199 protein-coding genes and 1 tRNA gene (1 of these 200 only partly in view) are annotated in these 227126 nt (G+C 43.6%); 147 read left to right on the top strand and 53 right to left on the bottom strand.

Features of this window, described 5'->3' with window-relative positions:
• From DQQ10_RS15760 to DQQ10_RS15820, 13 genes are all read left to right on the top strand, one after another.
• Positions 1-166, top strand: the final stretch of a protein-coding gene (locus DQQ10_RS15760; RefSeq protein ID WP_112748041.1) for a RagB/SusD family nutrient uptake outer membrane protein. 1520 nt of this gene lie to the left of the window's left edge; only the last 166 of its 1686 coding nucleotides appear in the window; its start codon lies off the left edge, out of view; its stop codon occupies positions 164-166.
• 65 nt (positions 167-231) lie between these two features.
• Positions 232-1179, top strand: coding sequence for a metallophosphoesterase (locus tag DQQ10_RS15765; RefSeq protein WP_112747852.1), 948 nt, complete (start codon positions 232-234; stop codon positions 1177-1179).
• A 39-nt stretch (positions 1180-1218) separates the two neighbouring features.
• The gene (locus DQQ10_RS15770; protein WP_112747853.1) at positions 1219-2244 is read left to right on the top strand and encodes a hypothetical protein; all 1026 of its coding nucleotides are present in this window, start codon (positions 1219-1221) and stop codon (positions 2242-2244) included.
• Positions 2245-2346: 102 nt separating this feature from the next.
• Positions 2347-3123 carry a PI-PLC domain-containing protein gene (locus DQQ10_RS15775; protein WP_112747854.1) on the top strand — a complete coding sequence of 259 codons (777 nt, stop codon included), beginning with the start codon at positions 2347-2349 and terminating at the stop codon, positions 3121-3123.
• Positions 3124-3266: 143 nt separating this feature from the next.
• Positions 3267-4865 (top strand): sensor histidine kinase, encoded by a 1599-nt coding sequence (locus tag DQQ10_RS15780; RefSeq protein WP_112747855.1) that lies wholly within the window; start codon positions 3267-3269, stop codon positions 4863-4865.
• Positions 4866-5023: 158 nt separating this feature from the next.
• Positions 5024-6259 carry a hybrid sensor histidine kinase/response regulator gene (locus DQQ10_RS15785; RefSeq protein WP_112747856.1) on the top strand — a complete coding sequence of 412 codons (1236 nt, stop codon included), beginning with the start codon at positions 5024-5026 and terminating at the stop codon, positions 6257-6259.
• 44 nt (positions 6260-6303) lie between these two features.
• Entirely contained in the window at positions 6304-9876 is a 3573-nt protein-coding gene (locus DQQ10_RS15790; protein ID WP_317047947.1) for a response regulator, read from the top strand.
• 6 nt (positions 9877-9882) lie between these two features.
• Positions 9883-10257 carry a response regulator gene (locus tag DQQ10_RS15795; RefSeq protein WP_112747858.1) on the top strand — a complete coding sequence of 125 codons (375 nt, stop codon included), beginning with the start codon at positions 9883-9885 and terminating at the stop codon, positions 10255-10257.
• The gene (locus tag DQQ10_RS15800) at positions 10258-11088 is read left to right on the top strand and encodes a CheR family methyltransferase (RefSeq protein ID WP_112747859.1); all 831 of its coding nucleotides are present in this window, start codon (positions 10258-10260) and stop codon (positions 11086-11088) included.
• Between the two features lie 6 nt (positions 11089-11094).
• Complete coding sequence (locus tag DQQ10_RS15805; RefSeq protein WP_112747860.1) at positions 11095-11664, top strand: chemotaxis protein CheB; 570 nt, start codon at positions 11095-11097, stop codon at positions 11662-11664.
• Positions 11665-11806: 142 nt separating this feature from the next.
• Entirely contained in the window at positions 11807-13939 is a 2133-nt protein-coding gene (locus DQQ10_RS15810) for a glycoside hydrolase family 97 protein (RefSeq protein ID WP_112747861.1), read from the top strand.
• Between the two features lie 88 nt (positions 13940-14027).
• The gene (locus DQQ10_RS15815; RefSeq protein WP_112747862.1) at positions 14028-15428 is read left to right on the top strand and encodes an MBL fold metallo-hydrolase RNA specificity domain-containing protein; all 1401 of its coding nucleotides are present in this window, start codon (positions 14028-14030) and stop codon (positions 15426-15428) included.
• Between the two features lie 103 nt (positions 15429-15531).
• On the top strand, positions 15532-15999 hold the full coding sequence (locus DQQ10_RS15820) for a hypothetical protein (protein ID WP_112747863.1): 468 nt from the start codon (positions 15532-15534) through the stop codon (positions 15997-15999).
• Between the two features lie 11 nt (positions 16000-16010).
• On the opposite strand, the gene DQQ10_RS15825 is transcribed toward DQQ10_RS15820, so the two are convergent.
• Positions 16011-18386, bottom strand: coding sequence for a TonB-dependent receptor (locus tag DQQ10_RS15825; RefSeq protein ID WP_112747864.1), 2376 nt, complete (start codon positions 18384-18386; stop codon positions 16011-16013).
• A gap of 339 nt (positions 18387-18725) precedes the next feature.
• Here DQQ10_RS15825 and DQQ10_RS15830 point away from each other — a divergent pair, with 339 nt between their 5' ends.
• The 11 genes from DQQ10_RS15830 to DQQ10_RS15880 all read left to right on the top strand — a co-directional run bounded on the left by DQQ10_RS15830 (position 18726) and on the right by DQQ10_RS15880 (position 32154).
• Positions 18726-19469, top strand: a complete 744-nt coding sequence (locus DQQ10_RS15830; protein WP_112747865.1) for a LytR/AlgR family response regulator transcription factor — start codon at positions 18726-18728, stop codon at positions 19467-19469.
• 123 nt (positions 19470-19592) lie between these two features.
• The gene (locus tag DQQ10_RS15835; RefSeq protein WP_112747866.1) at positions 19593-20660 is read left to right on the top strand and encodes an ATP-binding protein; all 1068 of its coding nucleotides are present in this window, start codon (positions 19593-19595) and stop codon (positions 20658-20660) included.
• Between the two features lie 88 nt (positions 20661-20748).
• Complete coding sequence (locus DQQ10_RS15840; RefSeq protein ID WP_112747867.1) at positions 20749-21612, top strand: hypothetical protein; 864 nt, start codon at positions 20749-20751, stop codon at positions 21610-21612.
• A 176-nt stretch (positions 21613-21788) separates the two neighbouring features.
• Positions 21789-22178 carry a response regulator gene (locus DQQ10_RS15845; protein WP_112747868.1) on the top strand — a complete coding sequence of 130 codons (390 nt, stop codon included), beginning with the start codon at positions 21789-21791 and terminating at the stop codon, positions 22176-22178.
• Positions 22179-22189: 11 nt separating this feature from the next.
• Positions 22190-24403, top strand: coding sequence for a methyl-accepting chemotaxis protein (locus DQQ10_RS15850; protein ID WP_112747869.1), 2214 nt, complete (start codon positions 22190-22192; stop codon positions 24401-24403).
• Positions 24404-24414: 11 nt separating this feature from the next.
• Entirely contained in the window at positions 24415-24870 is a 456-nt protein-coding gene (locus DQQ10_RS15855; RefSeq protein ID WP_112747870.1) for a chemotaxis protein CheW, read from the top strand.
• Positions 24871-24900: 30 nt separating this feature from the next.
• On the top strand, positions 24901-25266 hold the full coding sequence (locus tag DQQ10_RS15860; protein ID WP_112747871.1) for a response regulator: 366 nt from the start codon (positions 24901-24903) through the stop codon (positions 25264-25266).
• Between the two features lies 1 nt (position 25267).
• Positions 25268-27274 (top strand): chemotaxis protein CheA, encoded by a 2007-nt coding sequence (locus DQQ10_RS15865; protein ID WP_112747872.1) that lies wholly within the window; start codon positions 25268-25270, stop codon positions 27272-27274.
• Positions 27275-27284: 10 nt separating this feature from the next.
• Positions 27285-28145: a CheR family methyltransferase gene (locus DQQ10_RS15870; RefSeq protein WP_112747873.1), complete on the top strand. Its 861-nt coding sequence runs from the start codon at positions 27285-27287 to the stop codon at positions 28143-28145.
• 10 nt (positions 28146-28155) lie between these two features.
• A complete protein-coding gene (locus tag DQQ10_RS15875) occupies positions 28156-29238 on the top strand; it encodes a protein-glutamate methylesterase/protein-glutamine glutaminase (RefSeq protein WP_112747874.1) in 1083 nt (360 codons plus the stop codon).
• A 54-nt stretch (positions 29239-29292) separates the two neighbouring features.
• Positions 29293-32154 (top strand): PAS domain S-box protein, encoded by a 2862-nt coding sequence (locus DQQ10_RS15880; RefSeq protein ID WP_112747875.1) that lies wholly within the window; start codon positions 29293-29295, stop codon positions 32152-32154.
• Between the two features lie 170 nt (positions 32155-32324).
• Here the strand turns inward: DQQ10_RS15880 and DQQ10_RS15885 are convergent, their stop codons facing one another.
• From DQQ10_RS15885 to kduI, 5 genes are read right to left on the bottom strand one after another with little or no spacing between them, the layout of a single operon-like run.
• Entirely contained in the window at positions 32325-33746 is a 1422-nt protein-coding gene (locus tag DQQ10_RS15885) for a tagaturonate reductase (RefSeq protein ID WP_112747876.1), read from the bottom strand.
• A 2-nt stretch (positions 33747-33748) separates the two neighbouring features.
• On the bottom strand, positions 33749-35155 hold the full coding sequence (gene uxaC / locus DQQ10_RS15890; RefSeq protein ID WP_112747877.1) for a glucuronate isomerase: 1407 nt from the start codon (positions 35153-35155) through the stop codon (positions 33749-33751).
• Between the two features lie 12 nt (positions 35156-35167).
• Positions 35168-36187 carry a LacI family DNA-binding transcriptional regulator gene (locus DQQ10_RS15895; protein WP_112747878.1) on the bottom strand — a complete coding sequence of 340 codons (1020 nt, stop codon included), beginning with the start codon at positions 36185-36187 and terminating at the stop codon, positions 35168-35170.
• A 24-nt stretch (positions 36188-36211) separates the two neighbouring features.
• Positions 36212-37000, bottom strand: coding sequence for a gluconate 5-dehydrogenase (locus DQQ10_RS15900; RefSeq protein WP_112747879.1), 789 nt, complete (start codon positions 36998-37000; stop codon positions 36212-36214).
• Positions 37001-37007: 7 nt separating this feature from the next.
• The gene (kduI, locus tag DQQ10_RS15905) at positions 37008-37832 is read right to left on the bottom strand and encodes a 5-dehydro-4-deoxy-D-glucuronate isomerase (protein ID WP_112748042.1); all 825 of its coding nucleotides are present in this window, start codon (positions 37830-37832) and stop codon (positions 37008-37010) included.
• A gap of 309 nt (positions 37833-38141) precedes the next feature.
• Between kduI and DQQ10_RS15910 the strand changes: the two genes are divergently transcribed.
• From DQQ10_RS15910 to DQQ10_RS15935, 6 genes are all read left to right on the top strand, one after another.
• Complete coding sequence (locus DQQ10_RS15910; RefSeq protein ID WP_112747880.1) at positions 38142-41138, top strand: SusC/RagA family TonB-linked outer membrane protein; 2997 nt, start codon at positions 38142-38144, stop codon at positions 41136-41138.
• Between the two features lie 18 nt (positions 41139-41156).
• The gene (locus DQQ10_RS15915; RefSeq protein ID WP_112748043.1) at positions 41157-42872 is read left to right on the top strand and encodes a RagB/SusD family nutrient uptake outer membrane protein; all 1716 of its coding nucleotides are present in this window, start codon (positions 41157-41159) and stop codon (positions 42870-42872) included.
• Positions 42873-42958: 86 nt separating this feature from the next.
• Positions 42959-44191: a DUF4861 domain-containing protein gene (locus DQQ10_RS15920; protein ID WP_112748044.1), complete on the top strand. Its 1233-nt coding sequence runs from the start codon at positions 42959-42961 to the stop codon at positions 44189-44191.
• 5 nt (positions 44192-44196) lie between these two features.
• Positions 44197-45744: a glycoside hydrolase family 88/105 protein gene (locus DQQ10_RS15925; protein ID WP_112747881.1), complete on the top strand. Its 1548-nt coding sequence runs from the start codon at positions 44197-44199 to the stop codon at positions 45742-45744.
• 36 nt (positions 45745-45780) lie between these two features.
• Entirely contained in the window at positions 45781-46737 is a 957-nt protein-coding gene (locus DQQ10_RS15930) for a pectinesterase family protein (protein WP_112747882.1), read from the top strand.
• Positions 46734-48383, top strand: a complete 1650-nt coding sequence (locus tag DQQ10_RS15935; protein WP_112747883.1) for a glycoside hydrolase family 28 protein — start codon at positions 46734-46736, stop codon at positions 48381-48383. Before DQQ10_RS15930 ends, DQQ10_RS15935 begins: the two co-directional genes overlap by 4 nt.
• 68 nt (positions 48384-48451) lie before the next feature.
• Here the strand turns inward: DQQ10_RS15935 and DQQ10_RS15940 are convergent, their stop codons facing one another.
• On the bottom strand, positions 48452-50098 hold the full coding sequence (locus DQQ10_RS15940) for a UxaA family hydrolase (RefSeq protein WP_112748045.1): 1647 nt from the start codon (positions 50096-50098) through the stop codon (positions 48452-48454).
• Positions 50099-50204: 106 nt separating this feature from the next.
• Here DQQ10_RS15940 and DQQ10_RS15945 point away from each other — a divergent pair, with 106 nt between their 5' ends.
• The 18 genes from DQQ10_RS15945 (at position 50205) to DQQ10_RS16030 (ending at position 77286) form a co-directional block, all read left to right on the top strand.
• Positions 50205-50897 (top strand): beta/alpha barrel domain-containing protein, encoded by a 693-nt coding sequence (locus DQQ10_RS15945; protein WP_165823960.1) that lies wholly within the window; start codon positions 50205-50207, stop codon positions 50895-50897.
• Positions 50898-50901: 4 nt separating this feature from the next.
• Positions 50902-51945: a Gfo/Idh/MocA family oxidoreductase gene (locus DQQ10_RS15950; RefSeq protein ID WP_112747885.1), complete on the top strand. Its 1044-nt coding sequence runs from the start codon at positions 50902-50904 to the stop codon at positions 51943-51945.
• Between the two features lie 4 nt (positions 51946-51949).
• Positions 51950-52774, top strand: a complete 825-nt coding sequence (locus DQQ10_RS15955) for an SDR family oxidoreductase (protein ID WP_112747886.1) — start codon at positions 51950-51952, stop codon at positions 52772-52774.
• Positions 52775-52805: 31 nt separating this feature from the next.
• Positions 52806-53837: a sugar kinase gene (locus DQQ10_RS15960; protein ID WP_262511771.1), complete on the top strand. Its 1032-nt coding sequence runs from the start codon at positions 52806-52808 to the stop codon at positions 53835-53837.
• Between the two features lie 45 nt (positions 53838-53882).
• The gene (locus DQQ10_RS15965) at positions 53883-54509 is read left to right on the top strand and encodes a beta/alpha barrel domain-containing protein (protein ID WP_245970436.1); all 627 of its coding nucleotides are present in this window, start codon (positions 53883-53885) and stop codon (positions 54507-54509) included.
• Positions 54510-54537: 28 nt separating this feature from the next.
• Entirely contained in the window at positions 54538-55860 is a 1323-nt protein-coding gene (locus DQQ10_RS15970) for an MFS transporter (RefSeq protein ID WP_112747889.1), read from the top strand.
• A 91-nt stretch (positions 55861-55951) separates the two neighbouring features.
• Positions 55952-60100: a hybrid sensor histidine kinase/response regulator transcription factor gene (locus DQQ10_RS15975; protein WP_112747890.1), complete on the top strand. Its 4149-nt coding sequence runs from the start codon at positions 55952-55954 to the stop codon at positions 60098-60100.
• Positions 60101-60166: 66 nt separating this feature from the next.
• The gene (locus tag DQQ10_RS15980) at positions 60167-60457 is read left to right on the top strand and encodes a hypothetical protein (protein WP_133259671.1); all 291 of its coding nucleotides are present in this window, start codon (positions 60167-60169) and stop codon (positions 60455-60457) included.
• Between the two features lie 1047 nt (positions 60458-61504).
• On the top strand, positions 61505-61654 hold the full coding sequence (locus DQQ10_RS27970) for a hypothetical protein (RefSeq protein WP_165823961.1): 150 nt from the start codon (positions 61505-61507) through the stop codon (positions 61652-61654).
• Between the two features lie 130 nt (positions 61655-61784).
• The gene (locus tag DQQ10_RS15990; RefSeq protein ID WP_112747893.1) at positions 61785-64970 is read left to right on the top strand and encodes a SusC/RagA family TonB-linked outer membrane protein; all 3186 of its coding nucleotides are present in this window, start codon (positions 61785-61787) and stop codon (positions 64968-64970) included.
• Positions 64971-64982: 12 nt separating this feature from the next.
• On the top strand, positions 64983-66620 hold the full coding sequence (locus DQQ10_RS15995; RefSeq protein ID WP_165823962.1) for a RagB/SusD family nutrient uptake outer membrane protein: 1638 nt from the start codon (positions 64983-64985) through the stop codon (positions 66618-66620).
• A gap of 41 nt (positions 66621-66661) precedes the next feature.
• Positions 66662-68158 carry a glycan-binding surface protein gene (locus DQQ10_RS16000; protein ID WP_133259672.1) on the top strand — a complete coding sequence of 499 codons (1497 nt, stop codon included), beginning with the start codon at positions 66662-66664 and terminating at the stop codon, positions 68156-68158.
• 230 nt (positions 68159-68388) lie between these two features.
• The gene (galB, locus tag DQQ10_RS16005; protein ID WP_112747896.1) at positions 68389-70797 is read left to right on the top strand and encodes a beta-galactosidase GalB; all 2409 of its coding nucleotides are present in this window, start codon (positions 68389-68391) and stop codon (positions 70795-70797) included.
• Between the two features lie 104 nt (positions 70798-70901).
• Positions 70902-71702, top strand: a complete 801-nt coding sequence (locus DQQ10_RS16010; RefSeq protein ID WP_112747897.1) for an alpha/beta fold hydrolase — start codon at positions 70902-70904, stop codon at positions 71700-71702.
• Positions 71703-71809: 107 nt separating this feature from the next.
• The gene (locus DQQ10_RS16015) at positions 71810-73972 is read left to right on the top strand and encodes a glycoside hydrolase family 3 C-terminal domain-containing protein (RefSeq protein WP_112747898.1); all 2163 of its coding nucleotides are present in this window, start codon (positions 71810-71812) and stop codon (positions 73970-73972) included.
• A gap of 171 nt (positions 73973-74143) precedes the next feature.
• Positions 74144-74332 (top strand): hypothetical protein, encoded by a 189-nt coding sequence (locus DQQ10_RS16020; protein ID WP_112747899.1) that lies wholly within the window; start codon positions 74144-74146, stop codon positions 74330-74332.
• A 53-nt stretch (positions 74333-74385) separates the two neighbouring features.
• Complete coding sequence (locus tag DQQ10_RS16025; RefSeq protein WP_133259673.1) at positions 74386-74724, top strand: hypothetical protein; 339 nt, start codon at positions 74386-74388, stop codon at positions 74722-74724.
• 102 nt (positions 74725-74826) lie between these two features.
• Positions 74827-77286 (top strand): ABC transporter permease, encoded by a 2460-nt coding sequence (locus tag DQQ10_RS16030; RefSeq protein WP_112747901.1) that lies wholly within the window; start codon positions 74827-74829, stop codon positions 77284-77286.
• On the opposite strand, the gene DQQ10_RS16035 is transcribed toward DQQ10_RS16030, so the two are convergent.
• Together DQQ10_RS16035 and cobA are read right to left on the bottom strand one after the other, a co-directional pair.
• The gene (locus tag DQQ10_RS16035; protein ID WP_112747902.1) at positions 77287-77874 is read right to left on the bottom strand and encodes a DUF4202 domain-containing protein; all 588 of its coding nucleotides are present in this window, start codon (positions 77872-77874) and stop codon (positions 77287-77289) included.
• A gap of 9 nt (positions 77875-77883) precedes the next feature.
• Positions 77884-78654, bottom strand: a complete 771-nt coding sequence (cobA, locus tag DQQ10_RS16040) for a uroporphyrinogen-III C-methyltransferase (protein ID WP_112747903.1) — start codon at positions 78652-78654, stop codon at positions 77884-77886.
• 116 nt (positions 78655-78770) lie between these two features.
• Here cobA and nirB point away from each other — a divergent pair, with 116 nt between their 5' ends.
• The 5 genes from nirB (at position 78771) to DQQ10_RS16065 (ending at position 84968) form a co-directional block, all read left to right on the top strand.
• On the top strand, positions 78771-81269 hold the full coding sequence (nirB, locus tag DQQ10_RS16045; RefSeq protein ID WP_112747904.1) for a nitrite reductase large subunit NirB: 2499 nt from the start codon (positions 78771-78773) through the stop codon (positions 81267-81269).
• Between the two features lie 14 nt (positions 81270-81283).
• Positions 81284-81667, top strand: a complete 384-nt coding sequence (nirD, locus tag DQQ10_RS16050; RefSeq protein WP_112747905.1) for a nitrite reductase small subunit NirD — start codon at positions 81284-81286, stop codon at positions 81665-81667.
• A gap of 168 nt (positions 81668-81835) precedes the next feature.
• A complete protein-coding gene (locus DQQ10_RS16055; protein WP_112747906.1) occupies positions 81836-83686 on the top strand; it encodes a sensor histidine kinase in 1851 nt (616 codons plus the stop codon).
• Between the two features lie 2 nt (positions 83687-83688).
• Positions 83689-84351 carry a response regulator transcription factor gene (locus tag DQQ10_RS16060; RefSeq protein ID WP_112747907.1) on the top strand — a complete coding sequence of 221 codons (663 nt, stop codon included), beginning with the start codon at positions 83689-83691 and terminating at the stop codon, positions 84349-84351.
• Positions 84352-84518: 167 nt separating this feature from the next.
• A complete protein-coding gene (locus DQQ10_RS16065; RefSeq protein ID WP_112747908.1) occupies positions 84519-84968 on the top strand; it encodes a PRC-barrel domain-containing protein in 450 nt (149 codons plus the stop codon).
• 119 nt (positions 84969-85087) lie between these two features.
• On the opposite strand, the gene DQQ10_RS16070 is transcribed toward DQQ10_RS16065, so the two are convergent.
• Entirely contained in the window at positions 85088-85921 is an 834-nt protein-coding gene (locus DQQ10_RS16070; RefSeq protein WP_245970437.1) for an NIPSNAP family protein, read from the bottom strand.
• Positions 85922-85989: 68 nt separating this feature from the next.
• Between DQQ10_RS16070 and DQQ10_RS16075 the strand changes: the two genes are divergently transcribed.
• The 3 genes from DQQ10_RS16075 to DQQ10_RS16085 are packed head-to-tail and all read left to right on the top strand — an operon-like array spanning position 85990 to position 88176.
• Positions 85990-86580: a TetR/AcrR family transcriptional regulator gene (locus DQQ10_RS16075; protein WP_112747909.1), complete on the top strand. Its 591-nt coding sequence runs from the start codon at positions 85990-85992 to the stop codon at positions 86578-86580.
• Positions 86581-86621: 41 nt separating this feature from the next.
• Entirely contained in the window at positions 86622-86849 is a 228-nt protein-coding gene (locus DQQ10_RS16080) for a hypothetical protein (protein WP_221409746.1), read from the top strand.
• Between the two features lie 22 nt (positions 86850-86871).
• Positions 86872-88176, top strand: coding sequence for an MFS transporter (locus tag DQQ10_RS16085; protein WP_112747910.1), 1305 nt, complete (start codon positions 86872-86874; stop codon positions 88174-88176).
• Positions 88177-88314: 138 nt separating this feature from the next.
• Here DQQ10_RS16085 and DQQ10_RS16090 read toward each other — a convergent pair whose 3' ends face one another.
• Positions 88315-88851 (bottom strand): hypothetical protein, encoded by a 537-nt coding sequence (locus tag DQQ10_RS16090; RefSeq protein ID WP_133259674.1) that lies wholly within the window; start codon positions 88849-88851, stop codon positions 88315-88317.
• 105 nt (positions 88852-88956) lie between these two features.
• Positions 88957-89298 (bottom strand): MmcQ/YjbR family DNA-binding protein, encoded by a 342-nt coding sequence (locus DQQ10_RS16095; protein ID WP_112747912.1) that lies wholly within the window; start codon positions 89296-89298, stop codon positions 88957-88959.
• Between the two features lie 269 nt (positions 89299-89567).
• Here DQQ10_RS16095 and DQQ10_RS16100 point away from each other — a divergent pair, with 269 nt between their 5' ends.
• The 7 genes from DQQ10_RS16100 (at position 89568) to DQQ10_RS16130 (ending at position 100633) form a co-directional block, all read left to right on the top strand.
• Positions 89568-90899 carry an MFS transporter gene (locus DQQ10_RS16100; RefSeq protein WP_185147036.1) on the top strand — a complete coding sequence of 444 codons (1332 nt, stop codon included), beginning with the start codon at positions 89568-89570 and terminating at the stop codon, positions 90897-90899.
• A gap of 164 nt (positions 90900-91063) precedes the next feature.
• Positions 91064-92443 (top strand): alginate export family protein, encoded by a 1380-nt coding sequence (locus tag DQQ10_RS16105; protein WP_112747913.1) that lies wholly within the window; start codon positions 91064-91066, stop codon positions 92441-92443.
• Positions 92444-92456: 13 nt separating this feature from the next.
• Positions 92457-93722 carry a CmpA/NrtA family ABC transporter substrate-binding protein gene (locus tag DQQ10_RS16110; protein ID WP_245970438.1) on the top strand — a complete coding sequence of 422 codons (1266 nt, stop codon included), beginning with the start codon at positions 92457-92459 and terminating at the stop codon, positions 93720-93722.
• Positions 93723-93808: 86 nt separating this feature from the next.
• Positions 93809-94669 carry a nitrate ABC transporter permease gene (gene ntrB / locus DQQ10_RS16115; RefSeq protein ID WP_112747914.1) on the top strand — a complete coding sequence of 287 codons (861 nt, stop codon included), beginning with the start codon at positions 93809-93811 and terminating at the stop codon, positions 94667-94669.
• Between the two features lie 37 nt (positions 94670-94706).
• Entirely contained in the window at positions 94707-95522 is an 816-nt protein-coding gene (locus DQQ10_RS16120) for an ABC transporter ATP-binding protein (RefSeq protein ID WP_112747915.1), read from the top strand.
• A gap of 83 nt (positions 95523-95605) precedes the next feature.
• A complete protein-coding gene (locus DQQ10_RS16125) occupies positions 95606-99127 on the top strand; it encodes a nitrate reductase (protein ID WP_112747916.1) in 3522 nt (1173 codons plus the stop codon).
• A gap of 42 nt (positions 99128-99169) precedes the next feature.
• A complete protein-coding gene (locus DQQ10_RS16130; protein ID WP_245970440.1) occupies positions 99170-100633 on the top strand; it encodes a rubredoxin in 1464 nt (487 codons plus the stop codon).
• Between the two features lie 47 nt (positions 100634-100680).
• Here the strand turns inward: DQQ10_RS16130 and DQQ10_RS16135 are convergent, their stop codons facing one another.
• The 3 genes from DQQ10_RS16135 to DQQ10_RS16145 form a co-directional block, all read right to left on the bottom strand.
• Positions 100681-104109, bottom strand: a complete 3429-nt coding sequence (locus DQQ10_RS16135; RefSeq protein WP_112747918.1) for a methylmalonyl-CoA mutase family protein — start codon at positions 104107-104109, stop codon at positions 100681-100683.
• A gap of 113 nt (positions 104110-104222) precedes the next feature.
• Positions 104223-104954 (bottom strand): endonuclease, encoded by a 732-nt coding sequence (locus tag DQQ10_RS16140; protein WP_112747919.1) that lies wholly within the window; start codon positions 104952-104954, stop codon positions 104223-104225.
• Positions 104955-105230 carry a SemiSWEET family sugar transporter gene (locus tag DQQ10_RS16145; RefSeq protein ID WP_221409747.1) on the bottom strand — a complete coding sequence of 92 codons (276 nt, stop codon included), beginning with the start codon at positions 105228-105230 and terminating at the stop codon, positions 104955-104957.
• 49 nt (positions 105231-105279) lie between these two features.
• Here DQQ10_RS16145 and DQQ10_RS16150 point away from each other — a divergent pair, with 49 nt between their 5' ends.
• Complete coding sequence (locus tag DQQ10_RS16150) at positions 105280-105945, top strand: alpha/beta hydrolase family protein (RefSeq protein ID WP_221409748.1); 666 nt, start codon at positions 105280-105282, stop codon at positions 105943-105945.
• Here DQQ10_RS16150 and DQQ10_RS16155 read toward each other — a convergent pair.
• Positions 105942-106277 (bottom strand): hypothetical protein, encoded by a 336-nt coding sequence (locus DQQ10_RS16155; protein WP_112747921.1) that lies wholly within the window; start codon positions 106275-106277, stop codon positions 105942-105944. The genes DQQ10_RS16150 and DQQ10_RS16155 overlap by 4 nt on opposite strands.
• Positions 106278-106417: 140 nt before the next feature.
• Here DQQ10_RS16155 and DQQ10_RS16160 point away from each other — a divergent pair, with 140 nt between their 5' ends.
• Positions 106418-106843 (top strand): hypothetical protein, encoded by a 426-nt coding sequence (locus DQQ10_RS16160; protein ID WP_112747922.1) that lies wholly within the window; start codon positions 106418-106420, stop codon positions 106841-106843.
• 65 nt (positions 106844-106908) lie between these two features.
• Positions 106909-107118 (top strand): hypothetical protein, encoded by a 210-nt coding sequence (locus tag DQQ10_RS16165; protein WP_133259675.1) that lies wholly within the window; start codon positions 106909-106911, stop codon positions 107116-107118.
• 18 nt (positions 107119-107136) lie between these two features.
• Here DQQ10_RS16165 and DQQ10_RS16170 read toward each other — a convergent pair whose 3' ends face one another.
• Positions 107137-110313 carry a ligand-binding sensor domain-containing protein gene (locus DQQ10_RS16170; RefSeq protein ID WP_165823963.1) on the bottom strand — a complete coding sequence of 1059 codons (3177 nt, stop codon included), beginning with the start codon at positions 110311-110313 and terminating at the stop codon, positions 107137-107139.
• A gap of 361 nt (positions 110314-110674) precedes the next feature.
• Between DQQ10_RS16170 and DQQ10_RS16175 the strand changes: the two genes are divergently transcribed.
• The 4 genes from DQQ10_RS16175 to DQQ10_RS16190 all read left to right on the top strand — a co-directional run bounded on the left by DQQ10_RS16175 (position 110675) and on the right by DQQ10_RS16190 (position 114372).
• Positions 110675-111277 (top strand): START domain-containing protein, encoded by a 603-nt coding sequence (locus DQQ10_RS16175; protein ID WP_165823964.1) that lies wholly within the window; start codon positions 110675-110677, stop codon positions 111275-111277.
• Between the two features lie 66 nt (positions 111278-111343).
• Positions 111344-113119 carry a YARHG domain-containing protein gene (locus DQQ10_RS16180; RefSeq protein ID WP_112747926.1) on the top strand — a complete coding sequence of 592 codons (1776 nt, stop codon included), beginning with the start codon at positions 111344-111346 and terminating at the stop codon, positions 113117-113119.
• On the top strand, positions 113119-113757 hold the full coding sequence (locus tag DQQ10_RS16185; protein WP_112747927.1) for a DUF2306 domain-containing protein: 639 nt from the start codon (positions 113119-113121) through the stop codon (positions 113755-113757). Before DQQ10_RS16180 ends, DQQ10_RS16185 begins: the two co-directional genes overlap by 1 nt.
• Before the next feature lie 60 nt (positions 113758-113817).
• Positions 113818-114372 carry a BON domain-containing protein gene (locus DQQ10_RS16190; RefSeq protein WP_112747928.1) on the top strand — a complete coding sequence of 185 codons (555 nt, stop codon included), beginning with the start codon at positions 113818-113820 and terminating at the stop codon, positions 114370-114372.
• Here DQQ10_RS16190 and DQQ10_RS16195 read toward each other — a convergent pair.
• Positions 114369-114590 carry a hypothetical protein gene (locus DQQ10_RS16195; protein ID WP_112747929.1) on the bottom strand — a complete coding sequence of 74 codons (222 nt, stop codon included), beginning with the start codon at positions 114588-114590 and terminating at the stop codon, positions 114369-114371. The two genes, DQQ10_RS16190 and DQQ10_RS16195, sit on opposite strands and share 4 nt — an antisense overlap.
• A 97-nt stretch (positions 114591-114687) precedes the next feature.
• Here DQQ10_RS16195 and DQQ10_RS16200 point away from each other — a divergent pair, with 97 nt between their 5' ends.
• The 3 genes from DQQ10_RS16200 (at position 114688) to DQQ10_RS16210 (ending at position 116869) form a co-directional block, all read left to right on the top strand.
• Entirely contained in the window at positions 114688-115152 is a 465-nt protein-coding gene (locus tag DQQ10_RS16200) for a hypothetical protein (RefSeq protein WP_112747930.1), read from the top strand.
• 351 nt (positions 115153-115503) lie between these two features.
• Positions 115504-116229, top strand: coding sequence for a hypothetical protein (locus tag DQQ10_RS16205; RefSeq protein ID WP_133259676.1), 726 nt, complete (start codon positions 115504-115506; stop codon positions 116227-116229).
• A 34-nt stretch (positions 116230-116263) separates the two neighbouring features.
• Positions 116264-116869: a trimeric intracellular cation channel family protein gene (locus DQQ10_RS16210; RefSeq protein ID WP_112747932.1), complete on the top strand. Its 606-nt coding sequence runs from the start codon at positions 116264-116266 to the stop codon at positions 116867-116869.
• Here the strand turns inward: DQQ10_RS16210 and DQQ10_RS16215 are convergent.
• The gene (locus DQQ10_RS16215; protein ID WP_112747933.1) at positions 116859-117407 is read right to left on the bottom strand and encodes a redoxin domain-containing protein; all 549 of its coding nucleotides are present in this window, start codon (positions 117405-117407) and stop codon (positions 116859-116861) included. The genes DQQ10_RS16210 and DQQ10_RS16215 overlap by 11 nt on opposite strands.
• 70 nt (positions 117408-117477) lie before the next feature.
• Here DQQ10_RS16215 and DQQ10_RS16220 point away from each other — a divergent pair, with 70 nt between their 5' ends.
• From DQQ10_RS16220 to DQQ10_RS16240, 5 genes are all read left to right on the top strand, one after another.
• On the top strand, positions 117478-118176 hold the full coding sequence (locus DQQ10_RS16220) for a Type 1 glutamine amidotransferase-like domain-containing protein (protein WP_112747934.1): 699 nt from the start codon (positions 117478-117480) through the stop codon (positions 118174-118176).
• Positions 118177-118181: 5 nt separating this feature from the next.
• Positions 118182-118601: an alternative ribosome rescue aminoacyl-tRNA hydrolase ArfB gene (gene arfB, locus DQQ10_RS16225; protein ID WP_112747935.1), complete on the top strand. Its 420-nt coding sequence runs from the start codon at positions 118182-118184 to the stop codon at positions 118599-118601.
• 2 nt (positions 118602-118603) lie between these two features.
• On the top strand, positions 118604-119407 hold the full coding sequence (locus tag DQQ10_RS16230; RefSeq protein WP_165823965.1) for an SDR family oxidoreductase: 804 nt from the start codon (positions 118604-118606) through the stop codon (positions 119405-119407).
• A 215-nt stretch (positions 119408-119622) separates the two neighbouring features.
• Positions 119623-119868 carry a hypothetical protein gene (locus DQQ10_RS16235; RefSeq protein WP_112747937.1) on the top strand — a complete coding sequence of 82 codons (246 nt, stop codon included), beginning with the start codon at positions 119623-119625 and terminating at the stop codon, positions 119866-119868.
• Between the two features lie 268 nt (positions 119869-120136).
• On the top strand, positions 120137-120949 hold the full coding sequence (locus tag DQQ10_RS16240; RefSeq protein WP_112747938.1) for a hypothetical protein: 813 nt from the start codon (positions 120137-120139) through the stop codon (positions 120947-120949).
• A gap of 15 nt (positions 120950-120964) precedes the next feature.
• Here the strand turns inward: DQQ10_RS16240 and DQQ10_RS16245 are convergent, their stop codons facing one another.
• Positions 120965-121315 (bottom strand): hypothetical protein, encoded by a 351-nt coding sequence (locus DQQ10_RS16245; RefSeq protein WP_112747939.1) that lies wholly within the window; start codon positions 121313-121315, stop codon positions 120965-120967.
• A gap of 5 nt (positions 121316-121320) precedes the next feature.
• Entirely contained in the window at positions 121321-122145 is an 825-nt protein-coding gene (locus DQQ10_RS16250) for a DMT family transporter (protein WP_112747940.1), read from the bottom strand.
• On the opposite strand from DQQ10_RS16250, the gene DQQ10_RS28320 reads away from it, so the two are divergent.
• On the top strand, positions 122144-122272 hold the full coding sequence (locus DQQ10_RS28320) for a hypothetical protein (RefSeq protein WP_262511772.1): 129 nt from the start codon (positions 122144-122146) through the stop codon (positions 122270-122272). The genes DQQ10_RS16250 and DQQ10_RS28320 overlap by 2 nt on opposite strands.
• 52 nt (positions 122273-122324) lie before the next feature.
• On the opposite strand, the gene DQQ10_RS16255 is transcribed toward DQQ10_RS28320, so the two are convergent.
• The 3 genes from DQQ10_RS16255 to DQQ10_RS16265 all read right to left on the bottom strand — a co-directional run bounded on the left by DQQ10_RS16255 (position 122325) and on the right by DQQ10_RS16265 (position 125421).
• A complete protein-coding gene (locus DQQ10_RS16255) occupies positions 122325-122900 on the bottom strand; it encodes a hypothetical protein (protein WP_112747941.1) in 576 nt (191 codons plus the stop codon).
• A 392-nt stretch (positions 122901-123292) separates the two neighbouring features.
• Positions 123293-124453: a hypothetical protein gene (locus DQQ10_RS16260; RefSeq protein ID WP_112747942.1), complete on the bottom strand. Its 1161-nt coding sequence runs from the start codon at positions 124451-124453 to the stop codon at positions 123293-123295.
• A gap of 5 nt (positions 124454-124458) precedes the next feature.
• Positions 124459-125421 carry a DUF2157 domain-containing protein gene (locus DQQ10_RS16265; RefSeq protein ID WP_112747943.1) on the bottom strand — a complete coding sequence of 321 codons (963 nt, stop codon included), beginning with the start codon at positions 125419-125421 and terminating at the stop codon, positions 124459-124461.
• A gap of 179 nt (positions 125422-125600) precedes the next feature.
• Between DQQ10_RS16265 and DQQ10_RS16270 the strand changes: the two genes are divergently transcribed.
• The 3 genes from DQQ10_RS16270 to DQQ10_RS16280 are packed head-to-tail and all read left to right on the top strand — an operon-like array spanning position 125601 to position 127321.
• Positions 125601-126782, top strand: a complete 1182-nt coding sequence (locus DQQ10_RS16270) for a DUF1624 domain-containing protein (protein ID WP_112747944.1) — start codon at positions 125601-125603, stop codon at positions 126780-126782.
• Positions 126783-126793: 11 nt separating this feature from the next.
• Positions 126794-127018 carry a CDGSH iron-sulfur domain-containing protein gene (locus DQQ10_RS16275; protein ID WP_112747945.1) on the top strand — a complete coding sequence of 75 codons (225 nt, stop codon included), beginning with the start codon at positions 126794-126796 and terminating at the stop codon, positions 127016-127018.
• A 9-nt stretch (positions 127019-127027) separates the two neighbouring features.
• Positions 127028-127321: a DUF1330 domain-containing protein gene (locus DQQ10_RS16280; protein ID WP_112747946.1), complete on the top strand. Its 294-nt coding sequence runs from the start codon at positions 127028-127030 to the stop codon at positions 127319-127321.
• A 14-nt stretch (positions 127322-127335) separates the two neighbouring features.
• Here the strand turns inward: DQQ10_RS16280 and DQQ10_RS16285 are convergent, their stop codons facing one another.
• A complete protein-coding gene (locus DQQ10_RS16285) occupies positions 127336-128343 on the bottom strand; it encodes a cytochrome d ubiquinol oxidase subunit II (RefSeq protein ID WP_112747947.1) in 1008 nt (335 codons plus the stop codon).
• Positions 128344-128346: 3 nt separating this feature from the next.
• Entirely contained in the window at positions 128347-129672 is a 1326-nt protein-coding gene (locus DQQ10_RS16290; protein WP_112747948.1) for a cytochrome ubiquinol oxidase subunit I, read from the bottom strand.
• 161 nt (positions 129673-129833) lie between these two features.
• Here DQQ10_RS16290 and DQQ10_RS16295 point away from each other — a divergent pair, with 161 nt between their 5' ends.
• On the top strand, positions 129834-130280 hold the full coding sequence (locus DQQ10_RS16295; RefSeq protein ID WP_133259677.1) for an SRPBCC family protein: 447 nt from the start codon (positions 129834-129836) through the stop codon (positions 130278-130280).
• Positions 130281-130336: 56 nt separating this feature from the next.
• Here the strand turns inward: DQQ10_RS16295 and DQQ10_RS16300 are convergent, their stop codons facing one another.
• On the bottom strand, positions 130337-131068 hold the full coding sequence (locus tag DQQ10_RS16300) for an FKBP-type peptidyl-prolyl cis-trans isomerase (protein WP_112747950.1): 732 nt from the start codon (positions 131066-131068) through the stop codon (positions 130337-130339).
• A gap of 164 nt (positions 131069-131232) precedes the next feature.
• Between DQQ10_RS16300 and DQQ10_RS16305 the strand changes: the two genes are divergently transcribed.
• The 8 genes from DQQ10_RS16305 to DQQ10_RS16340 all read left to right on the top strand — a co-directional run bounded on the left by DQQ10_RS16305 (position 131233) and on the right by DQQ10_RS16340 (position 136816).
• Entirely contained in the window at positions 131233-131739 is a 507-nt protein-coding gene (locus tag DQQ10_RS16305) for an ExbD/TolR family protein (RefSeq protein WP_112747951.1), read from the top strand.
• Between the two features lie 71 nt (positions 131740-131810).
• A complete protein-coding gene (locus tag DQQ10_RS16310; RefSeq protein ID WP_112747952.1) occupies positions 131811-132068 on the top strand; it encodes a hypothetical protein in 258 nt (85 codons plus the stop codon).
• The gene (locus DQQ10_RS16315; protein WP_112747953.1) at positions 132065-132439 is read left to right on the top strand and encodes a hypothetical protein; all 375 of its coding nucleotides are present in this window, start codon (positions 132065-132067) and stop codon (positions 132437-132439) included. The genes DQQ10_RS16310 and DQQ10_RS16315 overlap by 4 nt, the downstream gene beginning before the upstream one ends.
• A gap of 170 nt (positions 132440-132609) precedes the next feature.
• Positions 132610-133044, top strand: a complete 435-nt coding sequence (locus DQQ10_RS16320; RefSeq protein ID WP_133259678.1) for a hypothetical protein — start codon at positions 132610-132612, stop codon at positions 133042-133044.
• A 118-nt stretch (positions 133045-133162) separates the two neighbouring features.
• Positions 133163-133738: a DUF4142 domain-containing protein gene (locus DQQ10_RS16325; RefSeq protein ID WP_112747955.1), complete on the top strand. Its 576-nt coding sequence runs from the start codon at positions 133163-133165 to the stop codon at positions 133736-133738.
• A 95-nt stretch (positions 133739-133833) separates the two neighbouring features.
• A complete protein-coding gene (locus tag DQQ10_RS16330) occupies positions 133834-135171 on the top strand; it encodes a PQQ-dependent sugar dehydrogenase (protein WP_112747956.1) in 1338 nt (445 codons plus the stop codon).
• 23 nt (positions 135172-135194) lie between these two features.
• Positions 135195-136226 (top strand): SDR family NAD(P)-dependent oxidoreductase, encoded by a 1032-nt coding sequence (locus tag DQQ10_RS16335; RefSeq protein WP_112747957.1) that lies wholly within the window; start codon positions 135195-135197, stop codon positions 136224-136226.
• A gap of 122 nt (positions 136227-136348) precedes the next feature.
• Positions 136349-136816 (top strand): PA2169 family four-helix-bundle protein, encoded by a 468-nt coding sequence (locus DQQ10_RS16340; RefSeq protein WP_112747958.1) that lies wholly within the window; start codon positions 136349-136351, stop codon positions 136814-136816.
• A 391-nt stretch (positions 136817-137207) separates the two neighbouring features.
• Here the strand turns inward: DQQ10_RS16340 and surE are convergent, their stop codons facing one another.
• On the bottom strand, positions 137208-137948 hold the full coding sequence (gene surE / locus DQQ10_RS16345; protein ID WP_112748051.1) for a 5'/3'-nucleotidase SurE: 741 nt from the start codon (positions 137946-137948) through the stop codon (positions 137208-137210).
• Between the two features lie 72 nt (positions 137949-138020).
• On the opposite strand from surE, the gene DQQ10_RS16350 reads away from it, so the two are divergent.
• Positions 138021-138926 (top strand): diacylglycerol/lipid kinase family protein, encoded by a 906-nt coding sequence (locus DQQ10_RS16350; RefSeq protein ID WP_112747959.1) that lies wholly within the window; start codon positions 138021-138023, stop codon positions 138924-138926.
• Here DQQ10_RS16350 and DQQ10_RS16355 read toward each other — a convergent pair whose 3' ends face one another.
• The gene (locus DQQ10_RS16355) at positions 138927-139643 is read right to left on the bottom strand and encodes a rhomboid family intramembrane serine protease (protein WP_317047949.1); all 717 of its coding nucleotides are present in this window, start codon (positions 139641-139643) and stop codon (positions 138927-138929) included.
• Here DQQ10_RS16355 and DQQ10_RS16360 point away from each other — a divergent pair.
• The 3 genes from DQQ10_RS16360 to DQQ10_RS16370 all read left to right on the top strand — a co-directional run bounded on the left by DQQ10_RS16360 (position 139630) and on the right by DQQ10_RS16370 (position 141349).
• Positions 139630-140016, top strand: a complete 387-nt coding sequence (locus DQQ10_RS16360) for an SRPBCC domain-containing protein (protein ID WP_112748052.1) — start codon at positions 139630-139632, stop codon at positions 140014-140016. The two genes, DQQ10_RS16355 and DQQ10_RS16360, sit on opposite strands and share 14 nt — an antisense overlap.
• 208 nt (positions 140017-140224) lie before the next feature.
• Positions 140225-140428 (top strand): hypothetical protein, encoded by a 204-nt coding sequence (locus DQQ10_RS16365; RefSeq protein WP_112747961.1) that lies wholly within the window; start codon positions 140225-140227, stop codon positions 140426-140428.
• 63 nt (positions 140429-140491) lie between these two features.
• Positions 140492-141349 (top strand): universal stress protein, encoded by an 858-nt coding sequence (locus tag DQQ10_RS16370; protein ID WP_165823966.1) that lies wholly within the window; start codon positions 140492-140494, stop codon positions 141347-141349.
• A gap of 13 nt (positions 141350-141362) precedes the next feature.
• Here the strand turns inward: DQQ10_RS16370 and DQQ10_RS16375 are convergent, their stop codons facing one another.
• The 3 genes from DQQ10_RS16375 to DQQ10_RS16385 form a co-directional block, all read right to left on the bottom strand.
• On the bottom strand, positions 141363-141569 hold the full coding sequence (locus DQQ10_RS16375) for a hypothetical protein (protein WP_112747963.1): 207 nt from the start codon (positions 141567-141569) through the stop codon (positions 141363-141365).
• A gap of 293 nt (positions 141570-141862) precedes the next feature.
• On the bottom strand, positions 141863-142111 hold the full coding sequence (locus DQQ10_RS16380) for a hypothetical protein (RefSeq protein WP_112747964.1): 249 nt from the start codon (positions 142109-142111) through the stop codon (positions 141863-141865).
• Between the two features lie 121 nt (positions 142112-142232).
• Entirely contained in the window at positions 142233-142694 is a 462-nt protein-coding gene (locus DQQ10_RS16385) for a MaoC family dehydratase (RefSeq protein WP_112747965.1), read from the bottom strand.
• Positions 142695-142789: 95 nt separating this feature from the next.
• Between DQQ10_RS16385 and DQQ10_RS16390 the strand changes: the two genes are divergently transcribed.
• On the top strand, positions 142790-143320 hold the full coding sequence (locus DQQ10_RS16390; protein WP_112747966.1) for a hypothetical protein: 531 nt from the start codon (positions 142790-142792) through the stop codon (positions 143318-143320).
• Between the two features lie 18 nt (positions 143321-143338).
• Here the strand turns inward: DQQ10_RS16390 and DQQ10_RS16395 are convergent, their stop codons facing one another.
• The 3 genes from DQQ10_RS16395 to DQQ10_RS16405 all read right to left on the bottom strand — a co-directional run bounded on the left by DQQ10_RS16395 (position 143339) and on the right by DQQ10_RS16405 (position 146595).
• Positions 143339-144550 carry a carboxypeptidase-like regulatory domain-containing protein gene (locus DQQ10_RS16395; protein ID WP_112747967.1) on the bottom strand — a complete coding sequence of 404 codons (1212 nt, stop codon included), beginning with the start codon at positions 144548-144550 and terminating at the stop codon, positions 143339-143341.
• Between the two features lie 100 nt (positions 144551-144650).
• Positions 144651-145775 carry a helix-turn-helix domain-containing protein gene (locus DQQ10_RS16400; RefSeq protein ID WP_112747968.1) on the bottom strand — a complete coding sequence of 375 codons (1125 nt, stop codon included), beginning with the start codon at positions 145773-145775 and terminating at the stop codon, positions 144651-144653.
• Positions 145776-145890: 115 nt separating this feature from the next.
• Entirely contained in the window at positions 145891-146595 is a 705-nt protein-coding gene (locus DQQ10_RS16405; protein ID WP_112747969.1) for a DUF4397 domain-containing protein, read from the bottom strand.
• A gap of 266 nt (positions 146596-146861) precedes the next feature.
• On the opposite strand from DQQ10_RS16405, the gene DQQ10_RS16410 reads away from it, so the two are divergent.
• Genes DQQ10_RS16410 through DQQ10_RS16420 form a run of 3 tightly spaced genes read left to right on the top strand, consistent with a single transcriptional unit; the run spans position 146862 to position 150307 of the window.
• Positions 146862-148301, top strand: coding sequence for a right-handed parallel beta-helix repeat-containing protein (locus DQQ10_RS16410; RefSeq protein WP_112747970.1), 1440 nt, complete (start codon positions 146862-146864; stop codon positions 148299-148301).
• Between the two features lie 4 nt (positions 148302-148305).
• Positions 148306-148908: a hypothetical protein gene (locus DQQ10_RS16415; protein ID WP_133259680.1), complete on the top strand. Its 603-nt coding sequence runs from the start codon at positions 148306-148308 to the stop codon at positions 148906-148908.
• 19 nt (positions 148909-148927) lie between these two features.
• Positions 148928-150307: a hypothetical protein gene (locus tag DQQ10_RS16420; RefSeq protein WP_133259681.1), complete on the top strand. Its 1380-nt coding sequence runs from the start codon at positions 148928-148930 to the stop codon at positions 150305-150307.
• A gap of 66 nt (positions 150308-150373) precedes the next feature.
• Here DQQ10_RS16420 and DQQ10_RS16425 read toward each other — a convergent pair whose 3' ends face one another.
• Positions 150374-150784: an OsmC family protein gene (locus DQQ10_RS16425; protein WP_112747973.1), complete on the bottom strand. Its 411-nt coding sequence runs from the start codon at positions 150782-150784 to the stop codon at positions 150374-150376.
• Positions 150785-150972: 188 nt separating this feature from the next.
• Between DQQ10_RS16425 and DQQ10_RS16430 the strand changes: the two genes are divergently transcribed.
• From DQQ10_RS16430 to DQQ10_RS16545, 24 genes are all read left to right on the top strand, one after another.
• Positions 150973-152514 (top strand): HAL/PAL/TAL family ammonia-lyase, encoded by a 1542-nt coding sequence (locus tag DQQ10_RS16430; protein WP_112747974.1) that lies wholly within the window; start codon positions 150973-150975, stop codon positions 152512-152514.
• A gap of 3 nt (positions 152515-152517) precedes the next feature.
• On the top strand, positions 152518-153243 hold the full coding sequence (gene fabG, locus DQQ10_RS16435) for a 3-oxoacyl-ACP reductase FabG (protein WP_112747975.1): 726 nt from the start codon (positions 152518-152520) through the stop codon (positions 153241-153243).
• Between the two features lie 121 nt (positions 153244-153364).
• Positions 153365-154588, top strand: a complete 1224-nt coding sequence (locus DQQ10_RS16440; protein WP_112747976.1) for a beta-ketoacyl-[acyl-carrier-protein] synthase family protein — start codon at positions 153365-153367, stop codon at positions 154586-154588.
• Positions 154576-154848, top strand: coding sequence for an acyl carrier protein (locus tag DQQ10_RS16445; RefSeq protein ID WP_245970442.1), 273 nt, complete (start codon positions 154576-154578; stop codon positions 154846-154848). Before DQQ10_RS16440 ends, DQQ10_RS16445 begins: the two co-directional genes overlap by 13 nt.
• A 2-nt stretch (positions 154849-154850) precedes the next feature.
• A complete protein-coding gene (locus tag DQQ10_RS16450) occupies positions 154851-155738 on the top strand; it encodes an LpxL/LpxP family acyltransferase (RefSeq protein WP_112747978.1) in 888 nt (295 codons plus the stop codon).
• Positions 155739-155751: 13 nt separating this feature from the next.
• A complete protein-coding gene (locus DQQ10_RS16455) occupies positions 155752-156174 on the top strand; it encodes a 3-hydroxyacyl-ACP dehydratase (RefSeq protein ID WP_112747979.1) in 423 nt (140 codons plus the stop codon).
• 7 nt (positions 156175-156181) lie between these two features.
• On the top strand, positions 156182-156826 hold the full coding sequence (locus DQQ10_RS16460; protein ID WP_133259682.1) for a hypothetical protein: 645 nt from the start codon (positions 156182-156184) through the stop codon (positions 156824-156826).
• Positions 156816-157241: an acyl-CoA thioesterase gene (locus DQQ10_RS16465; protein WP_112747981.1), complete on the top strand. Its 426-nt coding sequence runs from the start codon at positions 156816-156818 to the stop codon at positions 157239-157241. The genes DQQ10_RS16460 and DQQ10_RS16465 overlap by 11 nt, the downstream gene beginning before the upstream one ends.
• Positions 157217-158335, top strand: a complete 1119-nt coding sequence (locus tag DQQ10_RS16470) for a beta-ketoacyl-[acyl-carrier-protein] synthase family protein (protein WP_112747982.1) — start codon at positions 157217-157219, stop codon at positions 158333-158335. The genes DQQ10_RS16465 and DQQ10_RS16470 overlap by 25 nt, the downstream gene beginning before the upstream one ends.
• A 13-nt stretch (positions 158336-158348) precedes the next feature.
• A complete protein-coding gene (locus tag DQQ10_RS16475; protein ID WP_112747983.1) occupies positions 158349-159602 on the top strand; it encodes an NAD(P)/FAD-dependent oxidoreductase in 1254 nt (417 codons plus the stop codon).
• Between the two features lie 3 nt (positions 159603-159605).
• Positions 159606-160205, top strand: a complete 600-nt coding sequence (locus tag DQQ10_RS16480; RefSeq protein WP_112747984.1) for a hypothetical protein — start codon at positions 159606-159608, stop codon at positions 160203-160205.
• 4 nt (positions 160206-160209) lie between these two features.
• The gene (locus tag DQQ10_RS16485) at positions 160210-160467 is read left to right on the top strand and encodes a phosphopantetheine-binding protein (RefSeq protein WP_112747985.1); all 258 of its coding nucleotides are present in this window, start codon (positions 160210-160212) and stop codon (positions 160465-160467) included.
• 2 nt (positions 160468-160469) lie between these two features.
• On the top strand, positions 160470-161666 hold the full coding sequence (locus tag DQQ10_RS16490) for a beta-ketoacyl-[acyl-carrier-protein] synthase family protein (RefSeq protein ID WP_112747986.1): 1197 nt from the start codon (positions 160470-160472) through the stop codon (positions 161664-161666).
• A complete protein-coding gene (locus DQQ10_RS16495) occupies positions 161663-162736 on the top strand; it encodes a beta-ketoacyl synthase N-terminal-like domain-containing protein (protein ID WP_112747987.1) in 1074 nt (357 codons plus the stop codon). The genes DQQ10_RS16490 and DQQ10_RS16495 overlap by 4 nt, the downstream gene beginning before the upstream one ends.
• Complete coding sequence (locus DQQ10_RS16500; protein ID WP_112747988.1) at positions 162718-163488, top strand: polysaccharide deacetylase family protein; 771 nt, start codon at positions 162718-162720, stop codon at positions 163486-163488. Before DQQ10_RS16495 ends, DQQ10_RS16500 begins: the two co-directional genes overlap by 19 nt.
• A gap of 9 nt (positions 163489-163497) precedes the next feature.
• Entirely contained in the window at positions 163498-164163 is a 666-nt protein-coding gene (locus tag DQQ10_RS16505) for an outer membrane lipoprotein carrier protein LolA (protein ID WP_112747989.1), read from the top strand.
• Entirely contained in the window at positions 164144-164770 is a 627-nt protein-coding gene (locus DQQ10_RS16510) for a hypothetical protein (RefSeq protein WP_112747990.1), read from the top strand. Before DQQ10_RS16505 ends, DQQ10_RS16510 begins: the two co-directional genes overlap by 20 nt.
• On the top strand, positions 164757-165119 hold the full coding sequence (locus tag DQQ10_RS16515; protein ID WP_112747991.1) for a hotdog family protein: 363 nt from the start codon (positions 164757-164759) through the stop codon (positions 165117-165119). Before DQQ10_RS16510 ends, DQQ10_RS16515 begins: the two co-directional genes overlap by 14 nt.
• A gap of 1 nt (position 165120) precedes the next feature.
• On the top strand, positions 165121-166287 hold the full coding sequence (locus tag DQQ10_RS16520) for a DUF2062 domain-containing protein (protein WP_112747992.1): 1167 nt from the start codon (positions 165121-165123) through the stop codon (positions 166285-166287).
• Positions 166287-170123 carry a trifunctional MMPL family transporter/lysophospholipid acyltransferase/class I SAM-dependent methyltransferase gene (locus DQQ10_RS16525; protein ID WP_112747993.1) on the top strand — a complete coding sequence of 1279 codons (3837 nt, stop codon included), beginning with the start codon at positions 166287-166289 and terminating at the stop codon, positions 170121-170123. Before DQQ10_RS16520 ends, DQQ10_RS16525 begins: the two co-directional genes overlap by 1 nt.
• Complete coding sequence (locus tag DQQ10_RS16530; RefSeq protein ID WP_112747994.1) at positions 170110-171615, top strand: phytoene desaturase family protein; 1506 nt, start codon at positions 170110-170112, stop codon at positions 171613-171615. Before DQQ10_RS16525 ends, DQQ10_RS16530 begins: the two co-directional genes overlap by 14 nt.
• Positions 171608-173275 carry a C45 family autoproteolytic acyltransferase/hydolase gene (locus DQQ10_RS16535; protein ID WP_112747995.1) on the top strand — a complete coding sequence of 556 codons (1668 nt, stop codon included), beginning with the start codon at positions 171608-171610 and terminating at the stop codon, positions 173273-173275. The genes DQQ10_RS16530 and DQQ10_RS16535 overlap by 8 nt, the downstream gene beginning before the upstream one ends.
• Complete coding sequence (acpS, locus tag DQQ10_RS16540; RefSeq protein ID WP_112747996.1) at positions 173272-173646, top strand: holo-ACP synthase; 375 nt, start codon at positions 173272-173274, stop codon at positions 173644-173646. The genes DQQ10_RS16535 and acpS overlap by 4 nt, the downstream gene beginning before the upstream one ends.
• A complete protein-coding gene (locus DQQ10_RS16545; protein ID WP_112747997.1) occupies positions 173643-174947 on the top strand; it encodes a phenylacetate--CoA ligase family protein in 1305 nt (434 codons plus the stop codon). Before acpS ends, DQQ10_RS16545 begins: the two co-directional genes overlap by 4 nt.
• Positions 174948-174993: 46 nt before the next feature.
• On the opposite strand, the gene DQQ10_RS16550 is transcribed toward DQQ10_RS16545, so the two are convergent.
• Positions 174994-175740: a hypothetical protein gene (locus DQQ10_RS16550; RefSeq protein WP_112747998.1), complete on the bottom strand. Its 747-nt coding sequence runs from the start codon at positions 175738-175740 to the stop codon at positions 174994-174996.
• Positions 175741-175995: 255 nt separating this feature from the next.
• Between DQQ10_RS16550 and DQQ10_RS16555 the strand changes: the two genes are divergently transcribed.
• On the top strand, positions 175996-177246 hold the full coding sequence (locus DQQ10_RS16555) for a sialidase family protein (RefSeq protein WP_112747999.1): 1251 nt from the start codon (positions 175996-175998) through the stop codon (positions 177244-177246).
• A gap of 44 nt (positions 177247-177290) precedes the next feature.
• Here DQQ10_RS16555 and DQQ10_RS16560 read toward each other — a convergent pair whose 3' ends face one another.
• Complete coding sequence (locus DQQ10_RS16560; RefSeq protein ID WP_112748000.1) at positions 177291-177989, bottom strand: DsbA family oxidoreductase; 699 nt, start codon at positions 177987-177989, stop codon at positions 177291-177293.
• Positions 177990-178177: 188 nt separating this feature from the next.
• Here DQQ10_RS16560 and ahcY point away from each other — a divergent pair, with 188 nt between their 5' ends.
• Both ahcY and DQQ10_RS16570 read left to right on the top strand, forming a co-directional pair.
• Entirely contained in the window at positions 178178-179485 is a 1308-nt protein-coding gene (gene ahcY, locus DQQ10_RS16565; RefSeq protein ID WP_112748001.1) for an adenosylhomocysteinase, read from the top strand.
• A gap of 248 nt (positions 179486-179733) precedes the next feature.
• Positions 179734-180039 (top strand): hypothetical protein, encoded by a 306-nt coding sequence (locus tag DQQ10_RS16570; RefSeq protein WP_112748002.1) that lies wholly within the window; start codon positions 179734-179736, stop codon positions 180037-180039.
• Positions 180040-180068: 29 nt separating this feature from the next.
• On the opposite strand, the gene DQQ10_RS16575 is transcribed toward DQQ10_RS16570, so the two are convergent.
• Both DQQ10_RS16575 and DQQ10_RS16580 read right to left on the bottom strand, forming a co-directional pair.
• Entirely contained in the window at positions 180069-180578 is a 510-nt protein-coding gene (locus tag DQQ10_RS16575; protein WP_112748003.1) for a hypothetical protein, read from the bottom strand.
• Between the two features lie 2 nt (positions 180579-180580).
• Complete coding sequence (locus DQQ10_RS16580) at positions 180581-181138, bottom strand: RNA polymerase sigma factor (RefSeq protein ID WP_112748004.1); 558 nt, start codon at positions 181136-181138, stop codon at positions 180581-180583.
• 177 nt (positions 181139-181315) lie between these two features.
• On the opposite strand from DQQ10_RS16580, the gene DQQ10_RS16585 reads away from it, so the two are divergent.
• From DQQ10_RS16585 to DQQ10_RS16595, 3 genes are all read left to right on the top strand, one after another.
• Entirely contained in the window at positions 181316-181660 is a 345-nt protein-coding gene (locus DQQ10_RS16585) for a DUF6249 domain-containing protein (protein WP_112748005.1), read from the top strand.
• 200 nt (positions 181661-181860) lie between these two features.
• On the top strand, positions 181861-182259 hold the full coding sequence (locus tag DQQ10_RS16590; RefSeq protein WP_112748006.1) for a hypothetical protein: 399 nt from the start codon (positions 181861-181863) through the stop codon (positions 182257-182259).
• An 80-nt stretch (positions 182260-182339) separates the two neighbouring features.
• Positions 182340-183686: a sigma-54-dependent transcriptional regulator gene (locus DQQ10_RS16595; protein ID WP_112748007.1), complete on the top strand. Its 1347-nt coding sequence runs from the start codon at positions 182340-182342 to the stop codon at positions 183684-183686.
• Between the two features lie 22 nt (positions 183687-183708).
• Here the strand turns inward: DQQ10_RS16595 and DQQ10_RS16600 are convergent, their stop codons facing one another.
• Positions 183709-186192, bottom strand: coding sequence for an ATP-binding protein (locus DQQ10_RS16600; protein WP_112748008.1), 2484 nt, complete (start codon positions 186190-186192; stop codon positions 183709-183711).
• A gap of 173 nt (positions 186193-186365) precedes the next feature.
• On the opposite strand from DQQ10_RS16600, the gene DQQ10_RS16605 reads away from it, so the two are divergent.
• From DQQ10_RS16605 to DQQ10_RS16635, 6 genes are all read left to right on the top strand, one after another.
• Positions 186366-186863, top strand: a complete 498-nt coding sequence (locus DQQ10_RS16605; protein WP_112748009.1) for an OmpA family protein — start codon at positions 186366-186368, stop codon at positions 186861-186863.
• Positions 186864-187205: 342 nt separating this feature from the next.
• Positions 187206-187892 carry an ABC transporter ATP-binding protein gene (locus DQQ10_RS16610; RefSeq protein ID WP_112748010.1) on the top strand — a complete coding sequence of 229 codons (687 nt, stop codon included), beginning with the start codon at positions 187206-187208 and terminating at the stop codon, positions 187890-187892.
• Positions 187893-187895: 3 nt separating this feature from the next.
• Positions 187896-189281 carry a TolC family protein gene (locus DQQ10_RS16615; RefSeq protein ID WP_112748011.1) on the top strand — a complete coding sequence of 462 codons (1386 nt, stop codon included), beginning with the start codon at positions 187896-187898 and terminating at the stop codon, positions 189279-189281.
• Between the two features lie 398 nt (positions 189282-189679).
• Positions 189680-191692 (top strand): 30S ribosomal protein S1, encoded by a 2013-nt coding sequence (gene rpsA, locus DQQ10_RS16625; RefSeq protein WP_245970444.1) that lies wholly within the window; start codon positions 189680-189682, stop codon positions 191690-191692.
• A 161-nt stretch (positions 191693-191853) separates the two neighbouring features.
• A tRNA-Cys gene (locus DQQ10_RS16630) sits at positions 191854-191924 on the top strand.
• Between the two features lie 799 nt (positions 191925-192723).
• Entirely contained in the window at positions 192724-192891 is a 168-nt protein-coding gene (locus tag DQQ10_RS16635) for a DUF1328 domain-containing protein (protein WP_112748013.1), read from the top strand.
• Positions 192892-193346: 455 nt separating this feature from the next.
• Here DQQ10_RS16635 and DQQ10_RS16640 read toward each other — a convergent pair whose 3' ends face one another.
• The 5 genes from DQQ10_RS16640 to DQQ10_RS16660 all read right to left on the bottom strand — a co-directional run bounded on the left by DQQ10_RS16640 (position 193347) and on the right by DQQ10_RS16660 (position 198355).
• Entirely contained in the window at positions 193347-193880 is a 534-nt protein-coding gene (locus DQQ10_RS16640; protein ID WP_112748014.1) for a YciE/YciF ferroxidase family protein, read from the bottom strand.
• Positions 193881-194065: 185 nt separating this feature from the next.
• The gene (locus tag DQQ10_RS16645; RefSeq protein ID WP_165823967.1) at positions 194066-194785 is read right to left on the bottom strand and encodes a DsbA family protein; all 720 of its coding nucleotides are present in this window, start codon (positions 194783-194785) and stop codon (positions 194066-194068) included.
• Positions 194733-195749, bottom strand: a complete 1017-nt coding sequence (locus tag DQQ10_RS16650) for a manganese catalase family protein (protein WP_112748016.1) — start codon at positions 195747-195749, stop codon at positions 194733-194735. The genes DQQ10_RS16645 and DQQ10_RS16650 overlap by 53 nt, the downstream gene beginning before the upstream one ends.
• Before the next feature lie 29 nt (positions 195750-195778).
• Positions 195779-196444 carry a DUF6766 family protein gene (locus DQQ10_RS16655; protein ID WP_185147037.1) on the bottom strand — a complete coding sequence of 222 codons (666 nt, stop codon included), beginning with the start codon at positions 196442-196444 and terminating at the stop codon, positions 195779-195781.
• Between the two features lie 654 nt (positions 196445-197098).
• Positions 197099-198355: an NAD(P)/FAD-dependent oxidoreductase gene (locus DQQ10_RS16660; protein WP_112748017.1), complete on the bottom strand. Its 1257-nt coding sequence runs from the start codon at positions 198353-198355 to the stop codon at positions 197099-197101.
• 697 nt (positions 198356-199052) lie between these two features.
• Here DQQ10_RS16660 and DQQ10_RS16665 point away from each other — a divergent pair.
• Positions 199053-199304, top strand: a complete 252-nt coding sequence (locus DQQ10_RS16665) for a hypothetical protein (RefSeq protein WP_112748018.1) — start codon at positions 199053-199055, stop codon at positions 199302-199304.
• 394 nt (positions 199305-199698) lie between these two features.
• Here the strand turns inward: DQQ10_RS16665 and uvrA are convergent, their stop codons facing one another.
• The 7 genes from uvrA to DQQ10_RS16705 all read right to left on the bottom strand — a co-directional run bounded on the left by uvrA (position 199699) and on the right by DQQ10_RS16705 (position 210521).
• On the bottom strand, positions 199699-202206 hold the full coding sequence (gene uvrA, locus DQQ10_RS16670) for an excinuclease ABC subunit UvrA (protein ID WP_112748019.1): 2508 nt from the start codon (positions 202204-202206) through the stop codon (positions 199699-199701).
• Between the two features lie 143 nt (positions 202207-202349).
• Positions 202350-202916: an HD domain-containing protein gene (locus DQQ10_RS16675; RefSeq protein WP_112748020.1), complete on the bottom strand. Its 567-nt coding sequence runs from the start codon at positions 202914-202916 to the stop codon at positions 202350-202352.
• 230 nt (positions 202917-203146) lie between these two features.
• Complete coding sequence (locus DQQ10_RS16680) at positions 203147-203509, bottom strand: VOC family protein (RefSeq protein WP_112748021.1); 363 nt, start codon at positions 203507-203509, stop codon at positions 203147-203149.
• Positions 203510-203620: 111 nt separating this feature from the next.
• The gene (locus tag DQQ10_RS16685; protein ID WP_112748022.1) at positions 203621-205108 is read right to left on the bottom strand and encodes an FtsX-like permease family protein; all 1488 of its coding nucleotides are present in this window, start codon (positions 205106-205108) and stop codon (positions 203621-203623) included.
• A 23-nt stretch (positions 205109-205131) separates the two neighbouring features.
• Positions 205132-205998: an ABC transporter permease gene (locus DQQ10_RS16690; RefSeq protein ID WP_112748023.1), complete on the bottom strand. Its 867-nt coding sequence runs from the start codon at positions 205996-205998 to the stop codon at positions 205132-205134.
• Positions 205999-206276: 278 nt separating this feature from the next.
• Positions 206277-209315 (bottom strand): choice-of-anchor tandem repeat GloVer-containing protein, encoded by a 3039-nt coding sequence (locus DQQ10_RS16700; RefSeq protein WP_112748025.1) that lies wholly within the window; start codon positions 209313-209315, stop codon positions 206277-206279.
• 447 nt (positions 209316-209762) lie between these two features.
• The gene (locus DQQ10_RS16705; protein ID WP_221409749.1) at positions 209763-210521 is read right to left on the bottom strand and encodes a DUF3667 domain-containing protein; all 759 of its coding nucleotides are present in this window, start codon (positions 210519-210521) and stop codon (positions 209763-209765) included.
• A gap of 92 nt (positions 210522-210613) precedes the next feature.
• Between DQQ10_RS16705 and DQQ10_RS16710 the strand changes: the two genes are divergently transcribed.
• The 11 genes from DQQ10_RS16710 to DQQ10_RS16760 all read left to right on the top strand — a co-directional run bounded on the left by DQQ10_RS16710 (position 210614) and on the right by DQQ10_RS16760 (position 226943).
• Positions 210614-211378, top strand: a complete 765-nt coding sequence (locus DQQ10_RS16710) for a response regulator transcription factor (RefSeq protein ID WP_112748026.1) — start codon at positions 210614-210616, stop codon at positions 211376-211378.
• Positions 211379-211544: 166 nt separating this feature from the next.
• Positions 211545-212270 carry a GntR family transcriptional regulator gene (locus DQQ10_RS16715; protein ID WP_112748027.1) on the top strand — a complete coding sequence of 242 codons (726 nt, stop codon included), beginning with the start codon at positions 211545-211547 and terminating at the stop codon, positions 212268-212270.
• 4 nt (positions 212271-212274) lie between these two features.
• On the top strand, positions 212275-213183 hold the full coding sequence (locus DQQ10_RS16720) for an ROK family protein (RefSeq protein ID WP_112748028.1): 909 nt from the start codon (positions 212275-212277) through the stop codon (positions 213181-213183).
• Between the two features lie 6 nt (positions 213184-213189).
• The gene (locus tag DQQ10_RS16725) at positions 213190-214329 is read left to right on the top strand and encodes an MFS transporter (RefSeq protein ID WP_112748029.1); all 1140 of its coding nucleotides are present in this window, start codon (positions 213190-213192) and stop codon (positions 214327-214329) included.
• Between the two features lie 9 nt (positions 214330-214338).
• Complete coding sequence (locus DQQ10_RS16730; RefSeq protein WP_112748030.1) at positions 214339-216672, top strand: GH92 family glycosyl hydrolase; 2334 nt, start codon at positions 214339-214341, stop codon at positions 216670-216672.
• Positions 216673-216839: 167 nt separating this feature from the next.
• A complete protein-coding gene (locus DQQ10_RS16735; protein ID WP_112748056.1) occupies positions 216840-219869 on the top strand; it encodes a SusC/RagA family TonB-linked outer membrane protein in 3030 nt (1009 codons plus the stop codon).
• A 4-nt stretch (positions 219870-219873) separates the two neighbouring features.
• Positions 219874-221439: a RagB/SusD family nutrient uptake outer membrane protein gene (locus DQQ10_RS16740; protein WP_112748031.1), complete on the top strand. Its 1566-nt coding sequence runs from the start codon at positions 219874-219876 to the stop codon at positions 221437-221439.
• Entirely contained in the window at positions 221439-222665 is a 1227-nt protein-coding gene (locus DQQ10_RS16745; RefSeq protein WP_112748032.1) for a SusE domain-containing protein, read from the top strand. Before DQQ10_RS16740 ends, DQQ10_RS16745 begins: the two co-directional genes overlap by 1 nt.
• Before the next feature lie 11 nt (positions 222666-222676).
• The gene (locus tag DQQ10_RS16750; protein ID WP_112748033.1) at positions 222677-223849 is read left to right on the top strand and encodes a glycoside hydrolase family 76 protein; all 1173 of its coding nucleotides are present in this window, start codon (positions 222677-222679) and stop codon (positions 223847-223849) included.
• A gap of 20 nt (positions 223850-223869) precedes the next feature.
• Positions 223870-225642: a class I mannose-6-phosphate isomerase gene (locus tag DQQ10_RS16755; protein WP_112748034.1), complete on the top strand. Its 1773-nt coding sequence runs from the start codon at positions 223870-223872 to the stop codon at positions 225640-225642.
• Between the two features lie 104 nt (positions 225643-225746).
• Positions 225747-226943, top strand: a complete 1197-nt coding sequence (locus tag DQQ10_RS16760; RefSeq protein WP_221409750.1) for a glycoside hydrolase family 76 protein — start codon at positions 225747-225749, stop codon at positions 226941-226943.
• The last annotated feature ends 183 nt before the right edge of the window (positions 226944-227126 follow it).

Raw genomic sequence — 227126 nt, forward strand, 5'->3', positions numbered from 1 at the left:
GGAGATGCATCGCCGAACGGATATGATTCGTTTCGGAAAGTTCGAAGACTCGTGGACAGAAAAAAGCAATACAGATAAAAATAAACGGGTGTTTCCGATTCCTCAGGCGGCTATCGATGGCGCGTCTAATAATCCGGGATATCTCGTACAAAATCAAGGTTATTAGGTTTGTTTGGGTTAAGGCTATAGCGGACAGTTTTTGTTTGCTATAGCTTTTTTATTTAACAAGATATGAGAACAACGACTTTTCTTACAGGTGCTATTGTCTTCTGCGCATGTACACTCTTTGCGCAAACAAAAAAAACGAATTCACTTCAAGCTAATCCGCAAGCGGTAAATTTTATCGTCATGGGCGATTGGGGGCGAAATGGTGAAGATCATCAGAAGCCAGTAGCAGCCCAGATGGGAAAGGTTGCTGCTGAAGCGAGTGTTGACTTCATTGTTGCGACGGGTGATAATTTTTATCCACTGGGCGTGATTAGTGAATTCGATCCGCATTGGAAATATTCTTATGAAGATATTTATACGGCGTTCTCATTGCAATGGGACTGGCATCCGGTGCTGGGTAATCACGATTATGGTGCAAATCCAGAGGCACAAGTGAACTACTCTAAGATCAGCAGACGATGGCAAATGCCTGCACGCTATTACAGCAAGAAGTTTGCAATCCAAGGTGATACGACGCAACAAATTCTGATTGCTTTTATCGATACAACACCGCTTATCAAAAGTTATTATAGCGGCAACGGTCACCATGTTCACGATCAAGATAGTACGGCGCAAAAACAATGGATCGAAAAAACACTAGCAGATCCGTCGCCGAACATCAAATGGAAATTTGTTGTTGGGCATCATCCCATGTATACAGGCGGTGGGAGAACGGATAGTAAAGACACCAAGTCTATTCGACGTGTACTCCAACCGTTGTTAGTGAAGTATTCTGTCGATGCCTACCTCGCTGGTCATGAACATAGCCTTCAACATATGCAGGTAGGTGATGTTGATCATTTTGTTTCAGGAGCGGCCTCGGAAAGAACACCCGTGAAGATGTTACCCATCAGTAAATATTCTGCCTCCGAATATGGATTTATGTTATTCTCGATACTACCCGACAAAGCGCTCGTGCAAGTAATCGATCACGAAGGAAAAATTATCTATCGAACCGAATTGTTGAAATAGCGATGCGACACCGTTAACAAAAAATATAAAAGACCTCCTATGAAAGAATCAAGTAAAAAATGTGCTGGGATACTCGGCGCAGTGCTTCTTGCGGCAGTTGTATTGACCGGATGCCAGGACGAAGAATTTGTTCAGCCTACCAAAAGGGAAGCGCTTGTGCAAAATGAAGACGCGAATAAACGCGTGAATACCTTCGAAGAAGAACTCGTATTACGTTGGGCTCCCGTGCACCTGCAGGACACTGATGTAACAGGTTCTCATGGTATCAATGGTAAGGCGGATTATCTTTCGGCTGTCAACTACGACGGCGATTGGAATGCGACTAACAATTGGAATAACCTTTCATCTTTCGCGGCCACAGGACATTGCTATTATTCAGTAGTAGAAACGACTACACATTGGTTTATCGTGTATGCGTTCTTTCATCCGCGTGATTGGACCGACAATGTTTTTCTCTACAATATTGATGAACACGAAAATGATCTAGAAGGCTATCTTTCGATTGTTAAGAAAGATGGCTCGGCACACGGCGCGCTCCAGGGAATTGTCACCGTTGCGCATTCTGATTTCTTTTCGTTCGTGCCATCGGGAAGTCCACTGCAAGCTAATCAAGAAGATATTGATGGAACCTTGTCGTTTGAAACATATCATGGCCAACCACATCCAGTAACAGCACAAGAGGCGAAGGGACATGGATTGAAGGCTAATCCATATTATAAGATTAACGGTGACGGCTTGAAGTATTTGCCGTCGTTGGATTTTACAGCTGAAGCACCCGCGAATGCAGATGATCGTGATGTGAAGTATAAATTGGTGAACATCTTTGAAGCCAACGGATTATGGGACCAACGTTTTAATACGGAGTTGTTTAGTAGTGCGGCGGGTGGATTCAAAAGTAGCTATGGCAATGGCGGCGCAAATGCACCTTGGGCGTGGGATGATGGTAACGATGTTCCGGGTAAAGGCGAGCTTGCAACAGACCCAGCTAAATTAGTAAACAGCTATTTCAAGAATTTGGGTACCTTCAGCCTGATCTATACAAAAAATAAATACAAAGGAATCTAAGATATGATAGGCTGTTCTTTCACGCTGGGGAGTTTGAGTAATGCGGTGTTTCAAATTTCGTAAGCATGTCAGAACAGTCTTTACCATTCAGACGTTTTAAGAATGATGATCAAAATTACCATCAGCCTTGTTGCGTGTATACTATCCGTTGTGTGCTACGGACAAAAGGTTTACACCAGCTATTCTGTATTGTCGCACAACGACTATGAACAGGCAGTACCGTTTAGCAACGCATATGAGCATCGGGTGGGCTTTATTGAGGCTGATGTATTCCTAGAAGCGGGAACATTGGTTGTTGCACATAGCCATGATCAGATTGATATTCAAAAAACATTGACGGCCATGTATCTCGACCCTCTGGCCGAGAAGACTGCGGTGAATAATAAAAGTGCATATCCCGATCATGAGAAAGTGCTCACGTTAATGATCGATCTTAAATCCGAAGGTGTTTCAACGCTAACCACGCTGGTAAATATTCTTAAGAACTATCCTTCACTCACGAGCTGCAAAACACTCAAAATCGTTATTAGCGGAAATGTTCCTTCCATGGCGCTTTGGAACACTTTTCCGGATTACATTTATTTTGATGGTCGACCTTATCATTCCTACTCAAAGGACAATCTTCAACGAATAGCTTTTATCAGCGACGACTTCAAACGTTACACGTCGTGGCGAGGTATCGGTGAACCGAATAAGGAAGATGTTTTGAAAATAAAAGAAGTGCTTTCGAAATGCAATCAACAGATGAAGCCATTTCGTTTCTGGGGTGTACCGGATACGGTGAAAGCATGGTCATTTTTGACCGATATGCGCGTCGATATTATTGGTACTGACCATGTAACTCAGTTAGTTGATCACCTGAATAAAACGCAGGAATAGGCGTCTAGGCCATCCGTTATAAGTGCCGCAATGGTTACGCGCTGGCATTTTCAGACCTTTTTATCTATATTTTGGATAATCCTTTTTCCAACATCGACGTTGTGTTGATGGGAAATAGGCGTTAAGGTCATCTTTATGCACTTATGTCGGTCAATTATCAGTTGATATTTGAATCCCTTCCTGGGATGTATTACGTCCTTCTTCCTAATTTCACCATTGCCGCGGTGAGTGATGTTTTCCTGCGCTCAACCATGACCACACGCGAGATGCTCATTGGTAAAGCGCTCTTCGATATCTTTCCGGAGAACCCTGAGGAAACGGCGGCTAGGGGAGAGGCGAGTATGCGGATGTCGCTCCAATACGTACTCGATCATAAGATTACCCACACGATGGCGATCGTCAAGTATGATATTCGAACACCTGATGGCAAATACGATGAGCGCTATTGGAGCCCTGTGAATCATCCGGTGTTAGACGCGCACGGTAGCGTCGCGTATATTATTCACCAGGTAAAAGATGTTACCGAGCTCATGCGTAAGCAAACCAAAGAAGAGCGGGCTTACCAATTGAAAGAGATCGCTACCGAATACGAAGCTGAACTTTATCAGCGTGCTCAAGAAATTGAGAAGATCAACAGCAGCTTGATCAACGAAGTGGCAGAACGTAAACTTGCAGAAGAGAAAGCGAGAGCAACACAAACCTTGTTACAAGCAACAATAGAAAGTCATAAGGATCTGTTGATTTTTTCGGTCGACCGAAATTATCGTTACCTCATTTTTAATTCTGCATTTCGAATCAGCACCTTTAATGCCTACGGAACTATTGTTGATGCTGGTTCAAGTTTGTTGGAATGTATCACCATAGAAGAAGACCGTAAGCATGCAAAAGAAAATCTCGATCGAGCACTTGACGGCGAAAACCATGTTACCATTGAACAGTACGGAGATACGGCGAGATTCTTTTTTGAAACGCGATACACGCCAATTTTCGGCGAGCGTGATGAAGTAGTAGGCGTTACGGTTCAATCAGCAAACATTACAGATCGTAAGCGTGCCGAGGAGCAGATCCAAATGTTGAACCACGAGCTCGAATCATTTACGTACTCCGTTGCACACGATTTACGAGCTCCCTTGCGTGCCATCGATGGATATGCGGGTATGTTTAAGGAAGGATTTGGTGCGACTATTAATGCAGAGGGACATCGGTTGTTGGATGTCATTATGAAGAATGCCAAACGCATGGGAAAACTCATAGATGATCTTTTAGACTTTTCGCGTGTGGGCAAGCTAGTGGCGCGCCAGCAAGTTGTCGATATGAATAGCCTCGTCGCCATGGTTATTGCCGAGCAGTTTGATCACGTGAAGGACAAAGTGAAGTTTACGATTTCTACATTAGACGAAGCGAAATGCGACAGTAACCTAATGAAGCAAGTGCTGGCCAATCTTTTGTCGAATGCCGTGAAGTACTCCCAGCATGAAAAGCATCCTGAAGTTACAATGGGATCAACGAGGGGTATGTCGGAGGTGGTTTTCTTTGTAAAAGATAACGGCGTTGGCTTTGATATGAATTATGTCGATAAACTTTTTGGCGTCTTTCAGCGCCTTCACAAAGCAAACGAGTTTGAAGGTACCGGCGTGGGACTTGCTATTGTGCATCGAATCATAGTCAAACACGGAGGTCGCGTGTGGGCTGAAAGTGAAATTGGCAAGGGGGCTACATTCTTTTTTAGTCTGCCACTATGAGCCGCATGTAGTTTGTTTTAAATCTTTTTTAAGTTTTTTTGCCCTGTAAAATTTAATGCCAGTCGCTTGATCCAGTTTTTTCACTGATATTAGAACGTTTTGCGGGAACCTTACCGTGAGCCCATGTAACCAAACGTGGGTTTGAAAGCATCGGCCAAATGATACTTATCGTAGACGACAATCAAGAGAATATTTTTTCGCTTAAGACTTTGCTAAGCTTACATCAATTTGATGTCGACACGGCGAGTTCAGGGGAAGAAGCGCTTAAAAAGATTTTGTTGCGTTCTTATGAGTTGATCATCCTAGATGTGCAAATGCCGGAGATGGATGGCTTTGAAGTAGCTGAGGCAATTTCTGGTTATAGTAAGTCGAAGGATATTCCGATTATATTTTTATCCGCAGTTAACACCCACAAGAAATTTATCACAAAAGGATATGCTTCAGGCGCGATTGACTATGTCACAAAACCTTTCGATCCTGATATCCTGCTGATGAAGATCAAAACGTTCTACCGGTTATCAGAGCAGACGATTAAGCTGAATGCGCTCGAAAAAAGTTTGCGTGAGGAGATTGAACTTCGTAAAAAAGCAGAAGCAATCTTGGAAAAGAAAGTTGAAGAAAGAACACGAGAGCTAAAGCGAACAAATCAGCGCCTCGAGCAAAGTAACCTTGAGTTGCAGCAGTTTGCTTATGTGGCGTCGCACGACCTGCAGGAACCGCTTCGAAAGATTCAAACCTTCAGTAACATGGCCTTGGAACGTCATCTGGACGATCAAGGGAAAATCAAATTGTACCTCGATAAGATATACAACTCTGCGAAAAGGTTACGCGGTTTAGTAACGGACCTCTTAAATTATTCGCGCATCAATGCCGAAGAGATTTTTGTCAACACCAACCTCAATCAACTGTTGAACGACGTACTCTCCGATTTGGAATATCCGTATGGAAATGATAACCCTATTGTTCGGGCTAACGATATTCCGGCCATAGAAGTTATACCTTCTCAAATGCGACAGGTATTCCAAAACTTGTTGGCTAATTCGTTTAAGTTTTCCAAGCTGGGGCAGCAGTGTGAGGTAGACATAGAAGCAAAGATTGTAGAATCTAAATCGTTCGATGCGCCCGCTAGTGCCCTTGGAGAATATTGCAGAATTGTGATCCGCGATAATGGAATTGGATTTAGTGATGAATACAACCATAAGATATTTGAAATTTTTCAACGGTTGAATACGCGCGAATCGTACGCAGGTACAGGTATAGGATTGGCGATCGTGAAGAAAGTCGTCGATCGTCATGAAGGTATAATCGCCGCTGAAGGGAAAGAGGGGAGTGGGGCAACGTTCACGATTGTCCTGCCATTAAAGCATCATGTTAATGTTCCAGTTTCAAGTTAATTCACGCTGTTTAGATCATGGGGAGTAATGTAAAAAGGAATTTGATGATTGGTTTCGGTGCGTCGTTGATCATTTTGGTGATCTCGTCCGTTGCATCGTTTATCAGTATCAGCAATTTGCTGGAAAGTGCTGACTTGGTAAGTCACACCAATCTTGTTATCCGTGAACTCGATAATGTAAACGCCGCATTGATCGACGCCGAGACGGGACAACGCGGTTTTTTATTGACGTCGAATGATCAATTTCTCACGCCTTATAAGGATGCTCGCGCACGCGCGCAAACTGCCGTAGAGCGTTTAAGAGATTTAACACGCGACAATCAAGATCAACAAGCAAGTTTGATCACGCTTCAAAAGCATATTGAGGAACGGTTTAAATATTTACAAGCCGGTATCGATGCTGTCAATCAACATGTGCCATGGTCGGTGGATAATTTGCACAAAGGAATGGCCGCCATGGATGATGTGCGTCTGTTGATCAGAACAATGGAAGATCGCGAAAAGGAACTTTTATCGGCGCGCACTTCTGCCATGAATAAGTTTTCATCTTTCACACCACCGTTGATTGTAATCGCGGCAATCATTGCGTTGATCATCACCATCATGTTCTACATCCGGGTGCGCAATGACTTTGATGAACGTGCTTCTTTACAACGCGCACTCGAGCAGAAGGATGAAGAAGTAACGGTTCGCATAGGCATCATTCAAAATATAGCCTCACAGATTTCTCAAGGGAATTATCAAGTTCGTGTCGACGATCGCGAAAGTGACGCGTTGGGACATGTCGCCGTTTCGTTAAACAAAATGGCGTCCTCGCTTCAAAATTCGTTCAGCCTGCTATCGGATAAAGAATGGCATCAAACGGGTTTGGCCAAACTCAACGACGTAATGTTAGGTGAGAAAACTGTTAAAGTTCTTTCTAAAAGCGTAGTCGATTTTTTAGCCACGTATACGCAGAGTCATGCGGGCGCGGTGTATATCCTTGAACGGGCTGAGTTGATTGCCACAGCCGGATACGCTTATGCGCCAGAAGATCATCGTGCGAAATTTATGATTGGCGAGGGCTTACTTGGTCAGGCTGTTGCTGACGGAAAAATCTTAGCGATAAAAGATATTCCTGAGAATAGTATTCAGATAAACTTTGCATCGGGTGTCGTGAAGCCGGCACACGTTGTTGCTATTCCTGTCTTCGACGGTTATGCGATCAAAGGTGCAATAGAGTTGGCATCGCTTACAGAATTTTCAACACGTGACTTGGAGTTCTTAAAAAACGCATCGCATAATATAGGGATTGCGTTGACGATGGCGCAAAATAGAAAACGTCTTCAAGATTTGTTGGAAGAAACGCAAGCGCAGTCTGAGGAATTAAAGTCACAGCATAGTGAACTTGAAAATCTGAACAGTGAGTTGGAAGTTCAAGCAGAGAAGCTTCAGGCCTCGGAAGAGGAATTGAAAGTTCAGCAAGAAGAACTGAAACAAGCCAACCAAGAACTCGAAGAGCGGAGCCGTCTACTTGAGGAACGCAATCAAGTGATCACGGAACGGAATTTGGAGATCCAGCAGAAAGCCGATGAACTTACGCAGAGTACACGTTACAAATCAGAGTTCTTGGCGAATATGTCGCATGAGTTGCGTACGCCACTGAATTCTATTTTGTTGTTATCTCGCTTGATGTCTGAAAACCAAGACAACAATCTTACACAAGATCAGATTGAATATGCAAGGGTTATACAAAGTTCGGGCAACGGATTGCTTGCGCTCATTGACGAAATCCTTGATCTCTCCAAGATCGAGGCAGGGAAGATGCAGTTGGAGTACCAATCGGTAGCGATCAGGGATTTGATCGCTAACATGAAAGGACTATTTGAACCGGTGGCGAGAGAGAAGGGCATTGCCTTTAATACCGAAGTAGGTGAAGGAACCCCGCAGTTTATTGAAACCGACCAGCTTCGATTAGAGCAGATCCTCCGAAATCTGTTTTCAAATGCACTCAAGTTTACATCGCATGGTTTTGTAAGCTTCGAGATTAGCTTAAATAAAAAGAGTCGTGGATATGTCTGCTTCGTGGTGCGCGATACCGGTATCGGTATTCCAAAGGAAAAGCAAGCACTTGTATTCGAAGCGTTTCAACAGGCTGATGGTTCCACACGTCGCAAATATGGAGGCACGGGATTGGGGCTTTCAATTAGCCGCGAGTTGGTGAAATTGTTAGGCGGCGAATTATTATTGAAGAGTGAGGTTGATGCGGGAAGTGAATTCACCATTGTATTGCCGATTCAGAAAGACCAGGTAAAGGAGATTGTCGTCGAGAAAATGCAATCCGTGTCGGTGCCGCTAAAAGGTACAAAGGCCAACGGACATGCAGACGCGAAATACATCAGTACAACTATTCCGGAGAATATTCCAGATGATCGTAGCGCAATTGGTGACGACGATAAAGTTATCTTGATCATTGAAGACGATGTCAATTTTGCCAAGTCGTTGTTGGAGTACACCAGAAAGCGTGGGTATAAAGGTGTTGTCGCCGTTCGTGGGGATGAAGGCATCGACCTCGCTGGAGACCTTCGCCCAATAGGTATTTTGTTAGATATCCAGCTCCCAGTTAAAAGCGGATGGGAAGTAATGGACGCATTGAAGAATGATTCACGGACGCGCCACATTCCTGTACACATCATGTCGTCTCATGAGGTGAAGAATGAAAGTCTTACGCGTGGCGCTGTTGATTTTATAAACAAGCCATTCGCTTTTGAAAAAATTCAAAATGTATTCCAGAAGATAGAACACGTTCTTACGCATAAGGATCGGAAAGTCTTGATCGTCGAAGAAAATCCGAAGCATGCAAAAGCACTTGCTTATTTTCTAGAGACCTTTGACGTGAGTATTGAGATCAATAATGCGGTTGAGAATGCGATTGACTCACTCAAAAGGAAAGATGTGAATTGTGTCATTCTTGATATGGGCGTGCCGGATCAAAAGGCTTATGACACTTTGGAAGGCGTTCGGAAGACGCCGGGGCTTGAGAATACTCCGATTATCATTTTCACCGGAAAAAGTCTTTCTCAGGCAGAAGAGCTCCGGATCAAACAATATGCAGACTCTATTGTTGTAAAGACTGCGCATTCATACAAACGTATCTTAGATGAAGTGTCGATATTTCTGCACCTCATGGAACAACAAGGGAAAGATGAAGGCGCGTCAAAAAAATATCAGAAGTTGGGCGCCCTTGATGAAGTGCTCAAGAATCGAACAGTGCTCATTGCTGATGATGACATGCGAAATATTTTCTCGCTGACAAAGGCGCTGGAGAAATATGAAATGAATGTGATCGCTGCTGTGGACGGGAAAGACGCGCTTCAAAAGCTAAAAGATAATCCAGAGGTCGACGTGGTGTTGATGGATATGATGATGCCGGAAATGGACGGGTACGAGTCGACTACCGCCATTCGAAGAGATGCGCGTTTCAAAGACCTTCCGGTGATTGCCGTTACCGCGAAAGCGATGATGGGCGATCGTGCACGTTGTATTAACGCAGGAGCTTCCGATTATATCACGAAACCTGTGGATATAGACCAGTTGTTCTCCCTCTTACGTGTTTGGTTGTACGAAAAAAGACATTAGGAAGTGATGGACCACGCGACTAGAAAAGTGTTAATTATTGATGATGATAGCCGCAATATTTTTGCGCTTAAGGCTGTGTTAAAAGCCAAGGGCTATCAGTGCGTTACGGCGATCAGTGGCATGGAGGGACTTAAAATTATGGAGTCCGATATGAGCGTAGCCGTTGTGCTGTTGGATATGATGATGCCAGAAATGGATGGGTATGAAACGCTCTCTCATATTAGACAAGGCGCGCGAAAGGATCTGCCCGTAATTGCAGTAACGGCGCAAGCAATGGTTGGCGATCGCGATAAGTGTATAGAGGCTGGAGCGACGGACTATGTGTCGAAGCCGGTGGATGTAGACCGTTTGATGGCGTTGTTAAATAAATTCATCTATTAAATGTTTGTAGAAGGGGTATCGTTGTCTGACGAAAATGTCGAGCTAATCCTTAGAGATTTAATCGATTTGTATGGCTACGATTTTACCAATTATTCGCGTGCCTCAATTAAGCGACGTATTCTTCGCTTGATGTCGAACGATCGTTTTTTAAGTTTTGCGGAATTTAGATATCGATTAAAAAACGACCCTGAATACTTCAAGCGTTTCGTGGAGCAGATCACTGTGAATGTTACTGAAATGTTTCGCGATGTGCAGTTTTATAAAACATTGCGCGAAGTGGTTTTGCCGGTGTTAGCAACTAAACCGATTATTCGTATTTGGCATGCAGGATGTTCTACAGGAGAAGAGGTTTATTCGATGGCGATTCTCCTCGCGGAAACGAACCTCCTTGACAAATCTTTGCTATATGCTACTGATATAAACCCGGCTGTTCTTGAAAAAGTTAGGGCTGGCATTTTTCCGTTGGCACAGATGAAGCAATACTCTGAAAATTATATTGCCTCTGGGGGAAAGAAAGATTTTTCGTCATACTATACGGCGCAATACAACGCGGCGAAGTTCGATGAAACATTGGGAAAGAAAATTGTTTTAGCGACACACAATCTCGTATCAGATGGATCTTTCAACGAGTTCCAGTTGATTCTTTGCCGGAATGTAATGATCTATTTCGATAAGCCTTTGCAAGATCGCGCACTTCGGCTGTTTTATGAGAGTTTGGAGATGCTCGGATACTTAGCCTTGGGCTCTAAGGAAACGTTAAAGTTTACTGATATCAGCGCAATGTTTCGGCAGGTAGAAAATCGAGAAAAAATCTGGAAGAAAGTAATGTGATTCACAATGGCAGCGAGATTCGATTTATTGGTAATAGGGGGCTCTGCGGGTAGTCTATCCGTTGTGATGAAAATCATTCCGTTGTTAAAGCCGTCGTTGAACCTGGCTACGGTGATCGTCTTTCACCGTAAGCAATCAGATGATTCCGCCTTAATTGAAGTGCTCGCGGGGCGTACCGATTGCCGCGTGAAAGAAGCAGATGACAAGGATGACTTGCTGCCGGCGCATATTTATGTAGCTCCGGCCGACTATCATGTGTTGATCGAAAAGAACAAAACGATAACGCTAGATTTCTCTGAGAAGATAAATTACAGTCGGCCCAGTATTGATTTGTCGTTTGATAGTGCCGCTGAAGTTTACGGCCCACGCTTAGCTTGCCTTCTGTTGTCCGGAGCAAATGCCGATGGTGTCGACGGATTATTGTCGGCGAAAAGGCAAGGTGCTTTTATCATGGTGCAAAATCCGTCGACTGCAGAAGTTCCATATATGCCGCAACAGGCGGTAGAAAAAGTTTCGTGCGACCTGCTCATCGATCCAGATAATTTGAAAGAATTTTTAGCCGCGATACTCGAATAGTGGGCGAAATGATGAGCGCACACGTTTCCGGTAACGTTGCGACGAAGACTTAACATCAAAGTTAAAAGAAAGGCTCTAATTTCAAGGTCTTGTAATCGTTGGAAGTTCGCCTCATTTTTGAGTCGTTAACCAAACCATTAACATGCAAAAGTTTCTTGGGGCTTTGCTGATCTGCACTGCCATCATCCCGCTACAAGCGCAGCAAGTTTTATCGCCTGATAAAAATATCAGCCTCACCTTTGCGATCCTCGAGAATGGTGTGCCTAGCTATAAGGTTAGCTACAAACAAAAGGACGTAATCAAATCGAGCGCACTCGGCCTGGAGACGAAGGATGTACCTTCCTTCTTGGTGGGATTCTCTGTAAAAGACGTAAAGCAGTCCTCCGTCGACAACACATGGTCGCCGATATATGGCGAACAGAAATCAATACGCAATCAATATAACGAATTGGTCGTGACGCTGGAGCAGAAGGCGCTTAAAGGCCGCTTCATCAAAATTCATTTCCGTGTGTTTAACGATGGCGTCGGATTCCGTTACGAATTTCCAAAGCAGGATGAACTTAAGTACTTCATCATCAAAGAAGAAAAGACTGAGTTTAATCTTGCTGGAGATCATAAGATTTTTTGGATTCCAGGAGATTACGATACAAACGAGTATGCATACACGACATCGAAAATTTCTGAGATACCATCCTTGATGGCACAAGCAACGATACCGGTACACGCACAGTCTCCGATCGCAAGTCCTTCCGTGCAAACGCCGTCCATGATGAAGTCTGCCGATGGTTTGTACATCAACATACACGAAGCGGCGTTGATTAACTATCCGGCCATGGCGTTGAATGTCGATGCTGTCAACTACAAAATGAGCGCGCACCTTTGCCCTGATGGCGTTGGTAACAAAGGCTACATGCAAACAGATGCTGTTACACCGTGGAGAACGGTTATCGTGAGCGACAAAGCTGCCGATATCTTAACATCAAAAACAATCTTGAACTTAAATGAGCCCACAGCCTACGAAGATGTTTCTTGGATCAAGCCCGTGAAATATGTCGGCGTATGGTGGGAATATTTTGTTACTGGAAAAAGCACATGGGCATACAGCAACGAAAATAATGTGCGCATTGGTCAAGACTTTTCGTTGTTAAAACCGAGTGGTCATCATGGCGCGACAACCGAGAACGTGAAAAAGTATATCGACTTTGCCTCAAGTAATGGGTTCGACGCCGTACTCGTAGAAGGTTGGAATGTTGGATGGGAAGACTGGTTCGGCAACTGGAAGGAAGAAGTGTTTGACTTTGTAACCCCATATCCTGATTTTGATGCGAAGGGTTTGCAACAGTATGCAGCGGCAAAGGGTGTTAAAATTATTATGCACCATGAAACTTCGGGCTCGGCAACAAATTATGAACGTCGTTTAGATAAAGCTTTTCAATTCATGGCCGATCATGGTTACAACGCTGCAAAGACTGGCTATGTAGGAAAAATCATTCCGCGTGGCGAGCACCATGATAGCCAATGGATGGTGAACCACTACATTCATGTTGCCAAAACTGCAGCAGCGTATAAAATCATGATCAATAGTCATGAGGCCGTTAGACCAACAGGGTTGTGCAGAACATATCCAAACTGGTTTGCACAAGAGTCAGCACGTGGAACGGAATTCGAAGCAATGGGTGGGCTAGCGCCTGAACATACTACGATTCTACCATTCACGAGGATGATGGGAGGACCGATGGATTACACGCCTGGAATTTTTCAAACGGATCTTTCAGCGTATGGCAGGGGAGATCGGGTAAAAACAACATTGGTGAAACAGCTTGCCTATTACGTTACCATGTATAGCCCGCTGCAGATGGCAGCAGACTTGCCTGAGAACTACAATCGCTTTCCCGATGCATTTCAATTTATTAAAGATGTAGCGATTGATTGGGACGAAACCTATATTCTTGAGGCCGAACCTGGCGACTACATCACCACCGCAAGAAAAGCAAAAGGTAAAGAAGCATGGTTTGTCGGTGGCGTAACAGATGAAAATTCACGAACAGCAAATATTAACTTCTCGTTCTTACCGGCGACGAAGAAATATGTAGCGACCGTTTATGCCGATGCAAAAGATGCCAGTTGGAATCTAAAGCCACAAGCCTATACGGTGACCAAACTTATTGTTACCAATAAAAGTATCTTGAAACAATTTGTAGCGCCGGGTGGCGGCGTGGCGATCAGTGTTAAAGAAGCGACAACAGATGAAATCAAGAAATTGAAGAAGCTCTAGAGAAATCTAGGTTTTGTTTTACACACGAGAGGAGGGATGGATAGTTCCTCCTTTTTTTTATTTCAAATGGTAAACACTATCTTCCACCATGAATGTTTCTGTGAAATTTCTTGGTGGTGCAGGTTCTGTAACCGGCTCGCGCTACCTTCTGACAATTGATAATTTTAATGTCCTTCTTGATGCAGGACTTTTTCAAGGTTTAAAGGAGTTGCGTCTCCGCAACTGGCACGAGTTTCCTGTCGACCCTGCTACTATCGATGCGATTATCATCACGCATGCGCACATCGATCACGTCGGATACCTGCCAAGGTTGATTAAAGAAGGATTCACAGGCCCCATTTATTGTACGGAACCCACCGCAGACTTGATGGAATTGACGCTGATGGACTCGGCGAAACTACAGGAAGAAGAAGCTGAATTTGCAAAGAAAAAGCATTACTCGAAACATGAAAATCCTGAGCCACTCTATCGCGCCGAGGATGTCGAAGATATGTTGCCTTTAATTCGAAGAAAGGATACAGATCAGCGGATAAAAATTTCCGATCGCGTTGAAATTTGTTTCCGACAATCAGGGCATTTGTTGGGCGCTGCAATTGTCGAGTTGTTTGTGAAAGGCGATCGCGAGGAAAAGAAAATTGTCTTCTCCGGCGACTTAGGCCGCGACAGCGATGTGATGCTCTATCCGCCTACACCCATCGACGAAGCAGATGTATTGTTTATTGAATCTACTTATGGAAATAAGGACAATCCTGCCTTCGATCCGGAAGGTGATCTTGAGCGCGTTGTTAATGACACTGTAAAAAATAATGGTGTGCTGCTCATCCCGGCTTTTGCCATTGGTAGAACGCAAGTATTGTTACATTACTTTCACAAGTTAATGAAGCAAGATAAGGTGCCAGATATTCCGGTTTACATTGACAGCCCAATGGCAATTTCAGCAACGTATCTTTATTACAAACATCCGAAGTATCATAAGTTGAAGGACTTTAATGAAAGAGTGTTTGCGCAAGAAATGGAAACAAACATGTTGGTGTTTGTGAAAAATTCTCAGCATTCAAAATCGCTAAATGATTTGAAGGGTAGTGCTATCATTATTTCATCCAGTGGCATGATGACCGGTGGACGTATTTTACATCACATGTATCATCGCCTTAAAAATCCGCAAGATACAATCTTGGTTCCTGGATTTCAGGCGGAAGGAACACGTGGACGTCGACTCGTGGATGGAGAATCTACCCTTCGCATTTTCGGACAGGATGTTCCTGTGCTTTGTAAAGTCGCCAACATGAAGTCATTGTCGGGCCACGCGGATCGTGAAGAGCTCTTCAAATGGATGAAGAATTTTAAAAAGAAGCCGAAAGTTGTTTTTACTATTCACGGTGAAGGCAAAGATTTGGAAATGTATGGACAAGCAATTCGCGAACGCATGGGTTGGAATGTGATGCAGCCAAAATATTTGCAAACGGTGAGTTTGTTTGAAGGCATTTGATTTGTCTTCGCCGCTAACATTTGCAGAAGATGTTGATGTTCTGTTTTAATTGTTCACAACGAATTGTAAATTAAGAAGCAGTAGTTTGTAGAACTTTGTGATCATGGGAAAGATAATTCTACTTCAATCGAAAGCGTCGTTTTTAAGTTACTTGCATGAACATGTGGCGCCACGTAGACTTCGCATTTTGCGACGATGGGACTTTTGGACCGGTAAGGCCGACCCTGCGCGTACATTTGAAGGATCGGTTAAAAATGATTCATTCCGCATTCGCGAGAACCATAAAGTGATGAAGCGATCTTCTCCTGTGATGATCGCCAAAGTCAACGATCTTGGCAATAATAAAATAGAGGTTCGTTATCATTTCCTTATCGATAAAGAGACCCTCGCCTTTAGCCTTTTGTATGTGCTGATTTTTTCTGCAATTCTGATCGTCAAAGACGCGCGAGCCATCGCGTTTCTCATTATGATCCCTGCAATCATCGTGTTTCACTTGTTTGGATTTTTCTTCAGTGTGATCACCTGTCGGAAACGATACTTGGAATTTTTGCGCGGTGCGGAGAAACAATAGCATGTCGCAGATCAGTCTTCCATCATGTCTCCGCCATTATCTCCGTTTGCTTTTCGTTCTTTGTCCTTTACACGGTTCAGTCGGTATGTGAAAGTAATCGCAAACTGCCGTCCTCGGCGTTGTGAAGTAGACGATGAATAGTATTCTGGAATGTCGGTTATCGATCGGCGAAGTCTCGTATTTAATAAGTCACGAACGTTTGCTGTCAATGTCCCTTTGCCTTTCAATATGTCGCGTGAAGCTGCAAGATCTAAGGAGTATGAAGATCGTTGTTTTCCTTGCGTTGTGATACGCGGTGCATTGTAGTTGAACGACGCTTGAAATTCGAAAGCTTTTTGGAATGTGAGCTTTGACATCACACGACCATTCATGGTGTAGGTGTCGCTGTAAAGGGTCTCATCTTGATATTTTCCTTCCGTAATCGCGCGATACAGATTGGCATTCGTATTCACTTGCCACCACTTCGTTGGCGTTAGTGAAAGATTAAATTCAAAACCATAAGCATCTTGCGTGGCAAGGTTAACAGGAATTATAAATGTCGTACCATCACTGTTCAGTTCATTGATTCGCTGGATAACACCTTTCCTTGCGCGGTAATAAAGTGACGATAGGATCGATCCACCCTCCCAGTTTAACAGATAGCTTGTTTCATAAGCATGCGTATATTCTGGATTCAAATTTGGATTTCCGACGAAGAACACCCGAGAATCTGTGAAGTTTGAAAAAGGAAGTAGGTCACGAAACTCAGGTCGGTTTATGCGATAACTGTAACTCAATTGGAAAGTACGATCGGGTGTAAATTCGTATCCGAGATTTACGCTTGGGAATAAATTAAAATACTCGCGATGGTTGATGTCATTTGTTTCCGTGAGTTCCGTTTTAATATCAGAATATTCTCCACGAAGGCCGGCTTGCGCTGATACTTTGCCAAACTTATTACCCGCCATCACGTAGCCAGCATGTATTCGCTCGGTGTAAACCATGTTGTTGTTGAACGCAGGAAGCGAAGTCCATTCTCCGTCATTATCTTGATTTTCTAAAGCATAATCATTGTCCACTACACGTGTTGTCGTTTTTAAACCACTTTCAATCTTTCCACTGTTCCCAATCGGATGGATGTAATCGCTCTGAATAAGCCAGTTCTTTTCGCGAGAGTCATTGTCGCCACGTTGAATAATGGAAGTACCTTCGGTCGATTGTTGAAGATAGTTGGAATGTTCTGCATCAACGCTTTTGATATACTTATAATCTAATGTGAACTCGCGACCTTTTTGCTCAAACGTTTTTCGATAGTTGATTGAACCTTCTATGTTTTCTTCATCTTCTTCTTCTCGGTCTGTGCGGATTACAGTGTTGAAAAGTTGACCATTTTGGAAGTCGTTGTAAGTGAGTTTGGAATTGTTGACGCCGTCTGACCAATTGTATTGCAGTGATCCGGTGAGCGTATTAAAGTCGTTGATGTAGTAGTCAAGACCGCCGGTAATGTTGTGCGATAGTTCTTTGCTCCGTAAGTCGCCGTTTTGCGTATAGCTTGTATCGCTCGTCGGGAAATCTTGATATGACCGTGAGTATCCTTTTGTGCTGCGGTAACTCGCGCCGTAGCTTGAAAAGAAATTGATGTTTTTTTGTCGAACATTAATGGAATAAGAACCACCATATAATGCCGGTATCCCGCCCGTGAGGGTGAATGTACCGTTGATTCCGTTTGCTTTATTCTTTTTCAAAACGATGTTGATGATACCGACTTCGCCTGCTGCATCGTAACGCGATGATGGATTGGTAATGACTTCCACGCGCTCAATCATATTACCTTGTAAGTTCTTCAATGCATCCGGCGATCGAAGAATAAGTCCTGATGGTTTCCCATCGATGAGAATTCTTACATTTTCACTCCCACGTAAACTTACGGAGCCATCAACATCGACGCTCACAGACGGGATATTGGATAACACATCGGATGCACTTCCGCCGGCGTTACTAAGATCTTGCCCGACGTTGAACACGCGCTTGTCGAGTTGCAGCTCCATTGATGATTTCTGCGCGACGACTTCAACTTCATTAAGCAACTGGGGCGAAGATTGAAGTACGATGTTGCCCAGGTTGACATCTGCAGAAAGTGAAAGATTCCCTATCGTTTTTTCTTGATAGGCAAGAAAAGTGACCTTGAGGTAGTACGATCCTGGCGTGGTATTTATTGTGAAACTTCCGGTTTCGTCAGATACGGTGCCTGTCACCAGTGCAGAGTCAAGGTTATAAAGCGCTGTGCTGGCGAATGGTACGGGTGTGTTTTGCTCGTCAGTAACAGTACCCTTGATGCTTATCTGCTGAGCAAGGAGAGAAACAGTCGAAAGAAGAACGATGATGATGGTAGGCAGAAGACGATTCATGGTGTAAAATTCTGGAAAACTTTTGGCTTTTTACCGCGCTACCATCGCTTTTGATCAGGGGCAGCATGTTGTTGGTGCGGTGGAATCGCAAATGGCGGAAATATGGGCGCGTTCTCTACAATAAGAATATACAGTAGTCATGCAAGCAATGTGTGTTAAGTTTCTGTTAATAGTGGGCCGGTCTTAAAATTAGCTTTTGAGCAATTTTGCAATGTTTTATCAGTGCTATTTTAAAATTCATACCACATACATTGAAGTTTGATAAATTCATTTAACTTCCGGATAACGTGAACATTGACCTCGTTTCCGGACCCAACCCGCACGGCTAACAAACAATATATGGTAAGAAGTATCATCGTCGATGACGAGATGAAAAGCCGCGAAAGTCTTAAGATCCTTCTTGAAGAATTTTGCGACAATGTTGAAGTGTTAGCCGTATGCCAAAACGTTTCTGAAGGTGTTGAAGCAATTCGGACGCAAAAACCAGATGTTGTGTTTTTAGATATTCAAATGCAGCGTGAAACCGGGTTCGATCTCTTGCTGCAAATTAAGCCCATCGATTTCGAAGTAATTTTTACAACAGCTTACACGGAGTACGCCATCAAGGCCTTCAAATTTTCGGCCATCGATTATCTGTTGAAACCGATAAATATCGAAGAGCTGAAAAAATCCGTCGATAAGGTTGAAAAAAGATTGAATAGCAAGATCTCGGAACGTGTCGAGCAATTGATTCAAAATCTTCGCCCTGCAACAGCGCAAAATTTTAAATTGGCATTGCCGACTTCTGATGGGCTGATCTTCGTGAAAGTAGACGATATCATCTATTGTGAAGCTTCGAGTAATTACACCGAAATCTATACAGTCGATGGTAAAAAACATTTGGTGAGCCGAACGCTCAAGGAATACGAAGACTTGCTGGTAGATCATAATTTTTTCAGAATACACAACTCGCATTTGATCAACCTGGGGTCAATTAAAAAATACGTTCGTGGCGAAGGCGGCTATGTGATCATGAGCAATGATAAGACGCTCGACGTTTCAAAACGAAAGAAAGAGTCTTTTCTTAGCAAATTGGGTCACTGAATCAACAAAGCGATCGGTCGTAATCACGACCAAATTTCCGTCCACTCATTTTATCCTCCCACTTAATCAAGCGCACTAAAAGCTGAGTGGCGTTCGCTTTACTTTTGAAGCAAAATTCAATGCATGAGAAGGGATATCACACAAATGCTAATTCATAATGCAGATGTGCAGAAGCGTGTTGGTGGAATTTTTCCAGATTACGTTATCCTCGACAACCATTTTAACGTGTTGTCGATGAGTCAGAACGTTCTTCAGTCGATTGGGTTCTCACTCGATGAAATTATTGGACAGCCGATTGCTACACTATCGCGGACATCTGACCTCAAAACCCAATTGGAGGAACGTCTTTCTGCTGGGTATTTTGAAGATGTTCCGTTTGAAATTTTTACCCGCGCAAATGGAACGATGATCTATTCCATCTCGGGCTTTTATTTAGGATTGATTGCCGACATCAATGGCGTAATTGTACTGCGCTTTCGAAATCTCGATGAAATCAACTTAACTTATGAGAGACTCGAAGCGAGAACAGCGGAGATTGATCGCTTTGTATACCTGTCGGCACATGCACTGCGCGGACCTCTTGCCACCATTAAAGGGCTCACAAATCTTGTTGATAAATGCGATGACCGACAAGAGATGCTTTTCTTATTGAATCAAATTAAAAGTTTCTCTGAAAAGTTAGACGATAAACTTCATCGGCTCATATACTTTGCAGAAGCCGACAAAGAAGAAGAGTCGTCGGTGGCCGCACTCGAACTCGACTTTATCATCAATTCACTCAATTCTAGTCTACGTGATGCCGGCAGCGTCGATTTTCCTGTTCGATTGGAATGTATTAACGAAAATAGACTTGTTGCCCTCGATCATGGTGGCGCATTGCTTTCGCTACTTCGAAATGTTGCTTTATTTTTTGCACAGCTTCCCAAGAACGTCAATAATAAAATTGTCATCGACCTGCATGCTGAAAACTGTGCACTCGAAGTGATGATGCGTGGCTCCAACTTTAATCTAACAGATTCAATCAAAGAGAAACTTCGAAATGTAAATTTTGGCTATTCGGAGATTCTTAATTTTCCAGAACTGATCAATTGTTATGCGGCGAAGAAGATCATGTTTAAGTTAAAGGGAAGCATTCAATTTATTTTGGCATCGGAAAGCGAGATTATTGTTCATATGACAATTCCACGTTAACCGTGAGGTGATCCCATCGGCTCAAGGAATACAGCCACTTACTCAATGACGCTAATTTTTTAGGATAAGGTAAGTGAAATTTGACGGTATGAATCTCCGCGTAGCGGTAATGCTCTTGTTTATGCGTATGCCTTTGATGGCCTTTGCTCAGCAAGATACATCCATTCAAAAAGGGAGTTATCTCTATTACGGGCAGCCCTTGATCGAGGACAATGCAATGTTGATGGAGGAGGCTTTCAATCAGGAGACGGGAAAACATCAATTTATCTTCAATTATTTTCGGTCGGGTGACGCCACTGCTTACACGTTTACGCATGAAATTCCCCTCGGGAATCATCTGCATCAAATAAGTTACAGCATTCCCTTTGGTGTACTGCAGCATGAAGATTATTCGACGTCGGGATGGGATGACATACTGATCACTTACCGTCCGATGATTGCTGATAAATATGATTGGGCGCTTTTTATTCCAGGTGTTTCGATAGTTGTACCAACGGGAAACACTACACGCGGTATAGGCAATGGTGGCTGGGGAATTCTCGCTTCTATTGCGATGACGAAACGATTTAGTCAGACAATCACAACGCACTACAATATGAATGGCAGTTGGGTGCCGCGGGCGATGCTCTACATGTCGTCACAAAATGGCGACGCGGCAGGTGTTCGACATCAATATCGAAGTGGAATGTTAGGAGCAAGTGTGGTGTGGCATTGCAGGCCGCAATTGAATCTGATGATGGAAAACCAATGTTTTTTCTCTGCCCGGGTTAAAGCAGAAGGTACGTTTGAACGAAATGTACAATACATTCTAAATCCGGGTGTTCGTTTTGCGCTCCATCATAAAAAAACACAGTTTGTTCCGGCGATCGGCATTCCGATATCGTTTGTCGACGGAGCCTTAGAGCAGGTGGGCGTGTTTCTCTACCTCTCCGTGGAGACGTCTCGTTATTAAATCATCTCGTGAGCTGTGTTCATAATAAGTGAGAATACGGTAATTGTAGCAACGACTGAAGGTTACAAATCCAATCAATCCGAATACTCAACCGTTTCCGCCACCTAATCATTTGCCCTGTCATTGTCTGAGCACTCACTATAATTTCGAATGCATAACCACCATGGTACGCTTGCATGAAAAAAACTATTCTCGTTGTTGATGATTTCACAAGTATTCGCCACTTCGTTTGTGAGATGTTAGAGCGGAAAGGGTATCGGACACTTGGCGCTGCGAATGGCGATGAGGCATATAACGTACTTATCGCAAATGCAGACACGGTGAATCTTGTTCTCACAGATTACAATATGCCGGATTGTACAGGATATGATCTGTTGAAGAAGATAAAGAGTAATGTAAGTGTTGCACAGGTTCCTGTGATATTTCTGACGGCGGAGTTAAGCGTAGAAAAAATGAAAGCCGCACGCGAATCTGGTTTAACGGCGTGGATCAAGAAACCCTATCGTGCAGAGACTTTCTTCTCTGAAATAGAAAATGCATTGAGTCTTAAAACCATCAAACCATAAATTGTCACCCTATGAACTTCACCTTATTTAATTTAAAAAAGATCAAGGGCAAGCTTCTTCTCGCATTTGGAGTTGTGCTTTTTCTTTCCAGTGTTCTTGCCGGCTGGGGCTATTACTCCATCAATCGCATCATGCAGATTAGGGCAATAGAGAAAGATTTCAAAAGCATCAATGAGTTAGCACTCAAAATGCGTAAGTCTGAAAAAGATTTTCTTTCGCGCGATACGCGGAATAAAGAGTTTATGGCTACTGGCAAAAGCAAGTATGCAACAGACATCGATAACATGTTGCATGAAGAAGATTCTCTCATTGCGTTATTGCTGGAAAGTAAATGGTCGGACAAACTTGATATCAGAGAAGACCTCGTAGCATTGAATAAAGCGCTCTCTGATTACCATGTCGTGTTCGACAAGATTGTTGCGGCGTCATTAAAACGCGGTTTTGAAAACTATGGTGATGAAGGGAAACTTCGCGCTGCGATACGTGAAGTAGAAAACTCAGACTATAAGATTGATCTTGTGAGCTTACTGACGCTTCGCCGAAATGAGAAAGATTTCTTTTTACGTAAAGACCTTTCGTACGTCGATAAATTCAATGCGGAGCTTAAAGATTTACGCGCGAGCTTAGGTAAAGGTGCACACGTACAAAGTATTCTGGATAAACTGGCGGTGTATGAGAGCAGCTTTAATGACGTGGTGAAAGCAGAACAAACGATAGGGATGTCGGAGGAAGAAGGGTATATGGGAGAAATGCGCGCCGCTATTTATCGCATCGAACCAATTCTATCTAAACTAGAAAATACCGTTGAGACACGAACACAAGAGATCACTTTTCAAACGGCGTGGACTTTTGCACTCGTCTTTTTAATTGAACTGATTTTAGGTATCGTATTGGCAATTCAGTTCTCGAAGAAACTTACCGATAGTATCCTACATGTAAGATCTGCAGCGGTTAAACTTTCAGAAGGAATAATTCCAGAACCATTGGAAATTAAGAGTGATGATGAACTTGGCGAGACGCAACAATCGGTGAACGATTTGATCGCGAGCTTGAAGGACAGTGTTGAAGTAGCCGATTTGGTTTCCAAAGGAAAAATTTGGAGTGCACAACAAGCAGCTAAAACGAACCTGAAAGATGGCGAGTTGGACAACGCGCTCAAGAATATGATCAAGAAGCTTAATGAAATAGTGTTAGACATCACGAAAGGTGCAGAGGAGATTGCTTTTGGTTCGTATGAGATTAGTAAGAGTTCGCAGATTGTGGCGCAAGGTGCTACAGAACAAGCAAGTTCGTTGGAAGAAATTTCATCGTCAGTCGAGCAGATGGTGAGCAACATAAATCAGAATGCTGATAACGCTACGCAAGCCGAGCATATGACGAAGGAAGCAGCAGAGAAAATGAAGCTGGTAAGAAATGCAACTGGCGCCACTTTCCAATCAATTCGTGATATCACTGAAAAGATTGAGATCATTAACGAGATTGCTGATAAGACAAACCTTCTGGCTATTAATGCCGCAGTGGAAGCAGCTCGCGCTGGTGAACATGGAAAAGGTTTTGCGGTAGTAGCCAACGAAGTACGTAAGCTTGCAGAAAGAAGTCAGAAGTCTGCAGTGGAGATCATCGAGCTATCGAAAGCAACCATTCGCGAAGCCGAGAATTCTGGACACTTGTTGGATGAACTCGCTCCTGATGTTCAAAAATCATTCAATTTGGTGAGAGAAATCTCTTCGTCAAGCGCTGAGCAGCGTTCTGGTGCAGAACAGATTAACGCAGCATTGGCCCAACTCAACCAAGTAACGCAGCAAAACGCATCATCGTCTGAGGAACTTGCTTCGGCGTCGACAAACTTCAATGTGCAGTCGGGTAAGTTGAAGTCTACGGTATCGTTCTTCAAGCTTGATAAAAAAGGGGAAGTCACCTATCAGCGCGAGCGAATCATCAGTCAGATCGAACAACTCAAATCTATTCTTGACGAGACCGAGAAAGGATCGAATGGTAATGGTCATGGTAGCGAGAATGGCTACAGCGCACCGAAGAGTTCTGAGAAAGTTTCTTCTGCATCGAGTTCGAAACCGTCGTCACGTGTTAGATCGTTTGTTGTGCAGGACGAAGATTCGCAAGGTGGCCCGGCAATTCAGCTCGATGATTATGATGGTGACTTCGAACCGATTCCGGATAAGTCACAGAGCGACAAGAGCGACGAGTCCGATACTTCATCTAAATAATAGAACGCGCCATGAGGACCCAAATGCCTTGTCTGTTATTCTCACTGAACAAAGAGTTGTTCGGAATAGATGTTGAGAATGTTTTGCGTGTGATCAACCTTGAAAAGTTGATGAAGGTGCCAAAGTCGCCTGACTTTATTGCTGGCGCACTAAGCTTGGAGGGAAACGTGATTCCAGTTGTTGATTTAGGGAAGAAGATTGAGCTTGGGGCTACCACGATTGACAAACGCACGAAGGTGATCATTCTGCAAGTACACCACGAAGATGATTCGATTGATGTTGGTGTATTGATCGATGAAGTACTCGACGTCGTTACCATCAACGAATCAAAAGTATTACCACCCGTTTTGGACAAGATGGGATTCAATACACAAACGCTCGACGGAATGTATAAGATCGAAGAAGATTTTTATATGATTCTGAACGCAACGAAGGTGTTTGAAAAAGAGTTGGCCACCCTAGTGTAAAGTTATCAACCCATTCTTAATATAAAGAACATGAGCAAGAGTATAGTAGTAGCAGAAGACTTTAACGTTTCCAGAAAGATCATCGTAAGCACCCTGGCAAAGGAAGGATATGTGGTGATGGAGGCTTCGGATGGCGCGGAAGCAGTGAACCTATTCGATGGAAGAACAATCGACCTGCTAATTACAGATTTTAATATGCCTAATATGAACGGCGCCGAACTTATTCAAAAAGTTCGTGCGATCGATTCGTATTCTTACTTGCCGATTTTGCTGCTGACTACAGAGGTTCGTCAAGAGAAGATTCAACAAGCGATCGATGGGAATATTACCGCGATTGTAAAAAAACCTTTCGATACGACAGAGTTTGTCAAGATCGTCAAAAAAGCCCTCCGCTAATATGGATTTCCAACAGGAATATATCGAGGAAGCGAAACAGGTGCTGAAAAGCCTTGAGCATTCATTACTGGAGCTCGAAAAGTCACCTGACCCTGATCAAGTCAACAATGTGTACCGATACTTGCATACCATAAAAGGAAGTGCAGGCATGTTTGGCTATGATCATGTCGAAAGACTGTCTCATGAATTAGAAGATTTATTCTCTGATGTCCGTGACGGTATTCGTCAACAAGATGATTTCATGCTAGACCTTACACTGCATGCGGTCGATATATTGCGCGACCTGTTGGATGGCAAAGATGTAGTTCGGGAGTCGGAGAAAATTATTGAAAGCATTGCGACAATCAAAGGTACTGCGGCTTCCGGTAAAGGTGGGAGAGGTGCCGAGGTTGTAAATGGTTATGTAGTCATTCTTCGTCCTGATGAAAATATCTACAAACGGGGTATCAATTTTCAAGGTGTTCTTGATGATATTCAGGAACTCGGTGTGTGTGAATTTATGATTCACAATGAAACAGTGCCTTTTGAACGGCAGCTTTCTGAGAAGCGTATTACGTCATGGTTTGAAATTATTCTGGCGTCCACAAAAAGTTTAGACGAGGTCAAAGAAGTCTTTCTATTCATGAAGGAAGCTGAATACGTTGTTCTGGCTATTACCAGCATCGATTTGTTTTCATCGGCGGAGTATAAAGCTTTTATCGCATTGTCACCGGAGATGATTGATGCGCGTGAGCGTATGGCCAGACAGTTAATCCCGACGTTATCCGCGTTAGCGGAGCCATCGGTTGTGCGGGATGATGCGAAGACCGACGACGCAGTTTCTGTGGATGATGCCGACGAAGAAGAGCAGCAAACAACAACCATAAAGAAATCAAAACGTGGTGGGCATGTAAGTGTGTCTACGCAAAAGTTGGATCAACTCATTAATATCGTGAGTGAGTTAGTAATCTTTAGATCAGAGATACAACATCTGATGGGCAACAACCAACGTCCTGAGATTGCTGAAGCAATTGAGAAGTTAGAAAGTCTAACCTTAAAGCTGCGCGATTCTGCTTTTAATATTCGCCTTGTCCCGTTGAATATCCTCAATGTAAAGCTTCAGCGATTGATCCGTAGTGTTTCAAAGGACTTGGGTAAAGAAATTGAATTCATTACCGAAGGACTGGATACAGAGCTGGATCGAAGTATGATCAACGCGCTGGAAGCACCTTTGATGCACATCATTCGCAATGCTATTGATCACGGTATCGAGAAGCCCGAAGAGCGTGAACGCCGGAATAAACCCCGTAAAGGATTATTGAAATTCTATTCGTACAACAGTGGTGACCATGTGTTCATTCAATTGCAAGATGACGGCAATGGTATTGATTTCGACAAGATCAAAGCGAAGGGAATCGAAAAGGGGCTGTTAAATAAAGGCCAACAGTATTCCGAGAAGGAGTTGCTAAACGTAATGATGAGTCCTGGCTTTTCGACTGCTGACAAAGTCACAACGGTGAGCGGAAGAGGCGTAGGCATGGATGTGGTGAAGAAGGAAATTGCGGCCATTCGCGGCGATATTGAAGTGAGTACCGAGAAAGGTTTAGGATCTATTTTTACACTGCGACTACCATTGACGCTCACTGTGCTGGATACACTTGTTGTGAATGTAAATGAAAGCAAATATTTGATACCGATCAGTGAAGTCGAGTTTTGCTACCAGGAAACGTATACCAAATTGTTTGCGAAGAAAAGTCGTCAAGTGAATTATGAAGGGCAGCTGTTGCCATTCGTTTCATTGCGCGAGTATTTTGGAGACGACTCATATCCAGCGGAAGGAACTGTGATCATTATTAATAAAAATGATACACGAATGGCCGTGGTGGTAGATAACATTGTAGGGAAACTGCAGACCGTATACAAACCATTGAATAATATTTTGCAAGATGTAAATTGTTTCTCAGGTGCATCCATTTTGGGAGATGGTAGTATGGCGCTCATCTTGAACGCGCTGAAGTTAAATCAATAACATAAACGCGATGATGTCACAGATGAGTGAGGCCCTTCCATCACACCGCAAGATCAGCGATGAACAGTTTGCATTTCTAGCAAAGTATTTATCGTCAAAGTATGGACTACGTGTACCGCCCGAAAAACGCATTCTGTTGGAGTCTCGGTTGATCAGCCGATTGAACTCCTTGAAGTTTGATTCGATTACAGAGTATCTGGATTATGTATTTAAATCGAAGGAGGCGCACCACGAGTATCAGTTATTCGTCGAGCAAATCACGACGCATAAAACGTTTTTCTTTCGGGAGGCATATCAGTTTGATTATCTTACGAAATTACTTCCTGACTACACGCAAAAGGTCGGTGTAAATCACGTTGTCAATATCTGGAGTGCGGGCTGTTCGACGGGCGAAGAAGTTTACACGTTAGGGATGGTATTGAATGAGAAACGAGCAACAATGCCGCATTTGGATTTTCGCATTACGGGTACCGACGTGTCGGTTCCTTCTTTGAAAAAGGCGGCTAAGGGATTATATTCCATTATTGAATCAGAGAATATTCCTGATAACTTGAAGACGAAGTACTTTAATAACCAAATGACGGCACACGGACCGATGATAAATTTTAGTAATCGTGAAGTTGTAGCGAAGATTCGTTTGGGGGTCTTGAACTTAAACAAGAAGCACTACAATCTCCCGAATACGTTTGATTTTATCTTTTGTAGGAACGTGATTATTTACTTCGATGCGAAGACGCGAAGTGAAGTCCTTGAGCGAATGGTAGAACGTTTAAGACCTGGTGGCTATTTGTTTTTAGGTCATTCCGAAACAGCGCTTGGTACTAATCTGCCTTTGAAAAGTATTCAACCAACCATCTATCAGAAAATATAATATACGCTGCATGAGTACGATTAAAGTTTTGATAGTTGATGACTCCGCCATTGTCCGACAGACGTATCGGTCACTCCTAGAGACTGATCCAGGAATAGAAGTGATTGGAACAGCGGGTGATCCCTACATTGCTGTGCAAAAAATCCAAAAGGAAAAGCCAGACGTGATTACATTGGATATCGAGATGCCACGCATGGATGGGCTTACATTTCTTAAAAAAATTATGACGCAGGCGCCGATGCCTGTTGTGGTGATTTCGGATCAAACGCTGAAAGGTGCGGATGTTGCCCTTCGGGCATTGGAGATAGGTGCTGTTGACGTAATGACGAAACCGGGATTATCGAATGCCGTGGAGATTGAAGAATCGCGAATTCGTTTAGTCGATAAAGTGAGGTCTGCCTACTACGCCAAGAAGACAACGCGTAAACCGGAAGTTCCACTTCCTTTTGTAAGAGCAACACCGCGACCGGCGGAACAAAAGCCGGTGACACGTTTAGCACCCGTCCAGTTTTCGTCTCAGTCAATCATTGTTATAGGCGCATCAACGGGTGGGACAGAAGCCGTTCGTGAATTCCTAGAAGTATTGCCAGCAAATATGCCTCCGATTTTAATCGTGCAACATATGCCGGAGAAATTTACGGCGAGTTTTGCAAAACGTCTCGATGAACTTTGTGCTTTGCGTGTAAAGGAAGCCGAAGATGGTGAGGCTATTTTGGCGGGTACCGTATACGTTGCGCCAGGAAGCCATCATATGACAGTGCGCGGCCATCAAGGTAAATTTTACATCAAAACATTTCAGGGTGAATTGGTAAACCGACATCGCCCATCCGTGAATGTATTGTTTCATTCTGTTGCTGAAGCAAAGGGTAAACATGCTGTAGGTGTTATCATGACAGGCATGGGCGACGATGGTGCGACGGGAATGTTGGCGATGCATCAAAAAGGTGCTTATACCATTGCGCAAGACGAAAACTCGTGTGTGGTCTTTGGTATGCCGCAAAAAGCCCTTCTTGCTGGCGGTGTTTCGAAAGTGCTGCCACTTCAAGAAATCTCGAAAGAGGTCTGCGAACGGATTGGCGTCGCTGTTGTTTAAATTTTTAACGCAGCATTTTGTACGCGCAAGTCAAGTAATTTACGATCTTAGGGAATGTCATTGTTGTATTCGATTACATCAAGTGGAGCCCGCTTTGCAACTTCGAAACTCGATAGGCGCAACATCATTCTTGCAAATTATATTGCACTCATCACAGCATTTGCATCTGTGAGCATGATCATTGGCCGCTCTCTTTTTGCCACTTTCCATTGGGATCTTGCCGTAACTTTGTTCTTTGGTATTATTCTACTGCTCTCGCCCATACTTTTTAATTATCTCGGATTTACGGCACTCAGCCGCATCGCTATATCGTGGATCCCAACCCTGTATCAACTGTATGCTACCATTGAAGCACTACATTACGCACCAATGTACGAGACGTCGACTTACGTTGGGTTAAGATTCTTAATGTTATCGTTTTCATTGTTGCCTTTTCTAGTCTTCGATCTTCGTGATAGAAAGTTATTACTCGCCCTCGCGTTGCCAGTGTGTGTGCTTGTATTTTATGATCCGATATTAACGTTGTTTGATGTTGGGTATGGAAGTTCCGGTCTTGCAGAATCTACATACTACTTCAATAATGTGAGGACGATTATTGCATTTTCGATTTTAGCCGCGGGTGCTTTTTTTCTCAAGATGCTGGTGGAGCGAAATGAACGACTTAACGAATCACTGATCGCCGAGCTTGCCAATAAAAGCGAATTCATTCAAAAACAAGCTGCTGATGAAGTTCATCAATTAAATCAACAGTTGTCGTTAAATCTTGAACAACTTACGGAGCGCGAATTTATTTTAAATCAGTCGCAGCGCATTGCAAAGATCGGAAGCTGGGAATATAATCTGGTTACACGCTCGTTGTTCTGGTCCGATGAAATGTATAACATGTTCGGCCTCGATCGTAGTTTTAATGTTAACGCTGAGAATTTGTATCAGCGTTTGTGGGAGCGTGAGGGCGAATTATTAGACATGGCCAACAAGACCTTACTGACGAATGGCCAGACGTATGATTTGACTGTTCGTACGACCACGCCGTTGGGCTACACGAAATGGCTACGCGTCTATGGTTATCCGATAATTGAAAACAACACCATTACCGGTGCGCGGGGTATTTGTCACGATGTAACTTTTTACAAGGAAGCGGAAGAAAGAATTCGCGTAAGCGAAAAAAGATATTACTCGCTATTTGAACAAGCCTCAGATGCAATCCTGGTCACCGATTTTAAGGGGAACCTGACAGATGCAAATGCTAGCTTGTGTAAGATGTTCGGCTACAGTAAAGCAGAGATACTGCGACTTAATATTGTCGATCTGATTGCAGAAGACGAGACTTCAAAATCATCGTTCAACTTCAATAGGATTTCCGATGGTGAACATGTTTTTTCTAATCGCCAAATGCTTCATAAGAATGGATCGCGTCTTGAGGTGGAAGCAAATGTTAAGAAGTTTGATGAAGATGCGATTATGGCCATTGTGCGCGACGTCACCGAACTAAGGAAAGTTCAGCGCCAAGTTGAAATCAGTGAGGCGCGCTTTCGGAGTGCTTTTGAGTTCTCTGGTGTCGGAATGGCGCTGGTTTCGTTGGAAGGAAAGTGGATTAAGGTTAATCGTGAACTTTGCGATATTACAGGATATGAACTTGATGAGCTGTTGAATTTGTCCTTTCAGGAAATCACCTATCCTGAAGATCTCTATAATGATTTAAAATTCTTGCAACAGGCCAGGGCAGGAGAGATCGAAACTTACCGTGTTGAGAAACGATATCTACACAAAAATGGATCGCTCGTTTGGGTGAATCTAAACGTATCCCTGATCAAGGATTCTCAAGGCAATCCTTTATATTTTGTTTCGCAGATTGAGAATATCACAGAGAAGAAAATTGCGCAGGAAGAGCTGATGCTATCGCAAGCAAATTTGAATGCGACGATAAACAATACGGAAATATTAATTTGGTCTGTTGATCGTGAGTTTAAGTTGATTACATTCAATCGACCTTTCGCGGAATATATACTTGAAACGTATGGCTTGATCGTTGAAACCGGCGCACGCGTTTTCGGACGGCAAGATACTCCCGAGGCTCACGCGATGACGAAGAAATGGCAAGAAATATACCTTCGTGCACTCGCAGGTGAAATTGTTACCCTTGAAGAAAATCGCTTCGGTCGCGATTTGAAATACTCATTGAGTCCTATTATCGAGAATAAGAAAGTTGTTGGCGTTAGCGTGTTCGCAGATAATATTACAGAACGTAAAGCACGAGATCGGGAATTGTTGGAAGCGCAACAGAAAATTGGTGAGCTTAAGCTCATGGCATTACGTTCGGTAATGAATCCCCATTTTGTTTTTAATGTGTTGAATTCTATTCAATTCTTTATTACTAAAAATGATAAGCTTAATGCCATTAACTATTTGTCGACATTTTCTAAGTTGGTTCGTGGTGTGTTGAATCATTCTGTCAGTAATAAAATTCGTCTTTCGGATGAACTCGAAATGCTGAAGAATTATATTCAATTGGAGATGACGCGATTTGAAGATAAATTTCATTTTGTGTTGGAAGTTGATCCTAATGTTGATCAAGACGGTATTGAAATTCCGTCGCTATTGATTCAACCCTATGTGGAAAATGCAATTTTACATGGACTATACAATAAAGTAGAACAGGGAACATTAACGGTTCGTGTGAGTGAAGACAACGACATACTGATATTTGAAATTGAAGACGATGGTATCGGGCGAGATGCCGCCATAAAACTTCGTCAAAAGAATTTTCCGTCGCATAAATCGATGGGGATTAAACTCACGGAAGAAAGACTGAGACTTATCAACGAACAACATAATGTGTCGCTGCAGGTTGAGGACTTATATGATGATCAACGCCCTTCAGGCACCCGCGTGCGCATTGGAATTAACATCGCATAGGGCAACTAAAATAAATAGGGCAAGTCGATTGACTTGCCCCAGTCTACTAGTTGGCTTTAACCTACATCACCTGATTGCGCAGGCAATGCGAGCAATTAGAAAACAGGATTATTGGTGAAAAGTTTTACGATTCGACAACTTAAATTTTTGAAGTGTCGCTCGTAGGCTTGCTACTGCGATCTTTTAAGCAAGAATTCTATTTCTTGAGCGAGTTGCGATGTAAGCCCTGGGATTTCTGATAAGTCCTGTCCCCACAAATCTGCGCGTTTCAACGTTGCATTAGCGATACTGGTTGGATCGTTTGTTTTCCACTGTTCAGCGAAGAATTTGATCGCTGCAGGGTCGTCATTCAACGGCAACGATTCGCCGTTCCAGGATCCGCGGTAAAAACAAATAAGTGCGCCAAAAGCATGAACGAGCTTTTTAGGAAGTTGATGTTGGCGCTGATGGTATTCAAGAATGGATGGAACGACGCGTACTTTAAATTTCGATATTGAATTTAGAGCGATGCTTGCAAGCTCATGGCGAATGAATGGATTGGCAAACCGATCTTTCACATCACTGGCAAATTGCTGTAGGTCTTCATCGGGTAGATGTAGCGATGGAATGATTTCATCTTGGATGACCGATTCAACAAACGAGCACATGGCTTGGTCTTGCATGACTTCGCCGACGGTGCGCATTCCGCGCAGATACGCTACCGGAACCATTACCGTATGTGCGCCATTGAGAATTCGGACTTTCTGTGTGCGATACGAAACTAAGTCGTTTACCAATTTTACGTTCAGTCCAGCAGCTTGTGCAGGTAGTTCGTCTTTAAGTTTTTGATTTGCTTCAATTACCCACACGTAGAATGGCTCAGCCATCACTACGAGTTTGTCATCATAACCTGTTTCCGTCTCAATTTCGGCAATTGAATCTTGCGGAAATCCAGGTACAATACGATCCACCAAAGAATTACAAAATGTATTCTCGTTCAGTAGCCATTGTCGGAATGAATCGGGTAGATTCCAGTGCGCAATGTATTGCAGAATGGTATCCTTCAGGGCGTCGCCATTACGTTCGAGCAATTCACAAGGGAGTAGTATCAATCCTTTTGAAGGGTCGCCTTGAAAGAAATTGTAACGTTGATACAGCCATTGTGTGAGCTTTCCAGGAAACGTTTCGGCTACATGGTTGTTGTCGTATCCTTCATCTTTGAAGCAGATTCCGGCTTCTGTGGTATTTGATATAACAAACCGAAGTGTAGGGTTTGTGGCAGTTTGAAAGAAAGTTGTTTGATCCTCGTACGCATTTATCACTTCACGAAGGCATGTGATGAGCCTTGTTTCTTTCACTGGCTTTCCCTGGCGAATACCCTTGATGACGACATGATATAGACCATCTTGTTCGTTCACGAGCTTGCCCTTCTGCGCACTATGGGCACGTGGTTGAATTACTTGTATGTCGCCGTTGAACTCAGTTTTTTCATTGAGGATATCGATCATCCAATCGGCAAAGGCACGTAAAAAATTCCCTTCTCCGAACTGCAAAACTCTTATCGGCCGTTCTTTTGTAACGACCGATTGACGATTCAATTTTTTTAACGCCATAATCAATCGAAGTTGAAGTAGCGCTCTGCGTTGTAATAACAAATGTCGCTTACAAGTTTCCCTAGCCATTTTTCATCAGCAGGAAGCTCACCTTGTTCAACATCTTTCCCAATTAAATTGCAAAGTATTCTTCTGAAATACTCGTGCCGTGGGAAGGAGAGAAAGCTTCTTGAATCGGTGAGCATACCAATGAAACAACTTAGCAAGCCAAGATTGGAAAGTGAATTGATTTGCTTCTCCATTCCATCTTTTTGATCGAGGAACCACCATGCACTACCAAATTGCACTTTCCCTTTTACCGAACCATCGTTGAAATTACCAACCATTGTACCCATCACTTCGTTGTCGGCGGGATTGAGATTGTATAAAATCGTTTTTGCGAGTTGGTTTGTCTTATCAAGTTCGTTCAGGAATTTGGCGAGGGCTGTTGCCTGCGAATAATCGCCGATCGAATCAAAGCCTGTGTCCGGACCTAATTTGGTTAACATCCTCGCATTGGTGTTTCGAAGTGCACCAAGGTGAAATTGTTGTGTCCAACCTTTAGCATGGTACATGCGTCCTAGCGCAATCAACACTTGATATTTGAAGTAATGAATTTCCGAAACGTCAAGTTGTTGGCCTCCGATTACTTTTTGAAATAAAGTGTCAGCGTTGTAATGATTGCTGTTCAGCGGAAAGTACATGTGTTCAAGTCCGTGATCAGAAATTCTTCCACCGTTTGCATGGAAATAATCCACGCGTTTTTGAAGTGCAGTTAATAAGGTTTCGAAAGAATTAATGGTTACACCTGATGAAGCAGATAATTTCGTGAGATATTGTTTGTACGCTTCTGGATTTTCGATTGCAAATGATTTGTCGGGGCGAAATGACGGTAACACCTTTACGCTGGAGCCATCGCGCTGAATACGCTGATGAAATTCCAGGGTGTCAATAGGGTCGTCGGTTGTGCCGACCATCTTGACTTTCATCTTGTCCAGTAGCCCTTTCGTTGTAAATGCGGGTGTTTCGAGCTGCGCATTCGCCTTGTGGTAGATCGTCCCTGCGGATTCTGGTGACAATAAAGTTTTGATTCCAAAATACCGTTGAAGCTCTAAGTGAGTCCAATGATACAGCGGGTTACGCATGGTATAAGGAACTGTGAATGCCCACTGGTTGAACTTCTCTTCGTCGGTACCATTGCCCGTGATATATTTTTCATCCACGCCCAGCGTACGCATTGCACGCCATTTGTAATGGTCACCATAGAGCCAAACTTGCGTGATGTTTTCAAATTTGCGATTCGTGGCAATATCCTCTGGAGAAAGATGACAATGGTAATCGATGATGGGAAGGTCTTTCGCGTAAACATGATAGAGTGTTCGTGCGAAATCACTCTGAAGGAGAAAGTCTTCGGTTAAGAATGCTGACATGATATGTGTCGATTATTTTTTTCTGAGCGATGAACTTCTGATGATCAGTTCAGGCTTGAGAACAATTTTTTGAGGAATGAATTTTTCTGAATCTGCTGTAACTTCTTGAAGGAAAATTTCAGCAGCAGCGTTTCCGATGCGCATACTGTGTTGCTCAACGGTGGTGAGAGCGGGCTCGGTGAACGATGTAAAAGCTTCGTTACTAAAACCGACCAACGCGACATCGTCGGGAATTTTGTAGTTGTTTTCTTTCAGCACTTGCATGGCACCGAGAATACCGAGTGCACTGGCCGAAAATACGCCGTCGGGTTTCTTGTCGAGCAACTGTGTCATGCTTCTGCGACCGTCTTCCAATTGAAGATCGCTTGCCACAATTAGACTTTCGTCGTAAGTAAGACCATGTTGTTCAAGTGCGTCGCGATAACCACGAAGTCGCTCTTTGTAAATGGAGATCTTTCGTGTATTGGTAAAATGCGCGATACGCTTGCAGCCTTGTTGAATCAAATGCTCTGTTGCTTTGAACGCACCAAGGAAGTCGTCAATGACAACGTGACTAACCTCTAGTTCGTCGTTAGAACGGTCGAAAAGAATTAAGGGAATACCGCGTTCTTTTACACGGTTATAGTGATCGAAATTGAGCGTAGATTTTGAGTACGACACAATAATGCCGTCGACGCGTGCATTTAAGAGCGCATCTATCGAGGCAATTTCTTTTTCATAGCTGTCGTAGGTCTGACAGATCATGACGTTGTATTTTGCCGAGTTTGCAACTTCCTCAATACCACGGATCACAGAAGAGAAGAATGAACGATCTGCTGTGGGAACAATGACACCAATGATATTGCTTCTTCCATTACGCAGTGCTGCTGCAATATGATTAGGCTGATAGTTTAATTTTTGTGCAGCTTTTTGTACGGCTTTTTTTGTCTCAACGCTAATGCGCGGATGATCTTTCAATGCGCGCGACACCGTTGACGCCGTAATGTTTAGCTTGCGGGCTATATCATGTATCGTTGTCTTTTCTTTTTTCATAGTCGTTCATTCATTCCGATGGGCCTACGCCTCATTCGATGGTTTCCCTATGGTTGCCAATATACCACCATCCACGTAAATGATTTGGCCGTTTACAAAGTTACTCGCTGCAGAGGAGAGAAATATGGCAGCACCAACTAAATCTTCAGGATCGCCCCAACGTCCAGCAGGTGTTCGATGTATAATGAAGTCATTGAATGGGTGACCATTCACGCGTATGGGGGCGGTTTGCTCTGTTGCAAAATAGCCGGGACCGATCCCATTAACTTGGATGTTGAATTTCGCCCACTCGGTAGCAAGATTTCGCGTAAGCATTTTCAAGCCACCTTTGGCAGCAGCGTAAGCGCTCACCGTATTGCGCCCGAGTTCGCTCATCATAGAACACATGTTGATGATCTTTCCTTCCTGACGCTTCACCATAAAGCGGGCTACTTCTCTCGATACAATAAACGGTGCAACAAGGTCAACGTCGATCACCTGACGAAAATCTTCAGCTTCCATTTCCAGAGCAGGAATTCTTTTGATGATGCCTGCATTGTTGATCAGGATATCAATGGGACCAATTTCTTTTTCTATTTTTTCGATGCCTTCGCGAACAGCGGCGGCATTTGTAACGTCAAACAAGTAACCGGAAGCCTTCAAGCCTGAAGCTTCATACTCCTGTATCGCAGCTTGGAGTTTGTCGGGGAAAATGTCGTTGATGATAATGTGCGCGCCTGCTTTTCCAAGACCTTTAGCCATGGCCATACCAAGTCCGTGTGTGCCGCCTGTAATGAGCGCGCGTTTACCTGTGAGTGTGAAGAGTGATGTCATATGTGATTTATAGAAGTTCGTTAGGTTGTACTACATCCATGTCTCCATAGTCGAGATTTTCACCTGCCATTCCCCAAATGAAAGCATAGTTGCTTGTGCCAGCACCACTGTGCACTGACCAAGGCGGAGACAAAACAGCTTCATTATTTTTTATCCAGATGTGACGTGTTTCATTAGGTTCACCGATGAAATGACACACGGCCTGTCCTTGCGGAATGTTGAAATAAAAGTATGCTTCCATTCTGCGATCATGCGTATGGGGTGGCATCGTGTTCCAAACACTTCCTTGGTGAAGTTCAGTGAGCCCCATTTGAAGTTGACAAGTTTCTAACACGGAGTTCACGAGAAGTTTACGAATGGTGCGATGGTTGGAAGTTTCAGGAGAACCGATGGTGATGGTGTCCGCATCGGCGAGTGAAATTTTTCTTGTAGGATATTCACGATGTGCCGGCGAAGAATTAATGTAGAAACGCGCGCCAGCTGTTGGTTGAAAAACAACGCTTTTCGTACCGCGACTTACATAAAGTGCTTCTTTGTTTTCTAAGGTGAATGATTGGCCGTCGACGGTGACGGATGCTTTTGGTCCTACGTTAATGATGCCGAGCTCGCGACGTTCAAGGAAGAAGTTAGCTTTCAGCGCATCGATAGTTTCCAATGTTACAGCCTTTGTTTCTGGTGCTGCACCGCTTACAATAAGACGGTCATAGTGTGTGTAGACGTGATTGATTGCGTCTGTGGTGAAAAGTTTGTCGAGTAAAAATTCTTCGCGCAGTGATTTCGTGTCTAGTGTTTTGAAGTGTGAGGGGTGAATGGCGTGTCGTGTCGTGGTCATGATATGTTTTTGCGTAATCGGTTGCGCAATATATGTAAAAAGTGATAAAACAAGGGAAGGTGCAAATAAATTGCTAAAGAGTGCTGGGTAATTACATGTACCGGGAACACTTTCAATAGTTCGAAATTCGTCCAAATTCGAAGATTAATAAGTGTTCCATGATATTTTTTTCAATCGTTTGTTGACAGATTAAAAATATCTTCCTAAAATGCAATCGATTGCGCATGGAACTCGATTGCATTTCCGTAAACAATCAACCAAAACTATGTGATTTACTAGTCGACTAAACCCATTAAACCCACGTTCGCTATGAATCGAAATCTACTTCAATTTTCTCCGCCCAAGATGTTGCAAAGCATCAAAGGTATGTTGCTGCTCATCATGCTCTCGCTCACATTGGTGAGGACAGTGGCGGCACAAGACTTAACTATTACTGGACAAGTAAAAGGTGCCGATGATGGTGCCGCACTTCCAGGCGTAACCATTATTGTTAAAGGTTCCACTAACGGAACATCGTCAGACGCTGACGGCCGCTACACAATTAAAGTGTCGGATCCGAATGCGATACTCGTATTTTCATTTATTGGTTACGCACAACAAGAAGTTGCTCTAGCCAATAGGACTACCGTTGATGTTTCACTCGAAGCAGACATTGCAGAACTTTCCGAAGTTGTCATAATCGGTTATGGTGAGGTGAAGAAAAGTAATGTGATTGGTTCAGTTTCTTCTGTCAAAGCAGAAGATCTCACAAGAATTCCTGCTGGAAACGTGATGGAATCTTTACAAGGAAGTGTTCCAGGTATGGACATTACACGAACAAGTGGCGCAGCTGGCGCAAATGTGAACATTGCTATTCGCGGAAATCGATCACTGACTGCCAGCGGTTCACCGCTCTTTATTGTCGATGGAATTCAATACAATAGTATACAGGATATCAACCCCAACGACATCCAGTCGATGGAAGTGTTAAAGGACGCTGCATCAACCGCAATTTATGGTTCCCGCGGTGCGAACGGTGTAATCTTGGTAACAACCAAAAGAGGATCAGGTAAAACAAAAGTATCTTTTAATACCTATACTGGCGTCTCTTCACTCAATGGTTACCCCGACGTGCAGAACGGTGCACAATATGCAGCCCAACGACGTGAAGCCAATAGAACAGCAGGTAAATGGTCGTCAGAAGCTGACGATGGAACTATCTTTAGCGTGGCGGAGCTGGACAACATTAAGAATAACAGGTCGACAGATTGGAGAGATCTGATGCTTCACAATGGATCAATTCAAGATTACCAAGTAGGATTAACATCGTCTTCCGATAAGACATCGTTTTATGCATCATTAAATTATTTTCGAGAAAAAGGCTTATTTGAAAATGACGTCTTACAGCGTTACACCTTTCGCACAAATATTGATCATAAAATTTCTGAAAAGTTTAAAGTAGGTACGCAAAATCAATTCTCTTACTATGACATCGATCGCCGTCGCGATCCTTTAAATATTTCGAATAAACTTAGTCCTCTCGAGGATGCCTATGATTCCACCGGTGCTGTTATTCCGTGGCTTAACAATAACAAGACTGTAAATCCATTGATGGATGAAGAAGGCGATAACTTTGTTAACAACTCTGTGGTAACGCGACTATTTTCATCGCTGTACGTTGAGTTCAAGCCCATCAAAGATCTAACGTTCAAATCAATCATTGGCGTGACCAGTTCAAACACGCGAGATGGAATATTTGCATCTGCTATGACCGTAGCGCGCAATGGTATAAAGCCGTTTACATCTTTTACGAACACGACAGATCTTTCCATTAACATGGAAAATATTCTCACATACAACAAAGAAATTAACGGACACACTTTTACGATAACGGGAGTCCAATCGTTGCTTCGCAATAAAAGAGAAGTTCATGCATCGTCAGGAATCAACCAGTTAATTTCTGCACAAGGGTATTATGGGCTTGGTAATGCAAACGAGCAGATTATCACAGGGGCGCCTTATACCGAGAGTGGACTACTTTCTTTTACGGGTCGTGTTCAATATGACTATAAAGAGAAATATCTGCTCACGCTTATTGGAAGAAGTGATGGTGCTTCGCAGTTGAGCCCGGGTCTCAAGTGGAATTTCTTCCCGTCGGTTCAAGCAGGATGGAGAATTATTGAAGAAGCATTTATGGCTGGTGCTACGACGGTCTCTGACCTTAAACTGCGTGCTAGTTATGGTCTGTCAGGAAATTATGCCGTAGATCCATATTCCACGCAAAGTAACCTTGCACGTGTGCCCATGGCCTATGATGAGAAATTGGCAGTCGGTTATATGTTTGATACAAAACTTGGAAACGATGATTTGAGTTGGGAAAAATCGACAACGGTGAATGTTGGGATTGATTTTGGATTTTTATCAAATCGTCTTACAGGATCTATTGACTTATTCAGAACGAAAACCGTAGATCTGTTGCTTAATAGATTCCTCCCTGCGAGTTCAGGTGCAACAAGAATTGTTCAAAATATCGGCGAAACTGATAATAGGGGAATTGAAATCGCTCTTAGCGCGGTACCTGTTCAGACAGACAAGTTCACTTGGAAAATCGGAGCAACATGGTTTAAAACTAGAGAGGAAATTGTCGCGCTGGCTACGGAATCGGATGACATCGCGAACGGATGGTTTATTGGACAGCCAACAAGAGTTTTCTACGACTATGAGAAAATCGGTATTTGGCAAACCGCTGATGCCGATTTGGCAACCACTTTCGGACAAGTGCCAGGTGAAATCCGAGTGAAAGATCAGGATAATAGCGGTGGCATTGATGCAACGAAAGACCGAGTAATTATAGGGTCGGCATTACCACAATGGATCGGAAGCTTTAATAGTGATTTTAAAATCGGAAACTTCGATGTGTCGATTCAAATGTTTGCCCGTTGGGGACAAACTATACAATATGATTTTGCAAATATTTACGACCCTACAGCGAACGAGAATAGCATCGAACATGACTATTGGACTCCTGAGAATCCTTCCAACGATTATCCACGTCCAAACGCCAATACATCACGAAGCGCAATGCGTTATTTGTCTACACTGCTTTACCGAGATGGTTCCTTTATGAAACTTAGAGGAATTACAATCGGTTATAACCTTCCAAGTACCGTCCTTTCCAAAACCCCATTCAGTCGCGTGCGGATTTATCTGAACGGTAAAAATTTATTCACACACAGTAAGATTGACAACTATGATCCAGAAGGTGGCGGTAATGAATCAAACCCACTTTCAAGATTGATTGTCGGTGGTATTAATCTCGAGTTCTAATTGAAAATGAAAATAGCAATGAAAACTAGAAATATATTCAAAGTGATGATCGCGACTAGCATGTTAATGTTAGGCGCTTGTGGTGAACTGCTTGAAGAAAAAAATCCATCGGGAATAACGGATGAGAGTGTATACACCACACCTGAAGGATTTGAAACGCTTGTTAACGCTTCTTATGCGACAGCACGTCATTGGTATGGAAAGGAAGATGGATACACATTGGCTGAAGGAGGAACGGACCTCTGGTTGCAGGGCGTTGATAATCGACGCGTTGACTTGATGACTTACAATAATCTTCAAGCAACGGAGAATATGCCACCACTGAGTATCAATGAGATTTTCTTGGAGCGTATTTGGGAGCGATTCTATGCCACGATCAACCTGATCAATGCAGGGATTCTTCGTATTGATGATGCAGGTCTCGCTGAAGATTTGAAATTAAAACGCAAAGCAGAGCTGCATTTTCTTCGTGCATTCTACTACTGGCACATCGTTGAAACATGGGGAGGCGTGCATTTAACGACCGAGGAAACCTCGACAGTGCAAACCACAGCAAACCGTTCCTCTGTTGATGATTTTTATGCGTTGATTTTCAGTGATCTTGCCTTTGCCGTTGAGAATCTTCCGCCAACAACAACCGACTACGGACGTGTTACGAAACCAGCAGCTGAAGCGTTCCTTGCGAGAATGCACCTTACCCGGGGAAATAATGCTGAAGCTTTAGCACTCTCCCAAAAGGTGATCAGTGATTATGGATTTCAATTGGTGCCGAAGTATGCTGATCTGTGGTCTATGCAGAATCTTAAAAATAAAGAAGTTGTTTGGGCGGTCAATTATACTGTTGACCTTACCTCGAGCGATCTATTGAATACAGCAACAAATCCATTCGGACATCCGCGTGGTGGTCATAACGCACACATGATGTTTTTGATGACCTACGAAAGAGTCGCTGCGGGGGCGATTGGTATGCAACGCGATGTTGCAAACGGCAGACCTTTTGCACGATATATGCCAACAAAATTCTTGCTGGATCTTTTTGATGAGACGATCGATGCGCGGTATAATGGATCTTTTCAAACGGTTTGGAAAACAAACAAGGCAGGTGCGTATAAGAAAACAGTTAACGGCGTAGAGTATAATGTAAACCTCGCACTCGGAGACACAGCGATATTCGCGTCGAAATATGAGATTGCAGATGAGGTTGATGCTACTAAGAAATATCTCATTGTTGATCAAAGTAAAATGTACAAAAACGATGGAAACTTTAATGGTAATCAGTTATACATTCCATTAAGCAAGTTCCTCGATCCAACAAGACCTACACTCACCGAAGTTCAGAGCGCACGCGATGCATTCGTTATTCGTCTCGCTGAAATGTATCTGATTGCAGCTGAAGCAAAATTGAATCTTAACGATGCCGAAGGTGCTGCAGAGTTTATCAATGCAATTCGTACCCGCGCGGCTGTCCCTGGAAAAGTTGCCGAAATGCAGGTAGAGGCGGATGATATGTCGATTGACTTTATCCTCGATGAACGCGCACGCGAACTTGCCGGTGAACAACTTCGCTGGTTTGATCTCAAGCGTACAGGTAAGCTTGTTGAACGCGTTGTTGCCCATAATCCAGCAGCTGCACCTTACGTGAAAGAGTATCATAACGTAAGACCTATTCCGCAACGTCAACTAGATGCTGTTACGAATAAAGCTGAGTTTACGCAGAACGACGGATATCAATAGAAATACATTGGGTTTGATTGGTAAGAATGATCCCGTCGGTTGGCGCCGACGGGATTCATTTGTATCACGGTAGAAAAAAATACTTTATGAAATTACTTTCTGCATTTGCAGCACTGCTCATTTCCCTCACGCTCTCTTTTGCACAGGAAAAAACCTTTCAAGTTACCGTAGAGAATCCTACCGATGTAAATAGAGAATCGGTGTTGATTACCATCTTGAAAAAAGAGATAAACAATGTAGCGTCTGATTTTAATCCGGATAATTTTTCGGCTTGGATTGATAAAACGGAAATCGCCAGCCAATTCAACAAACACAACGAGCCAGGAATTTATCTCGTACTCGATCAACTTAAGCCACGCGAGAAATTGAATATCATGATCCGCTACAATACGAGTGGTAGCGCTGAACACCACTACACAAAAAGAACGCAGGCCGAGCTTTCACATAAAACAGGTGGAACATTTGTAAACCGTGAATACGTTGGCGGTGCATTTAAGAATGTAAATTACTTGCGTGTTCCCGCGGAACATAAAGACCACTCTTGGTTTATTCGATATGAAGGTCCAGGTTGGGAATCTGACAAAGTAGGATACCGCTTCTATTTAGATCAGCGCAATGCTACTGATGTATTTGGAAAGCTTACGCCTGAAATGGTGTTGCAAAATGTAGGACAAGATGGATTTGATTCTTATCACGAAATGCAGCCATGGGGAATGGATGTAATGAAAGTTGGTAAGTCGCTTGGACTCGGTTCTATTGGGATGTTGTCCGATAATAAAATTTCACGCGTTGAATTTACGGATAGCGTAACGTGCCGGATTATTGAGAATGGCGATTTGTATTCGGCGATAGAAACAAAATATCTTGGGTGGAAAGTTGGCGAACGTAAGATAGATGTGAAATCAATTCTCTCTATTCATGGTGGCACACGCTTAACCAAGCAATCACTTACAATAAAGGGTGATCCGGATAATATTTCAACAGGGATCGTGAAAGATAAGGCCGCAACTTTGATTTCATCGAAAGGAGATAAAAGTAAGTTCGGCTACCTGGCAACCTGGGGCAACCAAAGTCTTAACAAAGATGAACTCGGACTCGCCGTGTTTTTTGATCCACAAAACTATGCGTCATTCACCGAAGATGAATTTAGTCATATTGTGAAATTGAAACCTTCCAAATCAACGTTGACATATTACTTTTTGGCAGCGTGGGTGAAAGAACCCAATGGTATCCAAAGTGAAGCTGCCTTTAAGGCGTATATCGATACCGTTGCGAAGGATCTGGCTACCCCTGTTAAAGTGACCATCAAAAAACGATAACGACAATGAAAGTAGTGAAGTATTTGTTTTATAGTGCCCTCATGATCGTGTTGAGCTGCTGCTCGACGTTAGGCAATGGCCATGATAAGATTTTGGTCACGGTTGAGCGTGTAGCGCGGCCGTTGAATTCAAAAGAGGCAGTGGATATTGTTTTTCCTTGGGATGAACTAGTAAAAAGATTCCCTGCAGCAAAGTCTAAAAGTATTGAAATCTTTGATCGCAATTTCGGCCAGAAGGTAGATACACGGCTCGTTGACAGCGACAAGAATGGAACACCTGAAGCCGTCGTAATTCATTATACGTTCGCTTCCACTGATCCTGTTTATACATTTTCCGTCCATCAAAGTAAAAATCAGCTGGAAGTGGAGAATAAGTCGATTGCACCCAATGCGAACCTGAAAGTGTCGTTTTTGAAATCGTCCGAGCAGTTCACAAAGGAAGGTTTGAAGTGGTCCGATAAAATAGTACAGAGTTCAATGACGTTTTATCCTGATCCGTTAGGGATAGCCATTTATTCACCAGGAGAATGGAATTATGAATATGGATATTTCTTAAGTGGTGTTTTTGAATTGGGTAAACAGACTGGCAATAGCCAGTACATCCAATACGCAAAGCAATGGGCTGATCATTTCATCGATGCTAATGGAAACATGGACACTACGGAATATGATCGCGCGCAGTATCGTCTCGACGATGTTCAGCCAGCGAGGTTGTTTGTCTATCTATATGGTGAGACCAAAGAAGAAAAGTATAAGCACGCTGCTGATCAGTTTATCGATCACATGAAAAACCAACCGACTACCAAAGAAGGAGGATATTGGCATAAACAGATTTATCCTTATCAGATGTGGCTTGATGGAATTTTTATGGGTGATGTTTTTTCGATGCAATACGCAAAGCAATTCAACGAGAAGCACTGGATTGATGAGGCTATCCATCAAATCAAACTCATGTCAAAATACACGCTCGATCCGAAAACAGGTTTGATGTACCATGGGTGGGATGAGTCAAAAAATAAAACGTGGGCGCATCAAGAGAAGGGAACGTCTCCGGAATTTTGGGGACGTGCCGTAGGTTGGTATATGATGGCACTCGCGGAAGCAATGGAGTGCATTCCCAAAGACCATCCCGAGAGAAAGGACGTAGAGAAAATATTTCGCGATCTATCCGCAAGCGTTCTGAAATACCAGGACAAAAATTCGAAGCTTTGGTTTCAAGTTTTGGATAAAGGAAATCAACCTGGAAATTGGATAGAGACCTCGTGTGCGGCAATGTTTGGCTACGCGATGGCGAAAGGTGCAAACTTGGGAGCGCTTGATAAATCTTATTTAACAGTGGCGCAAGGTGTATTCAAATCACTTACGCAAGATTATGTATACTTCGACGATGCAGGGCGACTGTACCTGGATATGACCGTAAAAGTGGGAACGCTAAATCCAAAATTTTCAAAAGGTGATTACGCTTACTACATCGCGACAGAGCGCCGCATTAACGACTATAAAGGTTTAGCATCGTTACTCTTCCTTGCGAAGGAGTTAGAGTATAAGCGATAAAGGTCATTGGCAGCGTGATAAAAACTAATAAGTGAAATGCGTTTGATAATTTTTGTGCTGATATTTTTCGTGGCGGAGGTAAAAGCTCAGTCGTTGGTGCCAGACTTTATTGTGAGTGCGGATGGTTCTGGTAATTTCAAAACAGTACAGGAAGCCATCAACGCTGTTCCTGATTTTAGAAAGAAGGAAACGATCATCTTTGTCAAAGCTGGAACCTATAAAGAAAAGCTTCAACTGCACCCAACGAAGCAGAAAGTCAAATTGATTGGAGAAGATGTTCAAAAAGTCAAAATAACGTATGATGATTTTGCTTCTCGTAAAAATTCATTTGGTGAAGAAATTGGAACAGGTGCCACGGCTTCCGTTTTAATTTTTGGAGATGATTTCTTTGCAGAGAATATTACGTTTGAAAATGCAGCGGGTCCCGTAGGGCAGGCAGTAGCGGTGCGTGTGAATGGCGATCGCGTTCAATTCGTGAATTGCCGATTCCTTGGATTTCAAGATACACTCTATGCGCACGGCGATCGTAGTCGACAGTATTACAAGAATTGTTACATCGAAGGAACAGTTGATTTTATTTTTGGATGGTCGACCGCATTCTTTGATAACTGCACAATTTTCTGCAAGAAGTCCGGATACGTCACGGCTGCGTCGACATTGGAGGGACAGCCATTTGGTTTGGTATTTTTGAACTGTAAAATTACAGGCGATGCGCCAGAGTCGACATTCTATCTTGGTAGACCTTGGAGGCCTTTTGCAAAAACAGTTTTTATCAATTGTTTTCTTGATAAACAAATTAAGCCAGAAGGTTGGCACAACTGGAATAAGCCCGATGCTGAGAAAACATCGTTCTACGCGGAATATAAATCACATGGACCAGGTGCGAAAGGAGACCGCGTACTGTGGGCGAAACAACTCAGCGACGATGAAGCGGCGAAATATACGGTTGAGAATGTATTGGGTGGTAGTGATGGTTGGTTAAAACAAAAATGATGATGATGAAGCATGTGTTAGTTTTTTTTCTGTTCACCTTTAGCGTGGCGAGCGCACAAGAAATTGTTTATAAAGATCTTCCATTTGCAATGTCACCGGTCACAGCTCCGGTGTTTCCAGATCGGAAAAGTAGTGTAACAGATTTTGGAGCAGTAGGCGATGGTGTAACGGTAAATACTGCGGCCTTCAACAGTGCGATCGAGACGTTGGCCAACAAAGGCGGTGGTACTTTGCTGATTCCGCGCGGAATATGGCTGACCGGACCAATTACGTTGAAGAGCAACATCAATCTGCATACAGAAGCCGGAGCCTTGATCATCTTCACAAAAAACATGGATGACTATCCATTAGTGGAAACTAGTTTTGAGGGGCTCAACACAACACGATGTCTATCGCCTATCAATGGAAAAGATCTAACGAACATCGCGATTACGGGCGCCGGTGTTTTTGACGGATCTGGTGACGCGTGGAGACATGTGAAAAAGTCAAAGCTTACGGGCGATCAATGGAAAAAACTTGTTGCCTCTGGTGGCGTGCTCAACGAAGCGGGAAATACGTGGTACCCCACGGAAAAGGCAAAAAAGGGTGCGTTGCTTACGGCTAACTTTAATGTGCCGGATTTGAAAACGAACGAGGAGCTTGAAGCGATTAAAGATTTTCTGCGTCCTGTGATGGTAAGTATTGTGAAATGTAAAAACGTTTTGCTTGATGGACCAACATTTCAAAATTCTCCCGCGTGGTGCCTGCATCCGTTGATGAGTGAAAATATCATCATTCGAAATCTTACGGTGCGAAATCCATGGTATTCACAAAACGGCGACGGCCTAGATCTTGAATCATGTAGTAACGTCATTATCGATAACTGCAGTTTCGATGTTGGAGACGATGCCATTTGCATTAAATCTGGAAAAGATAAAGATGGTCGCGCACGCGCCATGCCAACACAAAATGTTGTCGTGAACAATTGTGTTGTATATCATGGTCATGGCGGATTTGTTGTCGGTAGCGAAATGTCTGGCGGAGTGAGGAATATTAAAGTTCAGCACTGCACGTTTATTGGCACTGACGTTGGACTTCGGTTTAAGAGTACGCGCGGTAGGGGTGGCGTTGTGGAGAAGATTTTTATCGAGGATATCAATATGATCGACATTCCTGCGGAGGCATTATTGTTTGACCTGTACTACTCCGGAAATTCGCCTGTTCCAACCGTCGAGGAGAAGTTTGAAGACAAAGAAAAGCTTGCCAAGTTATTGCCCGCTGTAACTGAAGAAACACCGTCGTTTAGAGATATCACGATTAACAATGTACAATGTCGTGGCGCGGGAAGAGCAATGTTTATGCAAGGCCTTCCGGAGATGAACTTGAAAAATATCAAAGTATCAAATGTTAAAATCGTTTCCACGAAAGGCATTGAAGTCACGGAAGCAGATGGGATTGTATTCGATAATATCTCGATTCAACCTGAAGTGGGCGCGGCCTTGGCGTTAAAGAATACAAAGAATATCTCGTTTACGAATTTCGTTCCAGTTAAACAAAATGCAGTGACCATCAGCGGGGTAAATACACAGAATGTCAGACTTGAAAAGAATAACATCGCTGTGACGGTATCTGAAGAGGTAAACAAAAAAGCTGTGACGTTGAAGTAATTATTCGCTTGTGACTTTCGAGTGTAAATGAAAATTGCTCCGTTTATAGCGAAGCAATTTTCAGTTTTTTATAATGATACGCCTCGTTTCCAAGGAATAAAGTCGTCTTGATGAAGTTGTGTTGCTTTCGTTTTTACGTTACCGCTGGCAACCTCAATAATGAAATCAAGAATTTGCTCGCCAACTTGTTCAATTGTCTTTTCACCTGAAATAACTTGGCCTGCATCAATATCGATGATATCTGGCATCTTCTCAGCAAGCTTTGTGTTTGATGAAATCTTGACTACCGGTGCAACAGGGTTCCCCGTTGGCGTTCCGAGTCCGGTGGTAAACAGCATAATGTTTGCGCCAGCACCCGCCAGTGCAGTAGTACTTTCTACATCATTGCCTGGTGTGCACAATAAATTGAGCCCTGGCTTTTTAACGTATTCACCATAATCGAGTACGTCAGCAACAGGTGAGGTACCGCCTTTCTTCGCAGCGCCTGCAGACTTCATCGCATCGGTGATCAAACCATCTTTGATATTTCCAGGAGATGGATTCATATCGAAGCCCGATCCCACTGCGACGGCAGCTTTTTCGTAAGCGCGCATCAGTTGAACAAACCGATTCGCGGTGGTGTCATCCACGCAACGGTTGATCAGTTCTTGCTCTACACCGCAGAGCTCAGGAAATTCAGAGAGAATGGAAATTCCGCCAAGTGCAGCAATTAAGTCTGATGTGTGCCCGATCGCAGGGTTCGCTGAAATTCCAGAGAACCCATCGGACCCACCACACTCTAAGCCGACAACGAGTTTGTTAAGTGATGCGGGCTTACGTTGTTGTTGATTTGCTTTAATCAGTCCTAGAAATGTTTCGCGAATGGCATTCGCAAGTAGCTCCTGTTCTGTTCCTTCTTTTTGTTGTTCGAGTACAATCAATGGTTTTGTAAATGCGGGATTTAGCTTGGCGAGTTTATCGCGAAGAATATCTGCTTGCGCATTTTGACATCCGAGACTTAATACCGTAGCACCTGCGACATTGGGATTATGAATGTAGCCGGCGAGAAGGGCGCACAACGCTTCTGCGTCCATACGTGTTCCGCCACATCCACCTTCATGGGTGAGGAATTTAATGCCATCAATATTCTTGAAAATTTGGGATGCTTGTTCCGTTGTGCTTTGCTGAAAATTCAAGCTATTGATGTTGTCGACTTTTCCCGCTTGATAAAGACGCACCATTTCTGATACATAATTCTTATATACATCGGGCTTTGAAAATCCGAGCGCTTCTTCAAATGCTTCGCGGATCATGTTGACATTTCTGTTCTCACAAAATACAAGCGGTATCACCAGCCAATAGTTCGCTGTACCTACTTGCCCATCTTCACGATGGTAGCCCATAAATGTTTTTGTTTTCCATTTATCGACCTGTGGTGCTTGCCATTGAAAAGTCTCTGTTTTTTCGGAAAAGTTTGATGATTTGTGTTTGACGTTGTGTGTGCCGATAGCGCCACCAGCAGGAATCGGTTTCATAGCTTTGCCAACGAGCACGCCGTACATCGTAATCTCGTCGTCTACGTTCATTGCCTTCTCTACAAATTTGTGTTTTGCAGGGACGTCATCAACAAGCTGTACGGTTGTATGACCAAGTGTGAGCTTTTCACCTGCGTTGAGATTTGAAAGTGCTACCAGCACATTGTCGGCTGGATGAATTTTTAAAATTTTGCTTGACATATTAAATAAACGCTTATCTTGCGCAATCGATTGCGCAATGTACACACTTTTAAACCATAATTATACTCAATCCACAGATTTCATTAACTTAAATCATAAAAGTTATATGATGCCACCCGCGAGTGAACTCGTGACCTCCTTGCGCAAAACTGGGCTGATTCCCGTCTTCAGTCACCTCGAAGTAGACCTCCTTGTTAGAATCGTGGATCTCGCTTATCGCTGCGGCGTTAAAGTATTTGAATTCACCCATTTACGCGACAATCGCGGCCTTCGACTTTTTCAATATTTGAAAGAGCAAATGGAGCAGCACCATGATCTAATCCTCGGTGTGGGAACGGTGCTCGATGCAACAATGACAGAACGATACCTTAATGTCGGTGCGCAATTTATTGCATCACCTTTCATGCGCGATGACATGGCGGCAATGTGCAACGCTCGCCATGTACCCTGGATGCCAGGTTGTTCAACACTAGCAGAAATTTTACAAGCGAGAGAACTCGGTGCACAGATCATTTCGGTTTTACCAGGCAATGTACTCGGCGCGGAGTTTATTGCTCCGATCACCAAAGAACATAAAGATATTTTGCTCATACCGTCGGGCGGTCTCGATACCACGGCAGCGAACTTGAAAAAATGGTTTGAAGCAAATGCACTTTGTGTTAAACTCGGAACGTCACTCTTTCCTCGCGAAACAATAGCGATGCGAGATTATCATAGAATTGAATCCAATATTCTGAACACCATGAAAACTATTCGACAGGTTAAATCTTCTATCAATACTCTTAACCAGATCTCTTGACGTAATGACTGCAATTAAAACGGCCCTCTTGTCTTTCGGAATGTCGGGAGAAGTTTTTCATGGACCATTGCTGCGTGCACATTCGGGCTTTGACGTCACACACATTTTAGAGCGAACACATCAACGTTCATTAAAGCAATTTCCGGCAGCTACTATTGTGCGGAATATTGAGACAATCTTCAACAACAACGACATTGAACTCATTATTGTTAATACGCCAAATGCTTCCCATTTTGATTATGCCAAAGCTGCACTAGAAGCAGGAAAGCATGTGGTAGTAGAAAAACCATTCAGTGTTACGGTAGAAGAGGCAGATGCGCTCATTGCGTTAGCGAAGGTGAAAGGAAAAGTGCTAACCGTCTTTCAGAATAGAAGATGGGATGGAGATTTTCTCACAGTAAAAAAAGTGGTCGAAGGAAATCTTCTCGGGAAAATTGTGGAAGTCGAAACACACTATGATCGCTTTCGCAACTACGTCGAAGAGGGGAGTTGGAAAGAGCAACGACTCGAAGGAACGGGAATTCTTTATAATCTGGGCTCACATCTGTTGGATCAAATGATTGTGTTGTTTGGAATGCCATTATCGCTTGATGCACGAATGGGCATTCAACGCCCTCAGGGTCAGGTTGATGATTACTATGATATTCGTATGCAATACAAAGGGTTTCATACGATTATTAAATCGAGTTATCTCGTCAGGGAGCAAGGTCCCAGATACGTCCTTCATGGAGTGGAAGGATCGTTTGTGAAGTATGGTATCGACCCGCAAGAACAGGCGTTGAAAGATGGTTTGAAACCAGGTTCGGCGCGGTGGGGACATGATGAGGTATCGGCTTGGGGAAAAATCAATACGACAACGAATGGTCTACACGTCGAAGGAAAAATTGAAACCGTGGCTGGAGACTATCTCGCATTTTATGAAAATGTATACGAAGCGATCAGAAACGGTGCAACACTTGCCGTGAAACCGGAAGAGTCACGTGATGGCATTCGTCTCATAGAAGCTTGTTTCGAGAGTAACGCGCAGCAACGGGCTGTAAAACTTTAACGCAATGTCATATCTAGATCAATTATTTGGAATTAAGGGAAAAGTTGCCGTCGTAACGGGCGGTACCGGTGTTCTCGGAAATAAAATGTGTTTAGCACTCGCAAACGCCGGTGCATCTGTCGTGATACTAGGCAGAAGAAAAGATGCCGCTGACGAACTCGCGCAAGAAATTCAAAAAGCAGGGGGGAAGGCAATCGGTATTTCTGCCGACGTTCTTGACGAAAAACAATTGCAAGAAGCAAAAGCAAAAATTTTAAGTACGTTTGGATCGATCGATATCCTCGTGAATGGCGCAGGCGGAAATATCCCCGGCGCTGTAATCGCTCCTGATAAAACGTTCATGGACCTCAAGATGGATGACTTTAAAAAAGTTGTTGATCTAAATCTGCATGGAACAGTTTTGCCGTCACAAATTTTTGGTGAGGCAATGGCGAAGCAAAAACGTGGCGTCATTATCAATATTTCTTCGATGTCAGCGATGGTTCCGCTAACACGTATCGTTGGATATTCTGCGGCGAAATCTGCCGTCAGTAATTTCACACAATGGCTTGCCGTAGAGATGGCGAAAAAATTCGGTGAAGGAATTCGTGTAAATGCCATCGCTCCAGGATTTTTTCTCACGGAACAAAATAGAAACCTGTTAACCAATACAGATGGGTCACTAACGGACCGCGGAAAATCAATTATTGCCAGTACACCATTCGGAAGGTTTGGCGATGCAGATGAATTATCTGGCGCATTGATTTGGCTTACATCCGACGCATCGAAATTTGTATCTGGTATTGTTGTACCTGTCGATGGCGCTTACAGTGCATTTTCAGGCGTATAGGTTAAGGAAACAAATAAAAAAACTCGAACACTTGAACACGCGAACACTCGAACACTCGAAAAGTAACACTCCCCAGATCATTACGCTTGGTGAGATCATGCTTCGGCTTTCTACACCGGGCTATGCGCGCTTTACGCAAGCGCAACATTTCGAGGTGCAATATGGAGGATCAGAAGCGAATGTAGCAGTTGCCTTGGCGAACTTTGGATTGTCGGCAGCACACGTCACGCGATTTCCAAAACATGAGTTGGGCGTTGCGGCTACCCAAGCACTGCGAAAGAATAATGTTGAAACCAAACACATTGTGTATGGCGATGAACGCATGGGAATTTACTTCGTAGAAAATGGTGCGATGCAACGTTCATCCAAGCTAATCTACGATCGATTTGATTCTGCTTTTTCGCATATCAAAAAAGGTATGATTGATTGGGATGAGGTGTTTAAGAATGCAAGCTGGTTTCATTGGTCGGGCATTACGCCAGCAATTTCTCAAGGTGCAGCAGACGTTTGCCTTGAAGCAATCGAGGCTGCAAGAAAAAATAATGTATTGGTGTCAGGTGATATCAATTATCGCAGAAACCTCTGGCAATATGGAAAGACTGTTCAAGAGATCATGCCAGCGCTAATTGCATCCACAGACTTTGTCATTGCAGGGACGACAGACATAGAAAACTGTACAGGTATCACAGGCGATTCTTTTGAAGAAGCTTGTGCAAATTTTATGAAGCAGTATCCCGCTGTTAAAAAAGTAACAACCACTATCCGTGATTCGATAAGTTCGTCGCACAATAAGATCAGTGCAACATTGTGGGATGGAAAGAAGTTGATCAACTCACAGGCTTATGACTTAACGCATATTGTTGATCGCATTGGCGCTGGTGATGCCTACATGGCAGGCTTGATTTATGGATGGTTGACAAAAAAAGACGATCAACAAACGTTGGAGTTTGCAACAGCGGCCACGGTGTGGAAACATTCTGTAGAAGGCGATGTGAACATTGCTACAGTCGCTGAAATAGAAGCATTAGCGCGTGGCGAAAATGTAGGACGATTATTAAGATAACAAGTTATAGAAATGTCATTTAGTAAAGAGCAGGTATTAAACATCATGCGGAGCACCAAACTCGTTCCGCTGTTCACACACGACGATGCCAGCGAGGCTTTGGATGTAATCGAAGCGGCGTACCAGGGTGGTGTTCGTGTTTTTGAATTTACCAATCGTAAGAAGAATTCATTCGAAGTTTTTTCTCAAGTACAAAAACAGCGAAACAGATTTCCAGAACTAACGCTGGGTATAGGCACGATCATGGATCCGGAGACTACAAAAAAGTTTATTGACGTAGGCGCTGATTTTATCATATCACCTATTTTGAAACCATCCATGGGCGAAGTATGTGGTGCGCATGGTAAACATTGGATTCCTGGCTGCGCAACGTTGACTGAAATCGTCACAGCAAAAGAACACGGCGCTGAGATCATCAAAATATTTCCTGGCTCTGTGCTTGGCCCTGGGTTCGTATCCAGTATTCTTCCCGTAGTGCCAGATTTAAATTTGATGATCACAGGAGGCGTAGAGCCTACAGAACAAAATCTCGCCGCGTGGTTCAAAGCAGGTGCGATGTGTGTTGGGCTCGGATCACAATTGTTTACGAAAGATATTCTTGCGAAGAAAGATTGGCCTGCACTCAAGGAGAAAGTATCGACGGCGTTGTCCATCATTCAGCAGCTGAAATAAATTATCACACTCCAAACCAAACCAAACCTTGAAAGACTTAAATGAAAAAATCGGAACGTATCGTTGGACGATCTGCGGTTTAGTGTTTTTCGCTACAACTGTCAATTATCTAGATCGAACAGTCATATCATTCTTGCGCGAATACCTTGCAAAAGACTTCGGCTGGACTTCCGTAGAGGAGGTGGCCAACTATGCTGATATCGAAATGGCATTTAAACTTTCGTATGCGCTAGGTTTTATTTTTGCGGGCCGAATAATTGATAAGCTTGGAACGAAAATCGGATACGCGTTGGCAACAACGGTGTGGAGTATTGCAGCGATAGCACACGCTTTCGTTACCACCACCTTGGGTTTTTCGGTCGCGCGTATATTTCTTGGCGTTGCAGAAGCTGGAAATTTTCCCGCGGCAATCAAAACTACAGCAGAGTGGTTTCCAAAAAAAGAGCGTGCTTTAGCGACGGGTATATTTAACAGTGGATCGAATGTCGGCGCGATTTTGGTGCCCTTCACAATTCCTTATCTCGCCGAAAATTATGGATGGCAAGCTGCGTTCATTATTACCGGTGCAATTGGTTTTGTATGGCTCATCCTGTGGTTCATGCTTTACGAAGTTCCGGTAAGACAAAAGCGGCTAAGCGCGGCTGAATTACAGTATATTAATAGCGATCCTGTAGATGCCGCAGAAGTAAACGGTGCAGCGACACAGAAATTGAGTTGGGCAAAATTATTAACCTATCGGCAAACCTGGGCATTTGCCCTTGGTAAATTCTTGACTGACCCTATTTGGTGGTTTTATATCTTCTGGCTTCCAGATTTTCTTAAAAAAGAATACAACCTTACTAAATACGAAATCATTTGGCCAGCAGCCATACCGTTGATCATTGCAAGCTTTGGAAGTATTGCGGGAGGTTGGCTGCCAATGAAGTTTATGAACAGTGGGTGGGAAGATTTTCGTGCGCGCAAAACAAGTATGTTGTTGTATGCATTCATCGTTGTACCAGTACTCGGGGTACAGTATCTCGGTGGTATCAATATGTGGTTTGCTGTCGTGATCATCGGACTCGCAATGGCGGCGCATCAAGCATGGAGCGCAAATATTTTTACCACTGTATCCGATATGTTTCCCAAGCACGCAACCGCTTCTGTAACTGGAATCGGTGGATTGTTCGGCGGACTCGGGGGCTTACTCCTCACAGCGCTGGTTCAAAAAAGAATGTTTGTCTATTATGAAAGCTTGGGTAAAATACAAACAGGTTATTTTGTCATGTTTCTGATATGCGGGTCAGCCTACTTGTTAGGATGGATAGTCATGCATTTACTCGCGCCAAGAATGGAAAAAATTAAGGTGTAATGAGGTTAACGGATGGCCAAATCGCGGATTTACTGATCACCGATAACAGATAACCGATAACTTTCTCCTAAATTAGGCTCTTTGACGTATCATGCGATTGAAGAGCCTTTTTCTATTTCTATGCATTAGCGTCGCTGTAGCCATACATGCGCAACCGCTGCAGTATAAATTCGTGCGACTCACAGCCAGTAATGGCCTTTCGAACAATCAAGTCACTTGTTTCCTCAAAGACAGTCGTGGATTTATTTGGATCGGTACATCCGCGGGGTTAAATCGTTTTGATGGCTACACTTTCAAAACTTTTAGAAACGATACACGCGATTCCTCCAGCATTACCAGTAGTTTCATCAGTAGTCTGATGGAAGACCCTGATGGGCGAATTTGGATTTCCAGCGTTTACAATTCGGCGCAATCCAATGTCTACGATCCAGCAACAGAAAAATTCACGACAACGACAACAGAAATTTTGGAAAGCTATGGTATGCCCGGTGGTGTTGTGCGCAATATTGTAAAGGATTCAAAAGATGACTTTTGGTTTCTGCATGAACGCGGGCTCTTTCATTATAGTAAGACTCGGAAAAAGGCCATCGCCGTAAATTATATCGGCCGCGATAGTACTGCTTTCTCTCGAAATGGTATATCGGATTTAAATGAAGATATCAACGGCGATTTTTGGGCGATACAACGCAATGGTGTCCTGCTAAAATTTTCAGGTAAGAATTATAAGGTTATCTATCGCAACAATCATTTTAGAAATTTGAACCTGGATGTAGAAAATACATATCATGTGCTTCCTGATAACGATGGTGATGTATGGATTTATCCTTCAACGGCAAGTCAAGGTGTATATTATCTTAATGTAGCCTCCAATGTAATTCGCCCCATTAATGAACGTTCCCCAAACGTGCAGCTAAGTAGTAACATTGTACGTGGTATGGTGCAGGACAACGCAGGCAAAATGTGGGTGGGAACAGATCATGGTGGTGTTAATATCATCGATAAAAAAAACTGGACAATAAAAGTTATTCGGAATAATCCGGAAGATCTTCAAAGCATCAGTCAAAATAGTTTGACAGCATTGTATAAAGATCGGTCTGGCGTGATTTGGCTCGCAACGTTCAAGCAAGGCGCATGTTATTACCATGAAGACATTATTCGGTTTCCATTGTATCGACATGACTCTTTCTCTTCAAGAAGTCTGCCTTTTGACGACATCAATCGTTTTGCGGAAGATGATAAAGGAAATATTTGGATCGGTAGTAACGGTGGAGGATTGATTTACTTTGATAGGGCTAATCAAACGTTCACTTCTTATCGCCACGACCCAAAGAACCCACATAGCTTAAGCAGTGATGTTGTAGTAAGTCTCCATATTGATCGTGATAAACGGGTTTGGGTCGGTACTTATTTCGGCGGCTTAAATCTTTTCGATGGAAAAGGCTTTAAGCATTTTCGACACAATCCTAACGATGCGCGAAGCCTAGCGGATGATAATGTTTGGGAAATTTACGAAGACCGACAGGACAATTTGTGGATTGGAACAATCTATGCTGGCCTTGAGTTGATGGACCGGAAAGCTGGTACGTTTACGCATTTTCGCGGCGGTGACATAAACTCAGTTCATACAAATTATATTTCTGAGTTGGTTGAAGATAGCGCGGGTAATCTTTGGGTTGGAACGGGCTGGGGAATTGATCTCTTACGCAAGGGCTCGTCATCATTTGAGCACATTGTGAATCTTAACAATTCGCCAGATCATCTTAGCAGCAATAGTATTTTATGCATCTTCGAAGACAGTCGCGGATTGATATGGATTGGCACGCAAGAAGGATTAAATCTTTATAATCCGACGACTAAAAAATTTAGTGCATTCCGAGATGACAATGGCTTGCCGCATAATACCGTATTCACCATCGTTGAGGATGACGCAGGATCGTTGTGGATGAGTACGCCCAACGGAATTTCGAATGTAAAAGTCAGACTAGAGGGCGAAACTGTAAGTTGTTCTTTTCATAATTATGATGAAGCGGATGGCTTGCAAGGAAAACATTTTAATGAAAATGCGCGGTTAAAGACAAGCAAGGGAGAACTTATCTTCGCAGGCGCATATGGATTCAATATTTTCAAGGCAGAAAATATTCAAACTAATATGCGGAAACCCGAGATCATTCTTACTGATCTGCAGGTTTTCAACAAAAGCGTTGGTATTGGGGAGAACGCGAATGGACATGTGATCCTTGACAAATCGATTACCACAACAGACCATATCACGTTAAAGTATAACGAGAATGTTTTTTCCATTGAGTTTGCCGCGTTGAACTATTTTCATCCCGAAAAAAGTGAATATCGATATACCCTTGAAGGTTTTAGTAAGACGTGGGTGACAACGGATGGAAACTCACGACGGGTGACGTATACAAATTTGGATCCTGGCGATTATGTTTTTCATGTGCAAGGTTCTAACAACGACGGTCTGTGGAACGAAAAAGGAGTAGAACTGAAGATTACAATCTTACCGCCTTTCTGGAAAACGCGTATTGCCATCGCACTGTATATGTTATTTATCATCGGTGCACTTTTCATTACGCGGCGACTCATACAGCAACGCGAACGTATGAAGTTTGCCATTGAGCAGGAGCGACAAGAGGCGCAACGCATGCATGAGCTTGACATGATGAAGATTAAATTCTTTACCAACGTGAGTCATGAATTTAGAACACCACTTACGCTAATATTGACACCCGTTGAAAAATTATTGAAGACCGCTACAGATGAAAGCTATACACAGTTTCAGATGATCCATCGCAATGCGCGCCGATTGTTGAACTTGGTCAATCAACTATTAGATTTTCGTAAACTGGAAGTACAAGAAGTCAGGTTAAGTCCATCGGAAGGCGATATCATTCGATTTATTCAGGAGACCGTCTATTCATTCTCGGACCTTTCAGAAAAGAAAGATATTCGCTTGGAGTTTAGTTCAACGACCACATCGTTCGAAACTTTGTTTGATGCCGATAAACTTGAAAAGATTTTATTTAACCTCTTGTCGAATGCTTTCAAGTTTACGCCGGAACATGGCGCAGTGAGTGTAGCGGTAAGTGTATTGGGGCGTAATGCGGGGCAATGGTTGGAGATCAAAGTTCGAGATACCGGCATCGGAATTCCCCCTGATAAATTAGATAAAGTTTTTGAACGTTTTTTTCAGAGTGATCTCCCTCGCACAATGGTAAATCAAGGTAGCGGTATTGGCCTTGCGATCACGAAGGAATTCGTTCGTATACACGGCGGCACTATCAATGTTGAAAGTGAAGTTGGCAAGGGAACTATCTTCACGGTTTCTATTCCCGTGGCAGACGTGGTACATCAAGAAAAGAAACCAGTTGAAGAGGTGGTTCCCATTCAGGAAATTAGTTCGAAAGAAGCGTTTTCAGTGGGCGACGCTAAAGGTACTGCCGATAATAAATTGCCAGTGCTGTTGCTAGTGGAGGATAACGAAGATTTTCGCTTCTATTTAAAAGACAATCTCAAAGATCAGTATAACATTGTTGAAGCGAGAAATGGCAAAGAAGGGTGGCAGCGAGTAGTAGGAGACCTGCCCGACCTTGTTGTATCCGACGTGATGATGCCGTTGATGAACGGGATAGAATTGTCGAAGAAAATCAAAAATGATCCAAGAGTGTCGCATATCCCTGTGATCCTCCTCACTGCGCGTACAGCAGAAGAACAAAAATTAGAAGGCTTCCAGAGTGGTGCAGACGATTACATGACGAAACCGTTCAATTTTGAAATCTTGCAATCGCGGATAAAAAATTTAATTCACCAGCGCGAGTTGTTTCATAAACACTTCAGAAAACAATTTGAGGTGAAAGCAAGTGATGTCAATATCACATCGCTGGATGAAAAGCTTATTCAGAATGCCATCAAGTCTGTAGAGCAACACGTTTCGGATCCCGATTTTTCTGTTGAGGACTTGAGCCGTGAATTAGGGATGAGCCGTGTTCATTTGTATAAAAAATTGCTAGCGCTTACGGGAAAGTCGCCTCTAGAGTTTATTCGCGTGATTCGTTTACAACAAGCTGCGCAGTTGCTCGAAAAGAGTCAGCTTACAGTTTCTGAAATCGCTTACAAGGTAGGGTTCAACAATCCGAAATATTTTACAAAATATTTTAAAGAGGAGTATAGTATGCTACCGTCGGCATACGCAGCTGAAAAACGCAACAAGGGGCAAGGGCGGAGTTGAAGGTTTCTGGAGTCATGTTATGTTCCGTGCGCATATTCAAACTTTAAACCTTAACTTTGATCGCTAATGCTTATCCTAAATTTGATGGAACAATTGAAAGAGTTTTTACTTAAATATAAACGACAATCTGTCGCTGGTGTCATCTTTATCTCGATCCTGCTAGGAATGGGTTTGATGAAAAAAGTGACGCAGCTGTTGCCGTACTACATCAAACAGAACAAGTGGGATGCATCACTTCCGGTGTGGTTCGATCCATACGGCGTGGCTGGTGTAGGATTTCTGATAGCGCTTATCATGATATTTTTGATCAACTGGACGTTTAAAATTTTGATGCGCGATTTAGAGAAAGGTGAATAGCGTTTTAGCAAAGCGTTATGATATGCGGCATTGCTTTGCTGTAATGGCCTCTATTTTCTTCACCCTCAATTCAATAATTTTCGATGATGTAGTATCGCTGTGGATACGTCACTTTTACTTCATTATAAAAACCTCAACTAACGTGGTGAAACAGGGGATCGATTTGTTATCCGGTAACAAAAGGCCCCCCATTCATTACTTTTTGAATCCCATCAACTGCTGTTGTTGGGTTTACATTTGTTGCATTCAACTACACAATGGACAACCTTAAGAAAAAAACGCGAATCATGCTTGCCCTCGAGATCGCCATCTATGTTGTGATCGCGGGATCGCTCGCAGCGATTATGATGCTATAAATTTCCTGTTTCTTTTTTAATGGAATAGAAACGCTGATGTTCGTATCATGCTGGTTCTCCGAATAACCGTTACGCAAGACATAATTTTTGTTTGAAGCCTACCGCAATTCATTTCCATCCCCGAGCTGTTGCGAAATTTGATGCCTGAAAATAGACGACCGGAAACGACGATGTTATCACCGTGGTCAACCGTTTGCAATCCTGAAATCACGGCACTTTTTCCGTCAGTTAACAAAAAATCCCGCTGTTTGAAACATTTTAGCCCTGTCAGTTAACACGCGGCACCCATAACGGGAACAATTTCCTACCCAGTCACAGCGCCGTTCACGCCTACATTTACGCAACCGTTTGCGAGAATTATATACTCCAGCATACGGTTGCATACGGAATCAATCTATGGATACGACGACAATGGCGAATAAAATTTTGACTACATGTGCTTTTCAAGGCATCGCCACTGCCTATCCACTCGCGCAACAATATTTCATCAACAATCGATCTACTGCGATCGATCACGAAACACTGAGGACAAGGGGTCTTCAGTTAGTTTGGGTTAAAACTGATTTGTCCGGGAGGGATGAGGTTCAGCGCTCGTCCTCTCTCGGAAATCAGACATTGCTCAATCCAAGCTTCCCGCCGTAACTCAATTACCCAAAATAAACCCAGGATGAACAAACCAAACCAGATTACTATGAAAAATTTCTACCGAAGCTTGTTGCCGACGATTTCCGTCATGCTTCTTTTTATCGGTGCTGCCGTCTATGACCAGAAGCAAGATTTAAAGCGCGTGATGAATTCGATTGACAAATCTGATTTTCGGGCGCGCAACACGGATTCCTAATCTACAGGAATCAAGGCGGAGGCAAATGAAGCATTTGCAACGCAATCCAAATACCCGCATTGTAAACGTCTCCTTGCATGATCATATCAAGCAAAGCGACGTCTCAAAATTTTCTTTAACCTCTTAAAGTATGAGTAAGATTTACAAAAAAATAAGTCATGTTCCCTTACTGGTGCTGGCGATGTTGTTAACAACGGCATCGGTATACGCACAGCAAAAAGTTTCAGGTACGGTGACAGATGGCACAGGCGCAGGAATGCCTGGCGTGAACATCGTGAAGAAAGGTACTGCTATTGGTACAACCACAGATGCCGATGGAAATTTCATCATTGAAGCATCGCCGGATGACGTGCTGACAATATCATTTATTGGTTACAACACCAGTGAAGTGAAGGTTGGCAATCAAACGGAATTCAAGGTCACCCTTGTCGAAGATGTAGAAACGCTCGGTGAAGTTGTTATTGTTGGCTATGGTGAAATGAAGCGCACAGATCTTTCGAGTGCGCAAGTGTCGGTTAGTTCAGAGCAGATTTCGAAATCGGTGAACACTACATTTGAACAGGCGCTTCAAGGTAGAGCAGCCAACGTAATGGTTACACAGAATACAGGGCAACCTGGCGGTGGTGTTTCTGTTAACATTCGAGGTGTCACTTCGCTTACTGGAAATACCCAGCCGTTGTATGTGATCGATGGTGTACAGATTGAGGGCGCAACAGGTGGTCGTTATGGATTTGCCAGTTCGAGTAATCCGCTGGCGGGTATTAACGCGTCGGATATCGAATCTATGGAAGTTCTTCAAGGCCCTTCTGCAACGGCGATTTTCGGTTCACGTGCAGCGAATGGTGTGGTACTCATCACAACAAAGCGTGGTAAAGCAGGAGAAACAAAAATCAATTACAGTTTTGGTTATTCCTTACAAGATAAGCCAGAATCAATTGCATTGATGACGCTTCCGCAATATGCTGAATTTAGTAACGCCGCTTCTGCTGTTAACGGAACACCTCCACGCGTAGAGTTTGCAGATCCTAGCCTGTTAGGGAAAGGAACAGATTGGCAGGACGCTATTTTCCAACGCGCACCAATGACGAAACATCAACTTTCGTTTAGCGGTGGTAGTGAAAAAACTACATACTATTTTTCTGTAGAAGATCTCAGTCAAGATGGTATAGCGCTTGGTTCATGGTTTAAGAGAAGAGGTATACGATTAAATGTTGAGAATCAAACACGCAAATGGCTGAAATTATCTACTAACGTACAGCTTAATCAGACGCGTGAATCATTAACAACAACAACGGATCAGCTAATCATCACCGCCATTGAACAGGATCCTTCTATCCCGGTAAAAAATCCTGATGGATCTTGGGGCGGGCCCTTTAATGTAGAGTTTCAGTTTTCTAGCCCTAACCCGATTGCCTTGGCAACGATCAACGATCGCGATCTGAGAAGAACGAATATCATCGGCGGTGGCTCTATCGACATCACGCCGATACCAGGTTTACTGATCAAAAACTCCTTGAATACAAGCCTCAACTTCTCGCGCGGCAATTTGTGGGAGCCAAACTATCAATGGGGTGGTGTCATCAAACCTGCAGAGCAACGACGCGCAGCAAAGGAAACAGGAAATGGCATTTGGTGGGGCCTCACGAGCCTTGTGCAGTACAACAAAAAGATCGGTCAGCATGACATAACAGTCATGGCAAGCCATGAAGCGCAAGAAAATACTTGGAACGGTTTCAGCGGATCACTCGAAGGCCATGTTACAAACAACATTCCGGAATTTGGAGACAATGGTAGTCTTGGTAATTCAGATAGACAGCGTGTGTCAAGTTATAAAGGTTCGAACGCACTGGAATCTTATTTCGGCCGTGTGGTTTATGTGTATGACGAGAAGTATATCCTACAAGGAACAATTCGCAGAGACGGTTCATCAAACTTCGGCCCAAGAAGAAAATGGGGAACGTTTCCTTCCGTGTCTTTAGCTTGGAGAATATCCGAAGAGAGTTTCTTCGATAACATCAAAGCCGTTGAAAATTTAAAGTTGAGATTAGAAACGGGTATCGTTGGTAACCAAGGTGGCCGATCATTCTACGGCGCGTTGAATTCCACAACGACTTGGTTGGGATCGGGATATTTGCTAGGCAATTATGACAATCCTGACTTAGGTTGGGAGGAAACGAAAGCCTATAACGTCGGACTTGATGTGTCCCTATTTAATAATCGTGTCGAAGTTATTGCCGATGCTTATTACAATACGATCGACAACCTGATTATGGATATGCCTCTTCCTGATATTCATGGAACGAATGGTGACGGAGCCATCGGAAAACCTCCAGTCAATATTGGTGTACTTCAGAATAAAGGTTTTGGGATTACGATCAATACTGTCAACACAGAAGGCAAACTTAAATGGAGAACAGGATTTAACTTCTCTGTTGCGCGCAATACGTTGAAGGAGTTATATAATGACGCAGCATACTTCGACAGAACGCAATGGTTTATGACGGGATTCATTCAACGTTCAAGTGTTGGAAATCCAGTGTGGGGATATCTCGTCTATGAAAAAGAAGGTATCATCCAAAACGAAGCCGCATTGGAAGCGGCAGCAATTCCTGCAACGAACAGCAGATCGTTTAACAGCACGTGGGTAGGGGATATCCAGTATAAAGACCAGCTCACCGTTGACACTGATGGTGACGGAAAGCCTGATGCTGGTGATGGTAAGATCGACGTGCAAGATCAGATATTTGGTGGCAATCCCTGGCCAAAATTCACCTTCGGTATGACCAATGATTTTACGTACGGAAACTTTGACCTTAGTGTTCTACTAACTGGTTCTTACGGAAGCGAAATTTTCAATCAGGTCAGATTTAAGTACGAGAATCCGAATGGTGCCGGTATTCAGCGTAACCTAATGCAACGTGCCTTCGATTTCGCACGACTTGGAACAGACGAAGCAGGTAAAGCATATGTCATTAATGAAGGAACTTCCGTGCCGCGTGTAGGTGGCGCAAATGGAAATGGAAACCGTGCCACGCAAGATTACATCGAAGACGGATCTTACATCAGGATTAAAAATGTGCAACTTGGCTACAATATACCGCCAGCGATCTTGCAAAAGCTTAAGGTAATTAATAAAGCCCGAGTAGCCATCGGCGTTCAAAACTTGCACACGTTCACAAAGTATTCAGGGTATGATCCGGAAGTAGGTGCATTTACCGGCAATAATGCGGTAGCAGAACAACCGCTGATCGGTGTGGACTACGGTCGCTATCCGTTGACGAGAATGTACAACGTAAGTGTTGATATACAATTCTAAACGATGAGAACTATGAATATTAAAATAAATACGATTAAAGTATCTGCATTGTTTTTGGGCTTGGCTGCATTGTGGTCATGTAGCTCAGATTTTATTGAACGTCCACCGGAAGATCGATATGTGGATGCTAACTTTTTCAAAACCGATGACCAAGTGTTGGCGTCAACGGCACCACTATACGCACGGACGTGGTTTGGGTATACCGATAAAGCTTCCTTCCCAATTGGGGATGGTCGCGCAGGAAACTACCGCGGTGGTTGGCAAAATTATGTTAGAAACGTAACCGAAGCTACCGAACCTGAACTTCGCGCGACCTGGTCTGCATTCTTTAACACTGTAGCCCATTGTAACGCTGTAGTCCGCAACATTGAAGCTTATGCCGGCCCCGAAGTAACAGAAGGAATCAGAAATCATGGACTGGCAGAAGCGCGATTTATGCGTGCGATGGCATACATGTATTTGGTTAGATTGTGGGGACCTGTTCCTATTATCGAAGACAACACGAAGTCGCTAACCAGTACAAATATCCGCACCAATACAATTGCCAGCGTTTATCAATTCATTGTGCGCGACTTCGAATTTGCCGCTGCAAACCTTCCACCCACGCCGCTTCAAACCGGTAGAATTACTTCATGGTCTGCAAAAGGGATGTTAGCTAAAACATACTTGTTTATGGCCTCTTACCATAGCTCGGGAGGAAACCGTGATCAGGATTATCTCGATCTAGCAAAAGACTACGCCGAAGATGTTTGTAAAAATAGCGGTCTAGCATTGCTCGAAGACTATTGGCAACTTTTCAGATCACAAAACGACAACAATGAAGAAGCGCTTGTATCGCTTCAATGGGTGTGGAACTCATCTTACGGTGGCGGAAATCCCTTACCATCGCAGTTCGCATACTCGAGCGACATCACTGGTTTCGATGATGGCTGGGGAGGATGGCAAGGTGCTACATCTGATCTAGTGAAATATTACATTGCAAATCAGCGCGACTCGATCAGAAGAAAAGCAACGCTCTTTTTTGACAACGATTATTACAACTATATGCATATGCGCAAGTTCGATGACAACGGAAACGCAACCTTCGTGCCGTTGCAATTCGAAGCCATTCAGAATAGATCTCAGGCGCCGATCAAAAAGTATATGCCAGGACCTCCAATCGACAACGATGGAAAAGGCGCTAGACAATCGACAGATAACAATACATACTTGCTACGATTAGCAGATGTTTATTTGGATTATGTGGAAGCCATTCTTGGGAACAATGGAAGTACCACTGATGCTGATGCCCTACTTTATTTCAATGCCATACGTGAGCGTGCAGGAATGCCGGAAGTAAATTCAATTACTGAAGCATCGCTTCTGCAAGAGAAACGAATCGAGTTTGCGATGGAACACCACTACTGGTATGAATTATTGAAGTGGTATTACAGAGATCCGGAAGCAATGAAAGCCTACGTTGGCGATCAGGATCGCGGCGACCCGCAAGTTTCATATGTGCCGAATACCAATCCAAAGCAATGGACAGCAACATATCCAAACGTAGAAAAGTATCCTTTGACGGATCAAAAACTCTACTTGCCATTGCCTGCCGCCGATGCAGCAGCGATGCCAAGCTTGACAATGGATCCAATTGATTATGAGTTCTAGTATGTGTGTTGCATACAGATTCAAACGAAAAAAGAATTGATATGAAAATAAGAAGCTATCAACTATTCAAATATTTTATGCTGGCGATTGTCTTGGCAGCAACAGGTGTAGTGTATACATCGTGCGAGTCGGATGAGACAACGGCAGCAGCTCCTCCTGTGATCACGGGTGTCCGGCTTACTGACCCAGAACAACGTGATAGTACATTCACGCAAGCTTTCCCTGGAACAACGATCGTAATCCAAGGTGATAACTTTGTAAATGTAAAAGCTGTCGTGTTGAACGGATTTAACTTGACATTCAATCCAAACTATGTCCTGAAAAATTCAATCATCATTGGTATTCCAGGAAATCTTCCGGTGAAGGCTCTGTATCCTGAATTGCCCAATACGATTGTGGTCGTGAATGACAAGGGCGAAGCATCGTTTGATTTTAAGTTTCTTGCACCAGCACCATGGATTCAGTTGGTGAAATTTCAACCACCAGCAGCGGTGGGAAAAACAATTACTATTCTTGGTGGTGATTTTTACGCGGTCGAGAAAATTCAATTTAAGGTCGATGATGACGTTGTAGCAGAGGTTACTGACTTCACGGTTGGTGAAGATTTCGATATGATCACCTTTGAGATACCTGATGGTGGAACGTCTGACGGAGAAATCGTAGTCGTAACGGAAAGTGGAGAAGCATCTACTGACTATTTAAGTAATCCATTCCCTGAATTTTTGTTCTTGAGTGATCTCTATCAAATTCCCGGCGACACGTTAACGATCGAAGGAAAGTATTTTGATTTTGTTGAGAAAGTTGTCTTTCCGGATGGAACAGAAGTGTTGAAAGAAGATTTGAAATTCAATGCACTCAATACAAAAATCGACTTGCTTGCGCCTGATATCGCTCCTGGCTCAGGACCTGTAATTCTGGTGACAGAGTTTGGCGACGAAATTGAAAGTCCGATCATCTATAACGAGATGTCAGGTGTATTTAAAAATTGGGAGAGCGAAGGCGGTGATTGGGGCAAGGGTACACGCGAACAAGCCGATGGTACCAAACCACCTTTCGTCGGAACAGGTAACTACCTGCATATGATTAGCCCGATGGATGCGAACGTTAACTGGTGGACCGATCCACTGGTGTTGACGGTGCAAACTTCTGATCGCCCTGCACCGGCTGGCGTAACGGATGCAACACCGATCAGCCAAATCGGAATCGCCTTTAACTATTACACAGGTAATCCATGGACGAAAGGTTATCTTGCCATTCGCTTTGGCGGACACCCCGGAAGTTCTCCCCATGCAAAAGTCGACCCCAACGACAACATCGCAGGTAAATCCATCACGCGTCGTTGGCAGACTTATGTCGTGCCTTTGAGCGAAATCATCGGCGGTGAAACTTGGGGTGGTCCTGTTACAACTTGGGGACAATTTAAAACTGCAACCAATGGATTTGATCCGTTCTTGTTCGCTCAATTCTTTAATGCTAACAGCGAGGCACAAACGGTAAATCAGTTCTGGGATAATATGAGATTTGTGAAACTGCAATAGACAATACACAAAACGTGTTTAAAGAGAGTGGTGATAGAAGCCACTCTCTTTTTATTTTAAGAGACTCATGAATGGACGGCAGTGGTGAGCCGATGATTAGTCTCCTCAATTTCTTACTTGTAAAAGTTGAGATGAAACATATCATACCTTAATGAGAGATATTTTATCCATCCATAACGTTTGTGCTACGGTATCTTGCTGCGAAAATATTGGTTTGAAATTTTATTGTAATGCAAAAGATTAGTCTCGTAATTTTATTCTTAGTGAGTTCTTGGTCGGGTTTTACGCAGTCAGCATCCCGAACTACAGTTATCTTTAATGAGGGATGGAAGTTTTTTCTTGGCGATAATCATCAAGCAAAGGACCCATCGTTTGATGATGTTACCTGGAGGAATATCAAGTTACCACACGACTGGAGCATCGAAGGAACTTTTAGCGACAAACATCCTGCAGGTGTAGGCGGTGGTGCACTCCCAGGCGGTGTCGGCTGGTATCGTAAAACTTTTAGTGTTTCGAAATCTGTTAGCGGAAAGAAGATGTTCATCGCGTTTGATGGTGTGTACTGCAATAGCGAGGTCTGGCTGAATGGACATTATTTAGGGAAAAGACCCAACGGGTACATTTCGTTTCAGTACGACATCACACCCTTTATCAATTTGGAGAAATCGAACGTTATTACTGTTCGCGTTGACAATTCTCAACAACCTAACTCGCGTTGGTATTCCGGCTCTGGAATATATCGCAATGTGTATCTTATAACGACGAAAGATATTCATGTTGATCAGTGGGGAACATTCGTGCAGACGCCAGAAGTTTCTAACGAAAATGCACTGGTTACCTTATCAACAACCATAAAAAATGGAAGTAAAAAATCAGCTTCCGTAAGCGTAGTCACAACGTTGATTAATGCCGAGGGAAAGCAAATATCCAAATCAACCACACTCGACGATGTAGCAGAATCGGGATCACGAAAGATTGATCAATCATTTCGCGTTACTAAGCCTACTCTATGGTCAATAGAAAATCCATATCAATATCAGTTTAAGACGGAGCTTTTTGTTGATCGGAAAAAAATGGACGAGTATGTCACGCCGTTCGGTGTTCGAGCTTTTTCGTTTGACGCAGCGAAAGGTTTTTCTCTGAATGGTGTACCGACAAAGATAAAGGGTGTTTGTCTACACCATGATTTTGGCTGTCTGGGTGCTGTATTCAATGTACGTGCAATGGAACGCCAATTAGAAATCATGAAAGCAATGGGCGTTAATGCCATTCGAACATCTCATAATCCACCGGCGCCGGCATTGCTGGATTTGTGTGACAGGATGGGATTTCTCGTGATGAATGAAGCATTCGATATGTGGAAGAGGGAGAAGAATAAGTTTGACTACCATTTGCATTGGGACGAATGGCACACGCGTGATCTTGAAGATCACATACTACGTGATAGAAATCACCCGAGTGTTTTTGCTTGGAGTGTAGGAAACGAAATCGGGGAACAATGGGATACAACAGGTGTGCGTATTACAAAAGAACTCGTTTCAATTGTGAAGCGTCTCGATCCTACACGTTTTACGGTGACTGCTAATAATGAAGTGAAGCCTACTAATAGTCTGATCAAAGCTGAAGCACTTGATTTGATAGGTTATAACTACAATCATAAAGCATACGAAAATTTTCCAAAGGATTATCCTGGGAAGATTTTTATCGGCACTGAAACAACATCGGCATTGGCAACGCGTGGCCACTATGATATGCCCTCAGATAGCATTCGCCGTTGGCCGATTGCGTGGGACAAGTTGTTTACAGAAGGAAATGCCGACAACACGGTCTCTGCCTACGACAACGTGAGCGCGCCGTGGGGATCTACACATGAGGAAACCTGGAAGCTTATGAAGAAGAACGATTTCTTGTCAGGTATGTTTATCTGGACAGGTTTCGATTACCTCGGTGAACCAACACCTTACGTGTGGCCATCAAGGAGCTCGTACTTCGGCGTTGTTGACCTCGCGGGATTTCCCAAAGATGTATACTACATGTATCAAAGTGAATGGACAAACAAACCTACGCTTCACATTTTTCCACATTGGAATTGGACGCCGGGGAAATTAGTCGACGTGTGGGCTTACTATAATCAAGCCGATGAAGTAGAGCTATTTCTCAATAACAAATCGCTGGGTGTAAAATCAAAGAAAGAAGACGAGCTGCATGTGATGTGGAGAATTCCATTCGAAGCCGGTACGCTCAAAGCGGTATCAAAAATAAATGGACAGGTAGTCATGACGAAGGAAATTAAGACAACATCGTCGCCTGCGCGTGTAATATTGACCGCCGACCGAAGTGAGATTAAAAATGGTAGCGATGATCTGTCTTTCGTGACTGTGAGCGTCGTTGATGCCGATGGAAACATCGTGCCCTACGCTGATAACTTAGTGAAGTTTACACTTTCTGATAATATTGAGATCGCGGGTGTCGATAACGGCGATCCAACAAGTCACGATTCTTTTAAAGCGACAGAACGCAAGGCGTTTCATGGATTAGCACTCGTTGTTATTCGCGGAAAAAATAGAAAGGGAACGGCGAAACTCACTGCGACGGCGGAGGGATTACAATCATCAACGATAGACCTAGTGTTGAAGTAATATTAGCATTGCTTCAATTGTGCAGAATGTGTTTTTTTGTTTTATGGGTCGCGCTTGAGTGGAGGTCATGATGATTCAACATTCAAGCGCTTTATTTGAAGACTATGAAAAGTATCATGACAATTCTTTTTGCGCTGTCGACTACAAATGGGTTGTTGGCGCAATCCGCTGATTCATCCAAATATTTTAAATCATTTGATGGAACACAAATTCATTATCAGGTGAAGGGAGATGGTTTTCCGATTTTGCTTGTTCATGGTTTTGTAGTGAACGGTGAGTCGTGGAAGCGAACGATGTTGTATAAAGATTTACTGGCATCGGGATATCAAGTTATCGTCGTCGATTTAAGAGGGAACGGAAAATCGGACAGGCCTCATCATGAGTCTGCTTATCTAAAAGATGCCGAAGCAAATGACCTCATGCAACTCATCAGCTTTTTAAAGATCAAGCGGTATGCCGTGGTTGGATATTCACGTGGTGCGATCATTACATCGCGGTTGCTTGTGTTGGATCAACGCGTGACGAAAGCTGTATTGGGCGGTATGGGATCTGCCTTTACAGATCCCGAGTGGCCACGTCGATTGATGTTTTATCGTGCGTTGTCGGGAGAGCCGGTTCCTGAGTTGGAAGGGTTTATCAAATATGTGAAAGAGTCAGGGCTTGATCAGCGATCCCTTGCGTTGATGCAGTATGGACAACCCTCAACAAGTGACGCCGAGCTATCAAAAAATGTCAAACCAGTACTGGTCATTTGTGGTGACAAAGATGAAGACAATGGTTCGTCTGAGGCTTTGTTTAAGATGATACCTCACGCGCAGTATAAGCGACCTCCAGGAGACCATAACAACACAGTACGAACAGCTGAGTTTTCTAACGAAGTGTTAACGTTCTTAAACGAAAAATAACAGTTGTAAGGGCGTGATTTGTATTGCTAAAGTTTAGCCTAACAATTCAATAACGATTACCTTGCATGGCTTTTTAATTCAAACCAATCAATCCCAAAATAAACTACATGAAAAACGTTTTTATGGTTAGCGCACTATGTGGTCTGCTAACAGCATGTGGAGCGCCAGAGCAGCATACGGCGAAGTCTACAGAAGAAAAAATCGACAGCTTGATCAGCGAGCTTACGATCGAAGAAAAAGTTGCCTTGATCCATTCGGAGTCGTCATTTGCTTCGGGCGGTGTGAAACGTCTCGGTATTCCACATTGGGTGATGTCGGATGGACCGCATGGCGTTCGGAAAGAACACGGTACGGATTATGTGCCAGATGAAGGTGTGGCGGACTCAATCACGTATTTACCAGTAGGGGTTGCGTTGGCATCAACGTGGAACCCAGAGCTTGGTTATCAATACGGTGAAGTACTTGGAAGCGAAGCCAACGCGCGTGGCAAAGATGTTATTCTTGGTCCTGGTATCAACATCATTCGAACACCTGTCAACGGAAGAAATTTCGAATACTTGTCGGAAGATCCCTACCTTATTTCCAAGATGGTAGTCGGTTATATCAAGGGTGTGCAAGACCAAGGAATTTCTGCGTGTGTTAAACATTTCGCTGCGAACAATCAGGAGACGCAGCGCACTCAAGTAGATGTGTACATGAGTGAACGTGCATTGCGTGAGATCTATTTGCCTGGCTTTAAAGCCGCAGTTCAAGATGCTGAAGTGAATACACTCATGGGGGCGTACAATAAATTCCGCGGACAATATTGCACGCACAACGACTATCTTGTCAATACAATCTTAAAGGGAGAATGGGGATTCAAAGGTGTGGTGATGAGCGACTGGGGTGCTGTACACAATACCATGGAAGCCATCAACAATGGAACGGATGTGGAGATGGGGACAGATCTTAGCTTGGGTTCAAATCCGAACTACGGAAAGTATTTCCTTGGCGATACTGTTGTGAGCCTGGTGAACAGTGGAAAGGTAGATGTGAAAATCATCGATGATAAAGTAAGGCGTATTCTCCGTATGATGTACAAAACGAATATGTTTGGAAAACGTCAATCAGGTGCATTCAATACGAAGGAGCATCAAGCAACAGCATTGAAAATTGCGGAAGAAGCCATCGTTCTCTTGAAGAACGATAACATACTACCGTTGAAACGTGAATCGGTGAAGACTATCGCCGTGATCGGTGCGAATGCTACGCGTAAGCATGCGGGAGCGGGCGGAAGTTCACAAGTGAATGCAAAATATGAAGTCACGCCGTTAGAAGGAATTCAAAAACTTCTGGGCGATAAAGTAGTAGTGAAGTATGCTGCGGGTTATGAAATCTCTAAAGAAGCGAAGGCAAATCCAGCGTTGATTCAGGAAGCTGCGAAACTTGCGGCGTCGGCAGATGTGGTAATTTATGTTGGTGGTTGGATTCACGGATTTTCCGATGCGTGGACCGACAATGCTTTCGATTCGGAAGACACTGATAAACCCAATATCATCTTACCATTTGGACAAGAAGAATTATTGAAGGCAGTTCAAAAAGCAAATGCTAAAAATGTCGTCGTGTTATATGGCGGAGCCGCTACCGATATGAATGCCTGGGAGAAACAAGCGAAGGCAATTGTCCAAGCGTGGTATCCAGGAATGGAAGGTGGAACGGCGCTTGCGAAAATTTTATTCGGTGAAACAAATCCTTCAGGAAAACTTCCGATGACTTTCCCGAAGAAACTTGAAGACAGTCCTGCGCATGCTAATGGTTCTTATCCCGGTGACAAGAATAACGGTTGGAAGGCTGAATATAAAGAAGGCATTTTTGTGGGTTATCGTTACTATGATCAAAACAAAGTGGCGCCAGCTTATCCTTTTGGATACGGCCTTTCGTATACGACATTTGAATTCGGGAAAGCGTCTGCAACGAAGGCAGATGGTGGAAATGTGGTCGTGAAAGTAACGGTGAAGAATACAGGTAAAGTTGCAGGTGCGGAGGTTGTGCAAGCATACGTGTCGGCAAGTGAGACCAAAATAGAAAGAGCGCCAAAGGAATTGAAAGGGTTTAAGAAGGTATTTCTACAAGCTGGAGAATCGAAAGAGGTTGAGATTACACTCGATCAGAATGCTTTTCAATATTATGATGAAGCCACAAAATCGTGGGCTACTGAAAAAGGCCGTTACACGATCTTGATCGGAAATTCATCTCGCAACACGCCAGTGACAGCGGATACTAATTTTTAACGAATAAATTTTGAGATCATCAAGAGCCTGCTCAAATTTGAGTAGGCTTTTTTTATGCTTAATGTGACTTCTTTGCCACGGTGGTATTATGAAAGCCTGCAGAGATTTTAAGTTTCGCAAAGTAGGTGCGTACTTGAACAGGAACATATCCCCCAATTAAGTTATTACCCTATGAGATTACTATTTCTCCTCGGTATTGGCTTCGCCATTTTTGTTTTCGTTCGCTGGGTCATGTCGGCAACGGCGAAAGATGAAAAGTGTTCGCGCTGCGATGGTCGCGGATTTTGGTACGGCACGCGCGGTAAAGAAAAATGTGAGTGGTGTCGTGGTTCGGGAAAGTTGCCCAAAGGCATCAATTAGCCAGAGCAATTATTGGCATCTTCTTTATATCGTTATCATCAAACTACATGCGTATGAAAACGATCATAATCCTGTTCGCTTCCCTGATTTGTTCACACGAGATTTTTGCGCAAATTCAGGATGCAGATACCGTTCGCAATCCCATTAAGCAAGGTGATCCTGCACCGCAAGTACTTCCTAAAGCCGACTACCGCCGGAGTCTTATCGTAATTAAAAAGCAAGAACTTCCGGTTGGTGTGAAGAAATCTTTGCAAAGTGATGAATTTAAAGGATGGGAGAAGGCAACTTTCTATCGCAACGATGCATCTACTATTTACCTTATCGAAATACAAGATCCAACGAAAACCAGAAGATATAGGTTTACCAAGGACGGTAAGCTTATCGACGAATAATACTCCGTGATTGGCGTGGGGCGTAGGAAGGAAAAATAATTCCAGGTGGGGGAGGCACATTTGTAGGGCTTTTCCGTTCTTCCATAAAGAACCCCCACCACTATGATCAAAAATTATCTGCTGATTGCGATCAGAAATTTCCAGCGCCAGAAAATGTTCTCGCTGTTGAATGTGTTCGGCCTAGCCCTTGGATTAGCAAGCTCCATTCTCATCTTCCTCTACGTAAGCGACGAACTTCAATACGATGCGATGCATCCTTTGGGCAATGACACCTATCGCGTCGGATGTACCGTAACCAATCCGGAAGGACAAACTTTCGACAATACAAGCGCACCAGGATTTTGGACGCGTGAACTAAAGGAGTCACGCGCAGAGGTAGTCCAAAATGTGCTCATTGATAACATCGGCTATCCAACCTCGCTACATCACAAAGCGGCAGATAAAATTATTCTCACAGAGGAAATTCGTTGGGCTGAACCTGGATTTCAATCTGTACTATACTTCAATTTAATTCAGGGGAATTTAGAAAAGATCTTCGAAGATCAGAATAGCATGGTGCTGAGTGAAAGTGGTGCGCGTAAATTATTCGGCGATCGTGATCCTATTGGTGAGATTGTCACCATCAAACATACGTGGGCAACGCGCGGAAAAGAAATCGATGTGAAAGTCACTGGCCTCTATAAAGACCTTCCCGCCAACTCACATTTCAAGCCAAACTATATCATTAATGTTAACGCACTTCGCGCTGTGGTTGAAGACTTTGCTGCTTACATGGAAGGAACACGCCTGCAAAATTCAGAGTGGTTTGAAAATTACCTTGTACTTAAACCTGGAACTGATCCAAAGGTGATGGAAGCAGGTCTGCAAAAATATGTCGACGTCATGGCACAATCCGATTCGGCGTTTGTTGCTGGAGGATGGAAAGTTACGCCATTCTTGAAATCGATATCCGAGATTCACTTTGATCAGAAGAACGTATGGGAACCTGGATACGGTGGAGATAAAAAATACCTAGCCATATTCAGCGCTGTAGCTATTTTGATATTGGTGATCGCGTGCATTAACTATATGAACCTCGCTACAGCACGTTCGGCAAGAAGAGCAAAAGAGGTCGGCTTACGGAAATCATTTGGAAGTAGAAGGCGAGAGATTGCTTATCAATTTTTCAGCGAGTCTACGTTGATGACACTCGGCTCTTTACTGCTAGCATTTGTGCTGGTCATTATATTCCTTCATCCGTTTAACCAACTTGCACACAAATCGTTCACGTTTGCGTCGTTGTTTAATCCGTTGCTCATGCTGATCATCGCCGGTGTCGTCGTGTTTATGGCGGTGGTGAGTGGTAGCTATCCGGCCATCTATTTGTCAGCGTTCCAACCCACAGAAGTTTTAAAGGGACAACAAGTAAGGGGTAAAGCCGCAGAGTTATTCCGGAAAGGGTTAGTGACGGTGCAGTATGCAATTTCATTGATCTTAATTATTTCTACACTTGTTGTCATTCGTCAGATGCAACATATGCAAGGATCAAAGTTGAATGAGCAAGGAAATCAATTGCTTTCGATTCGCTATGGTGGTACTGCTCCTCAGAATAAATATCAAACTTTTAAACAGGCCGTACTTCAAGATAAAGACATCCAACATGTGACCATGGCCAATCACTTGCCGCGGTTAAATTTCTTCGGGTGGATTGGCGTGACTTTTCAATTTCCTGATTTTGATGGGAAAGATCTTCAATGGAATCAGCTCAACGTCGATTACGATTTTGCTCGCACATATAAACTCGAAATTATTGCGGGACGAGATTTTGATGTGAATAGCGTAGCAGATTCGTTATCGTTAATTCTAAATGAAGCAGCGGTAAAAGCCTTGAATCAGCCCATTGAAAAAATTATAGGAACAACCGTTACGGAGGTAGGAGAAGTGAACAGAAATTATAAAGTGATTGGTGTCGTGAAAGATTTTCCCTTCCGGTCTATGCATCAAGAAATTGAACCGTTGGCGCTTAATCCTCATGTACACTTTATCGACCGCATTGCCTATGTTGAATTACCAGCAGGGAAAATTCAAGAGAAGATTAAATTCATTGAAAGTAAATGGAAAGAAGTTTTTCCAGGCATAGGCTTTGACTACTGGTTTGTGAGCGATGAATTTAATCGGATGTATGCTGTCGAAGGAACTGTTGCGTCGCTCGCAAAAACATTCGCGATTCTGGCAATACTCATCACCGCGCTTGGAATTTTTGGACTTGCATCCTATACCGCAGAACAGAAAACAAAAGAAGTGGGTATTCGAAAAGTACTCGGTGCCGCGGTGCGCCAAGTGGTGGGCATGTTTCTCTGGATCTTTTTCAAGATTTTTCTCATATCCGCATGCATCGCAATACCAGCAGCATATTTCTTGTCAGACTTCTGGCTGAAGAATTTCAAGTATCAAACGAATTTAAGTGTTTGGATCTTTGTGGCTAGCCTTGGTGGATTGTTGATCATCACCATGTTCACGATCAGCTATGAAACATGGAAAGCAGCAAAGGCGAATCCGGCGCGATCGTTACGAAGTGAATAACTACGCGGCAGCACGCGCAATAAGGGCACCGATGCGATCGCTCACAGGAATCTTTACAGCTTCTTGTATCGCCCTCGGTGTCATTTTCTTTAACGTCTTCTGTAAAATATCAACGACTTTGTCGTCGTCGTGTTTTGCAGCAAATTCTTCAAGATAGTATTCGATGAATACCAAGCACACTACATCTTCAAGCGTTTGTGTGTCGGTATTCGATTTTAATTCTTTCTTGAGCAGAAGGAACTTTACTTTATCAATGATGTCTTGGTCGTAGCGGCAACTGCTTAGTACCTGCTGTGCAATTTCAGCGTGATGAAACTTCTCAGCGTTTCGCCATTGAAGATATCCTTTCTTGTCCATAGAGTACGACTCGCGCGGAATTTCCCAACGACCAACGTGTTGCGCGCGGGCAGCGAGTTGCAAATACTCGGGTGCATTGGGCGCATAACGATTCAGGCGCTCCGTCATCCGGATACCGTACAACAATTCTTTTGGATGTGACTTCCCTTCAAAAACTTCTTGATGTGTATCATTCGCATTATACGCATCGAAGGTCGCAAATGCTCTTTCAAGTTTTTCGTTCGCTGACATGTGCTAAAATTACACCGCTACCTTCAATTTTGCCAGCTCTTCGCGCAAACTGAGCAGCGAACTTTCTAGTACAACGTTACCGATAACAATAACCGCGGGTGACGACAATTCACCCTCTTTAACTTTTTCAAGAATATTTTGTGCAGTACCAATCGCGATTTTCTGTGTCGCCCACGTGGCTTCTTGAATCACGGCAATTGGTTCTGCTAACGATCGGGTCAAAGCAAACATCTCTGCAATCCTTGCTAGGTGCGTCATGCCCATCAGAATCACAACCGTCGCCGATGACTTTGCCGCATGAATGATGTCATTTGAAAGTTCGCCAGAGCTTAATGTTCCTGTAACTACCCAAAAGCTTTCGTTCACACCGCGTTTTGTTAGCGGAATACCGGCGGCACCTGCCGCAGCCAGTGAACTTGATATGCCCGGTATTACTTCTACATGTATGCCATGACGTTGCACGTATTCCAATTCTTCATGACCTCTACCAAATACATACGGATCGCCACCTTTTAATCTAACCACCTTTTCAAAACGGCTTGCATAAAATACCAATAGACGATTGATCTCCTCTTGCGGAAACTCTTTTTTGCCTTTTCGCTTGCCAACATATACCAAACGACATCCAGGTTTACTCTCTTGAAGCAATCGCTCATCTACCAGCGCATCATATAAGATAACGTCGGCACGTGTAATCGCTTTCATCCCTTTTAGAGTCATCAACTCAGGATCGCCGGGGCCGGCGCCTACAATATAGAGTGTTGTTTCAGCTTGCTTCATGGCTCATAAAATATTTACGTAATAATACGTAAATTTTACGTGGTGTACGTAGTTTATTAATACTTTTTACGTATAATTACTTAAAATTTGAAGATTTACTACTTAAATCGTTTGCAATGAAAAGGATCGTGATCGTAGGAAATGGAATGGTAGGATATAAGCTTTGCGAAAAGCTACGTAGCCGTTCAGCCGAAGTAGAAATTATCGTTTACGGAGAGGAGCCCCGTCCTGCGTACGACCGTGTCCATCTCAGCAGCTACTTCTCGGGATCTACCGCTGATGACCTGTTAATGGCACCAGCATCATGGTATGTCGAAAACAATATTACACTGCATACGGGTGAATTAGTCATCGACATCGATCGTGAAAAGAAGACGATCAAAACCCACATGGGGCGTCACGATCATTACGACCACCTCGTGTTGGCCACAGGATCAAGTGCATTTGTTCCCACGATCGACGGCGTTGAGCGCGATGGTGTGTTTGTATATCGCACGATCGAAGACCTCAATGATATTATTGCGTATTCGAAAAAAGTAAAGCGTGGCGCCGTAATGGGCGGCGGACTTTTAGGATTGGAGGCAGCAAAAGCGTTGATCGATCTTGGACTTGAAACGCATGTGGTAGAATTCGCGCCGCGTTTGATGCCAAGGCAAATCGATGACGCTGCGTCGGAAGTGCTCGCGCATAAATTGTCACAACTTGGTATCACCATTCACCTCGGAAAAAATACTAAATCCATCGATGGCAACGGGAAGCTTGAAGGCTTGTCTTTTGCCGACGGTAGTAAACTCGATATTGAGATGTTGGTCATCTCAGCAGGGATCCGTCCGCGGGATGAACTAGCAAAGGCAACGTTGCTAAATGTTCACCCGCGCGGCGGTATTCTCGTAGATCAGCATCTGCGCACGAATGATGAAAATATTTTTGCGATCGGTGAGTCTGCCGTATTCAATAATATGGTGTATGGATTGGTGGCACCAGGATATGAAATGGCCGATATCGTTGCCCGTCAAATCACTGGCGATAACGCAAAAACATTTAATGGATTTGATATGTCGACGAAACTTAAACTCATCGGCGTCGATGTGGGAAGTTTCGGAGATCCGTTCTGCGATAACACACCAAGTATTCCCATTGTGTTTAAGAACAAGCATAAAGGCGTGTACAAGCGCATCAATATTTCGGAAGATGGAAAATTATTGCTCGGTGGTATTTTGATCGGGGATGCGAGTCAGTACAACATTCTCCATCAAATGGTGGCGAACAAAATGCCGCTGCCGGAAAATCCAGAGACATTAATTATTGGCAATGGAAGTGCAAAGGGCGGCGACGAAGGTGCAGGCGTGAAGGGATTGCCGGACACTGCGCAAATTTGCTCTTGCGAAAATATTACGAAAGGGGAACTTGTTCATCAAATTACAGAATGCGGCATTACCAGTGTTGATGGCCTGAAGAAATCTACAAAAGCGTGTACCGGATGCGGTGGTTGTACACCACTTGTAAACGATCTGCTCAAGATCACGCTCGAGTCGATGGGACACAAAGTGAAAAAAGTATTATGCGAACATTTCGACTTTTCTCGTCAAGAACTTTATGACCTCATCAAAGTGAAAGGGATCAAGAGTTACGATGCATTGCTCGACATGCACGGTAAGGGAGACGGCTGTGAAATCTGTAAACCTGCAGTGGCTTCATTGATGGCGAGTATCTGGAACGATTTGATTCTTGAACAAGATACCATTCAAGATAGCAATGATCGATTCTTGGCAAACATACAACGTGGCGGTACGTACTCAGTCGTTCCGCGCATTGCCGGTGGTGAGATCACGCCGCAGAAACTTTCTGCGATCGGTCGCATTGCAGAAAAATATAATCTCTATACAAAGATCACTGGTGGTCAGCGCATCGACATGTTCGGCGCGCGCATGGATCAACTTCCGGATATTTGGGAAGAACTTGTTGCAGAAGGATTTGAAAGCGGACACGCGTATGGAAAATCATTGCGTACGATCAAAAGTTGCGTAGGGTCAACATGGTGCCGTTACGGCGTGCAAGATTCAGTTTCCTTCGCTGTATTAATTGAAGAGCGCTACAAAGGGTTACGTGCACCGCACAAACTCAAAGGCGCTGTGTCTGGATGTATTCGTGAATGCGCTGAAGCACAATCAAAAGATTTTGGAATTATTGCTACCGATAAGGGCTGGAATTTATATGTGTGTGGTAACGGTGGTGCGCGTCCTCAACATGCGAAATTGTTAGTAACCGATGTCGATTCTGAAACCTGTATCAAATACATCGATCGTTTCTTGATGTACTACATTCGCACGGCAGACCCACTAACACGTACTGCTACGTGGTTGAATAAACTCGATGGAGGTCTCGAATATCTTTATGATGTGGTCGTCAATGATTCTCTTGGAATTGGTGAGATGTTGGAGAAGGAGATGGAAGGATTGATTGCTACTTATCACTGTGAATGGAAGAAGGTGGTTGAAGATCCTGCGCTTCGTGCGAAATTCCGTCACTTCGTGAACAGTGATGATGCCGATGAGAACATCGAATATGTAGACATGCGTGGACAAAAATGTCCGGTAGATTGGAATAAAAAATAGAAAGGACTTACAACATGGAAATACTAAACGCTATCAAGACCTTCAAGCCTGAAGTAGAAACCGAAGTGAATGTTTGGTTTAAAGCTGCGCACGTAACAGCGTTTCCGGAAAACGGCGGCGCATGTGTAAAGTATAAAGACATGCAAGTAGCGGTGTTCAACTTTACGAGACGAAACGAATGGTTTGCTTGCCAGAATCTTTGTCCTCACAAAATGCAGATGGTTCTCTCGCGCGGAATGGTTGGCTCAGTAGAAGGCGAACCGAAAGTCGCATGTCCTTTTCATAAGAAGACGTTCTCTCTTAAAACCGGAGAATGCTTGAACGCGGAAGAGTGTTCAATTGCCGTCTTCCCTGTGAAAATTGAAGATGGCTACGTTCATATAGGCTTTACGAAGTAAAGCGTTCTTTTTATAAAAGTGGTAGGGCTTGCCTAAACGGCAAGGTGAAATGTCGGGCCTCGAAACCTGGCATTTCTTACCAACACTGAAACGTTAAAATATTTCATCGAAAATATTACGCAGTTGCGTAGTGCAGAATCAAGCATGCTACGTAACTTTCCTACGTAAATGATACTTAAGTTTAACACCGAGGATAAGTTGAAATTCAACCGCTTTAGCAAGCTGGGCATGTGGTACATACTCGCCCTCAGTGTTATCGCGATTGTATCCATCGTAGGACAATTTCTGATTCAGAATCACCTCAAGAGCCAGTCCAGCGACTCGCGTGTTGTTAACCTAGCGGGAACACAACGTTATAAAAGTCAATGGATCGTTAAAATGTCGTTGCTATTGTATACAGATATCGAGCATACACATTTTGCTGATAAAGCTGCCACACTCGAAAAGCTACTCGAAGAATGGAAACGTGGTCATGTTGGATTACAGCATGGTGATACGGCCTTGCAGCTTCCGGGAACCAACAGCGATAGCATCATTCGAATGTTTCAGGATATCGATCCGTACTTTCAACATGTTTATGAAAGTGCGAAAGCAATTATAGCGTTTAAGAAAGGTGAGGTAAGAGACAAAGCTTCTATTGACAACGCGGTGAAACTGTTGCTCGACAACGAATTTGCTTTTCTGCAGAAGATGGATCGCATTGTGTTCCAGTATGATTTCGAAGCCAAGCAAAAAATAGCCACGTTGAGTAAGCTTGAATATTTTCTGCTCGCGCTTTCAATACTCGTCATTGCTTTGGAAATTCTATTTGTATTCCGCCCGACAGCCGTGCAAGTCAACAAGACCGTTAACCAACTGATTGCGTCGGAGAAGAATGCTAAAAAACTCTCGAAGGAAATTGGCGTGCTCTATGCGTCACTCGAAAAATCGTATGAAGATCTTTCGCACGTGAATTTGCCGAAGGAGACACCGAAACTCTACGCAAAGACTGATCGCGGTGGAAACGTAACCTTCATTTCAGATTTGTTTGCTGACTTGAGCGGCATCGATGAAGGTGCAACAGGTGGCGTAGTGAAAGATTTGTTCGGCGACGAATCGTTGGACGAAGATAGTCTCGAAGAAATTTTGGACCTCGTATCGAATGGCAAAGCATGGCAAGGCGTGGTTCGCTACGTCAACGAAAAAACGGGGAAAGATCGCTGGGCGGAGATCATGATCGTGCCCGTGGTTAACGAGGAGGATGAGATAGACGAATGGCTGATCATGGGATCAGATATTACAAGGCAAAAGTTTGCTGAACAGAATATGCGCGAAAAAAATCGTGCGGAAGTAGAGAAGAAAGTCAATCAACAGAAATTTCGTTCGGTTTTAATTCTGGAAGGGCAGGAGGAGGAACGGAAACGTTTGGCCATGGATATCCACGATGGCATTGGCCAGATGCTAACATCTTTGAAATTCCACATTGAATCAATTAATGCGACTGGTGATCCAACAGCTGTTCAGCAGAAACTTACAGAAATCCAACATCTTATTGCACAAGTAATTAAGGAGGTGCGACGTGTAACGTTCAATCTCAAGCCAACTGTACTTGGCGACTACGGATTACAAGCAGCATTGAATGTGTTCGTAAAAGAGATCGGTAAACTGACGGAAATAAAATTGGCGTATCAAACAGAAGGTGATACATCTGTTAGACTACCACAGAAAATCGAGAATAACATTTTCAGAATTATTCAGGAAGCGATCAACAACGCTATCAAGTATTCATCTGCAACCCAGATTGATGTTATCCTTCAACAGGAAGAAGAAACTGTAAATATCATCGTGCAGGACAATGGGAATGGTTTCGATGAGAAACTTGTGGAGGCACGTAGCGTGAACATCGAGTCGGGCAGAGGCTTTTTTAATATGTACGAACGTACCGAATATATTAACGGTGCACTTAGCATTAAATCAGAACCAGGTAAAGGAACGCGTGTGCATTTGGCTGTTCCTGTTAAAACTTTAATTGCAGTATAACTATGAATAAGATCAACATCGTTTTAGCGGATGACCATGTGTTGGTGCGTAACGGGATTAAAGCTATGCTTGAATCAGATCATGACATTGATGTGATCGGCGAGGCAGGGAACGGACTTGAAGCACTTGAAGCAGCAAAACGTTTGCATCCTCATATCCTTGTTTTAGATATTCGAATGCCGGAGTTGAATGGACTTGAAGCAGCAGCGCGATTGGACGATTATTCGCCAGATACAAAAGCCGTTATATTGTCAATGCACGACTCGGAAGAATACGTGATGCAAGCGCTGGATGCTGGAGCCCATGGATATTTATTGAAAGATACCGACCGCAACGAATTTGTAAAGGCATTGAAACAAATTCATAGTGGAAGCAAATATTTTAGCGGGGCAGTATCCAACGTACTGGCTAACCGCCTTTTGAATGCGCAAACCAAGCCGTACACCAACAAGGTGGCCGACATCGAAGATACATATAACCTGACGCGCCGAGAGAAAGAGATTCTTCAAATGGTTATCGATGGGAAACAAAACAAGCAAATTGCCGAAGCGTCTGGCAAAAGTGTCCGTACCATCGAAACCCACCGCTTTAACATCATGAAAAAGTTAGGCGTCAACAACGCCATAGACATGGTGAATAAAGCGGTGAAGGAGAATCTGGTTTAAATGGTGTTGACGTATTGACGTATTGATGTGCTGACGTCCTCCGGCTTATGTGCTCACCACTAAACGATCACATTAATTATTGATGAATAAATATGAACTATTCGTTGATCAATTAACATCAACACATCAGCACGTCTAACCTGGCACCACATTTTATTCCTCCCTTCATGTTGAATCAAAACAAAGGAGGAACTATGGCATTGCAAGAAAAAAGTTATGATGTCGACAATCGTACGGGAACGAATCATGAAGGTCCGTATGCCAACACGCCTGTAAGACGACTTACAGCCACGTCGATTATTGGAGATAGCGTAGAGAATGCTGCAGGAGATGACCTCGGCAAAATCGATAACCTGATGGTGAACTTAAACACGGGCGAAATTGAATATGTGGTGTTAGAGTTTGGTTCGTTCTTGGGGATTGGCGGAAAATTATTTGCTATTCCTTTTTCAGAATTGACGCTTGATGCCGAGCGTGAGCTCTTCATTTTGAATCGTGACAAGGATTACCTGAAGGATACTCCAGGCTTCGATAAAGCCCACTGGCCCGATACCAACGACCACTCATATTTTAACGATGTAAACACCTATTGGGGATCGCCCCGGGCGTATTACTAGTTGTTGTAACGTTCGTGAATAGTGCGACTTTGTCGTATAGACCTTACGTTGTAACCTGGTATGGAAAGCGTCGCTCAAAAAGGCGACGCTTCTTCTTTTTATTGCTTCACGTTAGTTTACTAATAATCCGAGTAGTCCGTTGGATGAAGCAGCATGATCGTAATCTTTGATACGTTATGCTGGTACATCGGCAGTGACGACATCTTTTTCCATTCCGGGTCACTCACAAATGTCTTCCAGTGCTCTTCTCTGGCGCTACGGTTCTCGAATGAAGTCATGTACATTAAATTGGGTAAGGTTGGACCAATCAACGCTTCTCCATAGAATACTGCATTGAACTTTAATTTTTCGAATAGTAGTATTTCGCCACCCTCGTTAAACATGTGCTCTTTGTTCTTGTAAATTTTTTGGCTGTGGCCTTCGTAACTTCTCAGCTCGTAAATCCGTTGGTCGCGTGGAGTGGTGAATGATGGAGCATGAAGTTTAGGTGCATCACGGAAAGCCCTGAGGAATATCGATTCGATGCGATCGAACGTTGGTGTTTGATAATCGGCATCGAGATAATCTTTACCGGTAGTCGCGTATGTATTGTCTTTTGAAAGTACATCTTGAATTTTTACAAACTGATCGGGCGATTGATAGGGGATGAGTAAGATAATTTTCTTTCCAGAATTCACAGTATCAGACGACACGGGCTTAAACGCACCAATGTTTTTAATCCCTGCGCGATGCAATGCGGGTAGGAGTGACTGTTTTAGATATGCGTCGTTAGCCGCCTCTTGATTTGCGTTTGAAATGTTTATGGTTCTGATTTCATAGAATTCCTGCGTCGCTTTTTTCTGAGCAAAAACAAGGCAAGGAAGCGTGTAAAGGAGAGCGATGGAGAGATACTTGATCATAATGTGGTTGTATTTGAAGTTGAAGGTAACGATGGTAACAAAGCGTTGCAACATTGTTTTGTTGAAAAAACATAACGCCCTGTGCTTGTATAAGTGAACGAATATTCATTTATATTTGCCGGGTGCGAACAAGAGACGAGAATAAAGAAGAGACCATCCGCCAAAAGGCCATCGAACTTTTTGTAAAACATGGGTTTGATGGATTAAGCATGCAAAAGCTCGCAAAGGAAGCGGGGGTATCTCCGGCCACACTTTACATCTATTACAAAGATCGCGATGACATGATCGTGCAATTGTGGGTTTGGGTGATGAAAAAGATGGTCGATACGACACTGGAGGGCTTTGATCCCGGAATGTCATTCGAAGCGGGACTAAAATTACAGTGGCAAAATCGGGCGAGGTTTTGCATGGAATATCCGATGGAACTCCATTTTATGGAACAGATTAAGTACTCGCCGTATCACGAGGCTTGTTCAAAAAAAATGGATGCAAAGTTTATTAACACGATGGGCGAATTTGTTCACAATGCAATTCGTCGTAAAGAGGTTGTGAAGGTACCTGTAGAAGTATATTGGTCAGTGGCTTTTGCTCCGCTGTATCAACTTGTAAAGATGCACATGTCTGGAAGAGGATTGCGAGACGAAAAGTTTGTACTGGATGAGAAGACGATCAATCAAACTTTTAAGCTTGTGCTCAAGGCGTTAAAGCCTTAATGTGTCGATAGCTTGTAGTGTAAGAAATAGACCCTAGTTGTATGATGGAAACAATGAATGCGGTGTTGGTGTTTAAGACCAACCTTAACCCAAGTGGCGTTGAAGACATCGCGATGCTTTTATCGAAAGATCCACGCATAAAAAAGTGGAATGTCGATCTTGAAGATGTTGATCGCATATTGCGCGTTGTGTCGAACACGTTGACGCCGATGGAAGTGCAACATCAGATAAATGCTGCGGGATATTTATGTGAGGAATTGCCAGATTAGTTAACAAGTAAGATTTCAAACAATGAAGAAAATAGTTTTTTCAAAATATGAGCGATTTGTTATTGCGCTCATTGTACTCGTTCAGTTCACGGTGATCGCCGATTTTATGGTCTTAGCACCACTCGGGATGAAGTTGATGCCTGAGTTGAATATCACGACAGCGCAATTTGGAATTGTCGTGGCGGGTTACGCGGTAAGCGCAGCAATTTCAGGTTTACTTGCTGCAGGTTTTGCTGACCGGTTCGACCGCAAAAAAATTCTACTGTTCTTTTACTCAGGATTTTTGATCGGAACATTACTGTGCGGACTTGCCAATAGTTTTTATTTTTTGCTGTCGGCGCGTGTCGTGACTGGAATATTTGGTGGTGTCGTAGGATCAGTCGTGTTCGCGATTGTGACCGACTTATTTGCTCCACAAGTCCGCGGACGTGTAATGGGCTTCGCGCAGATGGCTTTAGGTGCTAGTCAAATCTTAGCCGTACCAGTTGGATTGATGTTTGGTACACATGAGGATTGGAAAGTTGCAGGATATGCGATGGACTGGCATATGATCTTCTTGATACTTGTGGTGCTTGGCCTGTTTGTACTGTTCATGATTGTAAAAATGGAGCCAGTGAATGCTCATTTGTCTATTAAAACAGATCGCAAACCTTTTGATCATTTGTTGAAGACTCTTTCCAACAAACAATATGTAAAAGCGTTTGCAGCAACAACGCTTTTGGCTACCGGCGGATTCATGCTCATGCCTTTTGGAAGTTTATTCACCACGATCAATCTCGGGATAGCGGAAGAATTGTTACCATGGTTGTATTTGATCACGGGCGTATTTACCATGATCTCCGGACCTTTTATTGGAAAGCTTGCAGATACTGTTGGAAAGTATCCGGTCTTTTGTATTGGTTCGCTGATTAGCGCAACGGTAGTGGTGATCTATGCGAACTTGGGTCCAACACAACTGTGGGTACTGATCATCATTAATGCAATTATGTTTGCTGGGATCACGTCGCGAATGATTGCTTCGCAGGCGTTGATGAGTATTATTCCGAATCCCGCGGATCGTGGAGCATTCATGGCAATCAATTCTTCGATGCAATATTTCGCCGGTGGTATTGCCGTATCAATCGCTGGACTGATCGTGTTTCAAAAAACAAAAACATCACCTGTCGAGAATTTTGATACCTTGAGTTATGTGGTGGTGGTAACCATGGCGATCACAGTAGTGATGATGTATTTCATCAGTAAGCAAGTGAATCAAAAGCTTGGCGCGCAGGGAAGTCAACCTTCAAAAACATCAGGTGAAAAAGTTGTTGAAGTTGCAGCGAGGTAAAAATGAGATCTACACGACAACGTACTGGCTACTGGAACTGAGGGAACTGCTCCCCATTTTATTCGATGGCATACATTTTTGTTGAAATAAAAAAGCCTCAGTTTAGTTGAGGCTTTTTCGTTTATTTTTTGCGATGTATTAAAATGAGTTTGCCTTTGTTACTGCTCCTTTGAACGAACCAGAGATGGTACTATTATCTTCAAGGGTGAACGAGAATTCAAATACATGTTCCTCACCTGATTTACTGACAGTTACCTGACCGTCGGAAATTTCTTCATCATACACTGTAGGTGTTTCAGATCCAAACCCAACGAACACCAGCGCAGATTTTAAGATGTTATCTGATGTTCCAGGTAAATACTGTGCTGCGGGCACCCAGCCTTCTTGCGTCGATTGAACTTGGAAACGCACAGCATCTCCTGAACCCTGAAACTTATCGCTTTCAGAAAACGTGATGCCGTCTGATGCAATGACGACGTTGTAAACGTGATATGATTTATCACCAACGGTTGTAGTAGTAACTGAATCGACATAAGCGTCGGTGAGTGCATAAGTTGTGTTGTTAACTTTAAATTCATTAGCCACTTTCTTATCATCATCATCATCTTCGTCTTTACAAGCTGCGAGCAATGATCCCATCGCCAGTACAGTCAAACAGAATAGTAACTTTTTCATAAATCTGGTTTTAATATTTATGAGTAGTTACTAAAGTTATGTGCCAGCCTACCACACGACCCTGCGCGTAGCTGATTGGTTGCCAAGAGAAACGTGTGGAATTTTTTAAATGCGTTGGTAAGGTTCAGAAAGTTTTTTCGGCGCTACCGTGCAATACGCAGTGATGAGTGCATCTTTACAAATCGATGCTTTCACTCGACGAAGATCAATGATTGTCCAACCTTGCTTACCCCAACCACCAGGTACAGGATAGATTACATGTTCGTCATACGCGCAAAAAACAGATTGATTTAAGGCAGTCAGTTTTACGACTGCTCGTTTTTCATTTTCTTTTAGCGTAGCAAAAATTTTCTTACGCACACGAAACGATGGATTTTCCCAATGCGGTTGTTCTTCGACTTCTGCCAACCCGAGTGCAATTTTTCGGAAGTTGTTAACTGAGATCATCGCGTGCTTCTTAACTCACAAATCAAGATACAAAGATCCATGTTGTCGTATATCGACATATTTTTATCGGCCTGCGTCAGCCCAACATGGCCTGGAGACAGAAGCTGTTGTTATTTACTTAACTATGGATGACCACACTTACGGTCGTTTTTGCAAACGATTTTCTACGTAAATCAATCCTTTTCGTAATTATTTTTACGTATTTATTACGTAAAATATAAGTAAGTTACGTATGTTTATTACGTATTAATTACGTAAACGTTTCAAGCATGCTCAACAGCAATCCCACAGACAAAGCCACTAAAATCAACTTACTCGATTTTAAAACACCCCAGATGCGGGCCTTTCATTTAACTTGGATGACGTTCTTCCTTTGTTTCTTCGGATGGTTCGGCATCGCTCCTTTGATGCCTATTGTCAGAAAGGATCTTAATCTTGATCAAGCACAAATAGGAAACATCATCATTGCTTCGGTAGCCATTACTGTTTTTGCGCGCTTATTCTTCGGATGGTTGTGTGATAAAATCGGACCACGGTTGAGCTACACGCTGTTGTTGATTATCGGATCTATTCCGGTAATGTGTATTGGTTTTGCTAACAGCTACGAATCGTTTTTATTATTTCGTTTAGCCATTGGTCTTATTGGGGCTTCATTTGTAATCACACAATATCACACCTCTGTGATGTTCGCGCCCAACGTAGTGGGTACTGCAAATGCTACTGTTGCTGGTTGGGGAAATATGGGCGGTGGTGTTACATTAATGGTAATGCCGTTAGTATTTGCAGCGTTTGTTGGCGCCGGTTATCTGGAGCCACAAGCATGGCGTTATAGCATGGTCGTTCCTGGTGCAGCACTGTTCATCATGGGTTTTATCTACTACTTCTTTACACAAGATACACCAAGCGGAAATTTCAAAGACATTGATCGCACAGCAACAGACAAGAAAAGTGGCAAAGGAAATTTCTGGAGTGCTTGTAAAGATTATCGTGTTTGGGTGCTCTTCCTCGCGTATGGCGCTTGCTTTGGTATTGAGATTACGATCGACAATATCGCAACACTCTACTTCGTCGACAATTTCAATTTAGGTATTAAAGAAGCCGGCATCATTGCAGGCACGTTTGGGATGATGAACATCTTCGCGCGTGCATTGGGTGGAATCTTCGGTGATATGGCGGGAAAAAAATACGGCATTAATGGAAGGATAATCATTCTCGGCGCATTCTTACTGCTTGAAGGTATCGGCATCATGATCTTCTCTACAATGGACGTGCTATTGTGGGCGATCGTTACCATGTTGCTCTTCGCGCTCTTCTTGAAAATGTCTAACGGAGCAACTTACGCTGTGGTGCCATTCATTAATAAGAAGGCCATGGGTGCTGTAGCAGGTATCGTTGGCGCGGGCGGAAATGTTGGTGCCGTGCTCGCTGGATTTCTGTTCGCCTCAAAAACAATCTCATATCGTGAAAGCTTGTTCATTATTGGCATCGTGGTGATGGCTGTTTCAGTGCTGTCGCTAATCCTCGTGATGGTAACGATGAAGAAAAATAATCCGGTAGTAGAAAATGCACCGGTAACACAAACAGAATTACAACCTGCTTAATTGATAATCACCTCTCAAAATGATACAGGTAGAAATAGCAACATTTTAACATTGACAGCATAGCGCGGTTACCAGGTAATCCCGCTAAAAACAAAAAGTCCCCGTAGGAACTGGACATTCATCAGGGGACCTATCTAGTTCTTTCAAACTAAACATACAAATCTATGGATAAGAAAAAATACTTACTACTTTTCTCACTCCTTTTTTGCATGCTCGCACCAAAAGTGATGCATGCACAAATTACCGTTTCTGGACAAATTAGAACGCGGACTGAACTGCGTAACGGACAAGGTCTTCCGCAAGTGCAAGATACCTCACGTGCACTATTCACCTCACAACGCTCCCGACTGAATGTTGGCTTTGCGGCACACCGTCTGAAAATATATACGTCAATTCAAGATGTTCGCGTATGGGGACAAGACCAATCACAAATCAATCGTACAACATCAGATGCGATCGATGGATTTATGCTGCACGAGGCATGGGCCGAAATTAGTCTTGTAGACACCGGTAAAGTAGTCAAGAACTTCGCATTGAAAATCGGACGTCAGGAACTTGTATATGATGATGCTCGCCTCCTGGGAAATCTCGATTGGCTACAACAGGCAAGACGACATGACGCGATGGTATTAAAATTCGATCATAGCGGATGGACTGCACATCTTGGTGTTGCATATAACCAAAATGCTGAAAGAAAATCAAACACATTGTACAACGGTACCCCTACCGCTGGCGCAGTAAGCACCAATGGATTAACGGCGCAATACAAAGCCATGCAATTTCTGTACGTCGGTCGCAAGCATTTCTTCGGAAATTCATCGTTCCTCTTTTTCAAAGATGACTTCAGTAAATTCCATTTTGCAGAGACCGATGTTGAGAAAAAAACACCGATCTATGAAAAAGGCGTGTGGAGCCGCTATACACTCGGCGGTAATCTTTTTGGAACAGCGAAACGTAAGCTCGGATTTGCGTTGAGCGCATTTTATCAATTCGGTCAATATCGTGAAGGAACGAAGCTCGATGAATATCTAGTCTCCGCATCGGTGATGTATTCCGCCGGCCGCAAGTGGAGCTTTGGTCCAGGTGTCGATATAACATCTGGAAACAACGGCACTGATCCAGCAGATAAATTTAAACGCTTTGATCCACTCTATGGAACTCCTCATAAGTTTTGGGGATACATGGATTACTTCTATGTAGCCGATGGATTTGGGTCAAGCGGTTTACAGGATTTTTACTTCAAAACAAAATACAAAGCTAAAGACAATTTGACTTTAACATTAGATGCTCATGAATTTGTATTACCCGCTGCGGTAAAAGCAAATGATGGCAAGGAGCTTTCTAAAAAACTAGGAACCGAACTGGATTTGATTTTCCAATATACGTTGACGAAGGCGATCACCTTTGAGGGTGGCTACTCAGCTATGTTTTCTACAGAAACGATGTCTTCACCCAAAGTCAAGAACGTGAAGAAAGCTGCTGATTTCTCTGATTGGGCTTACGTGATGATTAACATCAAGCCATCTGAAATTATCCTCAAATAAAAACCTTACGACAATGAAAAATATCAATATCAACATATCGAAATTTTTAGTTCTACTGTTTGCTCCACTCATGCTGCTAGTGTTCACAGCGGCAACGGTGAATGAATCATCAAACAGTGCTGCAACAACGACCTCACCCAGAGAAAAAGGTGATGTGATCAAGTTAGGATTTATTCCTTTGACCGATTGCGCACCAATCGTCATGGCAAAGGAGCTTGGATTGTTTACGAAGTATGGTTTGAATGTAGAGGTAACGAAAGAAGCTTCGTGGGCCAATGTGCGCGACAAAATATTAACGGGAGAACTCGATGGTGCTCATTGTCTTTTCAGTATGCCGTTTTCAGTGTACACGGGTGTTGGCGGTAAGGCCGGTTCAGAAATGAAAATAGCCATGGTCCTCAATAACAACGGACAGGCTATCACTTTATCAAAAGATTTCTGTGGTAAAGTAGGTTTCAAGCAAACCAATAAAGTGGCTGGCGTTGTTGCAGCAAAACAGAAGGCGGAAAAGGAAGTGACGTTCGCGATGACTTTTCCTGGCGGAACGCACGACATTTGGCTTCGTTATTGGCTTGCGGCAGCAGGTATAAATCAAAAAACATCGAAGATCATTACTATTCCGCCACCACAAATGGTAGCAAACATGAAAGTTGGCAACATGGATGGCTATTGTGTAGGTGAACCTTGGGGGGGAGTAGCTGTGAAGCAGAATGTTGGGTTCACAGAAATATCAACACAAGACATTTGGAAACATCATCCCGAAAAAGCGCTCGTTGTTAATAAGGGTTTTTCAGAAGGACGGCGAGAAGAATTGAAGCTCGTTATGAAAGCGGTGTTGGAAGCTTGTAAATGGCTTGACAATCGTGCTAACCGCAAGAAGGCTGCTGCCATTATTGGAAAGCAACAGTATGTAAACGCGCCTGCGGATGTAATCGAAGCACGTTTGATGGGTGACTATAATCTTGGTTGCGATCAAGGTACGCAGATCTACACGGATGATTATATGTTATTCCATCGTGGCGGTGATACAAACTTGCCGCGGAAATCACACGCAATTTGGTTTATGGCACAGTACATGCGTTTCGACTATTTGCAATCGGCACCCGACTACAAAGCTATTGCCGATAAGTTGATCATGCAGGATTTGTATATAGAAGTAGCGAAAAGCATGAACATTAAGATACCGGCTGATGATATGAAACCCTTCACCTTAACGATAGACAAAGCAGTGTTCGATCCCAATAGCCCGGGTGACTATTTAAAGCTGGCAAAAAAGTAAATGATTCCAACGATCAATTGATCTGTAAACTTTGTAACGCCTAGGTTCCTCTCGTCGAATGATGAGAGGCGCCAGGCACAAGAAACATGAAAAGAACAACAACACTTACAGCGACATTTACGCGTGATTGGTTCGGCGGTAGCAATGGTGAGACGACAAATGTTTTCGTAGCTAAGCTTATCTCGATAATAAAAGGCTTGGTGTTTAATGCACTTGGTTTTGGCATTCTTATAGGTATATGGTATCTCGTGAGTATCTTAACTGATGGTGAGTTGCCAACGCCTTACGCAACCTTTTTAGTCTTGTGGGAACTCATTAAAGATCCATTCTATGATTATGGCCCTAACGATAAGGGTATTGGTCTCCAGTTGGGAAGCTCTCTCTTGCGCGTTTTCTTTGGCTTTACATTAGGGGCAATCGTCGCCATTCCATTGGGAATTTTAATTGGAGCGAGTACAATATGTAAACGAATGTTCTATCCTATCGTGCAAGTACTGAAGCCGGTATCTCCACTCGCATGGTTTCCGATTGGTTTAGTGGCTTTTCAGTCGGCGGGATCAGCGACGATCTTCATCATATTCATCACGTCGCTCTGGCCAACGTTGATCAACACCTCTTTCGGTGTCGCGTCATTGCCTGACGATCACAAGAACGTAGCGAAGGCTTTTGGCTTTTCGAAATGGAAATATCTTACGAAAGTACTTCTTCCATTTAGCTTGCCGCATATCATTACTGGGCTGCGACTTAGCATTGGTGTGGCGTGGTTGGTTATTGTTGCTGGCGAAATGTTATCGGGCGGAATCGGTATCGGATTCTTTGTGTGGGACAGCTGGAATGCGCTGAGTCTCGAACGTGTGATCTCGGCAATTCTTATTATCGGTCTAGTGGGTCTTCTTTTGGATAGAGGATTTTCACTCATCGAAAAACGTGTAACGTACAGTATCTAACGAAGCGTAGCATGAGCAACTAAACAACATGTGAAAGATGAGCTATTTAAAAATTGAAAATATGGAAATCTCCTTCAACACGCCCAAAGGTCGCTTTGTGGCAGTGAAGGATGTAAACTTAGATATTGCAAAGGGAGAAATCGTTTCGATCATTGGTCATTCTGGTTGTGGTAAGTCTACAATTTTGAACGCCATCAGCGGAATGCTTTATCCAGCAAAGGGAACGGTAACTTTGGCCGGTAAGCAAATCAAAGGTCCAGGTCCTGATCGTGGAATCGTTTTTCAGAATTATTCATTACTTCCTTGGTTAACCGTGTACGAGAATATTTTTCAAGCCGTTGATGCAGCATTGGTGCTAACATCGAAAGCTGAGAAAAAAGAACTCGTGGAAAAATATCTGAAGATGGTGAATCTGTGGGAGCATCGTGAAAAGTTTCCAAAACAGATTTCCGGTGGAATGAAACAACGCACCGCCATTGCGCGTGCCTTCGCTATCAATCCCGATGTATTGTTGTTAGATGAACCTTTCGGAGCACTTGATGCACTTACAAAAGGATCACTTCATATCGAGTTGCTGAAAATGTGGAACCTGACACAACGGAGCAAAACGATTGTGATGGTTACACATGATATTGAAGAAGCGGTTTTTCTTTCCGATCGAATTGTAGTTATGAACAATGGACCTGCTGCGACGATTCGCGAAATTGAAGAAGTGAACTTGCCAAGGCCACGCAATAAGAAAGACATCGTGAACATGGAGGAATACAAAATTATTCGTGAGCGACTGTTGAGTTTGCTGATGGATAAAGTTGAAATTGACGAAAAGGATTTCTTCAAAGAAAAGGCGGCGTAGTCATACTGGTGATTATTGCTATGGAATGTTAGTATTTAAGGACTCGTTTTGATGCATTGTCATGGAAACGGGAAAAACATAAGATGAAGAGACACGCGGAAGAAAGTTTCAAAACAACCTGCTCCTACTGCGGAGTGGGTTGTGGCATTGTTGTCAAGAAAAATCGAAAAGGGAAGATCACTGTTGAAGGAGATCAAGATCATCCGGTGAACAGAGGAATGTTGTGTTCGAAGGGCATGAACTTGCATTACGCTATGCAAGATCAAAGTGACCGGCTACTCCATCCAGAAATGCGATGGAGCAGAAACCACCCTTACCAACAAGTAAGTTGGGACATGGCCTTGCAACGTGCTGCTGCTGTTTTTAAATCGATCATTCAAACCTATGGCCCCGACGCCGTAGGATTTTATGTGTCTGGGCAATGCCTGACAGAAGAATACTACATCGCCAATAAGCTGGTAAAGGGATTTCTCGGTACGAATAATATCGATACGAATTCAAGGCTCTGCATGAGTAGTGCAGTAGCAGGGTATACCAAGACGCTCGGTGAAGATTCTGTTCCCATTGCATATGAAGACATCGAGCTAGCAGATTGTTTCTTTATCGCGGGGGCAAATCCAGCATGGTGTCATCCGATTTTGTTCAGAAGAATCGAGGCGCATAAGCAAGCTAATCCCGACGTCAAAGTTATTGTCGTTGATCCGCGACGCACGCAGACCTGCGCAATGGCGGATTTGCATTTGCAAATTTCGCCGGGCACCGACATGTACGTGTATCATGCCATCGCTCGCATTCTCATTGAGAACGGTGATGTCGATTATAACTTTATTAACAACCACACTGAAGGTTTTGCGGAATACCGCGATGCTGTGTTCAACGTTACTGTTGAAGAAGCAGCGCGCATTTGTGATGTGCCCGAAAGTGACATCAGACTGGCCGCGTCATACATTGCTGCTGCAAAAGGTTTTTTGACTTTGTGGGCGATGGGATTGAATCAAAGCGTGATCGGCGTGAACAAAAATATCGCGCTGATTAGTTTGAATTTGATCACGGGGCATATCGGCAAACCGGGTTCCGGACCATTCTCTTTAACTGGGCAACCCAATGCGATGGGTGGTCGTGAAGTTGGCGGTCTTGCCACGATGCTTGCCGCACATCGTTCGTACGCAAATCCCGAACATCGGAAAGAGGTGGCATCGTTCTGGGGTGTTCCGTCAATTTCAGAAAAACCTGGACTCACCGCCACGCAAATGATTGAGGCTCTTGAACGTGGTGACTTGAAAGCAATTTGGATTATCTGTACGAACCCGTTGGTAAGTTTGCCTGATACGCGTCGCGCTGAAGCCGCGATGAAGAAAGCACGCTTTGTTGTTGTCCAAGATATTTCTCGTAAATCCGATACGCTGGATTTCGCCGATCTGATACTTCCTGCCGCGGGCCACTTCGAAAAGGAAGGAACAATGACAAATTCGGAACGTCGAATCAGTCATTTAAGCAAGGCTATTGATGCACCAGGTGAAGCATTGCCGGATGTAGAAATACTTTGCCGCTTTGCTAAAGCGATGGGCTTTCATGGGTTTGACTATAACAACGTCGACGAAATTTTCGATGAACATTGTCGCCTCACAAAAGGTACGAACCTTGATATCAGCGGACTGAACTATGCTCAGCTCAAAGAAAGCGGAACAATTCAGTGGCCTGTTCCGGAAAAGAATCACAAAGGAACCGCCAGACTTTTTACCGATAGTCAGTTTTATACACCATCAAAGAAAGCGAAATTTCATCCGTTGAATAATCCAGAAAATCAATCGGAGCCGTTGACAAGCGACTTCCCCTTGATCCTAACCACCGGACGAATACGCGATCAGTGGCATACGATGACCAAGACAGGAAAAGTCAATAAGCTTCGGCAGCACATCGACAAGCCGGTACTCGAAATTCATCCGCATGATGCCATGGTCAGAAATATCAAAGAGGGTGATGTAGTCGAGATCGATAATTTTCGCGGTACTGTTCGTGTGTCGGCAAAAATTTCAGAAGACATCAAGAAAGGTGTTGTTTTTCTTCCTATGCATTGGGGAAAAATTTTGCAAAAGGATTTGGCGCGCGCGAATAATCTCACCAGTCATTTGGTTGATCCGATCTCCAAGGAGCCTGACTTTAAATTCTCTGCTGTTGAAGTTCGCAAATTCGAAAAGCCGATTGAAAAAATTATTGTTGTTGGTGCAGGCGCCGCGTCGTATCGATTCTTGCAGACCTATAGAATGCTGAATGAACAAGACGAGATCTTAGTTTTTTCGAAGGAGAAAGATCCTTTTTATAACCGCGTACTGTTACCTGAATATGTAAACGATACACTATCATGGGATCGCTTGCAAAAATTCCAGAACGGTGAGTTTGAATCGTTGAATGTAAAACTTCACACGGAAAGGGAAATCGTCATGATCAACCGCACGCAACAGTATGTCGTTGATAATACGGGAAAGAAATATCCGTATGACAAACTCATTCTCGCTACCGGTAGTAGAGCACATATTCCTAAGGAAGCACCAGTGCATCTTCCAGGTGTGTTTACGATGCGCACAAGAAAAGATGCCGATGAGCTTAAGAAATTTTTGAAAGCGGATGGCCATGTGGCGATTATTGGTGGTGGTTTGTTGGGGTTAGAGCTTGCTGCATCGTTGCGTGAATTGGATGTTAATATTTCAATCATTCAATTGAGTGGTCGCTTAATGGAACGACAGTTGGATAACATGTCTGGCCAGTTGCTGCTTGAGATTGTAGAAGAGATGGGTATTCAGCCGCAGCTTCGCGATCAGGTGGAATCAGTGGAACAAGTGAAAGGAAAGAATCAACTAGCAGTTCATCTTAAATCAGGTAAGGTTCTCATTGTCGACGCGATTGTCTATGCTGTAGGTACTAGGCCCAATATTGAATTTGCAACGGAAGCAGGGCTTGATACCGCTAGGGGTATCGTTGTAAATGACTATATGCAGACAAGCGATCCAAATATTTTTGCGGCAGGGGAGATTGCAGAACATCGCGGCAAGCTGTTAGGCATTACGTCAGCTGCTGAGAAGCAGGCCGATGTATTGGCGCGCTTTATTTACGGCGATGTATTGAGCACGTATGAAGGTGCTACGCCGATGAACATTTTGAAATTCTCCAACCTTGATCTATGCTCTATCGGTATTGCCGAAATTCCGGTGAACAGTGAGGGATATGATGAAATTCTTTTCATCGATAAGTCGATGCGCTACTACAAGAAATGTATCGTCAAGGATGACAAGCTTGTAGGTGCCGTGTTGGTTGGTGATAAATCTGAGTTTGCTGAATTCAAAACATTGATTGAAAATCAGATTGAGTTGTCGGATCGTCGCATGCAACTACTTCGATCTGGGAAAAAGCAAGAGCCCGTTGTTGGGAAATTGGTATGTACATGTAACCAAGTGGGAGAGGGCAACTTGAAGAAATTGGTTGAAGGTGGTTGCAATTCGTTGCCAGAGCTTTGTCAGTCGTCGGGTGCGGGGTTAGGCTGCGGAAGTTGCAAGCCAGAGATTCAACGGATTTTGAAGGAACTGGAAGCAGTAAAGGTGGAGAACTAAACATTATAAGAAGTATCTTTAAGGAGTAATCGGCTGTTTGATATGACAATGGAAGCGAAAAAGAGTGATTTGATTAGGGCATTTGTGAAGGGCGGAATTTTATCTCCGGCCGATATGCTGAAGATCATGGACATCTCTCGGGCACTGGGCAACAAATTCGTGTTGTTTGGCTCACGCCAGGATATCATGTTCCCATCCAATGGTGCTGATGAAAAAGAGTTGGACCGATTGTTTCGTGAGATCCATATCGACTACGAACTTGGTAGCGACCAGTCTGTCCACCAAAACATCGTAAGTTCTTACGTTGCCGACAACGTCGTTGATACAACCAATTGGGTTAAAGAAGATACCTACCACTTTGTGATCGACAATTTCGATTACAAACCGAAGATCAAAATTAATATCGTTGACCCCGTTCAAAGTATTATTCCTTTACTAACAGGTGAAATAAATTTTATCGCATCGAAGGAGGAAAATTATTGGTACATGTATTTGCGTGATCCACGTAAAGGGAACTCTGTGGAATGCTGGCCAAAGTTGATCTTTACACAAGACATTGCGAAGGTCTCTAAAGCACTTGAGGAATTGTTCTTGAATTTTCAGCCCTTTGCACTTGATGAATTATTTGTCATCCTGCAGGGTAAAATGCGCATCAACTACCGCGCACTCACAGAGAAATTGAAATTTCCGGAAACAACGTTCCCATATTATGAAGGTCTCAATGCTATGGTGAATAACCAATACTGGTTAGGACTTTACTGGCGAAATAATCACTACGATATCGACTTCATGACGGCGGCATGTAGGCTTTGTCAAGAAACAAATATTGGGAAGATCAACATCATTCCATGGAAGGCGTTCATCATTAAAGGTATCAAGGCCACTGACAGAATACGCTGGCAGAAGTTAATGGGTAAATTCGGTATTAACGAGCGCCATTCATCGCTTGAATTGAATTGGCATCTTCCGGTAATCGATGCTGATGCACTTGAACTAAAAAGATTTTTGGTTCGTGAACTCGATCAGCAGGATATCAGTACACATGGTTTAACGTTTACCATTAAAATGAAACGCGATATGTTTTTGTTTACTTCCATTGTTATTGAAAGGAGTACGCAAAACGAAACCAGCGAACGTTATACGATCAAGTATGCGAAGAATTTTAATCCCAATAACATCACGTATCTCACGTATGCACGCGATGTGAAGAAGGAGATCATTCCAACATTGTTAATTGAATTAAGTAAGCTGTACTATCGACAACTCAATCCTGAGAAAGAACAGCAGGCGGATCAATCGAAGGAAGAAAAGAAAGTGAGTGCCGTAACAAGCTATCAGTGTACCAACTGTCTCTCCGTTTATGACAAACGCTACGGAGATGCTATTGCGAACATTCCACCAGGTGTTTCTTTTGAAGATCTACCCGAATCATATAAATGCCACGTCTGCGACAGTACGAAAAAATATTTCGTTGCTTTGCGTGAAGTTTCAGAAGTTGGAAAATAAAAGCGTAAATGTTGCGCTGTAGTTATAAATTACAACGCAACTAAAACTTACATATTTCTCCGGTATTGTCCACCGACTTCGAAAAGCGCTTTCGTGATTTGCCCGAGTGAGCACACTTTACAAGCTTCCATCAGCGATTCAAAAATATTTCGATTTTGAATTGCACTTTGTTGAACTTGCTCTAGCAAAGCCGTTGCGCGGTTGTTCGCGAAGGCATGAAGTTCACGCAGCATTTTAATTTGGTATTCCTTTTCTTCTGTTGTCGCGCGAATAACTTCCTGTGGGATGATCGTCGGTGATCCTTTTGAACTTAAGAACGTATTCACCCCCACGATTGGATATTCGCCGGTGTGTTTTTGCATTTCATAATACAAGCTTTCTTCTTGGATTTTTCCACGCTGATACATCGTCTCCATGGCACCCAATACGCCACCTCGTTCCGTAATGCGATCGAACTCTGAAAGCACGGCTTCTTCAACGAGATCGGTTAATTCTTCTATGATGAATGAACCTTGTGTTGGATTTTCATTTTTGGCAAGTCCAAGTTCTTTGTTGATGATTAGCTGAATCGCCATCGCGCGACGGACGCTTTCTTCTGTTGGCGTTGTGATTGCTTCATCATAAGCATTGGTGTGAAGCGAATTGCAATTGTCATAAATGGCGTACAATGCTTGCAGTGTCGTACGGATATCGTTAAAGTCGATTTCTTGCGCATGTAGTGAGCGCCCCGAGGTTTGAATGTGGTATTTCAACATCTGACTTCTTGCGTTGGCGCCGTATTTGACCTTCAGTGCCTTTGCCCAAAGTCTGCGCGCCACTCTTCCAATAACAGCGTATTCCGGATCGACACCATTGCTAAAGAAGAAAGATAAGTTCGGCGCAAATTCATTGATGTCCATCCCGCGACTTAAATAATACTCAACGTAAGTAAAACCGTTGGCCAACGTAAAGGCTAGCTGCGTAATTGGATTTGCACCAGCCTCTGCGATATGATATCCGGAAATGGAAACTGAATAAAAATTGCGAATGTTTTGATCGATGAAATATTGCTGTACATCGCCCATGAGACGTAAGGCAAATTCAGTTGAGAAGATGCAGGTGTTTTGCGCTTGATCTTCTTTCAAAATATCAGCTTGCACGGTACCGCGAACTTGCGCAAGTGTTTCCGTCTTAATTTTTGCATACACGTCGGCGGGAAGCACCTGATCTCCTGTTACACCGAGTAGCATGAGGCCCAATCCATCATTTCCTTTCGGGAGCGTACCTTGATAAGCGGGTCGGACTGCATTTTTTTCCTTGTACAGCGCATCAATTTTTTTCTGAACGTCAGCTTCAAGTCCGTTTTGCTTGATATAAATCTCACATTGTTGATCGATGGCCGCATTCATAAAATAGCCAAGCAACATCGGTGCAGGCCCATTAATCGTCATCGACACGGAAGTGCGCGGATCTGCAAGGTTAAATCCACTGTATAATTTTTTGGCGTCATCAAGGCAGCAAATACTCACCCCCGAGTTGCCGATTTTTCCATAGATGTCTGGGCGATAATCAGGATCATTTCCATAAAGCGTCACAGAGTCGAAGGCTGTAGAAAGACGTTTCGCGGGCATCGTGTGACTCACATAGTGGAAGCGGCGATTGGTTCTTTCAGGTCCGCCTTCACCAGCAAACATTCGTGTCGGATCTTCGCCTTCACGTTTGAAAGGATAGATTCCTGCGGTGTACGGAAACTCTCCAGGAACGTTTTCTTGTAGCGTCCACTGCAATAAATCACCCCAAGCTTCGTAGCGTGGAAGAGAGACCTTCGGAATTTGCAAATGTGAAAGTGACTCAGCATGTGTCTTGATGCCCAGCTCTTTGTCACGTACTTTGAATTTAAATACGGGCTCTTTGTATTGGCTTACTTTCGATGGCCACGATTCAATGAGCTTCCAATTCTTTGGATCAAGGTTTAATTTTAATCTATCAAATTCCGCTTGAAGCACTTTCGCAACATCGGCATTGTCACGTGCAATCGTGTCGATCGTTTTTTGAACGGCATACAATTTTTGTGCGGTATCTTTTTGCTCACGAACCCATCCGTCGTACTGACGATTATTTTCTGAAATCTCGCTGAGGTATCGTGTCCTGTTCGGCGGGATTACAAAAACTTTCTCTGACATTTCTCTCGTGATGGCAAACGTCGATTGTAATTTGCTAGACGTCTTCGAAGCAATTTTGTCCATCACTTGCTTGTACAACTGATTTGTACCGGGATCATTGAATTGCGAAGCAATCGTTCCAAATACAGGCATGTCTTCAACTTTACTATTCCAAAGTTGATGGTTCCGCTGAAACTGTTTTTTAACATCACGCAACGCATCGAGTGCACCGCGTTTATCGAACTTGTTCAAAGCAATAACATCGGCGAAATCGAGCATGTCAATTTTTTCGAGCTGTGTTGCTGCACCATATTCTGGCGTCATTACATACAACGAAACGTCGCTATGGTCAAGAATTTCGGTGTCGCTTTGACCGATACCCGAAGTCTCCAAGATGATTAAATCATATTGTGCTGCTTTCAATACTTGAATCGCCTCTTTCACGTACGCAGATAGTGCAAGATTGCTTTGACGTGTAGCCAACGATCGCATGTAAACGCGCGGGTTGTTGATGGCGTTCATCCGAATGCGATCACCCAATAGTGCACCACCAGTTTTACGTTTCGATGGGTCTACTGAAATAATGCCAAGTGTTTTATCCTTGAAGTCGATCAGGAATCTTCTCACGATCTCATCAACCATCGATGATTTCCCCGCACCGCCTGTGCCGGTAATACCGAGGACAGGCACCGATGATTTTTCTGCAAGAACTTTTACTTCGTTGAGAATATCTTTATTCTGATCATAAAAGTTTTCGGCAGCGGAAATAATTCTCGCAATTGCGACGGGATTCTTAGTGGTCAGGGCATCAATTTCTTTTTTCGAAATTTTTTCACCCGTAGGATAATCACTTTGCTGCACTAAGTCATTAATCATTCCTTGCAATCCCAATGCGCGACCATCGTCGGGAGAATATATTTTCGTGATACCATACGCCATGAGATCTTTTATTTCTTCCGGTAGAATCACCCCCCCGCCACCACCGAAGATTTTGATGTGACCTGCGCCCTTTTCTTTCAGCAAGTCGTACATGTATTTAAAATATTCGTTGTGACCGCCTTGATAGCTGGTCATCGCGATGGCTTGGGCATCTTCCTGAATTGCAGTATTCACTACTTCTTCAACACTTCGATCGTGGCCAAGGTGAATCACTTCACAACCCGTGGCCTGAATGATGCGACGCATAATATTGATCGCAGCGTCATGTCCATCAAAAAGACTTGCCGCGGTTACGATGCGAACTTTATTTTTCGGCTTATAGGGCTCCGGTGCAGCATGACCGGCGAGACTTTGTTTTTTATCTTGTTTTGAAGCGGAAATCGTTTCTGTACTCATGATCCAGTTGTATGGGTACAAAAATAAATAGAAACTGTTGAATACCTAACGACTATTAGGAAAAGCGTTATGGTCTTGCTTTACGGACCCGTCGAACATGAAACCAATGGTTGTCAACGATAAAGGGTTTGACAGTTTGGACAGAAGAAGCTTCGTCGTTTTGCTTTGCCTGTATATTTCTTGATCGCTGGTGTGCTGCATCGAGGGCATTTCTTTTTCGTAAAAATGAGCCAATGCTTCTTCAGCTCAAATTTCTTTTTCCATCTCAGAAAGTCGAAACTATAATTACGTGCCTCGTTGATCATGGCGGTGAGCTTGCGTGGTGGAAGCGCCTCTACCATACTTTCGGGATGAATCATCACGCGAAAAAGTACCTCGTTCTTAATGATGTTGCCGACACCCGAGAAAATATTTTGATCGAGTAACGCATCGCTTATCATCATACCTTTTATGCTTTTCAACTTCTTTCTTGCACGCGACGCATCCCATCGTGTTGACATTACGTCGGCAGACCAATCGTAAACGTCGCCTAATTTGCCGTCAATCATTCGTATCGCGCATGCATACAAATTAATCTCATGGCCACCCTCTAATATTAAACTCAGCTGAGGCGATCCACTTTTTTCTCCATCGATTCTGTAGCTGCCAAACATCAAGAAGTGCACGCGAATGGTTGTGTCGGGAAGGATGATTAAAAAATGTTTTCCCCAAGTCTTGAACTGTTTTATTGTCTTTCCAATGAGATCATGTTTGTCGATTTTGGATATCCCTTTCGCGGCGATAATCTGGAGCCCCTTGAGATGTTTGATCTCATCCTTTAAAATAGCGAGTGAAGGACCTTCCATTTAATTCTTGTTTTCCTTGTAACGAATCCCGAGACAAATGATAAGTATGTTGAGCACAATAGACGTAGCGTTGGTGATGATAATTGGGAGATCTTCACGGAGTACGCCGTACCAGATCCAAAGCGATAATCCAACGAACAGGGTGAGCAGGTATACGATCGAGAGGTCTTCGGCTTTTTTATTTTTTACAATTTTGATGAGTTGTGGAAGTAGCGACAGCGCGGTGAATACGCCGGCAATAATCCCGATAATTTTGATGAGTTGCTGGTCCATCATGTCGTTGATGTAAACTTGGTGCCACGGTGTGAATGCTTATCTTTAGTGAATGGAGACAATACAAGAGAAAATTCTCGTGAGTGATTCGATAGGAGAGATCTCACTGGAAACATATATGCTTGCTTCGCCACGGTTGGTGATGACGCTCGCCCACGGTGCCGGCGCCGGCATGCAGCATCGGTTCATGGCATCTCTTTCGAAAGCGCTTGCTGAGGTCAATGTCGCGACGGTGCGTTTCAATTTTCCGTACATGGAGAATGGGAAGAAACGCCCTGATGTTCCCGCCGTAGCGGAAAAAACAATTGGTGCAGTGCTGCAGCATGCGGCTTCGAAGTATCCGGAAATACCCTTGTTTGCCGCTGGAAAATCTTTTGGCGGAAGAATGACTTCGCAGTTTCTATCCAAGCAACAATTTGATCGCGTGCGTGGAGTTATATTTTATGGATTTCCGTTACACCCTGCTGGTACGCCTGCGATCACGCGCGCGGAGCATTTGAGCAATGTGAAGCTCCCGATGCTTTTCTTGCAAGGCACGAAGGATACGCTTGCTGAAAATAGTTTGATCGAGAGCGTGTGCAGCAAGCTTCAAACGGCAACACTCGACAAGATTGAAGGTGCTGACCATGGTTTTATGATCTCGAGGAAAGAGCGCATCGATATTCTTGTTGACAGAACGGTGCAGTGGATTGAAAGTAGATTTCAACTGCTCGGTTAAGGAACACAATAGCGGACCCACGAGAACGCGACGCGGTCGTTCAAATAGTTGATGTTGTCCTCATGCGCATAGGCCTCGCGTTCGAAAGGAATCGATCGATAAGATTTGTCGTGATTGTGGCCCGCCAGTCGTGCGGCGACATAGAATAATCCATACAACAGCCAATGGAAAATAAACAGCAACTCCAGTTGTTGTAAGAAATGAATCTTCTCATGACGAATTAGCGAAGAATCTTTTTTCTGCGGATCATATATCCAAATGAAAATAAAGAACGAAAAACCGCAATACGATTTAAAGATTTTTCGCTTGGTATATAGGACTACTGGAAGCATGGCTTAGTAACGACGAACTGTTTAAAATCGTTGCAATTTCTAAATCATGGAGGAACCATGGTGGCCAATATTTGAGATGAGTTTTCGTCTTGCGATGAAGTGTAAATTTCGCGACCTTTGCTATTCCCCAAAATGTCGGTATGAAACCAAGAGCAATTTGTTGTGCAAAAACGATTGTAAAAGATCCAGTAAAAACCAAGCCTGCTGTAGATGTCGATGTTTTATCGTCGATCGATCCAGCTGTCATGGAGGATTCCTTTGTATACGTGCATTGTTATTTTGACAACCAGTCTGAAGGATCGTTAATTCGGATTTGGCGTACAACGTTCCTCGTCGACGCAGGTTCAAACGCGAAATCTAAATTGGTTCATGCTGAAAATATTTCGTTCGCGCCACAATGGACGATGATTCCTGATTTTCGGAATTACTCATTCTTGCTGATTTTTACGGCACTTCCGAAATCCTGTAAGCAGTTCGACCTCATCGAACAGATTCCCCAGCCAGGTGGCTTTCTTGTGAGAAATATCCACAGGAATGAGCAGGATGTGTATCACATTAACATTTAAATCGATTGAAGGCCGGTTGTTCCTCTGGCATGAAGTTTTTTAACTCGAAGCAAGGAACAACCACTATGAAAACAGTTTACTACAAAGGCAAGTCGTATACCTATAAGGTAATGGGCGACGTGAAAGATGAACGTCAATTTTCTTTGTATAATAATGATGGATTACTCATGCACTTCGTTGCTGAACGCGATCTAGATAAAAGACCTTCTCTCCTCTCTAACATCGTCAGCCTTTATTACAAAACAATTATGGAAGAACAGCCGTCGATGTTTTAAAGTCGACAGCTGTTTACATTATTCTTTTCTTCGAAGTGCTTCTTCGAGTTGCTCGATGCGTTTTTGGAATTCGAATTCGCGCCGACGAAACTCTTCTTGCGTCGCTTCAAGCTCTTCCATGTTTTGACGCATCTCCTCTTCCTGTGCGCGAAGTTCTTCTGTCTGTTCTTTCGCCTGTTGGAGCAGCAGCGTTGTCTTATGACTTAAGTTCACCGCGTGGATATTCAAAGCAATAACGCTCGAAACTTTATCTAAAAATTCGGTAACAGTAGCAGTAATTTCTGTTAAGAAAGCAATCTCAACAACGCCCAAAATGTCACCATCATCCGTCCTTAGCGGAAGCAGCAGTAACCTTGCAGGTGTTGCTTCACCCAATCCAGAAGTGATTTTGAGATAATCTGTCGGAATATTTGTGACAATTTTCCGCTCACCGTCTTTGTAACTCGCGCCAATCAATCCCGCGCCGATTTCTATTCGCTCATGTTTCTTATGCTCGCGATTAACGCCGTAAGTTGCCAGCACTTCAAGGTGTTCATCACTTGGATCTTCACGATTCACGACAGTCATAACACCTTGCTGCGCGCGAACGTATTTGAGAAGCGCTTTTAATACTTCATGAGAGAATTCGTTGAGGCTTCCTTTCTGTTTGCTGATAACGTCGCTGATGTGTGCAATGCCTTCGGAGATCCAGGCTTGAATTTTTTCTTGTTCCGCTTTCTTTATAATCTCAGCATTCTGTTTTTTTACTTCGCTGGTTTGCTCTTCAATGATCGCTTTCAATTCGGCTTGCTGACGTTTCGCTTTCCTTCGCTGATAGCGGAACAACCAGATTGCGCCACCAACAATTGACACGACGAGGAGTGTATTGAACCACCATGTTTTCCAAAACGGTGGAACAATGGTGATGTGTATTGAAGCACCTTCTTCGTTCCACACGCCGTCGTTATTCGAAGCTCTCACGCGAAAGGTATATTCGCCAGGACTCAAGTTGGTATAAGACACCTTTCGCTCGTTACCAGCATCGATCCATTCGTCCTGAAAGCCTTCCATTATATATTGGTACCGATTTTTTTCAGGTTGACGATAGTTCAGCGCTGTGAATTCAAACGAGAATATATTCTCTTCGTAGCTAAGCCTAATATCTTTCGTAAAAAGAATATGTTGTTTTAATATTTCTTTTTCGCCAATAGGAACAGGCTTGTTGAAAAGCCGGAAGTCGGTGATGTAAACGGGAGGCTTTTTCTCATTGCCTTTTATCGCTGACGGATCGAACATGTTAAATCCATTTGTTCCACCGAAGATGAGTTCGCCGCGTGTTGTTTTGTAGAATGACCATCGCGTAAATTGATTGCCTTGCAATCCGTCACTGACAGTAAAATTTTTGAAAGTTTTCTTTTCAGGATTAAAACGACTTAATCCTTTGTTGGTACTTAACCATAATTGTTGTTGTCCGTCTTCAAGTATGCCGACTACAGCGTCGTTAGGAAGTCCGTCATGTGTTCGATAAGCTTCGAATGTTTTTGTCTTTCGGTCATAACGATTTAAACCTCCACCGTCGGTACCGATCCAAACTCTGTTTTTACTGTCTTCGAATATGACAAAGATTGCGTTTGAACTTAATCCTCCTGGCTTGCCGGTGGCGCGGATAAATTGAAAAGTCTCAGTCCGCGGGTCCATGATGATAAGTCCATTGCGTTCCGTCGCGATCCAAATCATCCCTTGCCTATCTTGATACAAGAATCCAAGGGGAGACGCTGGAATAGATTGCGGATTACTCGGGTCATTGACATAACGGGTGAAATCGTCTGTCGCCGTATTGTATCGGTTTAGACCTCTCCCGTAAGTAGCAATCCAGATGTTGCCATCGTTGTCTTTCAGCAGATCGAAAATATTGTTATCACTCAAGCTTCTTGGATTGCTAGGATCGTGTAGATAATGTCGCGTCTTATTTGTTTTCGGGTCGAAACGATGGAGACCATCTGCCCAATTGCCCGCCCAAAGTTCACCGTTGTTGTCGAACTCAATCGCCAATACTTTGTCATTGGAAAATAATCCTTTAGCCACAGCAAGATATCGTCCTGTCTCCCGATCTAATCGGTTGATTCCACCACCATCCATACTGATGTACAATTGTCCTTGCTGATCTTCGACATAGTTCGTCACAGTGTTATTTGCAATACTGTAAGGGTCGTGATTAAGATGTCGAATATGAGGGAATCCAAATTTACCTTTATCATACACGTTGATGCCACCGAATCGCGTGCTCGCCCACATGCGCTGGTCGTTGTCGAAATAAATTCCCGTAATGATATTACTGGACAACGTGGTTTCATCTCCTTCAACTTTTCGATAGTTGGTAAACGTTCCATTAGCGTTCATTTTCGCAAGTGCGCCATCCGTGGCAAGCCATAGCGCGCCAGAAGCATCTTGTGCAATGGCATAGATGTAATTGTTGCCGAGTGATGTTGGGTCCGCAGGATTGTGTTGGTACCGGGTTACCGTACCATCTTGTGGATTGAGTTTATTTAGGCCAGTGTCAAACGTACCAACCCATAGGCTATTGCTCTGATCTTCATAGAGCGAAATCAAATTATTACTACTTAAGGAACGTGGGTTGGTCGGATCATGCGCGTAGGTAGTGAAAGTATTTTCATCGCTGTTCAACATGCTTACGCCGCCGTCAGTTGCCACCCATAGTCGGTGTTGATGATCTTCTAACACATGTCGGACAATTTTTCCAGCAATACGATTGGGTTGCCCAGCAACAGGTAAGAAATGTTTAAAACCATTGATCGCCGAATCATAAAGATTTAATCCCGCACCGGTGCTAACCCATAGTCGCTTTTTAGAGTCGAAAAAAACAAACGTTACTTCATTACTGGTTAATGAATTGGCATCGAGGCTGTCATACAAAAATCGCGTGAACTGGTTTTTGTTCCGGTCATACATGTTCAGTCCTCCCAATGTAGCGAGCCAGATGTTCCCTGATTGATCCTGTGTAATCCATTTGACATTGTTATTGCTGATCGACGTGGAGTCGCGTGGATCATTTCGAAACACCGTGAAAGAATAGCCGTCGTAAAGATTTAATCCATCTTCGGTGCCGATCCAAATAAAACCATAACGGTCTTGATAAGCAGCAGCGGCATTTCCCTGCGAGAGCCCTTGTTCAACACCGAAATGGTCAAACCGCATGTCTTGAGCAAGGCAAACTTCGGAGAAGCAGCAGCATAGGACGACGAGAAATTTGAAGAGGGGAGTGTTTTTTTTCGAGCGATGGAAATCTGAATTTGATCGCATGGAATAAGAACTGGTTATGGATAATATTACTAAAAAAAGAACTTGAAATGAAGGGAATCGAATGATTTCAATCGATGACGTCTTTTTTATTGATGCTGCCTTTAGCTTGATTCAACAAGTGTCGCTTTCACAAAATGGTACTTAGAAAATGATTAGTAGTTGGTGTTGCCGCACAAAAAGTAATCAAGGATTAATTCATTTTTTTAATTTCGGGTATCCCGGCCGTTGTACGTCCAACGGCGTATCTGTAGTCGCAATGAAATTTTATTTTTTTGTTTTGGTTGGTTACCTAAATGTAGTCACAGTAGTGGCTCAGGACTGTGAGTTGAAAAAGGTGAAGGATGGAATCTCTGTTTATACGTGCAAAGCGAAAGACTCGAAGTTGAAGTCAATTCGCGCGGAGTTGAAATTATCAGGGAAGACATTAACAGACTTAACGACGCTTCTCGATGATATCGATAGCTACAAGTATTGGCAGTACAAGATGATAGCGTCGCAAGTGCTAAAACGCATTAGTGGGGAAGAGGTAATTTATCGGACCGTCGTGGAAGCGCCATGGCCCGCATCGAATCGGGAATTGATCGTGCACAAAAAGCTGACCCACGATGAACCAGCCAAGACGTTGTTGATAGAAGTAAAAACAATCGACTATGCGTATCCTGTTGACGATGACCTCGTGCGGGTGCCGTATCAACTTGCCGTGTGGCATGTAACGGAAGTTGCCGATGGATTAAACATTGTTTACACGTTGTCGGTCGACCCTGGTGGATCGATACCCGCTTGGATTATTAACCTGGGTGTTGCCGAAGGGCCTTTTCATTCTTTCGGGAAATTGAAAGAGAAACTGGGAATCCGTTAGTTGTACCCATACCAACGCGTGGATAATCCAACTAATAATTATCTTTGCGTCTTGAATCCCCAACGTATGCGATTATCATCCATTTACCTCTTCATTGTATTCCTGTTCACTGGCGTTGCAGCCTGTAGTGTTCTTCAAAAGAAAGATGTTGAAAAGGAGGCGCGTGCTTTTTTGACTGCATTTCAGAATAACTTATCTAAAAGTGATGCTGAAATTCTGAAACAGTTCGATACGCAGCAATCCGCGGAAGCTATTCTTGCCGCGATTCGCATTTTGCAAAACAAAGAAAATGAGTTCTTGAAATGTAGCGTGAACTTTGAAAATGCGGAGCTGGTATTCGATAAAGGTATCGTGAACGTGTTGGCACCCGTAAGTTTTCATTCTGAAAAACTCGCACAGGAATACGCCGCTGAAAGTTCTGTTAAGATGATTTTGAAACCCAAAGATGGTAGTTATGTGATTAGCACGTTTGACGCTGAGGCTTTTTACAAAGCTTTTGCAGACTTGCGTATCGAGGCAGAATACAGCGTCGAACAGGCACAAGCGCTGAAGGTACGTCAACCTATTTTTGCGATAGCGCAAGCGTTACAGCAGAAATTTGATTCTGTTGTGTGGTATGCGACGTATAATCAAAAGCGCTATTTCTATGTGGTTGAGGGTGTATGGGAAGTTGATGGTGAGAAAAAATCCACAGACTATACTATGGGATTAGTTGACGATGCAGGTACCGTGATTATTCCCGTTGAATATCAACTCATCGGAACGATTGGATTTGACCTTCCCAATATTGTTGAAGTAAAGAAAGATGGAAAGGTGGGATACTTCGATTTAGTATCAAAGAAACTTTTACTGGATACCGATCACGATTTGATTATCCCTTACAAAGAAGGAAAAGCAATGGCTATTGTGAAATCTGATACAACGTATGGCTGGATTGACAAGGACTATTCCTATCAAGCTGGGCTTCCTTCCGAGGCTGCGCAGCAATGGGTCAACACTTTTGCGTTCATACCAGATAATTTAAAATTTAAAGGTGATAGCCTTTATGCTTACTGTGAAATTCCACGTGAGCCAAGCATCGGTTACGGCATCTTGATTCCGCCTTCATATTTGGTGAAGTCTGGATTGCTCGATGAAAAAATTGAAGGGATTTCCACGACGCCTTTCCCTTACGCAGGTTGGACCGACTACGTTGAGACAAAAGGTACGAAGGTCCAATCGATCACCGACAAAATTAGTGCCGTGATGACGTCCATCACGGAGCGATACATCGAGGGGCGCGAAGAATTCTATACGTACGACCGTGTTGTTTTCGTGGGACCACAGCATGATACTTTGGAGATCGACAATGTGGCCAATGCAGGTGAAGTGAACTTTAAAAGATTAGATGACCGTCTTTTGGAGGTTAGCTATGAAGGCGCATATTCAGAAATGGATGGTGAGTATTGGGACGAGTACAACCTGTTCAAGTACGACTATTTCGAATTAGGTCCCGACACACAAATGAAGCGACTGAAATCAAATCGAGATTTCGCATTCACGCAATTTGTCAAGATGGATAGCACGTACCTGACCGGAGATTTTTTGGTGTATGAAGATGGCGAACAAAAGAAGCGTACTTTTCTGTCGACCGCTACCATTGAATACATACGCGCCGAGATTCTTGCAACGTATGGATTTATCTTTCCTGAGGATGGCGTGAAGCAGCGCTTTGAGTATCGTGATTGGTATAATCCTCGTTACGAGAGCATCGAAGCTTTTCGCGAAGACATGACGGAAATCGATCGCTACAACCTTGATTTCCTCGATAAGATTTTGTCGCTGATGCAGAAACCTGTGTAATGCAGCGCGTTCTTAAAATCGGAAGCTATGTATTGTTTGTAATTGTATTGTTATTGGCGATACTGCTAACGATTAACACACTGACGTATCTAAATTTCGATTCGCGTTATAGCTTTTTACGAATAAAGCAGGAAGCAATTGCCACGGGATGGTATCTTCCTGCTTACTACGCCCATGTTCTTCTCGGCGGACTCATTTTGCTATCAGGATTTTTTCAGCTCTATCCGAACGCTTATCGCAACTTTCCAAGTGCACATCGGCGCCTTGGCTACTTCTATGTGATGGGGATTTTATTTTTTGCCGCACCAGGCGGGTTAGTCATGAGCTTGTTCATCGGAAGAGGACCGGTTGTTCTGACGAGTTTTTTACTTCAGACGGTGTTGTGGTTCACGTTTACTGCGATTGCTTTCGATCGTATCCGCAAACGACAGATCGATGCTCATCGAGAATGGATGTGGCGCAGTTTCGCACTCACATTTGCTGCAGTAACATTGCGCATTTATATCTATATATTTTCGTGGAGCTTTGAACTTGCTCAACCGTCTGCTTATGCCGTGTTTTCCTGGTTGAGTTGGGTTCCAAATCTAGTCGTTGTAGAATTATTTCTTCGCTCGAAGAGACGCACAATCCGGTATTGATACTGCGTAGAGGCTGCTGCTGGCACCGTTTTGTATTTCTATTTCGAAACGAAAAAGAATATGAAATCTGGTCACGAAAACGATTTTGTTGTACGAGGACAATATGCTTTTCAACATAACCGTATTGATCCGCGCATTAGAAACAATGACTTCCAATATCAAAGAGGCTGGGGGAAAGATGCCGATCGTGTTCGACGTGGTGCGTATGATCGTTATCAGTTTTACCCAAGAGAATTTTATAACAGCATTCAACGCGAGGGACGAGCATATGACTTAGCGGCGAACTACCGAAGGCAAGATGCGATGGCTGCAAGAAATTCGCGGCGCGATGCAAAATACGCAACCGACTATTCACCGAAACGTAACGTTACAAGGCGTGATGAATCTATTGCCGATGATATATACATCCGTCTTACCGAGCACGGTGACCTCGATGCATCAGAGATGATGCTTGATGTGACAAACGGTGTTGTAGTTATTTCTGGATATGTTGATTCGCGCGCGTCAAAACGTCTAGCAGAGGATATTTGTGAGCATGTTCGCGGTGTTCAACAAGTAGAGAATAGACTGCGCGTGCAACCGCCGTTAGGAAATGGTGTTAGCATCGGCCGTTAGTAGACAGCTTCGATGCCATACACTTCTGAGAAGTATTGTTCTAAACCTTTTGCGCGGCTCTTTGGGAATCCAGGTTCTTCGAGCGTAATCCAAAACTCACCTTCATCATTTATTTTTGTGATGATGTAGGTGGTGGTGGGTGAGTATGCGCGCACCGATTTTGCGCCTTCACTAAAATGACTGAGCGTTTCTTCGATCAGATTTAAACTTTTTTGCACGCTGCAAGGTAACAATTTATCCCATCAACCGCCAACACGTGCTTCCATTATTGCGATCGTTCGGCTATCTTCCGCCACTTAAGAAAAGACGGTTGCCATGGAAAGTGCTTCGATTAAAGAAATCAGACAAGAATTAAAAGAGCAAGAATCGTCTCGCCTGCAAGAGATATGTCAACGTCTTGCACGCTATAAAAAAGAGAATAAGGAACTATTATCCTATCTTTTATTTGATTTTCATGACGAGAACGGATATGTTAATAAAGTAAAAGAAGAAATTGAGAATCATTTTGAAGATTTACCGCAGGGAAATGTCTACTATGTCAAGAAAAGTCTTCGCAAGATTTTGAGAATCGTAAATCGTCGCGTGAAATATTCTGAGGTCATTTCAACAGAGATCGATGTGCGCATTCACTTTTGTGAATTGGTGAAAAAGCACCGCGTGCCATTGCAGAAAAATGTCGTGTTGTCCAATATGTATCAGCAGCAGGTAAAGAAAATTCATTCGCTTATCGCAAAGCTGGATGAAGATCTTCAAGGGGACTTTGATACATCGATGTTATAGCTTGTTGATTGATTGCCTGCGAGCCTAGTGCCTCAAGTTTGTTTGTATTGAGGAAAATATTTTCCAAGGACGTGATAATCGTCGTTAAGGAAAGTAGGCATATTGATTTAATGATGTAAGGCATACGGTTGATCTCTCTTAGGATGCATTCATACCTCACAGTTGATACAATCCTTACTTTACACGGGTAACACCGTTTTGATGACATGGGATCAACGCAAAGAGAGGCTGTACTTGTTGCAGCCTCTTCTTTTTTTCTATGAAACCGCTTTTTTATGACGCTTTCGATGGCTTTTAATGCACAGCGACATTTGTCTGGCGCAATTCGCGAAATTGTCATAAGATTGTATCATGTTCGGATTTTATACCCCATTACTTTTCCTCCAAGGATTCTGCTTGTACCATGCCTACAAGAATAATGTAGAGCAACGTTGGTACTATCTCATTATCTTCTTGCCCATTGTGGGCTGCTTAATTTATTTGTATCACCATTTTTATAGTCGCCGGAGTATGGAGAGCATCGGGCAAACCGTCAAGCTCGCCGTCAACAGCAATTATCGGATCGAACAACTCGAAAAGAATCTTCGTTTTGCAGACAACGTAACAAATAGAATTCAATTGGCTGATGCATACGTAGCTGCCGGACGATACCCGGACGCGATCGCGTTATACGAAGAAAGTATGAGCGGATTTATGGCCGATGATCCTACGCTGAAGATGAAAGCTTTGGTAGCACATTTTCAGAATAAATCTTATGATGCTGCGATCACGTACGGGAGGCAGCTGGAAAATGAGAAATCTTTTAAGAATGCTGAAGAACGCATTGCTTTTGCGTGGTCACTTCACTTCGCTGGAAATGTAGCGGATGCAGAAAAGGAATTTGGCGGTATGAACAAAACTTTTACCAATTATCCGCATCGCTTGGCCTATGTAAAATTCTTGAAGCTTCATAGTAATCATGCAATGCTCGAGGAGGTAGTGAAGGAAATGTTTGAGGAGCATGATCACATGAAAGGTACCGAGCGCCGACTTTATCGCGATGTGTTTAATGAACTGCGAGATCTTGTGAAGAAATAATGTGGTTCAAGAAATAGTTTGTTAACTTTCTTGTATGCCGCTACAATATATTCTTGAACTCGTCGGAACGTTCTTCTTTGCCATATCAGGGTCTCTGGCCATACAAGATGATCATGACGACCTTTTCGGTGCCGGGTTTTTAGGCTTTGTAACAGCGATTGGTGGCGGTACCTTACGCGATATCATGCTTGACAGTTATCCACTTGTGTGGATTGGCGATATCAACTTTCTCTACGCAATTTTCGCAGGCGTTATCATGGCTTACATTTTCTTTAATCGGCTAATCGGACTGCGCAGAACTTTCGTCTTTTTTGATACGGTTGGAATTTCATTTTTCACCATACTCGGTGTTGAAAAAGCGCTTAGTCTTGGCGTTCGCCCAGAAATAGCCGCGATCATGGGAATGTTCAGCGCCGTGATGGGCGGTGTAATTCGCGACGTGTTCACGAAAGAAACACCAGTGCTTTTTAGAAAAGAAATCTACGCAACGGCCTGCCTAAGCGGCGCAATTGTTTATTTGTTACTCTATCGCTTTGGTGTCGATAGGAACATCAATCTGCTCATCTCAAGCACTGTCATTTTTACGGTGCGCATCCTCGCCATTAAATTTAAGTTGTCGTTGCCTACATTTAAGCGATAGCAAACTGTTCGATCTTCGATACATCCATGCGATCATTCAATCGATCGGAATAGTAAACCTCTTTAATCACGAGGTTCTTATCAATCAAAAACTCAGCGGGCATGGTGTTGAATGCTTCACCTGATTTCATCATGTGTGTCGGTAATTTTTGACCACTCGCTTTAAATGCAGTCTGCACAAACGATGATAGATGACTAATGACAGCTTTCGATGTAGACGGTTCCAATCCATATTGCGTGTACCAGTTTTTAGTTGGATCAGCAATAAGTGGTATGGGCGACACCCCAGTATGAAACGAGCTTCTCAACAACACGCTCGCTTTCGATTCAAAAAAGAATATCATCTCAAGGCCTTTGTCTTTCATGTCTTGATGAATCTTCGTTAGCGTGTGAACCCGAAGATTACAAAATGGACACCCAGCGTGGCGGAAGAATCCCAAGAAGATCTTTTTGTCGCGATACGATTCCAGATTGACTTGACGACCGTAAATGTCGGGGACGGCGAAAATTGGTGCCGATTGATTGGATTGAAGTTTCATTGGTGTTTCAGTGTATGAATATACGTTATCTTGCCACCGTTTAGATTTATAGGTTTGTTAATAATTTAAAATGTCGAATACTAAGCGCACAATCTTTGCCTGCGGTGCCGGTCTCCTCGCACCTTTTCTCCAGCACATGGCATCTCTTACCGGAAAGAAAAGGCCACGTATATGCTTGCTACCAACAGCCGTAGCCGACAGTCCAGCTTTTATTGAAACGTGGTTAACCCGTTGCGGTGGACTTGATATTGAACCACATGTTCAGAAAGTATTCATCTCAAGTTATGACCAAAAAATTTCCTTTGAAGAATCGCTGTTAAGCATGGATGGAATTGTTGTAAGCGGTGGTAATACGTTAAATATGATGGCCATCTGGAAGGCACAAGGTATTGACAAAATTCTTCGGAAGGCCTGGGATCAGGGAATTGTGCTGGCCGGAGGAAGTGCCGGATCGCTTTGCTGGTTTGAGCACGGAACCACCGATTCGCGTCCCATTGAAATTACAACCGTAGATTGTCTCGGATTTTTGGAAGCAAGTCATTGTCCGCATTACGATTCTGAGCCCACACGACGACCTCTTTATCACAACTACATTCGTTCGGGTACGTTTAAACCTGGCTATGCGTGCGACGACTATGCTGGAATTGTTTTTGAAGGCAATACGGTACGGCAAGTTGTTTCGCTGAAAGAAGAATGCAACGCCTATTACGTGTATGCAGAGAATGGCGAAGTAAAAGAACGCATACTTGAAAAAGTAGTATTGAAATAAACAGCATGAGTTCGCAAAATCGGCCCATCACCGTGGACTTGGTAATGCCTGAGATTGATTATTCAACTTCTCGGAGCAGTGGTCCTGGTGGCCAAAATGTAAATAAGGTAAATACCAAAGTCACGTTGAAATTTGATGTGAAGCAATCGCAATTACTAACGGAAGAGGAGAGGGCCGTGATTGTAGAGAAGCTTCACTCGAAGATTACGGTGGAAGGCGTGTTGGTTTTGGTGTCGCAAGAGAAACGATCGCAATTGGAAAACAAGTTGAATGTGAATGCGAAATTCAATTTGTTGATGCATAAAGCTTTTGAGAAAAAGAAATTGCGAAAGGCAACTAAACCTTCAAAGAGCGCGGTGAAAGAGCGTATCAAAAGCAAGAAGCAGCATTCGGAGAAAAAGAAATGGCGTCAAAAACCGGAGTAGATATGAAAGCAGGCACGTTGAGTATTTTAGGGTGTGGTTGGTTGGGTATGGCCGTGGCGGATCGGTTTTTACGCGAGGGATGGCAGGTGAATGGCTCTACGACAACGCAGGAAAAATTATCAACGTTAACAACGAAAGGCGTGAATGCGTTTTTGGTTGAGATGAATCCTCATCTCCAAGGAAGTGCATTAGATCGCTTCTTTCATGCCGATGTGTTGCTAGTGAGTGTACCGCCGCGACGCAAGGCCGGACTCACAGATTTGTACAATACCCAAATCGAATCGCTCTCCATCGCGTTAACAAAAACGAATATCACGCGCATTATCTTTATTAGCTCGACGAGTATTTATGACGATCTCAACCGCGAAGTGTTTGAAGAAGATGCCAATCCGTCGTCATATCTTTATCGCGCAGAGCAATGTTTGTTTTCTGTTGAAAACTATAAGACAACAGTGCTTCGTTTTGCAGGACTGATCGGAGGTGATCGCCATCCAGGAAGATTTTTATCAGGTAAACAGAATGTAGATGGTGCGGAGATGCCTGTGAACATGATTCATCAACAAGATTGTGTGAATATTATTATGGCGATTGTTCAGCAAGATTTATTCGGTGATGTGTTTAATGCATGTGCAGACCTGCATCCAACCAAGAAAGAATTTTACGAAGCTTCAAGCCGTGCGTTGAATGTCGCTCCACCAACCTTCAGCAACAACGTTCATACTCCGTTTAAGATTGTGAATGCTGATAAGCTGAAAGAAAAACTCCAATATCAATTCACCTACCCCGACCCCATGTCAATGATCTAATTCCTGCCAAAGACGTACTTCAGATTCTTACTCCCTTACCTGACTTCTTACTCCTGACTTCTTACTCCTTGCTCCTGACTTCTGACTTCTGATTTCTGACTTCTTACTACTTACTACTTACTACTTACTTCTTACTCCTGACTCCTGACTTCTGACTCCTTACTTCTTCTCCCCCTGGCACCACAATTTTACCCCTTCAAACAAACGTGCAAGCCATGAAATATCAAATTGAAGACAACGCTGTTTTGTTTGAAGTAGACAGAAGGCAGATAGCAGACATCACGCCCGGTGATGTTTTAGAAACAGAGCATTTTCCGGGAGGAGCGTATACGTGGACAGAGCAGGATAGTCAGTTTATCGAGAGCAATCCTGAGGCGAACGTGTATTTACGGATGGAGCGTCATGGTGATGCTTACGAAGGAAAGGGTATTTTAATTTTGCCTGCTGAAGTGAATTGGTAATACCGGAGAGCCAGTTGCCGGTTGCTGGTGTGCCGGTTTGTTTAGAGATGAGAGATATTGAAGGCTGCCCGTGGTGGTGGCCTTTTTAATTGTATTCATATAACATCAATCGAAAAAACGAAAGCTAAAAAAACGGGAACCGGCGACTGGAAACTGGAAAGCTGAAAACGGAAAACTGTGAACTGCATGTAGCGACGACTGAGGGAAAAGCACTGTTTTTATTTCCGTGCGAATGAGGGTATATTTGCCGATTCTTTAAAGTAATCGCATGAGGCTTGGACAATTAGCCAGAAAGTTGGCTATCCCACCATCAGACATCACAGACTTCCTGGCAACTCAGGGGGCAGCACCACTCGAAGGTGCCAATACAAGGTTATCCGACGAGCAACTGTCTATCGTCCTGCAACGGTTTGCACCGAATGGATTCAATGAGACGAACATCAATATTGATGACACGCTGCTCTCACAGCCGTCCGAATCTCCGCAGGAAAACTTCTCGAATCATCACGAAGATCAATCGGAAGAGATCATCTCAAATGCGCCTGCACCAATGTCGGCTGACGAACCATTAGCTGTCGTGACTGAGACTACTGCAACTTCGGATAGTGATGTCGAAAGTGAAGGCAAGATTGAAACCATTAAAGCGCAGAAGGTTTCCCTTTCCGGATTAAAAGTTCTTGGAAAAATCGAATTACCTGAGCCGAAGAAAAAAGTGCAGGAAGTTCAGCCAGAAGATTCAGAAGCGTCGAGTGAAGATAAACCGACAGAGAACAATCGCCCGCCGTACGAAAAGAAAAGACCGCATCACTTTAAGAAGGATCGTCGTGAGCAACGTCCAACGAAGAATCCAGTGGCCTTGGCGCGTGAGCGTGAAGCACGTGCTGCAGAAGACAAGCGCAAGGAAGATGAAAAGAGAAGAAAGGAATTGCGTACGTTAAATTACCAGAAGCGCGTGAAACCAGCAGCACCAACCAAAGCTGCTAGACTTATCGATGAAGATGTTGTGGGTATGTCGAGTGCCGATCTCAAGCCGGAACCGAAAACCTGGTTGGGCAAATTCTGGCGGTGGTTCACGACATAAATCTGACTTCGTAACCTATTCTTTGTCGGGATCGATGATGACGATTTTACCTGGGTGGCTAAATCGAAAGTCTTCCTTTTTTTGATTGATACCATACCGTTTGTTGACGTAGCCTTTTTCGTATGCTTTAACACGCGCTTCGAATTCAATGATCATTCCCGGTTTCAAATTGATCTCTTCGAAGCCTTTGGTCAAGGAGAACCATGCGTGATCAGTGACAACAATTTTCTTTTCAATGTCAATGACTTTTGTGAGGAGTACGGTTGACTCAGAATATCCTTGGTAGTTTGTTTTCTTTCCGAATCGTGAAAATACCGCGCGGAATTTTTTACGTTGTCCTTCGTCGTCTGATAGTTTTGATCGCATGTGCGTTATGTTTTTGATTTGCGTTGTCCGACGTAAAGAGCGACCATGACAAGCGCAGTTCCAATATAAGTAAAGATGGTGAGCGGCTCATCGAGGAGCAAATTCGAATACAAAAAGCCGAAAATAGGGCATAGGTACAACCACATTGAAGCGTGAACAGCATCACGTTTTAATAAACGTAACCAGAGTTGTACAGCAATGATTGAAACAGGAATGACTAGCCATGCGATAGATCCCCAAAACGTGAGATCGAAATGATTTTCGTGCTTATGTAACGCGAGGGCAAAGGGAACAAGCAAAAGCCCACCGATAAAAACTTGCCATGCATTGATGGTGGTTCTCGACAACGTCCAAGGTACTGCGGCGTAGTATACTGCACCTGCCGAGTATGCGAGCATACTCAATGCAAGTAAAATCATTCCTGAGAAAGTAGCATAACTCGTCGCAAAAAGTGGGTAAGCTGTTAGTACAACGCCGGCGATGCCAATGGCGATACTTATCCATTCTTGCAATCGCACACGGCGACGCATCCATATTGCGGAAAGAATACTTATGAACAATGGATTCAACGCAATTGCCAACGATGTAATTCCAGGTGTAATGAACTGTAACGCGATGACAAATAATCCTAAGTAGAGTGTCGTATTAAGGATGCCAAACAATGTTAGCTGTTTCCATTCTCCTCCTTTTGGTAACCTGCTTTTGTCGATGAACGATACGTAAGCAAGTAGAATAATACCAGCTAAAAGAAATCGAGTTGTGAAAAGTACGAGCGGCTCTGCAGATTGAAGTCCGAATTTCCCGGCCACAGATGCGGATGCCCAAAACATGACGAACAGTATTCCGGTAAAGAATGATTCAGACGAGAATTTTGGTGATGTATTCAAACGTAATTTCTTCCTTGCAAAGGTAGTGATCTATACGTGCTTCGGTGTTCACATGTTCACATATTTGTAAAATGAAAAAGCCCGTCGTAAAACGGGCTCTAACTTTTTATCGTATTTACAGATTAGAATTCGGCTACCGTAGTTTTACCACTATCCGTTACCACTTCAAAAGTGATTTCGCTGTTACCTTTAATTTGCGTGAGGTTGTAGATAAGACCGAAGCTTTTGTCAACGATGATCTTTTCTTCGTGAAGAACGCTAGATGCATTTGAAATCCTAACATACACACCTTCTGCACCTGAGCTCATTACATTCAACACGTACTTGCCTTCTGCGTTTGCAACTTTATTAACACGAACAAATGATTCTACTTTAGTTGCAGTATAGTTTACTTGCTCAAGTTGCTTACCAGCTTTGTCTTCAATAACGATCGTGTATTGACCTTCTGCTAATTGGCTGAAGTTATACGGACGCTTGAAAGATGCAACATTGGCAATCGTTTCAGTGAAGATCAACTTTTTGTTTTTATCAAGGATCGATACTTTCACATCACCTGCCATGTCGGATTTGTATACTACGCTGTAAACAGAATTGTTAGCAGAAGAAACAACCGCTTTAGTAGAAGCTGGTGCTTCAGCGAAAGCCGATACCGAGAGCAATGCAAAAACGAAAAGGAGAGATGTGATCCTGAAGTTCATGTTAGTGTTTTGTTTTTTTTTGTTGATGCAAAGGTGGGCTAATCCTTTAACCTGGCTTTTGAAAACACGTGTTGCGACAGATCGAGGTAAGAAATGCCGCACTAGTGAAGAATCATAATATTATATGCTGCCAATGGCCCGCCACAAAATGCATTCTCACAAACTTCAGGCGCCACAAAATGCTGTGAGCTTTAAAGATTCTATTCAATACTTTATATGGTTAATTTGTGTAAAATATTGTTTTAGAACTGAGTTTAAACCATTTAAACTGTGATTTTGGAATTTTATTTTGTTTTGGGCTCGCCTAAAAAGGGTCAGAAATGTTAAAAATGACCCGGGTTTCGACATCTTTGCCGATACCATTACACTAACGATCGGAAGCCTATAGAATTTTAGAAAGAGTCGCTGCTACCACCACCGCCGAAATCACCTCCTTTAACCGGCGCGTCTTGCACGTTGATCTGGTTCCCTCCCAATGTTTGTGATATCACGACTGCCTCAATGTTCATACCTGCCCATTTTTCAGGAAGATGATTCTCGCGAGTAAAGCCGTGACGAACGATTTTTAGGTAATTCAATAACGCTAAAGAGATCGATACGAGAATCACGCCTGCGATTGTTAGTGTGATTTCGGGATGTCCGAGGCTGAAATAATACTTAAAAGTGAATACAGCAAAAGCGATCACAATCAAGCTTACGCGAATGAGAACAATATTCTTCTGCACGATGCCGAAATACAAATAGATCATTGGGATAATTACTGTAAGCGCATAGAAAATCCACGCGAAAGGAATGTCCTGGCCCTCTTCAAGTGCTAATTCCATCATCTCAATGCTTAGCTCGCGAACGACGAAATAATTTCCACCACAGTATACAATGAGCAGACTGGTGCTTTCTATAATAAGGAGTGCATCACACCAAGGTTGAGCGCTGTCGTTTTGCCTCGCGCGACGTGTGATGAAATAGACCAGCCCAAATACGATCATCATGACAAACGGAATGATCTGCTGCGCGAAGCCACCCATCTCATATAAGCTGTTGAAGACAATGAATGCAAAACTTAAGACGGTACCAAGGGTTGCGATCAAATCGATGTAGCGAATTGCGGCGAACAAAAACAAGAAAAAGAAAACGTATGAGGTCACGGCTGTGGTAGGATTAGCTAACACGATCAATCCTCCGATAATAATTCCCACCCCAAAGTATAATAATGCTTCTGTAACGCCCGACTTGTAGTGTTTGCCTTGGGAAATCATGATTTCAAGGAGTACAATTGAGACCACGCCACCGAAAACGCAGGCACCTGCGATCGAGTCGTCGCTGCCAGTGTCCATCGCTAGAATAAGCAAACCTATCGCGCCGAATGATCCCAGAAGTGTAGCAGCAAAAAGTAAAATGCGGATAAACATATTGGGATGGTAGAAGCTGCATGGATATTCGCGTTCAATGGTATGGAATTGTTCTCGCGTAATGTAATCTTGTTTCATCCATTGCTTAACCTCTTTTTGAACGAGTAGATTTTTTAAGTTCGTCAAATTGTATGCTGTCGCCATAAAATCTATCGTTTAAAATGATTTTTAAATTTAACAATGAAGTATACGAAACCGCCACAAGAAAATACGGAGTAGAAAAACCAAAATATAATGTCATCCAAGCGCAGTACGTCGAAGATAAGGTAGGTGGTCGCTACGTAAGCGGCGAGAAAGGCATAAAGCAAAAATAGAAATGATCTTTTATAGCGTGCCACGTAATAGGAGAACGCGCACCCACCGACTACTAACAGGTAATAGATTATTGACCATTCTTCAGAGAATAATCCCGTGAGCGTAGAGACAAAGAAAATCAGTGCGTTGATGTTGAGGATGCTAAACGTGAAATGTTGCTTTATATTCTTTCGGTCGAGAAACATTGCGATGCTTGCCATGCCGATGCTAAAGAAGATTCCTGTGACGTGAAGATTTGACGCTTCGATAAAATCTCCACTATACCATTTCATCGGTGATATGGAAATACTCCAAAACGATGCGAATGCAGTAATGCCCAATGATAAAACGCCAAGGTGATCGAATCGGTAAGCGGTGTAGAAGAAGATAGCGGCGGTGATGAGCGTCGTGATTCCCATCGCATCGTCTAAAATTTCATATTGAAACTGCGCGTATCCCAGCACTGTAATGAGCAAAAGCGAGGCGAGCAGTACAATGTAGTCGTAGTAGGGAATAGGATGCTTAACAATGTTGTTGCTGTAAGGGACGGCTCTTGTCATGACAAACCAATAACAGACCGTTGTTAACGCGATTAAAAAGATGATGCTTAACAGATGGCCGATGTCGCCGATATTTTGATAGACAAGAATTCCAAGACCGGATGTGAGTAATAATACGCCGAGGTAGAGAATGACACGTAAATCATAGAAAACGGATACAAGTTTGCCAGAGAACAACGGATCGATGCGTTCAAATTGATCTTTTGAAAGGAGCACTTTGTCGAGGAGCTCTTGGGGAAGTTTTTTGATCATATCCATAAATGTCGTGAAAAATGTGACGATAATTTATTGTGATATCTAAATATCCTTTAACACAACCTGATTCTTGCGTTCACGATCAGATTGAAAAAAATAAATATGTTAAATGAATCAAAAGTTCGAAACCTATGTTCGTTATTTTTCGAACAATTCATCCTGTTCTAACCTAACATTCCCTCATGAATAAATCTTACCGGATTGACTCGATCGATTTGCTTCGTGGTATTGTGATGATCTTAATGGCACTTGACCACGTGCGCGACTACTTTCACGCTGACGCCTTTTTATATAACCCGTTAGACTTGACACAAACTAGTGTGCCTTTGTTTTTTACGCGATGGATCACACATTTTTGTGCGCCGGTTTTCGTGTTCCTAGCAGGTACTTCCTCTTTCCTCGTCGGTGAGCGCAAATCGAAAAAGGAACTGAGTTTCTTCTTGGTGAAGCGCGGCATTTGGTTGATCGTACTCGAGTTAACCATTATCAATTTTGCCTGGTTCTATAATATTTCGTTTTCACTGATCATTTTGGTTGTGATCTGGGTGTTGGGCGTTGGTATGTTGGTGCTCGCGGCAGCCATTCATTTGCGATACTATGTGGTGATGGTGCTCGGCTTCGCTTTGGTGTTTGGCCACAATCTCCTCGACGGCATCTACGTGGATGGAAATAATGCAGATGCTATTGGATGGACAATGCTCCACGGCTTCAAAGCCTTCCCCGTAACCGATCATTTTACGTTGTTTGCTGGTTATGCCATCTTACCATGGACGGGTATCATGTTACTCGGGTATTGTTTTGGTAAATTGTTTACACCTGCTTTTCAGGAAAGACGTGAAAAAATACTGCTAAGCATCGGCGGTGGATTAATTCTACTGTTTGTGATCTTACGTTTGCCAAATATTTATGGCGATCCAAGTCCATGGTCAGTGCAGTCAACCACAATCGATACAATATTGTCGTTCATCAATGTTTCTAAATATCCGCCGTCGCTGTTGTACACCTTGATTACGCTCGGCCCGGCAATCATTTTTCTTTCACAAGCGGATAAACTGAATTTCAATTCTTGGTTTAACCGAATGGCGTGGACGCTAGGCAAAGTGCCGATGTTCTATTATGTCTTACACTTGTATTTGATTCACTCGCTGGCGGTGGCAGCAGCCTTGTTAACGGGTTATGATTTAAATGACATGGTTTTCACGACGTGGGTAACTGACTCGCCTAATCTGAAAGGCTATGGCTTCAATTTGTGGATTGTTTATGCTGTATGGATTTTTGTTGTTCTATCTTTGTACCCACTTTGCAAATGGTTTGCGAAGTACAAAGCAGACCATCGCGAAAAATGGTGGTTGAGTTACTTATAACAACGAACGATATGACAAAAACTAAAATAACAGTAAACAACAATGGATCGCTCAAGATCGATGGCGATTTTGAAATTGTTGATATGCAAGGCAATGCGTATGGACTACAAGGTCGAACAGTAGTATCATTATGTCGCTGTGGGTTGTCTAATAACAAACCGTTTTGTGACGGCGCGCATAAAGGCCACTTAGAGCATGAGGCAAAAGCATTTGATCTACCATCGAAGAAACAATAATCGCTACGCATGAAGGCATATGTTATTGTAGATGTATCGATTCACGATGCTACACGCTATGAAGATTACAAGAAGTTAACACCTGCATCGCTGTTACCTTTCGAGGGTAAGTTTGTGGTGCGCGGCGGAAATGCAGAAACGCTCGAAGGCGACTGGACTCCTGGGCGTGTAGTCGTACTTGAGTTTCCCAACAAAGAGAAAGCGAAGGCATGGTGGAGTTCAGAGCTGTATGCGCCTGCTAAAGCACTGCGACAAGCAACGGCAACAACGCAGATGATTCTTGTTGAAGGCGTAGCGCCTTAAGAAATATGATGAACTTACCGCTCCTCGTGGCGTTGGAAACTATAGTATAGATAGAACAACGCTGGAAGAATGAATACACTTCCAATGATGAGCGCCCATCCGAGTGCCTCCATCGTTTTTGGAGGCGCTTGAAGTTCAAGCAATGAAAGACTTCTGCCGCCGTGTAGTCGGATGAAGTCGGGGAAATGCGCGTAGCTTACTGCGAACAAGATCATGGTCACCTGAAAGCCCGCCATGATTCGCGGTAACATATTTTTTCCGCGATAAATAAAATACCAAAGGACTGCTAGCGATACCGTTGCAGCTTGCACCGCGATAAGTCCTAACGGTTCTCCAAATACCCAATGGCGCAAGGGAATCTTGTCAATCTCGGCGACAATAAACACAATAATCCCGCATACAATAGCCGCGATGTTCATGCGAATCGCTTTGTTAACGAAGCGTTTTCTATCAGCTTCGTCATCGGCTTCGCCAATTAAAAATACCGATGCTAAGAATCCGCAGATTGACACGGTGAATAATCCGACACTGATTGAAAACAAATTGAACCAACTGAAAACATACGCCGTTTGGAAGTCGGATGCATCGGGTTGAATTCGCCCGGAAATTGTACTCGCTGCGATAATGCCGAGGAAAAAAGGTGTGACAAAACTCGATAAAAGAAAAATCCGGTTGTAAAGCCACTGCATATCGTCTTTGATGGCATCGTAGTGTCGAAATACAAATGCTGTTCCGCGTGCGATAATTCCGACGAGCATAATCACCAGTGGAATGTGCAAATAGGTAGACATCTCACTGTAGATTACGGGGAAGCCCACAAACAAAATCACAATCGCAATGATGAGCCACATGTGGTTGGCTTCCCATATCGGACCGATCGCGTGGTATAAGGTCTTTCGTGTTCTGATACGATTTTTTGCCGAGGTTAGGAGCTCAATAATTCCGGCGCCAAAATCAGCACCACCAAGAATGAGGTAGAGCAGTATCGAAAGCCACAAGTAAGCGATGACAACGTACGCCATAGGCTAATGATTTGATTTGTCTTCGGGTTGATCGTAAAGCAATGGAACCATTTTGATCTGCCTGTTCAATAGAAAGATTACCACCACTGTAAGCGACAGATAAATTGCTGTGAAAATGTAAAACGAGTAGGCAATGCCCGGCATCGGTGTAACGGCATCAGCGGTGCGCATCACGTTGTGAATGATCCAAGGTTGTCGACCCACTTCCGTAACTGTCCACCCGGCTTCAACGGCAATGAATCCCAATGGCGTGGCTAGTGCAAAGAGCTTGACAAACCAGCGCCTGTCGAGCCATTGTTTCTTCCAGTAGCTCAAAAAGAAAATAACGGCGAGGAGCATCATGAACATACCAATGCCTACCATAATCTGAAACGCGAAGTGTGTAACCAATACGGGCGGTCTATCTTCTTTCGCAAATTTGTCGAGACCTGTCACTTCTTGATCAAAATCACCGTGCGCCAGAAAACTTAACATGCCGGGGAGCTCAATCGCATAATCGATTGTTTCCGTTTCTTCATTTGGAATACCGCCAATAATAAGCGGAGCTTTCTCACTTGTATGAAAGTGTGCTTCCATAGCCGCGAGCTTCGCGGGTTGTCGTACGGCGATGTCTTTCGCAGATAGATCACCACTAATCGGTTGAAGCAAAGCGGCAATCGTTCCGAATGAAGCTGCAATCTTGAAAGCGCGTGTGTGGAAGTCTACATTCTTTTTCTTCAGAATCATAAACGCGTGAACACCAGCAACGGCAAAACCAGTGGCTGCGATCGCGGCAAGCGTCATGTGTATGGATTGAAAGAGCCAGGCATCGTTAAACATCGCCGCGATGGGATCGATGTTTGAGTATGTACCATTGTCGAAATCAAATCCAGCGGGGCTATTCATCCAAGCATTTGCCGACACAACAAGTATACCCGAGGCAAGTCCGCTGACACCCACAACCACGCCTGTAAACCAATGGAACCACGGATTGAAGCGATTCCATCCATAAAGATAAAATCCGAGTGCGATGGCCTCTATAAAGAAGGCAGTACCTTCAAGCGAAAAGGGCATCCCGAAAATTGGCCCTGCGTGTTTCATGAATTCTGGCCACAGCAGGCCGAGCTCAAAAGAAAGCATAGTACCCGATACGGCGCCAGTCGCAAAGAAAATCGCGACGCCTTTACTCCAAGCTTTGGTAAGCTGTCGATAACGGTCGTCTTTCGACTTTATCCATTTGTAATGGGAGACAGCCATGAAGAATGGCATCACCATTCCGATGCAAGCATATATAATGTGAAACCCAAGCGACAATGCCATCTGCGATCGGGCAGCGAGAAAATCGTCCATACAGGCGGGGCGTTGTGATGTCACAAATATAGAAGCGGAACTCGTTCGTGGAAGGAATATTTAATTCAAATTTCGATCGATTCGGAAATTTCTACGCCAACGTTCACAATACTTTTCGGTGGCATGAGAATATTAACCTCCAACGATTGAAAAATGTGTTTATGAAAACCATCGAAAAGGATTTAATTGCACGTTCGACAATCACCATTCAGGCACCTGTTGAACGCGTATGGGAAGCGTTGGTAACACCCGCGCTCGTGAAACAATACCTGCACGGAACGGATGTTGAATCGGATTGGAAAGTAGGAAGTAGTGTAATCTTCAGAGGCGAATGGAAGGGGAAGTCGTATGAAGACAAAGGTGAGATTAAAGCAATCGAAAAAAACAAAAGATTGCAATATTCATTCTGGAGTTCGCTCGCGGGAAAAGAAGATAGTCCAGCAAATTACGTGATGGTAACTTACGACTTACTTCCCACGGCACGCGGCACTGAACTTACCATTTCTGCCGATGATCCCAATGCCGACGAACAAACTAAGAAGCACATGGAGCAGAACTGGGATATGGTTTTGCAGTCGTTACAGAAACTTCTCGAGGCGACCACATAAAAAAAAGAGGCTGTTTCATCATTTGAAACAGCCTCCTGTTATTTCAACGAGAAGGATTAATTCACTTTGATCAACTCTACTTCGAAGACCAACACGGAGAATGGTGGAATATCTTGTCCCGCACCACGCTCGCCGTAACCAAGTTCCGATGGAATAGTTAACAAGAATTTATCACCTTCTTTCATCAGCTGAAGCGCTTCAGTCCAACCTGGAATAACTTGCGATACACCAAAGGTAGCCGGCTCATTTCTTTCCACAGAACTATCGAATACTTTTCCATCGATGAGTTTGCCGGTGTAATGTACCGTCACTTGATCATTTGGTCCTGGCTTTTTGCCCTTTCCACTTTGTAATACTTGATACTGCAAACCAGTGGCTGTTACTTGTACACCAGCCTTTGTCTTGTTTGTTTCTAGGTATACTTTACCTGCTTCTGCAAGCTTAGCATTTCTTTTTTCTGCTTGTCCACGCATATATTCTTGTACGATTGTCATTGATTCTTCTTGTGTCATTTTAAGTGTCTTGCTTTGGAAGACATCTTTGATCGCGATGTTGAGCGTCTCGATGTCGAGTGAGTCGCCGCCTTGAGGCTTCAGGTTTTCGGCGATTAGTACACCAAGACCATAGCTTGCTTTCTTATGCTTGTCTGTAAGTTCTGCTTCTTTCGGTTTTTTAAGTTGTTCAATCTCTGTTTTTAACGAAGCGACTTGAGCAGCCAACTCCTTTTTTGATTGCGCTCCTACTGATGCAACAACAAATAACATCAGCATGGAAAAAACTATTTTCATAATGAATTCTTGTTAAGATGAACGGCAAATAACGTCAATTAGGATACAACTAACAAGTTGAAAAAAGAGTCTTAAACCGTGTGATGTGTAGCTACATCGACAATAGGATCACTTCACTTGTGACTTTCTACAATACCCGGCATTCTATGAAAAATTTAAAGTGTATGGCGGAAATTAACTCGAACTCCAAACAGGCAGAACAATCGAAGGTGCGTTGTAAACGTACGTCACTTAAAATCGATATGACACCCATGGTGGATTTAGCATTCTTGCTGTTGACGTTTTTTATTTTAACCACCACGCTCAATAAACCGTTAGCGATGGACTTGAACATGCCGGAAGAACCGGATGAAAAGCACCCCGCACCGCCGGTCCCAGGTAAACGCGTACTCACGCTTATTCTCGGAAAGCAAGACAAAATTTTTTATTATGCAGGAATTAAGGATCCAAAAATTGAAGAGACGAATTACAGTGCAGGTGGTCTGCGAAAGTTATTACTGAAAAAGAAACAGGAGGTGCATAACCTCGTCGTACTAATAAAGCCGTCTGAACAATCGCGCTATCAAAACCTGGTGGATATGCTTGATGAGATATCGATCACCGGTATAAAGCACTATTATGTCACACCGATCACCGCTGTAGACAAAGATCTCATTGCATTAAAAAATTAACGTGCGGATGTAAACTAAAGCCTTCAAACAGACGAGTAAGTTTGTGGCATCGATTTTTCGCTGATCGCTATATGAAACAGACAGTTAGAAATATCGAACACGAGATTTTGCACGAGGTGATGAATCTCATGGAGAAAACAGGATTTGAATCGTTCACGGCCGTCACTACCAGTGAAACGGACAGCGCTCCATCAATGGAAGCAACGCTGGTGAACATTAAAAGCTTGAGCGCGCGCTATGATAAGCAAGATGCTGTGATACAGGTAAGGGCATTAATGGAGAAGTATAATATTCAGTTGGATGAATTGGTAGAAAATATCTCATCATGAAAATCATCCTGACAACCAGCTTGGTTTTGTTCTCTAGCGTATCGTTGCTCGCACAGCGCGACCCAACTGTTCCAGATACCGTTGATGACCGCGTGGCGAACCAGGCTTCGTGGTACAATGATACGCTGCCGAACGACTTACCACCACATCGTGACAGTACGTTGGTCAATGTAAATAACCTTCCGCAAAAATTGAAGAAGGCTTTGTCTTCGAAAGATGAATACGGTGGTTGGGAGAAAGGAAAGATTTACTATGATCATCCTACCAAGATCTATAAGGTTCATATTGCCAATGGAAATGATGTTCGTATCTACGGCTTCACGCCCGATGGACATCCAGTTTCGTTTCGTGCTTTTAGAAAACAATTTTAAGGGCTGATGCAAACTGTTTCAGCGAAAACTGTGGACCTTTTCGTCAACTTCTCACAGAAGTGTGTAATAAATGACTAAACATCTCCTTGAACTGGGCAAGATCGCGTGGCATTTTATTGTGTGTAGACATGATAGTTCAATTAATGATCAAACACAAAAATGAAATGCATATGAGAAAGATAGCAATGACCTTAGCAGGTATGCTCTTCGTGGGATTAGCAGCTGCAAACGCACAAACGGATTCAACGCGCAAAACTCGTCCAGCAGAAGAGCCGATGGAACAAGTTTCGCCTACACCGTCGCAAAGTCAATATAGATCAGCAGACCGTGTTACTGTACCGGCGGATCAAGTGCCAAGCTCGCTAAGACAAACACTTCAAGGAAGTCAGTACAAAGGTTGGGAAACCACACCGCTTTATCAAGACAGAAGATCGCAGGAGTATTATTTCGAGATGCCTGACGCCAACGGTACCACTAAGCGCATGTACCGATTCGATAGAAATGGAAAAGCGATATCTGGCTCAGACATGTCGTCGCCGAAATCGAACGATGGTACAACACCATCTTCTACACCACAAGAACCAGGAACACAACCAAAACCATAACACATTGTTGATATGGAATGAAAGCCAGGTGCACGCACCTGGCTTTTTTAGTTACAGAAGAAAATGTTCATTCATCGAAGGCATGAGATTTTAATTGCACGTTGAAAAAATATAAACTATGAAAACCTGTAATATGATTTTGACGCTTGCTTTTGTGTTTGCTGTTGCTGTATCGTGCGGCAAGAAAGCTGAAACCGATAGCAAAGAAGTAGCTGAAGAACAAAATGAAGAAAAGTTCGATGAGAAATCTGATGAGAAGACTGCAGAGTTTGTCGTGAACGCAGCTGATGCTGGTATGCTTGAAGTCCAACTTGGACAACTCGCGGCTTCGAACGGGACATCGCCACAAGTGAAGCAGTTCGGCCAGATGATGGTAGACGATCATGCAAAAGTAAACGATGAGCTCAAGAGCACAGCAATATCAAAAAACATTACTGTGCCCAGCGCATTAAGTGAAAAAAGTCAGAAGGTGTATGATGATCTCGCCGCCAAAAAAGGTGAGGAGTTCGACAAAGAGTACATCGATCAAATGGTGAAAGACCATAAAGACGCTATCGACCTTTTTGAAAAACAAGCCAAGGATGGAAAAGACTCCGTGTTTGCAACGTGGGCACAAGGTAAAATTCCTTCGCTTCAGCATCACCTTGAAATTGCGGAAACTACTCAGAAAAATTTGAAAGAGAAGTCAAAGTAGTATAAACACTAACATAAAACACCAGTCCGTGTATAATCGAATTGTAGGGGAGGGGCTGGTGTTTTTGTTTTTATTTTTATAGATGGGGAGATAGCATGAGCATTGATCTACGATTTGTAATTGTGACAGTAGCCATGGTTGTGATCGTGGGATGTCAACCGTCGAAGGAGCAGCGCGAAGCTGCCGCTGACATGGATACAACGGTTCAAACTAAATTTGAACAACAGGTGAATTTGCCCGCGCCGTACGCTACGAAATCGATGAAGAATTTTTCTAAAGTTATTGGGTGGAAAGTTGATCAATTCCCCAAAGCGCCCAATGGGTTCGTGGTGACGCGATTTGCGGATGGTTTATCGAACCCACGTTGGCTCTATGTAACGGATGCGGGCGACGTATTGGTGGCGGAAGCAAACACCGAAGTGAAAGGCATCAAGAAGGTAGCAACGGAGTTAAGTGCAAAAGCAAAATCTCAGAATCTTGGTGAAAGTGCGAATCGCATTACGCTTTTGCGCGATGATGATAGCGATGGTAAAGCTGAAGTGAAACAAGTTTTACTAGACAAACTGAATCAACCTTTTGGTATGGTTGTGTTCCGCGATATGCTATACGTGGCGAACACGGATGGCGTTGTTCAATTTCCTTATTCCCGTGGCCATTCCAAGAAGATCACTGCGGCGGGTAAAAAGATCATGGCGCTACCCGCAGGTGGCTACAATAACCATTGGACAAGGAATATCATTCTCAGCAGCGACAGCACTAAACTGTTTATTGCAGTAGGATCCGCAAGCAATGTCGGCGAACATGGTATGGAGGAGGAGCGACGACGCGCGTGTATTCTTGAGGTTAATCTTGATGGCAGTAGCGAACGTATCTTTGCATCAGGGCTAAGAAATCCAGTAGGCATAGCGTTGCATCCGGAAACGAAACGATTGTACGCAGCGGTAAACGAACGCGACGAATTGGGTGATGATCTTGTTCCAGATTATCTCACTGTGGTGAAAGAAGGCGGCTTTTACGGGTGGCCTTATGCTTACTTCGGAAAAAATGAAGATCCCCGATTGAAAGGTGTAGAACCTAATTTGGTAGCGCAGAGCATAACGCCCGACGTTTCATTGGGATCACACACAGCTTCGCTTGGTTTAGCATTTAATGACCACAACAATTTTCCAAAACAATATTATCACGGAGCATTCATCGGTCAACATGGTTCTTGGAATCGATCTGCATTGGTAGGATATAAAGTTGTATTTGTTCCATTTAAGAATGGTTTACCCGCTGGTCCACCAGAAGATTTTCTTACCGGCTTTATCGCTGACCACGAGAAAGGTGAAGTATATGGCCGTCCTGTAGGAATCGCATTCTTACGTGATGGCGCGATGCTCGTTGCTGACGATGCTTCCAATGTAATTTGGCACGTCGCCTACAAACCGTAGTTCAAAACACATTACAATAACATATGAAAGACAATAATTCGGCGTGGAGAAATATAGGTGCTTGGGCGTTGCTCGGTGCAGGTGCATATTTGGCGATACGTACAGTATATGATTATGTGAACCGATATCAACTGAAAGGTAAAGTGGTGTTGATTACTGGTGGATCGCGCGGACTAGGTCTTGTGCTTGCAAGAGCGCTCGCGGCAGAAGGGGCGAAGCTGGCGCTGTGCTCAAGAACAGCAAGTCAGTTAGGGCAAGCGCAACACGAGTTGGAGGCAGCAGGTGCGGAGGTCGTGACGTTTTGTGCTGATGTTTCCGAACGTGATCAAGTAAAACAACTCATCACAGATGTAGTCGATCACTATGGACGAATAGATGTTCTCGTGAATAACGCGGGTATCATTCAGGTTGGTCCTGAAGAGGCGATGAGCATTGAGGATTACGAAGAGGCCATGAAAGTGAATTTCTGGTCTGCTTTATATGCTATTAAAGAAGTCGTTCCACATTTTAAGAAACAAGGTGAAGGACGAATCGTTAACATCACCTCTATTGGAGGCAAGATCGCTGTTCCTCATCTGTTACCCTATACAGCAAGTAAGTTTGCATTAGTCGGTTTGTCTGAAGGGTTACATGCTGAGCTTAGCAAAGACAACATCAAAGTTACGACGGTCGTACCGAACTTGATGCGCACCGGTAGCCCACGGAATGCTACCATCAAAGGTGACCATGAAGCAGAATATGCTTGGTTTAAACTTTCGGGATCATCAGCATTACTTTCAAGTAAAGCCGAAGCCGTTGCCCGTCGAATTGTGCAGGCTATTGAATATGAAGAAACAGAAGTCATCTTATCGGTCACGGCGAGAACTGCGGTGATGTTACAAGGTATAGCGCCGGGGCTTATCCCGACACTGATGAGTTTAGCTAACGCGATCCTCCCCGTGAATGTACACGGCGGTGATCAAGCGCGTAAGGGTTATGAAGCAGAGTCTGAATGGTCTATCGGACCTGTGGGATCAAGAAGTGACAAAGCTGCGTTGTTGAATAATCAATTTTAGCGTTAAGTTAAACGGATGAGGTGTTAATTCCCCATGTAATCGATGTAGTAACATAAAGTTTAAGGAAGGAAGTTGGCATTAAATTCATTTCTGTTGGATCAAGCACTTTAATCTTCGCTTTTATGAAACAGACTTCAGGCTCACTCTCGACCATCGGCTCACTCGTACAAATCAATCACAAACGTTTAGCGCACTATAAACGCTCTGCTGATAAGGCAAAAGAAATAGAACTGAAACTTCTGTTCATGCGCTACGCTGTACAATCACAAGGATTTGTAAATGTGTTAAGTCGTTGGATGATGGAGTACGGCGGGAAGGTTGCTCAACAGGAAGAGGGAGGATTGGCATCGGCATGGTCGCGCATCAGAGAAACGTTGAACTCTGATTCTCGTAACCATTTGCTGTCAAGAGCAGAAATGATGGAAAGTGAAGTGCTAAGAATTTATAAAACGATTCTATCCCTTACGATTTTACCATCACCAGTTCTTCGTGACATTCAAAGTCAGTACGATGAACTTGAAAACACGGCAAGGGTGTTAAAGTCACGCCAGCAAGAGAAAATTGTGAGAGGGTTACAGGCTGCAGCATAAACCCAGTTCAGCTTGTCAAATTCTGATGGATGGATGGCATAGGCTCAATGGTTATGTGTGCGTGCTGATATCACACTCGGTAACATTGGCCATTTTATTCAGATGCGTTGCTGAAATGACGTATACCCGCCGTGTGTGTCTGTTGCATACATGGTATCAACCGTCCTTTCAGCGAACTTAAAGCGACCTTCTTCCACTGTAAATGTTCGAGATCTTATGTGCTTCCTAAGGACTTGAAATATATGTTGTGAAGTGATGAGTACACGCGCCACACTTATCCATGGCAGCGCTTGCCCGCAGTTAAGTCGGGCAAGCATGCACGTTTAATTCACGTTAATAACACTACTCGCTGCACAAGCTCAAGAAGGTGTATTATCGATTACACGCGGCACTAACTATTCGTGTGCACGGCTAACAATTCTCTTTTCAGTTGATCTTCGTCCGTAAGATCTAGTCGTAATGGTGTGATCGATACATAACCTTGTTCAATGGCCCAACGGTCCGTGCCTTCGTCAGCGGGTTCCAACGGAATAACGGTGAACCAATAATGTTTTCTTCCCATGGGATCTATGCCCGGAACCACTTGGCCATCATATTGCCGTACAGATTGACGTGTCCACTTGATACCACGAGGCTGTGGTGGAAGGTTCACATTGACGAGCTTTGCTTCTGCATTATCTAACAGTAGTGCCAGCGACTTCTCAACATACTCTTCCAGACCTTTAAAGTCGGGCTCAGTTTTTCCGGCGGGTGTACTGAAAGCAATTCCACGCATGCCGAGGAGGACAGCTTGCTTTGCACCGGCAAGTGTACCCGAGTGCCACATGGAGTTACCCAAGTTTGTTCCCATGTTAATACCAGATAAAACGATATCAGTTTTTGACCATAGGTGTGAGCCAAGGGCGACGCAATCCGCAGGTGTTCCATTCACGCGATAGGCTTCGATGCCTTCGAAGGTGATGGGTGATTTCTTATAAAACAACGGACGCGATGCCGTGATGGCATGTCCCATTGATGATTGTTCAACATCGGGCGCAACAATTCTCACTTCTCCAAATTTTGTCGCGGCGGCGGCAAGTGCAGCAATGCCTGGGCTGTAAATGCCGTCGTCATTCGTTACTAGAATTCTCATAAAAGTTCTTACACTATTATTATTCCAGCGTGGTATAGGATTCTTAGATACTGCTGGCTGAAAGCACTTGATATGAAGAAAATCCATTTATTACACAATCCTGCAGCAGGAGCGGCAGCATATGACAAAAAGCATTTAATCGAAATGATTGAGTCGGCAGGGTATAATTGTAGTTATTCATCCACAAAAAAAGAAGGATGGAACAACATCACCGAAATACATCCCGACTTTATCGCCGTGGCTGGGGGCGATGGAACCGTACGCAAACTTGCGCGTGAACTTCTCAGCAGAAAAGTGTTGGATAGAAATTTTCCCGTAGCACTACTTCCACTCGGCACAGCCAATAACATTGCTAAGGCATTGGGTATGTATGGCACGCCCGAGAATGTTATCAAGGCATGGACAGAAGCGAAAGTTAAACGTTTTGATATCGGTCGAATTTATGGTGTAACCGATCATGAGTTTTTTCTTGAAGGTTTTGGGTACGGCGTATTCCCAACCTTGATACGCGAAATGCGCTTATTAAAAACGCCTGACGATCCCGCTGCATCGAAAAAGCTTGCGCTGAAAACGCTGTACGATGTAATCCATTCTTTTAAAGCGCGCTATTGCGAGATTAATGTTGATGGAACTGAATATGCCGGCAAGTTTTTGTTGGCCGAAGTGATGAATGTTCGTTCCATTGGCCCGAACCTTTACCTCGCACCCGATGCAGATCCCGGCGATGGTTTCTTCGACCTGGTCATCATTCGTGAAGAAGAACGTGAAGCATTGGCCTCTTATGTTCACGAGAAAATACAGGGCAATGAAGTGGACGCAAATTTCACGGTGATTCGTGCACGCAATATTGAAATCGAATGGGCAGGGAAACACTTACATCTTGATGATGAAATCGTTTCGGGTGAAAAGTACAATAGGGTTTCTATCGAGATGCGCGACGGCCTACTCGAATTCTTTATGCCTTTCTGGAAAGAATAGCTATTGAAAAGGTGTCCAGCTTAAAATCTGCTCGATGAAATGTGGAATGCTGGGCGGGTAAAGTATTGCGCAAAACACGATACCGAACAGGGCTCCCCACAAGTGCGCATCGTGGTTGATGTTGTCGTAAGATTTTTTGGATGAATAATACGAGTAAATCACGTATAAGAATCCAAAAATGAATCCTTTCATGGGGATGAAGAAGTACAGTGAAAGCTCACCGAGTGGGTTAAATAAGATGAAAGCGAAGATGATGGCACATACACCACCTGATGCGCCGAGTGAATTGTAGCCGGGATTGTTTTTGTTTTTGAAAAATGTAGTGAAGTCGGAAACGACGATGGCCAGGATGTATAGCGCGATAAAATAAACCGTAGCAAGTTTACCAAACAGCAACGCAAATATGGCTTCGACAGTAGGGCCGAAGAAGTACAAGGAGATCATGTTCACGATCAGGTGCATGTGATCGCCGTGGATGAAACCTGAAGTCACAAAACGATAGTATTCTTGTCGCGCATTGATCGTATAAGGATTCATGATCAACTTACGCATCAATTCCGCGTTGTTGAAGGCGGACATGCTAACCACAACGGTTAGACCTATAATGATGTATGTAATTGGCATAGTAAGGATTCCACTGCAAGTATAATGACTTCGTAGCAAATATTGCTCGATCGCATCGATGGGAATTGTATCTTTGGGGATGAAGTCTTTCAAGAAATATTACATTATCCCTGCTACACCTGCGGAATTGTACCTCGCGCTCACCAATCCCCTTACCATTCAACTCTGGTCTGGCGAACCTGCGGAAATGTCGACAACACCCGGATCGGAATTTTCGCTATGGGAGGGCAGCATCGTCGGTAAGAACTTGGAGTTTGAGCAGGACAAGAAAATCGTGCAAGAATGGTATTTCGGCGATCAGCAAGAAGCTTCTATTGTTACTTTTAAACTGCACACCAATCCCAAGGGCACCTCGCTCGAATTAAATCACACCAACATCCCCGACCACGACTACGACGACATCGTTGATGGATGGGAAAATATCTACATCGCCTCCCTACAGGATTTCTACGAAGAAGGAGAATAGGTATCTGTTATCTGTTATCTGTTATCGGTTATCTGTTATCAGTGGGGGTTGTCGATTAAATGTTCCCGATTTTTCCCCGGGTTTAAAGCCGGGCAAAGTTTAGAGAAACAGTATTTTTTCAGAACCGACAACAAATAACCGATAACCGCTAACGCCCCCCCCCCTTGGCATTGCATTTTCTTTTCATGAGGAAAAACAAAAACAAGTCATGAAAAGAATATTCTACAAAGGTATCCCTTACGAGTCGCTTGAGGTGGCGATGGATGGTAAGAAGAAATTTGCGTTGTACGAAAACAATCAATTCATCCACTTTGTGGATGTAGAGGAGATTGACAACCGGTCGCGCGTGAGTTTAATCTTGGACGACTACTATGAAACAGTGCGTTCGTCAGACAAAATGTTAACCATCTAAATGTTCATTTGTAGAAATCGCTCTACAGACAAACGACCATCACCATTTAATCAAAAAACAGTTATGAAAAAGATTCTTGTCCCAACCGATTTGTCGCCGATTGCTGAAATGGGTGTAAAGCTCGCAGCTGAGATAGCGAAACGATCCGGCGCTATTGTTAGCCTCGTTAATTTTACAAGACATCCTTTTGGTAAGTCGTTCACGGCGACAGGTGATATCAATTTAAAAATTGACGAGGAAGGAAATCTTTACACGTTGCAACTGCTTCAAGCGAACAAAGCGAAGCTCGATGCATTAACACAGCAATACGGCGGCCCAGGAATTCAGTTTGAATATTCGATTGTCGACGATGAATTGAAAGATGGTATCGATAGTTATCTACAGCAGGAAAAGATCGATCTCATTGTGATGGGTACATCGGGTGAAGAATCAGCACAGGAAGCATTTACAGGAAACCATACAGAGCAAGTCATTGGAGTTTCAACGTGTCCGGTGCTATCGGTGCGCGATGGTTTCGTGATCGATAATTTTGAAAACATGGTTGTTGCTGTCGATGTAATACATGGTAATCAAGTGTCGAGCGGGTTGAATACCTTGAAACATTTAGCGGATTGTTTTGATGCGCATGTACATTTGGTTCATGTGCGCGACCGAGCTTCAGATTCTCCTCCCGTGTTAGATGAGTATTTCAAATCGATGGCCGAAGCAGCGGGTTTAAAACATTACTTTGTTACAGTGTTGGAGGGTGACGACCCAGCGGAAGCCGTGATTGGTTTTGCGCGTGATGTTAAAGCAGGGCTTATTGCCGTTATCAAGAACAGCAAAGACGGCATCTTTAGAATCTTTTCTAATCACTTCTCCGATAGACTCGTGAAAGAAGTAGGTCGCCCTGTGTTCACGTACAATCTGCAGAACGCGTAAGCGCAATTGCAAATTAAGGTTGAAGTTTCCGGATATTGTTTTTGCGGATTCTCACTTTGATATGTGTTATCAGATCGAGCAATACGCCAATGGAAGTGCATCCGCCAATGAACACAAAAAATAGTCCAAGGTTCTGGTTAAAGGGCAACTGCTGCACGCCCATCATTATCACGATCACAACGCCTAAGATGGCCAGTCCGAAGACTTTAACGCTTTGCATATAGAGGTGTATTTGCTTACAAGATTACAACACTCTTTACAACGTTGCGAGGTGAGTTTATCGTAGAACTTACATGTCAACATTTTATTTCAGCAGCATTGCGAGCGACAATACTTTCAGCTTTCGAATCAATTTTTGCGTGGATTTCAAAGGCGTAACGGAGAGGCTATCCGTAGAATTACGCAAATTGGGGAATTGCACTAAGGAGAAGGCGTGACGGTTTAATTAAAAATCGTTGAATTTATGACGAGTATCTTTTAGATGCTGCTGAGCGGAATAGCGCTCGTCCTTTGCTATGCGGCGAAATGTTGCTTTAACACGCGGGCTACGTCATCAATCGCATCGGCGTAGGAACGGTAGATTTTTACGCGGAACTGCTCGTCTACCGAAGGGAAGTATTCTTTTTTGCCATGTTCATTCTGAACAGTGAGGAATACCCAAAATCCATTTTGAATCGGCACGCTCAGTAATTTTTGAAGAAATCCATCAACATTGTGCACAGCGATATCGATCAGGAAATTGTCAAATTTAATGGAAGCCATGTGCTTTCTTTTTCAAGCAACTATTAAAAACAGGATGCCATTCGCCTGGCGCCATGAAATGGCGTCATTAAAAAAAAAGTGTAGAATAATTCTTCATTATTCTACACTTTATCAACACTTTTTAATTGAAGTGATACAGGAATATAATGGTGGCGGTAAATGCAGGCTTTGGATTGTCTTTAATTTCCAAAGTAGCATCAAGTTGCGCTTTTGTTATGCCACGTAAGTTCACTAGCGAGGCAAGGTTAACACGAAGACGTACTTCGCTGTCGACTAGTACAGGTTGCGCGAATTTCAGTTTCTCGACGCCATAGTTAATCAACATCTTGTAGTTTTGGATGTCCGCAATTTGCTCCCATAAGTGCGGCGTAAGCGATACGGCCATGTAACCATGGGCAATCGTTTTTCCGAAAGGCCCGGCCGCAGCACGCACCGGGTCAGTGTGTATCCACTGATGATCATTGGTTGCTTCAGCAAATTGATTGATCTTCTCTTGCGTTACTTTGATGTACTCCGATACGCCGAGTTCTTTTCCGACGTAAGCTTGAAATTCTTCGAAACTCCTAACGACAATTTTTGCCATGGTAAGGGATGCGTGTTTTTTATTCGACCTTAAAAATACAATTATACCGGTATATGCGAACAATTTTGTAGGAAAGTGCAATTTTTCGACCTTTCATGATGCATAATCCCATCGCGCATTGGTCGCCCTCATTCAGAAAAACGGTGTTACTTTACTTCGGTGGCCTAAACCTGGGAACGATCTGGGTGATGATCAGCATCTCGCAGGTGCTGCAGCCGCATAGTATCATTGACTTTGAACTCGCTGGAACTTTCCATCGTGCACAACAAATCCTGTCTACTTGGCAAGAGAATAACGCGATGAATGCCTTGTTTTTTCTCCTTGGCTTCGATTACTTTTTTATCATCACCTACAGCGTAGGATTATGGTTTGCCTGTCTTCATGTGGCGTCTAAGTACCACGGAAAGTTTCAGGTGTTTTTGGTCGTGTTAGCTTGGCTTCAACCGTTGGCAGGTTTACTTGATGCTGTTGAAAATGGCGCGCTCTACCATCTCGCATCTGGTTCAACGGATCAGATGCTTCCGGCAGTAGCGAAGTTCACAGCTATTCCGAAATTCGTGATCGCGTTGGCGGGTGTAATCTTCTGGATAGGATGTAGCTTCATCAGCAGTGCTAAGAAGAATTAGTGTAGGGAAACGCAGTACCTACTGTTTACCAAATTGCTTTTCAAGACTTTCATCCTGTTCAAGATCTTTTTTGATGCGCTCCTCTAATGGCGTATCGTCGATGATGGTGTAACTTTTCCAAAACGCTGCATCATAGCGAAAAGGCACCGATTCCAAACTCTGCTCCATCTGCATGGGGGCAAAACTCGTAAACGAGGTGAGATCGGGCTGCAGATTTAACTTGGTAACAACATAGTGGTGATTGATTTCGAATTGCTGGAATCTCTCGCCAGAGATTTTATTGATGTAGTTGATTACGATAACGATGTGCTGCGACTTGAGATAATACTTCCCTTCAAATTGCTCGTACAGGGTTGTTAACGTTTTCCGCAGAGGATGTCCGCGCAGCAACGGATTGAACGGTACGGGCCAGTTTATCTCACCATCACGCTGTGCATCATAATCCTCTTCTAGCCGAATCACTGCATAGTCGTCGGCCTTGATGTACACGCGCTCTGGAATAAGTTTGATTCGATTCGTCCACTGGATCACATATACTTTGTCGCCATTCAGGTAAGTATCGGGAAGCCTTTTTGTGGGGTTTCGTTTTACTTTTTTTGGACCGTTAATAACAAAATCTTGCTGGAATAAGTGAAGAAAAAGATTCTGATTGTCCCAGAAGGCGTTACTTGGATGGGTGAATTTTTTCGTGCGACGAAGTTGATCTAATCGTACCTTCCCTTGTTTGCCATCGCCTTTGTAAAATACGGTCATGGCGCTTTCCACCAATGAAACATAGCGATCATCGGAGCGTTGGATTTCGCGGTAGAATCCTTCCGTCGTATAGGGTTTCGTCGGATAGTTCATTTTGTATCGCTTAAAAGCGCGACGTAAAATTTCTTCCGCCGTTATGGTGTCCTCAACCACCACGGTTTCCAGATATTGTGTTGCTTGTTTCAAGCGAACTGTAAGTGCTTCATTTTGTTTTATTTTTTTGAGAACAATTTTAAAAGCATCGTACCCGATCATTGAGACTTGCAGCGTATCGCCTTCATGATAGTTGGTAAGATGTAGTTGAAACGCGCCTTCGAGATTACACACCGTTCCTTGCGGATGGTGAAGAAGCATGATTGATGCGTAGGGCAACGCTGTTCCGGAATATTGATCAACTACACGTCCGTGGATCGTCGTCTTTTGTTGACCGTAAATGCCGCCGCCGAAAAGCATGAGTGAAAGAAAGAAGTAATTCATACGGTAGTTACAATTAAATGATTGGTGTATGCGCTGACGATAATTGGCGCAAGTTGACGCTAACACCTATCTGAATCATCTCAAATCTAGATTTGAGAACTTATTTCTGTATATCTGCGGCTTTTTTAGTATGCAGCGCGATAAATTCTGACGGCGAGCACTGGACAATACTTTTAAATGCGCGTTGAAAAGTTGCCTGCGAATTGAATCCACATTCCAATGCAATGCCTGCAATGGTAAGGTGGTCATCTTGATGGGACAGCAATCTTTCTTTGATATCGGCCACGCGATAATTATTCACAAAGTCGTTGAAGGATTGACCAATATGTTGATTCACAACGGCAGAGATCATCTTTTGCGGCATCTGTAGGTGCGTGGCTACTTTTGCTACTGTGAGGGCAGGATCTTGGTATAACTTATCAACCGACATGGCTTTTCGCAGAAGATGCTCACAGTTTTCGGCGAGTTTCGAATCGATGGCTGCCGTTGCTTTCGCCGTTTTTTCGAATACAATTTTCTTACGGTGATATCCCGCAAAGCTGATCCAATACACCAGTAGTACGAGCATCATTTCAATGGGATAATATTGTATGTCCTGTGGATCGTCCCACGAAAGCAATCGCGGTAGTACGATGGTAATCACCCAAGTGACGGCAATTAAAATCATCGACCACAAAAGCTGCTTTGCCCATGTATCGGCAATTGCTTGCCCAGTGTCTGTCTGAGTTCGGCTACGTCGCGCAAATTTAAAATATTGACGACTCATGTTTAGATACACGAGAAAAGCGACCAGACTCATGGGTTCTGTAAAAGTCGCGAACCAAACTTCGATAGAATACAACGTTACCGTTAAATAACTTTTGCTCGATAGCGCATGCCAATGAAGGAAGAATAAGATTATTCTGAAAAGTCCGAGTGCAAAAACGGGAGAAAAATGTAGCGCTACGGATTTACATGAAATTGTTTTTTCAGGTTCGCGTAATAGGCGCAGATAAAAGTACAAACATGGCCCTGCAGCGAAGATAACGACGAACGGAAAGAGTGAGAAGAAGAGAAAGTCATGACCGCTGCTCCAGCTATAAGTTTCGAGTCCGTTGTAGGCTAATACGAAGAGGAACCCAGCGAGAAACTTTGTTCCTGGGTGTGCTTTAGAAAAGAAAAGAATGATCGATAGAATAAATCCTTGAAGTGCGCCGAGTAGAATAATCGTATTGAGGATTTCCATCTAGTGAATAACGCGTTTTTCGTGTTAAAAATTGGCGGGAACACATAAAAAGTGACGGGTATAAATGCAAAGAGCGACCTGTTAAAGTCGCTCCTTGTTACAACGGTTACCCTACTTAATCGTTCGCCACTACCTGAACGCTCAACGTATTTGTATTTCCCTGTGGTGGCGTTTTATAGCCACGGCTAATGATGGTATAATATCTGCCAGGTTGAAGCGTAATCTCGCCTGACGTCAATACTTCATCGTCGGTGTCAGCGTTTTTCATAACGACCTTCAATTTGCGCGCAGTAACTTCTTTGAAAACTGATCCTTCTTTGTAATCAAGTGCGGCAAAAGTATTTTCAGCATCACCTTCAAAGGCAACATCAATTTGATCGACGTCTGGTGAGAGTTGCATAAACCGCACCATGGCTTTACCAGCATTTGGAACATTGGCTGTATCGGTTGTGACAACCGTTTCTATGTTCTCATTATGATTGATTACGAACACAGAATAAGTTGTGTTGTTTTTTAACAGCAACGTTGTGTCGACTAAAGTGTTACTGCCATTCTTAAATTTGAAATGACGATTTCCCGTGTAGAAATTTAAGTACCCGGAAAAATGTGTGTAATCTAAAGGCGCGTTTAAAAAACTTTTTTCATCGACCGTTACGGTAACTTGCGGCGCACTTGGCGATGCATTATAAAACGATACTTGCGCTGGTGAAGGATAAGGGGTATTGTCGTTGTCATCTACAAAATCTGAACACGCTGCCAATCCTCCCGCAAATCCAATCACACACAGCCCATAGACGAGCGTTCTCTGAATTTTTCTCATGATTTCTCCTGCTATTTGTTAATGAATTAAAAATTAATCCGTCTTGGTGAGGCGGATTTGAGCATTTAGACACTCAATCGTTGTAACGGGTTGTAAAAGGCGGTGAAATCTTTTCGTTTCGTTGACGTGGTTTTCGTTGAACTAAGTTTAACGATCGAAAAACAAAATATTGTTTGAAGCAGTCGGCAAATTTTTGACCATTGGTCTCAATACTCTTAGCACGGTTGATTACCTTTGAGGTTCATTCCCAATTGACTTTACTTTTTATGAAACGTGTGTTACCCCTATTTGCAATATTGCTGCTTGCTTATTGTACTTCTGAAGATGCAGTCAGTGTGTCGCCTGATGAAGTGTATGAGTTTCGGCAAGGATGTACGGTGCCACTATCGGAAAATTATGATCCAGAAGCACAAGTTGATAACGGAAGTTGCAAGCCAGTAACCTGCGAGAACTGCACCTACGTAGTACCCGCTAATAAAGTGATGATTGACGGCGCCGTGTTGAAAATAGAAGCAGGCGATGTAATCTGTCTCAACTCAGGTACTTCATATCTAAATCTGAGTTTTAAAAATTTGAAAGGAACAGAAGCGAAACCCATCATTATTGTCAATTGTGGTGGCGTGGCAACGCTGAACGCTACGGGAAAAGAATACGGTATAAAAACGGAAGCTTGTACCAATTTTAAAATTGTTGGCGTTGGTAGCGGTGGCTCTCCCTACGGTATAAAGGTGAAAGGCTCAAAACTTGGATTGCAATTAATTGGCCTCAGTAACTTCTTTGAGATATCAGGACTTGAAGTTTTTAATAATGGTGGCGCGGGTATCATGGCTAAGACTGATCCGAGTTGCAGTGACGATGCGGCAACGCGTGGAAACTTCGTTATGAAAAATGTAAAGATCCATCACAACTATGTACACGATGTGGGTACGGAAGGACTTTACATTGGGCATTCAGGTTATGTTTCAGGAATTACCTGTAGCGGAAATAAAGTACTGCCACACGAGCTTCACAACGTGAAGATTTTTCAGAATGTGGTGAAGAATACTGGATGGGATGGTATTCAACTAGGATGCGCTACACAAGGTGCCGAAGTTTATAACAATACCATTGAAGATTTTGGTGTGTTGAATAAGTCTTCACAGTGGAGTGGAATTCAATTGGGTGAAGGCACGAATGGCTTGTGCTATAATAACTTCATAAGAAATGGTGTTGGGCAGGGCATTATCGCGCTTGGATTAGGGAACGCAACGATGTACAACAACCTGATCATCGGCGCAGGCAAGCAGGGAATTTTTGCCGACCTGAGAGGGGATGGTCCTTTTGGTCCTGGCTATAAGATTTTGAATAACACGATTGTGAAGTCAGGTGGCGATGGTATTAACATCTATGCAGCGAAAGTGACAAACAAAAATGTGATCATCAATAACCTGATTGTCGATCCGGGCACTTATGGTACCTATGGTAGCAACACGGGTAAAGCATTTATTAATAATGGTTCGCCAGGCGATATTACCAATAACTATTATGCGGAGTCTGAAGGGCTTGCCAAATTCAAAGATGCTGGCGTAAGCGACTATCGTCTGCAAGAATCTTCACCTGCACGCGATGCCGGCAGAGATGTGTCGGCCTTCGGTGTGAAGAAAGATTTTATGGGTAATGCGCGTCCGAATGGATCTGCATATGATATCGGAGCATTTGAATTTTAGCCCTGTGAAGAAACGTGGAAGCAAAGGTTTACTAGTGCTGGTTTTGATATTGGTAGGTGTTGCTTGTCAATCGTCAAAATCGTCAGAGCAAAGCGTAGGTAGAAATGTAACAAAGCCCGTTAGCGCTCATGTCGATGACGAGGCGTTCAATAGATTGAATACAATATTGTTTGAAGATTTTCTTAACGATAATTATGGTCCTCATGCTATTCGAGCGAATGAAGGGCATATGGTACTCGATTCAGAAAGTTATCAGTCTTATCTAAAGCTTATCAACATCTTCGACCAATCTTTTATTGAAGCTGAGATGATGCGCATACAGCCTTGTAGCGCGGCGTTGGATACGCTCAAATTTACGGGCGAGATAGAAGCGGAGTGGGCGCCCGAAGTTTGTGCTTTTGATATTCTATACTGGATTGGCGGTCATGAAAAGCCAGACGGTTTCGAGGTAAAGGATTTGAAGATTGAGGAAGCTGACGCTGTATCGACAATGGTTTTCTTTGATAATTCCGACAACGTGCAGTTACCCAGGGCGGGCAGCATCATGATTGAGTATAGAAAACAAAACGACGGCTGGAAAATATTGAAGCTTGGCAAGTCACGTTAACGGGAATAATAAGATCACCATGGTGCGAAAAATCTTTCGATACATTCTATACTTTTTCCTTGTCGTGATCGCGGCACTTGTGGTCTTTCTTGCAATTTCGATTGGTCCGGTAGACCGAACGCTGCCAGAAGATCATGCATACTACGCGGAAATGCTGAACAGCATCGAAACGCAGAGCCCTAAAGAAGGTCATGCATATCGCGTTGGGTATGCGAAGGAGAATTTCACGCCGAGCAAACCAACATCGTTGGCAGGCTATGGCAATCGATGGGGCAAAGTTTATGAAAGCGTAGCCGATTCAATTTACATCCGCGCGTTGGTGATCGATAACGGTATTTCAAAAGTCGCTATTGTGAGTGCAGACTTGTTGCTGATGCCGCCCACTGTGCGCGAGCGGTTATCAGAAATTCTTCCTGAGATTGGGTTCTCCCTTGATAATACATTTCTCGGTGCTACACATACACACAACAGCATTGGAAATTGGGGTGAAGGTGCGGCAGGTTTTATTTACGGCCCCTACGAGGAGGAAGTTGTTTACTTCATCGCTGAGAAAATAAAAACATGTATTGCGCGTGCCGCCGGTGACCTCGTGGCCGCAAAAGTTAAACATGGCGTACTGCCAATCGATGCACCAGTTAAAAATAGATTGACCAAAAATGGTCCAGTAGATTCTCTGTTACGTGCTATCGAAGTAGTTCGCGCCGACAGCGTCAAACTGCTTATGATGAGCTATACTGCGCATGCAACCTGTCTCTTTTCGAAAGACCTGATTTTATCACGCGATTATCCTGGCGAACTTGTCGATGAGATGGAATCTCGCGGATACACCTTCGCCATGTTTATGGCCGGCAGTGTTGGCAGTCATGGTTGTAATCCACCCAAGTTTGGAGAGCCGTGTATCGATTGGATTGCCGACGAAATTGCCGACGATATTCAGGCGGCGTCAAGCTGGATGAAACCGCTGCACGATACAGCATTGCTACTCTATCGTGTACCGTTGCATCTGGGCAACTCACAAGCGAAAATAGGGAAGGGGTGGAAAATCAGAGACTGGCTTTTTTCGGCCGCAGTGGGTGAGTATCAACCGTATCTTTCGGCACTTCGAATTGGCGATGTCGTGATGTTGGGAACACCGTGTGATTTTTCGGGAGAGTTTAATGCGCATATCGATACCGTTGCACATGAACACGGACTTTCACCTATCGTGACGAGTTTTAATGGCGGGTACATCGGTTACGTAACGCCATTAAAGTATTACGACGAAGATCATTTTGAAACGCAGTTGATGAATTGGTATGGCCCGGGCACAGGCGAGTACCTTGTGGCGTGCATCGACAGGATGATTGATGCTGTGGATGGGAAGAATGATCCAGTAAAAACGGCAATAGATGCTCACTAATACCTCCACCAATCTCCAGCCCCAGTCGCTATAAGCAACTGGAAACTGGTGTTGGAGTCATTCGATTTACGCCAACGTTGCGTTCAGCGTAATCTTTGTATTCAATAATTTTGAGATCGGGCAATTCTCTTTTGCATCAGCGGCAGCAGCTTGGAATTTTTCTGGCGTGATGCCAGGAACTTTTGCTGTAAGGGTAAGCACAGATTCAGTGATTACACCATTTTCGAAAGTGATGCTACAGTCTGTAGTGAGTTCGTCAGCGGTGAATCCAGCTTCGTTCAATACAAAGCTTAACTTCATCGTGAAGCATCCTGAGTGCGCCGCGGCGATCAGTTCTTCTGGATTTGTACCCACGCCTTCAGCGAAACGTGAATTGAATGAATATTGTGTCTTATTCAGTACAGTGCTCTGTGTGGTTAAATGGCCATTACCTTCTTTGCCAGAACCTTTCCAAACAGCGGTTGCTTTTCTTTTCATATCAGGATTTTTTAAACGTTAAGGCGACGAATTTCGACCAAGTAGCCCAGCATTGCAAGGAAATGGCGTTTTTTGGTGGAAATTGATCACTGATGTGGGTACGTGCTACATGAAAAACTTGAAGACCCGAACACCTGAACACTTGAACACTTTATCTATTTTTGCCGCTTATTAAAATTTCAGCGTTAATGATCACCGTAGGGAACAAAAGATTGGCCGTCGCAGATTTCGAAAAAGTACTTTATCAACAGGCGCCAGTACAGATCGACGCGGCCTCCCTGGCAAAAGTAAACGCGAACTTCGAATTCCTCACGCGCTACGCCCAAGACAAAGTTATCTACGGTATCAACACGGGACTTGGTCCGATGGCGCAGTATAAAATAGACGAGCGCGACCAACATCAGCTTCAGTATAACCTTGTGCGAAGCCATAGCGCCGGAGCTGGAGCTTTATTCGCTGAAGATCTTTCAAGAGCAACGATGCTTGCACGCCTCAATAGTGTGATGCAAGCTGCTTCGGGTATTCACCCTTCGGCTGCGACATTGTTGCAAACACTGCTGAATAAAAAAATATCGGCCTGCATCTTTGAGCGAGGCGGTGTTGGCGCAAGTGGCGACTTGGTTCAACTCGCACACCTCGCGTTGAATTTGCTGGGCGAGGGAGAGGTGCTTTTCGAAGGAAAAATACAATCGACAAAAGATGTTTTTCAACACCAACAAATAGAACCCTTGCAAGTATATCTGCGCGAAGGTCTGGGGTTGATGAATGGAACGTCAGCAATGACCGGCGTCGGAATGGTGAATATCATTCATGCCCGTTATTTACTAGGATGCTCGATCGTGCTGTCGAGTATTGCTAACGAACTCATGAAGTCGTTTGATGATCATTTCTCTTTTGAGTTGAATCACGTGAAACTACATCCAGGACAAACGCGTGTTGCCGAAATGATGCGTGAACTCTTAGGCGATAGTAAGTTGGTTCGAAAGCGTCCTGATCATCTCTATCACAGAAAAATTACAGAAGCTGTATTCACGGATAAAGTGCAGGAGTATTATTCGCTGCGTTGCATCCCGCAAATTCTCGGTCCAGTATACGACACTCTGATGGAGGTGCAAACTGTTCTGGAAAACGAAGTGAATTCTGCTAACGATAATCCGGTGATCGATCACGAACGTGAGAATGTATATCACGGCGGAAACTTCCACGGCGATTATGTTTCGCTGGCAATGGACAAACTCAAAATTGCTACCGTAAAACTGTCGATGTTGTCGGAGCGTCAATTAAATTATTTGCTGAACGATAAGCTTAATCAGAAACTTCCATCATTCTTGAACATGGGGGTACTTGGCTTAAACTTTGGTTTACAGGGGATGCAGTTTATGGCAACGTCAACAACAGCCGAAAATCAAACGTTGGCGTTCCCAATGTATGTTCATAGTATTTCAAACAATAACGACAATCAAGATATCGTGAGCATGGGATGTAATGCAGCGCTGATCACGAAGAAAGTAATCGATAATAGCTTCGATGTATTGGCAGTCCAATTGTTGGCCTTGATGCAAGCAATAGATTACTTGAAATGTCAAACACGTTTGTCTTCATTCACCACAAAAGTGTATGAAGAAGTACGCGCGATTACACCACCCATTTTGGAGGACAAGCCGCGTTACAACGAAATCAAAGAGATCAGAAATTACCTTGTTCGATTAGGAGCAACTATAAAATTATAAGACATGAAGTACGCATTGGTTACGGGTGGTTCACGTGGTATTGGTCGCGCGGTATGTATCAAGTTAGCGCAGCAGGGGTACAACGTACTCATCAATTATAAAAGTAACGAGGCCGAAGCCTTGAAGACAAAAGCACTTGTGGAAGAGAACAATGTCGACGGCGTGTTGTTGCAATTTGATGTAAGCAAGAAAGAGGAGGTAGAGTCGGTTCTTGGTGGATGGGTTTCAGCAAACAGCGATAAAGTAATTGAAGTGTTGATCAACAATGCCGGTGTTCGGCAAGACGCGTTGATGATTTGGATGAACGATGATCAATGGAACGATGTGTTGGGATCGAGTTTGAATGGTTTCTATCACGTCACGAAGGCGGTGATCAATGGCATGCTCACCAAACGCTATGGACGGATTGTTAATGTAGTGTCGTTGTCGGGAACGAAGGGAATGCCAGGGCAGACAAATTATTCGGCCGCAAAGGCGGGCGTGATTGGCGCGACCAAGGCCCTCGCGCAAGAAGTAGCACGCCGCAATGTAACGGTTAATGCAGTAGCACCCGGCTTTGTTCGCACCGATATGACAACGGGATTAAACGAGGCCGAATTGAAGAAATTAATTCCGATGCAACGGTTTGGGGAAGCCGAAGAGGTAGCCGATGCAATTATGTTTTTAGCCTCACCAAAGGCATCGTATATCACAGGAACGGTCATGCATATCAGCGGCGGATTATCGTAACAAGGAAGAAAATAACTGGGACGTCGTTTGGCTGATATTATAGATTAATAATTCTATTTTTGTAGCTACGGACCCATGCAACCACCCAATTGGATGCATTTTCTACGAACTATTTGCTTACATGAACAGAGTTGTAATCACCGGGCTTGGGATTTATTCCTGCATAGGAAAGAATCTTGATGAAGTAAGGGATTCCCTTTACAATGGAAAGTCTGGTATCGTTTTAGATCCAAAGCGGAAAGAAATGGGCTATCGCTCAGGACTGACCGGCTTTGTGGAGCGCCCTATTTTAAAGGGTGTGCTCGACCGCCGTGCACGCATCATGTTGCCGGAGCAGGGCGAATATGCCTATTTGGCCACCGTTGAGGCACTTAAACAAGCTAAGATTGAGCAAGATTTCATCGATAAATATGAGTTGGGCATTATCTACGGAAACGACAGTTCAGCCCAACCAGTAATAGAAGCTACGGACATCATTCGTGAGAAAAAAGACACCATGCTTGTGGGGTCTGGCTCTGTTTTTCAGGCGCTAAATTCTACAGTGTCCATGAACCTAGCGACGATATTCAGACTAAAAGGCGTGAACTTTACCGTGAGCGCAGCCTGTGCGAGCGGATCGCATGCTATCGGACTTGGGTACATGTTCATTCGTGAGGGCATGCAAGATCTTATCATTTGCGGTGGAGCACAGGAAACGAATATTTATTCGATGGGTAATTTCGATGCCCTCGGCGCTTTTTCAATACGCGAAGATAGCCCGGCCACAGCGTCACGTCCTTTTGACAAACACCGCGATGGACTGGTGCCGAGTGGAGGAGCTGCCACGGTGATACTCGAAAGCCTCGAATCAGCGCAGAAACGCGGGGCAAACATCCTTGGCGAAGTTATCGGATATGGTTTTTCATCAAATGGTGAACATATTTCAAATCCAAGTGTTCAAGGACCAGCTCGGTCTCTGCGGATGGCGTTGAAAAATGCTGGGTTGAAAGCGGCTGATATCGATTACATCAATGCGCATGCTACATCAACACCAGCAGGCGATGCAAGCGAGGCTAGCGCTATCGCCGACGTTTTCGAAGCTGAAAAAACACCTGTTAGCTCTACCAAGTCAATGACCGGGCACGAATGTTGGATGGCAGGAGCAAGTGAAATTGTTTACTCGACATTGATGATGCAGCACTCATTTGTGGCGCCAAACATCAACTTCGAAACCCCAGACGAACACTCTGCGCGGTTAAACATTGCAGCGAAAACATTGAATAAAAATATTGATGTATTTTTGTCAAATTCTTTTGGATTTGGCGGCACAAATTCAACATTAATTGTAAAAAAGTGGAGCAAGTAGTAATGGACAAGGCTAGCATTATCGAAAAAATCAACGGTTTCCTGGTGGAGGAATTTGAAGTGGATGCGGAAAAAATTACGCCCGAAGCTAACCTTCGTGAAACGCTCGAACTCGACAGCCTCGACTATATCGATCTGGTTGTGGTAATTGAAACAAACTTCGGTTTTAAAGTGAAACCTGAAGACTTCTTGACCATCGCGACGTTTCAGAATTTTTACGACTACGTGATCAGCAAAGTTTCTGAGAAAGTAACGTCTTAGGCATGCCTGAATGGCAAGGTAAATCGCGCGGAAATAAGTTAGGATACAAAATCTTTATTGTTGTCTGCAATACAGTGGGCCTAAAGCCTGCTTACTTGCTACTTCGGTTTGTCGCACTTTACTACTTCCTGTTCTCCCGGAAATCGTCAACAAATATTTATCAGTACTTTCGGCATCGCCTGAAATTTTCATGGCTTAAGTCTGTGGTGAATGTGTATCGGAACTACTACCGATTTGGTCAAACGCTGTTGGATAAAATTGTTGTAAGTGCAGGGATGTCGAAACCATTCACTTTTCATTTTGATGGTGAAGAAAACTTACAAGAATTCGGGAGCATCGGTAAAGGTGGTATTCTCTTAAGTGCCCATGTCGGCAATTGGGAAGTTGCAGGCAACTTTTTGCAGCGATTGAATACGCGCGTGAATGTAGTCATGTTCGACGGCGAACATCAACAAATAAAGGAATACATCGATGAAGTTACGGGTGGAAAGAAGTTCCACATCATCGTTATCAAAGAAGATATGTCGCACGTCTACGCGATTGCCGAAGCACTACAACGCAATGAAGTAATCTGTATTCATGCAGACCGTTTCCTACCGGGAAACAAAACGAAACGTTGTCGCTTCTTGGGCGAAGACGCTTCATTTCCATTAGGACCTTTTCAGATTGCTGCGGGATTTTCGGTACCCGTCGCCATCACCTTTGCTTTCAAAGAAACGGCCTCGCATTACCATTTCTTCGGAGGCAAACCGATGCAACGTCTCGACGACGAGTCCAAAGCAATGTTCTCCGAGCGACTGCTCACAACATTTGTGAGCGACCTCGAAACAAAAATAAAGATGTATCCAGAACAGTGGTTTAACTACTACAACTTCTGGCAAAAAGAATAAAATTTATCGCGCTATGTTGGCAAACCAGCATACCATACTTCAATACCTGCCCCAACGTCCACCCATTCAGATGGTTCATAACCTTCTGGAGGTGACCGATAGCCATGCCGTTACAGCACTTAGCATTACGAGCGACAATATCTTCACCGAAAATGGATCATTATCGGAGCCCGGCATTATCGAAAATATCGCGCAAACTGCTGCGGCTCATGCAGGCTATTATTACATCAGCCAAAATATGCCCGTCCCGATAGGATTTATTGCCGCGATCCGAAACTTACAAATCTATGATCGCCCCGTTGTCGGCGCGACCATTACAACAACGGTCACCATAACGAACAAAGTACTAGACATTACAATTGTTGAAGGAATTGTTACGCTGGCAGATCGCACACTCTGTTCCTGCGAAATGCGGATATTTACGAAATCCCAATAAAAACGATATGAGATACAGTTTCACATTAGTCTTGATGCTTATCACGAAAGTGCTCGTGGCTCAGAATTTTACGCCTCAAGATGTATTCAAGAATGAGAATATGATTACGTGGCTAGGGATCGACTTTTCTAAAGCAAAAATTTTGGAAGATGCAGCACACCTGGCTACAGAAAAAGATATTCAGGGCTTCATGTTTAATATCAATGCATTAATGCTTTCTGAAAAACATAAATTCGACATCACCGGCGCACTGGATAGAGACTCTGTGATCAACGCCATTGACATCAGCGTCCAGAAAAATAAATCACTTACGGCAATGGACTTGCGTATCCAGTCGGTAGAGGTTCCGCCCGTGTTAAAGCGTGCCGAACTCGATGCGATTGTGAAGTCGTACGACTTTAAAGGGCTCGAAGGTATTGGCGTGATGTTCAACATCGACCAATTCAATAAACACATTGGCAAAGGAACGATGTGGGTAACGTTTGTGGATATGAAATCTAAAAGCATACTTTTCGCAGACCACTTCAGCTGTGTAGCAAAGGGTTTTGGAATGAGAAATTTTTGGGCTTCGACCATTTACGGAACGATCAAGGATATGAAGCGTGGCACGTATAATTTCTGGCGTAAAAAATATAAGAAAGGTGGCGAATAAGATATTGTCATACCGCACAGATATTCCTGTACGCTTTAATGAAGCAGACCCGCTTGGAGTGGTGTGGCATGGCCATTATTTACGTTACTTTGAAGACGGCCGCGAGGCGTTTGGAAAAGAATACGGACTCGCGTATTTGGATTTTTATCATCACGGACTAGCCGTTCCCGTTGTTTCCGCGCATTGCGATTACAAGCGTCCGCTTCGCTATGGTGATAGCATGATTGTAGAAACGATTTACGAATCTACGCCCGCGGCGAAGTTGATTTTTCACTACAAGATTTTCAGCAAACAACAGCAGGAATTAATAGCGACGGGTACGACCACACAAGTTTTTGTTGATGTAAAAACATTTGATCTTCATCTCACCATGCCTCCTTTTTTTGAGGGATGGCGCAACCAGCGGGGTGTGTAGCCATGAGCGATGTTTGGATCATTTCGGATAGCATTATTTCACCCTTGGGAAACTCAAGTGTTGAGAACTATGATGCTGTACGGAAAGGGCAATCGGGAATAAAATTCCATGAGACATCCACGCTTAGTAAAACACCTATTCACGCATCGCTGATAACCACGGAAGCAAATCTCCCCTTTACACGTTTTGAAAGTATTGCCGTTGACGCCGTTGCAAATGCTATCGATGGACTTGTACTCCCGCGCGACAAAACGATTTTTATTCTGTCGACAACGAAGGGTAACATCGAATTGATCGACTCGAATCCAAAGCATGCACGTATAGGACTTAATGAATCTGCCAAATTTATTGCAACCCATTTCGGTTTTACACATACACAAGTTGTCTCGAATGCTTGTATTTCGGGATCACTTGCCTTGCTTGTCGCGCAACGCATGTTGGCTGCACAACAATTCGATCACGCGGTGGTAGTGGCAGCAGAGGTGCTGAGCAAATTCATTGTCTCCGGATTCCAGAGCTTACACGCACTGAGTCCTGATGCATGTCGTCCTTTTGACCATGCGCGTACAGGCATTTCGTTGGGTGAGGCTGCAGCTGCCGTTGTTTTATCGACTACAAAAGGAAAAAGAAATCTTCGCTTGGCGGGGGGAGGTTTGAGCAACGATGCAAACCACATTTCTGGGCCATCCAGAACGGGTAAAGAACTTTCGGTCGCGATTGATCACGCGTTGAATTCAAGCAAGGTCTCGACGACGGAAATTGATTTTATTTCTGCGCACGGAACGGCAACGATATTCAATGATGAAATGGAAGCGAAAGCTTTTAGTCACTCAAATATTCAACATGCGCCGTTGCATAGTTTGAAAGGATATTTTGGACACACACTCGGAGCGGCAGGCGTGGTGGAGAGCATCATCGCGATGCATGCACTGGAACAAAACGAACTCATTCCGTCAATGGGATTTGAATCGTCAGGTGTTTCTGTTCCGGTGAATGTGGTTAAGAAATTGGAGCGCCGTACATTGAACAGGGTGTTAAAAACTGCCTCCGGATTCGGTGGATGTAATGCGGCAATCATACTAGAAAAAATTTAAGAAGATATATTCGATGAAGAAACACGAAACAGATGTATTGGTAATCGGAGCAGGCCCGGCAGGAAGTATCGCTGCGGCGATGATTCATAAAGCCGGTTATAACGTGATGGTGGTTGAACGGGAAAAGTTTCCGCGGTTCGTCATTGGAGAAAGTCTGCTTCCACGTTGCATGGAAGTGCTCTCGGATGCCGAACTTCTCGAAGCCGTTAAGCGCGAGAAGTTCCAGGAAAAATTTGGAGCAAAGTTTATGCGCGGCGAAAATGAAGTCGCGGACTATAATTTCGCAGATCAATTCACGAAGGGCTGGAATTGGACATGGCAGGTTCCGCGTGCATCATTCGATTTAGCGTTGGCAACAGAAGTAGCCGCGAAAGGTGTACCGGTTTCTTTTGAAACCACAGTAACAGATATTAAGATCATGGATGACGAAAGCTCCATCACTACTGTGCAAACTAAGGAAGGCATTACAGAAGAGATTGCTGCAAAGTTCATTGTCGATGCGAGTGGTTATGGTCGTGTTATACCACGGTTGTTCAAGCTTGATAAACCCTCATCGCTCGATCCGCGCAAAGCATTATTCGCACACCTTGCAGATCCCAATCGCGATAATTTCGATGAGCCCAACAGAATCATCATCGTTTCTTATGCCCCTGGAACTTGGGTGTGGGTAATTCCATTCTCCAATGGAAATACGTCCGTTGGATTCGTGGGCAGTCATGACTTCTTCGAACAATACAAAGGTTCAATAGAAGAACAATACAATACGTTGATCGAGGATCATCCTTATCTACGAAAACGATTTGGAAGCGCCACACGTATTTTCGAGCCACGTAAACTCGAATCGTGGTCGTCCATATCGGAGAAATTCCATGGCAAAGGCTATGTTCTCACCGGAAATGTTACTGAATTTTTAGATCCGATCTTTTCATCAGGCGTCATGTTTGCCACGGTATCAAGTCACCTGGCGAGTAAACTTGTTATTCGTAAACTCGATGGAAAGGAAGTTGAATGGGAGAAGGATTACACGCACGTTTTGCAAAGCGGCGTCGATACCTTTCGCGCATTTGTAACAGCATGGTACGATGGTACACTCGAGAAGATTTTCTATACCAAGAATCCCGATCCATTGATTAAACGTCAGATCTGTTCCGTGTTGGCTGGCTACGTGTGGGATCTGGAAAATCCTTTCGTAAAAGAACCCACGGTGGCCCTAAAGCGCCTCGTAAAATATATTGACGTACGCGAAAAATTTGCACCGCAGTCGTAAACAATGAACTTCATTTCAGGTTATAGTAGAATTCATCAAGGTAGGTTGATAACACCGAAAGAGACTACCGTTTTTGCGGCGGCTGACTTTCACGACTTTCTTGAAAAAGCCTATGATCAACTCGCTTTGGCCTATCCCAAGTTTTACAAGATGGATCCGCTGTCTAGGCTCGGGGTGCTGGCTTCTGAGATTTTACTACGTGAAACGCCTGTGTCGAACTATCTTCCTGACGAAGTAGCGGTGGTGTTGTCCAATGCTGAGGCTAGTTTGGATACGGATCTACGATACCAGGCAACCATTGCTACCGCGCCGAGCCCGTCGCTGTTTGTGTATACGCTGGCGAACGTATCGATGGGCGAGATTTGCATTCGTCATGGCTTGAAAGGTGAAAATGCTTTTTTTGTTTCGCCGTCGTTCGATCCGCAGTGGATGTCGCGTTATGTAGATTTGATCATGATGCAAGATCAGGTGAAAGCGTGCGTGGCGGGATGGCTGAATGTATTGAGCGATCGGTACGATGTTTTCTTATATTTGGTAGAAAAACAAAAACGTGGGCTCTCAGAGATTCACTCGGCAGAGACGCTCGCGAGATTATATCAATAGAATTATGGAAAAGTTGATGGCCGATCTGAAGGTTCAGATCATTGAAGCGCTGAATTTGAAGCACCTGAAACCTGAAGATATTGGTGACGATCAACCTCTGTTTGTGGAGGGGTTGGGATTGGATTCGATCGACGCACTGGAGCTTATTGTGTTGTTGCAACAGAAGCACAATACAAAGATTGCGAATGCCCAAGATGGCCCGACAATTTTTAAGTCCGTTCGAACGATGGCTCAGTATATTCAAGATCATAAATCATCATAGCGTTGGGTGCACCGGTACATGTTGCAGGCACAGGTGTAATTTCGGCAATCGGAAATACAACGATGGAATGCTTTGCAGCATTGAAGCAACACGTATCGGGAATAGCGCCACTCACTTCCCTAAACTCGATTCATAAGGGGGTACTGCCTGTAGGGGAAGTTAAATTGTCCAATGAACAACTTGCAGAAAACGTTGGCGTAGACAAAACGCTCAACCGTACGGCGTTGCTTGGTATACATGCAGCGAAAGAAGCAATTGCCCATGCGGAGTTTGATATCCACCGGTGGAGGACAGGTTTTATCTCGGCTACTACCGTTGGCGGTATGGACAAGTCTGAAATATTTTTTCCACCTTTTTTAGTTGATCCAACGCAAGGAAAATTACGCGATGTGATCTACCACGGCTGTGGGGCGACCACCGATTTGATTACAGCTGCGCTTGGCATTACAGGCTTCACGTCGACGATCAATACGGCGTGCTCTTCGTCCGTGAATTCAATTATGTTGGGCGCGCGACTGATCCAGCATGGCATACTCGATGTGGTCGTGGCAGGAGGTACAGATGCACTCACGGTGTTTACGTTGAACGGCTTTAAAAGCTTAATGATTCTCGACGACAACCTTTGCAGACCTTTTGATGCGTCACGCACGGGCTTAAATCTCGGTGAAGGTGCCGGATTTGTTGTTTTGGTTTCCGATAAAGTTTTAGAAGAAGAATATTTAGAAAGTCTGGCGATCGTATCAGGTTTTGCCAATACGAATGATGCCTTTCATCAAACAGCATCATCACCCGACGGTCGAGGATCATTCGCTGCAATGCAACAAGCACTGACCATGGCGGATCTTTTGCCATCAGAAATAGATTACATCAATTTGCATGGCACAGGTACGCAGAACAATGACTTGTCAGAAGGAACTGCCATCAAGCGATTGTTCGGTGATGCATATCCAGCACTCAGTTCAACCAAGAGCATGACGGGCCACACCCTCGGCGCGTGTGGTGGTATTGAAACCGTGTTTTCTGTTCTGGCATTGCAACACCAATGTGTATTTCCCAACCTCAGGTTTGAACAAGCCATACCTGAAGTAGGGATTATACCACAAAAGAAATTTGAGTCCATCGCGGTGCGACATGCCATGAGCAACTCGTTTGGCTTTGGCGGAAATTGTTCGTCGATTATATTTTCCCAAGGCAGATGAAAGCATACATTAAAGGCATCGGAAATATTTCGCCACAACAAACTTGGGGATATAATAATTTCCTAGATCCACCACTTGAATATCATCGTAATGATTTGATGGCCGTGGAGCCGGACTATTCGCAATGGATCAATCCACAGCAACTTCGACGCATGAGCCGCGTGATCAAGATGGGCGTAACGTCGGCACTCATGGCCCTTAAAGATGCTGAGTTAGAAAAGCCAGATGCAATCATTACAGGAACGGGTTATGGATGCGTTCAAGATACAACGTCGTTTCTAACGAAGATTACCGACTTCAATGAGCAAGCGTTAAATCCAACACCGTTCATTCAGTCGACACACAATACGATTGGGTCGCAGATAGCCTTGCTATTACAATGTCACGGGTACAATCAAACTTATGTTCATGGTGCGTTTTCTTTCGAGCACGCACTATTGGATGCATTGATGTCGCTGCAAGAGAATTCCGCGCAATCCATTCTTGTTGGCGGTGTGGATGAGTTGACGCAAATTAGTCATGCAATTCATACGCGATTTGATAAGTATCGTCGTGAAGTAAAAAGCACCCTCACATTATTCGATGCTGCGGAAGCAGGAACCGTTGCCGGTGAGGGCGCAGCGTACTTTGTTTTATCTGGAAAAGACGACACGCAAACGAAAGCGTGTATCCATGCCGTTGATACACTGTTTCAACCTGTTCAAGAAACATTACTCGCGTGGATAGAGTCTTTTGTCAGAGATCGGATCAATATTCCCTTCGAAGATATAGACCTGGTACTGCTTGGAAAAAGCGGCGATGAAAAAGCAGATAAACAAATCGATCTCATGGCAAAGACATATTTTCCAGGAGCATCTTTAGGTGTGTACAAACATCTTTGCGGCGAGCACAGTGTGTCTTCATCCTTTGCCCTAGCGCTGGCCACAGAGATTTTGTTGAGTCAACATATTCCGGAGCCGGTTATTCACAAGGCGGTGTCGCGACCAATTAGAAATGTATTGATTTATAACCCTTACTTTTATCAACATCACTCACTCATATTTCTAACAGAATGCCACGACATAAAGTAGTTGACCTTCTGTTTTTAGTGGTCCTTGGTATGATGATGATCGCGGAAATGATCACAGACATTCCTTGGATATGGTACGCAGTGCTTGTAGCGTTTTATATAGCGTTATGTTCTTTCGGAGCGTTTATTTTATCCATGCAATTTTTTACACGCGTACGATGGAAGGGTGATGTAGACTCAAATGCTATCGCGATAACCTTCGATGATGGTCCGGTAGACCGTACTGCAGGTATTTTAAAGATTCTGGGTGAACACCAGGTGCCGGCTACATTCTTTTGTATTGGGTCACGAATAGAAGGGAATGAAGCGCTACTACTTCAAATCAATAATGCGGGACATCTAATCGGTAATCATAGTTTTTATCATGGTAAGACCTTTGACTTGATGTCCGCACAAAGTGTGATCAATGAGTTGACCAATACGGATCGAAAGATCGAGTCGGTAATCGGTAAGCGGCCGCGCTATTTTCGTCCCCCTTATGGGGTCACCAATCCCATGATCGGAAAAGCAGTCGAAGAACTTGGCCACACCGTAGTTGGGTGGAACGTTCGATCGTTTGATACAATCACGAAAGATCCGGCAAGATTATTGAAACGCGTCACCAAGGATTTGAAGGGCGGTGATGTCGTGTTGTTTCATGATTACTGCGAATCCACCCAGCAAATCCTAGGCGAGTTTATTACGATGGCACATCAAAAAGGCCTGCGTATTATCTCCCTCGACGCATTATTAAATGAAAAAGCTTATCGGTAAATTTACCGGATGAAACGCCTGAAAGCCTCCAAAATTTCCGTTGCCTTGCTGTGGTTGTTCTGTTGGTCGTTCTACTCCACAGACGCACAAGCATTCGAAGACTATCCGGGGTTTTCGCCGCTTTCGAACATCGTGCAATTTAAAGCTCAATTTAAAGAGGCATCTGCGAAAATTCAGTCAGTAAAAAGTGAGTTCATCCAAGAAAAGACACTTTTTGCACTCACGGAAAATATTACCTCACAAGGGAAGTTTTGGTTCAAACGCACCAATAAAGTCCGCCTTGATTATACCACGCCGTTTACTTATAGAATGATTATTAATGGCGATAAAGTTCTGGTGAAGGATGACCACAAAGAGAATCGTATTAACGTGCGCTCGAACAAGCTTTTTCAACAGATCAACAAGATCATGCTTGATTGCATTCAAGGAACAATTTTGGATAGCAAAGATTTTACAAGCCGTGTTTTCGAAAACGAAAAGGGATACTTGCTTGAACTCAGTCCTGTTAACAAGAGCTTAAAAGATTTCTTCCGCAATATTGTACTGGTGATCGAAAAAAAGGATTACTCGGTACGTTCGATGTCTTTGAATGAACCATCAGGCGATAAGACTGTTATTACATTCACGAACAAATCTTTAAACACACAGCTTCAGGATGAAATTTTTACTTTTTAGTACGAGTATCCTGGCCTTGTCGTGTGCCGCGCCTTATAAAGCCTTAAAGTCCGTTCCTGTAGATCAAACATGTGTTGATAAATTTAGACCGCAAGGAATTGCCACATCGTGGTACAGCGCTGGCGTTGATGTGGTTGGCAAACATTTAAGTGGCCTGCTCTTGATCAAGCAAATGCCCGACGAATCGCAGCGTGTGGTATTTACGAGCGAGACTGGCGTTACGTTTTTTGATTTTGAATTTAAAGCAGGAACATTCCAAGTGAAGCAGGCAATTCCACAGCTGCGAAGAAAAGTGGTCATCAATACGCTGAGAAAAGATTTCGAAACTTTATTAGCGATACCGTTTCAGCAACAGACGATTGATGCTTCGGTGTTGGGAGATGAAAGCTTTTATGGCGTAACCACAATTGGAGAAGAAAGAGCTTTTTTCGTAACGGACGATGCGTGCTCAGTATTGAAGCGCGTGGAGGTTGGATCAAAGAAACCATTGTTCTCGATCGTTAGTTCTGGCGCCAGTCCACGTGAGCCGGAAACAATCGCCATCCAACATCATACGTTCAACATGGTTATTAATCTAAAAAAAATAACACGGCATGTTACGGAATAAATTTTACGACGCAGTGCCGGTGATGAAAGATGGTGAGATCACGGCGACAGTTACTTTTCAAAAAGACCATCCTGTTTTTGCTGGCCATTTTCCCGGTAACCCTGTAGTCCCCGGCGTATGTATGATTCAGATCGTTCGTGAATTGCTAGAAGATAGCTTGAATATGCAACTACAATTACGTACGGGTGATAATATCAAATTCCTGAATGTTATTAATCCCATTGATACACCTGCGGTAGTTGCCAGTATCCATACCGTTGTAACGGATGATGGGGTAGAAGTGCAAGCGACATTCTCTCAGGCGACAGTCTCTTATTTTAAATTCAAAGGCTCCTTTGTAAAACTATAGCATGAATTACAAAGAACTATTTCTGCAGAAAAAGATTTGCGTGTTGATTCCAACCTACAATAACGCGCAGACACTCGAACGTGTTTTGCAGGAAGTTCTTCATTATACCCATCAAGTAATTGTCGTGAATGATGGATCGACAGATGGTACATCACAAATTCTTGCGCGGTATAAGCAAGTAAAAGTCGTAGGCTACGACAAGAATGTTGGGAAAGGATTTGCGCTTCGTAAGGGATTAAAAGCTGCATTCGATGAAGGTTATCACTACGCCATTAGCATAGATTCCGATGGTCAACATTATGCCGATGACCTACCACAGTTTGTTAACAAGTTAAAAACGCATCCTGAAGCAATCATCATCGGCGCGCGCAATATGGATCAGGCAAGCGTTCCCGGTAAAAGTAGTTTCGGAAATAAGTTTTCAAACTTTTGGTTCAAGTTTGAAACAGGTATTGTTATGAGCGATACGCAAAGCGGGTATCGGCTGTATCCTGTGGTGCTATTGAATGATATTACATTCTTAACGCGCAAGTACGAATTTGAAATTGAAGTCATCGTGCGTGCTGCATGGAAGGGTATTGCAGTGACGGAAGTGCCAGTGAAAGTGTTTTACCCTGAAAAGGAGAAGCGGATAACACATTTTCGTCCATTTAAGGATTTTTCACGCATCAGTGTTTTGAATACGGTGCTCGTGACCATAGCACTATTGTATATTAAGCCGCGCGATTTTGTGCGTAGCTTCAGAGGCAAAAGTTTTTGGTCGACGGTCAAGCTTATACTTTTTGATCCGTCCGAATCTGCCGAGCGCAAGGCCATTTCGGTGGCGTTTGGAATCTTTATGGGCATCGTTCCGATTTGGGGTTTCCAATTGTTGGTAGCAATACCAACGGCGATAGCATTGCGCTTCAATAAAGCGCTGGTCATCCTTGCAGCCAACATCAGTATTCCGCCGATGATTCCATTGATTTTGTTTTTGAGTCATCTCACAGGCGCGCTGTGGATGGGTGAGGATGCTGTGGAAATTTCCTTCAATCACGAACTTTCATTGGAATTATTTCGCGATAGCTTTTTTCAATATGTGATTGGTGCAGTAACACTCGCCGTCGCTGCAGGCGTGCTGTTTGGTATAGTCACGTATGGCCTCCTCAAAATTTTTCAAAAACGGTAATGGAAGCGCTATTCGTAAGGCTATATCGTTTCTTCAAGCATCGTCACCGAATTTTCTGGGCGATATTTATTTCGGTGTTTGCACTGTTTGGGGTGTTGGCATCGCGAATAGAATTTGAAGAAGACATCACACACTTTTTTCCCGACGACAAACGCGTTGAGAAACTGAACTACATTTTTCAGCATTCTTCAATGGCAGAACGCGTTGTTGTAATGGTCTCCATCGCAGATAGTAGTCAGAGAGCAAATGCTGACAGTCTTGTCTCGGCGACGCAACGCCTTGTCGCGGATTTAGACACGACATTGGCAATTTATCATCCAACAATCACGGCGCAAGTTGATGATCAAAAAATCTTGGCGATATTCGATGTCATTCAGAACAATCTACCTGTCTTCCTGACGAAAGATGACTACGCAATACTCGATTCTATGACCTCGCCTGCAGGTAGTCGACAGGCATTGCGCAGCACGTATAAGCAATTGATCTCTCCCTCGGGGGTTGCGCTTAAAAGGATGCTTGTCGAGGATCCGATGGGTTTTTCTTTTTTAGTCTTGAAGAAGCTCAGTCAACTTCAATACGACGAAAATTTTGAGTTGTATGACAGCTACATTGTTACACGCGATCATCGTCATCTAATTTTTTTCATCCAGCCACAGGCAAAGGCGAACGATACGGGTAAGAATGCTCATCTCGTGGATGACCTGCGTGTTTGTTTAAAGCGGAGCAATACAAATAGTAGCGCTACACTGGCGTCGGCGTTTGGCGCTACCGTTGTAGCCGTAGATAACGCCGAGCAAATTCGTTTCGATACGCAACTTACGCTCTCTATTTTGATCGTGCTGATCGCGGGATTTATTTTGTGGTTCTTCCGTCGTAAGCGCGTGATGCTTTTGATTATGGTACCCGTAATATTTGGTGCGCTGTTTTCATTGGCGTGTATCTATCTCATGAAAGGTATTGTTTCCACGCTAGCGCTTGCTGCAGGATCGATCATATTAGGCATAGCAATTAATTATGCGCTGCATTTTTTGGTTCACCTTCGACATCATCCCGACAAGGAACAAGTAATCAAGGACCTTGTGCGACCGATGTTGCTAGGAAGTACAACGACGGTTCTGGCATTTTTTAGTCTTCAGTTCACCAATGCAACAATCCTTCGCGATGTTGGTTTGTTTGCTGGCTTTAGCTTGATTGGCGCAGCGTTATGTTCGCTGATCTTTCTACCGCACCTCATTTCCGTTGCGGCCTATCGCGAGAATATTATTGAACGCGCTTTCTCGCGCATCGGATCACCGCATAAAGTATGGATTGTGATCATCGCGATTGTTACGCCCGTGCTGTTGTATTTCGCTTCGGATGTAAAGTTTTTGAAGGATATGTCGGCGCTGAATTTTATGCAGCAAGACACCAAAGATGCGCAGGCCAGACTTGAAACGATTAACCCTGCATCGATGAACACGGTGTATGTTTCGGCTGAAGGCAAAAACTTGCAAGAAGCTTTACGGCGACACGAACAAGCCGTGCCGACACTTGATAGCTTGAAAGCGGCCGGTTTAATAAAACGATATCATGCAGTATCGTCTTTTTTGCTGTCGGATTCGCTGCAAGCACAACGCATTCAACAATGGAACAAGTATTGGAGCGCCGAGAAAAAATCAATGCTTCTCGCAAACACTGCTGATGAGGGAAGGAAACTTAAATTCAACGATGCTATTTTAAGCAAGATTGATACGATCGTCAATAAGCAGTACAGTGAGCTCGATAAACCCGCCTTTGCTTTGTTGCAGCAAACTTTCTTTCAAGATAATATCATTGATAATCCCGGTCGGGCTTTAGTTGTTTCATTGGTGAATGTTCCGCAAGCACGAAATAAGGAATTGATAGACGTGATGCAGCACACACCTGCGCATGGTGCAGATCGACAAATGCTTACTAATTTGTTTGTTGAATTCGTTCATGATGATTTTAACTTTATTGTTTTTTTTACTTCGATATTAGTATTTGTCGTATTGCTAATTTCAACAGGTAGAATCGAAATTACGTTGATCACATTTTTGCCGATGTTGGTTACTTGGATTTGGATATTGGGCATCATGGCATTGGTCGGTATTGAATTCAACATCATCAACGTGATGATATCGACTTTTATTTTTGGTCTCGGTGATGACTACAGCATTTTCGTCATGGACGGACTGCAACAAGAATACAAGACCGGGAAGAAGACCATGTCTTCCGTACGGACATCTATTTTTCTGTCAGCGGTTACGACGATATGTGGTTTGGGCGTGCTCATCTTTGCAAAACATCCTGCCTTATGGTCAATCGCGGTAATTGCCATCATTGGGATCGTATGTGTGTTCTTGATGTCGCAGACGTTAGAGCCGTTTATATTTCATTGGCTCATTACGAAAAGAACAAAACGTGGACTTCCGCCAATGACTTTTGTTGGTGTTGTGTTTACGATCATTACCTACGGAATTTTTGTGATGGGATCATTTGCACTCACGATCATAGGCGTAATCTTGAAAGTCATTCCGTTCGGAGGGCCGAAGAAGCAATTGATGTATCATCGCTTGATTAGCTTCTGCAATTGGTTAATTCTCACTGTATCGTTGAATAAGGTAACCGTTACGGAACGAAACGACAAAATGTTTGAGCAACCATCGATCATCATTGCGAATCATAGTTCCTTCTTGGATATTCTGATCACGACGATGTTACATCCAAAGTTGATTTTACTAACCAATAAATGGGTTTACAATTCTCCCATATTTGGCGGTGTGGTTCGGATGGCTGGATATTATGAAGTAACAGAAGGTGCGGAAGAGAGCATTGATCACTTGCGTAAAAAAGTGGGTGAAGGATTTTCTATCGTCGTATTTCCAGAAGGTACCCGTTCGGAGAACGGAAAGCTCAATCGGTTTCACAAAGGTGCGTTCTTCTTGGCTGAAAAATTGGATTTGCCGATAAGGCCATTGCTGATTCACGGCGCGAATACATCGATACCAAAGTCAACCATCTACGTGTTCCCGACAGATATCACATTAAAATTTTTGCCGTTAGTTGCAACCTCCGATATGCATTATGGAGTGACGTATTCTGAACGAACCAAATCGATTAGTAAGCATTTCAAATCATCCTATCAAGAATTCAAGGCATCGAAAGAAACGCCGCGATGGTTCTATCGAAAACTGATCAGCAACTACCTCTACAAAGGTCCAGTGTTGGAATGGTATGCGCGGATAAAAGTGAAGCTTGAAGATAACTATGCATTCTTCGACGAGCTTGTTCCAAAGAAAGGGACGGTGCTCGATCTTGGTTGTGGCTACGGATTTTTGTCCTACATGTTGCAATTCCGATCGGAGGAGCGAATAATCACGGGTGTCGACTACGATGACGACAAGATTTCTGTGGCGCAGAACGGTTTTGCAAAGGGCGCTACGTTAAACTTCTTCTGCGCGGATGTTACGGAATATCCGTTGTCGAATTATGATGTGATATTCGTCAATGACGTTTTGCACTATTTGCATCGCGAGGCGCAATTTGATTTCCTAGAACGCTGTGTTGCTGCGTTAAACCCAGGAGGTAAGATTGTGGTGAGAGATGGGAATGCCGATTTGCAGGAACGTCATCAAGGAACGAAGCTTTCAGAGTTGTTCTCAGTAAGTTTGTTGGGGTTCAACAAATCAACACAAGCGTTAACGTTCATTTCCGGAAAGGAAGTCACCGCATTTGCTTCGGCGCGGGGATGGAAGCTTGAGGTATTTGATCAAACTAAGTTAACTTCAAATATTATTTTTGTCATTTCAAAAGACGCTGGACATGGAACCGTATGATGTAGTAATTATTGGTAGTGGACTTGGAGGACTTGCGTGTGGAACCATTCTCGCGAAGGAAGGATATAAGGTTTGTGTTATCGAGAAGAATAAGCAGATCGGTGGTAATCTGCAAACCTTTGTTCGCGATGGTGTGGTGTTCGATTCAGGCGTGCATTATGTTGGTGGGTTAGATCAAGGACAGAATTTGTACCTTCTCTTCAAGTACATGGGTATTATGGACAAGCTTAAACTTCGGAAGCTTGACGATGATGTATTTGATGCGATCTTATTCGATGGTGATCCGGTAGTTTATAAATATGCTCAGGGGTATGAGCGGTTCATTCAAGTTTTGGCAGAACAATTTCCAGGTGAGGAAGAAGCGCTTAGAAAATATTGTGACGGTATAAAAGAAGTTTGTACTAAGTTTCCTTTGTATAACCTGCGTCATGGAGATTACTTCGATAAGGTCGGTGCGTTGGAAATCGATACGCAAGCTTTTCTTGAGTCGATCACAGACAATAAAAAACTTCAGAGTGTGCTAGCAGGAACGAGTTTGCTGTACGCAGGGGAGCCTGATAAAACACCGTTGTATGTACATGCGCTTGTGTTAAATAGTTACATTGAAAGCTCGTGGCGTTTCATTGACGGCGGTTCACAAATTGCGCGATTACTTTCGCGTCAGATTGTAGCGGCAGGTGGAAAGATTATCACACGCAAACAAATCGTGAAGCTTCATGAAGAAGACGGCAAGATTGCGTACGCCGAAGCAAAAACTGGTGAGCGTTACTACGGACATCGCTTTATTTCAAATGTCCATCCCGTGAAGACAATGGAGATGACAGATAGCGACAAGATTAAAAAAGCTTTTCGAACGCGTCTTAAGAGCCTCGAGAATTCGATCTCCGTTTTCTATGTAAACGTGGTGTTGAAGCCCAAGTCGATGAAATATGTAAATCACAATTACTACTATTTCCGCGCAAATGATGCTTGGTCTGTATTGAAATATACAGACGAGACATGGCCAACAGGGTATGCGCTGTACTATTCGGCTTCAGAAGATGTTGAATATGCAGAAGGCATTACCTTGATGACATATATGCGTTTTGACGAAGTTGAAAAATGGCAACATACTTTTAATACAGTGTCTTTTGAAGGCGATCGGGGCGCAGATTACGAAGCCTTTAAGAAAGAGAAGTCTGAGAAACTATTCGATTTAGTAGAAGAAAGATTTCCTGGTTTTAAGGATTGCATTCAATCATACTATACGGCTACGCCATTGTCGGTGCGTGATTACATTGGTACGGACGACGGCTCTTTGTATGGAATCGTAAAAGATTATCGCGAACCCATGCGCACCTTTATTTCGCCACGCACAAAGGTTCCTAATCTCTTCATGACCGGACAGAATCTAAATTTGCATGGTGTTCTTGGTGTTTCGGTGAGTGCTGTGTTGACTTGCTCGGAGATGCTTGGGATTGATTACATTCTTAACAAGATCCGAAATGCTTAAACGCATTGTAAAAATAATATCAACGTTATTGGGTGTTATGGTGGCGCTTGTGCTCATCATGATGATCTATGTTCGCGTCGTGTCATCGACGGATCCGCCGGCGGCTGCAGTACAACAACTTGAGTCGATGAAGGTTGATAAACCCGTGGCTACTTCCGATGGGTTAATGACGTATGGAGATAGCTGGTTTAGAAAAAGCGAAACCGGATTTTACGAACTCTACGTGGAGGGTGATGCGCTTAGCCGAGGCGTTGCGGCAGGTCAATTGACGCAGTCTCTGGTCCAGTATCAAGAGAAAGTGTTCAATGATCAAATTGAGAAACTGGTGCCTTCACCAATTTATCGCGAGTGTCTTCGGTATTTTGTCGGGTGGTTCAACAGGGACCTCGATGAATATGTAGATGAAGAATTCAAAACGGAGATCTATGGAATTTCTCAAGTGTCTTCCCACGATTACGACTATATCGCACCGGCATATCAACGCATTTTGAATTATCATGGCGCGCATGACATCGGACATGCATTACAAAATATGGCGCTGGTAGGATGTACCTCTTTTGGTACTTGGGGAAATGACTCCGAAGATGGCTCTCTCATCATCGGTCGTAATTTTGATTTCTTCGTGGGTGAAGAATTCGCGAAGAACAAGATCATTGCTTTCTACAAGCCTAGCAACGGATATCCTTTTATGATGGTGACCTTTGGTGGCATGACCGGTGTGTTGTCGGGTATGAACGTTGCCGGTTTGACTGTTACCATTAACGCTGCGAAATCTGATATTCCATCCGGCGCCGCTACACCTGTGTCGCTTGTTGCGCGCGAAATTTTGCAGTACGCAACAACCATTGAAGAAGCCTATGCGATTGCTCAGAAACGAAAGATGTTCGTCGCTGAGAGCTTCTTGATCGGGTCGGCTAAGGATCATCGCGCTGCTGTCATTGAGAAAGATACCGAACAGACTTCCTTGTATGAATCGAACCAGGAACGTATCGTTTGCACCAATCATTTTCAGAGCGCTACGCTTGGCAATACTGTTGTCAATCAGGAACACATTAATGCGAGTGCATCCAAATACAGGTACGAACGTGTGGAAGAGTTGATTCGTAAGAATGAAAAAAATACTGTTGCGAAAACAGTACAACTACTCCGTGATCAGAGGGGAAAGGCTGATGCTGAAATAGGACTGGGGAACGAAAAAGCAATCAATCAATTGATTGCCCATCACAGTATTATTTTTCAACCTGAAAAAGGTTTGGTTTGGATTTCAGCAAATCGGTATCAGCTGGGTAAATTCGTTTGCTACGATTTGAATAAAGTATTTGCTACACAGAAAACGAGCAATGCTGAGATCTATGAAAAGGATAAGACATTTGCGGAAGATTCTTTTCTTCAGAGCGATGCGTTTGAAAAGTTCATGAAGGTGGAACGTTACCGATTTCCTTTTAATGAACGCAGCGACTTAGATCCACAAGCAATTGTTCAAAGTAACCCGCAGGCCTATCACGCTTACATGTTTAGCGGTGATGTTTATTTTCAGCGGGAAGATTATTCAAACGCCGTGAGGATGTATGAGCTTGCGCTGACGAAAGAGATCGCTACACAGGGAGAACGTGATCACATCGAGAAAAATCTGATCAAAGCAAAAGAGATGAATCGATGATTGTTGGAAACGGTATCGATATGGTTGAAGTGAAACGCATTGCAGATAAAATCGCTCGTGATACCGGATTTCGGGAAGTTGTTTTTTCTACGGCGGAAATCAACTATTGTGAAAAAGCTTTGAAGAAAGCAGAACATTATGCTGCGCGGTTTGCTGCGAAGGAAGCGTTTCTGAAAGCAAGTGGATTGGGGTTGACGGCGGGCCACGAACTTCATTTGATCGAGGTAGCATCAGATTCTTTAGGAAAGCCATCGATTGTACTGGGAGGGAAGTTTAAGCAACTTGCCGAAGAGAATGGATGGAATAAAATACATGTTTCACTTACACACGTGGCGGCATTTGCAATGGCCTTTGTAATTATTGAACGATGAACTTAACGCCGGATATTGAATTTGCTTCTGCTCACGATATTGCCGCAATGCAGTATGAAAAATTGACGGCACTGCTAAGTTATCTTCAAACGCATTCTCCATTTTATCAACGTCATTTTAGTAAGCACGCAATCGATCTCAACGCGGTAAAAAGCATTGCCGATTTGGCCTCTATAACGCCCGTTACGAAAGATGATCTCCAGCGCGAGAATTGGGATTTCATTTGTGTTCCGCGACATAAGATCGTAGAATATACAAGTACTTCTGGAACACTCGGGAAACCTGTAACGGTACCCCTATCTGCCAATGATATTAAACGATTGGCATACAATGAGGCGATTTCTTTTGCGTGTGCCGATGGTGATAAACACGATCTCTACCAGCTCATGTTAACCATGGACCGGCAGTTTATGGCTGGGCTCGCTTACTTTGAAGGCATTCGTCAACTCGGTGCAGGCTTAATTCGCGTAGGTCCTGGCTTGCCGGCGATGCAATGGGAAGTGATACATCGTCTCCAGCCAACGGCGATTGTAGCTGTCCCTTCATTTGTTGTGAAGCTGTTGGAGTATGCCGTGCAGCATGGTATTGACCCTAATAAAACGAGTGTCAAAAAAGTTATCTGTATTGGTGAAAGTATTCGAACCGCAGACTTGTCATTAAATGCGCTCGGGCAAAAAATTACCGCGCAATGGAATGTAGTATTGTTTGGAACCTACGCCGCTACTGAGATGCAGACGGCTTTTCCTGAATGTAGGCATGGCCGGGGAGGGCATCTTCATCCTGAGCTGATTATTGTTGAGATTCTCGACGACGATAATAATGTTGTGAAACCAGGCCAAGCGGGAGAGGTAACCATCACAACACTTGGCGTTGAAGCAATGCCATTGTTGCGATACAAGACAGGAGACATTGCAAAAGCATTTGTCGAACCATGTGCTTGCGGAAGGAATACAATACGCCTTAGTCCGGTGCTGGGGCGAAAACAGCATATGTTAAAGGTGAAAGGGACGACACTTTTTCCGCCAGCGATCTTTGAAGTATTGAATAAGACGCGTGGTGTTCGCGATTATGTTGTTGAAGTAACGGATAGTGCGCTGGGCACAGATGAACTTATGATTTATGTTTTGGCCGAGGAAGAAAATGAACCAGTTTCAAAACAATTGCTGTCGGCATTTCAGTCGCAGTTGCGTGTAGTGCCTGCGTTGCAATTTGTGGATCCGCGGGCGTTGGAAGAATTGCAGGGTGTTGGTACAAATCGGAAGGTGAGTCGCTTTATGGATAGAAGGTCTATAAACAAATGATGCCGGCATAACCGGCACCATCTGCTATCTAAATTTGCTCACTAAATTATCCAACTTCTTTTTCAAGTTCGTCAATTTTTTGCTGCGCTTCAGACTTTCCTAAAGAGTAAGAAAGTTTGTAAAGCTCAAGCGCTTCACGTCTAGTTTCTTTTTTCTTCTTAGGCGCAAACTTCGTTCTGTCAGCAGCAGTTTCAAGTGCTTGTGCTTGTGCAAAGTACATGTCTGCCTGAGTTAAGCGTGATTGCGTGTTGATTTCTTCAACCTTTGTTTCGAGGTTAGCAACATCTTGCTCACGCATCTTGATCGTTTCTGTGTTCATGTTGATCAAAGAATCTTTCTGATTTACAGACGCTGTCAAGTTCGCGTTTTCACCACGCATTCTTTCTACTTCAGTTTGAAGTGCAGCGATTTGAGCCGTGCTGGCTTCAAGATCAGCTTTCAAACGCTTGATGGTAGCAGAGTATCCAGAGGATGAAGCTTTAGAAGATTTTACAGACTTTTCAAGTTCTGCAATCTTCGCTTGTGTTTCTCTGATGTGGTTGTTGATGCTCTTCAATCGTCCAGAATAGTCTTTGTAAGAAGTGCCTTCAACAACATCCGTTCTCAGAAGTTGTCTGCTTGCGTCAATAGAATCGATCAGAACACCGACTTCATTAAGTTGCTGAGCAGTTTGTTGGCTCACTTGAAGTTCAGTACGTAACGAATCGACTTCGGCATGGAGTCTTGCCTTTTCTTCTCTATCACAGCTCCAGAGCATTGCAATCAGTGGCAATGCAAAGATGAGTTTCTTCATATTGTTAAGTTTTAATTTCTACTACCCTTTGCAAATGAGACAGCAGGGGGCCATACTTTTTCATTTTCGGGGATAAACAGTCGATCATGGCGATGAATTAACCCGCTCCCTCGAATTTTTAGATTTTGCTCAGAATCCTTTGTAGAAATTTTCCCCACCTTGAGTATAAATTTTGTTGAACCAAACATCCAAATTCTTGTCCGCCTGTTTTTCGATACTCCAATTTTCTACTCTATTTTTACCCAAACATTCAATATGAAGCTCAAAACCACGGGCGCCCTAACGGCCATTACCCTCGTTTCTTCAATGGCCTTTGGTCAAACCGTAAAGGATTTAGGAGAAGTATCGGCAACCGCACACAATGTCGCTGTCACCGTAAATCCAAAGAATCCACAAAATATCATTGCTGCTACCGGTGGCGCCATACATTATAGTATCGACGGCGGCCAGAATTGGACGAAATCATTGTCGGAAGCATTGGGTGTTGGAGCGCCTGTAGTGGTTGCCAATGTAAAGGGCGACGCACACTATCTTCATACAGAACAAACGGCGAGTGGTTCCAGTGTTATCTTTTGCCATGCATCATCCGATGGTGGAAAAACTTGGAGTGAACCCATTGCCGTAACAGACCCTCAACAGAAGGATCGCCGGATGCCTTGGGCTATTTATGATGGTAAAGAAAATTTATATGTATCCTGGACGGAGTTCGATAAATATGGAAGTGATGATGCAAATTGTCAGTCGCGTATCATGCTTTCGCGCTCGTCGAGTGGAAAGAAATGGGGTGATCCGATCGAAATTTCTCAGACACCCGGCAATTGTGTCGACGATAAAAGTGCTGTAGCGGGAAGTATGCCGGCTGCAGGTATCGATGGAAAGATGTTCGTAGGATGGTCGCAAGGTGATCGCGTGATGGTAGATCGTTCTTTCGATGGCGGTCTTTGGCTCTCGAACGATATTCCGGCCATCCAACAAAGATCCGGTAGAAAAATAGAAATCCCCGACCTGGGACCGACGAATGGCAAAGCGTTAATTGTATCCGACCGCGGTAAGAGTGAGCAACGCGGATTGTTGTATGTTGTATTTGCAGATCAACGGTATGGCAAAACCACCACCGATATTTATTTCACACGCTCCGTCAACTTCGGTGATCTTTGGATATCGCCAGAGAAAGTAACGCCGAAATTAGAAGGCGTGCATCACCAATTCTTACCCTGGGCAACCATTGATCAAAGCACTGGCTTTTTATACATCGTTTATTACGAAATGGACGAAGATGGCTTGATACATGTAAAACTATCGTGGTCAAATGATGCCGGGATCAGCTTTAAAACACTATCGCTTACCAGCGCACCCATTCATTTGCCCTCAGGATATACGCCGGAGTATATCAACGTATCGGCCCACAAGGGAGTGGTAAGCACCATTTGGTTACAAGACGAGAACGGAAAAAGCGTAGCCAAAGTAGCCACCGTGAAGTATGAAGATCTAGCGAAGAATCAGTAGTTGTCGCGTAGTACCTTCACCCTACAACAACTACTGAAAATTATTTAGCAATTCTTGCCGTCGACATCACAAGCGTCGCCAGTGATTGCGACCTCGCTTTCAGCATGAATTTCTTGAAATGCTTTTACAAAAGTTTCGGAAGCCTGTGCGCCGGAAACTCCATACTTATTGTTGATGATGTAGAACGGCACACCCGTGATGCCAAGTTTGCTTAATTCTTTCTCGGCAAGTGATATTTGTTGAATTGCCTGCGGACTTGCAAAGATGTCAGGGTCCGCGGCATTCACAAGGCCAACTGATTTTGCTATTTCGCGCAGTGTGTTTTTGTTCGTGAGATCGACACCATCCGTAAAGTAGGCGTTAAATAAAGCTTCCATCACTTCGAGATGTTTGCCCTCAAGCTTTGCGAGTTGAACGATGCTATGTAGCATTCTTGTGTTGGGCGACGTAGTTTGCTTATCATAATCGAACGTTAATCCTTCTTGGGCTGCAACATTGGTTACATTTCCCGTAAGCTGTTCGTAGCGGGCTTCGCTCCCAAACTTATCAATAAGGTGTTCTTTCTGATTAACACCTTCTACCGGTGTATTTGGATTGAGCTCAAAAGGATGATACTCCACTTCAAATTGAAATTTGTCAGCTAGCTGATGCATGGCCTTTTCAAGTCGGCGCTTACCAATGTAGCACCATGGGCAAACGATGTCGGAAACTATATCGATTTTAATGGTTGGTTTCGTGTTCATGTAAATGTTTTAAGTGCAAACAGGGCGACGCTTTTTTTAGTTCTTGCCTGGTGAGGCGGTTCGGAAAAGCGCATAATTCCCAGTCATTTTCTCGCAGATTCTCCTTATTTTTGTCGCTGCTTACTAACAAAAAGTCCCTCTGGACGTTGTAGAAGCAAGGTTCCGGAAAAAGCAAAAAACATAAGAACATGACGGTTGACGAAAAATTGAAATTCAAGGTTAAAGACCTTTCATTGGCTGCCTGGGGTCGTAAAGAGATTACCCTTGCTGAGGCTGAAATGCCGGGTTTAATGGCAATTCGTGAAGAATTTGGCAAACAGCAGCCTTTAAAAGGCGCGCGTATCGCGGGTTGCTTGCACATGACCATCCAAACTGCAGTGTTGATTGAAACATTGATCGCCCTTGGAGCAGAAGTGTCTTGGTCTTCTTGTAACATCTTCTCTACGCAAGATCACGCGGCTGCGGCCATTGCTGCTGCTGGTATTCCAGTGTACGCTTGGAAAGGTATGAACGAACAGGAATTTGACTGGTGTATTGAACAAACACTTTTCGCTTTCAAAGACGGCAAACCTTTGAACATGATCCTCGACGATGGTGGTGACCTTACCAACATGGTTCTTGATCGTTTCCCAGAACTTGTAAAAGATATTCGTGGTATCTCGGAAGAAACAACCACTGGCGTTCATCGCTTGATCGAACGTATGAACAATGGAAAACTTCCTATTCCAGCGATCAATATCAATGACTCTGTAACAAAATCTAAATTCGATAATAAGTACGGTTGTAAAGAATCTCTCGTAGATGCGATTCGTCGTGCAACAGATGTGATGATGGCCGGTAAAGTTGCTGTTGTCGCTGGTTATGGCGATGTAGGAAAAGGTTCTGCGGCGTCTCTACGCGGTGCGGGTGCGCGTGTAATCGTTACTGAAATCGATCCGATCTGCGCGCTGCAAGCGGCGATGGACGGATATGCCGTGAAGAAAATGGACGATGCTGTTAAAGAAGCGGATATCGTGGTGACGGCGACAGGTAACTTTGGCATTGTGTTGGCACGCCACTTCGAATCGATGAAAGATAAAACGATCGTATGTAATATCGGTCACTTCGATAATGAGATCGACGTAGCATGGTTGAATAAAAATGCAGCGAAGGATGAAGTTAAGCCACAAGTAGATCTTTATACATTGAAGAATGGCCGTCAAGTTATTCTGCTTGCAGAAGGACGCCTTGTGAACCTTGGTTGTGCAACAGGTCACCCTTCATTTGTAATGTCGAACTCGTTTACAAACCAAACGCTTGCACAGCTTGAACTTTGGAACAACTCAAACAAGTATGAGAATAAAGTTTACATGTTGCCGAAGCACTTGGATGAGAAAGTTGCAAGACTTCACTTGAAGAAAATCGGCGTTGAGCTTGATGAACTCACAGGTGATCAAGCTAAATATATTGGCGTTGAAGTGAAAGGTCCTTTCAAGCCAGATTACTACCGCTATTAATGCAAGCCTCTCGTCGCACGTTTGTGGCGATGCGCGAAATGCAAATTCATATAAAGGCTCTGTTGAAAGACAGGGCCTTTCTTTTTATAGCCTTCTTCGTGAACGCAGGAACCCCGGCGCTTTTGTGCGGAAATGCACATACGAATAACGATTAACGCAGCATTTCCTGGCAAGATATTCGCATCTAACCAGGCTTCATAGGATGCTAGAAGGCATTTCCTTTATATTTGAGCACGAACAACGAAACCATGCGGAACCTTTTAACCCTTGCTGCCGTCGCAGCTTTCATCCTTCTCACCGGATTCAAGACACCCCAGGAAAATATTGAATTCATTTGCATGAAAACGCACAAGGCTTCGAACACTTGTCACTTCAACTTTAAGATCGATGGAGCTAAATATCGGTACGTCGATATCGGGTGCCGATACAACAAAAAAACCGATGAAGTAATTGCCGGTGTTAAGGAAGGTACCATCGCCCTTTCTAAAGATTGGAAAATAGAATGTCCAGAGCCAAAGGAAAAGAAAGAAGACGGCGCGAGTAAATCGTTCTAACAAGAACGCGTTGCTATTTTTAGCCGACACTATGCGGACACTCTCCGCTTCGTAAACAATGGTTTTAGTATCGTTCGGTCTAACACAATAAAGCCTATGATTAAGTTCAGGGCGAGTATAACATTCATGATCAGTTTTCCATTGATACTGATCTCAGGTAGTATACCCTGGGGAACGTTAAGGTGATCAAGGTCTAATGTTGTTGTTTCGTTAAATACTCCCTGCGATACGAGCACGATGGCAATCGCCATGGTAAGCAATACACCGCATAATAGAAAAATTCCTTTCCAGATCGATGGTTGTGCTAAGGAGGCTGAACCATTCACTTTGTTCATGACCACATGCGTGAAGTTGCTGGGCGGATCAGACAGCGCTGGTCCAGCAAGCATGCTGTGGATCAGTTTAGCTTCTTCATACTGCGCCTTTAATGACGCTGACAATTCAATTTCTGTCATTAATCTTTTTGCCTGCTCTGGAGATAGTGTGCCATCCAGCAAGGAAAAGATTCGATCATCATAGGTATTGTCCAGATCTTTCATAACTATAAAGTTAATGCTTCTTTGCTCAGTATTAATTTTAGCTCTTCTGCCAATTTTTGACGGGCTCTGTGAATCCTAACTTTCATTGTGTTTGTCGGTAGTCCCGTAATCTCTCCGATTTCTTCCAGCGAAAATTCATCCAGATAAAATAACGACAGTGCCGTACGGTCTTGGTCGTTGAGTTTGGTGAGGGCCAATGACAAGTATTTTTGTTTATCGTCACGCTCCAGCGTGCTTTCTACATCGGCGGAATCGTGGATTACCGTGTGCTCAATATCTTGAAAGTTTGCCTTCTGCTTTCGCTTGTACGAGATGGCCGTATTAAAAACGATCCTGTAAAACCATGTTGAGAATTTTGCTTCACGGTTAAACTTGACCAAGTGGTGATATGCTTTCACGAACGAATCCTGCGCCGCTTCTTCTGCTTCGCCGCGATCTTGCAAAATTTTTAGCGCAATGGTAAATGCGTACCGTTTATGCTTATCCACCAGCTCGGCGAAAACATGCTGCTCTCCGGCAAGTACCCTGTCGATTAAAATTAAATCCGGATCGTTGGTCATGACACGGCTTTGACGCGCTTTGTTCTATTCAAGTTACAGGCGTTACGTCAAGTTTCACAGATATTTTAATTGTATTGTAGACTTATGTTAAAACCATTCTCATATTATTTTTTTTCGAGTTCGGTAACCTGTTCTAATTTCACGACGTCAAAGCGGCATAATTAAACACTATTTACCATGGATGTAGCAGTTTTAGGGACGATGATTCCCATCATTTTGATTATCGGTGCCGTGATCATGATCATCTATCTTAGAAAGTATCAGAATGAAGAAAGAATGGCGCTCATTGAAAAAGGGCTAAGTGCAGATCTCATTCAGCTCAAGAATCTCACGAATACTTCGTTTCCGCTTCGCGCGTCGCTCTTACTTATTGGAGCTGGTATTGGTATGCTCATGGGGCATGTGTTGGAATCGTCAACAGACATGGATGCTCCTGTTGCTTATTTCTCGATGCTGTTCATCTTCGGCGGAATTGGTCTCGGTGTTGCGTACATCATTGAAGAAAAGAAAGCAAAAACGTAGTCAACGTTTACTAGAAAATTTATAAATGAAACTCGCTTCGTTCTCGAAGGGAGTTTTTCCCATGGTAAAACGGATACATAGGGAGTAGTAGCCGACGGTCAACAGATACTGCCGGGCAACATTTCCAACACATTGTAGAAAGTGTCTACAACTTTTACACGAAAGTAATTTGATAAGATCCTCTAAACTGTTGACGAACAATGGTTTTGAATATTAACGCATGCTTTGGCATCATGCTTATTAGTAATGATGAAAACAAAATGTTTAATCAAAACCATAAAAGAATGAAAAAGTTAGTGTTCGCTATGATGGCATTCGGTGCTAGTGTTGTTGCAGTTCAAGCGCAAGAAAGTCCAGCACCTGAATCAGCTGCTCCTTCAACTGCTGCAGTTGCAACCCAAGATGAGAAAGTGAAAATCAAAGCTGAAGAACTTCCTGAAGCTGTGAAAAAAACACTCGAAGCACAAGAATATAAAGGATGGTTGATCAACGCGGCTTATCATGTTAAATCAACAGATACATATGAAGTTGAATTGAAAAATGGTGCTGAAACCAAAACTTTCAAATTCGACAAAGAAGGTAAAAAGAAAGAAGACTAATAAGTATTCTTAACCTGTGAGCAAACAAGTCAGAAAGCTGGAAGAATATTCCAGCTTTCTTTTTATTTTCAGCCGAAATTATGGCTGAAATCTTACTTATCGAAGACGATCTAACCTTCACACGTATCCTGGAGGGTTTTCTCTCTAAACACGGTTTTCAAGTAACGTCCCATCACAACGGGAAAGAGGGCTTGAAAGCGTTTGCATCAAAATCATTTAAGCTCGTCCTCCTCGACTATCGACTGCCCGATACTACTGGATTGGATATTCTTCAAGACATCAAGAAGGAAGGAAGTGATGTGCCAGTCATCATCATGACGAGCTTCTCAGATATTCGCACGGCAGTTAAAGCGATTAAAGTAGGCGCCTTTGAATATATCACCAAACCTGTAAACCCCGACGAGCTTTTGATGGTGGTTAGGCAGGCGCTGAAGAACGAAAAGATTGTCACACCCGAAAAGAAAACCGCCGTTGATAGCAAACAATTTGTCGAAGGCACAAGTGTAGTTGCAAAACAGCTTCATGAGCATGTTCGCCTCGTGGCGCCAACAAACATGTCGGTCGTTATCGAGGGAGAGAGCGGAACCGGCAAAGAAAATGTAGCACGATCAATCCATCGGTTAAGCCAACGTGCAAAAGGGCCATTCGTCGCTGTAGACTGTGGCGCGCTGTCGAAGGACCTCGCGGCGAGCGAATTGTTTGGACATGTGAAAGGTGCGTTTACCGGTGCGATGAACGATAAGAACGGTCAGTTTCTTGAAGCCAATGGCGGAACTTTGTTTTTGGATGAAGTGGGAAACCTCTCATACGAAGTTCAAGTGAAACTACTGCGTGCTATTCAGGAACGTATTATCACACCGATTGGTAGTAATAAAGAAATTCATGTGGATGTTCGCATTATCACGGCAACGAATGATGACCTCGCTGAAAGTGTTAAGCGTGGCCAATTCCGCGAAGATCTTTACCATCGTATAAATGAATTTATGTTGCGTGTGCCTCCCTTGCGCGAACGTGGCGACGATCTGATTGAATTCCTAAACTTCTTTCGCAGCGCGGCGAACCAGGAACTTGGTAGAAAAGTGGTGCGCTTCGACGATCAGGTGATGAATATTTTGAAAAATTACGACTGGCCTGGTAATCTTCGAGAATTGAGAAATGTTGTCAAGCGTTCAGTGCTTCTCACGCAGGGCGATCATGTGTTGATTGAAACGCTCCCGATAGAAATGTTGGATGCCGTTAGAAATCCTGCGCCGAAAACGCCAACAGCACCGATCTACGATTTGAAGGCGTTACAGGAGTCTCAGGAAAAGGAGATGATCATCAAAACGCTTCAAGAAGTGCGGTACAACAAATCCAAAGCTGCAAGAATATTAAACATCGACAGGAAGACGTTGTACTTGAAAATGGAGAAGTACAATATAGAATAACAATCGTGTGATCTTGGCTCGCCTAGAGTTTACTTTCGGCGAGCATCAATTGTTTTACTTCTTCGACTAACTTCCTAACAAGTTCTTCGCTGTGGCGAATGTCATTCAACATCGCGGCGAGGTTTTCGCCTTGATCAATTCGTTTCTCAATTCGGTGAAGTTTGTCCGAAATATGTCGAGCGCCCATTTGACCGATGCGGCCTGTAAGTTTGTGCACAGTCTCGCGAATGGTGCCGATATCATGCGACGCAATAGCATTCGTTAATTTATGGTGATCACTGGATGTGTCGACGATAAATTGATTGATTACGGAATGGAAAAGTTCGTCATCGTCGAAGGTCATTTTTCGAAGCGCGGCAACGTCAATGGATGATGATCTCTCTACTTCTGCTGGCTTTTCATCTACGGTATGGCCAAGTAATGCTATGAGATCTTCTTCGTGAAACGGTTTCGATAGCACTTTGTCAAAGCCTTGCGATAATAATTCTTCCTGTTCTTCTGGTAATACGTGCGCTGTCAGTGCGATGTATTGAACGCGGTTACCGTATATTTTCTTCAGTGCTGAACACAATTCAATGCCGTTAATCCGTGGCATCCTGATATCCATCATGAAATGTGTGACGCGCTCATCTTTCTTTTCTTGAAGCAGTTTTTCGGCTTCATTATAAAGGTCATGCTCGATGTTGAACTTACTTAAAATCAGGCCGCATAATCGGAGGATCATGGCATCGTCATCGACAGCGATCACCTTGCCAACAAAATGGTCAGGCTTGGCAGGCGTTGTGTTTTTAGCCGTTGGTTTTCTTGTCACAGCTTTTTCAAAGATAAGTTCTACAGAAAATGTAGAACCTTGACCGGGCGCGCTACTGATGGTGAGATTCCCGTCTTGTGATTCAATCAGCGATTTTACAATCGTAAGTCCTAACCCCGTGCCCCCGTATTGTCGGGCAATGGAAGTGTTCGCTTGCTCAAACTGATTGAAGATCTTCGAGAGGTCTTCTGCTTTGATACCAATGCCAGTGTCGACGATGTCGAAACGACATTTTACGCTATTTAAATTCGGAATGGTTTTCAGATGAAGTTTCACAAATCCCTTGTGTGTAAACTTTATCGCATTGCCGAGGAGATTGTAAAGAATTTGTCGTAATCGAAAGGAGTCGCCACGAAGCGCGTAGTCTTGATCGCTTTCCAATTCGAGGAGAAACGTAAGTTTTTTCTTTTCGGCCTGGATACGCATCGCCGCAGTCACTTCGTGTATCACTGATTGAAGACTAAAATCTTCTTTTTCGAAAGTGAGATTACCGGAGGCGATCCTGCTGTAGTCGAGCACTTCGTTCACAATATGTAACAGGTGTTCTGATGAGCTGTGAATAGCGTCAACGGCCTCGCGATCGATCGCCTTTTGTTGTTTGATGTGCTCTGCATATCCGATAATAGATTGCAAGGGCGTACGAATCTCATGGCTCATGTTGGCGAGAAATCGCTGCTTAACCAAACTCAATTCTTCGGCTTCGTCTTTCGCTTTTTCGAGTTGATCTTTATAAAAGTTGCTTTTGGTAATGTCGATCCAGATCAGATAGATTACAAACGCAGTGCCCAGAAATAAGATCAATACGAGTATCACAATTCGTCCGATACTTTTATTCATCAAGTTTGCAGCATGATCATTTTGTGACCTCATCTTTACAAGTTCTTCGTTCTCCACTTGATGCAGAATGCTGAGAAGTTCACTAATGAAAAGCGTATTGGCATGAATCACTTCTAGTTCTTGGCGAAGAAGTTTTCTGTTCTGTGTTCGCTGATCGGTCTCGAGATCGTACATGATTTTCTCAACTTCCTCGAGTGCTTTATTCTGGCGTGCTACGGCAACCGTATCGACAGTAACGCTTAACTCTTCCTGCACTTTTATATTGGTGGTTTCAGTAGCAGGCTCGTTCTTTTTCTTACCCCCGAAAAGCTTCGAGAAAAATCCTCGATCATCTTTTTTATCCGCCATCGTGTCTGGAAGAAACGTGGTGATTGTTTTCTTCTGTGTCGTTACAACGTTAGTGTCTATTTCAATCTTCTTGTCATTGATGATGTTCGAAAGGGTATCGATTCGTCGTGATAGATTGGTGTTTGACGCAAGGAGTGACTTCTGTCGCAGATAAGAGAAAAATGCTTTATCTCTTCTCCGGAATACATCTTTCATCGATACAATTCGCTGACGTTGTACGCTGTCCCAATCCATCAAGCTTAGCGAATCAATTAATCCGAGAAGTTCATTTGATTCATTTAAAAAAACGCGATGCGGTTTCTTTGGATTTTTGATCGCGTCGGCACGCTGTAATTGATCTAATGTGGTAATTTCTTGAAACACACGATTTAGAGCGCCGAGTTTCTCGTTAGGAACCGAGAGCTCATCGACGGTGTCCATAACATCGTTGAAGGCGTAGCGTGCAATGCCTAGCGCCAGTAGAATAGCGACGAAGGTGAGCGTAAATCCGATCAAGATTTTACGCTGCATGGAGGATGATGAGTAAATTTTTTCTTTTGTCGACTGCACAGGAACAGGATCGTGGTTATGACATGCTAAAATTTAATGCCGGCTTCTCGTACGATGTGTTAACGTGAAATTGCACAAACGTTTTGATATTCAATACATATTCTTCGACGCGAGCAGATAGTTATCGATAATCGATGGATATCCATTCATCAAGCGCCCGGTATCAAACGCCGAAAGGATATCCTAGTAGAGAGAAAAAAAATGTAACTTCCAATATGCGTGCTTTTCTCTTCCTCTTGGTGATGGGTATCGTGAATGTGTTGCATGCCCAACAAATCGCTCCCGACGAGATCAGGAAGAGTATCTATTTCGGCGGCGGGAGTTATGATATCGATGGAGAGCAAGTCAACGATCTATTGTTTTGGCTCGATTCTATTCCGAACGCATTAGAGAAATATCAAATACACTTGATCAGTCACACCGATCCCATCGGCGGGAAACAGTACAATGAGTGGCTTTCACAAAAGCGAAGTGAGGCTGTTCAAAATGTGCTTCTCTACAATCAAATTCCCGAGCATAAGATCACCATTAAAGATTGGGGGCTCGATAATCCGGTATATAGCAACGACTCGTGGTCAGGCATGCAAATGAACAGGAGGGTGGATGTTATTTTATATCCTATCGTGTTCTAAGGTTGATTGAATCTAGCTAAATGGAATCAGTGTCCGGAGAAATTTTTCATAGCAGCCCAAAAACCGGATCGCACTCTACTCTTATCAACTTTTTGAACGTTCTACTGAGTCCGTCTGATTAATTCATGCATAGTAGCTAAATGGTGCAAGCTTCGAGGAAATCAACTGTCCTATACCGGACACTAAATCACATTACCGGACGAGTCGAACTATTACAAAACCGCGTTTTTTCGCATCTTACAAGGAATTTCCATTGGCACTATTGTTGGCTACCGGATGACTGGCCGGAATTGTTTCCGGGTGGGATCACAATAAAATACCACATTATTTAACCGCAAGTACATGATCAAATTACGCGACATCGACAAGTACGTAGACTCCCGTTTTCAACGCACGTTCATTTTAAAAGGTGTAAACCTTGATGTAGAGCAGGGTGAGTTTCTAACCATTATGGGCCCTAGCGGCGCAGGTAAATCGACGCTCATGAACATCATCGGTATGCTTGATGAACCTTCAGCAGGTGAGTATTACTTTTTCGATGAGCCGGTGCATAAAATGAAGGAGAAGCAAAAGTCGGATATGCACAAAAACTATATCGGATTCATCTTCCAAGCCTATCACCTCATCGATGAACTAACGGTATATGAAAATATCGAAACGCCATTGCTTTATAAAGGTGTAAGTGGAAGTCAGCGCAAGAGTATGGTAGCTGAGATGTTGGATCGTTTCAACATGGTTGCCAAGAAAGATCTTTTCCCTGAGCAACTTAGTGGTGGACAACAGCAGTTGGTGGGTATTGCGCGCGCTATTGTCGGACAACCCAAGCTACTGCTTGCCGATGAGCCAACGGGGAACTTGCATTCCGACCAAGGCAAACAGATCATGGAGATCTTTAAGAAGTTAAATGACGAAGGTATTACCATCATTCAAGTAACCCACTCGGAAGAAAATGCACGTTACGGTAAACGAATTATCCGTGTCGGTGATGGTGCAGTGGTAGCAGATGAACAAGTAAATGTAAATGTTTAAATAATGAAGGGGTTTATAACGGGTATCGGATTGTCGTTTTGCGTTGCCGTGGCTTCGTATGGTCAAGCTGCGCAAGACACGACGCAGTTGTTAACATTTGACGAAGCGGTGAAGATTGGCTTGATGAATAGCGTGACGCTGAATCAGGAGCGGAACAATCTCCGTGCTTCACAAGTAGCGAAAACATCTGCGCTGGCGTCGCTCGGGCCATCGGTGAGTTTAAACGGAAGCGCGCGTCGCGTGGATGGTAACTCGTTCGATCAGCAACAAGGACGCGCTGTGAATGGTATCCGTGATAATATTTCTGTATCGCTCGATGCTGAGATAACATTATTCCAGGGATTCAATTCTTTGTATACTTTGAAACAAAACGCCAAGCTTGTTGATGCGCAAGCGTACTTTGTAAAACGAACTTCGCAAGACGTAATCAACACCGTTTCAAATCAATACCTGCAAGTATTACTCGACTTGGAACTTTATCGCATCGCTAAAGAAAACTTTGACGTGCAAGATCGACAGCTCGAACAGATCCGTGGGTTTGTAGAAGCCGGAAGTCGTGCCCCAGTCGATGAGTTAAATCAAGAAGCACTGACAAAAGCTGCGGAGTTGGTGATGGTGCAAGCAGAGATTACACTGAACAACGATAAGGCATTGCTGACGCAATCACTTCTGGCTGATCCGTTCGATGAATTTAAGGTAGCTAAACCAAGCTGGGACATTAACACGATCAGTAACGTCGATCTTTCTCCAGACCATATGTTGCAAACGGCAAAGATTCATCGGGCCGACTATCTTCGCGCGGAGCGTACAGAAAGCGCTAGACGATATGGGATGAGAGCAACGCAAGGCGTGTTGATGCCGCGTGTTTATGCTTTCGGAAGTTATGGTACGGCGTACAACTATGTTTATGGAATCCCTGATTCTGTGCGCCGTAATAATGAAGGTATCAATCGTCCTTGGCGCGATCAGTTTCAAACCGATAACATCTATAAAGTCTACGGCGTTGGAATTAATATCCCGTTGTTCAATGGTTTTCAAACACGTGCCAATGTAGTTCAACAACGTGTAAACTATGAAAACAGTCAATTGGCAACCAAGAATGCAGAGATTCAATTGAAGACGGATATCCAGCGCGCGCGCAGAAATTTTGAGGGCGCGCAGAAGTCGTACGTTGTAAGCCAAGATCAATTGAAAGCCGCGGAAGAAGCGTATCGTTTAGAACAAGAGCGATATAATCTCGGGATCACAAACCTGGTTGAATATTCAACGGCAAATCGCGCATTTGTTCAGGCACAAACGAACTTCGCACAGGCGGAGTATCGACTACTCTTTCAAAAGATTCAGGTGGAATACGCACTGGGCACGTTGAAAATTGAAGATTTTCAGTAGGCTCGTGTTCAGGTCATTTTCGATTTAAAAGTTTACAAGCCGGGTAACTCCGGCTTTTTTTGTGGCGCTGGTTCTTGCAAATTCGTCCAAAAAGCGGCCTGACAAGGTGGCGTGTCTTCACGGAAACCTGACTCTGGATACGGTGTAGCTTCGGTCTGGTTACGGTGTCAGTATGGTATCCTATGGTCTAGTGGACGTCAGTAGCCAGGTGGCCAGAAGCCAGTAGCCTTTCCTAGCTTATTCTCCTGATAGTCAAAACAAAACTTTATCAAATTCTCATTTTTTATTAATTTTGCCCCCCTGTCTTCACAGGCAGGCTGTTCCGGAGGTACTGGGCAGGCAATCAACCAAATTTGTAGCAGTAAGCCCGGCTGTTGCATGTAAAAAGGGCGCCAAAAATGGCAAAATCACAAGCTCCTGCAGGAGGTAAAGGACCTCGTAAACCTGCAGATTCTAAAGGACCTGTAAAAGGACCGCAAAAAGCACAAGGATCTAAGTCAGATTCAGACGAAGAAGATCCATTGGCTGAGATCAAAAATCTCAACAAAGAAGAGATCGGTTCAGACGCAATTCCATTGTCTGAATTGAAAAAAGCAAAGTACGAAAAGCAGATCCCTGGCGAGTTCGACTTTGAAGCATTTGGTTCTAAAGGCTTCGGAGAAGGATACTCTAAAGACAAGCGCTCTGAAATGGAGAAACTTTACTCTGGCACTGTAACAACAGTAAACACAGGTGAAGTTGTTTCAGGTGTTGTTGTAGGTATCAACGATCGCGACGTGATCTTGAACATTGGATTCAAATCAGATGGTCTTGTACCATTGGCTGAATTCAAAGACATGACTAATCTTAAGATTGGTGATGTTGTTGATTTGTTCATCGAAGAGCGTGAAGACGCTATGGGACAACTCGTTCTCAGCCGCAGAAAAGCGAAGCTGGTAAAAGGATGGGAATATGTTCAGAAAGCTTTGGACAAAGACGAAGTTATCGAAGGTTTTGTAAAACGCAGAACAAAAGGTGGTCTTATCGTGGATGTATTCGGAATCGAGGCATTCTTGCCGGGTTCTCAGATCGACGTGAAGCCTATCCGCGATTTCGATATCTATGTTAACAAGAACATCGAAGTGAAAGTTGTGAAAATCAACTACACGAACGATAACGTAGTAGTATCGCATAAAGTCCTCATCGAGAAAGATCTCGAACAACAGAAGGCAGCGATCCTTACAAACCTCGAGAAAGGTCAAGTACTCGAAGGTGTGATCAAGAATATGACTAACTTCGGTGTGTTCATCGATCTTGGTGGTGTAGACGGATTGCTCCACATTACAGACATTTCATGGGGTCGTATCAACCATCCTGAAGAAGTTCTCAAGCTCGATCAAACTGTTAAAGTTGTTGTGCTTGACTTCGATGAAGACAAGAAGAGAATTTCTCTTGGTATGAAGCAACTTACTGCTCATCCTTGGGATTCACTTCCTGCTGATATCCAGGTTGGTTCTAAAGTTAAAGGCAAGATCGTTAACGTTGCTGATTATGGCGCGTTCCTCGAGCTTCAGCCTGGTGTTGAAGGCTTGATCCACGTAAGTGAGATGAGCTGGTCACAACACTTACGCAATCCACAAGACTTCATGAAAGTTGCAGATGAAGTTGAAGCTGTAGTATTGACACTCGATCGCGATGAGCGTAAGATGTCACTCGGCATCAAACAACTTACTGAAGATCCTTGGACACGTCAAGACGTCCTCAGCAAATACGCTGTTGGAACGAAACATAAAGGTATCGTTCGTAACCTTACAAACTTCGGTCTCTTCATCGAGCTTGAAGAAGGTATCGACGGACTTGTTCACGTATCAGACCTTAGCTGGACGAAGAAGATCAAACATCCTTCTGAGTTCGTAAAAGTAGGCGAGACGATGGAAGTACAAGTGCTTGAGCTCGATGCTGCTAACCGCAGACTTGCGCTTAGCCATAAGCACCTCGAAGAAAACCCTTGGGATACTTTCGAGACTGTATTTACAATCGGATCAGTTCACAAGGCAACCATCATCAACAAGAACGACAAAGGCGCTGTGCTTGAGTTACCTTACGGTATCGAAGGCTTCGTAGCAGCGAAGAACCTCGCGAAAGAAGATAATGGCAAAGCTGAAGTAGGTGAGTCACTTGATTTCAAAGTGTCTGAGTTCTCTAAAGATGACAGAAGAATCGTTCTTTCACACAAGGCGATGTGGTCTGCAGAAGAAGAGAAACCTGCAGCAGCAGCTGCGAACAAAGGCGGTGCAGGTAAGAAAGCACCTTCTAAAGGCAGCACGATCCAGTCTATTAACCAACAAAGTGAAAAATCTACGTTGGGAGATCTCGATGCACTTGCAGCATTGAGAGACAAGATGTCTGGCGGCGAGTCAAAATCAGAATAATTCGTTTTGATTTATATGAAAAGGTGGCCTAATAAGCCACCTTTTTCTTTTGTTGCCGTTGTAAACACAATTGATTTTTATAGTTTTGCACACTGTTTAAATGCCAGTCGGCGCATTTCTACACGAAGCTCGAAGCTAATATCTCGAAGCTTATTTAAAATGGTCTCGTGGCCGAGCGGCTAGGCAGAGCTCTGCAAAAGCTTGTACAGCGGTTCGAATCCGCTCGAGACCTCAAAGTCATCCGAAAGGATGACTTTTTTATTTGCAAGAAATTCGCGGTTCGTCCCGATAGCTATCGGGACCGCTTGAGACCTCAATTTTATTTGCAAGAAATTCGCGGTTCGTCCCGATAGCTATCGGGACCGCTCAAGACCTCAAGGAAAGTCAACTCAGGAATGGATTGACTTTTTTGTTTTAAGATCGGTTAAGGGATAGCTGCGAGCTTTGAGTTTCGAGCTGCGAGTTTTTAGAGGCTGCGAGGTTTGAGTTTCGAGCTGCGAGTTTTTTTTTTCGTGGCTGAGGGCTATGCGAGTACTCGTGGAAAAAGCTTGTGCAGTGGTTTCCCGATTGCTATCGGGACTTGAGACCTCGAGGAAGTCAACTCAGGAATGGGTTGACTTTTTTTGTTTTGAAATTGGATAAGGGATAGCTGCGAGGTTTGAGTTTCGCGCTGCGAGTTTTTTTGTTTTGTGCAAATGCTATGTCGCTGATTACTTACACAAGGCTGTACAGCTGCTGGAAGATTCAAAGATAGCCGCGAACTTTGAGTTTCGAGTTGCGAGTTTTATGGAGCGTGGCTAGCGCTTAGGCAGTCAGCGGAGTGGCGAAATGATTGATACAAAAACAGCTTTCATTTTTAATCAGGAGAAGTTCGAGATTAATATTTGAGGAATCGCGCGACACAAAGAAACTGCAATGGATTAGACACTTTCAACACAAGGGAAGTAGCATTCTGGAGGCTGCATTGCTGATCCTCAACATGTCAGGCATTAATATTTTAATATGTGTGACATACACTAAATGAAAAAGTTATGTTAAGATGGGCAATCATATTCGGAATCATCGCGCTTGTTGCTGCGATTTTTGGTTTTGGTGGTATTTCAGAAGGTGCTGAAAGTATTGCTAAGGTGCTGTTCTTTATTTTCCTTGTTGGGTTTGTTTTAGTCCTCATAGCAGGCAAAAGCATATTCAAGAATTGACGTTAATGCTCACTAACGAAGTCTCGATGTTGAGTTTATTCCGAGACTTCGTTTTTGAGATTTTTATTATTCTGGAGAAGGTATTCAAGATTTTTCCAGCGACTTTGCGAACGCCGAGAGAAAACGACGTTTCAATTAACACGTCGTCCCACGTGGGGTGTTAGCGCCTTGACAAAAGCATTTCTGAATAACCGGAAATCGCTGCCTTTACATTGAACGCAGGATATTAAGTTCACCATCGATAGGAACTGTCGTTCCGACCCTGCCGTGCGCTTATTCAGGAGAAGGTGAACTCCGCCTTTCCCAAACTTTGTTCATCGGGGTATCAGTTTTGTCCTGTATGGGTATCGCGCACTAACTCTGCTGGTCTGCGATGCATTATGTTGCACCCTATGCATTAAAAGATAAAAGGGCACAGAGCCCTTTTATCTTGAATATTTAATGTTTCCCTTGTTTTATTCCTCATTTTCGCCAGCGGCTTCCAAATTGACGGCAGTAACCGCTACTTCTGTTAATGTTAAATCGGCATTCTTTTCTTCCTCAAGCGTCAAATCCAAGATCGAAACAGCTTCTTCCAGCCCAAGTGTTTGTGCGAAACTGCGTAGCGTGCCATAGGATGCAATTTCATAATGTTCTACTTTTTGGGCAGCTGATATGATAGCAGCATCGCGCATTACACCTTCATCGGACTCTTCCATAAGTTCTTCAGCTTCTTTAATCAACCCAGCCATTGCTTCGCATTTTTTTGCACTTGGATCTTTACCAAGCAATTGAAAGACTTGTTCAACGCGAGAGATTTGCTCTTCGGTTTCCGCTAAATGATCTTCGAGGGCTTGAACCAGCTCTGCTGAAGTCGCTTTAGAAATCATTTTCGGTAGGGCGGAGGTTAATGCTTTTTCAGCCCAGTAAATATCTTTCAATTCTTCTTCAAACAGCTTTCCTAATTTGGATGACAGTTCTTCAGGGGATAGTGAGTTGTTTGCTTTCATAGTGATGTTTGATTATGTGTTGCTTCAGATAAGTTCGCACTTATCTAAATACTTTCTTATACAACACGGTGCCGTGTTGCAACGGGGACAAAAATTTAAAAAATGAGGCTTGCCAGTTACAAAGTCATCCCATGGAGTGGCATTTTATCTGCGAGCTATCGACGGAGCCAGCGAAAAGACAATGTTTAAATCCGTTCAAACATAGAATTGAAGCCTTGCTGTAGTACTTCATATGGACGATATCCCACCATCATAAGGCCTTCCGCTTTTGGGTGCGTTAATGTAAGGGTAGGATAGCGATCGATCTTGTAGTACAATGCTTGCTGAATATCACCGCGGAGTAACGACTTTGCGGCGCCTTTTTTCCAGTGAAGTTCAAAGTGCCCGAAATTGAAAAGAGATGGGTGTTGCTCTGCATACTCGCTCGCGACAGCGTGGATTACAGACTCCTTGGAAATGTTCAATCCCTTTTGCATAAGGGCCTGTTGTAGCCGGTGGAATAGTCCCACACCTGCTTGAGATGATTGAAGCGTTGCACATTTTACAGCAAGACATGCAGGAAGAGATGATGATGGTGGATCGGTCAACCAAATTTCACTAGCAACGCTAATCTTTGTTTCTTGCTCAATGTGCATCCAGAGCGGACCCATTTGTGCCGGACCTGAGATGCAGTTCATCGGATCTTCAAACTTATCCCAACTGGGTATCATGCCACACATGATGTAGTTCACATCGAGAAACGGGGCGAACCGCTCCTGTATTTGCTGCCAGGGTTTATTAAACGCCCATGACCAACAACAAAGTGGATCGGTGTAGTAATTCACTACGATCCGATCCGCTTCTGAAGAGATATTATTTTTTACCGCGTTTTGTTGCAGTTCTTTGTCTACGTTCACGCGTTCCACTTGATTTCGAATTTTCTTTTGCGTCGCCACTTAGTGCGTATTCACTCCATTGATTTTCACCTTCCGTCGTAGCTTCTTTAACTTCCTGACTTCGCTCTTCGCTGAGGTCTTTATTAATTTTGGCAATCAATGCTTCGGTTCGATCTGTCCCAGCAATTTCTTGGTCTATCAGTCCATTAGTTGCCTCAACATGGGCGATCGGATCTTCTATGAACTGCCATGTTTCACCAAGCTTCGAACTTTCACCTTCGTTCCAAGGTCCTTTAAAGCCAGCGCCTGTTGACATATTAAAATATGTGTTGCTATGACGTGGATCGGCCTGGAGAACACCTGGTGGAAAATTAGGTTGAATCGTCTCCAGCGCTGCTTCGAACATCTGAAAGTGTGCAACTTCCCGTGTCATCAAAAATTTCAAAGTCTCTTTTACATAAGGGTCGTCCGTAAACTTCATGAGGTACTCATATACAATTTTTGCGCGTGACTCAGCGCCCATATTGGAGCGAAGGTCCACGGTGAGGTCTCCGTTAGCGTTTACATATGTGCCACTCCACGGAATACCACGACTGTCCGTAAGAATTGGACCTCCTGCGCTTTCAAGCAAAAAGTGAGGGTTGCTCATAGCTTCATGGATAACATTCTCTTTTGCCGCTTTTCCACCCATGATCTGCATAATTTCTGATTCGTCCGCGGCGTCTTTTAGTTTTCCATTCACACCAGAGAGCAGCATTTGAATTGTTGCTCCAACAATTTCAAGGTGTGAGAATTCTTCCGTGGCAATGTCCATCAACATATCGTACTTATCTGGATAAGGCTCCTTGGCCCCGAAAGCTTGGATGAAATATTGCATTGCTGCTTTTAACTCGCCGTTAGGTCCGCCGAATTGTTGTAGCAAAAGGTTTGCAAAGCGGGGATCTGGTTTTGATACCCGCGCGTTAAATTGAAGATCTTTTACGTGATAGAACATAATGTTTTTTTGTTTACGTGAATACTTAATTAAGAACCCGTTTCGCTCATCGATGCATCCACGGGTTTAGATTCTGGGGAACCGTATTGACGAAGGAAAATTGATAATACGACTATTGAGATTACGGCGACAAATTCACTTTGCCAGTTTTGAAAGGACTCGAACCAAAATCGCGACGAACTCATGAATTGTCCGAAAGAACTTTGCGGGTCACCCTTCAACAGTTGCTCTTCGTTATAATTCTTAAAACTACCGCAAGCATGTAGTGCAAAACTCGATAAGAACAGAATGATAAACGCGAGAGATAAAGAATTGCGATAAATTGTCAACACAAACCCACCGCGTTTTACAGGCCATGGTGCGTCTTTTCGGTTTGGATCAGGCGCTCGATCAACTTCTTCTTTTTTGTCGAGGTCTTTAGATTCACTCGATCCTTTTTGACGAAGTGCAACGGTGAGCAAAACGTACATGCCCATTTGCAAGAATTCGCTTTCCCAGTTTTCGAATGTTGTTTGGAAAAAATGTCCTGATTGTAAGTAAGTAGACAGCGTCACAGCCATCGCGTTGTGTTCCTGCAATTCATCGTTATATTCCTTGTGACCTGTGTAAATCTGTCCAACGATGCAGATGAAAAAACAAATTGCGAGAACGATGGATAAGCTATTGCGATAAAAAAATGAGTGAGTGTTTTTCATGCGAGCATCGTGGTGTTCAAACGGTGATGTTTGAAAAGTATATGCCTTGTCGGTAATCCTGGGTTGCGCATCTAATGTCCCAGCTTACGCGAACACTACTATCGTTATTTTGCTACATCGGGGTACTTGTTGCCCATCATTTTCGCCGCTTGCATTCCAACAGTCAACCGATCTGCTGCGACCGTTTTTGCAACTTAACAGCTCGAGAAATGACTATCTTTTTCTTGCAAAATGGTGATGAGATATCTTAGTTAGAAAAAATCGTAACACTGTAATAATGCATTTTGACCAAGGAAATAATGAGATCAAAAGCTTTCGGTAAATTTCTAATACTCACACAAGGGCACGTACATTCTGCTTACCGCGATTTGGCCGTTGATAGATATTTGTTAATCCCGATCGGAATTACTTGGTCTCATTCGTATTTCTTTCTCGCGATTTTCGGCCCGCACTTCTGCTTGGTCCATCAACATCGATAGCATTCATCACCATCGATTTCTATTATGCGCTCTCTGACAGAATTTCGGATGTGTACTTGATAGATGGGTTCATTGAAATAATATTCTTAATTCTCTGGATAGTTTTTCTGCTCCTAACGATCACCGATCGTACCGCTACCGAGAAAACGCGTTATCGGCGGTAGGATCTCTATGGCTAGCTGAGTTTCTTTGGTCTAAAGATCAGTCGAAGCGTTGGATCATTCGTAATGAAACTGGTTAACCAGTTGACTGTTATTTTTACACGATTACGAAAGCCTACGAGGGGTATAATGTGAATGAAGAGCCACACTAGCCAAGCAAAGAAACCTTTTAAAAAGCCTTTCGGAAGGTCAACAACGGCCTTGTATTTGGAAATAATTGCCATGCTTCCTTTATCATTATACAAAAATGGCTTGAGTGATTTACCTTCAGACATTCTCTTTAAATTTTCTCCCACTAGCCTTCCTTGTTGTATAGCGACCTGAGCGAGTTGGGGATGACCATTGGGGAACCTTTTGTCTGTATGTTGCAAAGCTAGATCCCCTATAGCAAAAATGTTTGAATACTCTTTTACGCGATTGAATTCATCAACGAGTATACGCCGCCCTCGTCCGATTGTCTCAGGAGATAATCCTTTTACTTCTTTTCCAATGACGCCGGAACTCCAGATAACAGTGGCTGCTTTTATCTGTTTACCATTTGATAGTATTACTGTATCGTTCGCATAGTCTTTTACCAGCGCATTCAAAATAATTGTAACGCCGAGCTGTGCCAAGACGCGATGTGCTTCCATTTGCGCCTGGCTACTCATGGGGCCTAGTAATGTTGGTGCGCCGTCGATGAGATAGATATTGCCTGCGCGTGCAGAAACCTCTGGATAATCTTTCGAAGCAATGTTCTTAGCCATCTCGGCGAGCATGCCCGCCATTTCAACACCGGTAGGTCCACCACCTGCGATGACAATATTTGCAAAACGTTCCCGGTCATTCGGAGATGTTGCGCGGATCGAGCGTTCTATTGTAAGTAGTATATGGTTGCGTATGTTTAGTGCGTCATCAATTGTTTTCATTGGAAGGGCGGACTCGATGACATTTCTATTTCCAAAGAAATTGGTTTCCGTTCCCAGCGCGAGTACGAGATAGTCATATGATACCGATCCGTTGTCGGTGTGAATGACGTTAGCCGTGGGGTCGATTTTTTCCAATGAACCCATGAAAAACCTGACATGTTTTTTATCCTGAAACAGCTTTCGAAAAGGATAGCTGATGTTTGAAGGCTCAATAAATGCAGTGGACACTTGGTATAATAAAGGTGGAAAGAAATGATAGTTGTTGACGTCGACAAGAATGACTTCAAAACGATCATAGTTCCATATCTGCTTAACAAGGTTCAATCCTGCAAACCCGCCGCCTACAATCACAATTTTCTTCATGTCTATTCTGAGATTTTAAGAGTTATCTTAATTCACATACCAGCTTGAAAATGCGAGTGGATAGCTTTCAACAAATGGAATTCTGCTAAGCTGCCGGGCATCGTAAGTGGCCGTTATTCTTCATTCGATGAACTCCTCGGATTTTTGCTGGCATACAAATTTCAAGGCTCAATGCAAAACGGTTAGCATGTTATGGCCATCTCGGAACAATTCACGCAAAGAAAATCAAACGCTCGTTGCCCAAGGAGCGATGATGAGAGCTGACTATTAAAATTCCCCAGAGAATATTCTTGCAAGGAAGTGTTACTCCTTGCGTTAAGCGATCCAGACGATGATGACCAGGCTTACAAGTTGCAAGAAAGTTACAGGATGAATTACCACGAACTGCGCGACAAATGAAAATATCAATCTGGTACGCAATATTGCTTGTAAGCGTTTCCGTGGTGCTTCCTGGCTGTACAAAGGGAAATAAAGCTCAAGCCCGTGACAGCGCCAAAAGCGATATAACAGTATGCTCTTCTAGCAGTGAAGAAAAATAAACCATAACGCACGCTCGCGACGCGTCCAGGAGTCGCTTTAACAACTTCAAGACAGTACTGGTGTGCCATCGACACGCTTTGCTATTCAAAAGGCTGTATTAAAGCCACTGCCAAAATAGATTTACTACAAGTAGACGGCAGACATTCCTCGAACTTTTATGAAGATTATCACGACGAACATACATGGAATTCTCGATTATGCAGTTGCATTATTAATTATAGCATTACCGTTCCTGCTGAATTTTCCTGCAGGAAGTGCGGAGAAATGGGTTTTAATCGGTTCCGGAATAGCTACCATTTCTTACAGTTTAGTTACGCAATACGAACACAGTATTGCTGATGTTATACCGTTCTCATTTCATTTGATCCTGGATATATCATCTGCAATCTTATTAGCGACGTCACCATAGATTTTTATGTTTTATGATTCTGTTTTTCTACCTCATGTCATCATCGGGTTACTTGAAATCCTTGTAGTTCTTTTAACCAAAGGTTCAAAGCGCTCACGCACTAAGAAATTTCAACCGATGTCGCAATGGAAGTAAGATCTCAATCGCGAAACCGTCGCCGCGCAAAATTAGCGCGCGATTGTCGACGTTAACCGTGTGCCTGCAATGCTGAAAGCTTTGAGTTTCGAGCTACTAGTTTTTTTTCGTGGCCGAGGGGCAAGGTCTGGACTTTGAGTTTCGAGCTACGAGTTTTTGTCTCGTGGCTGCGCGGCTAGTCCGCCGGTGGATCTGCAAATGTTTGTATAGCAATTGACAAAGAGAAAAGCAAAGGAAGTTCTAGCGCTCCCATTTCATATCAAACTTTTGTGTATCGCATCAGAAATTCTGCAGTCTTGCTTTTTGTCGTGGTGATGATTTTCAATGGCGGACCTCCTGCCATTACGCTTCCGCCTTCGTCTCCTGCACCTGGACCGATATCAATCACCCAGTCGCTTTGCGCAATAACACTCATGTCGTGCTCTACTACAATGACGGAATTACCGGCGTTAACAAGTCTGTTCAGTTGGATGAGTAATTTCTGAACGTCATCAGGATGTAAGCCGGTGGTAGGTTCATCCAAAATATACAATGTATCACCGCGTTGGGTACGTTGAAGCTCCGTTGCTAGTTTTATGCGTTGGGCTTCACCACCGGAAAGTTCCGTCGCAGATTGTCCCAGTCGCAGGTAACCGAGACCAACTTCCCTGATGATTCCGAGTGCATGTTGAATATGTGTTTCCTCGTGAAAGAATTCCCACGCTTCATCCACCGTAAAGGCCAACACGTCTGCGATGTTCTTGTCTTTATATCGAACAGCTAAGGTCGCTGCATTGTACCGCGTTCCGTTACATACAGAGCATGGCATATAAACACTCGGTAAAAATAATAATTCGACCATCACAAAACCTTCTCCTTCACAATGTGGGCATCGGCCTTTGGCAACATTAAAAGAGAATTGTCCTGCATCGTATTTTTTCGACTTTGCCATTTTTGTCGCTGCAAAAATCTTTCGGATATGATCAAAGAGTCCTGTATATGTGGCCAGGTTAGAACGGGGTGTTCTTCCGATGGGTTTCTGATCGACTACAACCATTCTGCCGATGTTTTCGGCGCCGCTTATACTGCCACTGGTGGTAATGATTTCATCTGCTTCGAGGGGGTTAATTTCATCTGTCTCTTGTTGCAGCGGATGGCCGAAGTGAATAGACATGAGTTCTACCAAAGCCTGCCCCACGAGACTTGATTTTCCTGAACCCGATATTCCGGTAACACTGACAAATACACCCAATGGAAAATCGACATTTACTTTTGTGAGATTATTTCGTGAGATATTATGAAGCCTGAGCCACGCTGTAGCTTGCCGTGGTTCTTTTTTAAGCGGTGATGACGTTTCGAAGAGATAATGTTTTGTTTTTGAATTCGCTGCGTTCTTTAATCCTTCCGGAAGTCCGCTGTAAATTATTTCGCCGCCATGTTCTCCTGCTAGCGGACCAACATCCACAATCCAGTCCGCGTGTCTGATTACGTCAATTTCATGTTCGACTACAAAGAGCGAGTTACCAGCTTCTTTCAGTTTATCCAACGCGCGAAGCAATGCTTCTGTGTCTGCAGGATGAAGCCCAGCACTAGGCTCATCCAATACGTATACGACACCAAAAAGATTGGAGTGTATCTGTGTGGCCAAACGCAGGCGTTGTAATTCACCAGGCGATAGCGTAGGCGTGCTACGTTCCAATGTCAGATAGCCCAGGCCCAGATCGAGCAGTGCTTCCAGCCGCGACAGCAAGTCCTCGGCGATACGTTGTCTGACAATTTGTTTTTCGGAAAAGGACGGGTGCACCGGTTCTTTTGCGAGCGGTTCGAATAATCTATAAAGTTGCTTAATCGGAAAGCGACTTATTTCAGCGATGTCGTGACCTTCAAACTTTATCGAAAGCGATTCCTTGCGAAGTCGTTTGCCTTTGCAGGTAGGACAGATCGTGCTCAGCATAAACTTTGAAACACGTTTCTTCATCAGCTGACTTTGTGAAGTAGCGAAAGTGGTCATCACATATTTTCGAACGCCGGTGAATGTTCCCATGTAGCTGGGGGTCATCTTCGCTTTTATAGCTTGCTTTACTTCGCGTTGCGTGAAGCCTGCGTAGACGGGCACCACGGGTTGCTCCTCGGTGAACAGAATCCATTCACGATCTTTCTTTGGAATATCTTTCCAGGGCTTGTCGATGTCATATCCCATCGTGGTGAGGATGTCGCGAAGATTTTGTCCTTGCCATGCCGAGGGCCACGCGGCGACTGCTTTCTCGCGAATGCTTAGCGTGTCGTCTGGTACAGCAGACTTTTCTGTCACTTCATAAATCTTGCCTAATCCATGACATGTCGGGCACGCGCCTTCGGGCGTATTCGTGGAGAAGGATTCAGCGTAAAGTATCGGTTGATTTTTTGGATAATCTCCTGCTCGCGAATACAGCATCCGAAGCAGATGCGACAATGTTGTGACGCTACCAACAGAGGATCGCGTTGAGGTACCGCCCCGTTGTTGTTGCAACGCTACGGCTGGTGGTAATCCGGTAATCGAATCTACCTTGGGCACCGACATCTGATGAAACAATCGCCGGGCGTAAGGTGATACGGACTCCAGGTATCGTCGTTGCGCTTCAGCGTACAGTGTTCCGAAGGCCAGCGAAGATTTGCCCGATCCAGACACACCGGTGAAAACAACGAGTGCATCACGGGGAATTTTGAGATCAATATTCTTAAGATTGTGCTCGCGAGCACCTTTGATTGTTACAAAAACCTCTGTATCGTTTGCAAATGATTTGCTCATGCCCCATAGTACTAATATTCCATGCCCGCTGTAAAGATTGACAAACTGAGGCTGTCGATCAACGAGAGAATCCGATGCTGGCGACGTTGTACCATTTACCAGTCCATGATTACTTAAATTCAAAACTAGTGACCGAGGTGAATTTATCCTTGGCAATCGAGAAACCGGTAGTAGTCATCGATCTTGGTTGCCAACCTGTCGGCTAGATAGGGACTTCCTTCACGTAGTTCAGAAAGGATGAGTTTTGCTTCCTCAATGTACTCCTTTTTCTTGTCGTTGCTCCAGTAGTATGGCGGTGCATACAGATTGGTTATTCTGTCTGCCATTTTCACTGCCCAGATTTCTAGCGGCTGAATTTTTATACGTCGCAGACTGTCGATCATCTTGTCGTGTTTCCCTTCAATCTTCTGATCCTTCGTTAAAGCCAATACACCGTCTGCAACAGCGTTGCCGTATTTTTCTTTGATCTCTGCATACGTAAGATTAGTATCTTCGAGCGTGTCGTGCAGGAGCGCACATCTGATGGCCAGGGCTGTGTCCATCGCTTCAACCTGGGAAGCTGTGATGATCTCAAAAACAACACTGCCGATGTGATTGATGTATTCAATTTGTTCATCCTGAACTGTGCCGCCATATTTTTGTCCGCTGTGCTTTTGTGTGACAAGATGCCATAAATCTTGGAAGTCGTCTATTGATAAATTCTTTGTCATATGAATAGTGTACGAACTTCTGGTCTGTGAGTTGCCGATGATATACAAGGCGTGGCCAATAACGTTTTCCAAAGAAGAAAAACAAGCAATAGGATGGGTTGACTTATTTTGTTGTGGGAACCTTAAACGTTTAACTTATGAGCTTTGATCTGCGAGTGATATTCGAGGTAATCGAACGGTAGTGCCATTGCGAACAATAAAGACAGGTTATGATTGATGTTAACATGTAATCACCATTGTTGAATGATAATGCACACCTGGCTATCACGAAACGCGAACTCTTTTGCGCCCCAGGGCCGAAGGGTAACTTTATTGAGATTCGGATGTAAATACTCCGGAAACGATGAGCTTATATTTTTATAAACTTCGTCGATCGTGTTGGTGTGGAGTCTGAACTCTGGATTATGTTGTCTCGCAAGCTCTTCATGCTGAAAAAGATAGAACTGCAGTCCATTCTTTTCGATTACGCAAAAAGGATTCTCTGATTTCAATTCCTGATGTCCGATTTTAAATTCAAGACAATCAATAAATAATTTTAGTCCGTCGTTAATGTCGCGATAGTAGACATTAGGAACCAGCCTTACAAAATCCATATGATGTTTAAGTTAGGTTTAGGCGTAAACTTGTAACAAAGTTGCATCGGTTTGTTGGTATTTACAACGATTAATGCTGCAGCGAACACCTACATAGACTTAAGGTTCCACTCATTCCGTTCTCAGCGCGCGGACCGGATTGCGCCTGGCTGTTTTGATTGATAGAAATGATACGGTGAAAAGTGCAATCATGATCACGATAAGGGCAGCTAACGCGAACACCCACCACGCGATAGGCGTTTTGTACGCGAATGTACTAAGCCACTGATTCATGCTCCACCAACCTATCGGTGTTGCTATCGCGATAGCCAGGAAAACCAACTTTAAGAAATCGACGGACAACAGACGAATGATACTGGCTACGCTTGCTCCGAGCACTTTTCTAACGCCGATTTCTTTGGTCCTTTGTGTGGCGCTATGCATGGCGAGGCCAAACAACCCGAGACAGGAAACGATAATGGCGAGCGCCGAAAAGTATAAGACAATTGAGCCGGTATTCTGCTCTCGCTGATATTGATTTTGTAGCGCCTGGTCGAGGAACTGGAAGGAAACAGTCGTTTCTGATTCGTATTTTTTATACGCTCTCTCAATCGCAGCGGTTGCCTCACGAATACGATTGCCTCTGGCCCTTACAAGCATGGTGTTTACCCAGGATGATGGCCAGTGACGAAGTAGCATTGGTTCGATCAGGACATTCATAGATTGAAAATGAAAATCTTTAACCACACCAATAACGTATCCATCAACATCATGAAATTTAATTTTTTTGCCTATCGCCGACTGTGGACTATATCCCATGTGCTTGACTGCACTTTCGTTTAGGATGTAAGCAGAAATAGAATCGCTTGAAATGTCAGAATCAAAATTTCTTCCGGCTACTAGGTTGATATGCATGGTTGGTAAAAAGTCTTCATCAACGTTCATATGGGTGAGCAATATTTCGTCGTCTGTGGCCATTCCTTCCCACGCCGTCCTACCAGTAGAGCTTGTGTTTTCAATCATATTCGAGGATGTTACGGTTACACCTGCAATACTCGATTCGTTGAGAAGTTCATTTTTAAGTAGGCCAGCGCGTAAGCGTAGATCGTTTTTAAGCGTGACGTCGATCAGGTGATCCTTGTCAAAGCCAAGGTTTTTATTTTGAATAAAATGCAGCTGATTATAAATGACGATTGATCCGATGATGAGGATTACTGAAAATGTAAATTGAATAACGACAAGAGCCTGCCTGAAATTTTTTGCTGATCCCAATGATGCATATCCTTTCAATATTTTTGCAGGCTGGTACTTCGAAAGGTAAAACGCTGGGTACAGTCCCGCAATGATTGTTAATAGGAGAGTCGATCCGATTAAAACAATGATAAACGTACCATTACCTATTGATAACGTTAAACCTTTTCCTGAAAGCTCCTGTAAAAAAGGAACGAAGGTTTGTACTAAACACAGCGCTATTACCATAGCAAAAGTTGTCATGAGGAGTGTCTCGCTTAGGAACTGCCCCACAAGCTGTTTCTTTACGGCACCCACTACCTTTCGAACACCAACCTCCTTCGCGCGATGTACAGCTCGCGCCGTACAGAGATTGATGAAATTAAACATTCCGATGAGAAGAATAATTGCGCCTACGGCAACGAAGACTTTAATGTATAAAAAGCTACTGTGCTGCTCCAGTCTGTGTGAAAATCGAAATTAGAATGCAGATAGATATCCTCCACGGGTTGAAGGTGTAGCGATGTTTTCTTTTCCTTGTCAAAATTGTCGAGGTAGCGAAAAATAGATTTCTCCAATGCGGAAACATTTGCATTTGGGTCAAGTGTGATGTAGGTATGAAAATTATTGCTGTTCCATCCGAAGTTGCTGGACGATTTTTCCTCGTGCTTCATCGATAACAACGCCTCAAATTGCAGATGTGAATTTTCAGGAGGATTTCTGGCAATTGCAACAATAGTCAATGTCCTGTTCTGATTAAGGACTATCTCTTTGCCAATCACATTCTTATTTTTCCAGTCAGGTCCAAACATGGCAATAGCCATTTTTTCTGTGAGCACCACATCGTCAGGATTCAACAGGGCAGATGTAGTGTCGCCATAGAGCAAAGGGAAATTGAATATGGAGAAGAAGCCGTTGTCTGTAATGAGGATGCGCCCGGATTCAACTGACTTTTCATCCACTGAGAAAACCGGAGCTTGCCAATACATTCCGATGCGGCATGTTTGTTCAACCACAGGGAAATCATCTTTTAATTGTTTCGCCAGCACTCCTGGCGTTACAGCAACAGCATATAAGTCATCAGCCTGCTCTTGTACTTCGGTAACACGGTAGATATGGTTGCTTGAATGAAATCGATCATAACTCAGTTCGTGATGAATATAAATTCCGATTGTGATACAACAGGCAAGTCCGATCGCCAAACCACCGATGTTGATAATCGAATAAGATTTATTTCTAATGATTTGTCGAAGGGCAACGATGAAGTAATTTTTAATCATAGGAGGATTTTGTGAAGGTTAGCCAATCACCGTGCCGCGAATGAGTCGGCTTGTTTGTATGTATTCGCTTTCGTCTACTTCCAGGGTGTCCGATAGTGGCCTTCGTTGTTTCATCTGCGGACGATTTGAATCACATACCTTGAGGCCAATGCAATGTAATATCTTTTTTCGCTCAAAGAGAAAGTTGCGCGGCTCACCCACAGTCGTATGCGCAAACATCGGAGAAAAATCCCGGCCGCGTAACGACCGGGAAATCATTTCTTAGAACCGGCAACAAATTACTCTTTCACAAGCTTAATAATTTGGCGATGCGATGCCGTCGATATTTTTAATACATATAAACCGCTGCCGTCGATATCTTTTATTTCGTTAGCAATATTGCTCTGAATTGTAGCCTGGTGAACGGGCCTTCCCAGGGCATCAATAATTTGGAGTTGAACATTTTCTTGCGTCGGCGTTTGCACGTAGACAGTAACGTTGTCGCGGAAAGGATTTGGATAGGCAAGGGCCTCCATTTTCTCAACACTCTCCTCTCGGTAATCCGCACTGATATTTATCCTTGCACCAGGTGAGCCTATCGTTGTGAACATCCGTGTTTCACCCCAGGCATTTTCTAAGTTTGTTTTTACCCTGCTATAATATGTAGTACCAGGTTCGAATGGTGGGAAATGATACACCGTGCCGATACCTGTCAACGTCATTGCCGTGGCGGGAGCAAAGTTTTCATCTGTATTTAATTCGACAGTATACTCAGTTGCACGCAGTACTGTATTGAGCACGATCGTTTGGTCTAGCGGCACGTCGACTTTATGATTGAATGGTCCTTTAACAAAAGCATAATACGAAGGAGAAACTGTTGTAAAGGTTGTGGTTTTTCCATAGAACGGTGAGATGTCTGTTTTCACGCGCGCATAGTATGTGGTGTTGTACGCGAGTGAATCGAATGCCAATGTTTGTCCACCCGAATTTGTCTTTACATCGATGCTGAAATCATTTGATGGACTGAGTTCTATGGTATACTTCGAAACACCGGGAGCAAATTTCGAAACGACGTTCAGTTTTATTTTTCTATCCAATGCGCCATCGTTTGGTGAGGTCACATACACGTTTGGTGTTTTGGGAATAACGAGAATTTGTGTCATCTCCGGACGTTTGCCAGAGGCATCATTAAAGTTAACGGAAGCCCCCACGCTACGCAGTGCTGGGTCATACCAAAACATCGTTCCACCCAAGTAACTACCTCCAGCGAACGCAGTTCCATAAAGCTTTCCATTGTAGGGCGTTAACGTGGTCGATGCGCCTGTTCCTGTCAGGTTATGGTCGAAGCGCATCTCGATTGTATACGTGTTCGTAATATGGTTCCATGAATACAGAACGTGACCCGATGCGGTTCCATAAAACTTCCCGTTAAAAAATGTCATTGCTCCGGAAGGCTGACCACCTGTTGCGTGCACAAAATCATACTTGCGCACGTAGATGTTCGTCGTTGGATTCCATTCGAAAATAGCACCTTGTCCATTGGTTCCGCCTTGATGGGCAACACCATAAAATTTGCCGTCGACGTATGTCATGGGGGATGAGCCACTTGCTCCGCTACCAGTGGTTAAATCTACGCGCTTCTGTATGGTTGCTGTTTGTGGATCGAATATGAAGATGGTTCCACCGTTCCTCGATCCGCCGCGGTAGGTTGTGCCGTAAAACTTTCCTTCTACCAACACGGGTGTAGAGAAACTTTGGCACCCAGTCGTTCCACAATCGAAATCTGTTTTCGCGTATGTGTGAGTTTTAATGTCGTAGCTAAAAATTACGCCATCATGTTTAGCGCCGCCGTATTCGGTTACACCGTATAATTTTCCATTGTAGTAAACCAAAGTGCCTCTTGGACTAGCACCTTGCGCTGTAGTGAAATCATAAAGCTTTGTGTAGACTTTAGTTACTGGGTCGAACTCGAAAAGCACGCCTTTGTTTGCTGATCCGCCTTCGTTGGTCATGCCATACAGTTTGTCTTCTGCCAAGGTTAATGGGCCAAGAGGACGATTACCATTAGGTGCTGCGTTAAAGTTGATCTTTTTTCTGTATACGTTAGTGGCAGGATTCCATTCGAAGATCACACCTGCAGAACCGTCTCCTCCGAAGGTAGTGACACCGTAAAATTTGCCATCCTTAAAAGCCAATTTCCCAGCCGGCGAAGAAATTCCTTTGTTGTTGAAATTCAACTTTAGTTGGAACGTATTTGTCTCGGGGGCCCATTCAAAAATTCCACCTTGGTCTGTGAAAAGATACCCGTATACTTTTCCATTCCACACCGCTACGTCGTGTACTGGAATACAAACACCATCGATGCAAGCTGGTGTGATCGTCTTACTAAAGGTGGACGTTGACGGATCCCACTCAAACACGGTGCCGGTACCCAACGACCCTTGGCGATACGTGCCGTAGAATTTTCCATTGCTCAATGTCAACTGTCGCGTAGACTCAGTTACACCTGCTGGAAATGAACTTAGGCGCGTGTACACATTGGATACAGGGTCCCAGGAGAAAATGACGCCCGTGTTATTTTCTCCTCCGCGCGTCGTTAACCCGTAAAAGATTCCGTTGTACAATGTCATCGCGCCTTTCGCTTCGTAGCCATTCGTTGTAGTTAAGTCTATCTTTTTTGTGACGACGTTGGATAGCGGATCCCATTGGAAAATAGCGCCACGATTTTGCGCGCCGCCGCTTGAAGTAGTGCTATAAAAATTTCCGTTAAAAAGCTGCATGCTCCCAAACGGGTTACGACCAGTATAAAAATTCAATTCTGCTTTTTTGATCATCGTTTTTGTAACGAGATCGAATTCAAAAATAACGCCGCCATTACCTACTCCGCCAGCCGAGGTTGTCCCAAACAACTTGCCGTTAAAGAAGGTGAGTGCGGTTGTGGAATTCAATCCATTAGCGCCGTTGGCATCGCCAAACTGGTAGAGCGTCGTATACGCATTGGTTACTGGATTCCATTCGAAGAGCGCGCCCATTCCATTCTTTCCACCGTGGGGTGTCATCCCATAGAACTTTCCATTTGCTTCTGTCAACTCGCCAGCGTCGAGGTATGCCCCCGGATAAGGAGTTGTAAAATGGTGATCAACTGTCCATTGTTTAGTGAACTCATCATAGTGTCCGATGGTGCCGAGATCATGGGTGCCTCCTGACGAGAGTGCAGTCCATAACGTTTGCGCAATAGTCGTGTTAACAAAGAGCAGCATCGCCATGCAGCAAAGTAGTATGAGGCGGCGAACATTTTTTTGCAACACGAAAAACGAGGAGGGGGTAGTTTTTTTCATACGATTAAAGATTAAGATTAACGACAGTGAAAACAGTAACGAGTATCTCAAAAAGAATTTGGTGCAGCACAAAGGCCCGATTCATCAACGGCACATGTCAACCACTTGCGGGTAGAATTTACGATGGCGTGTCTTTACTGTTGTCGCCGATACTAACACAACCGCAAGAAAGAAAGGACACTTCACAAGTGCGCCTTCTGTTTCAAGTGAGCCAACGGCATCCAGAGCCAATTAGGGCTTACAGGGTATCACTTAACATTCGCAAGGGCAGGCTAAATTGAGTGTATTGGGCGTGGGAAGCAAGAGGAAAAACCCTTGGTACGCTTAATCTTTTTAAGCGTTTTCTATCAAGCGAAGTGTCGCAGGTCGTTTTAAGATGGGTATCGCCATTCGCATGTAATTTTGAATGACCTTACTTTGGATACATTAATTTATCAGCACATGACGCTAATGGTTTATTCCGTTTGCAATTCCAGCAACGAAACCAATCATCATTGATAGTAAAATATAAGAGATCGGAATCAACATGCTTCTTATTAGAAGGGCCTTCTTGGAATAACCTGATTTGGAGAAAAATTGGCTGTAGAACCAGATACTGTAAATGATTGCAATGCCACCGTTTAATCCAAAATAGATAATGGTTAAAACCGTAATGTTCGTGTAGAAAATGGTGAGTATAACGAAAGCTAAACCTAAAAGAAGTTCTGCCACTGTCTTATAAGCGTTCAGAACCAAATGTTCGGAGTAGTTGAATGCAGCTTTACGGAACCAGATAAAACTAAACAACGAGTACACGGGAATAGCAATCAACAATACTATCTTAGGGTATTTTGCGGTAAAGATTTCAAAGCTATTCATCGCTGCTTTTCCTGCTTCTGGCATCAGGTCACTCACTTTGACATGTGCATAGGGTGCAAGCAAATTCGATATAGCCAAAATCAATACAATGAGCGTGATGAAATTAAAGTAGGGTACCCTCTTTCCTTTTACATAATCTCGAATACTATGCCCTGGACGTTTGAATAAAGCTTTTATTGTGTATAGAATTCCCTTGTCAACGTGCCATACACCATGAATCACATCGTGCTCCACAAAATGCTTGATTGAATAGCGATGTGTGCTAGCTTTCTGTCCGCAGGCGGAGCAGTAATGTCCCAGTAGTGGGCTACCACAATTCAGGCAGTTTGTATGTTCACTGTGCATCATAAATCAGCTTAGAATACACCATTCGTTTTTGTTACAAATGTCAGTGCTATAATATTTTCCGCCACTACACTTTAGTGTAAATTAGTTGCCCTATGATCGAAAAGAATATAAAGTCAACGCTGCTCACCAAAAACGATATAGGCCAAGTGTCTGACGATGACCGTTCACGTCAGCATGATTACCTAGAAGCTGTACGTGCCTTTGCTCGTCTTACCTACGAGAGCGTCTACGTCATTGATTATGAGAAAATGACGTTCGAGTATGTTTCAGATAATCCCATATTCCTCGCCGGGCATACTTCCAAAGAAGTGATGGACATGGGATATCAGTTCTACTTCAAAAACGTGCCTGAAGCGGAGATCGAACTATTGAATCAAATCAATGAAAAGGGCTTTGACTTTTTTAAAGAGATTCCTACACAAGAGAGAAAGTGCTACAGCATTACGTACGATTTTCATTTGATCAATAAGGATGGAAGGCACATGCTGATTAACCATAAACTTACACCGTTGTTTCTCACCAGTGAGGGAAAGATGTGGAAGGCAATGTGTATTGTATCGATGTCGCGTCACCAGCATGCTGGTCATGTTTCGATTCACAAACAAGGCACCGATGAGGTATGGCAATTGGATATGAGAAGGAATTTATGGTGCAAATCTGAAAAACCAAAACTCAATAAAAGAGAGATTGAGATACTACACTTATATGCGCGAGGCTTAACGATTAACCAGATTGCGGAAGAAATCTTCGTTACCCCCGATACTGTTAAGTACTACCGCCGGCGTATCTTCGAAAGGTTGGGTGTTAGTAACACCGTAGAGGCTCTTTCTTTCGCGATACACAATAAGATCATTTAATAAGCAAGATTCGATGTAATAGGCGTTAAAAGCCGCAGGTTTCTTTTTGACAGTCCATAAGATCGCGAATAGGCAAACGTACCGTCGTTTATTCTTCCGCCACCCGGTATTGCAAAATAAATGTTTTATATGTTCTTTTGTCTGAACATACTCAAACAGACGAAAAGTGAATTCTTTCAAAGTAAATCATACCAGTCCAATTCCGTTGCATTTACAGGTTGAGGATTTGCTAAGAAAACTTTTGGAAGAGCCTCAGTTTAAGAGCGGTGCCTTTTTACCCAAGGAGGTGGAGCTTTCTAAAAAACTTGGTGTTTCTCGTAATACTGTCAGGCAAGCCACAAACAAACTTGAGTACGAGGGATTGATCACACGTAAGAAAGGTGTGGGTACCAAAGTTTCGGGTAAAGAAATCAGTACCAGTCTTACCGAGTGGCATAGTTTCACCCAGGAGATGAGTTCTAAGGGAATACCTTTTACAAATCTCGACATACATGTTGAATGGGTGATACCGGATGAGCATATCGCCAACTTTCTGAATATTCGCCAGAAAACGAAAGTGTTAAAACTCTGTCGTTTAAAAGGTGCGAAGGAACCGTTCGTATATTTTGAAAGCTTTTTTTCGCCACGCATTGGCTTGACAGGGAAGGAAGATTTTAACCGCCCGCTCTATGATATCTTAGAGCAAGATTATCACTCGACGCCTGCAATCTCTAAAGAGAAAATCAAGGCGGACCTCGCGGGTGATTTAGCGAAGTTACTTCACGTTAAGAAATCAGATCCTGTTCTTGTGAGGGAACGTTTCGTTTCAGATCCAGGGAACCGACCGCTGGAATACAATATCGGATATTACAGATCTGATAAGTTCACATATTCAATTGACATAAAAAAATAACGCCATGTATACAATAGGTGCAGACGTAGGCGGTAGTCACATATCCACTTGTTTGTTCGAACATTCCAACAAAGTATTGATGCCGGAGAGTTTGGTCGTAAAGAAGGTAGATCGTAACGCTTCGAAAGAAGACATCGTCTCCGACTGGGCCGCTGCCATTAAATTGACTGCGAAGAATGTTGGCGGAAATATCAGTGGTATAGGATTGGCCGTGCCAGGGCCATTCGACTATTATAACGGCATATCCTTGATCAAGGGGGTAGATAAATTTGAATCGCTATACAACGTCAACATTCGCGAAGCACTTGCCGAGGCGCTTGACATCGCTCCCAAATCCATCCGGTTCATCAATGATGCCAGTGCATTTACGATTGCAGAAACTTCCCTCGGCGAAGCTCGAAACTTCGACCGCTGTGTCGGCATAACGCTCGGTACAGGATTCGGATCGAGTTTTACGGAGTTCGGTAAACCTGTTTTGAAGAGCGAAGACGTACCAGTAGGAGGGTTTCTTTATGATAAGCTACATCACGGACAATTAGCAGATGAAATATTTTCTACGCGAGGAATAATTCAATCGTATTTCGATCGATCAGAGAAACGGTGTGATTCTGTTCAGCAAATCGCGCTACATGCTGAGAACGATCTTGAAGCAAGAGAAACTTTTTCTGAGTTTGGAAAGGAACTCGGACTTTTTTTATTGCCCTACCTGCAAACGTTTGAGGCTAAAGTTGTCGTGCTTGGCGGAAACATCTGCAGAGCTTATCACCTCTTTAAAGACACACTTCAATTGTCGTTGAGCGATTATAAAGTTTATGTTTCATCATATGGTGAGAAGGCCGCAATGATTGGCGCGGCGCGGTTATTAGACGACCAGTACTACAGCCAAATTGAAGAAACACTAAAAGATATGTAAACGCCTATGAAAATTTCAGTTTCAAAATTACTGCCGGTGCTGATCAGTTACTTCGTAATGGGTTTTGTTGACATCGTCGGCGTTTCAACTGGCTATGCGAAAAGAGATTTTGGTTTGTCTCCAGTAATGACGCAAGTGCTGCCCTCTATGGTTTTTATTTGGTTTTTTATTCTTTCTCTTCCTTGTAGCATAATGCAATCAAGGTTTGGCAAGAAGCGAATATTAACGGCTGGCATCATGTTGACAGCGCTAGGCATGTTCTTGCCATTCATTCACTACTCTTATCCCTTGTTGCTACTCTCGTTTGTATTCATCGGCGTTGGAAATACAATCATTCAGGTTTCTTCGAATCCTTTGCTTCGCGATGTAACCGATCCAGATAAGTTTTCAAGCTTTATAAGCTTGTCTCAGTTTATCAAGGCAATTAGCTCGCTCTTAGGACCAATTCTTGTTACCGTTGCTGTGACGTCTTGGGGAGATTGGAAAAATATTTTATTGGTATATGGATTTGTCTCTGTCTTAACAGCCTTATGGTTAGCGTTAACGTCGATCGAGGAAACCAAACCGCGAGAAGCTGCGACGTTTATGAACTCATTACGCTTGTTGAAGAATCCTTTGATCACAACCATGGTGTTGGCCATCTTTGCGTTGGTAGGGATTGATGTCGGGTTAAATACTAACATTCAGTATTTGCTATCATCGAAGTTTAACATGGATCTGGAAGCTGCCTCACTCGGGATTAGTGTATACTTTTTTTCTTTGATGGCGAGCAGATTTATTGGCGCAATCATTCTTTCTAGAATTGATAACTTAAAGTTTTTCGTAGCAACATCTCTTCTGACCATTGTTTTTCTTGGTCTGTTAGTCGTAGCGTCTTCTCCCACGATTGCTTTTATCTTCATTGGTTTAACCGGACTTGTCTCCGGTAATTTATTTGCGCTGATATTTTCACTTACGATTCAAAAGTTGCCGGATAAATCAAACGAGATTTCTGGCCTGATGATCATGGCGGTAGTAGGTGGCGCGATCGTTCCGCCATTGATTGGTTATAGTCAAAACTTTGTTAGTGCGGCTACCAGTTTGCTCATTCTCGTGCTATGCGCCGGCTACATTTATGTGTCAAGTATGATTTACAAACGATTCTAAACCATCATTATGAAAAAGATATTTTGTGCATTTGCATTCTTCGTATCACTATCTATTGTTGCCACAACAGCACAGGATAAGTCAGTGTTGTCTTATGTCAATCCGAACATAGGCACGGCACACAGTCGTTGGTTTTTTTACACGCCGGCAGCGGTTCCGTTTGGGATGGCAAAGCTTGCACCATCTACCGATGGAAGCTACGGAAACAAGCAGGGTTGGGAAGCGGTAGGCTATGACAGCCGTCATAACACGATCGAGGGTTTCGCTTGCCTTCATGAGTTTCAAGTTGGTGGATTTTTGATTGCTGGCATTACGGGAAAGCTTCAGACAACGCCGGGGTTGCTTGAGGAGCCAGAGAGTGGATATCGTTCTAGGTTCGACAAGCATGATGAAGTTGCGTCGCCTGGATACTACAAAGTGAAATTAAAAGACTACAATGTTACCGTGGAGCTTACGGCAACATCGCGCGTTGGATTTCAAAAGTATACGTTTCCGAAATCAGACAGCGCGTACATAATTTTGGATATTGGCAATAAGCTCGGCGAAAGTGGTGATGTGAAAGATGCAAGTGTTACGTATCTCGGGGATGGTAAAATTGAAGGATGGGTAATTACGTATCCCGAGTATGTCAAGAAATATCAACCTGGCGGGGAAGTAAGAATGTACTTCTCAGGTGTTATAAACAAAGCGCCTTATGCGTTGGGCACTTTTTTAAAGAACAAACAGCATCATGGTGACACGACAATATCGGGTGTTGGGAGTGGGCTTTTTCTGCAATTTAAAACTTCGGCTTCTGAATCGATTGAATTCAAAGCTGGTTTCTCGTACACATCCGTTGAGAATGCTAGAACGAATCTCATGGCGGAGGCAAAGGATTTGAATTTTGCGAGCGCTAAGGAACGCGCTGAAAAGAAATGGACGGATGAGTTGTCTAAAATCAAAGTTACCGGCACTGATGAAACAAGTAAAGTAAAATTTTATACAGGTCTTTTTCATGCGTTACTCGGGAGAGGCCTCGCAAGTGATGTGAATGGCCAGTTCCCGCAAAACGACGGATCTATCGGACAGATTCCACTAAACAAAAAAGGAGTTCCTACATTTCAATTTTACAACACGGACGCGATCTGGGGTGGCAATTGGAATCTTACACAGTTGTGGGCGTTGGCATGGCCTGAGTACTACAATGATTTTGTCCAAACGCAACTCATGGTATATAAGAATTCAGGATGGCTTGGTGACGGAATTGCAAATTCAAAATTTGTTTCTGGGGTTGGTACAAATTTTACCGGTTTAGCAATCGCGTCGGCTTTTCAGTCGGGGATTAAGAATTACGATGTAGAGACTGCGTTTCAGGCTGCACTAAAAAACGAAGTGGGATATCAAGCGCGTATTGAAGGGGCGGGAAAGATGGACTTGAAAAGTTTTGTGGAGCAACGTAAAATCGATTACGTGCCCGGATGGAATACTACGGAAAAAGGATCAGGCTTTTCGGTATCACACATCTTGGAGTATAGTTATAATAGTTATGCGGTGGCGCAGTTAGCGAAAGCGCTTGGCAAAAAAAAGGAATATGAGCAGCTACTCAAGTTGAGCACCGTTTGGGAAGACTATTATGATGACGATCTTGATTTTATTCGTCCCAGAGTTAGCGACGGTAAATTTCTCGAGCCCTTTGATCCTTTAGCGCCTTGGATTGGATTCCAGGAAGGTAATGCATATCAATACACTTTCTACGTGCCGCATACGCCAGAGAAATTGATTGCACGAATGGGAGAGAAGAAATTTATCAATCGACTTGATTCTATTTTTCGAGTATCAGAGAAGACGAAATTTGGTGGTGCCGATATTAATGCCTTTGCGGGATTGACATATGTTTACAATCATGGCAACCAACCTAATCTACACATTGCTTGGTTGTTCAATTTTACAAGTCAACCATGGCGTACACAAAAGTGGGTGAGAACGATTTTAAATGATTTCTATGGAACAGAACATATCCACGGTTATGGATACGGACAAGATGAAGATCAGGGACAACTCGGTGCTTGGTATGTGATGGCAGCCATCGGTCTATTTGATGTAAAAGGGCTGGTGGAGATGAACCCAACATTCCAATTCGGTAGTCCGCTTTTCGATAAGATTGAAATCTCGGGAAATAAGCGTGTCACCATTCAGGTTGAAAAACAGTCGGCCGAAAGTACGTACCTTCAATCGGTACATGTAAACAATAAAAAAATTACGAAGAATGCATTGCCATTGTCTACGCTTCAAAACGGTGCGCGCTTGAAGATCGTGCTCGGGAACACGCCCAATGAATCGCTTTTTCAAAATAAATCGAAATAGTCGTGAATATGTTCGACAGCGCTATGACTATCCGAAATCGATTGAAAAAAGTTATTAAATGCTTGAGTTGAAAATTCTTTTTTATATATCTTTATATGTATGAACATATGGACAAATATGATGGTACATATGGACATTATGCCAACCAATACCCAAAAGCAAGCTTTATGCAAAAACATCTATTTAAAATCTTGACGCTGCTGCTGATAGGCTTATCCGGTCAACTCTACGCCCAGGATAGGTCAATTTCAGGCGTAGTCCGAACTGACGACGGCGCACTACCCGGCGCTTCTGTAACCTTGAAAGGCACCACGATCGGAACGATTACCGACGGTGATGGTAGATTTAACGTTTCCTTTTCGGCCTCCGAGAATCCTATACTCATTGTCTCTTTCATTGGCTACCGACAGGAAGAAGTTGTGCTGACAAGTGGACAAACATCGGTGGACATCACCCTACAAGCTGACGTAAGCACACTTGACGAAGTAATCGTTGTGGGATACGGAACGAAGAAGAAAGTAAATCTTACAGGTGCCGTTTCAGAAGTTAATGACCAAGCCTTCTCTGGGAAACCCGTTGTGAATGCCTATCAAGCTTTGCAAGGTGAAGCCGCTGGCGTAATTATTCAGCAGGGAACATCAGAGCCTGGTACAAATCCGTCAATAAACATTCGTGGGTTAAATACGATTAACGGTAACAATCCACTTGTGGTAGTAGATGGTGTGATTGGCTCGCTGAATAATGTTAATCCGAACGACATCAAGAGTGTGACCGTGTTGAAAGATGCGGCATCAGCAGCGATTTATGGATCACGTGCAGCGAGTGGTGTTATCCTCGTCACGACGAAATCAGGTAACGGTGCGCCATCATTTCAGTATAGCGCAAACATCGGCGTTCAGCAGCCAACGAATTTTCCAGATGCGGCTGATTCTTGGGAATATGCAGCCCTGCGTAACGAAGCGTTAGTCAACTCAGGCTTTGCACCTCAATTCACGCCTGAACAAATAGCTGATTTTAAAGAGAATGGTCCTAACGTTTTCCACTATCGTGAATTGTTTAAGCATACAGCGCCTCAAAGCAACCATAACTTCTCATTGAATGGAAAAAACGAAAATACAGATTATTATATCTCGTTGGGATATCAAGATCAGAACAGTCTTTTCAAGGGGCCGGATTACGGATACACACGCTATAACTTCCGAATGAATCTCACGCAGAAGGTGGGCGACAAGTGGGCGTTCTCTGGAAGAATGTCGTTTGTGCGAAATGATATTAAAGATCACGCGTGGTGGACGGAGTGGCTCATTGAGCCGACAGTTCGCATTCCGACGATTTACAGGGATGTGGATGAGAACGGAAATTACACACTCGTGAGCGGCAGCAATGGGAGTAGTCTCGCGCGACTGGAGAAAGGTGGTATGCGAAGATCAAAGAACGATGAGGCGCTTGGAAATTTTAGTGTCGAGTATAAGCCGATTCCATCGCTTACGGTGAAGGCCGTGTTGAGCGGAACAATTACAAGCAACAAGACGCACGAATTTCGTAAGGCCATCGCCTATGCATATCCCGGCGGCGGCGATACCCAAAATTCAGTCGCTGATCAAAGTGGAAGTACTGTCTATCTAAATCCCTTCGTCACAGCAAACTTTAATAAAGAAGTAGTGGCAGGCGGTGTTTTGGATTTACTCGTGGGAGCGTCATCCGAGAATTTTAAGAATGATTTTTTCGGTGTTACTGGAATTAATGTGCCGGGCAATGAATTTGGCGTGATCAACAATACGTCGGAGTTATTAAGAAGCGGAACGTACGGCACAGGTAATGAATGGTCATTGCGTTCTTATTTTGGGCGTGCAGGTTTTACTTATCAGGATAAATATTTGTTCGAGGCGAATCTGCGATACGATGGATCATCTAGATTCTCATCTGACAATCGATGGGGATTCTTTCCTTCGGTTTCTGCCGGGTGGGTACTCAGTAAAGAATCATTTTTTGCGCCAGTTGAGAATATAATTTCCTTCGCTAAAGTAAGAGGATCGTGGGGCCAAGTTGGAAACCAAGACATCAGTGACCTCTACGGCTATCAAAGTTTGGTTAGTGTATCAAGCAACGTATATGGATTTGGCAATAAACCGGTATCTGGTGCATACTATTCGGTAAGCAATGCGGGCCGCTCATGGGAAACAACCACGATGACAAACATTGGACTTGATGTGAATTTCCTTAGCAATCGGTTAAACTTCGGATTGGAGTTCTTCAACAACGAAACGCGTGATATCCTTCTTCAGTTGCCGGTTCCCGCAACGTATGGGCTAGGGCAACCTTTTCAGAATGCAGGAACAGTGAGAAATCGCGGATGGGAAGTAACGGTAGAATATTTATTCGACACTGGAGAAGTTCAGCACAGTATCAATGCTAACATTTCGGACAACTTGAATGAAGTGATCGATTTAAAAGGACGCGAATTTGTCGCGGGTGGTGACGTTCAAACAATTCTTAGAGAAGGTTACCCGATGTACTCCTATTATGGGTTAAAGTCGGATGGCTTTTTCAATTCCAATGAAGAAGTAGCGAATCATGCGACGCCGATTTTTGCGACCAGTGTGAAAGCTGGTGACATAAGATATATCGATAGAAATCAAGATGGGGATATCGACTACGAAGGTGATAGATTCATCCTTAGCAACCCGTTCCCACGCTATACTTTTGGATTTTCGTATGGTATGAAGTGGAAAGGTTTTGATTTTTCATTCTTGCTGCAAGGCGTCGGTAAAAGATCGCAGTGGGTACGTGGTGAAATCGTTGAAGCTTTTCACAACAGTAACGAAGGCCCGGTTTTCAATCGTCACTTAGACCGCTGGACACCAACAAATACAGATGCTAGTTATCCAAGGTTAACAATCGGATCGGAGTCTGTAAATAATGCAGCGCGTTCTGACTTCTGGATTTTTGATGCAAAGTACATGCGAATTAAAAATATCCAATTGGGGTATACGCTACCTCAATCGATCATTCGTAAAGCGGGCCTCACAAATGTGCGATTCTACGTGACGGGCCTCAATGTACTCACCTTTACGCCATTTGATATCGGTTTAGATCCGGAGGTTAACGGTGGAATCGCTGCGGGGGGCGCACCTTACAGCGGAAGAGTATATCCAGTAGCACGTGTTTTTTCGGGCGGTGTAGATATTAAATTCTAGAACAATGAAAAAAATCAACTTATATATTTTAATAGTCTTGATGTGCATGAGTTGTGCTGATCTTGACATAGCGCCTATCGACGCACAAAGCGAATTGAACTATTGGGAAACAGATGAAGATGCCAATACTTATTTAAATACGTTGTATGCCGACATCATGAGTGCGGATACGTACCTTTTTTTATCGGCATTAACGGATGATGCTTACACGAGAAGAGAAGAGATCCGGAATATTGGAAACGGAAATTACGATCCGTCCAATGGCTTCATCATGACGCAATGGTCGCAGCGGTATGAAGGGATTCGTCGAAGTAACATTTTTATGAATAACATCGATCGCGTCGAGGGACTCACAGATGCGAAACGCAACGAATACAAAGGGCAAGCTATGTTTATTCGCGCATGGCACTATTTTCTGTTGACTCAATGGTTCGGTGATGTACCTTTAGTGACGGACGAGATTACGATTGAAGAAGCACTGTCATTAACGCGAACAGCGAAGGCTACAATTGACGACTTTATAGAAGAGCAGCTCGGTTTAGCAATATCGTTTCTGCCGGAAACTTACCCTGCGGGAAATGAAGGCAGAATAACAAAGGGTGCAGCGATTGCATTGAAGTCACGGTTTCATTTATACAATGGCGAGGATCAACAAGCTGCCGATTTAGCGAGTGATATTTTTGGAAAGTATTCGCTGTATCCAAGCTATGCTGGCCTCTTTAAAATGGAGAATGAGTCCAATGAGGAAGTGATTTTGGATTTGCAATATGTTCCGACGAACAGAGAACATAACATCCAATATTCATTGATTCCGCCGAGTGAAGGTGGTTACGCTAACTTCTCACCATTTCAGGAATTTGTCGATGTCTATACTATGGTTAATGGTCTTCCGATTACCGACGCTGCTTCAGGATACGATGAAAGTAACCCATATATCAACAGAGATCCACGACTTGCAGCGAACGTTGTTTTTGATAACTACAGTTGGACACGACCTGACGGGTCACTCACCAACATTGACACATCGCCAAACGCATCTCCCAATGGAATTAACTTTTCTTCAAATACAACGCCAACAGGGTATTACGTAGCGAAGTACTATGATCGTACCGCGAGGAGTGTGGTGAATTCTGGATTGAACTTAATTCTGATTAGATACGCAGAAGTTTTACTGAACTATGCTGAAGCAAAAGTTAATCTTGAAACATTTAACGCCACCGATTGGGATAATACAATCAAACTCATCAGGCAGCGCGCGGGTCTGACGGGGACTGCGTTAGATTTTCCTGGAGCGGATCAAGAAACGTTGAAGCAGATTATCAGAGACGAGCGTAGAAAGGAACTTGCATTTGAGGCCGGCCATAGATTCTTTGATATCAGACGTTGGAAAATTGCAGAGGATGTTTTGAAAGGATGGCTCCATGGGATTAAAACAGATGTGGTTCCAGAAGATGACGGATATCAACGCGTCGACTTTAAATCATTCGATGAGTCGAAGCATTATCTGTGGCCAATCCCACAAAGTGAACGTGATCTTAATAAGTCTTTATCACAAAATGACAACTGGTAATGAAAACATCAATCTTAAAATATCTTCCCCTTCTGATTTGGGTATTTATTTCTTCCTGTGGAAAGGATGAGTATGAACTCGATACTGATATTGTTGAACTCGGATCATTAACCGCTCCCGCGAATGGTACTGCCATCAGCATCAATGTAGAGAGTGGCACAAGTACTACCCTGACGTGGAGTCCGGCGAAGGCAGCCGATGGTGGGCTTGTACTATATAAGGTCCTCTTCGATAAAGCAGGTGGTGACTTTAGCAATCCCATTTATACAATGCAATCCGATAATAAGGGAGGATCAAATACACTCACGGTAAGTCCGGTATACTTGAATATTATTGCTTCGACTGCCGGTATCGAGCAACTTGCGACAGGAAAGGTAATTTGGACCGTTCAAGCATCGAGTGCGTTTCAATCGGAAAGGTTTTCGGAGCAAAATGAATTGATGCTTACGCGACCGGAAGGTTTGGCTGTTTTCCCTAAGTATATGTACATCTATGGAAGCGCTACGGAGGGAGGTAGTCTTGAAAGTGCAGTTGCGTTCAAAGAAATTTCAAATGAGTTGCCGAATGATGAATTTGTTCCCGGTGTCTTTGAATCGATAACAGGATTGAAGCCGGGGGAATACTTTATCGCCGACTCCAATAATCCCGATTCGATCGTCAATTATTATTATGTCAATGAGGACGGTAAGATTCGTTCAGGCAATACACCAACGGCAACGTCATTACCAGAAGGTGCATATCGAATTAGAATGAATTTGTCGACAGCAACTATTTCATACGAAGAGATGAGTGATATGCAGCTTTATATTTTTGCCAGCGGCGTGACGAAGGCAAACTTGAATTATGTTGGCAATCATACATTTGAGGCAACAGATGGATTATTCAAATTCTTAAAGCCAGGTGACCCTGAAGCGCCAGGTTGGTTAGGCTGGGAAGAGGAACGTTACCGCTTTAAGTTCAAACTTGACGACGTTGAATCATACATTGGTAGCTATCATAATGAAGGTATGAATGCATCGCTGGTGCCGGGATATACTGCCTTTAATGCACGACCTAACGGTTCCGAGCCAAATGGTTTTTGGAATACATTCTTTCATGGCGAAAATCCTCCTTTCTGGCAAGGCGCATGGAAGTTCGCAGATGCGTATAACAATAAGCCGTTTACTGTGAGGGTTGTATTCGATCCAAAGGCATCGCATTATTATCACGAGTTTGAATTGAATTAAAGAAAGAATGTATGATAAGGCTGTTAGCATTTTTAACACTGTTTGTGTTTTCCTGTTCGTCGTGCAAGGCACCCGAAGATGATCAACTGATCGACCCTGACGACAACGGACCATCACAACCGGAGCTGTCTTATAAGGAGAAAGCGAAAGAGGTTTATGATCTTATTCAAACAAAGTATAAGACTGGTGATTTATACAAGGAGAATTACCCAGCGCAGGGCGATGACATCGTTTCTTACCTGTGGCCGTATGTGGGCATGCTTCGCGCGGGAAACTTACTTTATGAGTTGGGGTATCCGCAGGACATTCACACGAAAATATTCGACGCACTTGAAAAGTATTATGTGAGTCGTACGGAGCTTCCTGGTTATCAGGCAGAGCCAGTGACCAATGGTACACGGGATATTTTCTATGATGATAATTGTATCGTGGCGATGGAATTGATTAATGCCTACAAGTTGACAAAAAAGCAAGTCTATCTTGATCGTGTTATTGCCATCACCGAATTTATTATGTCAGGAGAAGACGATCGATTAGGAGGAGGCATGTATTGGCTTGAGTCTGTTTCGCGTAATTGCAACGACGGCGTGAATTGTATCAAGGCCGCTAACACAACAGCGTACGGTGCTTATGTTGGTGCCGAGATGTATAAACTCACTTCAGCGAATAAGTATCTCACGTATGCAAAGCGGTTGTATGCATGGAACTACAATAATCTCCGTGATACGGATAATTTATATTGGAACGATAAACATATTACCTCAGGGCAAATCAATGCAACGAAATGGACGTACAACGCCGCGATGATGATTTTAGCCGGAATATCGCTTCATGAAATAACGAAGGAACAATCCTATTTGGACCAGGCTATCGCGACAGCACGAAGTAGCTATTCGAAGTTCACTAAAGTGGTGAATGATCAATTGTTCTATCCCTCGAACGATCCCTGGTTTAATGTGGAGTTGATGAAGGCTTTCGTTGAATTGTCGAAGTACGATGACACATCGAAGACGTACGTACAGACGTTCATTCGAAACGCTGACTATGCGTGGAGCAAAGCACGTACGAAGGAAGGACAGTTTTATGAAGATTGGTCAGGGCGAAGTCAGGGGAGATACTACTGGTTGCTCCATCAGGCGTGTATGATCGAAGCGTATGGTCTAGCTGCGCTTTATTTGAAATAGAAATTAACTTAGGGAATAGAATGTATCTAGTGGAAAAAGAGATCAGGAAAACTGATCAGTATGAGTTACCGGTAAGAAAAGAAAATCGTAATGCGACGAACTACGATGTGTATCCAGTTCACCGTATAGAGGAGGGAAAAATAGGAGACGGTTATGCGTCGCTGGCAGAGGCATTGCTTGGTGAACAATGTATCAAGCTGGATGGCTACGTCGGAATTATTTTTCATGATGTGCGTGAGAAATTAAATCAGTGTTTCCTTGCCAAGGGCATCGAGCCGATGTGGGTGGATGTGGAGTCAGCCATGTGCGCGCAGGAGCAAATCGATCAACAGCTGTCGCCATTTCTTGGGGGTGATGATCCTGTTTTTGGTAAACTTTGCCCGCTAAACTTGTCGGATCTGTTTGATAAGGATAAGCTAACGCGGTTGTCGCAATCCCCATCTACAACGATGGTGATTTTCTATGGAACGGGTGCGTCGCTTGTGCCTGTGGACGGTAAGCTTGTATTCTTTGATATTAGTAAAAATGAAATTCAATTCAGGTCACGAGCTGGTTCAGTCACAAATCTAGGAGCGCGTGCAGCTGGCGATGCGAAGCAGATGTACAAGAGATCATTCTTCGTAGATTGGCCAATCCTTAACCGACACGTTAACAGCATAAAGGATGAAATTAACTTTTATGTTGATGGGCAAAGATCGAGTGATATCACGTGGATACGTGGTGATGTGTGGCGTGATAGTATTGCAAGTATTACCAGGAAGCCTATCCGTGTGCGCCCTTGGTTCGAGCCCGGCGCATGGGGTGGTACTTGGATCAAAGACAATATCGAAGGGCTTGAGCAGGATGTTGTCAATTACGCTTGGTCATTTGAATTAATTGTTCCAGAGAATGGCGTAATCTTAGAAAGCTCCGGATTGATGCTCGAGACGACATTCGATTCATTAATGTTTTTGTCCGGTGAGAATATTTTGGGAAGCGATTTTTCAACTTACGGATTTCAGTTTCCAATACGTTTCGATTTCTTGGATACATTTAACGGTGGCAACCTCTCAGTGCAATGTCACCCTACGCAAGACTATATCCAGAAGACATTCGGAGAAAAAATTACGCAGGAAGAAACATACTATATTCTTGATTGCCAAGAGAGCGCGTTGGTGTATCTCGGATTTCAAGAAGGTACCACGCCGGCCATTTTTCGTGAAGCGCTCGAAAGTAGTCAAGAACGAAATGTTCCGCTGGAAATTGAGAAGTATGTTCAGGTGTTTCCGGCGGCGAAGCATGATCTATTTCTTATTCCACCAGGAACCGTTCACGCTTCCGGCAACGGCAACTTGGTTTTGGAAATTAGTTCTACGCCCTACATCTATACTTTCAAAATGTATGATTGGCTTCGTGTAGGACTTGATGGAGAACCGAGGCCGCTGAACATCGATCGTGGTATGGATAATCTGGTTTTTGAACGCGCAGGAGAAAAGGTGAAGAAGGAACTAATCTCTAAACCTTTGCAGCTTGAACGTCAAACCGGCTACGAGCTTTATCATCTTCCTACACATCAGGAACATTTATACGATGTTCATCGATACATAATTAAAACTGATGTGGAAGTTCTTACCGATGGCAAGGCGCATGTGCTCAGTCTAGTCGATGGTGAACAGATGGATATCATTGTTGATGATGAACATTTTGTTTTCAGTTTTGCCGAAACTGTTGTTATTCCGGCAGCTACGAAGCGATATACCATCAAGAATCTCCAGAATAAACCAGTCATGGTTGTGAAGGCTTTCATCAAATAATCCGTTGGGTTCGGATTGTAGCGCAGCCTGAAAGGGTTGCGCTTTCTTTTTTGATAAGAAACACTTAATCCTTAAACCATATGAGAAAGATCAAATCAAAATGCATGGCCGCAATCATCTTGATGAGCGGCATTTTTATTTCTTGCCATGATGAGATTGAAGGCGTGGGGAAAGATGCGGCAAAGTACACCATCGGTCATGACGATCGCAATGCGCGCGTGCCCAATTCAGTTTACTGGGAACGAGCGAATCAAGTTCATAATTTCGTTGTTGGAAATCTCTTAACGTCTTACAATAGTTATAGAGCGAATACGACTACGAATGTTAATAACGCGTGGCAGTGGTATCAGATCAGTCAAATACTCGCCGACGCGGAGATGGTGCGACAGGCCGACTGGCGCTACGCACCTTATATGAATAACACCTACGCATGGATGAACAACATGTGGCACGGCACGTCGCCTCTTGGTGGCTATTTTGCTTCGGCGAACTTGAATGGTACAGGTGCCGGCGGCGACAAGTATATCGATGATAATGCGTTGGCAGGCGTTACCTATCTCGAATGTTACAATGTAACCACGGGTACACAGAAGACAAATTATTTGAATTCCGCAAAAGGCACTGCGAACTGGCTAATGAACGCTGGTGTGTGGGACAATACTTTTGGCGGCGGATTTTGGTGGAATACAACAAAGCCAGTGAAGCCCACGCAATCTAACGGACTGGCTATGCAACTCTTCATTCGGTTATATGCAATCACAGGGCAATCGTACTATTTGAGCTGGGCGAATTCTGTGAAGAATTGGTTAGAGGCAAATATGTACGATTCATCAGACGGTCTCTTTGTTTGGCAAATTGAGGCGAACGGTACAAAAAGAATGGACAAGTTTACCTACGACAACGCCATCATGATTGAAGCCTATTTAGATTTTTACAACGTTACAGGCGACAACAGTTATCGGTTGAAGGCTATTAATCTTGCGATCAAACTTAATACGAAACTATGGGATGGTACAAGAAACGTTTACAAGTTCAATACAAACGATCCTCGTGTGAATCCGGCGTGGTGTGGATGGGCTTCGCAGGCTATGATTAAGTTATACAAAAACGATCCTAATCCTGCATGGCTCGACTATGCGCAGAAGAATATCGATTTCCTGAATACTTACAACCGTAATGCCGCTAACGGAGGTTATTATACGTTCACCAACTTAAACGGTACGATCAGTGATGGACGTTACGAGGGAGTTGATCAAGCTTGGATACAAAGGATTAATGGTCAGATGGCTGAATACCGTTAAACAGATATCGTAAAAGTAAAAGAGGCTGTCTCAAAAGGGCAGCCTCTTCTTTTGTGTATGGATAAAAAAAAAGAAGAGAACGTGAGTCCTCTTCTAGTTGCAAGTCGTTATCTTGCTTGTGTGTACTAAAACAAAAGTAGTCTTTAAGAACTACACGCCCAACCAAGTGATGATGCTTCCTCC

The sequence above is a fragment of the Pseudochryseolinea flava genome (assembly GCF_003286915.1).
Taxonomy (GTDB): Bacteria; Bacteroidota; Bacteroidia; order Cytophagales; family Cyclobacteriaceae; genus Ohtaekwangia; species Ohtaekwangia flava.

Excerpts from the sequence above, each read along its gene's own strand:
- DQQ10_RS15980 (WP_133259671.1), top strand. The coding sequence starts at position 60,167 with ATGCTTATCCTAAATTTGATGGAACAATTGAAAGAGTTTTTACTTAAA.
- DQQ10_RS15780 (WP_112747855.1), top strand. The coding sequence starts at position 3,267 with ATGTCGGTCAATTATCAGTTGATATTTGAATCCCTTCCTGGGATGTAT.
- DQQ10_RS16110 (WP_245970438.1), top strand. The coding sequence starts at position 92,457 with ATGAAAAATATCAATATCAACATATCGAAATTTTTAGTTCTACTGTTT.
- DQQ10_RS16020 (WP_112747899.1), top strand. The coding sequence starts at position 74,144 with ATGAGATTACTATTTCTCCTCGGTATTGGCTTCGCCATTTTTGTTTTC.
- DQQ10_RS16270 (WP_112747944.1), top strand. The coding sequence starts at position 125,601 with ATGAATAAATCTTACCGGATTGACTCGATCGATTTGCTTCGTGGTATT.
- DQQ10_RS15950 (WP_112747885.1), top strand. The coding sequence starts at position 50,902 with ATGACTGCAATTAAAACGGCCCTCTTGTCTTTCGGAATGTCGGGAGAA.
- DQQ10_RS15915 (WP_112748043.1), top strand. The coding sequence starts at position 41,157 with ATGAAAACTAGAAATATATTCAAAGTGATGATCGCGACTAGCATGTTA.
- DQQ10_RS16455 (WP_112747979.1), top strand. The coding sequence starts at position 155,752 with ATGTTGGCAAACCAGCATACCATACTTCAATACCTGCCCCAACGTCCA.
- DQQ10_RS16705 (WP_221409749.1), bottom strand. The coding sequence starts at position 210,521 with ATGATGCACAGTGAACATACAAACTGCCTGAATTGTGGTAGCCCACTA.
- uvrA (WP_112748019.1), bottom strand. The coding sequence starts at position 202,206 with ATGAGCAAATCATTTGCAAACGATACAGAGGTTTTTGTAACAATCAAA.
- DQQ10_RS16440 (WP_112747976.1), top strand. The coding sequence starts at position 153,365 with ATGAACAGAGTTGTAATCACCGGGCTTGGGATTTATTCCTGCATAGGA.
- DQQ10_RS16185 (WP_112747927.1), top strand. The coding sequence starts at position 113,119 with ATGCAGCGCGTTCTTAAAATCGGAAGCTATGTATTGTTTGTAATTGTA.
- DQQ10_RS16085 (WP_112747910.1), top strand. The coding sequence starts at position 86,872 with ATGAAGAAAATAGTTTTTTCAAAATATGAGCGATTTGTTATTGCGCTC.
- DQQ10_RS15920 (WP_112748044.1), top strand. The coding sequence starts at position 42,959 with ATGAAATTACTTTCTGCATTTGCAGCACTGCTCATTTCCCTCACGCTC.
- DQQ10_RS16250 (WP_112747940.1), bottom strand. The coding sequence starts at position 122,145 with ATGTTTTGGGCATCCGCATCTGTGGCCGGGAAATTCGGACTTCAATCT.
- DQQ10_RS16640 (WP_112748014.1), bottom strand. The coding sequence starts at position 193,880 with ATGAAAGCAAACAACTCACTATCCCCTGAAGAACTGTCATCCAAATTA.
- DQQ10_RS15765 (WP_112747852.1), top strand. The coding sequence starts at position 232 with ATGAGAACAACGACTTTTCTTACAGGTGCTATTGTCTTCTGCGCATGT.
- DQQ10_RS16340 (WP_112747958.1), top strand. The coding sequence starts at position 136,349 with ATGAAACAGACTTCAGGCTCACTCTCGACCATCGGCTCACTCGTACAA.
- DQQ10_RS16060 (WP_112747907.1), top strand. The coding sequence starts at position 83,689 with ATGAATAAGATCAACATCGTTTTAGCGGATGACCATGTGTTGGTGCGT.
- DQQ10_RS16275 (WP_112747945.1), top strand. The coding sequence starts at position 126,794 with ATGACAAAAACTAAAATAACAGTAAACAACAATGGATCGCTCAAGATC.
- DQQ10_RS16405 (WP_112747969.1), bottom strand. The coding sequence starts at position 146,595 with ATGAGAAAAATTCAGAGAACGCTCGTCTATGGGCTGTGTGTGATTGGA.
- DQQ10_RS16365 (WP_112747961.1), top strand. The coding sequence starts at position 140,225 with ATGAAAAGAATATTCTACAAAGGTATCCCTTACGAGTCGCTTGAGGTG.
- DQQ10_RS16450 (WP_112747978.1), top strand. The coding sequence starts at position 154,851 with ATGCCTGAATGGCAAGGTAAATCGCGCGGAAATAAGTTAGGATACAAA.
- DQQ10_RS16245 (WP_112747939.1), bottom strand. The coding sequence starts at position 121,315 with ATGCGATCAAAACTATCAGACGACGAAGGACAACGTAAAAAATTCCGC.
- DQQ10_RS16685 (WP_112748022.1), bottom strand. The coding sequence starts at position 205,108 with ATGTTTAATTTCATCAATCTCTGTACGGCGCGAGCTGTACATCGCGCG.
- DQQ10_RS15825 (WP_112747864.1), bottom strand. The coding sequence starts at position 18,386 with ATGAATCGTCTTCTGCCTACCATCATCATCGTTCTTCTTTCGACTGTT.
- DQQ10_RS16010 (WP_112747897.1), top strand. The coding sequence starts at position 70,902 with ATGAAAAGTATCATGACAATTCTTTTTGCGCTGTCGACTACAAATGGG.
- DQQ10_RS15805 (WP_112747860.1), top strand. The coding sequence starts at position 11,095 with ATGGCAGCGAGATTCGATTTATTGGTAATAGGGGGCTCTGCGGGTAGT.
- DQQ10_RS15990 (WP_112747893.1), top strand. The coding sequence starts at position 61,785 with ATGAGTAAGATTTACAAAAAAATAAGTCATGTTCCCTTACTGGTGCTG.
- DQQ10_RS15865 (WP_112747872.1), top strand. The coding sequence starts at position 25,268 with ATGGATTTCCAACAGGAATATATCGAGGAAGCGAAACAGGTGCTGAAA.
- cobA (WP_112747903.1), bottom strand. The coding sequence starts at position 78,654 with ATGAAGCAAGCTGAAACAACACTCTATATTGTAGGCGCCGGCCCCGGC.
- DQQ10_RS15870 (WP_112747873.1), top strand. The coding sequence starts at position 27,285 with ATGATGTCACAGATGAGTGAGGCCCTTCCATCACACCGCAAGATCAGC.
- DQQ10_RS16470 (WP_112747982.1), top strand. The coding sequence starts at position 157,217 with ATGGCGCAACCAGCGGGGTGTGTAGCCATGAGCGATGTTTGGATCATT.
- DQQ10_RS15880 (WP_112747875.1), top strand. The coding sequence starts at position 29,293 with ATGTCATTGTTGTATTCGATTACATCAAGTGGAGCCCGCTTTGCAACT.
- DQQ10_RS16570 (WP_112748002.1), top strand. The coding sequence starts at position 179,734 with ATGCGGAACCTTTTAACCCTTGCTGCCGTCGCAGCTTTCATCCTTCTC.
- DQQ10_RS16210 (WP_112747932.1), top strand. The coding sequence starts at position 116,264 with ATGCCGCTACAATATATTCTTGAACTCGTCGGAACGTTCTTCTTTGCC.
- DQQ10_RS15945 (WP_165823960.1), top strand. The coding sequence starts at position 50,205 with ATGATGCCACCCGCGAGTGAACTCGTGACCTCCTTGCGCAAAACTGGG.
- surE (WP_112748051.1), bottom strand. The coding sequence starts at position 137,948 with ATGAGAATTCTAGTAACGAATGACGACGGCATTTACAGCCCAGGCATT.
- DQQ10_RS15895 (WP_112747878.1), bottom strand. The coding sequence starts at position 36,187 with ATGAAAAAAGAAAAGACAACGATACATGATATAGCCCGCAAGCTAAAC.
- DQQ10_RS15785 (WP_112747856.1), top strand. The coding sequence starts at position 5,024 with ATGATACTTATCGTAGACGACAATCAAGAGAATATTTTTTCGCTTAAG.
- DQQ10_RS16190 (WP_112747928.1), top strand. The coding sequence starts at position 113,818 with ATGAAATCTGGTCACGAAAACGATTTTGTTGTACGAGGACAATATGCT.
- DQQ10_RS16480 (WP_112747984.1), top strand. The coding sequence starts at position 159,606 with ATGAACTTCATTTCAGGTTATAGTAGAATTCATCAAGGTAGGTTGATA.
- DQQ10_RS16305 (WP_112747951.1), top strand. The coding sequence starts at position 131,233 with ATGGCGGAAATTAACTCGAACTCCAAACAGGCAGAACAATCGAAGGTG.
- DQQ10_RS16335 (WP_112747957.1), top strand. The coding sequence starts at position 135,195 with ATGAAAGACAATAATTCGGCGTGGAGAAATATAGGTGCTTGGGCGTTG.
- DQQ10_RS16475 (WP_112747983.1), top strand. The coding sequence starts at position 158,349 with ATGAAGAAACACGAAACAGATGTATTGGTAATCGGAGCAGGCCCGGCA.
- DQQ10_RS16375 (WP_112747963.1), bottom strand. The coding sequence starts at position 141,569 with ATGCAAAGCGTTAAAGTCTTCGGACTGGCCATCTTAGGCGTTGTGATC.
- DQQ10_RS16105 (WP_112747913.1), top strand. The coding sequence starts at position 91,064 with ATGGATAAGAAAAAATACTTACTACTTTTCTCACTCCTTTTTTGCATG.
- DQQ10_RS27970 (WP_165823961.1), top strand. The coding sequence starts at position 61,505 with ATGAAAAATTTCTACCGAAGCTTGTTGCCGACGATTTCCGTCATGCTT.
- DQQ10_RS16515 (WP_112747991.1), top strand. The coding sequence starts at position 164,757 with ATGTTACGGAATAAATTTTACGACGCAGTGCCGGTGATGAAAGATGGT.
- DQQ10_RS16280 (WP_112747946.1), top strand. The coding sequence starts at position 127,028 with ATGAAGGCATATGTTATTGTAGATGTATCGATTCACGATGCTACACGC.
- DQQ10_RS15910 (WP_112747880.1), top strand. The coding sequence starts at position 38,142 with ATGAATCGAAATCTACTTCAATTTTCTCCGCCCAAGATGTTGCAAAGC.
- DQQ10_RS16320 (WP_133259678.1), top strand. The coding sequence starts at position 132,610 with ATGAGAAAGATAGCAATGACCTTAGCAGGTATGCTCTTCGTGGGATTA.
- DQQ10_RS16150 (WP_221409748.1), top strand. The coding sequence starts at position 105,280 with ATGGAGACAATACAAGAGAAAATTCTCGTGAGTGATTCGATAGGAGAG.
- DQQ10_RS15775 (WP_112747854.1), top strand. The coding sequence starts at position 2,347 with ATGATGATCAAAATTACCATCAGCCTTGTTGCGTGTATACTATCCGTT.
- ahcY (WP_112748001.1), top strand. The coding sequence starts at position 178,178 with ATGACGGTTGACGAAAAATTGAAATTCAAGGTTAAAGACCTTTCATTG.
- DQQ10_RS16180 (WP_112747926.1), top strand. The coding sequence starts at position 111,344 with ATGCGATTATCATCCATTTACCTCTTCATTGTATTCCTGTTCACTGGC.
- DQQ10_RS16380 (WP_112747964.1), bottom strand. The coding sequence starts at position 142,111 with ATGGCTTCCATTAAATTTGACAATTTCCTGATCGATATCGCTGTGCAC.
- DQQ10_RS15810 (WP_112747861.1), top strand. The coding sequence starts at position 11,807 with ATGCAAAAGTTTCTTGGGGCTTTGCTGATCTGCACTGCCATCATCCCG.
- DQQ10_RS16575 (WP_112748003.1), bottom strand. The coding sequence starts at position 180,578 with ATGAAAGATCTGGACAATACCTATGATGATCGAATCTTTTCCTTGCTG.
- DQQ10_RS15930 (WP_112747882.1), top strand. The coding sequence starts at position 45,781 with ATGCGTTTGATAATTTTTGTGCTGATATTTTTCGTGGCGGAGGTAAAA.
- DQQ10_RS16295 (WP_133259677.1), top strand. The coding sequence starts at position 129,834 with ATGAAAACCATCGAAAAGGATTTAATTGCACGTTCGACAATCACCATT.
- DQQ10_RS16410 (WP_112747970.1), top strand. The coding sequence starts at position 146,862 with ATGAAACGTGTGTTACCCCTATTTGCAATATTGCTGCTTGCTTATTGT.
- DQQ10_RS16350 (WP_112747959.1), top strand. The coding sequence starts at position 138,021 with ATGAAGAAAATCCATTTATTACACAATCCTGCAGCAGGAGCGGCAGCA.
- DQQ10_RS15860 (WP_112747871.1), top strand. The coding sequence starts at position 24,901 with ATGAGCAAGAGTATAGTAGTAGCAGAAGACTTTAACGTTTCCAGAAAG.
- acpS (WP_112747996.1), top strand. The coding sequence starts at position 173,272 with ATGATTGTTGGAAACGGTATCGATATGGTTGAAGTGAAACGCATTGCA.
- DQQ10_RS16735 (WP_112748056.1), top strand. The coding sequence starts at position 216,840 with ATGCAAAAACATCTATTTAAAATCTTGACGCTGCTGCTGATAGGCTTA.
- DQQ10_RS16720 (WP_112748028.1), top strand. The coding sequence starts at position 212,275 with ATGTATACAATAGGTGCAGACGTAGGCGGTAGTCACATATCCACTTGT.
- DQQ10_RS16525 (WP_112747993.1), top strand. The coding sequence starts at position 166,287 with ATGGAAGCGCTATTCGTAAGGCTATATCGTTTCTTCAAGCATCGTCAC.
- DQQ10_RS15770 (WP_112747853.1), top strand. The coding sequence starts at position 1,219 with ATGAAAGAATCAAGTAAAAAATGTGCTGGGATACTCGGCGCAGTGCTT.
- DQQ10_RS16125 (WP_112747916.1), top strand. The coding sequence starts at position 95,606 with ATGAAGAGACACGCGGAAGAAAGTTTCAAAACAACCTGCTCCTACTGC.
- DQQ10_RS16605 (WP_112748009.1), top strand. The coding sequence starts at position 186,366 with ATGGATATCCATTCATCAAGCGCCCGGTATCAAACGCCGAAAGGATAT.
- fabG (WP_112747975.1), top strand. The coding sequence starts at position 152,518 with ATGAAGTACGCATTGGTTACGGGTGGTTCACGTGGTATTGGTCGCGCG.
- uxaC (WP_112747877.1), bottom strand. The coding sequence starts at position 35,155 with ATGTCAGCATTCTTAACCGAAGACTTTCTCCTTCAGAGTGATTTCGCA.
- DQQ10_RS16560 (WP_112748000.1), bottom strand. The coding sequence starts at position 177,989 with ATGAACACGAAACCAACCATTAAAATCGATATAGTTTCCGACATCGTT.
- DQQ10_RS16000 (WP_133259672.1), top strand. The coding sequence starts at position 66,662 with ATGAAAATAAGAAGCTATCAACTATTCAAATATTTTATGCTGGCGATT.
- DQQ10_RS16165 (WP_133259675.1), top strand. The coding sequence starts at position 106,909 with ATGAAAACAGTTTACTACAAAGGCAAGTCGTATACCTATAAGGTAATG.
- DQQ10_RS16120 (WP_112747915.1), top strand. The coding sequence starts at position 94,707 with ATGAGCTATTTAAAAATTGAAAATATGGAAATCTCCTTCAACACGCCC.
- DQQ10_RS16065 (WP_112747908.1), top strand. The coding sequence starts at position 84,519 with ATGTTGAATCAAAACAAAGGAGGAACTATGGCATTGCAAGAAAAAAGT.
- DQQ10_RS15900 (WP_112747879.1), bottom strand. The coding sequence starts at position 37,000 with ATGACATCACTCTTCACACTCACAGGTAAACGCGCGCTCATTACAGGC.
- DQQ10_RS16135 (WP_112747918.1), bottom strand. The coding sequence starts at position 104,109 with ATGAGTACAGAAACGATTTCCGCTTCAAAACAAGATAAAAAACAAAGT.
- DQQ10_RS16140 (WP_112747919.1), bottom strand. The coding sequence starts at position 104,954 with ATGGAAGGTCCTTCACTCGCTATTTTAAAGGATGAGATCAAACATCTC.
- DQQ10_RS16590 (WP_112748006.1), top strand. The coding sequence starts at position 181,861 with ATGGTTTTGAATATTAACGCATGCTTTGGCATCATGCTTATTAGTAAT.
- DQQ10_RS16240 (WP_112747938.1), top strand. The coding sequence starts at position 120,137 with ATGAGGCTTGGACAATTAGCCAGAAAGTTGGCTATCCCACCATCAGAC.
- DQQ10_RS16420 (WP_133259681.1), top strand. The coding sequence starts at position 148,928 with ATGGTGCGAAAAATCTTTCGATACATTCTATACTTTTTCCTTGTCGTG.
- DQQ10_RS16290 (WP_112747948.1), bottom strand. The coding sequence starts at position 129,672 with ATGGACGATTTTCTCGCTGCCCGATCGCAGATGGCATTGTCGCTTGGG.
- DQQ10_RS15955 (WP_112747886.1), top strand. The coding sequence starts at position 51,950 with ATGTCATATCTAGATCAATTATTTGGAATTAAGGGAAAAGTTGCCGTC.
- DQQ10_RS16385 (WP_112747965.1), bottom strand. The coding sequence starts at position 142,694 with ATGGCAAAAATTGTCGTTAGGAGTTTCGAAGAATTTCAAGCTTACGTC.
- DQQ10_RS15830 (WP_112747865.1), top strand. The coding sequence starts at position 18,726 with ATGGTAAGAAGTATCATCGTCGATGACGAGATGAAAAGCCGCGAAAGT.
- DQQ10_RS16760 (WP_221409750.1), top strand. The coding sequence starts at position 225,747 with ATGGCCGCAATCATCTTGATGAGCGGCATTTTTATTTCTTGCCATGAT.
- DQQ10_RS16430 (WP_112747974.1), top strand. The coding sequence starts at position 150,973 with ATGATCACCGTAGGGAACAAAAGATTGGCCGTCGCAGATTTCGAAAAA.
- DQQ10_RS16725 (WP_112748029.1), top strand. The coding sequence starts at position 213,190 with ATGAAAATTTCAGTTTCAAAATTACTGCCGGTGCTGATCAGTTACTTC.
- DQQ10_RS16555 (WP_112747999.1), top strand. The coding sequence starts at position 175,996 with ATGAAGCTCAAAACCACGGGCGCCCTAACGGCCATTACCCTCGTTTCT.
- DQQ10_RS16400 (WP_112747968.1), bottom strand. The coding sequence starts at position 145,775 with ATGGAAATCCTCAATACGATTATTCTACTCGGCGCACTTCAAGGATTT.
- DQQ10_RS16460 (WP_133259682.1), top strand. The coding sequence starts at position 156,182 with ATGAGATACAGTTTCACATTAGTCTTGATGCTTATCACGAAAGTGCTC.
- DQQ10_RS16710 (WP_112748026.1), top strand. The coding sequence starts at position 210,614 with ATGATCGAAAAGAATATAAAGTCAACGCTGCTCACCAAAAACGATATA.
- DQQ10_RS16510 (WP_112747990.1), top strand. The coding sequence starts at position 164,144 with ATGAAATTTTTACTTTTTAGTACGAGTATCCTGGCCTTGTCGTGTGCC.
- DQQ10_RS15790 (WP_317047947.1), top strand. The coding sequence starts at position 6,304 with ATGATTGGTTTCGGTGCGTCGTTGATCATTTTGGTGATCTCGTCCGTT.
- DQQ10_RS15885 (WP_112747876.1), bottom strand. The coding sequence starts at position 33,746 with ATGGCGTTAAAAAAATTGAATCGTCAATCGGTCGTTACAAAAGAACGG.
- DQQ10_RS16235 (WP_112747937.1), top strand. The coding sequence starts at position 119,623 with ATGAAATATCAAATTGAAGACAACGCTGTTTTGTTTGAAGTAGACAGA.
- galB (WP_112747896.1), top strand. The coding sequence starts at position 68,389 with ATGCAAAAGATTAGTCTCGTAATTTTATTCTTAGTGAGTTCTTGGTCG.
- DQQ10_RS16030 (WP_112747901.1), top strand. The coding sequence starts at position 74,827 with ATGATCAAAAATTATCTGCTGATTGCGATCAGAAATTTCCAGCGCCAG.
- DQQ10_RS15835 (WP_112747866.1), top strand. The coding sequence starts at position 19,593 with ATGAGAAGGGATATCACACAAATGCTAATTCATAATGCAGATGTGCAG.
- DQQ10_RS16650 (WP_112748016.1), bottom strand. The coding sequence starts at position 195,749 with ATGTTCTATCACGTAAAAGATCTTCAATTTAACGCGCGGGTATCAAAA.
- DQQ10_RS16300 (WP_112747950.1), bottom strand. The coding sequence starts at position 131,068 with ATGAAAATAGTTTTTTCCATGCTGATGTTATTTGTTGTTGCATCAGTA.
- DQQ10_RS16585 (WP_112748005.1), top strand. The coding sequence starts at position 181,316 with ATGGATGTAGCAGTTTTAGGGACGATGATTCCCATCATTTTGATTATC.
- DQQ10_RS15795 (WP_112747858.1), top strand. The coding sequence starts at position 9,883 with ATGGACCACGCGACTAGAAAAGTGTTAATTATTGATGATGATAGCCGC.
- DQQ10_RS16175 (WP_165823964.1), top strand. The coding sequence starts at position 110,675 with ATGAAATTTTATTTTTTTGTTTTGGTTGGTTACCTAAATGTAGTCACA.
- DQQ10_RS16360 (WP_112748052.1), top strand. The coding sequence starts at position 139,630 with ATGAAGTCTTTCAAGAAATATTACATTATCCCTGCTACACCTGCGGAA.
- DQQ10_RS16160 (WP_112747922.1), top strand. The coding sequence starts at position 106,418 with ATGAAACCAAGAGCAATTTGTTGTGCAAAAACGATTGTAAAAGATCCA.
- ntrB (WP_112747914.1), top strand. The coding sequence starts at position 93,809 with ATGAAAAGAACAACAACACTTACAGCGACATTTACGCGTGATTGGTTC.
- DQQ10_RS16660 (WP_112748017.1), bottom strand. The coding sequence starts at position 198,355 with ATGAAGAAAATTGTGATTGTAGGCGGCGGGTTTGCAGGATTGAACCTT.
- DQQ10_RS16425 (WP_112747973.1), bottom strand. The coding sequence starts at position 150,784 with ATGAAAAGAAAAGCAACCGCTGTTTGGAAAGGTTCTGGCAAAGAAGGT.
- DQQ10_RS16595 (WP_112748007.1), top strand. The coding sequence starts at position 182,340 with ATGGCTGAAATCTTACTTATCGAAGACGATCTAACCTTCACACGTATC.
- DQQ10_RS16330 (WP_112747956.1), top strand. The coding sequence starts at position 133,834 with ATGAGCATTGATCTACGATTTGTAATTGTGACAGTAGCCATGGTTGTG.
- DQQ10_RS16155 (WP_112747921.1), bottom strand. The coding sequence starts at position 106,277 with ATGCTTCCAGTAGTCCTATATACCAAGCGAAAAATCTTTAAATCGTAT.
- DQQ10_RS16550 (WP_112747998.1), bottom strand. The coding sequence starts at position 175,740 with ATGAAGAAACTCATCTTTGCATTGCCACTGATTGCAATGCTCTGGAGC.
- DQQ10_RS16025 (WP_133259673.1), top strand. The coding sequence starts at position 74,386 with ATGAAAACGATCATAATCCTGTTCGCTTCCCTGATTTGTTCACACGAG.
- DQQ10_RS16745 (WP_112748032.1), top strand. The coding sequence starts at position 221,439 with ATGAAAACATCAATCTTAAAATATCTTCCCCTTCTGATTTGGGTATTT.
- DQQ10_RS16485 (WP_112747985.1), top strand. The coding sequence starts at position 160,210 with ATGGAAAAGTTGATGGCCGATCTGAAGGTTCAGATCATTGAAGCGCTG.
- DQQ10_RS16545 (WP_112747997.1), top strand. The coding sequence starts at position 173,643 with ATGAACTTAACGCCGGATATTGAATTTGCTTCTGCTCACGATATTGCC.
- DQQ10_RS15995 (WP_165823962.1), top strand. The coding sequence starts at position 64,983 with ATGAATATTAAAATAAATACGATTAAAGTATCTGCATTGTTTTTGGGC.
- DQQ10_RS15815 (WP_112747862.1), top strand. The coding sequence starts at position 14,028 with ATGAATGTTTCTGTGAAATTTCTTGGTGGTGCAGGTTCTGTAACCGGC.
- DQQ10_RS16205 (WP_133259676.1), top strand. The coding sequence starts at position 115,504 with ATGTTCGGATTTTATACCCCATTACTTTTCCTCCAAGGATTCTGCTTG.
- DQQ10_RS16230 (WP_165823965.1), top strand. The coding sequence starts at position 118,604 with ATGAAAGCAGGCACGTTGAGTATTTTAGGGTGTGGTTGGTTGGGTATG.
- DQQ10_RS16260 (WP_112747942.1), bottom strand. The coding sequence starts at position 124,453 with ATGGCGACAGCATACAATTTGACGAACTTAAAAAATCTACTCGTTCAA.
- DQQ10_RS15855 (WP_112747870.1), top strand. The coding sequence starts at position 24,415 with ATGAGGACCCAAATGCCTTGTCTGTTATTCTCACTGAACAAAGAGTTG.
- DQQ10_RS16090 (WP_133259674.1), bottom strand. The coding sequence starts at position 88,851 with ATGAAAAAGTTACTATTCTGTTTGACTGTACTGGCGATGGGATCATTG.
- DQQ10_RS16750 (WP_112748033.1), top strand. The coding sequence starts at position 222,677 with ATGATAAGGCTGTTAGCATTTTTAACACTGTTTGTGTTTTCCTGTTCG.
- DQQ10_RS16500 (WP_112747988.1), top strand. The coding sequence starts at position 162,718 with ATGCCACGACATAAAGTAGTTGACCTTCTGTTTTTAGTGGTCCTTGGT.
- DQQ10_RS16655 (WP_185147037.1), bottom strand. The coding sequence starts at position 196,444 with ATGAAAAACACTCACTCATTTTTTTATCGCAATAGCTTATCCATCGTT.
- DQQ10_RS28320 (WP_262511772.1), top strand. The coding sequence starts at position 122,144 with ATGACGAACAGTATTCCGGTAAAGAATGATTCAGACGAGAATTTTGGT.
- DQQ10_RS16755 (WP_112748034.1), top strand. The coding sequence starts at position 223,870 with ATGTATCTAGTGGAAAAAGAGATCAGGAAAACTGATCAGTATGAGTTA.
- DQQ10_RS16690 (WP_112748023.1), bottom strand. The coding sequence starts at position 205,998 with ATGATTAAAAATTACTTCATCGTTGCCCTTCGACAAATCATTAGAAAT.
- DQQ10_RS16370 (WP_165823966.1), top strand. The coding sequence starts at position 140,492 with ATGAAAAAGATTCTTGTCCCAACCGATTTGTCGCCGATTGCTGAAATG.
- DQQ10_RS16520 (WP_112747992.1), top strand. The coding sequence starts at position 165,121 with ATGAATTACAAAGAACTATTTCTGCAGAAAAAGATTTGCGTGTTGATT.
- DQQ10_RS15845 (WP_112747868.1), top strand. The coding sequence starts at position 21,789 with ATGAAAAAAACTATTCTCGTTGTTGATGATTTCACAAGTATTCGCCAC.
- DQQ10_RS15800 (WP_112747859.1), top strand. The coding sequence starts at position 10,258 with ATGTTTGTAGAAGGGGTATCGTTGTCTGACGAAAATGTCGAGCTAATC.
- DQQ10_RS16325 (WP_112747955.1), top strand. The coding sequence starts at position 133,163 with ATGAAAACCTGTAATATGATTTTGACGCTTGCTTTTGTGTTTGCTGTT.
- arfB (WP_112747935.1), top strand. The coding sequence starts at position 118,182 with ATGAGTTCGCAAAATCGGCCCATCACCGTGGACTTGGTAATGCCTGAG.
- DQQ10_RS16740 (WP_112748031.1), top strand. The coding sequence starts at position 219,874 with ATGAAAAAAATCAACTTATATATTTTAATAGTCTTGATGTGCATGAGT.
- DQQ10_RS15925 (WP_112747881.1), top strand. The coding sequence starts at position 44,197 with ATGAAAGTAGTGAAGTATTTGTTTTATAGTGCCCTCATGATCGTGTTG.
- DQQ10_RS16395 (WP_112747967.1), bottom strand. The coding sequence starts at position 144,550 with ATGAATTACTTCTTTCTTTCACTCATGCTTTTCGGCGGCGGCATTTAC.
- DQQ10_RS16055 (WP_112747906.1), top strand. The coding sequence starts at position 81,836 with ATGATACTTAAGTTTAACACCGAGGATAAGTTGAAATTCAACCGCTTT.
- DQQ10_RS16610 (WP_112748010.1), top strand. The coding sequence starts at position 187,206 with ATGATCAAATTACGCGACATCGACAAGTACGTAGACTCCCGTTTTCAA.
- DQQ10_RS16095 (WP_112747912.1), bottom strand. The coding sequence starts at position 89,298 with ATGATCTCAGTTAACAACTTCCGAAAAATTGCACTCGGGTTGGCAGAA.
- DQQ10_RS16130 (WP_245970440.1), top strand. The coding sequence starts at position 99,170 with ATGACAATGGAAGCGAAAAAGAGTGATTTGATTAGGGCATTTGTGAAG.
- DQQ10_RS16100 (WP_185147036.1), top strand. The coding sequence starts at position 89,568 with ATGCTCAACAGCAATCCCACAGACAAAGCCACTAAAATCAACTTACTC.
- nirB (WP_112747904.1), top strand. The coding sequence starts at position 78,771 with ATGAAAAGGATCGTGATCGTAGGAAATGGAATGGTAGGATATAAGCTT.
- DQQ10_RS15965 (WP_245970436.1), top strand. The coding sequence starts at position 53,883 with ATGCGGAGCACCAAACTCGTTCCGCTGTTCACACACGACGATGCCAGC.
- DQQ10_RS16310 (WP_112747952.1), top strand. The coding sequence starts at position 131,811 with ATGAAACAGACAGTTAGAAATATCGAACACGAGATTTTGCACGAGGTG.
- DQQ10_RS16615 (WP_112748011.1), top strand. The coding sequence starts at position 187,896 with ATGAAGGGGTTTATAACGGGTATCGGATTGTCGTTTTGCGTTGCCGTG.
- DQQ10_RS16665 (WP_112748018.1), top strand. The coding sequence starts at position 199,053 with ATGAAGATTATCACGACGAACATACATGGAATTCTCGATTATGCAGTT.
- DQQ10_RS16215 (WP_112747933.1), bottom strand. The coding sequence starts at position 117,407 with ATGAAACTTCAATCCAATCAATCGGCACCAATTTTCGCCGTCCCCGAC.
- DQQ10_RS16255 (WP_112747941.1), bottom strand. The coding sequence starts at position 122,900 with ATGAACTTCAGGATCACATCTCTCCTTTTCGTTTTTGCATTGCTCTCG.
- DQQ10_RS16505 (WP_112747989.1), top strand. The coding sequence starts at position 163,498 with ATGAAACGCCTGAAAGCCTCCAAAATTTCCGTTGCCTTGCTGTGGTTG.
- DQQ10_RS15935 (WP_112747883.1), top strand. The coding sequence starts at position 46,734 with ATGATGATGATGAAGCATGTGTTAGTTTTTTTTCTGTTCACCTTTAGC.
- DQQ10_RS16315 (WP_112747953.1), top strand. The coding sequence starts at position 132,065 with ATGAAAATCATCCTGACAACCAGCTTGGTTTTGTTCTCTAGCGTATCG.
- DQQ10_RS16015 (WP_112747898.1), top strand. The coding sequence starts at position 71,810 with ATGAAAAACGTTTTTATGGTTAGCGCACTATGTGGTCTGCTAACAGCA.
- DQQ10_RS16530 (WP_112747994.1), top strand. The coding sequence starts at position 170,110 with ATGGAACCGTATGATGTAGTAATTATTGGTAGTGGACTTGGAGGACTT.
- DQQ10_RS16080 (WP_221409746.1), top strand. The coding sequence starts at position 86,622 with ATGATGGAAACAATGAATGCGGTGTTGGTGTTTAAGACCAACCTTAAC.
- DQQ10_RS16145 (WP_221409747.1), bottom strand. The coding sequence starts at position 105,230 with ATGATGGACCAGCAACTCATCAAAATTATCGGGATTATTGCCGGCGTA.
- DQQ10_RS16265 (WP_112747943.1), bottom strand. The coding sequence starts at position 125,421 with ATGGATATGATCAAAAAACTTCCCCAAGAGCTCCTCGACAAAGTGCTC.
- DQQ10_RS16200 (WP_112747930.1), top strand. The coding sequence starts at position 114,688 with ATGGAAAGTGCTTCGATTAAAGAAATCAGACAAGAATTAAAAGAGCAA.
- DQQ10_RS15820 (WP_112747863.1), top strand. The coding sequence starts at position 15,532 with ATGGGAAAGATAATTCTACTTCAATCGAAAGCGTCGTTTTTAAGTTAC.
- DQQ10_RS16730 (WP_112748030.1), top strand. The coding sequence starts at position 214,339 with ATGAAAAAGATATTTTGTGCATTTGCATTCTTCGTATCACTATCTATT.
- DQQ10_RS15875 (WP_112747874.1), top strand. The coding sequence starts at position 28,156 with ATGAGTACGATTAAAGTTTTGATAGTTGATGACTCCGCCATTGTCCGA.
- DQQ10_RS16680 (WP_112748021.1), bottom strand. The coding sequence starts at position 203,509 with ATGGATTTTGTAAGGCTGGTTCCTAATGTCTACTATCGCGACATTAAC.
- DQQ10_RS16220 (WP_112747934.1), top strand. The coding sequence starts at position 117,478 with ATGTCGAATACTAAGCGCACAATCTTTGCCTGCGGTGCCGGTCTCCTC.
- DQQ10_RS16700 (WP_112748025.1), bottom strand. The coding sequence starts at position 209,315 with ATGAAAAAAACTACCCCCTCCTCGTTTTTCGTGTTGCAAAAAAATGTT.
- DQQ10_RS15940 (WP_112748045.1), bottom strand. The coding sequence starts at position 50,098 with ATGTCAAGCAAAATTTTAAAAATTCATCCAGCCGACAATGTGCTGGTA.
- DQQ10_RS16535 (WP_112747995.1), top strand. The coding sequence starts at position 171,608 with ATGCTTAAACGCATTGTAAAAATAATATCAACGTTATTGGGTGTTATG.
- nirD (WP_112747905.1), top strand. The coding sequence starts at position 81,284 with ATGGAAATACTAAACGCTATCAAGACCTTCAAGCCTGAAGTAGAAACC.
- DQQ10_RS15840 (WP_112747867.1), top strand. The coding sequence starts at position 20,749 with ATGAATCTCCGCGTAGCGGTAATGCTCTTGTTTATGCGTATGCCTTTG.
- DQQ10_RS16170 (WP_165823963.1), bottom strand. The coding sequence starts at position 110,313 with ATGCGGTTTGACCATTTCGGTGTTGAACAAGGGCTCTCGCAGGGAAAT.
- DQQ10_RS16390 (WP_112747966.1), top strand. The coding sequence starts at position 142,790 with ATGATGCATAATCCCATCGCGCATTGGTCGCCCTCATTCAGAAAAACG.
- DQQ10_RS15850 (WP_112747869.1), top strand. The coding sequence starts at position 22,190 with ATGAACTTCACCTTATTTAATTTAAAAAAGATCAAGGGCAAGCTTCTT.
- DQQ10_RS16495 (WP_112747987.1), top strand. The coding sequence starts at position 161,663 with ATGAAAGCATACATTAAAGGCATCGGAAATATTTCGCCACAACAAACT.
- DQQ10_RS16675 (WP_112748020.1), bottom strand. The coding sequence starts at position 202,916 with ATGACAAAGAATTTATCAATAGACGACTTCCAAGATTTATGGCATCTT.
- DQQ10_RS16035 (WP_112747902.1), bottom strand. The coding sequence starts at position 77,874 with ATGTCAGCGAACGAAAAACTTGAAAGAGCATTTGCGACCTTCGATGCG.
- DQQ10_RS16580 (WP_112748004.1), bottom strand. The coding sequence starts at position 181,138 with ATGACCAACGATCCGGATTTAATTTTAATCGACAGGGTACTTGCCGGA.
- DQQ10_RS16285 (WP_112747947.1), bottom strand. The coding sequence starts at position 128,343 with ATGGCGTACGTTGTCATCGCTTACTTGTGGCTTTCGATACTGCTCTAC.
- DQQ10_RS16600 (WP_112748008.1), bottom strand. The coding sequence starts at position 186,192 with ATGCAGCGTAAAATCTTGATCGGATTTACGCTCACCTTCGTCGCTATT.
- DQQ10_RS16070 (WP_245970437.1), bottom strand. The coding sequence starts at position 85,921 with ATGTTGCAACGCTTTGTTACCATCGTTACCTTCAACTTCAAATACAAC.
- DQQ10_RS16635 (WP_112748013.1), top strand. The coding sequence starts at position 192,724 with ATGTTAAGATGGGCAATCATATTCGGAATCATCGCGCTTGTTGCTGCG.
- DQQ10_RS15975 (WP_112747890.1), top strand. The coding sequence starts at position 55,952 with ATGCGATTGAAGAGCCTTTTTCTATTTCTATGCATTAGCGTCGCTGTA.
- kduI (WP_112748042.1), bottom strand. The coding sequence starts at position 37,832 with ATGACCACGACACGACACGCCATTCACCCCTCACACTTCAAAACACTA.
- rpsA (WP_245970444.1), top strand. The coding sequence starts at position 189,680 with ATGGCAAAATCACAAGCTCCTGCAGGAGGTAAAGGACCTCGTAAACCT.